The organism is Stenotrophomonas sp. 05L413 (genome assembly GCF_056397945.1).
On the sequence record NZ_JBFTOL010000001.1, the window covers coordinates 852,378 to 1,083,063 of the forward strand.

Here is a 230,686-nt window from a genome sequence, read left to right on the forward strand (position 1 = left end):
CGTCCACCGCCGGTGCGGTGAAGGGGTGGTGCAGGGCGACGTAGCGCTGGGCTTCGTCGTCGTACTCGAACATCGGGAAATCGGTGACCCACAGCGGTGCCCAGCCGGCGGCGACCAGGTTGAAGTCCTTGCCGGCCTTCAGGCGCAGGGCGCCCATGAAGTCGGAGACCTTGTTGTAGCCACCGGCGCCGAAGAACACGATGTCGCCGTTACCGGCACCCACCTGGGCGACCAGCGCGGCGAAGGCCTCTTCGCTGAAGAACTTGGCGATCGGCGAGGCAACTTCGCCGCTCTCGCTGATCTTGATGTAGGCCAGGCCCTTGGCGCCGTACTTGGCGGCATGCGCGGCGTAGTCGTCGATCTGCTTGCGCGACAGGCTGGCACCACCCGGGATGCGCAGCGCGGCGACGCGGCCATCGGCATCATTGGCGGCGGCGGTGAACACCGGGAACTCGCTGGTCTTGACCAGCTCGGCCACGTCCACCAGCTCCAGCGCGATGCGCAGGTCCGGCTTGTCCGAGCCATAGCGACGCATCGCTTCGGCCCAGGTCATGCGCGGGAAGCTGGCGGCCAGCTCCACGTCCACCACTTCCTTGAAGATGGCGCGGATCATGGTTTCCACGAAGTCCTGCACGTCGCGCTCGCGCACGAAGGCAAACTCCATGTCCAGCTGGGTGAATTCCAGCTGGCGGTCGGCACGCAGGGCTTCATCGCGGAAGCAGCGCGCGATCTGGTAGTAACGGTCGAAGCCGGCCACCATGAGGATCTGCTTGAACAGCTGCGGGCTCTGCGGCAGGGCGTAGAACTCGCCCGGGTGCATGCGCGCCGGCACCAGGAAGTCGCGGGCGCCTTCCGGGGTGGCCTTGGTCAGGATCGGGGTTTCGATGTCCTGGAAGCCGGTGGCATCCAGGTGGCGGCGCAGGGCCTGCACCAGCTTGATGCGGGTGCGCTGCATGCGCTGCATTTCCGGGCGGCGCAGATCCAGGTAACGGTACTTCAGGCGGGTTTCTTCGCCCGGGTTCTCGTGCGCGTGGAACGGCAGCGGCTCGGCCTTGTTGAGGAGGGTGATGGCCGTGGCGATCACTTCCACCTTGCCGGTGCGGAGCTTGTCGTTGGCCGCATGGCGCGCGCGCACCACGCCTTCCACCTGCAGCACGTCCTCGTAGCCCAGGCTGGCGGCCACGGCGAATACAGCGGCGTTGTCGACTTCCACCGTCACCTGCACGATGCCTTCATGATCACGCAGATCGATGAAGACCACGCCGCCCTGGTTGCGGGCAACGTCGGTCCAGCCGGCGAGGGTTACGGTTTGGCCAATCAGGGTCTCGTCGACCAGGCCACAGAAGTGGGTACGCATGGGGGTAAAGCTCCGCAGGAGAGTGCCGGCGCCAAGCTGCGCCGGAAAGCCCGTTATTCTGCGGCCGCCAGCCCGGCGGGGCAAATCCGGGGGCTGCGGCCCGGCATCACACCCTCTGAACCGGGGCCATTCCTATAGTCCGCGCACCAACGACCGCACGGGGATGTCGCCATGCAACGCCGTCTGAGCACCGTCTGCCTCACCCTTGCCCTGGCCTGTATGGCCCCGGCCCTCCACGCCCAGATGAGTACCCGGGCCTATGCCCCGGAGAATCTGTCGCAGCTGTCCTCCTCCGACCGCAGCCGGGTCATCACCCAGGAATACGCCGACCAGTCCAATGGCCGCCGGATCCCGGACGACCAGCTGCGCTTCTACCTGGCCCAGGTCAATTCGGGCTGGAACTTCTCCCGCATCAAGCAGGACATCGCCACCTCGCTGCGCGGCAACGGCAACGGCGGTGGCTGGAATGGCGGCGGCAACGGCCCCGGCAACAACGGCACGGTCCGCTGCGAAAGCCAGGACAACCGCGAGCGGGTCTGCAACACGGGCTGGCGCAGTGCCCGGCTGTCCCGCCAGATCTCCGGGACGACCTGTACCGAGGGCCGCAACTGGGGCTCGCGCGACGGGACGGTCTGGGTCAGCGGCGGTTGCCGAGCCGAATTCGTCGAGGGCCGTGGCAATGGCGGCAACTGGGGCGGCGGTGGCGGTACCGGCGCGACGATCCGCTGCGAGAGCCAGGATAACCGCGAGCGCACCTGCAACACCGGCTGGCGCAACGCAAGCCTGGTCCGCCAGATCTCCGGTACGGCGTGTGTCGAGGGCCAGACCTGGGGCGTGCGCAATGGGGCGATCTGGGTCAATCGCGGCTGCCGCGGCGAGTTCGCCGAAGCGCGTGGCAACAGCGGTGGCAACTGGGGAGGCGGTGGCGGCAACAGCAATTACAGCGTGACCTGCAGCAGCAACGACAAGCGCCAGCAGACCTGTGCCTGGGATGCCCGTCAGGGTCGCCCGGCGCTGGTGCAGCAGTTGTCGGGCACGGCCTGCGTGGAAGGCCGCAGCTGGGGCTACAGCAATGGCAGCCTGTGGGTCAGCGGCGGCTGCCGCGCCCGGTTCGGGGCGCGCTGAGCGTTACTGCCCGCGGTAGGTGCCGACCGCGGGTCGGCACCGGTGAACGTTACGGCGCGGGCGTCTCACTGCCCCACGGCGCCGGCGGCAATGCCACCGGCTTGCTCAGATCGAACACCACCTGGAAGTGGCGGCCGCCCGGGCGGGTCAATTCGTAGACGAAGCGCTGATCCGGCTCCACTTCCATCGCCCAGGTGTTCTGCACCGAAGCGAGCATGTCCGCCTTGCGGAACATCGCCACGGAATCCGAATCGACCGGGAAGGACTGACGTTGCGCGGTACCCGGCGGTTTGCTGTCGCCACCGTACATCGTCACCGCATCCGGGCTGCCATCTTCGTGGCGGTGATCATGCTTCAGGCGCAGGCCGTTCTCGGTACGGCTCAGCACCCAGGTACGCGAGTGGTCGTCGCCGACATGGAACGGAATCCGCAGCTCGTGCGCCGGATCCTCGCAGCCACGCACATGCATCACCAGGCGCTTGCCCTCGAACGGGTCCGGCGCATCGGTGCGCGGTTCGTTGACCGCGATGCGACCTTCGAACGCTTTGCCGCAATGCGCAGCCACGGCGGACATGAAGGCATCGGACGGTGCCATCGACACCTCATGCCCGACGGTGTCGTTGGAGCCACTGCAGGCGGTGATCGCCAATGCAGCGGCCAAAGGAAGAAGTTTGACTGCGTTCATGCCCCCACCCTAACGGTCGCGACCGGGCAGCGCAAACCGCGCGCCTGATGCGACAGACCGGCTTACGCGCGCATCGCCGCCGCTGCAACCGGGGCTTCATTGCCCCTGTGTTATGGTCAATCACGTGACTTGTTCGCCTTCTTCCCCACGAAGGGCGCACGCATGTTGCGGTTGACCGCCCTGCTCGCCGGTGTGGCGCTGCTGCTGACCGGCAGCGGCCTGCTCGGCACATTGCTGGCGGTGCGCGGGGGTGAAGCCGGCTTCGGTGCCGGCACGTTGGGGTTGGTGATGTCCGGCTATTTCGCCGGTTTTTTCATCGGCACCTTCTTCGCCCCCTCGCTGATCGGCCGCATCGGCCATATCCGTGCGTTTGCCTTCTTTGCCGCCCTCGCCGCCATCGCGGTGCTGTTGCACCCTCTGTGGATCAATCCGGTGGGTTGGGGCGTGCTGCGCATCCTCACCGGCATCGCGCTGGTAGGCCTTTACACGGTGATCGAGAGCTGGCTCAACGCCGAGCCAGACCCGCGCCTGCGCAGCCGCGCTTTCTCGCTCTACATGGTGGTCAACCTCTCGGCACTGGCGCTCGGCCAGGTGCTGCTGATGCTGGGCGACGCCGGCGCGACCTCGATGTTCATGCTGACCGCGATCCTGGTCTGCGCGGCAGTATTGCCGGTCACCGCTACGCGCCTGCGCCCGCCGGAGATTCCCTCGGTGCCGCGCCTGAAACTGGCGCGGCTGTATGCGATGGCCCCGGTGGCGACGGTTGCCGCCGGCCTCTCCGGCCTGGCGATGGGTGCGTTCTGGGGCTTGCTGCCGGTCTACGCTGGTGAGGTCGGCCTGGACGGCAATGGCGTTGCCCTGTTCATGCTGACCGCCATCGCCGGTGGCGCGTTGCTGCAATGGCCATTGGGTCACATCAGCGACGGGCATGACCGCCGCACCGGACTGGTCGCACTGAGCCTGGCCGCGGCGGGTATCGCAGTGGTGGCCTCGCTGCCGATGATCCAGCTGCAGACCCATCTGCTGTTCGGCCTGTTTTTCTTCTATGGCGGGCTGGCCTTCGCGCTGTATCCCTTCGCGGTCGCGCACATGCTCGATTACCTGCCGCGCGAAGATCTGCTCTCGGGCTGCTCCAGCCTGCTGCTGGTCCATGGCGTGGGCGCCGCGCTCGGCCCCGCGTTGGCGGGCGCGGCCATGCAACAGTTCGGCGCGCCTGCACTGCCGTTGTACTTCGCGGTGGTCCTGATGCTGCTGGCCTTGTTCACCACCGCGCGCCTGCTCAGTTTCCAGCGGCTGCGCACGCATCCGGTCGGCTTCCGGCTGATGCTGCGCACCACCCCCTCGGCGCTGGAACTGATGCCCGAGACCGACACCGCGCCGCCGGATCCCGATATCCCCCTCCCCTCTGACTCCGATAAGGAAGTGCATTGACTGTTTCGACACCGACCTCCCTCACTCCAACCCGTACACCGCCGGCGCCGCCGGCCCCGCAATTGATTCTCGCCACCGATCTGGATGGCACCTTCCTCGCCGGCGATCCCGCCGCGCGTCATCGGCTCTACCGGCTGGTCGACCAGCACCCGGGCATCCGCCTGATCTTCATCACCGGCCGCGGCCTGGAAGCAGTGATGCCCCTGCTCTCCGATCCGGCCATTCCGCGCCCGGATTACGTGGTCTGCGATGTCGGTGCGACCGTCGTCGACGGCCACACCCTGCAGCCGCTGCAGCCCCTGCAATCGATGATCGACGCGCACTGGCCGGGCGAGCAGGTGGTCGCCGCCGCGATGCGTCCGTTCACCGCACTCCAGCGCCAGGATGTGCCGCAGGAACGCCGCTGCTCGTATTTCTGCGATCCGGACACGCTGGCGCCGCTGCGCTCGCAGATCCAGGCCGCCGCGCAGGCGCTGGGCTGCGATGTGCTGTACTCGGCCGACCGCTATCTCGACATCCTGCCGCCGGACACCGACAAGGGCCGCACCCTGGCCGCGCTTGCGCGCCTGCTGGAGCTCCCGCGCGACCGCATCCTGGTGGCCGGTGACACCCTCAATGACCTGTCGATGTACACCTCCGGTTTCCGCGGGGTGTGCGTGGGCGATTCGGAGCCGGCGCTGACTGCCGCGACGGCCGACCTGAAGCACACCTTCCATGCACAGGCGCCGGGTTGCGGCGGCATCCTCGAAGCGATCGAACATTTCGGCCTGCTCGCCGATGACGATCCCTTCCTGCGCCCACCGCCGCAGGCGCGCGCCGACGGCGCCGACCTGGTGATGGTCTATCACCGCCTGCCCTTCGATGAAGTGATGGAAGACGGCGTGCTGGTGCAGCGCCCGCCGCGCTCGCCCAACGGCATCATCCCCTCGCTGCTGAGCTTCTTCGAAGGCGGCCAGAAGGGCTCCTGGGTCGCCTGGGGCATCGATGAACCCAAGCGCGGTCCGTTCCAGACGCACCTGGCGGTGGATGCCGAGCGCTACCCGACCCTGACCGCTGCGCGCGTGCCGCTGAGCAAACAGGAAGTGGACATTTTCTACAAGCGCTTCTCCAAGGAAGCGTTCTGGCCGATGCTGCACGTGTTCTGGGAACGCGCGAAGTTCCGTGAGGAAGACTGGCAGGTATTCCTGAAGGTCAACCGCAAGTTCGCCGAGGCCACCGCCGCCGAGGCCGCGCATGGCGCCACCGTGTGGATCCACGACTACAACCTGTGGATGGTGCCGGCCACGCTGCGCGAACTGCGCCCGGACCTGAAGATCGCCTTCTTCCACCACACCTACTTCCCGTCGGCGGATGTGTTCAATGTGGTGCCGTGGCGCCGCGAGATCATCGGCAGCCTGCTCAGCTGCGACTACATCGGCTTCCACATTCCGCGCCAGGTGGAAAACTTCGTGGACGTCGTGCGCGGTGCGATGCCGGCCGAACGGCTGGCGTGGGAAAGCTGTGCCCCGCGCTTCCTCACCTATGGGTGCGCCGTGGGTCTGGACACGATGACCACGCGCCTGCGCGTGGGCGACCGCGAAGTCGCCCTCGGTGCGCACCCGGTCGGCACCGATCTGCGCCGCATCCACAACGTGCTCGCCCGCAGCGACGTGCGCAATGACATCTTCAAGCTGCGCCGCGAGATCGGCGCGCGCAAGCTGGTGCTGTCAGTGGAGCGCCTGGATTACACCAAGGGCACGCTGGCCAAGCTGGAGGCGTTCGAGCGGTTGCTGGAGCAGCATCCGGATCGCCAGGGCAAAGTCACCCTGCTCATGATCTGCGTACCGGCCGCGCGCGAGATGACCATCTACCGCACGCTGCAGAACCAGATCGAGCAGGCGGTGGGGCGGATCAACGGGCGCTTCTCGCGGCTCGACTGGACCCCCGTGCGCTTCTTCGCCCAGGCATTGCCGTTCGAAGAGGTGGTGGCGCACTACGCCGCCGCGCAGGTGATGTGGATCACCCCGTTGCGCGATGGCTTGAACCTGGTGTCCAAGGAGTTCGTGGCCACGCAGGGCATCGAGGGCAGCAACGGCGTGCTGGTGCTGAGCGAATTCGCCGGTGCGGCGGCCGAGCTGAAGGGCGCGGTGCTGACCAATCCGCATGACCCGGCCGACCTCACCGCGGGCTTGTTGCAGGCGTTGTCGATGCCCGACGAGGAAGCCACCGGGCGCATGCGCCAGCTGTTCGGCAGCGTGGAGTATTACGACGTGGATCGCTGGGGCCGGGACTTCCTGGAAGCGGTACGCACCAGCCACACCGAAGGCTGACGTTGTAGAGGTAGTGCCGGCCGCTGGCCGGCTCCAAGCGGTGCCGGCTCCAAGCGGTGCCGGTTTCATGGGTTGCCGGCCAGCGGCCGGCACTACCCTGTGCTGCACCGACCAACGGTCGGTGCCTGCCGGCGGGGTGGCGTACCGGGCGGTGTGGCTTACCCGGCGTGCTGCATGATGCCTTCGGCGATCACCGCCACCTGGCGCAGCACGTCGTTACGGCCGGCATCGTCCACCGTCGCGCCCTGCAGGTAGCTGGTCAGCACCCACGGTGCACCGCCGGCGAGCGGCCACAGAATGGCGATGTCATTGGTGGTGTCCTCGCCATTGCTGCCGGTCTTGTCACCCACCCGCCACGCCTTGGACAATCCGGCGCGCAGCCGTGTATCGCCGGTTTCGTTGTCGATCAGCCAGTCGGCCAGCTGCTGTTTCGAGGCGGGCTTGAGGACGTCACCGAGCACGAAGCGCTGCAGGCTGGCGGCCATCGCGGCCGGGCTGGTGGTATCGCGCGGGTCGCCCGGGGCGAAGCGGTTCATCTCCGGCTCGAGACGGTCATTGCGGGTCACCGCATCGCCGTTGGCACGCAGGAAGGCGGTCACGCCGGCCGGCCCACCCACCATGCCCAGCAGCAGGTTCGCGGCGGGGTTGTCGCTGGTGATCACGGTCGCCCGGCACAGGTCGCGCACGGTGACGTCCTTGCCGATGTGCCGCGTGGTCACCGGCGCATGCGAGAGCATGTCCTGCTGGCGCACGGCCACGCGCCGGTCCAGCGAGAGCCTGCCCTGGTCGGCCAGGTGCAGCACTGCGGCGGACAATACGAACTTGAACGTGCTGCACATCGGGAAGCGTTCGTCCTGCCGGTTGCCGGTGCGCCAGCCGGTGCCGGTGTTGAGCAGGGTCACGCCGAGGCGCCCGCCGCTTGCTACTTCCAACGCGGCGAAGTCTTTCGCCGCGACGGCGGGTTTCGGCGCGGGCAGCGGCGTCTTGGCGAAGGCGGTGGCGGTGGCGGTGGCCGCCAGCGCAGACGCGGCGGCCGCGCCGGTCCATTGCAGGAACTGTCGTCGAGCGGTCATGGGGTTCTCCTTGGCGAAGGCCTGAGTATTGGCAGGTTGCCGCGCCTCCACCAGCGAGGATTTTCAGCGGAAGTCATTACTTGACCTCATACCTCTTGGCATTCCCCCCGGGAATGAACGCGGAAAATGGCGTCATCTGCGGAAGTCGCTCGCCGCAGCTGCCCCTCGGTGCGAAGATGCATCAATCCTGCTCACGGCTCGCCCCATGCTCCGCCCCCAGCTGCCGCTCAACGCCCTGCGCGCCTTCGAGGCTGCCGCCCGGCACCAGAATTTCACCCGTGCCGCCTTGGAACTATGCGTCAGCCAGGCCGCGCTGAGCCATCAGATCCGGGCGCTGGAGGACCGGCTGGGCGTGTCGCTCTTCACCCGGTTGCCGCGCGGGGTCGCCCTGACCGATGAAGGCGCCCGCCTGTATCCGGTGCTCAACGAGGCCTTCGACCGCATCGCGGTGAGCCTGGACCGGTTCGTCGGCGGGCATTTCCGGGAGGTGTTGAGCGTGGGCGTGGTCGGCACCTTCGCCACCGGTTGGCTGCTGCCGCGCCTGGGGGATTTCAACGCGCGCCATCCGGATATCGAACTGCGCCTGCAGACCCACAACAACCGCATCGATCTGGCCGGTGAAGGGCTGGACCTGGCGATCCGGTTCGGTGATGGCGATTGGCAGGGGCAGGTCAGCGATGCCGTACTGGATGCCCCGTTTGCGCCGCTGTGTGCACCTGCGTTGGCACGTACGCTGCGGCAGCCGCGCGACCTGGCCAACGTGGCGTTGTTGCGCTCCTACCGCAGCGACGAGTGGCCACGCTGGCTGCAGGCCGCTGGCGCGCCGGAGCTGGACGCGCGTGGGCCCGTGTTTGATTCGTCCCTGACGCTGGCCAGTGCCGCCGCCGCAGGTGCGGGCGTGGCGCTGTTGCCGTTGAAGATGTTCGAGCAGGATCTTGCCCAAGGGCGCTTGATCCAACCCTTCGCGCAGACCCTGGATCTGGGCAGGTATTGGCTGACGCGGCTGCGCTCGCGCAGCGAGAGCGATGCGGCGCGGCGGTTCCGGGAATGGCTGGAAACCCGGTAGACCAACGCCATGAAGGGATGCCCGGCCTCGGGTAGATCCACGCCATGCGTGGATAACGCAATGCCGGGACGGAGCGCATCCACGCACGGCGTGGATCTACACGGGATGCGGCACGTACCAGCGTGCCGCATCACCCGCCGCGATCAGGCGTCCAGCAATTCCATCCACGTCTGCTCGGCCTTGCTGAGCAGGGTGGCGGTCGCTTCGCGGTCACGGCCAAGCACCGCCATGCGGGTCGCATCGGCGTAGTTGGAAGGATCGGCCAGCTGGCGGTCCAGATCGGCCAGCAGCGCTTCCAGCTCGCCCACCTTGGCTTCGGCAGCGGCCAGCTTGTGCGGGTTGGCCGGCTTGCGCGCGGGCAGCGGCGGAGTCGGCGGCGCCGGCTCCGGGGCGGCCGCGGCCATCTTCTGCTTGGTGCCCTGCGCGGCCGGACGCGAACGCAGCCACGCCGCGTAGGCATCCAGATCGCCGTCGAACGGTTCGACCACGCCATCGGCCACACGCCAGAACGTGTCGCAGACCAGACCGATCAGATGGCGGTCATGCGAGACCATCACGATCGCGCCTTCGAAGTCGGCCAACGCTTCGGCCAGCGCTTCGCGCATTTCCAGATCCAAGTGGTTGGTCGGTTCGTCGAGCAGCAGCACGTTCGGCTGCTGGTAGGCGATCAGTGCCAGGGCCAGACGCGCACGTTCGCCGCCGGAGAAGCCGTCCACCGGTTCAAACGCGCGGTCGCCGGCGAAGTTCCACTTGCCGAGGAAATCGCGGAAGGACTGGTTCGGTGCATCCGGGGCGAGGTCGCGGAAGTGCTCCATCGGCGACTGCCCTTCGTGCAGCGACTCCACCGTGTGCTGGGCGAAGTACCCGATGCGCAGGTCCGGATGCGCGGCACGCTCGCCGCTGATCGGGTCCAGTTCGCCCACCAGGGTCTTCACCAGGGTGGTCTTACCGGCACCGTTCGGGCCGAGCAGACCGATGCGCTGGCCGGCTTCCAGGCCGAAGCCCACGTTGTGCAGGATCACCGAATCGGCGCCGTAACCGGCCTCGACATGGTTCAGGCGGATCAGCGAGAACGGCAGTTTGGCCGGCGGCGCGAACTCGATGCGGAACTCGCGCTCGGCACGCACCGCTTCGGTGCCGGCCAGCTTGGCCAGGCGCTTCATGCGGCTCTGCGCCTGCGCGGCCTTGCTGGCCTGCGCCTTGAAGCGATCGATGAAGCTCTGCAGATGCGCGCGCTCCGCCTGTTCCTTGTCGTGGGCGAGCTGCTGCTGGCGCAGCTGTTCGGCGCGCTGGCGCTCGAAATCGGTATAGCCGCCGACGTACAGCTTGGCACCGCCACCGTGCAGGTGGAGGGTGTGGGTGGCCACGTTGTCCAGGAACTCGCGGTCATGCGAGATCAGCAGCAGGGTGCCCGGGTACTTGAGCAGCCACTGTTCCAGCCAGAACACGGCGTCCAGATCCAGATGGTTGGTCGGTTCGTCGAGCAGCAGCAGGTCGCTGGGCATCATCAGCGCGCGCGCCAGGTTCAGGCGCACGCGCCAGCCGCCAGAGAACGAGGAGACCGCGCGCGAGTGGGTCTCGGCCGGGAAGCCCAGGCCGTGCAGCAGCTTGCCGGCGCGCGCTTCGGCGTCATACGCGCCGATCTCGGCCATACGCTGGTGGGCGGTGGCCACCGCTTCCCAGTCTTCACGCGCTGCGGCCTCCGCCTCTTCACGCATGACGGCGGCCACCTCGGTGTCGCCCTCCAGCACGAACTGCAGCGCCGGATCGGGCAGCGACGGGGTTTCCTGGGCCACGCTGGCGATGCGGATCTTGCCGGGCAGATCCACGTCGCCCTTGTCCGCCTCCAGCTCGCCCTTCACGGCGGCGAACAGGCTGGACTTGCCGGCGCCATTGCGGCCGACCACGCCGACGCGGTACCCCGCATGCAGGGTCAGGTCGACGTTGGACAACAGCAGCCGCTCGCCACGGCGCAAGGCGAAGTTACGAAGGGAAATCATCTTGGGGGTCCATATAACGGAATGGAATGTGCTCGTGAGCACCTTTCCTGCGACGTAATTCTAGCGTTAACGAATACTTGACGCGCCCCGGGATGCGCGGCAGGCCTCGTTTCTCTCTCCCACGACCCTGCCTGCGCTTCCCCGGGACCCTCCTGTCGAATCGAACGCCTCACGTAAATGGTTGCTTCTGCAACGTTTTTTACGAAATTGGCGAAAATTTGACAAGCGATGAATATCCCGTTAATCCGTCTATTGCGCACCGCAACAACCGCCTTCGCTGACCCGATCCTCGATGTCGTGATGTCGCTTTGGTGCAGCACCGCCACTACCGGAGCCACATCCTGATGAACCGCAAGACCAGTACGCTCGCCGCCGCCGTAGCTGTCGCGCTCGGTATGTCCAGCTTCGCCGCCACCGCCCAGGACGCCCCTGCCCGCACCGCGGCCAACACCCTGGACACCATCATCGTCACCGGCACCCGCGTGGCCGACCGCACCGTGGCCGAGTCCCAGTCGCCGATCGACATCATCACCCCCGAGGCGCTGCAGTCCACCGGCACCACCGAGCTGGCCACCGCGCTGGCCCGCGCCCTGCCCTCGCTGAACTTCCCGCGCCCGGCGCTGACCGATGGCACCAGCGGCATCCGCCCAGCGCAGCTGCGCGGCCTCTCCCCGGACCAGGTGCTGGTGCTGGTCAACGGCAAGCGCCGCCACACCTCCGCGCAGATCAACGTCAACGGCAGCATCGGCCGTGGCTCGTCGGCCGTGGACATCAACGCGATTCCGATCGCCTCGATCGAGCGCGTGGAAGTGCTGCGCGACGGCGCCTCGGCGCAGTACGGCTCGGACGCCATCGCCGGTGTGATCAACATCGTGCTCAAGGGGTCCTCCTCCGGCGGCAGCCTGGCGCTGGATGCCGGCCAGTACTCGGCCGGTGACGGCAACAAGTACCAGCTCTCCGGCGACACCGGTATCGGCTTCGCCGACGGCCGCGGCAGCGTGCATGTGGCCGGCCAGATCGTCCAGCAGGACGAGAGCAACCGCGCCGGCCCCTACCAGGGCACCGCGCCCAACACGGGCAACTTCCCGAACATCGGCCAGACCACCTTCGTGGTCGGTGACCCGCAGGTGGATGCTACCGCGGCCTCGGCCAATGCCAGCTTCCAGTTCAGCGACCACGTCTCGGCCTACGCCACCGCGATGGCCAGCAACCGCGACATCACCTCGTTCGCGTTCTACCGCTCGCGCAACAACAGCAACCAGGGCCCGCTGCTGGCGCAGACCTACCCGGACGGCTTCGTGCCGGAGATCAATCAGTACTCCAAGGACCGCTCGCTGGTCGCCGGGGTCAAGGGCGATACGGACAGCGGCTGGAACTGGGACGTCAGCTACAACTACGGCGCCAACAAGATCGATTTCCACACCCGTAACAGCATCAACTACGCGCTCGGCGTGAACAGCCCGCGCTCGTTCTACGATGGCGCGCTGGAGTACACCCAGAACATCGTCAATGCCGATGTGACCAAGACCCTGGACTGGGGCCTGGCCTACCCGGTCACGCTGTCCTTCGGCGGTGAATACCGCAAGGAAAAGTGGGAGCAGTCCGCCGGTGAACTGAACTCCTATACCGGCAGCGGTGCGCAGGGCTTCGGTGGCTTCACCCCACTCAACGCGGTGGATGCCGACCGCGACAACTACGCCGTCTATGCCGGCCTGGAAGCCGACCTCACCGACAAGTTCTCCGCCGGTGTGACCGGCCGCTATGAGGATTACTCGGACTTCGGCGACAAGTTCTCCGGCAAGCTCTCCGCACGCTACGCCTTCACCGACAAGGTCGCCCTGCGCGCCACGGCGTCGAGCGGCTTCCGCGCGCCGTCGCTGGCCCAGCAGAGCTACCAGGCGGTGACCAGCACGATCATCAACGGCGTGTTCGTCGAACGCGGCACCTTCCCGACCACCAGCCCTGCCGCGCAGGCCCTGGGCGCCAGCCCGCTGAAGGCCGAAAGCTCGACCTCCTACAGCCTGGGTCTGGTACTGCAGCCGGTGGATCGCCTGTACCTGACCGTGGATGCGTACCAGATCGACATCGACGACCGCATCGTCTTGTCGACCAACATCACCACCAATGACGCCGCCAATGCGCTGCTGGCCAACCTGGGTCTGCCGGGCGTCACCGCGTTCTCCTACTTCACCAACGGCGTGGACACCCGCACCCGCGGTGTGGATGCGGTCTCCAGTTACACGATTCCCTTCGCCGCCAGCTCGCTGGAGCTGACCGCCGCCTACAGCTACAACGAGACCGAGGTGAAGAAGTTCATCGCCTCGCCGGCGGTGTTCGGCGCGCTGGGCATCACCCAGTCGCTGATCGGCCGCGACGAGATCGGCCGCATCGAGGACAGCTACCCGCGCGACAAGACCATCCTCAGCGGCACCTGGCGTTCGGACCGCTGGGACCTGAACCTGGCCGCCACCCGCTACGGCTCGTTCACGGTGCGCAACTCGGCTACCGCCCTGCGCGACCAGACCTACGACGCCTCGTGGGTGCTCGATGCCTCGGCCAGCTACAAGCCGAGCGAGAACTGGACCCTGACCCTGGGCGCGGACAACATCCTGGACGAGTACCCGGACCGCACCGTGGACCTGCAGAACTCCACCTGGGGCATGCTGCCGTACAGCAACTACTCGCCGTATGGGTTCAACGGCGCCTATGTGTACGGTCGCGTGACGTACAAGTGGTAACCCAAGGTAGTGCCGGCCGCTGGCCGGCAACCTCCTGATAAACCCCATGCCCCGGTTCGCCGGGGCATGTGCGTTCTGGCCGCAGGAAACCGGGATTCCGCGCATTCACCGTTCAACCCACGGGCTGTCCCGGACAGCACATGACCTGACCACGGGGACATAGCAGCATTGCGGCCATCGATGTTTGCCCGGACCGGCCGCATCGGTGAAAATCGGGGCACCCCCCCTCTTTGCGAGCCCCGATGCACCATGACACCGACCTGATCAACATCGTTGCCGTTGGCCTTGGGCTCGCCTTCATTTTCGGCGCGCTGGCCAACAAGCTGCGTTTGTCTCCCCTGGTCGGTTATCTGATTGCAGGCATCTGCGTAGGTCCGTTCACCCCCGGCTTCGTCGCCGACCAGGCACTGGCCAACCAGCTGGCCGAGATCGGGGTGATGCTGCTGATGTTCGGGGTCGGCCTGCATTTCTCGCTCAAAGACCTGATGGAGGTCAAAGCGATCGCCATCCCGGGTGCGATCGGCCAGATCCTGGTCGCTACCCTGCTCGGTTGGGGCCTGGCGGCGCTGATGGGCTGGCCGGTGATCTATGGCGTGGTATTCGGTTTCTCGCTGGCCACCGCCAGTACCGTGGTGCTGCTGCGCGCGATGGAAGAACGGCGCCTGCTGGAAACCACGCGCGGCAAGATCGCCATCGGCTGGCTGATCGTGGAAGACCTGGCCTGCGTCCTGGCGCTGGTGATGATGCCGGTCCTGGCCGGCGTGTTCGGGCCCGATGCGGCCAATGAAACCCATACCGTCGGCAGCGTGCTGGCCAGCATCGGCTGGACCTTCGTGCAGCTGGGCCTGTTCGTGGCGGTGATGCTGGTGGTCGGGCGCCGGGTGATTCCGTGGATCCTGGAGCGCATCGCCGGCACCGGTTCGCGCGAGCTGTTCACCCTGGCCGTGCTGGCCATCGCACTGGGCGTGGCGTTCGGCTCGGCGATGCTGTTCGGCGTGTCGTTCGCACTCGGCGCGTTCTTCGCCGGCATGCTGCTCAACGAATCCGAACTGAGCCACAAAGCCGCCAATGATTCACTGCCGCTGCGCGATGCGTTCGCGGTGCTGTTCTTCGTCTCGGTCGGCATGCTGTTCAACCCGGCCATCCTGATCGAACACCCGTGGCAGGTCCTGGCCACCGCGGCGATCATCATGTTCGGCAAATCCGCCGCTGCGTTCGTGATCGTGCGCGCGTTCGGCCATCCGACCGGTACCGCACTGACGATTTCCGCCAGCCTGGCGCAGATCGGCGAATTCGCCTTCATCATTGCCGGCCTCGGCGTGACGCTGGGGATCCTGCCGCCGACCGGTCAGGCGCTGGTGCTGGCCGGTGCGCTGATCTCGATCATGCTCAACCCGCTGGTGTTCGGCCTGCTCGACCGCTGGCTGCTGAAGCATCAGGAAACCGCCCCCACCACGGTGGAGACGGAATTGCCGCCGGGCCCGTCGCTGGACCTGCACGACCATGCCATCGTGATCGGCTACGGCCGCGTCGGCAGCGCGCTGGCGCAGGTACTGCGCGACCGGGGCGTGCCGGTGATGATCATCGACGACAACAAGGAACACGTCGCCGAAGCGCACGCGGCCGGCCTGCCCGGTATCCGCGGCAGTGCCGCCTCCGACCGCGTGCTGGCCGAAGCGCATCCCGAGCGCGCCAAGATCGCCGTGCTGGCGATCCCGCAGCCGCTGGAAGCCGGTGAAACGTTGGCCAAGCTGCGCGCGCTCAACCCCGGCCTGACCCTACTGGCAAGGGCGCATAGCGATGCCGAGGTGAAGCACCTGCTCGCCCACGGTGCCGATGGCACGGTGATGGCCGAGCGCGAACTGGCCTACTCGCTGGCGGAGATGGTGATGTCCACCCCGCCGTACCGCACGATGGGGCAGCAGCACAGCATTCCAGTGGTGTGAGGGGCGCTACGCGACCGGCACGCAGATATCCGCACGCAGGATCGCCTCAGGGACCTCTTCCGGATCGTCGAGGTAGTGGTAATACAGCTCGACGTCGCGCAGCGTGTGGCCGCTCTCGGGCAGCCAGTCGCGCAGCAGTGCATCGGTGGCGGCCTCCAGCCCTGCGTAACTGCCCACATGGCGCAGCACGGCATACGTGCCACCGCCCAGCGTCAGCGCACGCAGCGGGGCTGGTAGCGCCTGCGGCGTGCGCCCGAACCCCATTGCACAATCGAACACGCATTCCTGCGCCGGCGCGTCGCGGTGGTCCGTCCGTGCGATGCCGACCAGCTGCTGCAACTGTTCGGCCCATCCCTGCTCCGCCGCCCAGGTGAAGATCTCGCCGAAGGCCTGATCCAGATCATCGAAGGCCCCTTGCGTGCGCAGCGCCACCACATCGAAAGGCTCCAGCGTGGTCACCGTAACTTGCAACGGCACCGTCCCGTCCGCGTGATCGCCCGCCGGCAGCGACAGCCGCTGCTGCCAGTGGCTGCGCAGCCCGGCATCCTCACGCAACGTGCTCGGCGTGGCATCCAGCGTTTGGCGACAGGCACGGGCCAGCGCCTGCGGGCTTTCATAGCCGACGTTCAAGGCGACCTCGGTCACCCGGCTCTCGGCCTGACCGAGCAGCGTCAGCGCCTGCAGCAGGCGCAGGCGCGCCACGGTGCGCCCGGGCGTTTCGCCGGTCAGCGCGCGGTACAGGCGATGGAAGTGGAACGGCGACTGGTGCGCGATCGCGGCCAGTGCCTCCAGATCGGGCAAGGGATCGCCAGCGCGCAGGCACGCCTGCAGATGGGCGATGACACGATCGATACCGTGGCGCTGGCGTACCTGGGCAATGCGGCGCATGGCGGGCTCCCTCTCTAGGTGATGCTCAGCCTGCGCCGTGCCCCGCGCCTGCGCGTGGCCGATCTTGCGCAGTTGGGGGATCGTCAGCCGATCCTAACCCCGCGCGTAGAGCCACGCCATGCGCGGCCCTACCCCCATGGCAGAGAATCCATGGCGCCATGGCAAAACCCCCACGGCGGCCGGCCCGCACCGGCCGCCGTGGGTCCCACCTCTACGCCTTGGCCAACGCCTGCTCCAGGTCCGCCAGCAGGTCGTCGATGTGCTCGATGCCGACCGACAAGCGCACCGTGTCTTCGCTGACGCCCGCCTTCTCCAGCTCGGCCGCATCCAACTGCCGGTGCGTGGTAGAGGCGGGATGCGTGGCCAAGGATTTCGCATCACCCAGGTTCACCAGACGGGTGAACAGCTGCAGTGCATCCAGGAAGCGCGCGCCGGCGGCGCGGCCCCCGGGCAGGCCGAAGGTCAGCACGCCGGAGCCGTGGCCGCGCAGGTACTTCTGCACCAGCGCGTGTTCGGGGTGGTCGGGCAACGCGCCGTAGTTGACCCAGGCCACCTTGGCATGGCCCTGCAGATGCTTGGCCACGGCCAGGGTGTTCGCGTTGATCCGGTCCAGCCGCAGTGCCAGCGTCTCGATGCCCTGCAGGATCAGGAAGGAATTGAACGGTGAAATCGCCGCGCCGGTATTGCGCAGCGGTACCACCCGCGCGCGGCCGATGTAGGCGGCCGGCCCGAGGGCTTCGGTGTAGACCACGCCGTGGTAGCTCACGTCCGGCTCGTTCAAGCGGCGGAAACGCTGCTTGTGCTCCGCCCAGGGGAAGCGTCCGGAATCCACGATCGCCCCGCCCAGGCTGGTGCCATGTCCCCCGAGGTACTTGGTCAGCGAATGCACCACGATGTCCGCGCCGAAATCGAACGAGCGCTGCAGGTACGGTGTCGCCACCGTGTTGTCCACGATCAGCGGTACGCCATGCGCATGCGCGATCTTCGCGACCGCTTCGATATCGGTGATGTTACCGCGCGGGTTGCCGATGGACTCGACGAACACCGCCTTGGTGCGGTCATCGATCAGCGCGCCGAACGCCTGCGGGTCGCGGTAGTCGGCAAAGCGCGTTTCGATCCCGAACTGCGGCAGCGTGTGCGCGAACAGGTTGTAGGTGCCGCCGTACAGGGCACTGGCCGAGACGATGTTGTCGCCGGCCTCGGCGATGGTCTGGATCGCGTAGGTGATCGCGGCCTGGCCCGAGGCCAGGGCGAGCGCGCCGATGCCGCCCTCAAGCGCGGCGATGCGCTGCTCGAGCACATCGGTGGTCGGGTTCATGATGCGGGTGTAGATGTTGCCCGGCACCTTCAGGTCGAACAGGTCCGCGCCATGCTGGGTGTCATCGAAGGCGTAGGCCACGGTCTGGTAGATCGGCACCGCCACCGCGCGGGTGGTGGGATCGGGCCGGTAACCGCCATGCACCGCGATGGTCTCCGCGCGCCACTGTGATTCGGGACTGCCGTGTTCGGACATATCGCATCGTCTCCAGGTGAATGCCGACGATACCGAACAAAAAACCCCCGCCGAAGCGGGGGTTCATGCCAAACATGCATGGTGTGAGGCCCAACGGTTATCAAGCCGCCGGCGCGCGCGGGGCTCAGCCCTTCACGAACACCAGCTTGCCCTCGGCCGCATCGACCCGGATCACATCGCCATTGAGGAACTCGCCGGAGAGGATCTTCTGCGCCAGCGGGTTCTCCAGCTGCGACTGGATGGCACGCTTGAGCGGGCGGGCGCCGTAGACCGGATCGAAGCCGACGTTACCCAGCAGCTGGAAGGCCTCGTCGCTGACCTCGATGCGCAGGCCACGCTCGGCCAGGCGCTTTTCCAGGCCCTGCATCTGGATGCGGGCGATCTGCTTGATCTGCACCTTGTCCAGCGGATGGAACACGACGATGTCGTCCAGGCGGTTGATGAATTCCGGGCGGAAGTGCGCCTGCACCACCCCCATCACCGCCGCCTTCATCTGCGTGTAGGCCTCCGGGCTGTCATCGCTGCTCATGTCCTGGATCTGGTGCGAGCCCAGGTTGGAGGTCATCACGATGACGGTATTGCGGAAGTCCACCGTGCGCCCCTGGCCATCGGTCAGGCGGCCGTCGTCGAGCACCTGCAACAGGATGTTGAACACATCCGGATGCGCCTTCTCCACTTCGTCCAGCAGGATCAGCGAGTACGGGCGACGGCGCACCGCCTCGGTGAGGTAGCCGCCTTCTTCGTAGCCTACATAGCCCGGGGGCGCACCAATCAGCCGCGCGACGCTGTGCTTCTCCATGAACTCGCTCATGTCGATGCGGATCATCGCGTCGCTGCTGTCGAACAGGAATTCAGCCAGCGCCTTGCACAGTTCGGTCTTGCCCACGCCGGTCGGCCCCAGGAACAGGAACGAGCCGCTCGGGCGATCCGGATCGGACAGGCCCGCACGCGAACGCCGCACCGCATCGGACACCACCTTGATCGCCTCTTCCTGGCCGACCACGCGGTTGTGCAGCATGTCTTCCATGCGCAGCAGCTTGTCGCGCTCGCCTTCCAGCATGCGGTTGACCGGAATGCCGGTCCAGCGCGAAACCACTTCGGCGATTTCCTCGGCGGTGACCCGATCCTGCACCAGCTTGAACTCGCTGGTTTCCACTTCCTGCGCGGCCGCCAGCTGCTTTTCCAGCTGCGGCAGCTGCCCGTACTGGATCTCGCTCATGCGCCCGAAATCCTGGCGGCGTTGGGCCGATTCCAGTTCCAGCTTGGCCTGTTCGATCTGTTCCTTGATCCGGGTCGCGCCCTGCAGCGTGGCCTTCTCCGACTTCCAGATTTCGTTGAGATCGGAGAACTCGCGCTCCAGCGCATCGATGTCATTCTCAAGATCGGCCAGGCGCTGGCGCGAGGCATCGTCCTTTTCCTTCTTGAGCATTTCGCGCTGGATCTTGAGCTGGATCAGGCGCCGCTCCAGGCGGTCCAGCTCCTCCGGCTTGGAGTCGATCTCCATGCGGATGCGCGAGGCGGCCTCGTCCATCAGGTCGATGGCCTTGTCGGGCAGCTGGCGGTCGGCGATGTAACGGTGCGAGAGCGTGGCCGCCGCGACGATGGCCGGGTCGGTGATCTCCACGCCGTGGTGCACGGCGTACTTTTCCTTCAGCCCGCGCAGGATCGCGATGGTGTCTTCCACGCTCGGCTCGCCGACCAGCACCTTCTGGAAGCGGCGTTCCAGCGCAGCATCCTTTTCGATGTACTTGCGGTATTCGTCCAGCGTGGTCGCGCCGACGCAGTGCAGTTCACCGCGGGCGAGCGCCGGCTTGAGCATGTTGCCGGCATCCATCGCGCCATCGGCCTTGCCCGCACCGACCATCGTGTGCAGCTCGTCGATGAACAGGATCACCTGCCCTTCGCTCTTGGCCAGGTCGTTGAGCACGCCCTTGAGGCGCTCTTCGAACTCACCGCGGAACTTGGCGCCGGCGATCAGCGCGCCCATGTCCAGCGAGAGCACGCGCTTGCCACGCAGGCCCTCGGGCACTTCGTCGTTGATGATGCGCTGGGCCAGGCCTTCCACGATGGCGGTCTTGCCCACGCCGGGCTCGCCGATCAGCACCGGGTTGTTCTTGGTGCGGCGCTGCAGGACCTGGATGGTGCGACGGATTTCCTCATCGCGGCCGATCACCGGATCCAGCTTGCCGGTCTCGGCCCGCGCGGTCAGGTCGATGGTGTATTTCTCCAGCGCCTGGCGCTGGTCTTCGGCGTTTTCCGACTGCACGGTCTCGCCGCCGCGCACCTTGTCGATCGCGGTCTCGATCTTCTTCTTGTCGGCACCGGCGGCGCGCAGCGCCATGCCCAGGGTGCCGCCATCGTCCACCGCAGCCAGCACGAACCACTCGCTGGCGATGAAGGCATCGCCATGCTGCTGGGCCAGCTTGTCGGTGTTGTTGAGCAGCCGGTTCAGATCGTTGCCGATCGACAGGTTGCCTTCCTGTCCGGAGACCTTGGGCAGGGCCTCCAGGGTTTCATTCAAGCGTTCGCGCAATACCGGCACGTTGACGCCGGCCTGGGCCAGCAGCGGGCGCGTGCTGCCGCCCTGCTGGTCCAGCAGCGCGCTGAACACGTGCACCGGTTCGATGATGTTGTGGTCGCGGCCCACGGCCAACGACTGCGCGTCGGCCAGCGCCTGCTGGAAACGCGAGGTGAGCTTGTCCATCCGCATGTTCTTGTCCTCGATGTAAACGGGGCTGGCCGTGCCAGCACTGTCCCTGAAATGCGGTTACGGGGGCGTGTTTCAAGGGTGGATGAGATGCCGATTCAGGGTTCGTCAGGCCGTCGGTGGCCGGGCCAGCAGCGGCGGTTCGGGCGGCTGCGGGACCAGGCAGCCGAGACCGGCGGGCAGGTCCAATGCCACGGTGTAGCCCCCGGTGACGCCGTAGCCGATCCGCCACGACGAAGGGAACAGATCCGGCGGCTGGAACGCGATATCCACCGCAATGTCGCTCAACGTATCGGTGACCTGCAGTGGCGTGCTGGCGGGCGCGTACTCGATGTCCTCAGCACCGCGCGTGGTGATCACGTTCCTGCGCTGGATCGCGGCGGCCGGCACCGACGAGCGCGGCGCGCCGCGCATCTGGAAGGCCCCATGGAAGCCCGTGTCGACCAGCATCAGGTTGTTCTCGCGGCCCCGGATCGGGAAGCGGACCTGCTGGAAGGGACCCCACAACGAGGAGGTGAAGACGGTCCGGCGCGTGCACGCGGCCGGGGTGTGTGCTCCCAGCAGCGTCAGCGTTTCACGCGAGAGCGTGATCCGCCCCAGTGCGCGCAGCACGTCCAGGCCGATCAGGTTGAGCTCGCGCGCCGCTTCGCTGTTGAACGACACATCACGCACCCGCTGCCCACCCACCTCGATATCGATCGGTGCCACCAGGCCCGCCTGCTGGATATCGCCCTCGACGATGCGCGACACCACGAAACCCTCGGTAACGGCCAGGCCGAGCGAGTCGGCCAGCGCGCGGCTGATGTGCGAGCGCGGGGCCCCGGTATCAACGATGAAGGCGGCCTCTTGGGTGACCGGCGCGCCATCGCGCGTGCCGTGCAGCGTGAGGGTCACCGAGGGCAACTCATTGCTGAACTGGATCGGCACCGCCACGTCCTGCGCCCGCTCGGCTGCGGGCAGCGCGCTGCGCGGCCATGTGGTGAAGGACGCGAACGCCGGCCGGGTGACATCGGGCACTTCATCGCCGGCCCTGAGCATCGGCACGATGGTGCGCTGGTAGTCCTCGCGCACGCGCAGCATCAGGCTCGCCCATCCGGCGATATCGCCCTCGATCAGCGCATTGCCCGCGAGGGTGGATTCACACAGGAACGCCAGACCCTGCAGCGCCGGCGGTGCATCCCGGGTTTCATCCAGGCACTGGCGTGCTGCACGGTTGGAGGCGGCCAGCTCGCCACGGACACGATGGTAGCCCGCTGCACCGAGGTGACGGCGCGGACCGGATGCACCGCTCATCTCACGCAACGAGGTCAGTTCCGCACGCAGCACCGCATCGCTGTAGCCGAACCCATCGTGCAGTGCCACCGGATCGGCCGCCACCGTGGCCGGCAACACCGCCACGCACATGCCCAGGACCCACTTCCGCATCGCGTACTCCCATCAACATGCCCGCTCGACCCTAGCACGGGAACCACGCTGCGCTCACGCCTGCTTTCGGCAGCACCGGCGATGCTGGAGGCCGGTTCCATACGGAGTGGCGGCATGCATTACGAACTGTATTACTGGACCGGCATCCAAGGCCGCGGCGAGTTCGTGCGGCTGGCGCTGGAAGATGCCGGCGCGGGCTACACGGACATGGCGCGCATCCATGGCGATGCGGTCATGCAGCCGTACCTGCAGGGCAAGGTTGAAGGCCTGCAGCCATTCGCGCCTCCGTTTCTGCGTACCGGCCGGCAGGTGATCGCCCAGGTCGGCGCGATCCTGGACCACCTGGGCCCGGAACTCGGCCTCGTCCCGGATGCCAGTTCACGGCGGCAGCAGGCAATCCAGCTGCAATTGACCATCGCCGATCTGGTCGCTGAGGTGCACGACACCCATCACCCGATCGCAGCGTCGATGTACTACGAGGATCAGAAGCACGAAGCCAAGGCGCGCGCCGCCTCCATGCGCGGCGAGCGCATGCCCAAGTTCCTGGGCTATTTCGAGAACGTGCTCAAGCACAACGGCGGGCGGCATCCGCTGCGCGAGCATTCCTACGTGGATCTCTCCCTGTTCCAGCTGCTGAGCGGGCTGGAGTACATGTTCCCGCGCCGCATGCAGGCACTGTGGCCGACGCTGCCGCAACTGCGTGCATTGAAGGACCGGGTGGAAACCCGGCCCAACATCGCCGCCTATCTCGCCTCCGAACGCCGTCTGCCGTTCAACACCAACGGCATCTTCCGGCATTACCCGGCGCTGGATGGCGAGGCATGATCCGTAGCACGACCAGAGCGCTACGCGCGCTCTGAAGGCTGCTTCTGCAGCGACAACAACGCCAGCAACCCGGCCAGCGCCACATAGGCGCCGGTGAACTGCCAGCTGATGATCTTCGGCAGTCCTTCCAGCTGCCACGGCAGATAGATGCCACCGCGCGGGTCCACCGAGTGGATCAGGCCGAACAGCGTCAGCGCCGCGGCCACCAGCAGGAACCCGGAGGCGCGCAGCAGCTTCCCGTCGATCATCGCCACCACTGCCGCGATCCACAGCATCGAGGTGATGATGAAGCCATTGCCCAGGGTGAAGATCACCGCCAGCTCCGGCAGGCCGTGCCCGTCCAGGGTGGAGGTCATCGCCGCCAGTTGTTCCGGTGCGATCCAGCCCGGGGCCTTGATCGCCAGCAGGTACGCCACCGAGGGCAGAAAGCCGAGCACCATCGCGCCGGCATGCTCGCGCGGCGTGGCCTGGAAGGCCTGGGTGGTGATGTCGATCGCCACGTACACGATGATCGGGGCCAGCACGGCCAGCGGCAGCCACTGCACCAGCCCGGAGATCACGCCCAGCATGCCGCCGATGCCGACGAACAGGCCGGTCAGCAGCGTGTAACCGCTGCGTGCGCCCATATGCTTGTAGGCCGGCTGGCCGATGTACGGCGTGGTCTGCGCCACACCGCCGCAGAAGCCGGCCACCAGCGTGGCGATGGCTTCCACCAGCAGGATGTCGCGGGTGCGGTAATCGTCACCGGCCGCGCGCGCGCTCTCAGAGACATTGATGCCGCCCACCACCATCAGCAGGCCGAACGGCAGCAGCAGCGGCAGGTAGGTGATCGCGGTCGGCAGGCCGTCGATGAAGCCCAGCGTCGGCCACGGCAGCACCACCTGCGGCGGCACCCACTCGGGCACCTTGAAGCCCGGTGCACCCAGCCCGGCAAGCCCGAGGCCGTAATACAGGATCGTGCCGAACACGAACGCGACCAGCACGCCGGGCGCGCGGATCGGCAACTTGCGCTTGGCGATCAGCACGTACAGCAGCAGGCCCAGCGTGACGAAGCCGACGATCGGCGAGCGCAGCGTTTCCAGCAGCGGCAGGAAGCCCATCAGCACGATCGCGATACCGGCGATGGAGCCGAGCAGCGAGGCACGTGGCAGCGCGCGGGTGACCGCTTCGCCGAAGAACGAAAGGATTACCTTGAGCACGCCCATGATCACCAGCGAGGCCATGCCCAGCTGCCAGGTCGCGATGGCGGCATCGTGCGGCGCCAGGCCCTGCCCTTTGAAAGCCAGGAAGGCCGGGCCGAGCACCAGCAGCGCCATGCCGATGCTGGTCGGCGCATCCAGGCCGAGCGGCATCGCGGTGACATCGTCACGGCCGGTACGCGCAGCCAGGCGCCGGGCCATCCAGGTGTAGAGCACGTTGCCGACCAGCACGCCGAAGGCGGTGCCCGGGAACATGCGGCCGAACACCACATCGGCCGGGAACTGGAAGATGCCGACCAGCGCCATCGCGATGAAGCCGAGGATCGACAGATTGTCGACCACCAGGCCGAAGAAGCCGTTGAGATCGCCGGCAACGAACCAGCGGGGGCGTCCGGTGGGGACGGGAGCAGTGGCGGACATGCGCAGGGCGGCCGTGGGGAGGGGGTAGCCGATGGTAGGGCCTCCCCGCCCCCAGTAACAGGCGCATGAATGGAACACCGGGAGACGCCCGCCGACGGGGGACGCGGCACCGCGCGGTAGTGCCGGCCGCTGGCCGGCTCCCGCCATTGCCTGGAGCATCCTGAGGATGCCGGCCAGCGGCCGGCATTACCGGACCGCGTGGGGATCATGGCTTGTTGAGGAAGTTGTTCGCCAGCAGGTCCCTCACATCCCCGACCCGCCCGCTGAGCAGCGCCTTGGCGGCGTACAGGGCAGTACCGGCCACCTGCTTGGCTTCCACCTGCGGCGGCATCACCAGCTCGGTCGGGCTGGTGTGCACGTCCAGCAGCGCCGGGCCAGGATGGGCCAGGATGTCCTGCACGGCCTGCTCCAGGTCTTCCGAGCGGGTGACCGTGCGCCCATAGAAGCCGATCACCTCGGCCAAGCGGCCGAAATCGGGGTTCTTCAGGTCGGTGTAGTTGTCCAGCAGGCCTTCGACCTTCTGCTCCAGCTCCACGAAGTTCAACGAGCTGTTGTTGTAGACCACCACCTTGATCGGCAGGTTTTCCTGCACCGCGGTGAGCAGATCGCCGAGCAGCATCGCCAGGCCACCGTCACCGGACAGCGAGATCACCTGCCGGCCCGGGTAGGCCTTCTGCAGGCCCAGCGCCTGCGGCATCGCGTTGGCCATCGTGCCGTGCAGCAGGCTGGTCAGCGTGCGGCGGCGGCCATTGACGCGGATATGGCGCAGGATCCAGACCATCGGCGAGCCACCGTCGGCGGTGAACAACGCATCGTCCGCAGCGTGGCGGTCGATCAGCGCGGTCAGGTGCTGCGGGTGGATCAGCTCACCCTCGCCCGGCTGCTCTTCCTTGGCGCGCGTGGCGAGCGCCTTCTCGCGGTGCTCCAGGCATTCGTCCAGGAAGCTGCGGTCCTCGCGCTCGGGCAGCAACGGCAGCAGCGCCTCCAGGGTCGGGCCGATATCGCCCACCACGCCCAGGTTCACCGGGTGCCGGCGGCCAAGATGGCTGCCATCGCGATCCACCTGGATGAGGGTCGCCTTGTCCGGGTAGTACTGGCCCCAGGCGAAGTCCGCGCCGAGCAGCAGCAACGTGTCGCAGGCCATCAGCGTGTGGTACCCGGACTCGATGCCGAAGATGCCGGTCATGCCCATGTTGTACGGGTTGTCGTACTCCACGAAATCCTTCGCGCGCGAGGTATGCGCGATGGGCGCCTTGAGCCGGGCACCGAGCGCCACCAACGCATCATGTGCATGCTCGCAGCCGGCACCGGCATAGATGCCGATCCGCTTGCCCTCGCCGATCAGCGCGGCGATGCGCTGCAGTTCATCGTCCGAGGGGCGCAGTACCGGCTGGGTGTAGTGCACCGAGAACGGCACATCGTGCTTGACCTCGGCTTCGCTGATGTCGGCCGGCAGTATCACCACCGCCACCCCGCGGCGGCTGATGGCGGCCTGGCAGGCAAGGGTCACTACGCGGCGCGCCTGCTCGGCGCTCTGTACCTGTTCGCAGAACACGCTGCAGCTGCTGTACACCGCCTTGAAATCGACTTCCTGCGGAAACTCCATGCCCAGCTCGGCGGTGACCACCTGGCTGGCGATCAACACCATCGGCGCACGGTTGCGGTTGGTCTCGAACACGCCGTTGATGAAGTGCAGGCCACCGGGGCCGCACGAGCCGGCGCAGGCGGTGAGCTGCCCGCTGATCAACGACTCGGCACCGGCGGCAAACGCGGCCACTTCCTCATGCCGCATGTGCACCCACTCGATCTCGCTGTGGTGGATGGCATCGGTGACGTAATTGAGGGTATCGCCGACGATGCCGTAACAGTGACGGACACCGGCGGCCTGCAGGGTTTCAACCACGATCTCGGCAACGCGCTTGCTCATGACATGCTTCCACGACGAGGGGGAAGGGTCAGCCTAGTCCGGGGCAAGTGACACTCATGTGGGTTTACCCGTGGCAGCGCGCGATCACGGCTGCGTGTTCACCCAGCCCAGCACCGCGCCGCGTGTGGGATTGTCATAACGCACCTGCACCCAGCCATCGCGCTCATCCAGCAGTTCCACGCGGTCATCGCGCACCAGATACCGCTTGGTCGTGGCATCACCGGGCTGGCTGTACAAGGGCAGCCGCGCCACCCTCACATGGCCGGAAATGCGCAGCAGCGGCGAACCGGCGCGCGGTGTCTCCAGGCCATCGCCGATGGCGGTCTCCAGCACGTTGCCGTCAGGATCGAAGCTACTCCAGACCGCCAGCGGACCGCTGTCGGCGGTCTGCTTCACGAACACGTAAGGCTCGAGCACATCGTCGAGCATCAGCAGGCGCTCGGCGCGGTACAGGTACAGGCGACCACCGTCGTAGCGGTACTGATCCACGTACCACATCGGCCCGCTGCGGCAGCTGCTGCTCAGGGTGCGGTCGTCTTCTTCCACGGTCAGACCCATCAGGTCACCGCACTGCGCGCGGTCGTTCGGGATGGGCGCCAGCGCCACCAGTTCCTGTCGCGCTGGAACGTAGCGGTAGACCGCGACCGCTTCGTTGACCATGCCGACCGCGGCGCGCGCGACCAGCTCCGGGCGGCCATCGAAATCGACGTCCTCGGCGGACAGGCGTGCGTTGCCGTCCGCGTCGGTCACCCCCGGCAGCACCTGACGCTTGCCCGACGGTGTCAGTACGACGGCAATGCGGCCGTCGTCCTGCAGCGTCGCCTGCACCTGCACGCCGGCAGCCACCTCGAGCTGAAGCCGGGCCGGGTCGGCATCCTGCGCGTGCGCGCACGTCACCGCCAGGCCCATCACCAGCGCGGCCAGCATCGCATCCCTGTGTTTCATCATCGCTCCGTGCAGCGCCACGGCGGCGCCCTGGATCAGAACGATACTTCAACCGCCTGCTGCGCCCACAGCACCGATTGGTGCCCGGTGGCCTGCTTCCACGCCAGGCGGATCGCTTCGATGTCGGCGCGGCGCTGCGGGGTGTTCTCGTGCAGGACCACCAGCACCTTGGTGCGCAGGCGGTTCGGCTCGGGTGCACCGCGGAACAGCCACTGGCCGTAGGCGTCGAACACGGTCAGGCCGTCCGGGAAGCGCGGCGTGACTTGCTTGTCGAGGAAGGCGCGCCACTGCGCGTCACTGATGCCCTCGGTCTGCGGGCGGTCGGCCACGCCGGTTTCTTCGCCCACGCCGAAATAGAGCTCGCTGCGGACCCAGCCGGCGGCGGCATCCGGGCGCGCGGCGTCGCCCTGCAGGGTGGCCGTGGCAGTGGCGGGCGGGGTCGGCGTGGCGGCCGGGGCGGCGGTGGCACAGCCGCTGGTGGCCAGGACCAGGGCAAACAGAATGGCGCGGAACGACATGGACAACTCTCCGGAAACACAGGGACAGGCAGGGGAAGGAGCGTGCCGGACATCCGGGTCCGGCGCAGATCGCCAACGGCTATCTGCTGATAACCACCCCGATGGGGCTTGCATCACACAGGGACATCACGCGAAGATAATATATCGCTTCATCCGGATGGATTGGTAGTGCCGGCCATGGGTCGCACCACCCGTCCCCCCTCCCCCCCGTTCCTCCCCCTCGTCGTTCTGCTGGAGTCCGCATGTCCCGTCCGTCCGCGTCGCGCCTTGGCCTTGCCATCGCGCTCGTCCTCTCCTCCCCCCTGCTGGCCCAGGACGTACTTGCGCAGGACGCGCCGACCACCGCCAAAACGCTGGACACCGTGATCGTCACCGGCACCCGCGCCGTGGACCGGACCGTGCTGGAATCCACCTCGCCGGTGGACGTGCTCACCGCCGAGGACATCCGCAAGGCCGGTGTGGTCAATGGCGAACTGGGCAGCGCGCTGCAGGCGCTGCTGCCCTCGTTCAACTTCCCGCGCCAGTCCAACTCCGGCGGTGCCGACCACATCCGTGCCGCCCAGCTGCGCGGGCTCTCGCCCGATCAGGTGCTGGTGCTGGTCAACGGCAAGCGCCGCCACAGCAGCGCGCTGGTCAACACCGACAGCAAGATCGGCAAGGGCACCACCCCGGTCGACTTCAACGCGATCCCGGTCAGCGCGATCAAGCGCATCGAGGTGCTGCGCGATGGCGCCGGCGCGTTGTATGGCTCGGATGCGGTGGCCGGCGTGATCAACGTGATCCTCGATGACGCCCCGGAAGGTGGCGCGTTCGAAGCCAGCTTCGGCGCCAACCACACCGATCTCAAGCCGATCGACCGCACCCTCACCGATGGCCAGACCAGCTACGCCAGCGCCAAGGTCGGCACTGCGCTGGGCGACAACGGCGGCTTCCTGCGTGTCGGCCTGGAACTGAAGAACCACGAGGGCACCAACCGCGCCGGCTTCGACCAGATCCCGCCGTGGGACCAGACCCCGACCAACCTGGCCCTGCAAGGCAAGCGCAACTACGAGCTCGGCGATGGCAAGACCAAGGATCTCAACGCCTGGTACAACGCGCAGCTGCCGTTCGGTGAGACCTCCACGTTCTACAGCTTCGCCACCTTCAACCAGCGCGACAGCGAAGGCGCGAACTACTTCCGCTACCCGGACAGCGACGCCAACTGGGCGCAGATCTACCCGAACGGCTACCGCCCGATTTCCGAAGGCGAGAACCGCGACGTGCAGGCCGTGGCCGGCGCGAAGGGCCAGTGGGGCGAGTGGAACTACGATGCCAGCCTGGATTACGGCGTCAACACGTTCACCTACCGCCTGCGCAACTCGCTGAACGCCTCGCTGGGCCCGACCAGCCCGACCCGGTTCAAGACCGGTGATTACCGCAACGAGCTGACGGTGGCGAACGTCGACCTCGGCCGCGTGTTCTCGCAGGGCGACAGCATCACCCACAGCCTGGGCCTGGGTCTGGAAGCGCGCCGCGACCATTACCAGACCCGCCCGGGCGACCCGAGCAGCTATGCTGCCGGCCCGTTCACGGATCGCCCGACCGGCTCGCAGGCCGGCGGCGGCCTGACTCCGCAGGATGCCACCTCGCTGTCGCGCGATGTGGCCAGCGCCTACGCCAGCCTGTCCAGCCAGTTCGGCGAGCATTTCTCCAGCGATCTGGCGGCGCGCTACGAGCACAGCGACGACTTCGGCGGCGAGCTGACCGGCAAGCTCGGCCTGCGCTATGAATTCACCCCGGCCTTCGCGCTGCGCGGTGCGATCTCCAACAACTTCCGTGCCCCGTCGCTGGCGCAGATCGGCTACGAATCCACCTCAACCGGTTACAACGCCGCCGGCCAACTGGTGCAGGGCCGCGTGCTGTCGGTCAACAATCCGATCGCGTGCGGCCTCGGCGCCACCGATCTGAAGCCGGAGAAGTCGCTCAACACCAGCCTGGGCTTCACCAGCCGCATCGGTGAGCATTTCGATGTCTCGCTGGACTTCTTCCAGATCGATATCGATGACCGCATCGCGCTGTCGGAAAGCATCACCGGTGATGCGCTGACCGACTACGTGCAGCAGCAGTTCGGCGTGGCCGGCCTGCAGAGCGCCAGCTTCTTCGTCAATGCCGCCGACACCCGCACCCGCGGCGCGGAACTGGTGAGCAACTGGCGGCAGTCGCTGGGGGATGGCGAGCTGGTACTGACCGGCACCTACGCCTATACCAAGACCACGTTGAAGAACGTGCTCGCCACGCCACCGGGCCTGCTCGCGCTGGATCCGGACTACGTGCTGTTCGGCGTGGAAGAGACCAATACGCTGACCGATGCCACCCCGCGCACCCGCGCCGCGCTGGCCGCCAGCTGGGCCAATGACCAGTGGTCGCTCACCAGCCGCCTGAGCCGCTACGGCAGCGTGACCCGTGTGTTCAACTTCGGTGATGGCTACATCCCGCGCCAGACCTACGGCGCCGAGTGGCAGCTGGATGCCGAAGTGGAGTACAAGATCACCCCGCAGTGGAGCGTGGCGCTGGGTGGGCAGAACCTGACCGACAACTATTCGGATCTGTCCAACGATGACATCTACTACTTCGGCAACCTGCCGTACGACGTGCTATCACCGATCGGCAGCAATGGTGCGTACTACTACGGGCGCGTGCGGTATACGTTCTGACGGGGGGTGCAGCCGACCCATGGTCGGCTCTACCGGCGGTGAACGGGGAAGACGCGTGGCGTGATGCCATGACCTGACGATCACACCCACGCTGGCATGTTGGTCACCATGGCCAACGACTTCCCCCAACGTCCGCCGCCGCCGCTGCTGGACGATGCCTGTGCGCTGTTCCTGGACGTGGATGGCACCCTTATCGAGTTCGCGGACGACCCCGAGTCGGTCGCGCTGCTGCCCGATGTGCGTGAAGCGATCGGGCGCATCAGCGACCGGCTGGATGGCGCGGTCGCGCTGATCAGCGGGCGCCCCCTGGCACAGCTGGACAAACTCTTCGCCCCCTTGAGCCTGCCCGCGGCCGGCCTGCACGGCCACGAGCTGCGCAACCATGAGCAGCGCGCGCAGAGCAGCGATCCTTCCGCCGATACCAGCGAGTGGCTGCATGCCCTGCACCAGCAGGCGATGCGTTTCGCGCATGGCTATCCCGGCGTACTGGTGGAGGACAAAGGCCGCAGCCTGGCCCTGCACTGGCGCGGGGCACCGCACGCCGCCAACGACGTGCGTGCCTTCGCTGAACGGCATATCCGGGGCCATGGCGGCTACCGGCTGCAGCCCGGTGACCATGTCATCGAGTTCCTCCCCGAAGGCAGCGACAAAGGCCGTGCGATGCGGCAGCTGATGCTGCAGCCGCCGTTCCGCGATCGCATGCCGGTGTTCGTCGGCGATGACCTCACCGATGAATTCGGCTTCGGCGCGGCCAACGACCTGCACGGCTGGAGCGTGCTGGTCGGTGCACGCGAGCCCAGCGATGCGGTGTTCGCGCTGCCGACGATACGCAGCGTGCACGCCTGGCTTCGCGAGAATGCCTACTGATGCCTTGACCCCAAGGCCCCCTGACGCCGCGCGCAGGTCTCCCCCACCGGTGTGCCGCCGCGGCATGACACGAGACTTCCTGCATCATGAGCGAACCCGATCTGAATCTGGGCGTGGTCGGCAATGGCAGCTTCGGCGCGCTGATCGACAAACACGCGCGCGTCGTCTGGAGCTGCCTGCCGACCTTCGACGGCGACCCGACCTTCTGCGCCCTGCTCGGCCCCAATCAACAGGACGGCGGTGACTTCGGCATCGAGCTGGAGGACATGGTCGACAGCGAGCAGAGCTACCTGACCAACACCGCCATCCTGCGCACGGTACTGCGCGACAAGCACGGCGGCGCGCTGGAAATCATCGATTTCGCGCCGCGCTGGCGCCAGAACGACCGCTTCTACCGGCCGGTCAGCCTGATCCGCCAGGTGCGGCCACTGTCCGGCAACCCACGCATCATCGTGCGCGCGCGGCCGCTGGCCGACTGGGGTGCCCGCGTCCCGGATGCGACGTGGGGCAGCAACCACATCCGCTGGGTACTGCCCGACCATGTGCTGCGCCTGACCACCGATGTGCCGCTGCGTTTCGTCCGCGATGGCCTGCCGTTCGTGCTCAACCACCCGGTGCACCTGGTGCTCGGCGTGGACGAATCGCTGAACCGTTCGCTCAGCGGCTACGTGCAGGAGTCCTTGCAGCGCACGCGTGACTACTGGCGCGAATGGGTGCGCTATCTGTCGATCCCGCTGGAATGGCAGGACGCGGTGATCCGCAGCGCGATCACGCTGAAGCTGTGCCAGTACGAGGACAGCGGCGCGATCATCGCCGCGATGACCACCTCCATTCCGGAAGCGCCCGGCAGCATCCGCAACTGGGATTACCGCTACTGCTGGCTGCGCGATGCCGCCTTCGTGGTGCGTACGCTCAACCGCCTCGGTGCGACCCGCACGATGGAGCAGTTCCTGGGCTACATCTTCAACCTGGCCACCGCCGATGGCAGTCTGCAGCCGCTGTATGGCATCAGCTTCGAGGCCAAGCTGGAAGAGAGCGAAGTGCCCTCGCTCTCCGGCTACCGCGGGATGGGCCCGGTGCGGCGCGGCAACCTGGCCTGGGTGCAGCGCCAGCACGACGTGTACGGCAGCGTGGTGCTCGCCTCCACCCAGCTGTTCTTCGATCGCCGCCTGCAGGACCCGGGCGATGCGCACACCTTCGCGCGGCTGGAGCCGCTCGGCGAGCAGGCCTTCACCCTGCACGACGTACCCGATGCCGGGCTGTGGGAATTCCGCGGCCGCACCGAAGTGCACACCTACACCAGTGCGATGTGCTGGGCCGCGTGTGACCGCCTGTGCAAGATCGCCGTGCGATTGAAACTGGATGACCGCGCCACCTATTGGCGCGAGCGCGCCGACATCATCCATGCGCGCATCATGCGCGACTCGTGGAGCGAAGCACTCGGCCACTTCACCGATACCTTCGGCGGCCATCGCCTGGATGCGTCGTTGCTGCTGCTGGCCGATATCGGCTTCATCGAGGCCACCGATGCGCGCTTCGTCGCCACGGTCGAGGCGATCGGCCGCGATCTCAAGCACGGCAACGCGCTGTATCGCTACGTCGCGCCGGATGATTTCGGCGAGCCGGAAACCAGCTTCACCATCTGCACGTTCTGGTACATCGACGCGCTCGCCGCGATCGGTCGCCTGGACGAAGCACGCGAGATGTTTGAAACCCTGCTGGAGCGCCGCAACCATCTGGGCCTGCTTTCCGAGGATCTGGCGTTCGACAACGGCGAGGCGTGGGGCAACTTCCCGCAGACTTACTCGCACGTGGGCCTGATCACCGCTGCCATGCGCCTGTCGCGCAGCTGGCAGGAGGCGTCATGAGCCGCCTGGTCGTCGTGTCCAACCGGGTCGCCGTCCCCGGTGAATCCCGCGCCGGCGGCCTGGCGGTCGGCCTGCTCGCCGCGCTGAAGGAGCGTGGCGGCCTGTGGTTCGGCTGGAGCGGCAAATCCGTGCGCGACAACAGCGGCACCCTGCATGAGCAGGTGGACGGAGACATCCGCTACGTCACCATGGACCTCAACAAGCGCGACGTGGATGGCTACTACAACGGCTTCGCCAACCGCACGCTGTGGCCGCTGCTCCACTTCCGGCTGGACCTGGTCGACTACGACCGCGCCACGCGCGAGACCTATCGCCGCGTCAACGCGCTGTTCGCCGAGAAGCTCGCGCCGCTGCTGCGCGAGGACGACATTGTCTGGATCCACGATTACCACCTGATCCCGCTGGCCTCGCTGCTGCGCGAGCGTGGCATCGGCTGCCGGATCGGGTTCTTCCTGCACGTGCCGATGCCCTCGGCCGATCTGCTGCAGGCGATGCCGGACCACCTGCGGCTGTTCTCCAGCCTGTATGCCTACGACCTGGTCGGCTTCCAGACCCAGCGCGATGCGGACCGATTCCAGTCCTATGTGCGTCTGTTCGGTGGTGGCCGCGTGCTGCCCGATGGCGAACTGGAGGCACCCGGCGGCCGGCGTTTCCGCGCTGCCGCCTTCCCGATCGGTATCGATACCGACTTCATCGCCCGCCAGGCCAAGGCGGGGGCGAACAAACCGGCGGTCAAGGACCTGCGCGGGAGCCTGCGCAATCGTCAGCTCGCGATCGGCGTGGATCGGCTGGACTACTCCAAGGGCCTGCCCGAGCGCTTCCAGGGGTTCGAACGGTATCTGGAACGTCATCCGGACCAGCACGGCTCGTTGACCTATCTGCAGATCGCCCCGGTCTCGCGCGGGGATGTCACCGAGTACCGCCAGCTGCGCAGCCAGCTGGAACAGATCGCCGGGCACATCAACGGCGGGCATGCCGCGCCGGACTGGACCCCGCTGCGCTACGTCAACCAGAACTTCACCCATGCCACGCTCACCGGCTTCTACCGGGCAGCGGCGGTGGGCCTGGTGACGCCGCTGCGCGACGGCATGAACCTGGTCGCCAAGGAGTACGTGGCCTCGCAGGACCCGGAGAACCCGGGCGTGCTGGTGCTGTCATTGCTGGCCGGTGCCGCCGATGAGTTGAAGCAGGCGCTGCTGGTCAATCCGCATGACCTGGATGGCGTGGCGGACGCCATCGCCACCGCGGCGACGATGCCGCTGAAGAAGCGCGTGGAGCGCTGGCAGGCGATGATGGATCACCTGCGCACCTACGACATCAATCATTGGCGGCAGACGTATCTGCAGGCGCTGGAAGGGTGATGCCGGCCAGCGGCCGGCACTACCGGTGATGGCGGGAGTGATGCAGCCAGGCTACGGGGAGCGCATGCGGTAGTGCCGGCCGCTGGCCGGCTCCCTGCTACCGTCCAACGGTCAGGGCGCGATCCATGCCAGGGTCGCCATGCGCCCGGTGCGGCGGTCGCGCCGATGCGAGTAGAACCGCTGCGGGTCCGCCAGCGTGCAGTACTGCCCGCCACTGATGTGTGCCGGGTCCAGCCCTGCCGATTGCAGGCGCCGGCGGGCCAGCGCGTACAGGTCCACCTTCCAGTGCCCCGGCCGGGTTGCCACGAAGGCCGCCGCGGCGCCCTCGTCGCGCCCGACGAAGGCCTCGAACACATCCTCGCCGATCTCATACAACGCGGGCCCGGCCGCCGGGCCCAGCCATGCCTGCAGCTGCGCGGCCGGGGTCTGCATGGCGGCCACGGTGGCCTCCAACATGCCGTCGGCCAGCCCGCGCCAGCCGGCATGGGCCGCCCCGATCTCACCGCCATCGCGGGCGGCGAAGACCACCGGCAGGCAGTCAGCGGTGAGGATGGCCAGCACCACGCCCGGAACCGAGGTCACCGCCGCATCGGCGGTGGGTTCGGCCTCGACGCCAACGGCCGTCGGCGGCGCGGTGAAGCGCCGCACGCCGGTGCCATGCACCTGGCGAAGCCAATGCGGCGCCGAGGGCAGGCCCAACCCGGGCACGAGCAGGTCGCGGTTGCGCTGCACCTGCGCCGGGTCATCCCCGTCAGCGGCGTAGCGGTTGCCCATGTTGAACTGGTCGAACGGCGCCACCGAACCACCCGCGCCATAGCGCAGGGTGGTCAGCGCATGGACCCCGGTCGGGGCGGGCCAGTCGGCGGGCAGCACGGGCACGGGGGCGTCCATCAGCGGCGGTTGCGTTCCTGCTCGGCGAAGCGCTTGCTGTCTTCGCGCAGGGCGTGCAGCAGGGCCTGCATGTCGGCCGGCGGCGGCGCGCTGTTGCTGATCTTCTCGCCGGTGATCGGGTGCACGAACTCCAGCGTTTCAGCGTGCAGCGCCTGGCGCTTGAAGCCGCGCAGTTCGGCGACCAGCTCCTCGCTGGCGCCCTTGGGCAGTTTCAGCGCGCCGCCATACAGCTGATCGCCGATGATCGGATGACGCAGATGCGCCATGTGCACGCGGATCTGGTGGGTACGGCCGGTTTCCAGGCGGCATTCCAGCGCGGTGTGCGCACGGAAACGCTCGCGCAGGCGGTAATGGGTGATCGCTTCCTTGCCGTCTTCGCGCACGGCCATGCGGATGCGGTCGCGCGGGTGGCGGTCGATGCCGGCGGTGGCGGTGCCGCCGGAGACCAGGGCACCCACCACCACGGCCAGGTACTGGCGGTGCACTTCACGCGCGGAGAGCTGCTCGACCAGCGCGGTCTGCGCCTGGATCGTACGGGCGATCACCATCACGCCGCTGGTGTCCTTGTCCAGGCGGTGCACGATGCCCGCGCGCGGCAGCACCGCCAGCGAGGGATCGCGGAACAGCAGCGCATTGACCAGGGTGCCGGTCGGGTTGCCCGCGCCCGGGTGGACCACCAGGCCGACCGGCTTGTTGATCACGAAGACATGCTCGTCCTCGTACAGGACCTCCAGCGGGATGTCCTCCGACTCGGCATGGGTCTGGGTGTCGAGAACGACATGCAGGCTGGCCACCTCGCCCCCGCGCACCGGGTCACGGCCGCGCACGGTGTCACCGTCCAGCAGGACGTCGCCGGACTTGATCCACTCGGTCAGCTTGGACCGGGAGAATTCGGGGAAGAGCTCGGCCAGGACGGCGTCGAAACGCCGGCCGGCAGCGGTATCGGGCACGATGGCCTGGCGGGGGGAATCGGAATCAGCAGGGGTATCGGACATGGGGGTACACCGCAATAGGGACAATTTTGGGGTCCGGGCGACCAGTTTCAGTCGCGGGACAGGCCACTAGGCTATCATCGACCCTTCGTATTCCAGCCGCGTCCCGCCCTGACCCCATGATCCGACGCTCCGTTATGCTGTCCGCGCCCGTCCGCCTCGCCGCCCTGATGCTGGTGCTGCTCTTCGTCGCCACCGGCTGTCACCGCGGTACCAAGGGCAAGAATCCGGATGAAGGCCTGCCGGTCGAAACGCTCTATGAGAAGAGCCACAAGCTCATGGAAGGGGGGAACTGGAGCGGTGCCGAAGCCAGCTTCCGCCGCCTGGTAGCCCAGTACCCGTATGGCCCGTATACCGAACAGGCCATGATCGAAAGCGCCTACGCGCAGTACAAGGCCGGCAAGCACGATGACGCGGTGTCCAGCGTGGACCGCTTCATCCGTACCTACCCGACCCACCGCAACATCGCCTACCTGTACTACCTGCGTGGCCTGGCCAACGGCAACCGCGACACGGTCTTCCTGCGCCGCGTCTGGTCGCTGGACCCGAGCCGCCGTGACCTGTCGAGCCCGCGCCAGGCCTATGCCGATTTCACCATCGTCACCGAGCGCTACCCGAACAGCCGCTACGCCGCCGATGCGCGCCAGCGGATGATCGCCCTGCGCGATGTGTTCGCCCAGTACGAGCTGGACAACGCCCTGTACTACCTGCGCCGCGAGGCCTACGTCTCGGCCGCTGGCCGCGCCAACTTCCTGCTGGAGAACTACCCGCAGAGCGCGTTCCAGTACGACGCCGTGGCCGCCCTGGGCGAGGCCTACACCCACCTGGGCAACAAGACCCTGGCCGACGATGCCCGCCGCGTGCTCGAGCTGAACCAGCCCGACCACCCGTGGCTGCAGGGCAAGTGGCCGAAGTACCCGTGGATGGTGCGCAAGCTGAACCCGTTTGCCGGCGAGAAGTCCGCCAGTACCGGTGAACGCAACGCCACGATGAACCGCAAGTAATGAAAAAGGCCCCGAAAGGGGCCTTTTTTATTACGGTAGCGCCCGACGCCTACCCCTTGTACCCATTGCTGATCGGGTACCGCCGCTCACGCCCGAACGCCCGGCGCGAGACCTTCGGCCCCGGGGCCGCCTGATGGCGCTTCCACTCGCTGGTGCGCACCAGGCGCAGCACACGGTCCACCACCTCGGCGGCGTAGCCGGCGGCCACGATCTCCTCGCGCGACTGCTCCTGGTCCACGTAGCGGTACAGGATGCCGTCCAGCACGTCGTAGGCCGGCAGCGAATCCTGGTCGGTCTGGTTGGCGCGCAGCTCGGCCGAGGGCGGGCGGGAAATCACCGCCGGCGGGATCACCGGGGCGCCGCCCACGGTATTGCGCCACTTGGAGAGCCCGAACACCTCCGTCTTGTACAGGTCCTTGAGCGGGGCGTAGCCGCCACACATGTCGCCGTAGATGGTCGCGTAGCCCACCGCATACTCGCTCTTGTTGCCGGTGGTCAGCAGCAGCCCGCCAAACTTGTTGGAGAGCGCCATCAGGATCACGCCGCGGCTGCGCGACTGCAGGTTCTCTTCCGTCACATCCGCCGCCTGCCCTTCGAACATCGGGCCGAGCGCGGCCATCAGCCCCTCGAACACCGGCTCGATCGAGACCGCTTCCAGCGTCACGCCCAGCGCGCGGCACTGCTCGGCCGCCAGGTCGTTGGACATGTCCGCTGTGTAGCGCGAGGGCAGCCGCACCGCGGTGACATTGGCCGCGCCCAGCGCGTCCACCGCCATCGCCAGCACCAGGGCCGAATCGATGCCGCCGGAGAGGCCCAGCCAGACCTTCTTGAAGCCGTTCTTGCGGCAGTAATCCTGGATCCCGCGGGTCACCGCGCGCCAGGCCAGTGCATCCATGCTCTCGTCGCCGTCGTCGATCCACTCGCGTGGCAGGAAACGGCGGGTGCCGGCGTCGTAATCCACCACCAGCCACTGGTCGGTGAAGGCCGCAGCGGCCGGATGCACGGTGCCATCGCCGTCAGCGACGACTGACGCGCCATCGAACACCAGCGCGTCCTGGCCGCCCACCACGTTGAGGTAGGCGATCGCCGCCCCGCTCTCGCGGGTACGCTCGGCCAGCAGCGCATCGCGCTGGGCATGCTTGCCACGCTCGTAGGGGGAGGCATTGGGCACCACCACCAGCTGCGCGCCGGCACGGACGGTATCGGCCAGCGGTTCGGCGAACCACAGGTCTTCACAGACCAGCACGCCCACCGGCACGCCCTTCAGCTCGAACACGCAGCTGCCGCCGTCCGGATCGACATCGAAGTAACGGCGCTCATCGAACACCGCGTAATTGGGCAGCTCGCGCTTGCGGTAGGTGTGCTCGACCTTGCCATCGCGCAGCACGCTGGCCGCGTTGTAGACCACCGCACCAGCGGCCTGTGGCCAACCGACCACCGCCGCGATGCCGGTGGTCGCCGCCGCGATGCGCTCCAGCGCCTGCTGGCAGTCGTACAGGAAGCCCGGCCGCAACAGCAGGTCCTCCGGCGGATAGCCACTGATCGCCAGCTCGGGGAACACCACCAGCTCGGCACCGTACTCATCGCGCGCCTCGGCGATCATCGCGATGATGGTGTCGGTGTTCTGCGCCACTGCGCCAACCGGGAAATCAAACTGCGCCAGGGCAATGCGGAGCGACGTCATGGGGGTCCAGCCTGTAGTTGCAATACACGCATTGTAGTGCCGGCCGCTGGCCGGCAACCACGCATTCGGCGGCAGCACGATGAGGAGCCGGCCAGCGGCCGGCACTACGTGGCGTGCTTGCCTTCCAGCGGCCGGGACCTACCGCTTCGGGTATCGCCTGAAACGCAGAAAGGCCGCCTGGAGGCGGCCTTTCTGTTTGGAGCAGCCGAGCATGGCTCGGCTCTACCGCACGTCCGTCGCTTGCGCGGCGGGCGGCTTATTTCACCAGCTTGGCGATGGCAGCGCCCAGGTCGCCCGGCGAGCGGACGGTGACAACACCGGCAGCTTCCATGGCGGCGAACTTGCCTTCGGCGGTGCCCTTGCCGCCCGATGCGATCGCACCGGCGTGGCCCATGCGCTTGCCGGCCGGAGCCGAGGCGCCCGCGATGAAACCGACGACCGGCTTCTTCACGTGGTTCTTGATGTACTCGGCACCGGCTTCTTCAGCGTCGCCGCCGATTTCGCCGACCATGATGATGCCCAGGGTCTGCGGATCTTCGTTGAACAGCTTCAGGCAGTCGACGAAGTTCAGGCCGTTGATCGGGTCACCACCGATGCCGATGCAGGTGGACTGGCCCAGGCCGACTTCGGTGGTCTGCTTGACCGCTTCATAGGTCAGGGTGCCCGAACGCGACACGATGCCGATCTTGCCCGGCATGTGGATGTGGCCCGGCATGATGCCGATCTTGCACTCGCCCGGGGTGATCACGCCGGGGCAGTTCGGACCGACCAGCACGGTGTCCGGATGCGAGCGGGTCAGCACGTTCTTGACGCGCAGCATGTCCAGCACCGGGATGCCCTCGGTGATGCACACGATGACCTGGATGCCGGCAGCAGCCGCTTCCAGGATCGCGTCAGCCGCGTACGGCGGCGGCACGTAGATGACCGAGGCGTTGGCGCCGGTGCTCTGCACGGCGTCGGCAACGGTGTTGAAGACCGGCAGATCGATGTGGGTGGTGCCGCCCTTGCCGGGGGTCACGCCGCCAACAACCTGGGTGCCGTACTCGATCATCTGAGTGGCGTGGAAGGTGCCCTGCTGGCCGGTGAAGCCCTGCACGATCACCTTGGTGTTCTTATTGATCAAAACTGACATTGGATTTCCTTCGGTGTCGGATCAGGCGGCGGCTTTGACAGCAGCGACGACCTTCTTGGCACCGTCGTTGATGTTGTCGGCCGGGATGATGGCCATGCCGCTGTCACGCAGCAGCTGCTTGCCTTCTTCCACGTTGGTGCCTTCCAGGCGCACCACGACCGGAACCTTGACGCCCACTTCCTTGACCGCGGCGATGATGCCTTCGGCAATCATGTCGCAGCGGACGATGCCGCCGAAGATGTTGACGAAGATGCCTTCAACCTTGTCCGAGGACAGGATCAGCTTGAACGCTTCGATGACGCGCTGCTTGTTCGCACCGCCGCCCACGTCCAGGAAGTTCGCCGGCTCGCCGCCGTTGAGCTTGATGACGTCCATGGTGGCCATGGCCAGGCCGGCGCCGTTGACCATGCAGCCGATGTTGCCGTCCATGGTGACGTAGTTGATGTCGAGCTCCGAAGCGGTCACTTCGGTTTCGTCTTCCTGGGTCTTGTCGCGCATGGCAACCAGAGCCTTCTGACGGAACGCGGCGTTGTCGTCGCTGTCGAACTTCCCGTCCAGCGCGTACAGGTTGCCGTCGTCCAGGATGGCCAGCGGGTTGATTTCAACCAGGGCCAGGTCCTTTTCGTTGAACAGGCGGTACAGATTCACCATGATGTTGGCGAACTGGCCGGCCTGCTTGGCGGTCAGGCCCAGCTTGAAGCCGAAATCACGGCCGTGGTAACCCTGCACGCCTTCAACGAAATCGACGTTGAGCGAGTGGATCAGCTCGGGGGTTTCAGCGGCGACCTGCTCGATCTCCACGCCGCCTTCCGAAGAAGCGATGTAGGTGATGGTCTTGGTGCCACGGTCAACCAGCACCGACAGGTACAGTTCCTTGACGATCTCACCGGCGGTGGTCACCAGCACCAGGTTGACCGGCAGTTCAACGCCTGCGGTCTGGTAGGTGGCCATCTTGGTGCCGAGCATCTTGGCCGCAGCGGCCTTCACGTCGTCGGTGGTCTTGCAGAACTTGACGCCGCCAGCCTTGCCGCGGCCGCCAGCGTGGATCTGCGCCTTGACCATCCAGGGGCCCTGGCCCAGGGCGTTGGCAGCTTCAACCGCTTCGTCCGGGGTAGCCGCGACCTTGCCGGCCGGAACGGGAATGCCGTACTCGGCAAGCAGCTGTTTTGACTGGTATTCGTGGAAATTCATGCGTCACCGTGGGAATAGGAACGACCGCACGCATCTCCAAGGCTCCCTCACGGGGGCGCCGGTAAGGACCGCGGCGGGCCCACTATTGTGGACGACCCGGCGCGCGGGCGCAAAGAAGTCAGTCCCAAGACACGCACGGGGAGCCGTTTCCGGCGCAATTTCAGACAGTTGCGGCAGCCCCCGGGAACCGCCACCCGGCCCCCCTGTGGCATGGCCGCGCAGCTGGCCGGCGCCTGCATACCGCCCGGCCTTCACACGCCCGGCCCCGGCCGCCTGCCCCCAAACCCGGCCGGACCCCCTACACTGCCCCCATGCCAGAAGGGGAGTTCCGGCGTGTCACCCAGTGCTTCATTGATCGACCGCATCGAATCGATACCGCGGCGCGAGCTGTATTTCTTCGCGCTGTACCGCTTGCTGATGGCCACCGTCATCGGCGCGCTGCTGTTCAGCCCGCTGAGCGGCCTGGTCGGCACCGCTGACCACCCCAGGCTGGCGACCATCGTGGCCAGCGGCTACCTGGTGGTGGCCGTGCTGGTGCTGCTGTTCGGGCGCAACGAGCGCTGGCTGCGCACCATCGTGGTGTGGAGCGTGGCCGCCGACATCATCGCCGCCACCCTGCTCGCCCATGCCCTGCCCGGGGCCAGCGCAGGCATCTCGATGTCGCTGCTGTTCAACATCGCCGCCGCTGCGACCCTGCTGCCGCTTAGCATGGGGCTGGGCCTGGCCGCTGCCGCCAGCGCCGCCACCGCCGGCGAGTACATCTGGAAGCAGCTCGAAGGCGGCGACCCGACCCGCACCCTGGCCGAGCTGGCCATGTTCGTCACCAGCTATCTGGCCATCGCCTTCATCAGCTACCAGGTTGGCAACCGCGCCCGCATGAACCAGCAGCTGGCCAACCAGCGCGGCGATGAAGTGGCCAACCTGTTCCAGATCAACGAGCTGATCATCCGCCGCATGCGCACCGGCGTGATCGTGGTGGACGGCGCCAACCGCATCACCCTGGCCAACGAAGCCGCCTCCACCCTGCTCGGCGATGCCGATGGCAACAGTGGCAGCGGCCGGCTGGAACTGGGCAGTGCCTCACCCGAGCTGAGCCGCCGGCTGCTGCGCTGGCGCAACGGCTGGACCAACGAAGAACTGCCGCTGCAGCTCTCGCCGGACCAGCCTGAGGTGCAGCCACGCTTTGCCCGCCTGCTGGCCGGCAGCGACCTCACCCTCGTGTTCCTGGATGACTCCACCGTGGTCTCGCGGCGTGCCGAGTCCTTGACGCTCTCGGCGATGGGGCGCTTCTCGGCCAGCCTCGCCCATGAGATCCGCAACCCGCTGGCGGCGATCAACTACGCCGCCCAGCTGCTGGAAGAATCCACCGATATCGGCGACACCGACCGCCGCCTGCTGCAGATCATCAACCAGCAATGCCAGCGCACCAACGGCATCGTCGAAAGCGTGCTCGGGCTGGCGCGGCGCGAGCGTGCCAATCCGGAGAACGTGGATCTGGCCTCGTTCGTGCGCCGCTTCGTGCTGGAGTACAAACAGGGCCTGTCGCTGGAAACCGACAGCGTGGAGCCGATCATCAGCGAGACCTCGGTGCACGCCCTGGTCGATCCGCGCCACCTGCACCAGATCCTTACCGTGCTGGTGCACAACGCGCTCAAGTACGGCCGCGTGGCCGAAGAGCCGGCGCGCGTGCGGCTGCGCGTGGCGCGCCAGGACCGCACCGCCATCATCGATGTGATGGACCGCGGCCCGGGCATTCCCGAGACGGTTGCCAGCCAACTGTTCCGCCCGTTCTTCACCACCTCCGAGCACGGCACCGGGCTGGGGCTGTATATCGCCCGCGAACTGTGCCGTGCCAACCAGGCACGGCTGGAATACGTCTCGGTGCCCGCCGGCGGTGCCTGTTTCCGGCTCGTACTGGCCGGCCCCCACACGATGATGGCCGGATGAGCTGCGCGCACACCCGGACGCCACCGTCAAACATTTGTCGCCAACGACCGCCCTCGGCTATCTTCCTTCCTTATGAATGACACCCGCAGCGCCCTCGTCGTCGACGACGAACGTGACATCCGCGAACTGCTGGTACTGACCCTGGGCCGCATGGGCCTGCGCATCAGCACCGCAGCCAACCTCGCCGAAGCCCGTGAGCTGCTGGCCAGCAATCCGTACGACCTGTGCATCACCGATATGCGCCTGCCCGATGGCAACGGCATCGAGCTGGTCACCGAGATCGCACAGCACTACCCGCGCACGCCGGTGGCGATGATCACCGCGTTCGGCAGCATGGATCTGGCGGTGGAAGCCCTGAAGGCCGGCGCCTTCGATTTCGTCAGCAAGCCGGTGGACATCTCGGTGCTGCGCGGCCTGGTCAAGCACGCGCTGGAACTCAACAACACCGAGCGCGCCGCGCCCGCACCACTCGCCCCGGAGCAGGCCGCACGCCTGCTCGGCGATTCGCCCTCGATGGATGTGCTGCGTGCCACCATCGGCAAGGTCGCGCGGAGCCAGGCACCGGTCTACATCCTCGGCGAATCCGGCGTCGGCAAGGAACTGGTCGCACGCACCATCCACGCGCAGAGCGCGCGCGCGCCCGGCGCCTTCGTGCCGGTCAACTGCGGCGCGATCCCGTCCGAACTGATGGAAAGCGAATTCTTCGGGCACAAGAAGGGCAGCTTCAGCGGCGCGCATGCGGACAAGCCCGGCCTGTTCCAGGCCGCGCATGGCGGCACCCTGTTCCTGGATGAAGTGGCCGAGCTGCCCCTGCAGATGCAGGTCAAGCTGCTGCGCGCGATCCAGGAGAAATCGATCCGCCCGGTCGGTGCCGCCACCGAAGTGCCGGTGGACGTGCGCATCCTTTCGGCCACGCACAAGGACCTGGGCGAACTGGTCGAAGACGGCCGCTTCCGCCACGATCTGTATTACCGCATCAACGTGATCGAACTGCGCGTGCCGCCCCTGCGCGAACGCCGCAGCGACCTGCCCGCGCTGGCCGCCTCGATCCTGGCCCGGCTGGCCCGCACCCACGGCCGCCCGACCCCGCTGCTGGCGCCCTCGGCGCTGGAAGCCCTGGCTCAGTACCACTTCCCCGGCAACGTGCGCGAACTGGAGAACATCCTCGAGCGCGCCCTCGCCCTGGCCGAAGAAGACCGGATCGGTGCCAGCGACCTGCGCCTGCCCCAGCACGCCCCACGCTTCGGCGCCGGCAATGCGCCGCCCACCCAGGAAGAAGCCGTGGTCGATCTGCCGGCCGGCAATGGCGCCCTGCCCTCCTACATCGAACAGATGGAGCGCACCGCCATCCAGAAGGCGCTGGAAGAAAACCGCTGGAACAAGACGCGTACCGCCGCACAGCTGGGCATCACCTTCCGGGCGTTGCGGTACAAGCTGAAAAAGCTCGGCATGGAGTAGAGAGACAAAAAGGCCCGCTTGCGCGGGCCTTTTCTCATCTGCGGACGCCGCTCAATCCTTGGTCACACGATTGATCTCCGCCAGACCGGTCACCCCGGCCGCGGCCTTGATCAGCGCCGATTGGCGCAGGTCATTCACCCCCGCCAGCTGCGCGGCCTCGGCGATCTGCAGCGCATTGCCACCGGCCAGCACGATGGTCGAGATCTCATCGGTCATCGGCATCACCTGGTACAGACCGGTACGGCCCTTGTAGCCCTCGGTGCACTCATCGCAGCCGACCGGCTCGAACAGCTTGATCCCGGCATCCAGCTGCGCCTGGGTGAAACCCTCGGCCAGCAGCGCGTTGGCCGGCAGCTCCACCGGGCGCTTGCAGTTGTTGCACAGCCGGCGCGCCAGGCGCTGGGCGATCACCAACGTCACCGAGCTGGTGATGTTGTACGGCGCGATGCCCATGTTCATCAGGCGCGCGATGGTCTGCGGCGCATCGTTGGTATGCAGCGTGGAGAGCACCATGTGGCCCGTCTGCGCCGCCTTGATCGCGATCTCCGCCGTTTCCAGGTCGCGGATTTCGCCGACCATGATGATGTCCGGATCCTGGCGCAGGAACGAGCGCAGCGCCGCGGCGAAGGTCATGCCGCGCTTGACGTTCTGCTGCACCTGGTTGACGCCGGGCAAGCGGATTTCCACCGGGTCTTCGGCAGTGGAGATGTTGCGCGTTTCATCGTTGAGGATGCCCAGCGCGGTATACAGCGAGACCGTCTTACCCGAACCGGTCGGGCCGGTGACCAGCACCATGCCATACGGCTTGTGGATCGCATCCAGGAACAGCTTCTGCTGCGCCGGCTCGTATCCGAGCTTGTCGATGCCCAGCTTGGCCGCGCTGCCATCCAGGATACGCAGCACCACCTTCTCGCCGAACAGGGTCGGCAGGGTGCTGACGCGGAAATCGATCTGACGGGTCTTGGAGAGGTTGAGCTTGATGCGGCCATCCTGCGGCACGCGCTTCTCGGCGATATCCAGCTGCGCCATCACCTTCAGGCGCGCGGCGATGCGCTGGTTGAGCTTGACCGGGGCCTTGGCCACGTTCTTGAGCAGACCATCGATGCGCAGGCGCACGCGATAGTCGTCCTCGTAGGGTTCGAAATGGATGTCCGAGGCGCCTTTGCGGATGGCGTCGACGAGGACTTTGTTGACGAACTTTACGACCGGGGTGTCATCGCCTTTGGCGTCGATGCCAGAGTCGCTGATGCCGCCTTCTTCGTCGCCCGCGGAGACGTCCAGATCCCCCATCTCGTCGTCGCCGCCGAGCGCCGAGCCCAGCGTGTCCTGTTTGGACTGCCACTGTTCCAACGTGCGACGGATCTGATCTTCATCGACCAGAATCGGCTCTACCACCAGGTTGGTGTGGAACTTGATTTCGTCGAGCGAGTGGGTGGGGTTGCTGGTGCCGATGAAGAGCTTTCCGCCACGTTTGAACAGCGGCAGCACGTGGTGCTTACGCAGCAATTCTTCGCTGACCAAGCCCATGGCGTTCTGGCTGTTGTCGAACACAGACACATCGAGCAATGGCATGCCGAACTCAAGCGCGTTGGCGGCAGCCAGTTGGGCACTGGTGACAACCTTCTTTTCAGCAAACCACTGCGGCAGTGGTTGCTTGGCAGCCCCTGCCTTGGCCATGGCGTCGCGTGCCACAGCCTCCTCCAAAACGCCATCCTGAACAAGACGGCGAGCGATGCCTGTAATCCCGACGAGATTGGCATTTACCACGGCATTCATTGGCTACTGGCTCCCCATGTCAGGACTAGAGATTACTGCAAACCGACACTGGACTGGGCCATAGGCTCCCCAGAGCTGCGAGGTTGCTCCTCCGCCCCCCGGGCGCGGGTTACCATTGCCCCGGGGAAACTGGGGACTTACCGTGAAACGTATCAGCATCATCCTGCCGGCCAAGAACGAAGCGGAGGGTCTGCTCCGCACCTTGCCAGCATTACGCAGCCTGTATCCTGAGGCCGAGATCATCGTCGTGGACGACGGCTCGACGGATGCGACGGCCCAGATCGGCCGCGAGCATGGCGCCACCGTCCTTTCGAGTCCCTATTCAATGGGGAACGGTGCCTCTATTAAGCGGGGCGCCCGCGCCGCCAACGGCGAGATCTTGGTGTTCATGGACGCCGACGGCCAGCATGACCCGAGTCATATCGAGTCCCTGCTAGTTAAGCTGGCTGAGGGTTACGACATGGTCGTGGGTGCACGCGACAGCAGCGGCCAGGCCAACGTCCACCGCGGCTTGGCCAACAGCTTCTACAACTGGATGGCCAGCCAAATGACCGGGTTCAGGATCTTGGACCTCACTTCTGGCTTCCGAGCAGCACGCGCGCGAAGGTTCCGCGAGTTCCTGCACTTGCTGCCTAATGGTTTCAGCTACCCCACCACGAGCACCATGGCCTTCTTCCGCAGCGCCTATCCAGTGGCTTACGTACCGATTCCAGTGGGCAAGCGGGTAGGCAACGGCAGCCACATCCGGCCCATAAAGGATGGCATCCGCTTCCTGCTGATCATCTTCAAGATTGCGACGCTGTACTCCCCATTGAAGTTGTTCGCGCCGATTGCGGCAGGCTTCTTTCTGCTCGGACTGGGGTACTACGGTTACACCTTCGCCACCATGCATCGCTTCACCAACATGAGCACCCTGCTATTCAGCGCGTCGGTGATCATCTTCCTGATTGGACTGATCTCCGAACAGATCACCGGACTCACCTATCTAGCGGCTCGGGACGGGCGGGAACGGGAATGAAGGCAGAGCGGCTGCAGCTGAGGCGCCTGTTGCTGGTAACTCGCAACTTGCCACCACTGCAGGGCGGCATGGAGCGACTCAATTGGCACCTGCTTCAGCAACTACAGCGCACTTTTGAGGTGCAGGCGATTGGTCCCCACGGTGCGGCTGCCCTATCGCCCGCAGGCACAAAGCTGCGTGAGGTGCCGCTGAGGCCTTTGTGGAGGTTCATAGCAAGCGCCGCTTGGTGCACGCTTATACAAAGCACCCACCATCGTCCGGCGACGTACTTGGCCGGCAGCGGGCTAACCGCTCCCCATGCATGGATGGCAAGCCGTCTTTTCGGGGGCCGCTGCGCAGCTTATCTGCATGGCTTGGACATCAGCGTGGACCACACCGCCTATCGAAAGCTATGGCTGCCAGTGCTGCGCCGACTGGACTTGGTGATCGTCAACAGTAGAGCGACCGCCGCGCTTGCCGTTGAGGCAGGGATAGACCCAGCACGCCTTCATATTGTTCATCCTGGCACAGAAATCCCCCGCACTTCCGGCACCGATCGACGTTCGGCTGAGGGAATCGCCTTTCGCCGACGCCATGCGTTGGGACAAGGACCTTTAATGCTATCGGTTGGCCGTCTGACGCGCCGAAAGGGATTGTTGGAATTCATTCGCGACGAACTGCCCACGGTATTGGAGGCGTATCCCGAAGCAGTTTTGGTCGTGGCTGGTGGCGTAGCCAGTCACGCGCTTGGTTCGGAAGCACTAACGCCGGCTCAGTTACTTGCCAACACGCCTCCGGCAGTCCGCGAACGGGTTCGATTTATTGGTGAAGTGAGTGACGAAGAACTTAGCATCAGCATGTTTGCGTCTTTAGTACACGTTTTCCCGGTGCGATCCCAACGCAGTGACCCAGAAGGGTTTGGAATGGTTGCGATTGAAGCCGCCGCACATAGTTTGACCACAGTCGCATACGCTTCCGGCGGCGTGGCCGACGCCGTCGCGGACGGGGTATCCGGGATTTTGGTTGAACCTGGGGACAGTGCCGGTTTCGCCAATGCAGTAATCCAGGCTATCCGCAATCCACTTCCTGCAGCTCCGATGCGCGTGTTCGCACTGCAATTCAGCTGGGACGCCTTTGGCGCGCGGGTGCGAGATTTGCTGGGACGGCTCACATGACCATGAATGGCTGGTCACTACCCCCATCACACCTCCACGTACGACACCCCGAACGTGCTCCGCCGCCTACGGCAGAACCTGCAGTGTGGTTTCCCGCCGTAAGAACGGGCACAGGCACCGATCACTTCACTCGAATTCTCTGCGAAGGCCTTAGATTGAAAGGCCTCCGAGCGGAAATCGCGTGGATAGATCGGAGAGCGGAGTACTTTCCATGGACCGTTCCAATACAGCGTGCGCCCAGCTGGGCAAACATAGTCCACATCAACACCTGGCTACACTCTCGTTTCTACAAAGGCAGCATTCCGATTGTGGCGACGAGTCACCATTGCGTTCACACCGGCATTTCTGGAAAGCGTAGAGGCATCGCTCGCACAGCCTACCATCGGCTATGGATTGAGCGCGTCGAGCGCGCCGCGCTGCAACGTGCAACCAACGTGATCGCTGTTAGCCAGTTCACTGCCAACCAAACGAAAGCTCACTTCGGCTCCGTCGAACTGTCGGTAATTCACAATGGCGTGGACACAAGCATCTTCCGCCCCGCCATTGATAAAGCTGACCAAGCATCACCGTTCAAGATCCTGTATATCGGCAGCTTTTCAACCCGAAAGGGCTCGGACTTGCTCGCCCCTATAATGCAGCAGCTCGGCCCAGATTTTCAGCTCCGGCATACTGGGAACAGAGATCAAGCAGCAAAATGGGGATTGACGGACGATTCAATCGCTCTTGGTCGATTGAACCAGGCAGAACTGGTTCGAGAGCTTCAGCAGGCCGACGTCTTGCTTTTTCCAAGCAGACTAGAGGGTTTCGGCCTTGCAGTTGCCGAGTCCATGGCATGTGGAACGCCTGCAGTCGCCTCCTATGCTTCTTCTCTACCCGAAATCATTACGGACGAATCCGACGGACTGCTTTGCCGCACTGGAGACCCCGCTCAATTTGCCGCGTCCATTCGCCGCTTGGCAGATAATCGCGCCTTTCTCGATGAACTCTCCACTCGCGCAGCGAAGAAAATCGGACATCACTTTTCTCTTGAGCGATTTATCGATGCGCATATCAACCTCTACTCGGAGACGCTGAGGTGACCATAAAGTTCGCGCAGTGGTCAAAGGGCAATCGCATCAAGGTAAATGCGTGTCCACTTTGCGGCGGCATTCCAATTGGGCCGCCGGAGGTCTACGCGCGCGCGGACGACGAAACACAGTTCGCGGACATCTGGCACTACGATCGTTGTGCTCGCTGCCGCTCCCTGTACTTGCGTGACCGCCCTGACGTCAATTCGCTGCCCTTCGCGTACGCCGAGTACTTTACTCACGCCAATCCTCTCCCAGGCGAACACGTTTCCAGGAGCTGGAAGCGACGCTGGATTGACGGCTATATTAAGATCCGCTTTGGTGTGGACCGCTCCAAAGGCTCGGCATTTGGGGCACTCGTATTTTCCCTGCTGCTCCCCGTTCGCTGGATGCTGGATGTTCAAGGGCGTAACATTCCTAAGGATTACTGCCACAGCGGCAAGAGTCTGCTGGATGTCGGCTGTGGCAATGGGGATTTCATGCGCCGGGCAATTGAAATGGGACTACAGTGCTCCGGTTGCGAGCCAGACCAAGCTGCCGCATCGCTTTGCAGAAATTTCGGTCTGGACGTGCTTCATGGTGATGCATTCGATCCGGCAATGGACCAGCGCCGATTCAGTGTGATTACGCTAAATCACGTCATTGAACATGTGGAGAATCCCGTGCGCCTCGTCTCGCGCCTACACTCCCTGCTGGAGCCGGAAGGGATTCTCTGGATGGGATTACCCAATCCCTCCGCAATCGGCGTTTCATTGTTCGGCAAAGCGTGGAAGGGATTTCACCCACCATTCCATTTAGCGATCCCTGATCAAACACTGCTGAAACGATGGCTTTCCGACGCTGGTTTTACCGACGTCCGATGCCTACGTCGAGGATTACAGAGTCCCGGCCTTTGGCTAGAATCGTCGCGCATATTCGAACGCGAGACTGGCCAGCCGGCTGGCTGGCGCAAGACATTCAAGCTAGCGGCAGATATCATCGCATGTCTCTCGCCGAGGTACAGCGAGGAAACCATCATCGTTGCTCGTCGCAAGTCGAAATGATGAAAACGACAGCTATCGTTTTACATTTCAGAACGATCGACCGGACCCACGCGTGCTTGATCTCGCTGCAGGCCGCGGGCGTGAAAAGTATTATAGTGATCGACAACTCGGAAGATGGCGGCGTGTCATTGGCGCAACTCCGATTGCGCTTGGCCCGCTCCATCGACGACATCTCTATCTTTATTCAGCCAAACAACAATTTGGGCTTTGGCGCCGCAATCAATCTCGCGCTAGCCGAACGGGGACCTGACGATGAGAGTGCCGTACTCCTGATCAACTCCGACGCCCGAATAAGTCGCTCAGCCCTTTGCGCCATGGTTGAAACACTGAAACGTGGTGTAGCGATGACGGCACCGATGATCAGAGAGGCAGGTCAGATCCTGCCTCCTGTAAGGCACTACCATCCGCGCCTAGGCCTTATCCTCCAACGCTCGACTCGCGGGTCGAAACCCTATTTGACGGGCGCCTGCTTGCTACTTACCCCAGCAGTCATCCGGTCTGATTTATTCGATACAGGGTTTTTCTTCTATGGGGAAGACGTTGAGCTGTCCGCGAGATTGCGTGATGAGGGCCATGAACTAAGGCCAACGGACAGTGCGTGCATCGAGCATGACGGTTCCGCCAGCGCCCGAAAGGGCTCGTTATTCTATGAGTACCACTTGAACCGTGCCCATTGGCTACTTGCGAGAAAGCTCTTTCCGCACTCAAGCTTTGATCGCGCCATCGCCATCCTTGGGCGCTGCGTGACCTTGCCTTGCCGCGCTGTCACACGCTCAATTCGAGGGCGTTCGGCAGTACCAATTTACGCAGCGGTCCTTGCGACATGGGACACGGCCACCGGACAGATCCGACGTATGACTCCTGTGATGACTACTGAGCGGAACTGACGATCACTCGTTTCGAGTAACCGACCATCACCCAACCTACCGCCGCCATCCCATACTCGACAATAGCAACGGAGATCAAGACGGGCGCCTCGACTCGCAACTTTGCGAACATCACAGCAAAGACGACCAACGCGGCAGCACCAAGCATCTCGACCGCAGCTCGTCGCCAAGGCAAGTTCATCGTCATGAGGAGATTGACTGCAGAAAGCCTCAGACACATGCCTGGAACGATGAAAGCAAACCAGGATACGTAATCACTTAAACCAACATACGAAGGGCCGATCAAAAGCGCGAGCACGGGCGCGAGCAAGTACAGCGCACCGCCCGCGACCGCACCATAGCCTACCGTTGCCCAAAAAAGTGGCAGGTCGGAAGTAGGTCCATCTGCGACAGAGGAACGCCGGTAGAGCTTGGGAATCATCGCCAGCATCAACGCTATTACAGGAATCACCATTGCCGCAGCGATACGTGCGGATGCCGCATAGCTGCCAGCCGCCAAAGGGTTAAGCAGCTTGCTAGCCGTGATTTTGTCCAACTCGCTGGGCGCGGCTGCCGTGTTGGCCAAAACAGCATAACCTCCATTTTCGCGCCATTGACTCCGCGGAAGAAGGTTAAGCTCTCGAAGCCGCGGCGACGGGGTTGGCAAAAGCCATGCGGCAGCTATCAAGGCAAAGATGCTGCAAGCAAAGTGTCCCGCTATGTAGTCCTCCAATGTCGCTCCGCTGATGAATAAGTAGAGCACGGTGATCCAGAGTGCGCGGAGGATCAAAGTCAACAAGAGGATCGACTGCGCTTTTGCTGGACTACCTGCGGCATGGTGCGGGACGGCAAGGATGACGATCACGGGCTGGAGGAGCAGCTCAGACACAGCGAGCAATGCAATGCTTACCCCTCCAATCGGAAAGAATTTCATCGCTATGATGACGAAAACGACGGCTAATGCAGCGCCGCAGGCCATTGTCGTGCCAAGCGCCGTAGCCAAACCAGTGCGCAAATTTTGCTCCTGGCGTGATGCGTCTCGGAGCAATGTCAGATGAGTGCCGAAAGTTGCAAAACCAGCCAGAAAGACGCAGGCGGCGGCGACGCCAGCAAACATGCCGAACCGATCTGCGCCAAGCAATCGTGCTAGCAGGATCAGCGACACTGCCTGAGCCGGCAGTCGGACAGCAAGGACCAGCGCGGTCACCAGCGTCGACTTGAGCAAGGTCTGAGACATTACGTTTACCAGATTCCCCGGCCGGAGCGAAGCGCCCTCGTTTATTGAAGCAGATAGCGACCGTCAGCGGTGAGGTTCACTTGAATACAGGCACCGGCCCACTGGAGGATGTTCAACGGCACGATGAGGGAAGATATTTGCCCTCCAGACCGCCGCAGCTCCAATTAATACTGCCATTGGAGTCAGTCGCAGCCAATACAAGTTCCTGTCCGGCTATTTTGGCACTGGCAGAGCTTGAGAACTTGACATGAATATCCCCTCTAGTGCCGACTGTCACTGATCCAACGTGGTTCCCTGTGAGTGACGCTGGCGGCGCCATGCCCGCCGACAGATTGTTCGCCGGAAACTGCCCATGATCTGAGTAGTAAGTGGCGATCGCTTCCTTGGCCCCGGTCGACAGCGAGAATCCTTCTGCAACCTGCGCCCTAGCGACATAATCTTGATAGGCGGGTAAGGCAATTGCGGCCAGAATCGCAACGATCGCCACAACGATCATCAATTCAATCAATGTAAAACCACGTTGTTTCATTGTTCTCCCCTTGAATAGGAATGGCTCGCCTGCCAGAGCTCCAGGCGTTTGATATCACTGGCGTAAGCTCCCCGACCGTTGACTCTGCGCAGCAGTGTCAAGGCCTCCTCCGCCTCTGATCGTTCGAGCAAGTTTGATGCCAACCCGACCTGCAATAGCCATAACCTGTAGCCAGGATCCCGAGGGGAAAGCGCCACCGCTTCGCGGATCATACGCATCGCCAACTTTCGGTCGCCGACCACGTTGAAGGCGTAGTTGGCGTAGATCGCACGCAACCGGGCGGAACGAGGATTTCGTTGCACGACATTGACCAGCAGCCTAAAAAGCTGGTGTTCGTCAGCGAACCTGCATCGCTGTTCAACCCTGCACTCCACAACACCCTCCAGCGCGGCTATCTCCTGAGGACCTACAGGGCGGCGCAACATCTTCTCGCTAAACCGCGCCCATACCATTTCTGGGAGCGGATCCCCGTTGCGACTGCCTAGAATAATCAACGCTTGGTCCGCCAACGGCGATGCGTTAGGGAGCGCAGCTGCATGTTCGAACTCGCCGAGCGCCATAGACCACCCCAGGGTGTGGGGATCATTTCCGGCCAAGGCGAGAAGCTGACGCCCATACTCATAGCCTGCGCGCGACGACTCTGGATTGCGCGTAGTCAAGGTCAAAGCAAGCCTTACCGGATCACCCCAACTGAGTGCCTGCACATAGCCCATGGCACCTACATAAACCAGCGGCACAGCCAGCATCAGCATGCGCGCGTCGGTGGTCATCGGTTTCAGCACTGCCCCCAGAGGTTGCACCAGCGCGAGCACGAGGCCCAGCAGCGCCAGGTAGTTGCGATGCTCGAACACCAACTCCAAGGGCTGCACATTGCTGGTCAGCGCGTGCGATGCAAAGAACCATGCAATGCCGAAAGCCGTCAGCGGCCAATGCCTGCGCAGCAGCCACCCGCCCAACATGAGGCTCAGCAGCACCATTCCTGCTAGCAGCGTGCCGATGGGACGCAGCAAATCATGCGAAATTGGGAAATTATCGTAATAGAAGCTAAGAGACTCTGGCCAGGGCAACAATATCTGCCGCAAGTAAAGCAGCAACGCTGGCAACTGGCTGTAGAGCCGCTCGGAGAGGGTAAAGTCACGCGTAGCGTATGCCGTTGGCGACATCGCGGAAGGAACCACCCAGCCAAAGAAGATGATCAGGGCGGCCATGCCACCAATTGCATAAGCCCAAATCAGCAGGCGCCGCTGTGGCACACTCGCTGCCGCAAAGCGGAGCACGAACACTTCCAGCAGCAGGCAGTACACGGGAACCAGTAATGCTGTTTCCTTGAAGCCGAGGCCAAACGCGGCGGCCAAGGCGGTGCCCAACCACCATGGCCACGCCCGCCCACCCGCACACATGGCTGCGCGTGCACGCAGGTAGCACAGTAGTGACATCAAGATGCCCGTAGCAGCGCCGACCTCCATGCGCTGCACGATGTAGAGGGCGCTGGAAACCTGTATAGGATGCACCATCCATACGAACGCCACGGCCCAGGCGGCGGCCAGCCGCCTCTTCTCCGTCAGCGCGGCGCTCATGCTCATAAGTTGACGAGCAAGCAGCCACACTAGCAAGGCGTTTATCAGATGCATGGCCAAGCCAGTCACCTTGAGCGGCACCGGGTCGGCCCCGGTGAGCACATGGTTCACCGCAAAACTCAGCATGGCCAGCGGGCGCCCGAAAGCACTGGCGATGCCGGAACCAAACAATTGCCCCAGTGTCGACCAACTCAGGCGTTCGAGCTTCCAGTCCGGGTCGTTGACCAGATTTGGCTGGTCGTCAAACAGGAAGCCGCCCCCCAGACCCGGTAGGAAAACCAGCGCCCCCAGCACCGGCAACGCGAGCACGGCTGCAGCCTTGGACCAGCGCGCGAACGCGCGCACCCGATGTTCGGACACGACACTCTCTCCAACCGTTCCCTACCAAAGAAAAGGGCCGCTAGGCGGCCCTTTTCTGACATCCACCACCAACCTGCAATTAACGGCAGGACGACGGCAGGAACTTCGGATCGATGCTGCCACCGGTCTTGCAATCCCAAGTGATGCTGCCGCCGGCATCATCCGGGGTCAGCACGAAGTTCTTACCAGCAACCTTTGCGCTGACAGAACCGGCACCCTTCAGCTTAGCGGTGATGGCCCCAGCGGTGCCGACGGTGACGCTCTCAACGTACTTACCGTTGATCGAAGCAGCCGCAGCCAGACCTGCATCGGCGTTGGCGGTCGGGAAGGCACCCTTGTCGGCGTAGTACTCGGTTACAGCCGTTTTGGCACCCGAGCTCAGGGTCATCGCTTCGGAAACCTGAGCGCGAGCCACGTAATCCTGGTAAGCCGGCAATGCGATGGCGGCCAGGATGGCGATGATCGCAACAACGATCATCAGTTCGATCAGGGTAAAGCCCTGCTGCTTCTTCATGCGTACGTCCCCTAGAGGTAGAAATATAGATAGGGCACTGGGCCGTTGCCTGACCGGCGGACCGGGTGAGCGAGGCGGGCGCCCGTGCGGGTGGATCGAAGCAGGTTGCGTGCCAACAGTGCCAGCAATGCTCCCCAGCATTCCCCGGCGCAATGATGGCACCAATCTTCAGGATTGGAACCCCCCTCACAACAATTTGCGACCTATCCGGCAATGTGACCCGTTGCGTCACTTTTTGACAGTCCCTGTCGGGCGCGCGGACCAAGGCGGACCGCCGAACAGGACTGCCAACGCATCCCGGAACCGGCTACCATGCGGCGAGATAGCCCGCCTGGGGAAGGTGCGGCTGGGGAGCCCTGTATGTCTGTCAGCCGTAGCGCGATCAAGAAAGAGCCCGTGGCGCGTAGCACCATGGAGATGAAACCGTTTGTCTGGGAGGGGACCGACAAGCGCGGCGTCAAGATGAAGGGCGAACAGCCCGCCAAGAACGCCAACCTTTTAAGAGCTGAACTGCGGCGGCAAGGCATCATGCCGAGCGTGGTCAAGCCAAAACCCAAGCCTATATTTGGCGCAGCAGGCTCCGCCGTCGGCGCCAAGGACATCGCCTTTTTCAGTCGCCAGATGGCGATCATGATGAAGTCAGGCGTACCGATCGTCAGTGCACTGGAGATCATCGGTAGCGGACATAAGAACCCTCGCATGAGGAAGCTCGTCGAATCCATCCGGACCGATATCGAAGGCGGCTCATCTCTGCACGAAGCGATCAGTCGACATCCTGTCCAATTCGATGAGTTGTACCGGAATCTGGTAAGGGCCGGTGAAGGAGCCGGTGTACTCGAAACGGTGCTGGATACCATTGCCAGCTACAAGGAGAACATCGAAGCACTAAAGGGCAAGATCAAAAAGGCACTGTTCTACCCCACCATGGTTGTCGTGGTGGCACTGCTGGTCAGTTCCATTCTATTGATTTGGGTTGTGCCTCAGTTCGAGGACGTGTTCAGGGGCTTCGGCGCTGAGCTTCCCGCGTTCACTCAGATGATCGTCGCGATGTCTCGCTTCATGGTGTCGTGGTGGTGGCTGATCCTGGCCGTCAGCGTAGGCTCCGTAATCGGCTTCATTTTTGCCTACAAACGCTCCCCCAAAATGCAGCACACCATGGATCGTCTGATCCTGAAGGTGCCGGTGATCGGCCAGATCATGAACAACAGCGCGATCGCCCGCTTCGCCCGCACCACCGCCGTCACCTTCAAGGCCGGCGTGCCACTGGTGGAGGCGCTGGGCATCGTCGCAGGCGCCACCGGCAACAAGGTGTACGAAGAGGCTGTCCTGCGCATGCGCGACGACGTGTCGGTCGGTTACCCGGTCAACATGGCGATGAAGCAGGTCAACCTGTTCCCACACATGGTGGTGCAGATGACTGGCATCGGCGAAGAGGCCGGCGCGCTGGACACCATGCTGTTCAAGGTGGCCGAGTATTATGAGCAGGAGGTCAACAATGCCGTGGACGCCCTGAGCAGCCTGCTGGAACCGATGATCATGGTGTTCATTGGTACCATCGTCGGCGGCATGGTGATCGGCATGTACCTGCCCATCTTCAAACTCGGCGCGGTAGTTGGATAACTAATCAATGGCATTTCTCGACCAGCATCCCGGTCTCGGCTACCCCGCCGCGGTCGGACTGGGACTGCTTATCGGCAGTTTCCTCAACGTGGTGATCCTGCGCCTGCCCAAGCGGCTGGAGTGGGAGTGGAAGCGCGATGCGCGCGAGGTGCTGGAAGAGCCGGACATTTACGAGCCACCGCCCCCCGGCATCGTGGTGGAGCCCTCGCACTGCCCGCATTGCAAGCACAAGCTGTCCTGGTACGAGAACATCCCGCTGTTCAGCTGGCTGGCGCTGCGCGGCAAGTGCCGGCATTGCCATGCCCCGATCTCGATCCAGTACCCGCTGGTGGAGCTGCTGACCGCCGTGCTGGTGGCCGCCAGCGTCTGGCAGTTCGGCTTCGGCTGGCAGGGCTTCGGCGCGATCGTGCTGAGCTGCTTCCTGGTGGCGCTGTCCGGGATCGACCTGCGTACCCAACTGTTGCCGGATCAATTGACCCTACCCTTGATGTGGCTGGGCCTGATCGCGGCCAGCGACAATCTCTATATGCCGGCCAAGCCGGCCCTGCTGGGTGCGCTGGCGGGCTATCTGTCGCTGTGGTCGGTGTGGTGGCTGTTCAAGCAGATCACCGGCAAGGAAGGCATGGGCCACGGCGATTTCAAGCTGCTGGCGGCCCTGGGCGCGTGGTGCGGGCTCAAGGGCATCCTGCCGATCATCCTGCTCTCGTCCGTGGTGGGCGCGATCATCGGCTCGATCTGGCTGTACTCGCGCGGCCGTGACCGGGCCACGCCGATCCCGTTCGGGCCGTACCTGGCCATTGCCGGCTGGATCGTGTTCATGTGGGGCGAGCCGTTGATTGACGGCTACCTGAGCTACGCCGGCCTGCGTTGAGGGCCGCGCGATGAGCCGCTTCGTGATCGGGCTGACCGGCGGCATTGCCGCCGGCAAGAGCGAGGTCAGCCGCCGCTTCGAGGCGCTGGGCATCACCGTGGCCGATGCCGACCTGGCCGCACGCGCGGTGGTGGCACCCGGCAGCGAGGGGCTGGCGCGGATCGCCACCCACTTCGGCACCGACATCCTGCTGGCCGATGGCCAGCTGGACCGTGCCGCGCTGCGGGCCCGCATCTTCGAATCGGCACAGGAGCGCCAGGCGCTGGAGGCGATCACCCATCCAGCCATTCGTCAGCTGCTGCGCGAGACCTGCGAGCAGGCCGAGGGGCCGTATGCGATCGCGGCGATTCCGCTGCTCACCGAGGCCGGCGGCCGCCAGCAGTACCCCTGGCTGGACCGGATCCTGGTGGTGGACGTGCCGGTGGCCGTGCAGCACGCACGGCTGATGCAACGCGATGGCATCGATACCGCCTTGGCGGATCGCATGATCGCCGCCCAGGCCAGCCGCGAGGCGCGCCTGGCAATGGCCGATGATGTGGTGGTCAATGATGGCCACCCGGACCACCTGCAGGCGCATGTGGAGCGGCTGGATCGGGCCTATCGGGCGTTGGCGGCGCGGTAGATCTGGAGGAGCCGACCATCGGCCGGCTCTACCGTGTCAGGCGGGGGAGAACGTCAGCGTGGCGATGACGCCGCGCCCGGCGCCTGGCCGCACGTTGACCTGCCAGCCGTAGAGATCGCACAGGCGGCTGACGATGGACAGGCCGATACCCCCACCCTGCGAATGCCCCGCGTGCGTTCCGCGGTAGCCGCGCTGGAACAGCTTGGCGGCATCTTCTTCGCTCAGGCCGGGGCCGCTGTCGATCACCTCGACGGCGTTGTTGCCCACGCGCACGCGCACCGCGCCTTCCTTGGAGTACTTCACGGCATTGCCGATCAGGTTGCCCAACGCGACCGAGAGGGCCGATTCCGGGGCATCGATCACCAGGTCGTGGTTGCCTTCCAGGATCAGCTCCAGCGGCTTGCCGCCGAGCTGGGCACGGTGCGAATCCAGCAGCTGCTCGGAGACGCGGGCGACGTTGCTGCTGCCCTGCCCGCGCTCGTTGCGCGAGAGCAGCAGCAGCGCACCGATCAGATCGGTACATTGCTGCTCGGCCCGCTGGATGCGCTGCAGGCGCTGCAGCACCTTCGGATCGAGATCCGGGCGGGTCAGCAGCAGTTCGGTGGCGCCGCGAATGACGGCCAGCGGCGTGCGCAGCTCGTGGCTGACGTCCGCATTGAATTCGCGGTCGCGCTGTACGACCTCGGTAAGGCGCGCGGAGTAGTCATCCAGCGCCTGGGCGAGCTGGCCCACTTCATCGTCCGGGAAGCGCGGCGCCAGCGGTTCGGGCTCGCTGGTGCCACCGCGATATGCACGCAGGCGGGCGGCCAGATCGGACACTGGCTTCATCACCTTGGAGGCGGACCACCAGCCCAGCACCAGCGACAGCACGCTGAACACCAGCACCGAGAAGAACAGCGCGCGGTTGAGCTGGCTCTCACCGCGGATGCTCTCGGTCATGTCATAGGCGAGGAAGAACCACACATCCGGCGTTTTACGCACGGCAAGCTTGTAGGAAAACGGCTTGCCGCCGTCATCCACGCCGCTGACGCCGTGGATGCCGTCGTTGAATTCGTACCAGTCCGGCTGTTCCTGGCGCAGCGCTTCGAACTTGTCCGAGCGGACCAGCCGCGCGTACATCTGCTGCACGGGCAGGTCGGGACTGCGCGAGGGATCGGCCGCGAATCGCTTGGCGTACTCGTTGATGTTGCGATTCATCACATCTTCGACCAGCTGGTTTTCCACGCGGGCGCGGGTCCAGTTGGTGGCGAACGCAAACAGCGTGGTCAGGCAGAAGCCCAACAGCACGAACGAGACGATGATGCGGCTGCGCAGCCGGCGCCGATATGGCGCGCGGCGACGCCCCCCCCTGCCCGTCACCGGATCAGGCTTCCGGCGCGGCGATGCGGTATCCGATGCCATGACGGGTCTGGATCATCGGAACCTCGAAGGGCTTGTCGACCACGGCGCGCAGGCCGTGGATATGCACACGCAGGGAATCCGAATCCGGCAGCTCCTCGCCCCACACGCGGGTTTCCAGCTCCTGGCGGGTGACGACGGCCGGGGAGGCCTCCATCAGCGCCTGCAGGATCTTCAGTGCGGTCGGGTTGAGCTGCAGCAGCTTGCCTTGGCGGCGCACTTCCAGCGTGTCCAGGTTGTATTCCAGATCGCCGGTTTCCAGCACGCGGGTCTGCACGCCCTTGCCGCGACGCGACAGGGCGTTCAGACGCACCTCCACTTCCTGCAGCGCGAACGGCTTGATCAGGTAGTCATCGGCGCCGGAATCGAAGCCGGCCAGTTTGTTATCCAGGGAATCGCGCGCCGTCAGCATCAGCACGGGCGTCTGCTTGCGCGCCTCGTTGCGCAGCTTGCGGCACACCTCGATCCCATCCATGCCGGGCAGGTTGAGGTCCAGCACGATCGCGTCGAACTCATGGACGACCGCCAGGTGCAGGCCGGTGACGCCATCGGCTGCGAAGTCCACGGTGTGACCGCGGTCTTCGAGGTAATCGCCCAGGTTGGCGGCAATGTCGCTGTTGTCTTCGATGACGAGAATTCGCACTGGGACCTCTGATTCGTGGGGTTCAACGGAAAGAACGGAGCCGCAGGGCAGCATGTGGAAGGGGACTGCGCGACCTCAAGCTGACCATACAGCGTCGATTCTTAACATTAGACACCGTCGAATGCTGGCGCAGCGTCAAAACTCAGCGCTGATTCGACTGCGCGGGCTGAAGCTCACGCATCATGTTCTTGGCGCTTTCCGTCGCAATGCGTCGCTGGGCAACTGTGGCGCAGACACGCTGCGGCCGGTTGCTGCCGGTCGGCCGTTCGCTGCGGCAGACCATCCGGCTGTCTTCCTTGGCGGTGCTCATCAAGGTGTTGATGAGTTCCTGGTCATTGAACACATCCGTGCGCTGCAGTGGCGGAAGCTGGTCCACGCGCTCATTGCTGCCCAGCTTTACCCGGATCCGGTTCAGGGCCGCCTGCACGCGGCTCCGGTTTTCCAGGGTCATCTCGCTGTACTCCTCACTGCGCAGTGCGTTTTCGACGCTGGTCAGCTGCTGGGCGGCGGGGGCATCAGCGGTCAGCGTGACGGCGGCTTCCGCGGTCGGCTTGGCATGGACGGCGAAGGACAAGCAGCCCAGCAGGGCAATAACGGTCAATCGAGACATCCCTGACTTCCTTATCCGAAAATGAATGAGAGCCAACTCTACGAGGATGAAAGGCTTCCTACAAGTTACCGATGGCAGGGAAAACGGAGCTGCCGGCCAGAAAAAGGCCCGGACAGCTGACGCTGACCGGGCCTGAAGGTGTTTCCCGATTACCGATCCTGCTGAGGAGGGCAGAGCTGCGGTTCGACAGAGCCTACGCCGGGGCCGATTAAACCGATGTTAAGGCCCTGCCCCACCTTGGAAAACCGCATCAACCCTTTGTATTTGCAGGTTTTTTCAAGGAAGCGACATGATCGATGATGCGCCCGGCAAGATCGGCCTGGCAGATCGCCTCGATGCCTTCCAGCCCGGGGGTGGAGTTGACCTCCAGCACCAGCGGGCCGCGGCTGGAGCGGATCAGGTCCACGCCGGCTACGCCCAGGCCCAGCGCCTTGGCCGAGCGCACCGCCACCAGCTGCTCGGCCCGGCTGGCCTTGGCGGCCCGGGCGCTGCCCCCGGCATGCAGATTGGAGCGGAAATCCCCCTCTGGCGCCTGCCGTTGCATCGCCCCGACCACCTGATCGCCGACCACCAGGCAGCGCAGGTCGGCGCCCTGCGCCTCGCCGATGAACTCCTGCATCAGGAAGTTGGCGTAGAGCCCGCGCAGTGCCTCCACGATGCCGCGCGAGGCGCTGGCTTTCTCGGTCAGGATGACGCCGCGGCCCTGGGTGCCCTCGTTGAGCTTCACCACATGCGGCGGCGGGCCCAGCATCGAGAGCAGATCGACGGTGTCATCGGGGTTGTCGCCGAACACCGTAACCGGCATGTCGATGCCCTTGGAGGCCAGGATCTGGTGGGCGCGCAGCTTGTCGCGGGCGCGCAGGATGGCGTCGGAGGGGTTGGGCGTGCGCGCGCCCATCATCTCGAACTGACGCAGCACGGCCGTCCCGTAGCGGGTGACCGAGGCACCGATGCGCGGGATCACCGCGTCCACCCCGGTGATCGGCCGCCCCTTGTAATGCATGGTGAAGCCGTCCGCGGCGATGCGCATGTAACAGCGCAACGGATCGAGAATGCGCACGGTATGGCCCCGCGCACGCGCGGCCTCCACCAGGCGACGCGTGGAGTACAACTTGCTGTTGCGGGACAGGATGGCGAGTTTCATCGCGGCGCAGGGGGCAGGAAAGCGCGAAGCATAGCGTGCGGTGCGTAGGCCGCGATGACGGGCCACCCTGGCGATGCTGCGGCGCGCATCCAGCGGTTGTTCCACAATAATGGGCACCCACACAGATGCCCCGGCAACACGGATGACCACGCCTCCCACCCGTCATTGTTTCGCGGCCCTGCTCGGGGTTCTGCTCTCAGCGGGCACGCATGCCGAGCCTGCCCGTTTCACGGGCTACAGCGACTTCTACAGGTCGTTGGGCGATCCCCTGTTCGAGGGAAAGGGAACCGCACTCGACAAGCCCTGCACGGACGCACCGCGCGAGTGTCTGTGGACCACCTCGATGACGCAGGCCCTGCGGCGCTACGATGCAACCGATTGGATCGTTCCGGGCACCTTGCAGATGAACCCGGCCGATGGCGCACCCGACATTGCCTTCGATGGCCAGGCGCTGATGGTCGGTACGCGGCGGTGGCCATTACGCAGCGCTGTCCGTCTTGCACCACCGAACTGGCCCAGCGGCACCCCCATCGACCCGGAGAATCTGGCCAACGTCACCGCTTGGCAGCACGGCACGTCGGTGTGCCTGGACATGCAGTATGTGAGCAGTGGTAAAGGCGGTCGCTACACGCTGGTGGTGCTGTTGCAGGGTGAGCACCTGTACACCCTGCCCCCGCTGTTTGGCAGTTGCGTCGCCCTACAGAAGGCGGCGGGCAATGGATTCAGTTATCCGAGCAATACCTATCTGGGCCCGGGCATGGAAACCGACCCAAGTGGCCTGCAGGTGGACTATCTGCTATCGGATGGCAAGACACGCGTTGCGCGTTATCTGCTGCGCTTTCCTGATCGGGGCGACCCTTTCACCTTCGAGGCATCGCGCGTGCGATGACGCTTGGCCTGGGAAGGTGACGCGTGGAGCGGGTGAAGGGAATCGAACCCTCGTCAGTAGCTTGGGAAGCTACAGCTCTACCATTGAGCTACACCCGCAAGGCGCGGCGTAAGTCTATTCGGGCGGGGCCCTCAAACGCAACGGGCGGCACTGCGCCGCCCGTTGTTTCACGCTCTTCTGCCGCCGTGCACGGCGCCCGCGGGCGGGCGCTGCGCATGTGGGATCAGAAGCTGCCGCCGAAGCTGGCGAACAGCGACACGTCACGTGCACGCTTCTGCATCGTGGTGGTGCTCATGCCGATGTTGCTGCTCAGGCCCCACAGGTTCAGGCGCGCACCCAGCACGGCGGTGGCGTAGTTCTTGTCGAACGCCAGGCCCGGCACCTTGTACATGCCCACGTCCGGCATGGTCTGCAGCCAGGCGCTGGCCTGCTTGCTGTCCTCGAACTCGTGGTCATAGGTGACCTGCACGTACGGCTTGACGTTGCCGCCATCGAAGCGGGCCTGCCAGCCGACGCGGCCGACGGTCGAATCCGTATCCTGGTCGCCATAGCCCAGCGCCGAGGCGCTCAGGTTGGACTCGGTGTAGCCGTCCAGCTTGACCTTCTGCCAGATCACGGCGGCGACCGGACCGTGGCGGAAGCCGCCTTCGGTGCCGAACTCGTAGCCGGCGTTCAACGCGGCAGTCAGGTTGCTGCCTTCCGGCGAGCCCTTGTGGATGCGCGTTGCCGGGCCGAGCTGCAGCTTGCGGGTCACGTCGTAATCCAGCCAGCTGTAGCTGAGCTGGCCGTTGACCCAGGCGCGCTCGCCATACCAGCCGGCGAACAGGCCCAGCGTGGTATCGGACTGGGTGAAGTCGCCCTTGTTGTTGCCGAAATCGGCGTCCATGCGGCCATAGCCGGCGAAGCCGCCGACCACCATGCCGTCACGCGCCCAATCCACACCGAACAGGCCGGCCGGGGCCATGCCGTCATACAGATCGGCGTGGGCGTAGCGCTGCATGTCGCCGCGCAGGTTGCCCCACCAGCTCAGGCCGTCGGCCGGACGGCCATCCACGTGCCAGCTGACCTGGTCAGCGCGCGAGCGGCCGATGGTCTGTGCCGAGTGGGTCAGGATCTGCTGGTTGCGCGGGGCTTCCAGGATCGACAGGGTGTACTCGCCCAGCATCTGGTGCGTGGCGGTAGTCGGGTGCACGCCATCGGCGAACACGTAGCTGTTGGCCGCGTTCGGGGTGACATAACTGGTCGGGTTGCAGGTCAGCGACGAGGCCGTGGTGCAGGCCGGGCTGGTCACGTTGACGAAGCCGTACTGGCCCGGGTTGGCGACGATTTCCTGCAGGATGTGGAAGGTATCCACCGGAATCACCTGCAGGCCCGCGGCCTTCAGGCCACCGAACAGGGCATCGTTGTAGGCCTTGGCCAGCGCGGTACCGGCGGCCATGCCGGCCGGGCCACCGGCGCGGGCGCCCGGGGTCAGGCCGACGTCCGGAATGGTCGGGACCACGATGTATTCGGCGCCAGCCGCCTTCAGCGTGCCGACGATGCCGACCTGGTCGGTGACGGCATTGGTCAGCGTGGAGACCAGCGGCGCACCGGCCTGGATCGCGAACAGGTCATTGGCACCGCCCCACACGGTGTACAGCGCGTTCGGGTCGGCCTTGCCACCGTTGGCCGCCAGGTACTGCGCGGTCTGGGTCTTGAGCGAGTACACCGGCACGGCCGGGGTACCCGGGGCGAGCACTTGGCTGGTGTCCACACCGACACGGGCGCCGCCGATGGCGTAATTGTCACCGTTCTGGCCGTTGCCGTGGGCAGCGCCGTTGGTGCCGTAGTAGCTGGCCACATGCTGTGCCCAGGTCCAGCCCGGGTTGGTGGTGAACTGGCCCGTCACCGGCTGCACCGCGGCCGGCAGCAGCGGGCGGAAGTAGCCCGCATCGGTCAGGCTGTCGCCGATGAAGACGGTCTTGGTGTACGGCGACTGCGCCATGGCCGGCATCGCGGCCAGGGCGATGGCCACGGCCATGAGGGAACGGATCGGGCGTTTGCTGAGCAACATGAAAATTCCTTTAGGGTGGGGAAGACGGCGGACGTACGCCGGCGCACGGTGCCATGTTTCCACTGCACCTCGCCGGCATCACGCTGCGCTGCGGCATGACGCCCGGCAGCCCGCCGCCCGGCCATCATTGGCCTGACGCTCGCGGCACCTCTGCCGCGGGGCGCACAGGGTACGCACTGTGGAGTGATTGCGGGACAATACCGTCATGAACATCCAGCTCAACGGCGAGAACCGCCAGCTTCCGCACACCGCCACCGTCCACGACCTGCTGCGCAGCGAGGACCTGCTCGAGCGCCGCGTGGCGGTCGAGGTCAATGGCGAGATCGTCACCCGCAGCCAGCACGCCAGCCACCCCCTGCGCGAGGGCGACGTGGTCGAGATCGTGCATGCGCTGGGCGGCGGCTGAGGCAGCATCGTGACGCGCGATAGGCGATAATTCCGGCCATGAATGCACCTGCCCCCACTGATTCGCTGGTGATCGCCGGCAAGACCTATGCTTCCCGCCTGCTCACCGGCACCGGCAAGTTCAAGGATCTGGAAGAAACCCGCCTGGCCACCGAGGCCGCGGGCGCCCGGATCGTCACCGTGGCGATCCGCCGCACCAATATCGGGCAGAACCCGGGCGAGCCGAACCTGCTCGATGTGCTGCCGCCGGACCGTTACACCATCCTGCCCAACACCGCCGGCTGCTACACCGCCGAAGACGCCGTGCGCACCTGCCGGCTGGCCCGCGAACTGCTGGACGGCCACAACCTGACCAAGCTGGAAGTGCTGGGCGACCAGAAGAGCCTGTACCCGGATGTGGTGCAGACCCTCAAGGCGGCCGAGCAGCTGGTCAAGGACGGCTTCGAGGTGATGGTCTATACCTCCGATGACCCGATCCTGGCCAAGCGCCTGGAAGAGATCGGCTGCGCTGCGGTGATGCCGCTGGCCGCGCCGATCGGCTCGGGCCTGGGCATCCAGAACAAATACAACCTGCTGCAGATCATCGAAGACGCCAAGGTGCCGATCATCGTCGATGCCGGCGTGGGCACCGCCTCCGATGCGGCCATCGCGATGGAACTGGGCTGCGACGGCGTGCTGATGAACACCGCCATCGCCGGCGCGCGCAACCCGATCCTGATGGCCAGCGCGATGCGCAAGGCCGTGGAAGCGGGCCGCGAGGCCTTCCTGGCCGGGCGCATTCCGCGCAAGCGCTACGCCAGTGCCTCCTCGCCGATTGACGGGTTGATCGGCTGATGACCAATCCTTTCGACAGCGCCGGTGCCAAGGCGCCGCCCAAGCCCTTCACCATCACCGAAGGCCGCCGCGAGGTCCGCAGTTTCGTGCTGCGCCAAGGGCGCTTCACCCCCGCCCAGCAGCGCGCGTTCGATGATCGCTGGCCGCGCTTCGGGCTGGATTTCACCGGCGAGCCGCGCGATCTGGATGCCACCTTCGGGCGCGATGCGCACAAGGTGCTGGAAATCGGCTTCGGTAATGGCGCCGCGCTGCGCTTCGCCGCGCAGCAGGACCCGAGCCGCGATTACATCGGCCTGGAAGTGCACGCGCCCGGCGTGGGCCGCCTGCTCAACGCCCTGGCCGACGACAACGCCGGCCACGTGCGCCTGTACCACCACGATGCCGTGGAGGTACTGGAAAAGGAAATCGCCGATGGCGCGCTGGATGAAGTGCGCATCTACTTCCCGGACCCGTGGCACAAGAAGCGCCATAACAAGCGTCGCCTGATCCAGCCCGGCTTTGCCGCGCTGCTGGTGCGCAAGCTGCGCGTCGGTGGCCGCCTGCACTGTGCCACGGACTGGGAAGACTATGCCGAGCAGATGTGGGACGTGCTCGACGCCACCGCCGGGCTGAGCAACCGTGCCGGCCCGCGTGGGCAGGTCGAGCGGCCGGAATGGCGCCCGCAGACCCACTTCGAAACCCGTGGCCAGAAGCTCGGCCATGGCGTGTGGGACCTGTTGTACGACCGCACCTGATCCGACAAGGAACCGCGCCACCCCATGGATACCGCGCTGACGCTGACTACCGACATGAAGCTCGTTCTGGGGCTGGTCGGCTTCACGATGGCGATGTTTCTGTTCGAGCGCATCCGCGCCGACGTGGTGGCACTGGTGGTACTGGTGGTGCTCGGCGTCACTGGCCTGATCGCTCCGGAAGAAATCTTCGGTGGCTTCTCCGGTAACGCGGTGATGAGCATCATCGCCACCACCATCCTCGGCGCGGGCCTGGACCGCACCGGGGCGCTGAACCGGTTGGCGGCCTGGCTGCTGCGGCGCGGGCATGGCGTGGAAACACGCCTGCTGATGATGACCACCGCGATCGCCGGCTTGAACTCTTCGTTCATGCAGAACCCCTCGGTGATGGCGTTGTACCTGCCGGTCGCCTCGCGGCTGGCTGCGCGCACCGGGCTGACCCTGCAGCGCCTGCTGCTGCCGATCGCCGCGGCCATCGTGATGGGCGGTGCGCTGACCATGGTCGGCAACTCGCCACTGATCCTGCTCAACGATCTGCTGGCCTCGGCCAACAACAACCTGCCCTCGGGCCTGGCCACGATCGAGCCGCTGCGGATGTTCGCGCCGCTGCCGATCGGCGTGGCGCTGCTGATCGCCTCGCTGCTGTATTTCCGCTACTTCGGTGATCGCAAGCTGGTGGAGGAAGAGACGCTGGCCAACGACGGCGTCACCCCGTCGCGCACCGAGAGCTACTTCGCCAAGACCTACGGCATCGAAGGCGATGTGTTCGAACTGGTGGTCACCGCCGAGAGCCCGCTGGTCGGCATGACCCTGGGCGAGGCCGAGAACGTGCACGATGCGCCGCTGCTGCTGGCGCTCAAGACCGGTAACGACACCCGCCTGGCGCCGCCAGCGGAGATGCGGATCTGGGTCGGCAGCGTGCTGGGCGTGATGGGCGCGCGCCAGCAGGTCAGCGATTTCGCGCAGAACCAGTTCCTGCGGATGTCCTCGCGGCTGAAACACCTGGGCGACCTGTTCAACCCGAGCCGCGCAGGCATTTCCGAAGCGGTGGTGCCGCCCACGTCCGACGTGATCGGCAAGAGCGCCTCGGACCTGCGCCTGCGCAAGCAGCGCGGCATCAGCCTGCTGGCGATCAACCGCGACAAGCAGGTGATCCGCGAAGACGTGCGCAACGTGGCGCTGCGCGCCGGCGACATGCTGGTCTTCCACAGCATCTGGACCGACCTGGCGCAGGCGGCCAAGAGCCGCGACTTCGTGGTGGTCACCGATTACCCCAAGGGTGAGCAGCGGCCGCACAAATTCAAGATCGCGATGAGCATCTTCGCCATCACCATCCTGATCGCGCTGACCTCCAAGCTGCCGGTGGCGCTGACCCTGATGACCGGCGTGGCCGGGATGCTGCTGACCGGCGTGCTGCGCATGGACGAGGCCTACGCCTCGATCAACTGGAAAACCGTATTCATGATGGCCGGGCTGATTCCGCTCGGCTGGGCGATGGACAGCAGCGGCGCGGCGGCGTGGATCGCCGGGCACACGATCGACCGCCTGCCGACCGGCATCCCGGTGTGGGTGCTGGAAATCGCGCTGGCACTGTTGACCACGATGTTCTCGCTGGTGATCAGCCACGTGGGGGCAACCATCGTGATGGTGCCCATCGCGGTGAACCTGGCGCTGGCCGCCGGTGGCAGCCCGACCGCGTTCGCGCTGATCGTGGCGCTGTCGGCCTCGAACAATCTGATGACGGCCTCCAACCCGGTGATTTCGATGATCACCGGCCCGGCCAATTACACCCCGCGCGAGCTGTGGCGGGTCGGCGCCCCGCTGTCGTTGATCTATACGGCGGTGGTGGTGCTGATGATCAACCTGATGTTCTAGGGCGTGCCGGCCAGCGGCCGGCACTACCGGTCGGTGGGCGACATCTGAGACGTAGCGGCCAACGGTCGCTACCTACCGATGGGCCCGGGCCCACCGGTCGTTGTCACGCCAGCCAGACCTGGCCGTCGCGCACCTGCACGGACACCGCGCGCAGGCGATCACCGCGACACGGGCCGGCCACGCAATCACCGTTGTCCAACGAGAACGAGGCGCCATGCGCTGCGCACACCAGGTGGCCGTCCTTGCTTTTCAGGAACTGCCCCGGGGCCCAGTCCAACCGGCGGCCCGCGTGCGGGCAGATGTTCAGCCACGCGCGCACCTGGTCACCCTCGCGGTACAACACCACCGATTCGCTGTCGCCCTCAATGGTGGCATCGGTTTCGGCGAAACCCCCGTCGGCCATGGCATCCAGGGCAATGAGGGCGGTGGCGGTGGACTCTGGAACGGACATGGCATCTACAACAGGCAGTGGAAGCACAGTGTCTCACGCACTCATGTCACTGGCTCCCGGATGAATACAAGTCATTGATTTGAAATGAACACGCGGTACGTTTAACGACTTTTTCACTCAATGACAAAAGCCAGCACGGATACTCGTCCACTGCTGACCTCAGCCAAAAAGAGTGCCATGTACAGCCGCATCTTCCAGTTCAACCAGTTCCGTGCCCTGTTCGCGCCGCGCAAGCCGCGCCACCCGTTGGTGCGCGTCGCGGTCGGTCTGTTGGGCCTGGCGATCCTGGCCGCGCTGGTGTTCGTGGGTGTGTTCGTGGGCGCGGCGATGATCATCGCCGGTCTGGCATGGAAGCTGCTCGCCCAGCGCAAGAGTGCGCGCACCGTTCCGTCGCAGGTCGTGGACGGCGAGTACCGGGTGGTCCGCAAGCAGGCCTTGCCGATGTCGCGTTGATCCACGCGCATTGCTCCTGATGACGGCCGCGCCCTGCGCGGCCGTTTCTGTTTGTGGCGGCGGGAAAACGCTCTAGACTGCGGCGAAACCTCTCCACAGGACGCGCGCATGACCGATGTAATCCCCACGCCCGAGCAGCCCCGCATTCCGGTCGCCGGCGGCGGTACCTTCCCGGTGCGTCGCATCTACTGTGTGGGCCGCAATTTCGCTGATCACGCGCGCGAAATGGGCGCGGCCGTGCCGTCTGCCGACGATCGCGGCCGCCCGATGTTCTTCAGCAAGCCGGCCGATGCGATCGTGGTCGGCCATGACGATGTGATCCCCTACCCGCTCGCCACCCAGGACCTGCACCACGAGGTGGAGCTGGTGGTGGCGATCGGCAAGGACGCGCCTGCCGGCGAGTTGCCGGTCGACCAGGCCGAGGCGCTGGTGTTCGGCTACGGCGTCGGCCTGGACCTGACCCGCCGCGATCTGCAGGCGCAGGCCAAAGCCAAGGGCCACCCGTGGGATCCGGCCAAGGGTTTTGACCAGTCCGCCCCCGTGAGCGAGCTGGTGCCGGCCGGTGAAGTCGGCGATCTGGCCGCCCTCAATCTGTCGCTGGAGATCAATGGCGAGGTGCGTCAGCAATCACTGCTGGACCAGATGATCTGGAACGTGCCGGAGATCCTGCACGAGCTCTCCAAGCTGTGGGCACTGCGCGCGGGCGATCTGGTCTTCATGGGCACGCCCTCGGGCGTGGCCGCATTGAAGCCGGGCGACCGTTTCAGCGCGCGCCTGGAAAACGTGGCCGAGCGCCACGGCATCATCGCTGGATGACATCCGCTGCGTTACGCTGCTGCGTCTTTTTCCCCACTGCGACAGGAGAGCCCGATGGGTGTACTGACTGAGTTCAAAGAATTCGCCATGCGTGGCAACGTCATCGATCTGGCCGTGGGTGTGGTCATCGGTGCGGCGTTCGGCAAGATCGTCACCGCACTGGTGGACAAGATCATCATGCCGCCGTTGGGCTGGATGATCGGCCGGGTGGACTTCTCCGAGCTGGCCTGGACCCTCGCCCCGGCCCGGATTGCCGCCGATGGCAAAGAGATTCCGGCGGTAGTGATCGGCTACGGCGATTTCCTCAACACCGTGGTGCAGTTCGTGATCGTGGCCTTTGCGATCTTCATGGTGGTCAAGTTCATCAACCGCCTGGCCCGCAAGAAGCAGGCCGAGCCGGCCGCCCCGGCCGCGCCGAGTGAAGAAGTGCTGCTGCTGCGCGAGATCCGTGACAACCTCAAGCACTGAGGCAGCACCACCGGTAGTGCCGAAAGCCCCGCTCCGGCGGGGCTTTCGCTTTTGGAAAACAGTATCTGCCGGAGCATGACGTCCCGCCCATGTGCGTGCGGGAGAGGCTGGTAAGCTCGGACGCTTCCGCCCCGTTTCCCGGAGTTCGTCCATGCGTCGCCGCGTCCTTGCCATCGCATCTTCCCTCGCCCTGCTGGCCGCGCCCGCGTTCGCGGCGACCGGTATCACCACGCTGCCGCCGACCTCGCTGGCCACCGCCGCCGAGCTGCGCGAGCAGGCCCTCAAGGACGACACCGGCTGGAAGGTGGTCGAATCGCTGACCACCGAGATCGGCCCGCGCATCGCCGGCAGTGAAGCCGACGCACGCGCCGTGGCCTGGGCGGTGGCGAAGTTCAAATCACTGGGCTTCGACAAGGTCTGGACCGAGCCGGTCACCTTCCCCAAGTGGGAGCGCCGCAGTGAGCACGCCGAAGTGATGGGCAAGCACGCCCAGCCGCTGACCATCACCGCACTGGGCGGCAGCCCGGGCGGCACGGTGGAGGCCGAGGTGGTGCGCTTCGCCGATCTGGCCGCGCTGCAGGCCGCGCCGGCCGGCTCGCTGAAGGGCAAGATCGCCTTCGTCGATTACCAGATGACCGCCTACCGCGATGGCCGTGACTACGGCAACGGTGGCGCGGTGCGCAGCAAGGGCCCGTCCGAGGCGATCCGCAAGGGAGCGATCGGCTTCGTGATGCGCTCGGCCGGCACCGATTCGCACCGCGTGCCGCACACCGGCATCACCCGCTTCGATGACGGCCTGACCCCGGTCCCGGCTGCCGCGCTGTCGGTGCCCGATGCCAACCAACTGGCGCGCCTGGTCGCGCTCGGCAGCACCACGCTCAAACTCAGCCTGGATTGCGGCTGGGACGGCAAGGCGACCTCGTACAACGTGATCGGCGAGATCACCGGGCGCAGCCTGCCCAAGGAAGTGGTGGTGATCGGCGGTCACCTCGATTCCTGGGACCTGGGCACCGGCGCGGTGGATGACGGCGCCGGCGTGGGCATCACCATGGCGGCCGGCCATCTGATCGGCCAGCTCAAGCAGGCGCCCAAGCGCACCATCCGCGTGATCGCCTTCGCCAACGAGGAGCAGGGCCTGTACGGCGGCAAAGCGTATGCCGAAGCGCACGCCAAGGATGTGGTGCTGCACCAGCTCGCGGCCGAGAGCGATTTCGGCGCGGGCCGCATCTACGCCTTCAACACCGGCTCACCGAACCCGGCCACCTCGCGCGAAGCCACCCGCCAGATCGCCGAGGTGCTCAAGCCGCTCGGCATCGAGTACGCCGCCGACAAGGGTGGCCCGGGCCCGGACGTGGGTCCGCTGGCGGCCAAGGGCGGCGCCTGGGCATGGCTGGCGCAGGACGGCAGCGACTACTTCCACCTGCACCACACCGCAGACGACACGCTCGACAAGATCGACCCGGCCGCACTGGCGCAGAACGTGGCGGCCTACACCGTATTCGCCTATCTCGCCGCCGAAGCCGAGGGCAGCTTCGGCAGCGAAGCCAAGCCGACCACGCCGCCGAGCGAATAAAAAAAAAGCCCGGTCGCAATGCGACCGGGCTACCGGGATAACGTCACACCCCACGCGGTGAGCGCCGCTAGACCTTCGCGGTCCGGACAAGCGGATCGCCGCGCTGCGGGGGTGTCTCTCCTCACCCACGCAGCACAGCGCCCGCCCGGCACTGTGCGCAGTTTGCACTGCATGCACTATGCGATTAATCCGAATCGGATGTAGTCACGACGATTTCGGTGAAACCGATCACACCGTGGGTGGCGCGAATGACGCCGCGCTCCCCCCGAAAACGCTCGCAGTGGTCAAACGCGACTGCGTCCGTACCACTGCGCCAACAATACGGCCGTCGCCGAGGCGACGTTGAGGCTTTCCACGGCACCGGTGCCCGGGATGGAAACCTGGTGGTCGCAGTCCTGCGCCAGCTCGCGATCCATGCCCTCGCCTTCGGCGCCCATGACGTAGACCAACCGCGACGGCAGCGTAGTGGCGAACAGATCATCCCCGCCTTCCACCAGCGTGGCAGCCAGACTCAACCCGGCCGCGCGCAGCTGCGCCATCGCCTCGGGCAGTTCCGGCAGACGCACCAGCGGCACCGCCTCGGCGCCACCTTCGGCCACGCGCGCGGCCGCACCGGACAGCGCCAGCGTGGAATCCGGTGGCAGCAGCAGCCCGGCCACACCGAAGTGCGCCGCCGAGCGCAGGATCGCGCCGAAGTTGTGCGGGTTGCCCACGCCATCCAGCCACAGCGCCAGCACCGGCTTGTCGGCCGGCAGCGTGGCCAGCCATTCGTCCAGCGCCAGCATCGGCGCACGCAGCACGTCGGCCACCAGACCCTCGTGGTGGGTCGTCGCGGCGAGCTTGTTCAGATCGCCGTCTTCCACCACGCGGTAACCGACGCGGTTGGCCACGCACCATTTCAGCACTGGCTGCATGCGCGGGATCAGCGCCTCGGTCAGGTACAGCTTGCGCAGCGCCTGCGGGCGATGCTCGAACAGGGCCTGCACGGCATTCCAGCCGTACAGGCGCAGCTCGTCGTTGCCGCGGCCGGGCGGCGGCGGCGTGCCACCTTCGCGGGGCGGCAACGGCGTGGCGCGCGGCGGCCGCGAGGACGGACGGCGCGCATTCTTCCAGGGATCATTCACTACGGGACAGCTCCAGCTTGCGGGTACGCCAGAAATCGGCGTTCTTGATGCCAAGTGCATCGGGGTCGAAGGTCGGATCCAGGCCGAGCTTCTTTTGGCGTTCGTAGTCGCGCAGGGCCAGCATCGCCGGCTTCTGCACGATCAGGATCGCGATGATGTTCAACCACGCCATCAGGCCTACGCCGATGTCGCCCAGCGCCCACGCCATGCCGGCATTGTGGAATGCACCGAAGATCACCATGCCGATGATGCCCAGGCGGAGCAGCAGGACGGTCAGCGGGCGCTTGGCGTTGTTGTTGACGTAGGTCAGGTTGGTCTCGGCCATGTAGTAATAGGCCATGATCGTGGTGAAGGCGAAGAAGAAGATCGCGATCGCCACGAAGGCCGCACCGAAGCCCGGGATGACGGTTTCCACCGCCGCCTGCGCGTAGCCCGCGCCTTCGGCGACACCGGCCAGGCCGGCGAACACGGGCGCGCCGCCCGGGACCGGGGAATACACGTTGTAGGTGCCCGCGGCCAGGATCAGGAACGCGGTGGCGGTGCACACCATCATGGTGTCGAAGTAGATCGCGAAGGCCTGCACGTAACCCTGCTTGGCCGGGTGCGAAACCTCCGAGGCGGCGGCCGCATGCGGGCCGGTACCCTGGCCGGCCTCGTTGGCGTAGATGCCGCGCTTGACGCCCCACTCCACCGCCAGACCCATCATCGCGCCGAACGCGGCATGCGCACCGAAGGCGCTGCTGAACACCGTGCGGAACATGTCCGGCACGCGGTCGTAGTTGATGATCATGATGGTGATGGCCATCAGGATGAAGGCGGCGGCCATGAACGGAACGACCACCTCGGCGAAGTTGGCGATGCGCTTGACGCCGCCGAAGATCACCACCGACAGCAGCAGCGCGACCACGATACCGATGCCCAGCTTGAGCGCCTGCACCGATTCCAGGCCCATGAACTGGCCATCCAGCGGCCCGCACAGGGCGCCGCCGCGGCAGGCGTTGATGATGCTGTCGGCGATGGCATTGGCCTGCACGCCCGGCATCAGGAAGCCGGCGGCGATGATGGTCGCCACGGCGAAGGCCAGGGCGTACCACTTCAGGCCCATGGCCTTTTCGATGTAATACGCCGGGCCACCGCGGTAGCGGCCTTCGGCATCCTTGGTCTTGTAGATCTGCGCCAGGGTGCATTCCACATACGAGGTGGACGCACCAAGGAAGCCCATCACCCACATCCAGAAGATCGCACCGGGGCCGCCGAAGGCGATCGCGGTGGCCACACCGGCGATGTTGCCGATGCCCATCCGGCCGGCCATGGACATGGCCAGCGCCTGGAACGAAGACACGCCCGCGTCGGATTTCTCACCCTGCACGGTGAGCCGGCACATTTCCACGAACCCACGGATCTGCATGAACCGGGTACGGGCACTGAAGTACAGGCCTGCGGCAAGACACAGGAAGATCAGAGCTTTGCTCCAGATGATCCCGTTGATGAAACTGACTACTTCTTCCACGCGCTCTCTCCAGTCGGCGGAAACAAAAGGAACGTCCCCGTCGGCTGGGACCCGGTCGATTCTCCACGATCCGCGCCGGAGTGCGTAGTGGCAATTTCGATGAATGGGCGGCAATGCCGCCCATTCGGGTCAGGCATGGCCGCCGACCGAGGGCGTTTCCGCTTCCTGGCGGGCCAGTTCACGCGCCACGGCTTCCGGCGAGCGGGTGTACGGGGCCAGCAGAGAGTAGAACGCCGGCACCACGAACAGCGACAGGAACGTGGACACGGTCACGCCGAAGATCACCACCACGCCGATCGTGCCGCGGCTGGCCGAACCCGGGCCACCGGCCACCACCAGCGGGATCGCACCGACCACGGTGGCGATGGAGGTCATCAGGATCGGGCGCAGGCGCACCATCGCCGATTCGACGATGGCCTGGTGCACGTTGCGGCCCTCATCGCGCAACTGGTTGGCGAACTCCACGATCAGGATGCCGTTCTTGGCCGCCAGGCCCACCAGCATCACGATGCCGATCTGGCTGAACAGGTTGATCGTGCCACCACTGACATACAGCCCCAGCAGCGCGCCGAGCACGCCCAGCGGCACCGTCAGCATGATCACCAGCGGGTGGATGAAGCTCTCGAACTGCGCAGCCAGCACCAGGAACACCACCAGCAGGGCCATCGCGAAGGTCAGCAGCACGGCGCTGCCCGCGTTCTGGTACTCGCGCGATTCGCCCTTCCAGCTGATCTGCGCATGCTGCGGCAGCTCTTCACTGGCCACCTGCTGGGCCCAGGCGATGGCCTCGCCCAGCGGATAGCCCGGGGCCAGGCCGGCGTTGATGGTGATCGAGCGCAGCCGGTTGAAGCGGTTGAGGCTGCCGGCTTCGGCCACTTCGCTGAGCGTGACCAGGTTGGACAGCGGGACCAGTTCGCCGCCACTGGCACGCACGCGGATCGCGGCCAGATCCGACGGCGAGGCGCGGCCGTCGCGCCCGGCCTGGACCAGCACGTCGTACTCCTCGCCGTTGTCGACGAAGGTGGTGACGCGGCGCGAGCCCATCATGGTTTCCAGCGCGCTGCCGATCGCGGTGACCGATACGCCCAGATCGGCCGCACGCTGGCGATCGATGTTCACGCGCATCTGCGGGCGGGTTTCCTTGTAATCCGAGTCCGCACCGACCAGGCCAGGGTTGTCGGCCATGCGCAGCAGCATGCGGTCACGCCACTGCGCGATCTCCGCGTATTCCGGGCCACCCAGCACGATCTGGAACGGCTGGCCCTGGCTGCGCACCAGGCCGCCACCCACCTGGGTACGCACGCGCACGCCCCGCAGGTCATTGAGGTGGGTCTGCAGCTCGGCCGCTACATCCGGGGTGGAGACATCGCGCTGACGCCAGGGCTGCAGGAACACGCTGATACGGCCGGTATGCATTTCCTCGCTGGAGCCCCAGCCGCCGGGCACGCGCGGGTTGGCACGCACGATCGGCTCATCTTCGCCGACGAAACCGGAGACGATCTTCTCGACCTGCTGGACCTGGCCGACGGTGTAATCGAAGCCCGCACCTTCCGGGCCATCGATCATGATCTGGAAGGAGCCGCGGTCTTCGGCCGGGGCCAGTTCGGAGGGCAGCACCTTGAGCAGCAGCGCGCTGGCCAGCAACGAGAGGATCATCACCACGATGTAGACCCAGGTGCGGGTCACATGCGCTTCCAGGAAACGCCCGTAGGCGGCCGACAGGCGATCCAGATTGCGGTTGATCACCCCGTGCAGGCCCTTCGGTGCCTGGCCGGTATGCGGCTTGAGCAGCTTGGAGGCCATCATCGGGGTCAGCGTGAGCGACACGAACGCCGACAGCGCCACCGCCGCGGCCAGTGCGACGGCCAGCTCGCGGAACAGTCGGCCGGTATTACCTTCCAGGAAGCCGACCGGCAGGAACACCGCGACCAGCACCGCGGTGGTGGCGATCACCGCGAACGCCACCTGGGTGGTGCCGCGTTTGGAGGCGACCAGCGGCGGCTCGCCCAGATCGATGCGGCGCTGCACGTTCTCCACCACGACGATGGCGTCATCCACCACCAGGCCGATACACAGTACCAGCGCGAGCAGGGTCAGCAGATTGATCGAAAAACCGAAGGCATACAGCGCGATGAAGGCCGCGATCAGACAGACCGGCACCGTCACCGCGGGAATCAACGCGGCGCGGAAACTGCCCAGGAACAGCCAGATCACCGCCAGCACCAGCAGCATCGCCTCGACCAGCGTGGCGTACACGCGATCGACCGCGGCCTCGATGAAGGTGGTGTTGTCGAAGGCCACGAAGATGCGGGTGCCTTCCGGCAGCGTGCTGCTGATCCGGTCGGCTTCCGCGCGCGCTTCACGGGCGACATCCAGCGCGTTGGCGGTGGAGGTCTTGACGATGCCCAGGCCGATGTTCGGCTCGCCATTGCTGCGGTAGTAGGCCCGGCGCTCAGACGAGGCCAGTTCGATCTTGGCCACATCGCCCATGCGCACCACGTACCCATCAGTGCCCTTGCCCAGCGGGATGCCGGCGAAGTCCTCGGGTTTGACGTAGTTGCGCTCCACGCGCAGGGTGAAATCGCGATCGGCCGATTCGATGCGGCCAGCCGGCAGTTCCACGTTCTCGTTGCGCAGCGCGGTTTCCACATCGCCCACGGTGAGGCCGCGCGCGGCGAGCTGGTCGCGGTCCAGCCAGATCCGCATCGCATAGCGCTGGCGGCCACCGATACGCACCTGGGCCACGCCATCCAGGCTGGAGAAGCGGTCGACGATGTAGCGGTCGGCGTAGTCGCTCAGCTCCAGCGTATCCATCGAGGTCGAGCTCATGTTGAGCCAGATGATGGGGTCGGCGTCGCTCTCGACCTTGGCGATTTCCGGCGGCCGCGCCTCTTCGGGCATGCGGTCGGCAACGCGGCTGACCGCATCGCGCACATCGTTGGCGGCCGCTTCGATATCGCGGTTGGACGTGAATTCGATACTGACCTGCGAGCGCCCGTTGGAGCTGCGCGCGTTGATCGTATCGATGCCTTCGATGCCGGCCAGCGCATCTTCCAGTACCTGGGTGATGCGGCTTTCGATGACCGCTGCCGACGCGCCGGTGTAATCGACCGAGACCGAGACGATCGGCGGATCGATCGCAGGCAGTTCGCGCAGGGTCAAACGCGTGAATGACATGAAGCCCAGCACGACCAGCAGCAGGCTCATCACCACGGCGAAGACCGGCCGCTGGATGGAAACGTCGGAAAGCTTCATCCGGCGGTGTCCGGTTCGGCCGTCGCGGCCGCGGCCGGCGCGACCGGTGCAGCGTCCTCGGCCTGGATCTTCAGGCCCGGGCGCAGCTTGCCGGTGCCGTCCACCACGATGCGGTCACCCACGGCGAGGCCTTCGCGGATTTCCACCACACCGCTGCGGCGCCCGCCGGCGACGATGTCGGCACGCTCCACGCTCTGGTCCGGCGTGACCCGGAACACGTAGGAATCGCGTCCGACCTGGACGACCGCGATTTCAGGGATGACCAGCGCCTGGCGCTCGGGGCGGAACATGCGCACATCCAGCAGCATGCCCGGGCGCAGTGCGTGATCGGCATTGATGAAGTCCGCACGCACGGTGACCGCACGCGTGCCCGGATCCACGCGGGTATCGATGGTGGCGACCTTGCCTTCGAAGTTGCGGCCCGGATACGCCACGCTGGTCGCGTTGACCTTGTCGCCGGTGCTCAGCGAGGCCAGCTCGGCTTCGGGCACCTGGAAGTCAACGTGCATGCGCTCGATGTCATCGAGCGTGGTGATCGCGGTGCTGGGGGTGACCAGCGAACCGGCGCTGACCTGGCGGATGCCCAGCACGCCGGCAAACGGCGCACGCACCCGGCGGTCGCCGATGTCGGACTGCATTTCGCGCACGCGGGCATCAGCGGCGTCGCGGATGGCGCGCTGCGTGTCCAGCGTGGAGCTGGCCACCAGTTGCTGGGCGGCGAGTTCGCGCTGGCGCTTGTACAGCTGGTCCGCCTCCAGGAACGTGGCCTGGGCCTGCAGCAGCGCGGCTTCCTGGGCCTGGCCGCGCAGGGTGACCAGCGGCGTGCCGGCACTGACCTGCTGGCCACTTTCGAAGTGCACCGTCTCGATGATTTCGCTGACCTTGGCGGTAACCGTCACCGACTCGCGCGCCTTCGCCGTGCCCAGTGCCTGCAGCGTGTCGCTCCATGCCGAAGCCTTCACCACCTGGGTGGTGACCGGTACGGCGTCTGCCTGCCGGCGAGCGGCCTCGTCTTTACTGCCACACCCTGCCAAAGCGACCAAGGCGATGCCAGCGGCGAAGCGCGCTGCGATGCGTCCCAACATGTGATGCAATCCCGGTTGTTTCTCGACCGCCGAGTGTATAGAGGGGTCGAGCCGGGGCATATGTGCCAAGCGTTTACCGGCCTGTTCACATCTGCCGGTGACGGGCGAAGGCCTTTCCGTGCTGGGGCCTGCACAGGATGTATCGCCATGTATCGACGCATGTCGAAGTGCGCGGCACGCGCCGGGGTGTCGGATCCGGCGGCGCCGGGCGCCGGGCGGGAGACAGGTCCCCCACCCGGCCAACGTGCTCAGTAACGATAGTTCACTTTCAGCCAGGCGGTGCGGCCAGGTTCGTTGATGCGCACCGGATCGGCCGGGAAGCCGAAATCGGCGCTGCCGGCCAGGTTCAGATGCTCGCTGTAGGCGCGGTCGAACAGGTTGTCCACGCCCGCACTCACCAGCAGCGCCTCGTTGACCCGGTAGCTGGCGTTCACGGCCAGGGTGGCGAAGCCGGCGCTGGGGCCGAGATCGCGGGCGACCACGTTGCCCTGCCCCGCCGCGACCCGGCCCTGACGCGAGACCGCGCGTGCCAGCGCCCCCACGGTCCAGCGCTCGCCTTCCCAGGCGGTGCTGAGCCGGGCTTCCAGCGGCGGCATCTGCGGCAGCGCGCGGCCGTCACTGCGGTTCTCGCCCCAGGCATAGGCCAGCGTGCCGCCGAGTTTCCACTGCTGCGCCAGCTGCCACTCCGCGCCCGCCTCGGCGCCGGCAATGCGCGCATCGACATTGCTGGCCTGGCTGGTGCTGCCCATCATGCCGCCGTCGCGGTAGGTGAACAGGATGTAGTCCTGGAGGCGCCCGGCATACGCCGAGACCCAGGCGTTGAGGCGGTCGGTGCGGTACTGCAGGCCCAGATCGAGCTGGGTGGTTTTTTCCGGCTGCACGCCGGTGAAGGCGTTGATCGCGCCGGCCGGGCCGAGATTCGGCGAGAACAGTTCCCAGTAGTCGGGCATGCGCTCGCTGTGGCCGACGCCGGCGTACCAGGTCAACGCGGGTGCGATGTCGCGCTCGAACCGCACGAAGCCGCTGCCGAGGTTCTCGCGACGGGTCTGCCCGGCGGTCGGGTTCGGCATCGCCATCATGCCGGCGGTGGCGCGCTCATCCTTCACCTCGGCACGGTCGATGCGCAGGCCACCGACCCAGCGTTGCGCGGTGCCCTCGCCCAGCGTGATCTCGGTGAACGCCCCGAGGTTCTCAAAGCGTGCATCGGTACGCCACGGCTGCTGGCGGTATACGTTGCGACCCATCGCGTTGCGGCTGCGATGGCGGCTGTCCTGCGCATCCACGCCGGCCACGATGGCAATGTCCTGCCAGCGCCATTCCGAGGCGATACGCCCACCGGTGGTGCGGCGATCGACATTGGAGGCCATCGGCATCGGCATGCTGCTGGCCGGGTTCGGCGTGCGCAGCGTGTAGTTGTCCATCACGTGGTCGGCGTCGTTGTAGTAAACGTTGGCCTGCAGCTTGTCCCATGCACCGGGCAGGTTGTCCTTCTCGAAGCGGGCGGCGTAGCTGGTGCGCTTGAACGCGGCACCGTCCATGCCGCGGCCGGCGTAGCGCGCGATCGCATCGCCGGTGCCGGCCGAGAGTTCCAGCACGGTATCGGCATCAGGTGTCCAGCCGACGGCGACATCGCTGTTCCACTTGCGCCACTTGGAGGGCACCACATCCCCGTTGCCGTCCTTGTAGTCATCCGATTCGGAGCGGTTGCCGTTGACGCGCACATAGCCCGGCGAAGCGCCGGCGGTGAGATCCAGCACCTGGTCATTGCGGTTGCGCGAGCCGACCAGGGCGCTGGCGTTGATATCCATGCCCGGCTGATCGAAACGCGGGGTATCGCGCTCGAAGCGCACCGTGCCGGCCGAGGCACCGGCGCCCCAGCGCACGCTCTGCGGTCCCTTGATGATGGTCAACCGATCGAAGGTTTCCGGGGCGATGTAGGACAGCGGGTTGTCCATGCGCGAGGGGCACGCACCGATCAGATTGCCTTCGTTGCTGACGATGTTCAGGCGCGAACCGAACATGCCGCGCAGCACCGGATCGCCGTTGGTGCCGCCGTTGCGGATCGCCGAGAAACCGGGAACCGTCTTCAGATAGTCCGCGCCATCGCTGGCCGGCACCGGCTGACGCGGCAGCCGCGGATCGGTGACCCAGTGCAGCGGCGATGAGGGCGCGGTGGCGGTGACGACCAGCGTATCGAGGGTGCGGGCGTCGTCGTTGGCGGCATGCAGCGGCAGCGCGACCAGGGCCAGCGACAGGGAAACAGACAGGCGCGTCAGTGCGCCCGCGCTGCGGGAAGAAACGTTCATGGTGGAACTCCAGAAAAGCACGCAGGCACGCGCCGCCATCACGGCGACACAGGCAGAAAAGGCGGTGGATTCAGGAGATCGCGGGCGGGCCGCGTGCGGCGTGGGCGGGCCAGCGCAGGCTGCGTGGCGTGGGCACCGCGCGCAGCACGCGCGGTGCAATGACCGGCATCGCCGGCAACAGCAGGATCAGCACCGCCAGCCACGGCATCAGCCGCGAGGCCATCATGCAGTACTCGCAGGCGTCGCCATGCCCGGCATGCTCGCTCATCGGTGGCGACGATGCGGGGGTGTCGTGGGCGCTTGGCAGGGCGTGCATCGGCATGGGCTGCATCGCCATGTCATGGCGCGCCATGTCGTGCTGCTGCATGTCGTGGTGGTGCACGTCGCGCTGCGCGATGTCGTGCTGCATGTCGTGCCCGGCGTGGGCATCGGGCGGCACCGGCACCGCGTGGGTCATGCCGGTCGGCATCAGCATCACCGGCGCCTCGGCATGCGCCTGCTGCCAGCGGCTGACCAGCGGCGCCAGCGCCATCAGCAGCGTCGCCACGAAGGCAAGCTGCAGAAAAACGGCATACGGGCGACGGCGGACGTTCACCCCGTCATGGTAGCGCCCGACCGTTGGCAGGGCAGCCCGAAGCCCTGCGACCAACCGTCGCAGCAGCCCATTTGAAGCGCCCACCAAATCCCTCACCCCCTCTGGAGAAAAGCCCCCTTCTGTTGAAGGGGGCGCGCCAACGGCGCGGGGTAGAGGGGGAATGCGCGGGCAGCCATCACCGTCGCTATACGGTGATGGTCTGCGTCAGTGATTCCCAGGTCGGCGGCAGCGGCCAGTTGGCTTCCTGGTTGCCGTCGATCACCCGGCGCAGGTCGCGGGTGTCGATCTGTGGGGCGAGCACATGCACCAGTTCCAGCGCGTAATCGCGCAGCACGCGATCGCGCGGCAGCACGGCCCAGGCGATGCACTCGTCGATCGGCGCCGGGGCCGGCCAGGACCGCAGGTCTTCATCGCTGGCGTTGACCGCCATTTCCGCCAGCAGGCCCACGCCCAGGCCGGTGCGCACATACGTCTTGATCAGGTCCGCATCGAGGGCGGTCAAGGCGATGTCCGGGGTCAGCCCGGCGCTGGCGAAGGCGCGCTGCAGCGAGGAGCTGCCGCGGGTGGAGGATTCGTAGCTGATCAGCGGGTGGCTGGCGAGCGCCTGCAGGTCCGGCGCGGCGCCCGGGCGGTCCAGCGCGTGCCCGCGCGGCACCAGCACCAGCCGGCGCCAGCGGTACAGCGGAATGGCCAGGCCGGCAGTGGGCTCACCGCCGGCGGTGCTGATGATGGCGATGTCCGCGTCGCCCTGGCTGAGCAGGTCCAGCGCATCGCTTTCCGCCGCCTGCTGCAGATGCACGCTGACCTGCGGGTAGGCCTGCTTGATCCGCGCCACTGCCGGCGGCAGCACGAAGCGCGCCTGGGTATGCGTGGTGGTGAGCACCAGCTGGCCCTGGCTTTCACGGCGCTGGTTGGCCGCATAGGTGCGGATGTTGTTGGCCTCGCCCAGGACAGCGCGGGCGCGGCCGATCACTTCCACGCCGGCCGGGGTCACCGCTTCCAGGCTGCGGCCCTTGCGCACGAACAGCAGGAACCCGAGTTCATCCTCCAGCTGCTTGAGCTGTTTGGACAGGCCGGGCTGGGTGGCGTGCACACGGGACGCCGCCAGCGTGATGTTCAGCTCGGCGTCGGCAATGGCGACCAGGTAGCGAAGTTGGGTCAGCGTCATGGGCGGGCGATACGGCGCATGGAGAGGGGCCATCCGACTGTAGGGCAAATGCCGTCACCAGCTTATAACCAAACGTTGTTTAAGAAGGTAATCAGGTCATTTCGCGCGGTCATATGCCAGCGGTACGGTCTGACCGACCCCGGCCCGGCCGCGCGCGGGCGCCTTGCGCCGCCACCGGCCCGACCCTTTCCCCTGCCGCACGGCCCCCGGGCGGCAACGACTTCTGCGGAGCATTCCCATGGCCCTGTACGACTCCATCCTGGACACCATCGGCAACACCCCGGTGGTGCGCCTGCACCGTCTCGCCCCCGAGCACGTCACCCTGTATGCGAAGGTCGAGTCGTTCAATCCCGGCGGCTCGGTCAAGGACCGTCTGGCGCTGGCGATCATTCTCGACGCCGAGGCCAAGGGCCTGCTCAAGCCCGGCGATACCATCGTGGAAGCGACCTCGGGCAACACCGGCGTGGCGCTGGCGATGGTGGCCGCCGCGCGCGGCTACAAGTTCGTGGCCACGATGGTGGAGACCTTCTCGATCGAGCGCCGCAAGCTCATGCGCGCCTACGGCGCCAAGGTGATCCTGACCCCGGCCGCCGAGCGCGGCTCGGGCATGGTCCGCCGTGCGAAGGAACTGGCCGAGGAACACGGCTGGTTCCTGGCCAGCCAGTTCGCCAACCCGGCCAACCCGGCCTATCACCGCAACACCACCGCCCCGGAAATCCTGCGCGACTTCGCCGGCAAGCGGCTGGACTACTTCGTGACCGGTTGGGGCACCGGCGGCACCCTGACCGGCGTCGGCGAAGTGCTCAAGGTCGCGCGACCCGAGACCCGCATCGTCGCCACCGAGCCGGAAGGCGCCGCCCTGCTCAAGGGCGATGAGTGGAAGCCGCACAAGATCCAGGGCTGGACCCCCGACTTCGTGCCGGAAGTGCTCAACCGCGGTGTCTACGATGAACTGCTGACCATCGACGACGCGCGCGCCATCGAGACCTCGCGCCGGCTCGCGGCCGAGGAAGGCATCTTCGTGGGCATCTCGGCCGGTGCCACGGTCGCCAGCGCGCTGGACATCGCCGCCAAGGCCACACCCGGCGCGGTGATCCTGGCGATGCTGCCCGACACGGGTGAGCGCTACTTCTCCACCCCGCTGTTTGCCGACATCAACGAAGGCTCCGATGACGACTGGCTGGCCGGTCTGCCCTGATCTGCCCGTTGGTCCGCAGGAAGGAAGCGCCCGCCCTCATCGGCGGGCGTTTTGCATGGGGCGCTTCATCTGCGGTGAAGCGATCCGGCAGCATCGTGTGAAGGTCAGCCAGCGCTCGCCGGGTCGCACTGCCTGAGACGACGATGACGCAGCCTAGATGTCCTGCAGGTTACGGTGCAGGTCAGGCACGTCATTTCGTTGTATGGACCCGGTATCAGTACGTAAGGAGCGGTACGCATGAAGATCGAAGTGTGGCAGGGCGACATCACGACCCTGGCGGTGGATGCGATCGTCAATGCGGCCAACGAATCCCTGCTGGGCGGCGGCGGCGTGGACGGCGCGATCCATCGCGCGGCCGGTCCGCAGCTGCTCGACGCCTGCCGCGCCCTGCCGGAGATCCGCCCCGGCATGCGCTGCCCGACCGGTGAGGTGCGCCAGACGCCCGCCTTCGAGCTCCCGGCCAGGCATGTGTTCCACACCGTCGGCCCGGTCTGGCAGGACGGTCTGCGCGACGAGCCGGCACTGCTGGCCAATTGCTACTGGAAATCGCTGCAGCTGGCCGAAAAGCTGGATCTGGAATCGATCGCCTTCCCGGCGATCAGCTGCGGCGTGTTCGGCTATCCGCTGCACCAGGCCGCCCACATCGCCGCCACCGAAACCCTGACCTGGCAGCGCTCGCATCGCCAGCCGCGCCGGATCATCCTGGTGGCCTACAACGCGGCGACGTACAAGGCCTACCAATCGGCGCTGGCCGCGCTGGGTCAGCCGGTCGAACCGTCAACCTCGGCGATCTTCGCGCCACTGGCGCTCGGGTTGCCGCCGGCCGCGGCGCACTGAGCAGACCAACGCGCAAACAAAAACGCCGGCACAAGGCCGGCATTTCCGTTGACGGTGGTCAGGCGTGAATCAGCCGTTCCACTTGCCCAGGGCGGCTTGGCCGTTTTCCTTGGCGCGATCGAAGATCGTCTGCTGCGCCTTGGCGACGTTGGCCTTGGTGTCCTTGGCCCACAGCTTCAGCGCAGCCTGCTGCATGGCGCGGCCGTAGGAGAAGCTCAGCGGCCACGGCAGGTTGCCCATCTGGTTCATGGCGTTCAGATGCGCGGTGGACTGCTCATCGCTCTGGCCACCGGACAGGAACACCACGCCCGGCAGGATCGCCGGCACGGTGCTCTTGAGGCACATCACGGTCGACTCGGCCACTTCCTCGACGTCGGCCTGCTCTTCGCAGCCCTTGCCGGAGATGACCATCGAGGCCTTCAGGATGGTGCCTTCCAGCAGCACGTTCTGCTGGTACAGCGCGTCGAACAGCGAACGCAGGGTCGCTTCGGTGACTTCGTAGCAGGTCTCGATGTCGTGGTCGCCGTCCATGATCACTTCCGGCTCGACCATCGGCACCAGGCCGCATTCCTGGCACAGCGCCGCATAACGGGCCAGCGCGTGGGCGTTGGACTCGATGCAGGTACCCGACGGGATGCTTTCACCGATGTTGATGACCGCACGCCACTTGGCGAAGCGCGCACCCAGCTTGTAGTACTCCTGCAGGCGCTCGCGCAGGCCGTCCAGGCCTTCGGTGACCAGCTCGCCCGGGCAGCCGGCCAGGGCATGGGCGCCCTTGTCGACCTTGATGCCCGGAATGATGCCCTGGGCGGCCATGTACTTGGCGAACGGGACGCCGTCCTTGGTGGACTGACGGATGGTCTCGTCGTACAGGATCGCGCCGGAGATGTGCTCGTTCAGCTTGGGCGTGGTGAGCAGCAGTTCGCGGTAGGCGCGACGGTTCTCCTCGGTGTTCTCCAGGCCGACGCTGGCGAAGCGCTTGCCGATGGTGCCGGTGGATTCGTCGATCGCGATGATGCCCTTGCCCGGGGCGACCATGGCCTGTGCGGTTTCAGCCAGCTGTTCGATGCTCATGTACTTCCTGTGGCGGGTGCGGGAAAACGCCAATTATAGACCCCGCCTCCCGTGAACTGGCCGTCCACGGAATCTGGAAACGATTCCATCCCTAAACGGGCCCAGGGGAGCGAATGTGTCTGGGGGAAAGCCCCCTGAGTGAGGGGGCGGCCGCGAAGCGGCGGGGGTCTGGGAGAGGGTAAGAAGGGGCCCACGGTTTGCAGCGCAAACCGTGGGGCGACAGCGCGTATGCGATGACGCGTACCCTTAGAGTTCGCCCAGGCCGCTCGCACGGCCGTCTTCGCCCACTTCCAGCAGGCGCAGCGTGTTCGTGGCGCCATGGGTTTCCATGTGCTCGCCGCTGGTGAAGACGACGCGGTCGCCGCTCTGCAGCTGGTTGGCTTCGAACAGCAGGCGGATGCTGCCGCGCGCGGCTTCGCGCGGGGTCAGGCCGCGGCTGTCGAAGTTGATCGGGAACACATCGCGCATCAGCGCCATCTGGCGGCGGGCGCCGTCATGGCGGGTCACCGCGAACACCGGTGCCGAGGCACGGAAGCGCGACAGGTACCGCGCGGTGCCACCGGATTCGGTCATCGCCACGATCGCGCGCACGCCTACGTGCTGGGACAGGAACATGGTGGCCATGGCGATCGCCTGGTCGGCACGTTCCAGATTGCGCGGCGAGGCGCCGAAATCGGTCTCGGTCTGGAACTGGCGTTCGGCACCGAGGCAGATACGCGCCATCGCTTCGACCGCCTTGACCGGGTACATGCCCGCGGCGGTTTCGGCCGAGAGCATCACCGCATCGGTACCGTCGATGACCGAGTTGGCCACGTCCAGCACTTCGGCGCGGGTCGGGATCGGGCTTTCGACCATCGACTGCAGCATCTGGGTGGCGGTGATCACCACCTTGTTCTGCGCCAGCGAGGCCTTGATGATTTTCTTCTGCAGGCCCGGCAGTTCGGCATCGCCGATTTCCACGCCCAGATCACCACGCGCGACCATGACCACGTCACTGGCGTCGACGATCTCTTCCAGGTTGTCGATCGCTTCGGTGCGCTCGATCTTGGAAACCAGCGCGGCGTAGCAGCCGTGCGACTCGGCGATCTCGCGCGCGTCGTTCATGTCCTGCGCATTGCGGCAGAAGGAGACGGCGATGAAATCCACGCCGATCTTGGCCACGATGCCGATCAGTTCCTTGTCGCGCTCGGTCAGCGCGCCCAGCGACAGGCCACCGCCCTGCTTGTTCAGGCCCTTGCGGTCGGACAGCACGCCATCGTTGAGCACGGTGTTGATGATGCGCTCGCCCTGCACTTCGGTGACCTGCAGCTGCATCAGGCCATCGTCGAGCAGCAGGATGTCACCGGCCACCACGTCCTGCGGCAGGCCGAGGTAGCTCACGCCCACCTGGGTGGTGTCGCCGGCCGGTGCGTTCGGTGAGGCGACCAGGTCGAAGCGGTCGCCCGCCTTGAGCTTGATCTTGCCTTCGGCGAAACGCTCGATGCGGATCTTCGGGCCCGGCAGATCGGCCAGGATGCCCACTTCCACGCCCACGCGGGCGGCGGCGGCACGTACATCGGCAGCGCGCTTGGCCTGGCCGGACGGGTCACCGTGGCTGAAGTTGAGGCGAACCACGTTCACGCCGGCGCGGAAGAGATCCTCCAGCACGCCCGGCGGGTCGGTCGCCGGTCCGAGGGTGGCAAGGATCTTGGTGCGACGCTGACGCTCAATCATGGTTAATGGGCTCCCGTTAAAGGAGTGAAATTAGCACACCCATCACGTCCCATGAATACGATTACACCGCTGGCACGCTTGGGTTTCACCGTTGTCCTGCAGACAGCCCGAGACGACCGGGCGGACAGTCATCTGACCGCCCGCCGGCCAGCGCCAATCGCGGCGGGGCTTTGCGCAGGACATGCGGCGGCGTACGGATCGCCGCCGCGGCCCTCAATCGATCAGGGTGAGCAGGTCGTCCGGTGCCTGCGCGAGGTGCGCCGCCCCGGCCGCTGTGAGCTCTTCGGCACCGCCGAAGCCCCACAACACGCCGATATTGCGCAGCCCGTGATGACGCGCGCCTTCGATATCCATGCGCCGGTCGCCGATCATCCAGCACTGCGCCGGGGTCAGCGACAGCCGGCGCAGGGCCTCGGCCACCAGCTGCGGCTTCTCGCTGCGGCTGCCATCCGGGGTCGCGCCGATCACGTCCTCGAAGCAGTCACCGAACGGCAGGTGCTCGACGATGCGCCGGGCGTGCGGCTCGTTCTTGGCGGTGACGATCGCCAGCCGATGGCCGCGATCCTTCAAGGCCTGCACGACCTGGCCGATCCGCGGGTAGACCTCATGCTCGCGCCAGCCGACCACGTCGAAGCGCTCGCGGTAATACGTCACCGCCTGTTCGACCTGGGCCGGATCGTTGAACAACGGCGCGAAGCTGGTGCGCAACGACGGCCCGATCCAGCGCCGCAGTTCGGCCTGTGGCGGGACCGGTTGGCCCATCTGCGTGAGCGCATGCGCCACGCACCCGGTGATCCCGACGGCCGAATCGATCAGCGTGCCGTCGAGATCGAAGAACAGCACAGCGCGGCTCACGAGCCGCGGGCCTCCAGCGCGGCGACGGCCGGCAAGGTCTTGCCTTCCAGGAACTCCAGGAACGCGCCGCCACCGGTGGAGATGTAGCTCACCTCGCCGGCGATGTCGTACTTGTCCACCGCGGCCAGGGTGTCGCCGCCGCCGGCGATCGAGAACGCCGGCGAGGCCGCGATGGCACGGGCCAGCGATTCGGTGCCATGGCTGAAGGCCTCGAACTCGAACACGCCGACCGGGCCGTTCCAGACCACGGTGCCGGCCTTGGCGATCAGGCCCGCGTAGTGCTGGGCCGTCTCCGGGCCGATATCCAGGATCAGGTCATCCTCGGCCACGTCGGCGACGGCCTTCACCGTGGCGTCGGCGTCCGGCAGGAACTGCTTGGCCACCACCACGTCGGTCGGCAGCGGGATGTCGGCGCCACGCGCCTTGGCATCGGCGACGATCTTCTTGGCGGTGTCCAGCAGGTCCGGCTCATACAGCGACTTGCCGACCGGGTAACCGGCGGCCGCGATGAAGGTGTTGGCGATGCCACCGCCGACGATCAGCTGGTCGACCTTGCCGACCAGGCTGGAGAGCAGTTCGAGCTTGGTGCTGACCTTGCTGCCGGCCACGATCGCCAGCAGCGGCGGGGCCGGGGCGAGCAGCGCCTTGGCCAGCGCGTCCAGTTCGGCCATCAGCAGCGGACCGCCAGCGGCGACCGGAGCGAAGCGGATCACGCCGTGGGTGGAGGCCTGCGCGCGGTGCGCGGTGCCGAAGGCATCCATGACGAACACATCGCACAGCGCGGCGTACTTCTTCGCCAGCGCTTCATCGTCCTTGCCTTCGCCGACATTCATGCGGCAGTTTTCCAGCAGCACGATGGAACCCGGTGCGACGTCCACGCCATCGACCCAATCACGCACCAGCGGCACCTGGACACCCAGCAGCTGCGACAGGCGCAGCGCCACCGGGGCCAGCGATTCGGCTTCACTCCACACGCCTTCCTTCGGACGCCCCAGGTGCGAGGTCACCATCACGGCGGCGCCCTTCTCCAGCGCCAGCTTCAGCGTCGGCAGCGACGCGGTGATGCGCTGCTCGGAGGTGATCTGGCCGTTGTCGATCGGCACGTTCAGATCCTGGCGGATCAGCACGCGCTTGCCGGAGAGATCGAGGTCGGTCATGCGAACGATGGACATAAGCAACTCTTTGGCTCTGAAGAAGGAAGGGCGCCGTGCGGCGCAGACGATCATTGTCCCGGCTGAGCGGGTGCATCGCAAATCCATAACAGGGACGGAGGTAGTTAAGCGCGCTTAACTACCCCCGTCCCCGTTAAGACGCGGCTGGCGCAGCAGGCTGACCGCGAAGCCACCGACGATCAGCACGCCGATCACCAGCAGCGCCCACAGCAGCCACTGTTTCCAGTCGCGCTGCGGGGCCACTGCGGCATCGCCGGCGAGTACTTCCGGTGCGCCCTGCACGCTTGCCTGCGCCGGTTGCCACTGCGCGCCATGCTGCTCGCGCAGCTGCGCGATCACCGTGGCCACCGGCGCATCCTGGCGCTCGGCACGCACGCTGCCGGCGGCCACCGCAAACGGCGGCTCGCCCTGGCTGAGGAACACCAGCGCTTCGGGCTGGTAGCCAAGCTTGAGCGTCGGTGCCGGCATCGACTGCGGCTGGCCGGCCACCAGCTTCCAGTAACGATCACGCGTACTGCGTGCCAGTGGCTGGGTCTGCGATTGGCGACGGTCGGCGGCGTCCTGCAGCTGATAGGCCACCCACGGGCCGGCGCGCACCTGCCACGGTTGATCGGCATCGTCGCGGCTCAACAGCGTCCACTGCAGCACGCTGTTGTCGGCGGTGGCGATATCGGCCTGCGCGATCGGGAAGCGCCCGTCCAGCTGATACTCGAACTCGCCGGGTTTGCCGGCGGTACCGGTCAGCGACTGCCAGCGCCACGCGATCGCCTGCGCGGCCGGCGCCAACTCGGCCTGCACCGTGGACAGCGCCGGCAGGGCATCGGCGCCGATCGGCAGGATCCGGAAGTACTTGGCCTGGCGCGCGATCTCGATGCGGCGCTGCTGCAGGCGGCGGCCTTCGTGCTGCAGGTCCACCAGCGGCACATCGTCGGCGATGCGCAGCCAATCGCGCAGATCGTTGCTCATCTCCACGCGAACGCGCGCCTGCAGTGGCGACTGTGTCTGCCAGTCCAGGCGCAGCGCCTGCACGCCGGTCTTCAGCGCGCTGGCGTCGATCAGCCAGCCGGCCGGTTGCCCGGCCGCGCCACCGCGTCCCAGCCGCGCTTCCACCCGGCGCACGCTGCCGTCGGTATTGCGCTCGGTCAGCAGCTGCAGATCATCGCCGGAGGTACCGGCCATCGGCGGCAATGGGAACCAGGACAGCGTCTGCCATTGTGGCGCCTGCGCCAGTGGCTGATCGGCAGCCAGCAGCGCCGAAGGCAGTGCCTGGCCTTGTGCGTTGAACACCTGCACGTCGGCCAGGCGTGGCGACACCGCAGTGCGGTAGACGCCATCGTCGAGCGTCAGCCGGTAGGCACCGGCCTGCGGCTGCGCGAGCTGCAGCGGCCATTGCTGGCGATAGGCCTGGCGGTCATCGGCGGCCTGGGCCTGGGCCTGCGCAAGCGCCGGAAGCGCCAGCGCGGTGAAGAGGATCAGCGGGCGAAAGGTCATCAAGACTGCGGCTCCACGGCGGGGTCCGGCGCGCGCGGCGGCGCCGGTGCCAGATAGCCCACGACCGTGCACAGCAGGCCGTAGGCGATGAAAGAAGAAATGCCCAACAGGTTGCCCAGGTGCTGGCGGTCGATCAGCACCAGCTTGGCCAGCACCACGCCCATCAGCACCGCGCCGACCAGCCACAGCACGCGTTGCCCGCGGCGCGAACCCCACACCCAGCTGATCACGCCGAGCACGCTCCACACCACGGTCAGGCTGGTCTGGGCGAGGGTCGAAGACCACAAGCGCTCGTTCCACGGCACCCCGCCCCAGTGATGCACGGCGTGCAGGGTGATGCTGGTCAGGGCGACGAAGCCGGCAATCGCCAGCACCGGTATGCGCATCGCACGCAGGCCATCCGGCGCCTGCGCAGACCACAGCCAGCGCGCAGCGAGCACCAGAACGGCGATCTGCGCCAGTTCCACCGGGTTGAGCAGCGGCAGCCACGGCAGCGGTGCTGCGCCGGCCGGGACCAGCAACAGGCCCGCCCAGCTCACGCCAAGCACCGCGAACAACGTGCCCTGCAGCGGCGTGCGCATCGGATCGAAGCGTTCGCCAAGCGGCACCGTCAGCCAGCGCCAGCGCAACAGCGCCACGGCGGTGACGAGCAGCCACGGCAACAGCATCAGGGCCAGGCCCCAACCCTGTGCCAGCGCGAAACGGTCGGCCAGCCACAGGCAGGCCAGCGACACCACGGACGGCCACAGCAACCACCACAGGAACTGCGCCGCCAGCGACGTGCGGTCGTCGCCTTCGCGCAGACACCACAGGCTGCGCACGCCCAGCAGCGCGAACACCGCCCAGGCCAGTGCGCCATAACCGGCGAACGGCTGGTCATGCACATCGGCCTGCCACAGCGCCAACGGGAACGCAGCCAGCACCATCGCCAGCGTGGTGAGCACCAGTGCGCGTGCCGGCCAGCGCCGATGCATCTCGGCGGCCAGCCAACCGGTGACGGCCGCGGCGATCAGCAGCGCATCGGGCTCGCTGCGGTGGGCGACGAAGCGCAGGATCTCGTGGCTGATACTGCCCAGCCACCACAGCAAGCCCCACAGGTAGTACACGATGGCCGGCGACTGCTGCTGCGCGCGGCGATAGCTGAAGGCCGCCGCGAAACCAGCCACCGCCAGCAGCAGGCCGCTCATGAAGGTCGGGTTGGCGATGGCCGTGGCGTCCAGATGCCAGTAATCGGCGCCGACCACGAAGCCGAACGCGGCGCCCAGGGTCAACAACGCACCGGTGACCTGCGGCAGCCAGCGCTGCTGTCGCAGCCCCAGCCAGGCCAGGGCCGCCCCTTCCAGCGCGAACACGCTGGCGGTGGCCCGTGCAGACAGCGCCAGCGGCACCGCCAGCGTCGCAAAGCCCACCGCGAGCACCGCATGCGACTGACCCAGTGCGGCATAGCGCTCGCGCTTGATCAGCACCCACGCCAATCCCGCATACAACGCGGCCAGTGCCAGCGAGCACAACGCCAGCAGCAGGCGATCGTCGTGCAGCAGACCGGCCTGCAACGAAAACGCGATCAGCGGCGTACCGAACACCAGGCTGCCATCGATCAGATCGCGTTTCTCCGCACGCTGCCGGCGCGCATAGAGGATCGGAATCAGCAGGTAGAAGGCGAAGAACAGCAGCAGGAACGGCTCGGTGCTGGCGAACTTGTCCGGGCTGTACTGGAGCACGCCCCAGGCGGTACCGATGCCGAAGGTGAAGGCAAAGCCGAGCAGGTTCAGCGCGCGCCACGGTCGCCACCAGGCAATCGCCAGGATCGCCGCATTGAGCACCGCGTAATACGAGAACAGCGCGACATGATTGCCGCTGCCGGTGGACAGCCAGATCGGCGCCATGAAGCCGGCCAGGATGCCGAGCACGGCCAGCGTGCGCGAGTTCTGCACCACCGCCAGCACGCCCATGCCGGCGATCAGCAGCACACTGAGCGCGAACGCCGGCGCGGCGGGGATCAGGTCATAGCGCTTGAACGCGGCGAAAATGGTCAGCAGCAGGATGCCGATTGCCCCGCCCTGCAGCGCCAGCGCGAACAGGTGCCGGGTATCGCGCTGCACCCAGCCGAACACCAGCCCGGCCAGCGCCGCCAGCGCGATGGCGGCCAGGCGCAGCTCGATCGGTGCGTTCAACCAGCCCTGGTCGCTGGCGTACTTGAGCAGCGCGGCCACACCGGCCAGCAGCACCAGCATGCCGATCTTGACCGGCACATTGCCCTCGGTGAACCACTGTTTGAGGGTGCCGATGATGCGCTCGCCGATGCCCGGTCCCTGCGGTGCGGCAGGTGCCGGCGGTGGTGCAGACCGGGGCGGCAGCGGGGGCGGCTGCGCCGGTTCGTCCAGTGGCGCAACGCGGGCAGCGGGGGCAGTCACCGCAATGGGTGACGCGTCCGGTGTGCGCGGCGCGGCATCCAACGGCGGGGACACGGTGTCGACCGACGCAATGTCGGCCCAGCGCAGCGGCCGTTCGGGCGCGGCGGGTGCCGGCGTGGCGTCCCAGGCCGAGCCTGCCGCGCGTTGCTCCAGCGCGGCGACGCGGCGGCGCAGGCCGGCGATCATCACCAGCGCCACGATCAGCAGCAGCGGGATCGCCAGCAGTACCAGCACCAGCAGGACAATCAGAGCTTCCATTCCAGGCCATCCTCAAGAGGTCGCCCCGGCTGCACCCGGCAGGCGCAGTGCCAGGGCACGCGGGCCATGCTAAAGGATCGGCGGCACACGCGGGATCACGCCCTGGCGGGCGCCCCTGAAACGACAGACCCCGGCACGGGGCCGGGGTCTGTGGAATGACGCAGGGCAGCGCTGGCTTACGCCGCGACGACCTTGACCATTTCCAGGCACTTGTTGGAGTAGCCCCATTCGTTGTCGTACCACGACACCAGCTTGACGAAGGTGCTGTCCAGCGCGATGCCGGCATCGGCGTCGAACACCGAAGTGTGGGTTTCACCGCGGAAGTCGGTCGCCACGACCTTGTCTTCGGTGTAGCCCAGGATGCCCTTCAGCGCGCCTTCGCTCTGCGCCTTCACTTCAGCGCAGATCTCGGCGTAGGTGGCTTCCTTTTCCAGCTCGACGGTCAGATCGACCACCGACACGTCCGAGGTCGGCACGCGGAAGCTCATGCCGGTCAGCTTCTTGTTCAATTCCGGGATCACCACGCCGACGGCCTTGGCCGCACCGGTGGAGGACGGAATGATGTTTTCCAGGATGCCACGGCCACCGCGCCAGTCCTTGTTGGACGGGCCATCGACGGTCTTCTGGGTGGCGGTCGCGGCGTGCACGGTGGTCATCAGGCCACGCTTGATGCCCCACTTGTCGTTGATGACCTTGGCCAGCGGGGCCAGGCAGTTGGTGGTGCACGACGCGTTGGAGACGATCGCCTGGCCGGCATAGGTCTTGTCGTTCACGCCGAACACGAACATCGGGGTGTCGTCCTTCGACGGTGCCGACAGGATCACCTTCTTGGCGCCCGCGTCGATGTGCTTCTGCGCGGTTTCCTTGGTCAGGAACAGGCCGGTGGATTCGATGACGACGTCCACGCCGACCTCGTCCCACTTCAGGTTGGCCGGGTCGCGTTCCTGGGTCAGGCGGATCTTCTTGCCGTTGACCAGCAGGTCGTTGCCGGAGACTTCCACGTCGGCCTTGAAGCGGCCATGCACGGAGTCGTACTTCAGCATGTACGCCAGGTAGTCCGGCTCCAGCAGATCGTTGATGGCGACGATTTCGATGTCATTGCCGAAGTTCAGCACGGCCGAGCGCAGTACGTTGCGCCCGATGCGACCGAAACCGTTGATGCCAACCTTGATTGCCATGTTCACAAGCTCCTGCAGCCGCGACGGTGCGGCGCCGATGGAAAGGGGCGTTCATTCTAGCAGGGCCGGAACCGGCCCGGCCCGGGGAAGACGAATGGGAACCGGTTACAACGGTAAATACCCGGATTGATCCGGATCAAGGCGCGCAGGCGCATGGACGGGAAAACTGGCGCCATTCCAACCCGCCACGAGACCGTCTCATGCGCAAGACCTCCCCCCTCCTGCTCTCCAGCCTGGCCGCCGCCCTGGCGCTGGCCGCCGGCCCCGCCATGGCCCAGTCCAAGGGTGACTGGACGATCGGTGCCGGCGTGCACCAGGTCGCCCCGAAGTCCGACAACGGCTCGCTGGCCGGCGGCACGCTGAAGGTCGATGTGGACAATGACATCAAGCCGACCATCACCGGTGAGTACTTCATCGCCGACAACCTGGGCATCGAGCTCCTGGCCGCGCTGCCGTTCAAGCACGACATCAACATCGCCGGCCTGGGCAACGTGGGCAGCACCAAGCACCTGCCGCCGGTGGTGTCGCTGCAGTATCACTTCAACAGCAAGGGCAAGGTGTCCCCGTTCCTGGGCGCCGGCATCAACTACACCACGTTCTTCAGCGAGAAGACCGGCGGCGCGTTGGCTGGCAGCACGCTGAAGATGGAAGACTCCTGGGGCCTGGCCGCCCACGCCGGCCTGGATTTCGCGATCAACGACAAGGGCTCGCTGCGCGTTGATGTGCGCTGGATGGACATCGACAGCAAGGTGAAGCTCAACGGTGAAAAGATCGGCACCGTCAACATCGACCCGCTCGCCTACGGCGTGTCGTACGTGTTCAAGTTCTGATCGGCGGATCAGAACCCAACAAGGCAACACCCTCGCAGCAAGACAGTTTCCCCGGCTTCGGCCGGGGTTTTTTTTGGCTCATTCGGCCAACAGATGCCGCCCCGCCGCATGCGCATGCAGCGTGGTCGTATCGAACACCGGCACCGTTGCATCCTGCGCGCCGACCAGCAGCATGATCTCCGTGCAGCCCAGGATGATGCCCTGCGCACCGCGGTCCACCAGTCGCTGCATCACCGCCCGGTAGGTCTCGCGCGAGGCCGGCAGCACCTGCCCCTGCACCAGCTCGCCATAGATGATCCGATGCACCGCCGCGCGGTCATCGGCCTCGGGAATCAGCACCTCCAGGCCATGCGCCTGCGTGAGCCGCCCCGTGTAGAAATCCTGCTCCATGGTGAACGCCGTGCCCAGCAACCCCACCCGTTGCAGCCCGGCGGCCTTGATCGCCTCGGCCGTGGGATCGGCGATGTGCAGCAGGGGAATCGGGATCGCCGCCTGCACCGCGTCGGCCATGCGATGCATGGTGTTGGTGCAGATCACGATGGCCGTCGCACCCGCGCCCTGCAGGCGCTGGGCCGCATCGATCATCCGCTGGGTGGCGGTGTCCCAGTCGCCGGCATGCTGCAGTGCCTCGATCTCGGCGAAATCGAACGACCACAGCAGGATCCGGCCCGAGTGCAGGCCGCCCAAGGTGTCGCGCACGTGCGCGTTGATCAGGCGGTAATAGTGGGCCGAGCTTTCCCAGCTCATGCCGCCGATCAGGCCAACGATGTGGGCCATGGGGACCTCCGGATTCCGCCCGATGCGGGGACCCGGCGAGCCTAGCGCAAGCCGCCGGACGCTGCAGCCGGCCAGATCCCGGCAAGCCCGCGCGCGGCCGGCCCGCTAGAATGCCGCGGATGAAAATGCCTTCCCTGCTCCCGGCCACCGCCCTCGCGCTGGCCCTCACCTTCGTTTCCACCGATGCCCTGGCCTGGGGCGCACAGGGCCACCGCCTGGTGGCGCGGATCGCCGAGACCCGGCTGACCCCGCAGACCCAAGCCGAGGTTGACCGTCTGCTCGCCGCCGAGCCGGACCCGACACTGCACGCCATTGCCCCTTGGGCCGATCAGCTGCGCGCCAAGGATCCGGACCTGGGCAAGCGCTCGGCCGGCTGGCATTACGTCAACATCGGCGAAGACGATTGCCACTATGAAGTGCAGAAGCACTGCAAGAACGGCAACTGCGTGGTCGAGGCGCTGAAGGTACAGACCGCGATTCTCGGCGACCGCAGCAAGTCCGATGCAGAGCGCGCGCAGGCGCTGAAGTTCGTCGTGCATTTCGCCGGCGACATCCACCAGCCGATGCATGCCGGCTACGGCCACGACAAGGGTGGCAACGATTTCCAGGTGCAGTTCAACAACCGCGGTACCAACCTGCACTCGCTGTGGGACAGCGGCATGCTGAACGAGCAGACGCTGGATGACGACCAGTACCTCAAGCGCCTCCTCGCCCTGCCCAAGCCCGCATTCGGCAAGCGCTCCAACATCACTGTCGACGCCGCGCAGTGGGCCGAAGCCAGCTGCCGGATCGCCATTGCACCTGGCGTTTACCCGGACAAGCGTACGCTGGGCCCCAGCTATGCGGCGACCTACCGCCCGGTCGCCGAGCGCGAGCTGCGCGTGGCCGGTGAACGCTTGGCCGTGCTGCTCAACGACACCCTGGGCAAACGCTGAGGTCTGCACCATGTCACTGCACGTCGCCAGTTTCTTCCACCCGGACAGCCACACCTTCAGCTACGTGGTGCATGACCCGGCGACGTTGCAGGCGGCGGTGATCGACCCCGTGCTGGATTACGACCCGGACACCGATGTACTCGGCGCCGGGCCGCTGCAGCCGTTGCTTGCGCACGTGCGCGGGCACGGCCTGCAGGTGCGCTGGCTGCTGGACACCCATGCCCACGCCGACCATGTCAGCGCCGGGCGCTGGCTGAAATCCCAGTGGCCGGATGCGACGCTGGCGATGGGCCAGGGCATCGTGCAGGTGCAGCGCACCTTCGCGCCACGCTACGCGCTGGATGTACCGACCGATGGCTCGCAGTTCGACCATCTGTTCGCCGATGGCGAGCGCTTCACCCTCGGTGACATCGACGCCGAAGTGATCGCAGTGCCGGGGCACACCAGCGACAGCGTCGCCTATCGCATCGGCGATGCGCTGTTCACCGGCGACTCGCTGTTCATGCCCGACGGCGGCACCGCCCGCTGCGACTTCCCGGGCGGTGACGCGGCGCAGCTGTACCGCTCGATCCAACGGATGTTGGCATTGCCCGATGCGACCCGTGTGTTCATCTGTCACGACTACGGCCCAGGGGGCCGCGAGGTCGCCAATCAGACCACGATCGGCGCGCAGCGCGCGCACAACATCCACCTGCATGACGGCGTCAGCGAAGCCGAGTTTGTCGCCACGCGCCAGGCGCGCGATGCCACGCTGGCCGAACCGAAGCTGATGGAGCCTTCGGTGAAGGCGAACATACAGGGCGGTCCGGAAAGGTAGCGCCGGCCGCTGGCCGGCACCCCTTATTGCCCGGTTGGCACAGTACGCCTTACCTGTTCAGCGTCCTTGCCGGCGCACCACGTGCTGCCCTTTCACGATCTCGAACGTGAAGCCGTACAGCAGACTTACCGGCACCGGTTCGATGCGCTCGGCGCCCTCGCAGTTGCCCCGATCCGTCGGCACGCGCTGCGGAGTGAAATGACAGACGGCCGCGGGCACAAAGCGCCACATCGCCACCGCTTCCTGGGCAGCCTGCATGAGGGGCGCGTTCTCCGGCGCATTGCCGGCGGCACAGTCACTGCGATCGATCACTGGCAGACTGCGTTCGACCTTGCCTTCCGCATCGATCACCAGTTGCAGGCACACCGTCGTCGGTGCCAGCGCGCGGCGCGGATCGCGATCACCGACCGCCGGGTCCGGCCCCGCATTGAGCTGCGGCATCCGGTAACCTTCGGTCGGCCCCAGCTGATACGTCTCCACCTTTCCGCTCCCCTGAGCGCCGACGTTCGGATCCAGACGCTGGTGATCCACGTTCTCGGCACGCGTGTCCACCGTGGTCGACGAGGGGTGACTGGCACAGCCTGCCACCAGCATCGCCAGGACCACGGCCAGCGGCCCCCGCTTCACAGCGTCGGGTCCGACGCATCGAGTTCGAATGTCATCGGAATCTTCAACGCCGAGGCAACGGCCTGTCCATTCCGGCGCGCCGGTTCGAACGTCCATTGCTTGGCTGCAGCGATCGAGGCCTCGTCGAACACGCCGGCCGGTGTCGAACTGAGTACCCGGACATCGCCCGGCTTGCCAGCCGCATCGACCTCCACGCGCAACATCACGCTGCCGGAAATGCCCTGATCGAACGCCGCCTTGGGATACGTCGGCGGCGTCAGGTCACGGGCCTGCGCGCCCACATCGCTCGTTGCCGCTTTGGCCTGCGCCGGCTCGGCACCCGCGCCGCCCTGGCTGGCCCACGCCACGGTGCCCAGCCCGACACACAGCCCGACCACCAGCACTTGGCCGGTCATCCACGGCAATGCCTTCCGCTTGTGTTCCTTCAACATGGCAATACGCTCCTTCAACATCGGTTGGCTGCGCCAGTGGCAGGCCATCGGTGCAACCGGGTGGACCAACTGCGCCTTGAGCAGCGCGTTGGCGTAGAGCCGGCGCAGGGCCGGATGCGGATCGACCGTGCGCGCGTCGCAGGCCAGTTCCTGGTCACGCAGGAAGCGGCGCGCCGCCCACGGCAGCAACGGGTGGAACCAGAACACGCAACGCAGCGCGGCCAGCGCGGCGTTCGCCCAGGGATCGCCATGGCGGCGATGGCTCTGTTCGTGACGCAGGATCAGGTCCTGCTCGGCGGGGCTGAAGCGCTGCTCGAAGTCCGGGCCCACCACGATCCGCGGCCGCCACAGCCCAACCAGCGCCGGCAGGCCCGGGTCGCCACTGGCCTGCCAGCTGCCATCCGTGCGCGGCTGCAGCGCGCCCAGGGCATGCTCGAAGCGGCGCTGCGCGCGCCAACTGATGCCAGCCATCGCCACCGCGCCCAGCAGCCACACCGTCAACAGCAGCAGCGGCCACTGCGAGGCGTCGGTGGGCACGGCCGGCGCGCGCAGGGCCGAGGCCATGGCCATCACCGGGGCGGTCTCGGTGATCGTCAGCGGCGGCACCGGCAGGTACGGGACAATCAGCATCAGCGGCAGCAACCACCAGCTGCGGTAGGCCAGCGCTGCGCCCCCCAGGCGCAGCAGCAGGGGCCTGGCGGCGGCCACTACCAGCGTCGCCACCGACAGCCATACGCTGGCCTGCAGCAGTCCATCGAGCAGCTCAGTCATGGTCCAGCGCCTGGATCAGCTGCTTCAGTTCGGCGATGTCCTGCGCGCTGAGCTCGCCGCGCTGGCTGAAATGCGCCACCAGTGGCGCGATGCGGCCGTCGAAGACACGGCCCAGGAAGCCTTCGCTCTGCTCGGCCACCCAGGCCTGGCGCTGCAGCACCGGCGAGTACAGATACCGGCGCCCCTCACGGCCGGCGCTGATCGCGCCCTTGGTCAGCAGCCGGTTGAGCAGGGTCTTGATGGTGGGCTCGGCCCAGTCCCGGCTGGCCAGCGCGGCGACCACCTCGTCGGCGCCCAGCGGGTGGCTGCGCCACAGCACCTCCATTACCACGGCTTCGGCTTCACTGATCTGGCTCATCATTTACATCCGTAATCGACGATTCGATTACGCCCGTAATCAGCACCGGTGTCAACCCTTCGACGGCCGGTTCATGCAGCCGCTGCCAGCATCGGCGCATGCCCCACGGAGCCCTCGATGAGACGCTACCGACCATTCGATGAAGTCTCGCGTCGCCGTCTGTTCAAACCGGAAATGCTGTAATGACCCGCATGATTTCGCAGGATAGCGCCGCATGACCGAACACCTGACCGACCTGGACGCCGCCGTCGACTGGCTGCTGCAGCGGGTCGATGGCCCCCTGCGCATTGGCGCCCCACTCGCCCTGGGCAAGCCGCACCGGCTGCTCAACGCCCTGTATGCCCGTGTGGAAAACGACGCCTCGCGGCCGCTGCAGCTGTATACCGCGCTGTCACTGAACCCGCCGCGCGGCGGTGCCGGGCTGGAAGCACGCTTCATGAAGCCGTTCGCCGAGCGTCATTTCGGTGAGGACTTCCCGCGGCTGGCCTACGCCGATGCAATGGTGCGCGATCAGCTGCCGTCGCATGTGCAGGTGGAAGAGTTCTACATGCAGTCCGGCGCATTGTTGAATTCCTCGCAGGCCCAGCGCAGCTACACCAGCCTGAACTACACGCACGCCGCCGATGCGGTGGCGCAGCGCGCGCCGCATGCAATCGTGCAGAAAGTAGCGATGCGCGCGAATGATCGGCGCCTGTCGCTGTCGTGCAACAACGACATCACCCAGGACACACTGGATGCGATGGTCGCGCGCGGGCTGCCACGCCCGCTGATGATCGCCGAGATCGATCCGCAGCTGCCCTATCTGGCCGGCTCGGCCACGGTGGATGTGTCGTTCTTCGATCTGGTGATCACGCCCCCGGGGCCCTACCCGGCGCTGTTCGGCCTGCCCCGCCAACCGGTCAGCGATGCCGACTACGCGATCGGCCTGTACGCCAGCACGCTGGTGCGCGATGGCGGCACGCTGCAGATCGGCATCGGCACGCTGGCCGATGCGCTCAGCCATGCGCTGGTGCTGCGGCATACCGACAATGCGCGTTACCGCCAGATTCTGCAGGCGCTGGATCCCGGTCTGGCCAACCACCCGACCGTGCTGGAATGCGGTGGCCTGGAGCCGTTCGAGATCGGCCTGTATGGCTGCAGCGAAATGCTCAACGAAGGCTTCCGCCGGCTGGTCCAGACCGGGGTGATCCGGCGCAAGGTGCATGACGATCTGGCCTTGTTGCAGCGGATCGAGAACGGCACCGCGTGGACCACCGATTACGCCACGCTCGAGGCCGAGGGCGAGTACCTGCACGGCGCGTTCTACCTGGGCTCGCCGGAGTTCTACCAGTGGCTGCGCGACCTGCCCGATGAGGAACGCAGTGCGATCGGCATGCGCCGCATCAGCGAGATCAACCAGCTCTACGGCGGCGATGAAACGCTGGAGCGCATGCAGCGCCGCGATGCGCGCTTCTTCAACTCCTGCATGATGGCCACCGCGCTCGGCGCCGCCGTCTCCGATGCGCTGGAAGACGGCCGCGTGGTCTCCGGCGTGGGCGGCCAGTACAACTTCGTGGCGATGGCGCATGCCCTGCCCGGTGCACGCAGCGCGCTGATCTTCCGCGCCACCCGCGAGGACAAGGGCGTCCTGCACTCCAACGTGCGCTGGAACTACGGGCACGCCACGATCCCACGGCATCTGCGCGATCTGTACATCAACGAGTACGGCATCGCCGACCTGCGCAACATGACCGACGAGGACTGCGTGATCGCCATGGCTGCGATCACCGATGCACAGTTCCAGGCCGCTTTGCTGGACAAGGCGAAGGCCTCGAAGAAGCTGGCGACTGGTTTCACCGCGACCGGTGATGGGCAGCGCAACACGGCCGCCGCCGTCAGTGCCGCGCTGGCACCGTTCCGCCAGTCCGGCCTGCTGCCGGACTATCCGCTGGGCAGTGATTTCACCGAGGTCGAGCAGCATCTCGTCAAAGCTTTGGGCTGGCTCAAGCAGAACACCCAGACACCGATGGCCAAGCTGCGCACGGTGCTGTCAGCGGTGACGCAACCCGCCGGCGATGGCGATCAGGCCTATCTGCAGCGGATGGGGCTGGAGGCGCCGACGACGTTCGGCGAACGCATCGAGGCGCGGTTGCTGCGGCTGGGGTTGGCGCGCACTGCGGCCGGGTGATGTGTAGATCCACGCCATGCGCGGATCTACACTCGATCAAGGAGGGCGTGGTGTTTGCCCTTCAACACGCGAAAGGCCGGGGAGATCCCCGGCCTTTCGCGTTGCAGCTACCGGGCAGCGCCCGGCGCCACCATCAGTTCGCCAGCTGCGCCTTGGCCGCAGCCACGACGTGCTCGGCGGTGATGCCGAAGTGCTTGTACAGCGCCTCCGCCGGGGCCGACGCACCGAAGGTATCGATACCCACCACCGCACCGTCCAGGCCCACGTACTGGCGCCAGAAACCGGTGACGCCGGCTTCCACGGCCACGCGGTTGCGCACGGCGTTGGGCAGCACGGACTCACGGTACGCCGCGTCCTGACGCTCGAAGACATCGGTCGACGGCATCGACACCACGCGGGTCTTGATGCCGGCGGCATCCAGTTCCGCCTTGGCGGTCACGGCCAGGCCCACTTCCGAACCGGTGCCGATCAGGATCACGTCCGGCACGCCACCTTCCGCATCGGCCAGCACATACCCACCGCGCGCGATCTGGGCGACCTGCTCGGTGCTGCGCGGCTGGTGCGGCAGGTTCTGGCGGCTGAACACCAGGCAGCTCGGGCCGTCCTTGCGGGTGATCGCGGCCTTCCAGCTGACCGCCGATTCGACCGCATCGCACGGGCGCCACACATCGTTGTTCGGGATATAGCGCAGCGAGGCCAGATGTTCCACCGGCTGGTGGGTCGGGCCGTCTTCGCCGAGGCCGATCGAATCGTGCGTGTACACGTGGATCGCGTGGGCCGGGATCAGCGCGCTCATGCGCACGCCGTTGCGGGCGTAATCGCTGAACACCAGGAAGGTGGCGTCGAACGGAATGAACCCGCCATGCAGGGCCAGGCCGTTGGCGATCGCGGTCATGCCGAACTCGCGCACGCCGTAGTACACGTAGTTGGCGTTCGGGTCATCGGTGGCGACCGACTTGCTGGCCTTCCACAGGGTCAGGTTGGAGTGCGCCAGATCAGCCGAACCGCCCACCAGTTCCGGCAGCAGCGGCGCGAACGCTTCGATCGCCAGCTGCGAGGCCTTGCGCGAGGCGATGGTCTGGCCATCGGCCTGGACCTGGGCGATGTAGGCATCGGCCTTGGCGATGAAATCGGCCGGCAGCTCGCCGTGGGAACGACGGATCAGCTCATCGGCTTCGGCCGGGAACTGCGCGGCGTACTTGTCGAACTGCTGTTCCCACTCGGCCTGGCGCAGGGTGCCGGTACCGCCGGCACGCCAGCCGGCGTAGATTTCTTCCGGAATCTCGAACGGGCCGTACGGCCAGCCCAGCTGCTTGCGGGTCGCTTCCAGCTCATCCTTGCCCAGCGGGGCGCCGTGGCTGGATTCCTTGCCGGCCTTGTTCGGTGAACCGAAGCCGATGGTGGTGCGGCAGCAGATCAGGGTCGGCTTGTCGAACTGCGACAGCGCGCTGTCGATGGCGGCCTTGATGCTGTCCGGATCGTGGCCATCGACGCCGCGCACCACGTTCCAGCCATAGGCTTCGAAACGCTCGGGGGTGTTGTCGGTGAACCAGCCATCGGTGTTGCCGTCGATGGAGATGTGGTTGTCGTCCCAGAAGCAGACCAGCTTGGACAGGCCCCAGGTGCCGGCCAGCGAGGCGACTTCATGCGAGATGCCTTCCATCAGGCAGCCATCGCCCAGGAACACCCAGGTGCGGTGGTCGACGATCTCGTGTTCCGGGCGGTTGTAGCGCTGTGCCAGCAGCTTCTCGGCCAGGGCGAAGCCCACGGCGTTGGCCAGACCCTGACCCAGCGGACCGGTGGTCGTCTCCACGCCGGGGGTTTCATGGTGCTCCGGGTGGCCGGCGGTCTTGCTGCCCAGCTGGCGGAACTGCTTGAGCTGCTCGATCGGCAGGTCGTAGCCGCTCAGGTGCAGCAGCGCGTACTGCAGCATCGAGCCGTGGCCGTTGGACAGCACGAAGCGGTCGCGGTTGAACCACTTGGGATTCTTCGGGTTGTGACGGAGATAGTCGTTCCAGAGCACTTCGGCGATGTCGGCCATGCCCATCGGCATGCCGGGATGACCGGACTTGGCGGTTTCGACCGCATCAGCGGCAAGGAAGCGGATGGCATTGGCCAACTGGCGGCGGGTAGGCTGCGTCATGGTTCTGTCGGAGTCGGGAGGCTCCCGCGGAGCTGCGGGCAGCCCATTGTCCCACAGGTGATCGGCGGGGTCAGGCCGGAGACAGGCCAGGCCCTTAACGACAACGCCCCGCACAAGGCGGGGCGTCGGGAACCTGCAGGCCTGCGCGGGCTTAGTCGCGCGGGGCGGGTGCCGGGGCCGGGGCTGGGGCCACCGCGGCTACGACCGGACCATCGTCCACCTCGCCCTTGGCCACCAGGGTGGTCAGGGCCAGATCGCCGGTGACGTTCAGCGCGGTACGGCACATATCCAGGAAGTGGTTCACGCCCAGGATCAGGCCGATGCCCAGCGGGTTTACGCCGACCATGGCGCAGATCATCGCCACCACCGGCAGCGAGCCGGAGGGCACGCCGGCGGTGCCGATGCCGCCCAGGATGCAGACGGCCATGACCATGAACTGCTGGCCGATGCTCAGGTCCACGCCGAAGAACTGCGCCAGGAAGATGACCGTCACGCCCTCGAACAGTGCGGTGCCGTTCTGGTTGGCGGTGGCGCCCACGGTCAGCACGAAGCGCGAGACCTTCTGCGGCAGGCCCATCTGGTCGGCCACGCGCAGCGCGGTCGGCAGGGTGGCGTTGCTGGAGGCGGTGGAGAAGGCCATCACGGTGGCCTCCTGGGTGTCGCGGAAGAACGCCAGCGGCGAGCGCCCGGAGAGCCACACGGCCACGCCGTAGGTCACCACCATGTGCAGGCCCAGCGCCAGCACCACCACGCCCACGTAGGCGCCCAGGCGGATGATCAGCTCGAAGCCGAACAGGGCGGCCAGGTTGAACATGAAGCAGGCCACCGCGTACGGGGCCAGGCGGATGACCAGATTGATCAGCGTCATCGAGACTTCGAAGATGCCTTCGATGGCACGACGCAGCGGGGCCACCTTCTCTTCAGGCGAAAGCACCATGCCGATGCCGAACATCAGCGCGAAGAACATCAGCGACAGGATCGCGCTGTTGCTGGACGCCGCCTCGACCACGTTGCCCGGCACGATCGACAGCAGCATGTCCATGCCCTTCGGCGTGCCATGGATACCGGCGACGATTTCCTTGCTGCGTTCGGCGTTCTCGGCCAGCATCTGCGCGGCCACGACCGGGTCCACGCCCACGCCGGGCTTGAGCACGTTGACCAGCACCAGGCCGATGCCCACGGCGATGCCGGACAGCACGATGGTGTACGCCAGCGTCTTCCAGCCGATGCGGCCAAGGGCGCGGATGTCGCCCATCTCCGACACGCCCATGATCAGCGCCGAGAAGATCAGCGGCACGATCAGCATGAAGATCAGATTGAGGAACAGGCCCGAGGCCGGGGTGGTGATGTAATCCATCACCCACTTGGCACCGGTATGCAGGCCGTCGATGCTGCCACCGAGGGCATGGACGGTCAGCCCGAGGACCAGGCCGATGATGAAGCCAATGCCCATTTTCCAGTGCAAAGGCAGTTTCTGCCGGGTCGTTGCGGCCTCAGTCATGGAGCGGCGTTCCTCGAAAAAATGAAATCAGCTTAGCAAAGCCGGCCGCCCTGACCGACACGCCTTTTTATGAATGCGCGGATGGGTACAACGGCGCGAGGCCATTGTTCTGCGTGCCCGCACGGGCCCGCCAGTGCGGTCCGTCATGAAAGGCGCGCCGCAGCGCCTGCCTTGCCTGGCCCACATCACCGCCCTGCCCGCCCCAGCGGACCGCCTGCATCTGGATCAACGTCTCGCGCTGCTGTGCGTTGTCGAGGCGCTCCAGCACCTGCTCGAAGGTCTGCACACCGCCCATGCCAGCCAGCACGGCGATGATCTCGTCCAGGCCGCCGGCTTCCATCGCCCGGCGCAGGTCGGCACGGGTGTACGGGCTTCCGGACGAAGCAACGGGCACGCCCGCTTCGGCATCGCGCACGGCGACACGACGACCGCGACGGCGCCAGCCCCAGAGCAGGGTCAGCAGCCACAGCACGGTCAGGCCCGCCGACAGTGCGATCCAGCCCCACGGCCGCGGTGCGCCCTGCGCCGGCGCCAGCTGCAGATCGGTGGAGGCCGCCGCCGGTTCGCCCGGCAGCGCCGAGGTGGTGTCCACCGGCAGCGCCGGCGCGGTACTGCCGGCCACACCGGCGGCGATGTCCAGCTGCAGGTCCGGCAGGCTGGCATTGCGCGGCTGCCCGGCCGCCACATCCCACCACGCCATGCGCAGCCCCGGCACGGTCAGCGGCCCGGCCTGACGCGGCACGATTGCAAACCGCCGGGTCAGCTTGAGCTGCGGGGTGGTGCCGTTGAAGGTTTCATCGAACTGCGGCGGCTCGGCAAACACCTGCGCGCCGGGGCCGACATCGGGCACGGGCAGTTCAGGGAACTGCGCCTTGGTCGCGCCCTCGGCCACGGCCTCCACCACGATCGTGGCCGCCTCACCGGCACGGCCGGTGGTGGGCGCTGCGGTGTAGCGCAGGCGCAGCCCGTGCAGCGGCAGCCACGGTTGCGGTGCAGAGGCGGGTTGCGCCTGGACCTGCAGCGTGCGCTCGGCCGATGCGGCACGCAGGCGGCCATCGCCGCCGAACATGTCATTGAAGAAGCCGCCCGCGCTGCGCCCGTTGAACTGTGCCGCCGGCAGCACCAGCGGCCCGCTGCGCTCGGGAATCAGCAGGAAGCGCCGTTCCACCACGTTGTAGCGGCGCCCATTGACCTCGCGCACCAGGGTGCGGTCATCGCCCACCCGCTGCAGCGAGGCGCCGGCCGGTGTATCGAGCACCAGTTCGCCACTGAGCAGTTGCGCGGCGTAGAACAGGCGCACCACCACGCCGACACTCTGCTGCACATAGGGCGTGGGATCGTCGACCTCGGCTTCGAGGAAGGCCGCAGCATCACCACTGGCCGCCGCGGGCGCGGACGCGCTGCTGGCGCCGACCTGCAGGGTCAGCGGCTGGGTGCGGCTGCTGCCCACCTGCAGGGCAGGTATCTGCAGGGTGCCGGTGCGCTTCGGGCTGAGCGCGACGGCATACAGCGCGCGCGCGGTCATCGCGCCATTGCTCCACTGCACCTGGCGGCTGCTGGTCTGGCTGCTGAGATCGAAGTCGGTCCGCAGCGGGCCATAATCCGGCGCGCCGCCGCCCGCATCGGATTCGATGTTGAGGGTGACGGTATCGCTGTCGGTGATCTGCTCGCGGTCGAGCCAGGCGCGGGTCTGCGCGTGCGCGGCCATGCTCGCGCACAGCAGCAGGGCAAGCCCTGCGCGCAACCAGCGCTGTATCGTGGAATGTGTCATCGCCCTTCCCGTTTCCTGCGTTCGTTTTCCAGCTGGAACTTGGCCCGCAGCAGGCTGCCGGGGTCATCCGGTACCCGCCGCATCCAGGCCTCGACCGCCTGCTGCTGCTCGCGCTGCTGCGGGGTGCCGCTGACCTGGCCCTGCGCCTTGTCGTTGCCGTCGTTCTGCCCCTGGCGCTGCATCGCCTGCTGCATGCGCTCGCGCTGGGCCGCGTCAGCCTCGGCCTGCGCCTGGCTGTCGGCGGCCTGCGGCGACTTGCCGCCCTTGGGTTGGCCATCCTTTGCATCAGCGGATGTGGGCGACGGTGACTGCCCCTGTTCGCCCTTGTCCTGCGGCGGCGACGCATCCCCATCCTTGCCTTGACCCGGGTTCTTGCTGGGATCGGGCTGGTCGGAGGGCGGCTTTTTTCCGTCCTTCTGATCGTTGTTCTGATCGTTGTTCTGTGGCGGCCTGCGCTTGCGGGCGGCATCGACGGCGGCGCGGTTGGCGACCGCATCGGCCATGCCCGGATGCTGTTTCAGCGCACGGTCGTAGGCCTCGATGGCGGCATCGTACTGGCCCTGTTTCGCCAGCGCGTTGCCCAGGTTGTACCAGCCGGCATCGGTATCGATGCCCTCGAACTGCTGCTGCGCCGCCTTGAAGTCGCCCTTGCGGTAGGCATCCACGCCGGTGGACAGGCGTTGCTGATCGATCTGGTCGGCGCGTTGCCACCACGTTCCCTCGGCGGCGTGGGCCGTCGTCGGCAGCGCCATCGGCAGCGCCGCCATCATCACCAGCACCGCCAACGCGCCGCGCCGCCGGAAGGCGAACAGGGCCAGCAGCATCAGCGGTGGCAACAGCCAGAACCCTTCATCGCGCCACGTGCGGCCCTGCCCTTCGCGGCTGTCATCGGCACTGACCCGCGGGGTCAATACGTCGAGCGCCGCGAGATCCTTGTCATCGGAGGCGATACGCGCATAGCGGCCGCCGCCACGGCTGGCGACACCCCGCAGCGTGCCCTCCTCCAAGCGCGCCGGCACGATCTGACCCTCGCCGTTGCGGTAGGCCGCGCCCTGCGGCGTACCCAGCCCGAGCACGGAGACCACGAAGCCCTGCGCGCGTGCCGAGGCAGCGGCCTGTTCGGCATCCGCATCGGCGCGATCGGTCAGCAGGAGAATGTCGCCACCGCGTGCGCCGGATTGCTGCAGCAGCTTCACCGCCGTCTCCAGCGCACGGTCGGCACGCTGGCCATCGCGCGGCATCACCTCCGGTGCCAGCGCATCCAGATACAGCGCGACATTGGCCATGTCGTCGGTCAGCGGGGCCACGGTATACGCGTCGTCGGCGTACACAAGCAGCGCGACTTCGCCGCCCTGGCGCTCGCGCAGCAGCGTGGCCAGCTTGGCGCGCGCCTGCAGCAGACGCGACGGTGGCAGATCGGTCGCGGTCACCCGCGAAGAGAGATCCAGCGCGACCACCAGCGGCGACGGCGTCTGCCACAGCGGCTGCGCGATCTGTCGCCACGAAGGACCGGCCAGCGCCACGATGGCGATCGCCGTGCCGAGCAACAGCAGGATCAACCCGCCCCAGGCGCGACGGTCGCGGCCGACCAGGAGATGGCGCAGCAGATGCGCATCCACCGTCTGGCGCCAGACATTGGCGCGATGGCGACGCAGCCACCAGATCGCCACCAGCAGCGGCAGCACGAGCAGCGCCCACAAGGCATCGGGGCGGACAAAATGCAGGGCGTTCCAGCTCGCGCTCATGTCCAGCGCCTCGGCAACAGCCACGCCAAGCCGGCCAGCAGCAACGCCAGCGCCAGCGGCGGGGCGTAGCGTTCGATCCGCGGCCGCACCGCCGGGCCGGCCGATTTGACCGGCTCCAGCCGTTCCAGCTCGGCATAGATGCCGGCCAGCTCATCGGTATTGCGCGCACGGAACGAGCGCCCGCCGGTGAGCTCGGCAATCTTGTTCAGAGTCGCTTCGTCGACCGGGTCTTCGCCGGGGGCGATCTGCACGCCAAACAGGCTGATGCCCCCGTCGCCGCCGAAGGCCACCGTATAGACGCGCACACCTTCGGCCTGGGCCAGCTCGGCCGCGCGCAGCGGTTCAAGCACGCCGGCATTGCTGACCCCGTCGGTGAGCAGGATCAGCACGCGCTGCCCTTCCGGCTGTTCGCGCAGGCGTTTGACTGCCAGCGCGATCGCATCGCCGATCGCGGTCTCGCGCCCGGCCAGGCCGACCACGCTGTCGCGCAGCTGGTCACGCACGCTGGTGAGGTCGGCCGTCAACGGGGTCAGCGTATAGGCACGCTCACCGAAGATCAGCAGGCCGACACGATCACCCACACGGCGGTCGAGGAAATCGGCGAGCACGGCCTTGGCCGCGGTCAGCCGCTCGACCACCTGATTGCCAAGCATCATGTCCGCTTCGCTCATGCTGCCGGAGACGTCCACCGCAAGCATCATCTGCCGGCCCTGCTGTGGCGGCGTCACCGCTTCGCCCAGCTGCTGCGGTCGCGCGGCGGCCACGCACAGGCACGCCCACGCCAGCCACAGCAGCGCGCGCCCCAGTCGTGGCCCGGCACCGCCCGAGGCAGCCCCGAGCGATTGCAGCTGATCGGCCGCATACGGCACCCGCAACGCGGCACCTTCACCGGGCCGCGAGGGCCACCAGCGCATCAGGATCGGCAAGGGCAGCGCCCACAACATCCACGGCCACGCCAGGCTGTCCACCCAGCTCAACCACGTGGGCACTGTCATCGCGATCATCGGCCGCGCTCCGTCAGCAGCGACAGATAGCGGCGGCGGGCCAGCACGCGCAGCCGCTGCACCGCCTCGGCATCCACGCTCGGTCGATAGCCACCATCGAGCAGCAGCGCACCATCGCCCTCGGAAAACGCCCGGCTGTTTTTCTCATCCAGGAACGCCAGCCACGCGTTGCCCTGCAGACGTTCCGCCCCGGGCTGGTACTGACGTGCCGCGCGGCGCAACAGCTCGGCGATCGCCGCCACCTCCCGCACCGGCGAACCGGCCTGGGCGACCTGTGCATCGAACAGATCCAGCCAGCGCTGGCGCGCACGCCGCCGGCGCCAATACCAGACCCAGATTCCCGCCACCACCAGCACGATCGCGCAGAACACCAGCCACCAGCCCGGCGCGGGCGGCCACCAAGGCGGTGACGGCGGCAGCTGCACATCGCGCAGCGGCAGCGAGGCGGCGGCGCTCATGCCACCACCGCCGTCGGCAAGGGGCTGAGCCAGCTGTCGCTGGCATCGTCGGTGGCCACCACATGCACCTGGATGCGGCGGGCCGCCAAGCGGCTCTGCAGCGCTTCCAGGGGCGCAACGAAGCGTTCGCGCCAGTGCTCACGCACCGCGGCGCTGCGCAGATCCAGCAGCACGCGGCGCCCCTGCGAAAGGAACGGCAGCGCATCGGCCGGCGGTGCCAGCTCCAGCGGATCGACCAGCAGCATCACCACCACCTCATGGTGCATGGCCAACGCGGCCCAGCGTGCACTGCTGATCGTGGCGGCGCGCGCCGGATCGGCCAGCACCACCACCCGGGCACCGGGGCGCAGCAGACGTGCCGCCTGCTCCAGCGCGCGATCCAGGCCGGCGTCTTCGGCAGGCGGCTCGGCATACCAGCGGGTCAGGGCGTCAAGCACGCGCAATACACCGCGGGTGCCCCCGGCCGGTGCGATCGGCGGCTCCTGGGTGCTGCCACGCACCGCAGCCAGGCGGTCACCCTGGCGCTGCGCCAGCCACGCCGCCACCGCACCGACGCGCGCGGCCTGCACGGATTTGAAGCGGACCCGGGTGCCGAAATACAGCACCGGATCGGTGTCGGCGACCAGCAGCGTCAAGCGTTCGCGCTCGGCCTGAAAAAGTTTGGTATGCGCACGCCCGGTACGCGCGGTGACGCGCCAGTCGATATGCCGCGCGTCATCGCCCGGCACATAGTCGCGGGACTCGGCGTATTCCATCCCACGCCCGCGCGCGGGCGACGGCGCACTGCCGGCGTGACCCAGCCGGCCACGCCGTGCCGGCGGCGCACGGTGCGCACTGCGGCGCAGCGCCACCAGCTCGGCCAGGCTCGGCCGCAGGCCATCACCTTCCAGCGGCGTAGCCGTATGCACGGGCGTATCCATCGCGCTCAGGGCGCCGGCACGCGGGCCAGCAGCTCGGCGACCAGACGCTCGCCATCCCAGCCTTCGGCGGTGGCTTCATAGCTGGGCAGCACGCGGTGCCGCAGCACGTCGGGCGCGACGTTGCGCACATCTTCCGGGGTGACGAAGTCGCGGCCGGCCAGCCAGGCCCGGGCGCGTGCACAGCGCTCCAGCGCGATGGAGCCACGGGGGCTCGCGCCCCAGGCGATGCGCCGGGCCAGCGCCGGGTCGTAACGCGCGGCATCGCGCGAGGCCAGCACGATCTCGATGAGATAGCGCTCCAGCGCGGGCGCGACATGCAGCGACAGCACCGCCTTGCGAGCGGCGAACACATCGCTCAACGGCATGCGGGCCGGCGCGGCGGCCGGGGTGGACAGCGCTTCGCGCGCACGCTCGCGGGCCAGGCGCAGGATTTCGGTTTCCGCCTCCGAATCCGGATAACCGATCCTTACATGCATCAGGAAGCGGTCCAGCTGGGCTTCGGGCAGCGGGAAGGTGCCCTCCTGCTCGATCGGGTTCTGCGTGGCCATCACCAGGAACAGCGACGGCAGCGGATAGGTATGGCGGCCGACGGTCACCTGGCGCTCGCCCATCGCTTCAAGCAGCGCGGACTGCACTTTGGCCGGGGCACGGTTGATTTCGTCGGCAAGCAGGATCGGATGGAAGATCGGACCGGGCACGAATTCAAAGCGACCTTCCTGCGGGCGCCAGATCTCGGTACCGGTCAGATCGGCCGGGAGCAGGTCCGGGGTGAACTGCACGCGTGAGAAATCCGCATCGAGCCGGGCGGCCAGCGCACGGATCGCGGTGGTCTTGGCCAGGCCGGGGGCGCCCTCGACCAGCAGGTGGCCATCGGCCAGCAATGCGGTCAGCAGGCGCTCGACGAGCGCGCTCTGGCCGACGATCTCGGAGGACAGGCCGTCACGCAGCGCGCGGAAGGCCTCGTGCAGGCGGTCGTGCTCCACCGGAGCGGGCGTGGGGGTATCGGGCATGGGGGGCGGCAGATTCATGGCATCCATGTGACCTCCACGGTGGGCAGAGGTTCCATCGCCATGATGGCAGGACAGCGCCGGTTACAACATCAAGATTGGCTGAACGCAGAAAGGGCCGCACGTGGCGGCCCTTTCGTCATTGCAGCAGCGGTGCGGCTCAGTTGACGGCCGGATTGGCCTTGGCCACGCGCAGCACCTTCGGGGTCACGAACACCAGCAGTTCGGCCTTGTCCTTGTTGCGGCTGCGCTTCTTGAACAGATTGCCCAGGAACGGCACGTCGCCCAGGAACGGCACCTTGTTGATGCTGGTGCGGTCGGTGAACTCGTACACGCCACCGATCACCACGGTCTGGCCGTCGTCCACCAGCACCGCGGTGTTCACTTCGCGGCGGTTGATGGTCGGGACCTGGCCGTAGCCTGCCAGCAGGATGTAGCTCTCCACTTCATCCTTCTTGACCGCCATGTTGAGGAACACACGGTTGTCGTTGGTGATGGTCGGGGTGACCTTCAGCTCCAGCACCACTTCCTTGAACTGGACATTGGGCTGGGCCGCGGCGCCGGCCGCACCACCACCGCTGATGGTGACGTAGCCGATTTCCTTACCCTGCTTGATCACCGCTTCGCGCTGGTTGGTGGTCACCACGCGCGGGTTGGAGATGACTTCGCCGCGCGATTCGGCCTGCATCGCCGAGAGCTCCACATCCAGCAGATAACCGGCATTGAGGATCGACAGCGCCAGCGAACCCGGGTTGTTGATCGCCGCCACCGGCAGGTTCCAGTTCAGGCCTTCGGCGAACTTGGTCGCGCCACGCACCGGGATCGCGCCGGTGCGGCCACCGGCCACCCACTCGTTGATCGCCTTCTGGTACTCGGTGTCCTTGGTGCCGCGGTCGTTGATGTTGTTGTGGTTCTGATCGGTGTTGGCCCCGAAGAACACGTCCTGGCGGCTGCCACTGATGCCGAACTTGGCGCCGAGTTCACGCGCGAAGGTATCGGTGGCGATCACGATCCGGCTTTCGATCAGCACCTGGTCGACCGGACGGTCGATCACGCTGATCAGCTCACGCATGCGCGCGATCTTCTTCGGAATGTCGCTGATCATCAGGGTGTTGGTGCGCTCGTCGGCCACGATACGGCCGCGCGAGGACAGGAACCCGCTGTCTTCCTGCGAGCTGCCACCACTGCCACCGCTGCCGCCGCCGATGCCCTTGGCTTCGGTCAGCGCTTTGAAGATCGCCCCGGCGTTGTGGTAGTTGATCTGCACGTAATCGGTGACCAGATCCTCGCGGTTCTCGATCGCGATGCGCGCGTCTTCCTTGTCCTGCTCGAACTTGGCCAGTTCCGGCTGCGGTGCCACCCAGATCACGCCGCCATCGCGGCGCTTGTCCAAGCCCTTGGCCCGCAGCACGATGTCCAGCGCCTGGTCCCACGGCACGTTGATCAGGCGCAGGGTCACGTTGCCCTGCACGCTGTCGGAGGCGACCACGTTGAGGTTGGATTCCTCCGCCACCAGCTGCAGCACGGTGCGTACCGGCACGTCCTGGAAGTTGAAGGTGACCGGCTTGCCGCTGTAGCCGCGCTGGCCCAGGGCCGCCGCGGCCTGGCTGACCGAGGTGGCGGTGACCGCGCCGGTCGCCGGGGTGGCCTGGCGCGGGCTGATCTCGACCACGTATTCGTTGCCGCTCTGGTAGGCCAGCGACTCGAACGCGGTGTTGGTGTTGAGCACCAGCTGCGTGCCGCCGCCATACGGCTTGGGATCGATGCGCTGCACGGGCGTGGCGAAGTCGGTCACGTTGATCGACTTCTGCAGGTTTTCCGGCAGGCGCGCGTTGCCGACGTCGATGACGACGCTGTTGCCCTGGCTGCGCAGATCCGGGCTCGCGCCCTGGCCATCGAACTGCAGGATCAGCCGGCCGGCGCCATCGTCGCCGCGCTTGAAGTCGATCTTGGACACCGACAGCGAGGCCGGCGCGGTCGCCGGCGCGGTGGTGGCCGCCGGCTTGGGCACTGCGCCGCTGGGCGTGGCCGCCATCAGCGTGCCGTTGGCCACCATGAGCGCGACTCCCAGCGCGCACAGGTGGAGCAACTTCTGGCGCCGGACGGAACGCAGCCGCATGGCGTTGGAAAAGGTCATCGTGCTATCCCCATAATCATTCATTGATCTTCAAGCGCGAGCGTTGCCGGCCGTTCCAGCCAGCCACCCGCGCCATCCGGCACCAGTTCAATCAGCTCAATCCGGTCCTCGAAGACCCCGGTCACCCGCCCGTCGCTCTGCCCCAGATAGACGCCCGGACGCACCCGATAGGTGACCTTGTCCGGTGCCATCACCAGCACGACGAGTCCGCCCCCACGGCCGATCGAACCCACCATGTCCAGGCTGTCCAGCGGGAAATCTTCCAGCGGCTCCTTGCGGCGGTTCGGATCCGGACGCAGCCCCGATCCCCCTTGCGGATTGGTCCAGGCGTCGGTGAACGGGTCGCGCATCCCCTGCGCGGAATATTCAAACGTCTCGAACTGCTGCATCACCGGCAGCGGCTCAAGCGGCGGCGCCGGACGCGCACGCACGTCGGCCACCCACTTCTCCAGGTTCGGTGCATCGCCGGGCGTACTTGTCACGCCGCGTGCGCAGCCGGCCAGCAGCACGACCATCAACAGACCACCTACCCGTGCGGTCGACGTCAGAGGGCTCATTTCCGGCCTCCCTTCGCAGCCTTTTCTTTCTCGGCGGCGGCCTTCTCCTGGGCTTCCATCTCCACATCATCCAGGTAACGGTAGGTCTTGACCGTTCCGGACAACTCCAGCGCACCGCTGCGGGCGGTGATGCCGGTCTTGGGATCCTTCGGCTTCAGGTTGATGTCGTGCATGGTCAGGATGACCACGCGCGGCAACGAGGCCACACCACTGACGAACGCGCCGAACTGGTGGTAACTGCCCACCATGCGCAGGGCGATCGGCTTTTCCGCGTAAAACTCCTTGGGCTGCTCCGCACCGGGCTGGAACAACTCGTTGGACAGGCCACTGGACAACGCGGTCTGGGAGATGTCGATGATCAGATCGGGCATCTCGGTCTTGCTGGGCAGCTGGCGCAGCATCTGCTGCAGCACCTGTTCCATCTGGGTCAGCTGCTGCTTGAGCGGCTCCAGATTGACCGCGCGGCCCTGTTCCTTTTCGAACTCGGTGCGCAGCTGGGTCTCGGTGCTTTCCAGCGACGCCAGCTCATCGCGCTTGCCGCTGATCAGCAGGAACCAGGCCATGATCACGATGAACAGCGCCAACAGCGCGCAGAACACGACCTTGGCCTTCTGCGGCCAATTGCCGATGTTGTTGAAGTCCAGCTCTTTGAGGTTGATCTTCTGGCTCATGCGGCGGCCCCCTTCTGGGCCGGGGCCGGCGCCGCCGGTTGTGCAGGTTGCGCGGAGGGCGTGGGCGGCACGATGCGGCTGTTGCCGGCCGGCGGGGCCGGATCAGCGGCATCGGGCGAGGCCGGTGCGTTGGGCGCCGGGGCCGGCGACAACGGGGCCACCGGCGGAACCGGGGTAGCGCCCGGCGGTGCCGGATCGGCGGTCGGCTCGATCACGCTGCCATCGGCGGCCAGCTCGGTAACGCTGCTCTGGGCCGGCAGATTGACCTTGACCACGAACATGTACGGCAGCGACTTGATGTCCGCCACCGGGCTGCTGGCGGCACCGGCCTTGTCCCGCTCCGGCGCCTTGGCTTCAATGATCGACAGCTCCGGATTGGTCATCCAGCCCGAGCTTTCCAGGTTGCGCATGTAGGCGCTGACGCGTGCGTTGGACTGCGTGCGCCCTTCCAGAGTCAGCACATCGCCTTCCTGCTTGAGCGTGGTCAGCACCACCCCGTCGGGGATGGTCCGGACCAGCGCATCGAACAGATGCACCATCTGCGAGCGCTTGGCCTGCAGTTCCTCGATCACGGCCTTGCGCGCCAGCAGGCGGTCCTTCTGGCGGTCCAGGCGTTCGATTTCCTTGTTCTGCTCCTTGACCTTCTCGATCTCGGCCTGCAGGAAGGTGTTGCGATCGCTCTGCCCGCTGACCTGACGGTCGTAGTAGAACCAGATCAACAGCGAGAGCAGCAACCCACCGATGGCGGCGGCACCGAGCATGGCGTAGAAGTCGCGCTGGCGTTGCTTGCGCCGTTCGGCGCGCCAGGGCAATAAATTGATGCGCGCCATCAGTCAAAGCTCCTCAGCGCCAGACCGGTGGCGATCATCAGCGCCGGGGCATCCTGGGCCAGGGCGTGTGCCTGCACCTTCGGGCCGAGCGTCATCTGTGCCAGCGGGTTGGCCACCACGGTGGCCACGCCCAGCTGCTCTTCCACCATGTCCGGCAGGCCGGTCAGGGCCGCGCAACCGCCGGCGAGCACGATGTGATCGACCCGGTTGAACTCGCTGCCTGCATAGAAGAACTGCAACAGACGGCTGATCTGCTGGACCGTGGCTTCCTTGAACGGCTCCAGCACTTCCATCTCATAGCTTTCCGGCAACCCGCCCTGGCGCTTGGCCAGCCCGGCCTCTTCGTAGGTCAGCCCATACCGGCGCATCACTTCGTCGGTCAGCTGCTTGCCGCCGAATACCTGCTCGCGGCTGTACAGGCTGCGGCCACCGCGCAGGACGTTCAGGGTGGTCATGGTGGCGCCGATGTCCACCAGCGCGACCACGCCATCACTGGCCACCGGCAGCTCGCTGGCGACCAGGGCAAAGGCGTTCTCGACCGCAAAGGCCTCCACGTCCATGACCCGTGCCACCAGCCCGCCCAGTTCCAGCGCCGACTGGCGCAGCTCGACGTTCTCTGAACGCGAGGCGGCCAACAGCACCTGGACCATTTCCGGATTGTTCGGAATCGCACCCAGCACCTCGAAATCGAGGTTCACTTCCTCGATCGGGTACGGGATGTAGTTGACCGCCTCGAGCTCGACCTGGGCTTCCATGTCGTTCTCGTCCAGATCGGCGGGCATCGGGATCAGCTTGGTGATCACGGCAGAGCCGGCCACGGCCGCGGCGGCATGCCGTGCCTTGGTTCCAGAGCGGTTCACGGCGCGTCGAATGGCCTCCCCGACCGCTTCAACCTCCACGATGTTCTTTTCCACCACCGCATTCGGCGGAAGTGGTTCCACGGCGTAATGTTCCACGCGGAAACGATTGCCGCTGCGGGATAACTGCAACAGCTTTACTGCAGTCGAGCTGATATCGACGCCGATAAGAGGCGACTGGCTTTTTGGGATAAGCCCCACGGTTTCTCCCCTGCCGATGGGCACTTGGACGCAGAACCTGCGACCGCGCATTAATAACGTTTTTTTTGCAAATCGCAACCGTCAAGCTGTAAAACGAGCACTACGGCTCGTTTCACGCGTCCCCAGACGGTGATCGACTGCTCTCCCCGGGAACACCCCCAGCCGTTCCCTTGCGTAATCTATACTCTGCGACCACGAAATTCGCAATCGGAATCTGTCACTGATGACACGTCTTCGCCGTTGGCTGCGCTGGATGCTGGTCGCGTTCCTGGTCCTGGCATTGATCGGCGCTGCGGTTGCCGGCGGCCTGTATTACGCCGTCTCCTCCAAGCTCCCGGACGTGCAGACCCTGCGCGACGTGGAGATGCAGGAGCCCATGTACGTCTATGCCAGCGATGGCAAGCTGATGGCGGTGTTCGGGGAAACCCGGCGCACCCCCATCACCATGAAGGACGTCCCCGAGCGCCTCAAGCAGGCGTTCCTCGCCACCGAGGATGCCCGCTTCTACGAGCATGGCGGCGTGGACTACAAGGGCATCGGCCGCGCGGTCTGGCTGCTGGCCACCACCAGTGACAGGCGCGTGCCCGGTGGCTCGACCATCACCCAGCAGGTCGCCCGCCAGTTCTTCCTGAGCTCGGAATACAGCTACACCCGCAAGCTGGCCGAGATCCTGCTGGCACGCAAGATCGAGAGCGAGCTGAGCAAGGACGAGATCTTCGAGCTCTACCTCAACAAGAGCTTCTTCGGTAACCGCGCGTATGGCGTGGCCGCCGCGGCCGAGTTCTATTACGGCAAGAAGCTGGGCGAGCTGGACCTGGATGAGATGGCCTCGCTGGCCGGCATCCCCAAGTTCCCTTCCTCGGGCAACCCGATCAGCAACCCCGAGCGTGCCCGCGAGCGCCGTGACTTCTATGTGCTGCAGCGCATGGCCAGCCTGGGCTTCATCTCCCAGGCCGAGGCCGACGCGGCCAAGGCCGTGCCGATGCACGCCACCGCGCATGAGCCGCCGGTGCAGGTCGAAGCGCCTTACGTGGCCGAACTGGTGCGCCAGGAAATGATCGCCCGCTTCGGCGGCGACGTGGTCAACAAGGGTTACCACGTGACCACCACGATCAACGCCGAGCTGCAGACCGCGGCCAACCTGTCGGTGCGCGATGGCCTGCTGGCCTACGACCACCGCCACGGCTGGCATGGCGTGGAGCAGCACGTGGAGGTGCCGGCCGACGCCGATGCCGCCGCGCTGGCCACCAAGCTGGCCGGCATTCCGGCCCAGACCGGCCTGCTGCCGGCGATCGTGGCAGCCACCGCCGCCGATGGCAGCGCGACCGTAGTGCTGGGCAACCGCAGCGAAGTGGTGTTGCCGGCCAGCGCTGCCCGCTGGACCAACAAGACCCCGGCCAAGCTGGTCACCCGCGGCGACATCGTGCGCGTGCGCGCCGGCGAGAAGGAAGGCGAGTGGCTGCTCGACCAGATCCCGCGCGGCCAGGCCGCGCTGGTCTCACTGGACGCTGAAAACGGCGCACTGAAGGCACTGGTGGGCGGCTTCAGCTTCTCCGGCAACAAGTTCAACCGTGCCACCCAGGCGCGTCGCCAGCCGGGCTCGAGCTTCAAGCCCTTCATCTACGCGGCCGCCTTCGACAAGGGCTTCAACCCGGCCTCGATCGTGCTCGATGCCCCGGTCGTGTTCCGCGACCGCCGCGGCAAGACCTGGTCGCCGCAGAACGACGGCGGCGGCTTCCGCGGCCCGATGCGCCTGCGTGAAGCGCTGGTGCAGTCGCGCAACCTGGTCTCGGTGCGGCTGCTCGATGGCATGGGCGTGGATTACGCGCGCAAGTACATCAGCGAGTTCGGCTTCGCCGAGGCCGAGCTGCCGCCGAACCTGTCGATGTCGCTGGGCACCGCCTCGCTGACCCCGCTCTCGGTGGCGCGTGGTTACGCGGTGTTCGCCAACGGCGGCTCGCGCGTGGACACCTGGCTGATCGACCGGGTGACCGACCGCGACGGCGTGGAAGTGTTCAAGGAGAACCCGGCCATCGCCTGCCGCGACTGCGCCGGCACCAGCGGCGTGCCGGTCAGCCAGGTGGTGGATGGCTTCAACTTCGGCTCCGCACCGGCGGCCAATGCCGCGCCGGCCAAGCCGCAGCAGGCCACGTCCACCGCCGCCGCCGAAACGCCGGTAGCGGTGAACCCGGATGCCAAGGTCGCCCCGCGCGCGATCGATGCGCGCACCGCGTATCAGCTCAACTCCATGATGCGCGACGTGGTCCAGCGCGGCACCGGCACCGCGGCCAAGGTGCTCGGCCGCGAGGACGTGGGCGGCAAGACCGGCTCGACCAACGATCACCGCGATGCGTGGTTCTCCGGTTTCGGTGGCCCCTACGCGACCACCGTATGGGTCGGCCGCGACGACTTCCGCTCGCTCGGCTACCGCGAGTACGGCGGCCGCGCTGCCCTGCCGATCTGGATCGAGTACATGCGCGTGGCGCTGAAGGACACCCCGATCGCGCAGAACGAGCCGCCCTCGGGCATGGTCCAGGCCACGCTCAACGGCGCGACCGAGTGGGTCAAGGTGGAGGACATGGAGAAGCTGGAGGAGTACGACTTCAACAGCCATGCGCCACAGGCCGACGACGCCGCGTTCGATATCTTCTGACCGCATGCGCCGGCTACGCCCGGCGCCGCGATGGAATACAGGCCGGGCATTGCCCGGCCTTTTTTTGGTTCTTTTCCATCAGCATGGCAAGCATGGAGCGCGCTCTGCATCTTTGCAGGCGCGGCGGCCAGGGAGTCGGGCGCTGGGCCGCGATGCCCTTGCCGGCGAATGTCCCCCGGCGTCGGCCTGTGGCGCGACTCTACCCGCCTGTCACATCGCCGGTGTACATTGCCGTGCAGGTCGCCAAGGAGTACCGGTCATGCATCGAGCCCGCCAGCATGCAGCCACGCAGACCCGTGAGCGCCGCCACCAGCTGGCGCACGAAGCCGCCCGGCTGATGGCCGAGGGCGGCATCCGCGACTATCACCAAGCCAAGCTCAAGGCGGCCACCCGGCTCGGCATCCATGACGATGCCTCCCTGCCCCGCAACACCGAGATCGAAGACGCCCTGCGCGAGTACCAGCGCCTGTTCGCCGGTGCCGACCATGGCGCGCAGTTGCGCCAGCGCCGCGAGGCCGCCCTGCGTGCGATGGACTTTCTGCAGGGTTTCTCACCCCGCCTGTGTGGCCCCGTACTGGACGGCACCGCCGACGCCAACAGCCCCGTGCAGCTGCAGGTGCACAGCGACGATGCCGATGCCGTGCAGCGCTACCTCGATGAGCACGGCATTCCGGCCGAATCACGGACGCGCCGGTTGCGGCTGGACCGCGAGCGCAGCCTGGACGCCCCGGTCTGGGTGTTCAGCGCCGAAGACCTGACCTTCGACATCGCGGTACTGCCGTATGACGGCCTGCGCCAGCCGCCGCTGTCGGCGATCGATGAGAAGCCGATGCGGCGTGCGTCGGCTGCACAGGTCCGGGAGCTGCTGGCCGACAGCGAGATCGAGGGCTATCTGGGCAGCCGCTGAGAGTACGCGCGGCCTCCTTCAGGCCTCGGCGAACGGAATCAGAAAGCGCTCGATCGCCGCGACCAGGGCCAGCGGCGTTTCGTTCATCGGGTAGTGACCCGCATTTTCCAGCACCTCCACGGTCGCCTGCCGATAGCGGCGCAGGTAGGTCCTGCCCATCAATGCCGCGTTGAACACAGGATCGTGCTCGCCGACCAGCACCTTCACCGGATGCCGGTCCGCAATTTCCGCGCTGAAATCGGTGTCCGCCCAGGCCGGGAAGTACGCCGCGAATGCCTCCGGCGAGGCGTGCGCCATCGAGTACTGCGCCTTCCAGTCCAGCCACGCGGCGGGCAACCGCCCACCGGTGCTGCGATCGATGATGCCCCGGCGGATGCTCACGCTGCCTGCGGCCGCTTCAAGCAACTGCCGGGTCGGGGAATCGTAGGCAATGCCACCGCACGGCACGGGCGCGACGGCGACCAGCGCGCGCACGCGATCCGGGGCGAGCACCGCGATCCGCTCGATGGCCATGCCGCCCATCGAATGCCCGACCAGGCTGAAGGTCTCGATGCCGAGCGTGTCGGCCAAGGTCAGTGCGTCATTGGCGATCTCATCGATGGTGTAGCTGCCACGCACATCGCGCATCCCGCCGTAGCCGCGGCAGTCCATGAAGACGTAGCTGAACACCTCACCGGACAGCCACGGCTCGATCGGTTCGAAGGCATGGGCGTCGCCAAACCAGCCGTGCAGGACCAGGACAGGATGGGCGCCAGTGCCGACGCGATGAAAGGTAGTGGGCATGGCGGCACCATGGAAACGTGAGGTTGGGCCGCGATGTTAGGGCGGCGGCGCGTGGCCCGCCGTCGACGCCAGGCCGATGACGATAGAATCCGGGCCATGCGCAATACCCTGCTCGATCCCTTTGAAGATCTGCCGCGCGCCGTGGTGGTCACCGCCAACGACTACGCCGCCGGATCCGTCTTCCCCGATCACGCGCATCGGCGCGGTCAGTTCGCATTTGCCTCGCGCGGCACCATCAGCCTCACCACGCCCGAAGGACACTGGCTGGTGCCACCACAGCGTGCCTGCTGGGTGCCGGCAGGCGTCGCGCACGCCATGGCGATGCGTGGCCCGGTCACGATGCTCAATGTCTTCGTGGCGGCCGAAGAAGTGGCGGCGGTCCAGTTGCCGGCCCGCTGCGGCGTGCATGCCGTATCGGCGCTGCTGCGGCACCTGATGGACGATGCGGTCGATCTGCCGGCACTGTACGACCTGGAGGGGCGTGCCGGCCGGCTGATGCAGTTGCTGGTCGCGGAGATCGCTGCGATGCCACGGCTGTCACTGCATGCACCGCTGCCCCGCGACCCGCGCCTGGCGCGCGCCTGCCAGCGGCTCTTCGATGCGCCCTCGATCGCCGCCTCGCTCGATGAGGTCGCCGCCGAGGCGGGCATGAGCCGACGCACGTTCACCCGCCAGTTCCGCGCGGACACCGGGGTGGGGTTTGCCGAATGGCGCCAGCAGGTCTGCCTGCTCGCCGCGATCGAACGCCTGGGTGCCGGGCAGCCGGTCACCCGGATCGCACTGGATCTGGGATACGCCAGCCCAAGTGCGTTCTCGTCCGCGTTCCGTCGCGTGCTGGGGGAACCGCCCAGCCGCTATGTGGAAACACGCTGAGGGCCGCCGGACGATGAACGCAGAACGCCCCGCACTGCGGGGCGTTCGACGGTGCAGGCAGATCAGCGCGTGCCGATGATCCGCACGTGCTCCACATCGATATCGGTGGGTTTGAAGCGATGGGTATCGACTTCTCCCTGCAACTCCACCACGGTCGTCGCGCTGACGGGCTGCCGGTCAGGCAGATCCTTGTCATCGATCTCGACGTCGATCTCGCCGGTGGCATCCTTGAAGCGATAGCGTTCGTGGCCGATCTTGGCGATCAGCGTGCCCTGCAGCACGACGGGCTGGTCATCGCGCTGGTCGCGTGCTTCGGCGACGGTGGTGACCGCACTGGTCGCGCCAGGGCCGGTGTACTGGGCATGTGCGCCGGCGCTGACCAGGCTCAGCGGTGCGGCGATGAGGACAACGGCGATCAAACGATTCATGAGGGACTCCATGGGCGTGAGGATGACCGCCAAGGTTGTACCTCGATCGAAGTGAGGCCCATGCAAGAAGTATGAAAAGAGGTGTCCGGCACCCCAAAAAAAAACGCCCCGCAGTGCGGGACGTTTTTATCACAACCTGCCGGGGCGATCAGCCCTGGTAGTCGCGCACGTCGCTGCCGGTGTAGACCTGGCGCGGACGGCCGATCTTCATTTCCGGATCGACCTGCTGTTCCAGCCAATGTGCCACCCAGCCGGAGGTACGGCCGAGAGCGAACATGACGGTGAACATTTCGGTCGGGATCTGCAGCGCCTTGTAGATGATGCCGCTGTAGAAATCGACGTTCGGGTACAGCTTGCGGGCGACGAAGTAGTCATCCTGCAGCGCGGCCTGTTCCAGCTTGACGGCCACGTCCAGCAGCGGATCCTGCACACCCAGCTGCTTGAGCACCTTGCCGGTCATCTCACCGATGACCTTGGCGCGCGGGTCGAAGTTCTTGTACACGCGGTGGCCGAAGCCCATCAGGCGGAAGCCGGAGGTCTTGTCCTTGGCCTTGAGCACGGCGGACTCGACGTTGTCGGCCGAACCGATCTCTTCCAGCATCTTCAGCACGGCTTCGTTGGCACCGCCGTGGGCCGGACCCCACAGCGCGGTGACGCCCGCGGCGACCGATGCGTACGGGTTGGCGCCGGTCGAACCGACCAGACGCACGGTCGAGGTCGAGGCGTTCTGCTCATGGTCGGCGTGCAGGATGAATAGCAGATCCAGTGCCTTGACCACGTCCTGGTTCAGCTCGTACTGGCCATCGGCGGACTCGAAGGTCTGCTTCAGGAAGCGGCTGACGTAATCCAGCGAGGTGTCCGGCTTGTTGGCCGGCAGGCCCTTGCCGTGGCGGTAGATCAGGGCCGACAGGGTCGGCACCTTGGCGATCAGGCGCACCGCGGCGTGGCGACGCTGTTCGGCGTCGGACAGGTCCAGCGAGGCGTGGTAGATGCCCGACAGCTGCGCGATGGCGGCGGTCAGGATGGCCATCGGATGGGCATCCTTGGCGAAGCTGCCGATCAGCGTGTTGATCGACGGATCCACATCGGCTTCGGCCGCCAGCTCGTCGGTGAAGGCCTTCAGCTGCTCGGCGCTCGGACGCTCGCCGTTGATCAGCAGGTAGGCCACTTCGACGTAGCTCGACTTTTCCGAGAGCTGCTCGATGGGATAGCCGCGATACAGCAGCACGCCCTTGTCACCGTCGATATAGGTGATGGCGGACTTGCAGCTGGCGGTGGCGGTGAAGCCGGAGTCGTACGTGAAGAGACCGGTTTCCTTGGTCAGCTTCGAAATATCGACGCAATCGTTGCCGAGCGTGGGTTTGATGACTGGCAGAACAACCGACGTGTCGCCGGCGTTGAGCGTGACCTGATCAAGATCGGACACTGTGTGCGCTCCTCGAGGGAAGGCGCCCGCCCAAGCGCATGGGTCAGGCACGTGAAGGAAGTCCACGATCGTTATCGTGGATCCCGCCATTATCGCACAGCAACATTTTTGACGCCCTAGGACGGAAGTCGTAGACGCAGCTTCCAGGCCGCACCGCAGGCGCTGTGCCAGCGCGCGCAAGGGCTCGCGCCAACGCACGGACACAGCGTTCCGTCGGCGGGGCATGCAGGCCTCACCTGGCGTTCAGCAAACCGGGGACAACAAAAAACAACGGCCGCCGAGGCGACCGTTGTTTTCAAGCAGCTGCGTCGACAGATCAGGCCGCGGTCGGCGCCGGCTTGCCGAAACGCTTCTGGAACTTGTCGATACGGCCGCTGGTGTCGATCACCTTGTGCTTGCCCGTGTAGAACGGATGCGAAGCCGAGGAGATTTCAACCTTGACGAGCGGATACTCGTTGCCGTCTTCCCACTTGATCGTGTCCTTGGTGGACATGGTCGAACGGGTCAGGATCTTGAAATCAGAGGTAACGTCGTGGAAAACCACGTCGCGGTAAGCAGGATGAATATCGGCCTTCATGGGCGCGCACCGTAATAAGGGCTGGTGGTCAAGAGCGGCATTATAGTCCCGGCCGCCGCAAAGGGCAAGCCGGGTCCATCAACCGTGCGAAAGGTCCGCCGCAGCGGCGTCATCAGACGCCGAGTGCCGCCCTCACCTGGGCCTCGAAGCGACCCTGGTCGTAGGCCATCAGCAGCTGAGTGTTGTCAGGCTGCCCGGTCTGGCGGTTCCAGTCGACAATGGTAGCACCCCGGCTGTGCACGCCGGCCAGTTCCACGTTCAGCGGACGCGATTCGACCCGCAGCGCGCCTTCCGGCTGCAGCGCCCAGGCCATCGCCAGGGCATCGGCGGCGTACCAGCGCTCGCCACGGCTGTCTTCGGACCACAGGCGGGTCTGGCGCGAGATGAGCTCGTAGAAACGGGCCTTGTCGCTGTCCGCCGCCAGCCACTGCTCGACGTCGGCATGCAGCAGGCCGTGGGCGACGGTGGCCTCCCAATCGGCCACTTCGATGTGCGGGAAGCCGGTGAACACGATGTGCGCCGCCTCCGGATCGAAGGCGATGTTGAACTCGGCGGCCGGGGTGATGTTGCCGTGGCAGGTCACCGCCCCGCCCATGACCAGGAAGCGCTTCACGCGCTGCGGCAGGGTCGGGTCGAGCTTCAGGGCCAGCGCCAGGTTGGTCAGCGGGCCGAGTGCGACCAGGAACAGCTCACCGGCGTATTCGTGCGACAGGCGCAGGATCGCCAGCGCAGCGTGTTCGGCCTCGGCCTGGCGCTTGGCGGCCGGCAGGTTCACATCGCCAAAGCCATCGGCGCCGTGCACATGGGCGGCATCGACAGAGGGGTGCAGCAGCGGGTCGGCGGTACCGGCGTAGACCGGCACATCGTCGCGGCCAGCCACTTCGCACAGTTTCAGGGCATTGCGGACCGTGTGGTCCAGGCCTACGTTGCCGGCGGCGATGGTCAGGCCAACGATATCGTGGCGCTCATCGGCGAAGGCCATCAACAGGGCCAGGGCATCATCGACACCGGGGTCGGTGTCGATCAACAGCGGAATCTTCTTGCTCATCGTTGCCGTCTTGATAATCGGCAAGGGACTTTCGCACCCTGTCATGACAAATACAAGGCGGCGCCCGCCGACGCCTCACGTTGGCCACAAAGCCGACGGGCGTTGAATGTGCGTGGCTCCTGCTTCGATTACTCGACCGCAATCGGATGGGCCACTTCGCGGCCGGCAGGCCTGTCTGCAAATGTCCCCCGGTATCCGCCTGGCGGCGGCTACCTCCTCCTTGATTTTGCCGACAGGCCTACCAGCCGCGAAATGGCTCTGATCGTGGAAGGACGCGCGCCGGCCTTCGCCCCCTGCCGACCGCCCGCGCGTTATGCCGACGCGTACCGCACGGCTGCGCCGATCCAGCGTCGCACCACCTGATCGGCCACGTCAGGCGCCTCCGCCAGCAGCCGCTCGGCAAGCGCGTGCACACCTGGCAGCAGATCCGCATCGCGGGCCAGATCGGCCATCCGGAACCCGGCCAGGCCGGTCTGCCGCGTGCCCAGCAATTCGCCCGGGCCACGCAGCTCCAGATCCTTCTCGGCGATCAGGAAGCCATCGTTGGTCTGCCGCATCGTTTCCAGCCGCTCGCGCGCCATGTTCGACAACGGCGCCTGGTACAGCAGCACGCAACGCGATACGGCCGAGCCGCGCCCCACCCGGCCGCGCAGCTGGTGCAGCTGGGCCAGGCCGAGGCGCTCGGCATTCTCGATGATCATCAACGAGGCATTGGGCACGTCCACGCCCACTTCAATCACCGTGGTGGCCACCAGCAGATCGATCTCGCCGGCCTTGAAGGCGACCATCGTGGCGAGTTTCTCACTCGCCTTCAGCCGCCCGTGCACCAGCCCCACGCGCACGCCCGGCAGCAGCGCCTGCAGCGATTCGAACGTGGCCTGCGCGGGCGTGGCATCGAGCTCTTCGCTTTCCTCGATCAGCGTGCAGACCCAGTACACCTGCTGGCCTTCGCGGCACGCGACGGCGATACGCTCGATCAACTCCGGCCGGCGATCATTGTTGAGCGCAACGGTCTGCACCGGCGTGCGCCCGGGCGGCAGTTCGTCGATCGCCGAGACATCCAGATCAGCGTACTCGGACATCGCCAGGGTGCGCGGAATCGGCGTCGCCGTCATCACCAGCTGGTGCGGCACACTGCGCCCACCCGCCCCCTTGTCGCGCAGCGCCAGCCGCTGGTGCACGCCGAAACGGTGCTGCTCATCGACGATCGCCAGTGCCAGATCCTTGAACACCACACTGTCCTGCATCAGCGCGTGCGTACCGACCACCACCTGCGCCTGGCCCGAGGCGACCTCGGCCAACACCTTGGTGCGCGCCTTGCCGGTGACCTTGCCAGCCAGCCACGCCGTGCGCACGCCCAGCGGCTCCAGCCAGGCGCGCAGATTGTTCATATGCTGCTCGGCGAGCAGCTCGGTGGGTGCGGCCAATGCGACCTGCTTGCCCCGCTCCACCGCCAGCATCGCCGCCAACGCGGCCACCACGGTCTTGCCCGAGCCGACATCGCCCTGCACCAGCCGAAGCATCGGATGCGCCTTGGCCAGGTCCTTGCGGATCTGCTCGAACACGCGCTGCTGCGCACCGGTCAGCTGGAACGGCAGGCTGTCGCGCAACTGCGCCACCAAGGCACCCTGACCGCGCAGCGAGGGCGCGTGATGCGCCTGCAACGCCATGCGCTGACGGCGCAGACTCAGGTGGTGTGCCAGCAGTTCTTCGATGGCCAATCGGCGTTGCGCCGGATGCCGGCCCGCGGCCAGCGCCACCAGATCGGCGTCCGGCGGTGGCCGGTGCACGGTCAGCAGCGCACTGCGCAGCGAGGGCAACCCCAGCCCGGACAACCACCCGGCCGGCAGCAGTTCCAGCGTGGATTCTTCCGGCAGCCTGTCCAGCGCCAGGCCGATGAATTTACGCATCGTGGCGGGGCCAACCCCCTCGACCGCCGGATAGACCGGATCGAGGCTGTCGCCCAGCTCGTCATCTTCATTGCCGCCCATCACCCGGTAACTGGGGTGGACGATCTCCAGCCCGTGATGGCCAGGCTTGGCGGTGCCGTAGCAGCGGATGCGCGTGCCCACGGCAAACTGCGCGACCTGCTGGGCGCGGAAGTGGAAGAAACGCAGCACCAGCGTGCCGTACGAATCATCCTCGATCGCGACCTTGAGCACCGGCCGATAGCGGAACCCGCGCTCGACCGCACTCACCCGCCCCTCCACCTGCGCCGCCACGCCCGGCTGCAACTGGGCAATGGTGGTCAGCCGGGTACGGTCTTCATAGCGCAGCGGCAGATGCAGCCACAGATCCTGCAGCGACGACAGGCCACGGGCGGCCAGCTTGATCGCCACGGCCGGCCCGATACCGGAGAGCATCGACAACGATGCCTCCCCGGCTGCGGCCAGCGCCGGTGCAGGAGCCCGTGACCGCGCCACGTCAGGCCTGGTCGAGCACCATCACCGCATCGACTTCGAAGTTGGCCGCCTTCGGCAGACCCGCCACTTCGATGGTCGAACGTGCCGGGAACGGCGCCTTGAAGTAATCCTGCATGACCGCATTGACCTTGGCGAACTCGCCCAGATCGGTCAGGTACAGGCCCAGACGGACGATCTGATCCAGCGAACCACCGGCCTCTTCGGCCACGGCCTTCAGGTTGTCGAACGCACGACGCGCCTGCGCCTCGATATCGCCCACACCCACGATGTCACCGGTGGCCGGATCCAGCGGAATCTGGCCCGAGAAGTACACGGTATTGCCCGCACGCACAGCCTGCGAATACGGACCGATGGCCGCCGGGGCCTTGGCACTGGTAATGATCTGACGGGACATGGAAGCTCCACGATTCAAAAGGGGGAACGCAATTGTAGCGCCCCCAAGGGTAGCGCCACGCCATGCGTGGACGCCCCCCCAACCGCGCAGCACCAATGACCCATCCGTTCGCGGTAGCCACGCCACCTGTCTCCGCACCCCCGCACGCCCTGGCAGGGAGGTGACGGGTGGGCCGGGGCAGGACCGTGTGTTGCCATGGATGGCAACACACGAGCTTACAGGGACGTACTTGCAGCGGGTCCTGCCCCGGCCTGCCCGTCACATCCCCCACGCAGGAAGAAGGCGCACGTGAACCGCCGTTGACGGGTAGCAGCTCGCGCGTTACTGGCGCCTGACCGACTGCACCACCGACAACCGCCGCAGACGCCGCATCACTTCCGCCAGATGGTTGCGATCGCGCACCTGGATATTGAACGCCAGCACCGCCGCATTGAAATCGCGGTCCAGATAATCCACCCGCTCGATGTTGGAATGGCTCTGCGCGATCGCCGCCGCCAACTGCGCCAGCACACCGGTCCCGTTCTCCACCTCGACGATCAACGAGGTGTCGTAATCCCCGGATACCGTCGTATCCCACCCGATCGGCACCCAGCGCTCCGGCGACTTGCGCAGCTCGGCCAGGTTCGGGCAGTCCAGACGGTGCACCACGATGCCCTTGCCGGCCGTGTGGTAGCCCATGATGTCGTCGCCCGGAATCGGCTGACAACAGTTCGCGAAGCTCACTACCCCGCGCTCGCTGCCATTGATCAGGATCTTTTCCTGCGAATGCTTGGAATGCGCCCCACCGCGCAGCTCCGCATACGCCATCAGCGCCTGCGCGGCCTGGTTCGGCATCCAGTTGCCCAGCGCCACTTCGGCCAGCAGGGCCTCCAGGCGCGGATACCGGTGCTCGGCCAGGAACGCATCCAGGCGCCCCTTCGGCAACCGCTCCAGCGAGCTGTCCATCGCCTCCAGCGCGCGGTCCAGCATCCGATGGCCCAACTGCACCGCGTCCTCGTGCTCGAGCTGCTTGAGCTGATGACGGATCGCCGTGCGCGCCTTGGAACTGACCACGAACTCCAGCCACTGCGGCTTGGGCGTGGCCGAACGCGCGGTGATCACTTCCACCGTCTGCCCACTGACCAGCTTGGTGCGCAGCGGGACGAGCTTCTTGTCCACCCGCGAGGCGACCGCCATGTTGCCCACATCGGTATGCACCGCATAGGCGAAATCCAGCGCCGTGGAATTGCGCGGCAGCGCCAGGATCTTGCCCTTGGGCGTGAACAGATAGACCTCGTCCGGAAACAGATCCACCTTGACGTTGTCCAGGAATTCCAGCGACGAGCCGGCGGCACGCTGCGAATCGATCAACTCCACGATCCACGCATGCGCACGGCTCTGTGCGCTGTTGGGCGAGTCGCCCCCGAACTTGTAGGTCCAGTGCGCGGCCACGCCGCGCTCGGCGATCAGGTCCATCTCCTCGGTACGGATCTGCACCTCGATCGGCGAGCCATACGGCCCGAACAGCACCGTGTGCAGCGACTGGTAGCCGTTGGCCTTGGGGATCGCGATGAAATCGCGGAAGCGCCCATCCAGCGGCTTGAAGGTGGCATGCACCGCGCCGAGCGCGTGGTAGGCGCTGGGCACGTTGCGCACGACCAGGCGGAAGCCGAACACATCCATGACCTGGTCGAAGGATTTGTTCTCGTCGTGCATCTTGTTGTAGATGCTCCACGGGGTCTTGATGCGGCTGACCAGGCGATGCTCCAGCCCTTCCTTGGCCAGGCGCTGGCTCAACTGCACTTCCACCTGCGCCATCGCCTCGCGGCGCACCACCGGCTGGCTGCGGATGTGTTTTTCCAGGATCGCGTGGCGCCACGGATACAGCGCCTTGAAGCCCAGGTTCTGCAGCTCGCTCTTGACCAGGCTCATGCCCAGCCGCTGCGCGATCGGGGCGTAGATTTCCAGCGTTTCGCGGGCGATGCGGCCACGTGCCTCGCGGCTCTGCGCACCCAGCGTACGCATGTTGTGCAGGCGGTCGGCCAGCTTGATCATGATCACGCGCAGATCGCGCGACATCGCCAGCAGCATCTTGCGGAAACTCTCCGCCGCCGCTTCCTGGCGATCACGGAACTTCAGCTTGTCCAGCTTGGTCACGCCATCGACCAGCTCGGCCACGGCTTCGCCGAACTCGGCGGCCAGCTCCTCGCGGGTCAGCGGCGTGTCTTCGATGGTGTCGTGCAGGATCGCAGCGATCAGCGCCTCCACGTCCAGGCCGAGCTCGGCCAGCACCTGGGCCACGGCGACCGGATGGGTAATGTAGGGTTCGCCCGACTTGCGGGTCTGGCCGGCATGCGCGGCGGCGCCTACTTCCCAGGCGCGGCGCAGTAGTGGCAGTTGGTCGGGCGGCAGATAGTGCGCTGCGCGCTCAAGCTGGAGGACATAGTCGGGTACGGCCGCGCCGGCGGGCGTGGCGACCTTGGCAGTGGGGCCTGGGTTCATGCTCAAAGACTATGCCAGCGGCGTGATATCGGCAAATCCTGAACAGGGAGTTTCACCTGCAACAACACGCCCTCACCACAGCGACTGGCGGCACAAACGAAACAGCCCGCCAAAAGGCGGGCTGTTCGCAGCAACAACAACGGACGCGCGAGGCGATCAGTCGTCGTTCTTGGACATGTCTTCGTCGGCGACGACTTCGGCAGCGGCCCATTCCAGTGCTTCACGCTCGGCACGCTCGCGCTCGGCCTTCTCGACTTCGTCGATCAGGGCGTTGTCGATCTTGCGGGCGGCAATTTCGCGCAGCGCCAGCACGGTCGGCTTGTCTTCGGTTTCGCTGTTGTCCAGGGTGGCCTGGACGCCATTGGCCAGCTGACGGGCGCGCTTGGACGCCATCATGACCAGTTCGAAACGGTTGTTCACGACTTCCAGACAATCTTCTACGGTGATGCGGGCCATGCGGGCTCCCGGCAGCCGGTGAGGGCTGCTCAATCGAATGAGGGAAAGGGGACGGATTGTACCGGCCAGGGCTGGACAAAATCAAGCCAACCGGCTAGCACCCCGTTGAGAATCAGTCGGTTGTGGCCGGATCCTGGGTCAGCAGGGCCTGGATGAGGCCCGCGTGGCGGACCTTCTGGGCCTCCCGGCGCAGGCGGCTGGCCGTGAAGATGGCACACAGCTCGTCCACCGCGGTCTCGAAGACCTCGTTGACGATCACGTAGTCGAAGTCGTTGAAGTGCAGCATTTCTTCACGCGCGGCGGACAGGCGCTGGGCGATCACCGCCTCGCTGTCCTGCCCGCGCTTGCGCATCCGGTCCTGCAGCGCCTGCTTGGACGGCGGCAGGATGAACACGGTGACCGTGCCCGGCACCAGCTGGCGGACCTGCTGGGCGCCCTGCCAATCGATTTCCAGCAGCACGTCCTGGCCGGCCGACAGCTGCGGCTCGACCGACTGCCGCGCGGTGCCCTTCCAGTCGCCATGGACCCAGGCATGCTCGAAGAAGTCACCGGCGGCGATCATCCGCTCGAATTCCTCGGCGCTGACGAAGTGGTAGTGCTCGCCATTGATCTCACCCGGGCGCGTGGCGCGCGAGGTGAACGAGATCGACAGGGCGATCTGCGGGTCGCGGGCCAGGGTGGCGTTGACGATGCTGCTCTTGCCGGCCCCGGAGGGCGCGGCGACGATGTACAGGGTGCCGCGCGCAGGCGCGCCGACGGGCGGGATCTGGCTGCTCATTCGATGTTCTGCACCTGTTCGCGGATCTGGTCGATCAGCACCTTCAGCTCGACGGCGGCATTGGAGGTGCGGCTGTCCACCGATTTGGAGCCCAGCGTATTGGCCTCGCGGTTGAACTCCTGCAGCAGGAAGTCCAGGCGGCGGCCGACCGGCTCACGCTGCTTGAAGACGCGGCGGATCTCGGCGATATGGCTGCCCAGGCGGTCCAGCTCCTCATCCACGTCCAGCTTCTGCAGCCACATCACCAGTTCCTGTTCGGCCCGGCCGGGATCGACCGGGTGCGGCAGGTCGGCCAGGCGGGCGGCCAGCTTGGTGCGCTGGCCCTCGCGGATCAGCGGGATCAGGGTGGTGACCTCGGCGGCGATGCGCTCGATGCTGTCCACGCGTTCCTGGATCGCGCTGGCCAGCTTGTCGCCTTCACGCTCACGCGCGGCGACGAAGCCGTCCAGCGCCGTATCCAGCAGCGCCAGGGCTTCGGCATGCAGCGCGGCGGCATCCACGGCCTCTCCCTGCATCACGCCCGGCATCTGCAGCAGTTCGGTGAAGCTCACCTGCAGGCTCGGGAAGCCCGAGGACAGCCGGGTGGCCAGCTCGCCGAGCTGGCCCAGCAGCGCATCGTTGACCACCAGTGCACCGGTGACCTCCGGCGCGCGCAGGCGCATGACCAGATCGATCTTGCCGCGGCTGCAGCGGGAAGCGACGCGCTCGCGCAGGTGCGGCTCCAACGCACGCAGTTCTTCGGGCAGGCGGACGCCGACCTCCAGGAACCGGTGGTTGACCGAGCGCAGCTCACAGGCCAGCGTGCCCCAGCGGGTGGCGCGCTCGCCGTTGGCATAGGCGGTCATGCTTCGAATCATGCGGGTTTCCGGTGCTCTCAAAGTGCAAATGGTACCCTAGCGGTCTCCTTAGAGCCTCCTCGCCCGCCGGTCCCCGGCCCGGGCGTGGCCCCGCATCCCTCGTCTTACCGGAACTTGAGCATGACTGATTCCCGTCCCAGTGGCCGCCAGGCCGACCAGCTGCGCGAAGTGCGCATCGAGCGCGCCTTCACCCGCCACGCCGAGGGCTCGGTCCTGGTCAGCTTCGGCGAGACCCGCGTGCTGTGCACGGCCAGCGTGGAAAACCGCGTACCGGGTTTCCTGCGCGGCAAGGGCGAAGGCTGGGTGACGGCCGAGTACGGCATGCTGCCGCGTTCGACCCACACCCGTAACGACCGCGAAGCCGCCCGCGGCAAGCAGGGTGGCCGCACGCTGGAGATCCAGCGCCTGATCGGCCGCACCCTGCGCGCCTGCATCGACCGCGGCGCGCTCGGCGAGCGCACCATCACGCTCGATTGCGATGTGCTGCAGGCCGACGGCGGCACCCGCACCGCGGCGATCACCGGCGCCTACGTGGCCCTGGTGGATGCGGTGAACTTCCTGATCAAGCGCGGCGACATCAAGCGCAACCCGATCTTCGGCGCGGTCGCGGCGGTGTCGGTTGGCGTGTACCGCGGCACCCCGGTGCTGGATCTGGATTACGCCGAAGACAGCGACTGCGATACCGATATGAACGTCGTGATGAACGACGGCGGCGGCTTCATCGAACTGCAGGGCACCGCCGAAGGCCATGCCTTCCGCCGCGATGAGCTGGATGCGCTGCTGGTCCTGGCCGAAAAGGGCATCAAGGATCTGTTCGCTGCGCAGCAGGCAGCCCTGGCCCAGGCATGAACCGTCGCATCGCCCTGACCACCCTGGTGGTGGCCGACTACGACGAGGCGATCGCCTGGTACACCGGCGCGCTGGGCTTCAGCCTGCTCCAGGACATCGACCAGGGCGACAAGCGCTGGGTGGTGGTCGGGCCGGCCGACGCCAGCGCGGCGGCCCTGCTGCTGGCGCGTGCCAGCAACGAGGAGCAGCGCGCGCGGATCGGCAACCAGACCGGTGGCCGGGTCGGCTTCTTCCTGAACACCGATAATTTCTGGCGCGACCACGCGGCGATGACCGCGCGGGGCGTGGTCTTCCTCGAAACCCCACGCGAGGAGGTCTACGCGACGGTCGCGGTGTTCGGCGATCTGTACGGCAACACGTGGGATCTGCTGGAGCCCAAGCAATGAAACTGGTCCTGGCCAGCGGCAACGCCGGCAAACTGAAGGAACTGCAGGCCATGCTCGGCGGCCTGCCGCTGGAGATCGTGGCGCAGGGCGAGCTGGGTGTCAGCGACGTGCCGGAAACCGGCCTGACCTTCGTCGAGAACGCCCTGATCAAAGCGCGCCATGCCTGCCAGAGCACCGGCCTGCCCGCGCTGGCCGACGATTCGGGCCTGATCGTGGATGCGCTCGACGGCGCACCCGGCCTGTACAGCGCGCGCTATGCCGGCAGCCCGACCAACGATGCCGCCAACAACGCCAAGCTGCTCGAGGCGATGCGCGACGTACCGGCCGAGCGTCGCAGCGCCCGCTTCTATGCAGTGATCGTGCTGCTGCGCCATGCCGATGATCCGCAGCCGCTGATCTGCGAAGGCAGCTGGGAAGGCGTGATCCTCGATGAGCTGCGTGGCAGCCACGGCTTCGGCTACAACCCGCTGTTCCTGGACCCGGTGCTGGCGCAGACCGCCGCAGAAATGGCGCCGGACCTGAAAAACGCGATGAGCCACCGCGCCAAAGCCCTGCAGCTGCTCAAGCAGAAGCTGCCCGCCCTGCTGTGATGGCACACGACCACTGTTCCCACCTGCCCGGCGAAACCTGCACGGGTGATCACGACCACGCACCGCGGCTGGTGACGCCGCCGCTGGCGCTGTACGTGCATCTGCCGTGGTGCGTCCGCAAATGCCCGTACTGCGATTTCAACTCGCATGCGGCCAAGGGTGAGCTGCCGTTCGAGGCTTACATCGACGCGTTGATCCGCGATCTCGATCAGGACCTGCCGCTGGTCTGGGGCCGGGTGGTGAGCAGTGTGTTCTTCGGTGGCGGCACGCCGAGCCTGTTCCCGCCGGAGGCGATCGACCGCTTCCTGCAGGCCGCCTCGGCCCGGCTGCGCTTCGCGCCGAACCTGGAAGTGACGCTGGAGACCAACCCGGGCACCGCCGAGCATGGTCGTTTCGACCGTTACCGCGCCGCCGGTGTGAACCGGATCAGCTTCGGCATCCAGACCTTCAACGACGAGGCGCTCAAGCGGCTGGGCCGCATCCACGACAGTGGCGAGGCCGAGCGGGCGGTGAAGCTGGCGCAGGACGCCGGCTACGACAACTTCAACATCGATCTGATGTACGCGCTGCCGCAGCAGACGCTGGCCCAGGCCGAGCATGACCTGGAGCGCGCCTTCGCGCTGCAGCCCACGCATATGTCGCATTACCAGCTCACCCTGGAGCCGAACACCGTGTTCTTCGCGCGGCCGCCGCAGGGCATCCCCGACGAAGATTCGGCATGGGACATCCAGGAACACTGCCAGCAGATGCTGGCCGAGGCCGGCTATGCGCAGTACGAGGTCAGCGCCTACGCAAAACCCGGCCGGCAGAGCCAGCACAACCTCAATTACTGGCGCTTTGGCGACTACCTGGGGATCGGTGCCGGTGCACACGGCAAGATCAGCAGCGGCGCCGAAGAACACGTGCTGCGCCGCTGGAAGCACAAGCATCCGCAGACCTTCATGGACACTGCCGGGACCGCAGCCTCGATCGGCGGCGACGATGTGATCAGCGCCGAGCGCCTGCCGTTCGAGTACATGCTCAACCTGCTGCGCCTGCATGAAGGCTTCAGCCTGAAGGATTTTGAATCGCGTACCGGCCTGGACCGGGCGCGGATCGCCGAGCCGCTGCGCATTGCCGTGGCCAAGAGCTGGATGACCGTGACCGGCGATGAGGTCATCCCTACCGAACTGGGCCGGCGCTTCACCAACGACGTGGTCGAGCTGTTCCTGCCCTGAGCAGGCGGCGCCTGCCCGGACGGTAATGCCGGCCGCTGGCCGGCGCCGGGAACCCCGAACCGTGTCGCTTCTGGCAGGGACCGGGCGAAACCGTTAGATTCCGTGTTCTCAGGGGAGCTGGAAGAACATCGGATGTCTGCGCCCGCACCTTCGTCGTCCCAGCCCGACATGACCCGCTTTGCGGACGTGGCCGCGCCGCCGCGCGTGCGCCGCCTGCTGGCCGCGCTGCACGGGCTGGCAGTGCAGACCCTCACCGCGCCGCTCAAGCTGACCATCGTGGAGCTCGAGCGCGAGCTGTTCCGCGATGCCGAGCGCGCGCGCAACAGCCAGATCCAGGCGGACATCTTCGCGCAGGCGCGCCAGCTGCATGAAGTCAACGCGCAGTTCGGCCCCCGCTTCCTGGAGGCGGTGGCGGTGAGCCTGGCCAGCCTGCGCGGCCCCCGCCACACCCAGCGCATCGTCCCGACCGAGGTATCCGTTTCGGCTACCGCGCTGACCCTGGTCAACGACACCGACGTGGACCGCGACATCGTGCTGGTGGACATCATCCGCCGCGAAGCCCAGCGCTCGGCCACCGCCCTGCAGTTGCTCGGCCAGCGCTTCGGGGTGCTCGCCGCCGGACCGGCCTTCGATGTCGATGACCTGCCGTTCGGGCCGCAGGCGCTGTGCCGGATCGTGCGCGAACTGGGTGAAGACTTCGCGCTGGGCCTGGAAACACAGCTGGCGCTCTACCGCGTGTTCGACCGTCAATTGCTGGAGCGGCTGGGTGAACTGCTCGAACGCGCCAATATCCTGCTTGCGCACGAAGGCGTGCTTCCAGGGCTGGTGTACACCCCCTATCTCGCCCGCTCGGCAACCACGCGCCGGATCATCACCGGTCCCGAGCGTGGCCCGCCCGGCGCACGCGGCGGCGCGGCGGCGCGGCCCCTGACCGGCTGGAACGGCAGCGCGCCGAGTACCGGCTGGGCAGCGATGACCGAGCAAGCCATGGCACTGGCCACGGCGTCCGCCGCGCCGGACGGCACCGCACCCATCGGTGACGCGGCGGCGGCACCGCCGACGGCATCGGCGTCCGTGTCAGCGCCGAGCGCCCCCACCAGCCCCGCTGCAGCCGACCTCGGTGCACCGGCAATGTCAGCGCTGCACCAGCTGTTGGGCGCTGCCCGGCAGGCACATGCGGCCGGCGCGGTACCTGGCGGCGCAGCGCTGGCCGCGCAAGCCGTCGGCGCCTCGGCCCAGGCCGTTGCCACGCCCACGGAAAACGCCTTCCTGGCGCCCGAGGCGCCCCCCGCGCTGGCGGTACCGGCCGAAGCCGTGCACGCCACGCTGGCCAGGCTGCAGAGCCAAGCGGTCGCCCCCGGCGGCGCCCGCCGCAGCATGGCCGATCTGCACAACGCGCTGCTCGCCCAGGTCCGTGCCGAGCATGGCGCGCAGGCGTCATTGACGGTCAAGGACAGCGACACTTTCGATCTGCTCGACATGCTCTACGGGCAGATCCAGCGCGAGGTGCGGCCCGAGGCCCTGGCCGCCGACCTGCTGACCCGCCTGCAGGTGCCGGTTGCCCGCGCGGCCCTGTCCGACCCGGCCTTCTTCGTGCGCGACCAGCACCCGGCGCGCGAGCTGCTCAATGCGGTGGCCGAGGCCGGCGCCAACTGGCTGGGCGAGGAGGATGTGGACCCGCAGCTGGTGCAGAAGCTCGGCCACGCCGTCGACCAGGTGGTCAACGAGTACGACGGCGATGTGGCGGTCTTCGACACCGCCAACGAGGAGATCCATCAGCACTTCCGCGCCCTGGCCCACAAGGCCGAACTGGCCGAGCGGCGGCATGTCGAAGCCGCCCGCGGCAAGGAGCGGCTGGAAGCGGCCAAGCAGCAGGCCAGCACCAGCATCGAGCAACTGTGCACACAGGCCGCGCCCCCGCGCTTCGTGCAGGCGCTGCTGAAACAGGCGTGGTCGGATGTGCTCACGCTCACCCTGCTGCGCAACGGCGAGACCTCGCCGCAGTGGCAGCAGCGCCAGCAGGAAACTGCCCGGATCGCCGAGGTGACCTGCCTGGCGCCGGGCATGGCCGAGCGTGATGATGTGCTGGGGCAGCAGGTCGAGTCCGCTCTGCTGCAGGTCGGCTACCACCAGGACGAGGCGGCCGCGATCGCGCGGCGCCTGTCCACGCCCGGCGGCGAGGATGACAGCAGTTCACGCACCGAGCTCACCGCCCGCCTGCGCGCCCGCACGCGGCTGGGCGAGCAGGCCGATGCCAGTGATCCGCGCAAGGTCGCCCCGCTCGCGCGCAGCACCGCCGAGGACGACTGCTATCGCCAGCTGCGCACCCTGCCCTTCGGGACCTGGTTCGAGTTCACCACCAACCAGCAGGGCGACGTGCGCCGGCAGCGGTTGTCCTGGTACAGCCTGATCACCGACAACGCGCTGTTCGTCAATCAACGTGGGCAGAAGGTGGGTGAGTACTCGCTGGATGCCCTGTCGCGGTTGATGGCCCATGGCCAGGTGCGGATCGTCACCGAAGACAAGGGCAGGCTGATTGACCGTGCGTGGCAGGCCACCCTGCGCACCCTGCGCTCGCTGGCCGGCACGCCTGCGGAGAACGCCGAATGACCACACCCGATACCCGCCGCGCGCCGCGCCGCCAGGTGGCCGAGCTGGTCCCCGTGACCGACCTGATGGCCGAGACCGTGATCGGCCGGCTCGGCAATGTCTCCGAAACCGGCATGCTGATGCTGGCCTCGGTGCCGATGCAGGACGATGCGCTGTACCAGTTGCAGTTCACCATTCCCGGCCCGCAGGGTCAGCCGCTGCTGATCGACGTCGGCGTGCACCTGCTCTGGAGCGAGCAGACCCATGCACCGGGCCAGGCCTGGGTGGGCTTCCGCTTCCTGACCTTGCCCCGCGAATCACGCGAGCAGCTGCGGCAGTGGATCGCCGAGGAAACTTCGGCAGTCTGAGCGCCGGTTCCGGCACAGCGCCCGCTGGCGGATTGCGGCAGAATCTAGGGCTGCATTCCGCACTGCCAGCGAGCTTCATGCCATGAACCAGCCAGACCTCGGCGCCCTGTATTCCCACCATGCCAGCGTGATGCGCCAGCGCGCCGATGAAGCGCTGGCCCGTGGCGGCTTCGACCATCTGGTGATTCCCAGTGGCACCCTGCATTACCAGGCCTTTGATGATCGCGATTACCCGTATGCGGTGAACCCGAACTTCAAGGCCTGGCTGCCGCTGACCAAGCTGCCCAACAGCTGGCTGGTGTACACCCCCGGCAAGCGCCCGACCCTGATCTTCCATCAGCCCTTCGATTACTGGCACGTGGTGCCGGGTGCGCCGAATGGCTGGTGGGTGGAGCATGTCGATATCCAGATCATCCGCACGCCCGACGAGGCGCTGGCGCTGCTGCCCAAGGATGCGGCGCGTTGCGCGATCCTCGGTGAGCCGCGCAGTGCACTGGGCGCCTTCGTGCCGAACAATCCTGCACCGGTCATCGATTACCTGGACTGGCAGCGCGGCTACAAAACGCCGTATGAAATCGCCCTGATGCGCGAAGCGCAGCGGCTGGGCGTGCGCGGCCACCGTGCCGCCGAAGCCGCCTTCCGCGCTGGCGCCAGCGAATTCGAGATCCACATGGCGTACTGCCGTGCGGTCGGCCAGGACGCCAATGAGTTGCCCTACGGCAACATCATCGGCCTCAACGAACATGCGGCCGTGCTGCACTACACCGATCTGGGCCGCAGCGCGCCGACCCCACTGCGCAGCTTCCTGATCGACGCCGGTGCCAGTGCCCACGGCTATGCCAGCGACATCACGCGCACCTATGCGGCCAGCGGCCATGACGAATTCCAGGCGCTGATCGATGCCGTGGATGCGGCCCAGCAGCAGATGGGCGCCGCTGTGCGTGCCGGCGTGGACTACAAGCAGCTGCACATCGACGCACACCTGTCGCTCATGGGCATCCTCAAGGACTTCGGCGTGCTCAACGTCTCGCCGGAAGCGGCGCTGGCCACCGGCGTGAGCGCGGCCTTCTTCCCGCACGGCCTGGGCCATCTGATCGGGCTGCAGGTGCATGACGTGGCCGGCTTTGCCGCCAGCGACCGCGGTGGCCGCATCGAGCGCCCGCAGGGTCACCCGTACCTGCGCATGACCCGCGTGCTGGAGCCGGGCATGGTGGTCACGATCGAACCGGGCGTGTACTTCATCGACATGCTGCTGGACGAAGTGAAGCAGGCCGGCAATGGCGCCAGCATCAACTGGGAGCGCGTGGATTTCTTCCGCCCGTATGGCGGTGTGCGGATCGAGGACGAGGTGCTGTGCACCGAGGGCGATGCGGACAACCTGACCCGCCCGGTGTTTGCGGCCGCCAGCTGAGCGGCGATGCGGGTGCCGACCCACGGTCGGTACCTGCACTGCATCGTGTGCCCGCCGCCGGCCGCTGATCGCCGCCCCGGTATCCGCGTAGAGCCACCCCATGGAGTGGCGCTACCCTGGCGCGGATCAGCGCCTGGCCATTTCTTCTTCGATCTCATCGGCACTGCGCGCCAACGCCGCGGTCAGCACCTGATGGCCGTCCTCGGTGATCAGCACGTCGTCTTCGGTGCGAATCCCGATGCCGCGCCAGCGCGCTTCCACGCTGCGGTCGTCCGGTGAGACATACAGGCCGGGCTCGATGGTGAACACCATGCCCGGCTCCAGCATCCGCGAGTCCCCTGCCAAGCGGTAGTCGCCTACGTCATGCACGTCCAGGCCCAGCCAGTGCCCGGTCTTGTGCCGGTAGAAGCGCTGGTAATGCGCTTCGGCGATGTTCTCTTCCAGCGTGCCCTTGAGCAGGCCGAGCCGCAGCAGGCCCTCGGTCAAGGTCTCCACCGCGGCCAGATGGCCAGCCTCGTACGCATTGCCCGGGCGGGCCTGGGCCAGTGCCGCAGCCTGCGCCGCACCGACCAGATCATGCAGCGCGCGCTGCTCGGCGGTGAAGCGGCCATTGACCGGGAAGGTCCGGGTGATATCACTGGCGTAGCCGCGGTACTCGGCGCCGGCATCGATCAGGACCAGATCGCCATCGTGCGCGCGCGCGTTGTTGTCGCGGTAATGCAGGATGCAGCCGTTGGTACCGGCACCGACGATGCTGCTGTAGGCCGCACAGGCATCATTGGCACGGAACACACGCTCCAGATCGGCCTGCAGTTCGTACTCATGGATGCCCGGCCGCGCCACGTGCATCGCCGCACGGTGCGCCTGCACGCTGATGTCGGCAGCGCGCTGCATCACGGCGATTTCCGCGGTCGATTTGAACAGCCGCTGTTCGTGCAGCAGGTGGCCCAGCTCCAGGAATTCATGCGGCGGCTGCGCGCCATGCCGCACCTGCGAGCGCACCCGGTTGACCCAGCCGATCAGCTTGAGATCGAACTCGGCATCGCGGCCGAAGTGGTAGTACACCCGCGAGCGCCCTTCCAGCAGGCCGGGCAGGATGTCGTCCAGATCGTCGATCGGGTACGCATCGTCCATGCCGTACTGCGAAACCGCGCCTTCCTGGCCGGCGCGCGCGCCATCCCAGGCTTCGCGGTCGGCGTCGCGCTCGCGGCAGAACAGGATCACCTCGCCATGGCGACGGCCCGGGATCAGCACCAGCACGGCCTCCGGTTCCGGGAAGCCGCTCAGGTACCAGAAATCCGAGTCCTGGCGGAATGGATAATGCGTATCCAGGCTGCGCACCCGCTCGGATGCGGCCGGCAGCACCAGGATCGCGTCATCGCCGGCCATCTCCATCAACTGCTGGCGGCGGCGGGTGTATTCGGCGGCGGAGATGCCGGTCAGCTGCCGGATATCCATCTCAGTTCAAGCGCTGCCGGTGGCGCGCGGCCATCACACAGTCGCCGTGCAGCAGCAGCACCGCCACGCGGATGAACTCCTCGATCTCGGCCAGCGCGTCTTCATCGTCGTCGTTGCCGCTTTCGAAGTCTTCGCTGGAGGCCTGGGCCAGCTTGGCCAGATCGGTCAGGGCTTCATCGCCCTCTTCGGACAAGGCCGGCCGGTTCTGGCCCGAGCCCAGCCCGAAGCCGCCCAGGAACGCACGCGCCCAGGTGAACAGCGCATCGGCCTGCGCGGCGGTATCGCTGGCATCGCTCAGCAGCAGCTCGAAGGCGAAATCGCGGTCTTCCATCTGCGCTACGCTGGCATCGAGCAGGCGCGCCAGGGCGTCACCTTCGGCCGGGGTCGGCAGGTTGTCATCGGCCAGCACGCGGGCCGGCCATTCACGCACCGGCGCACCGCCGGCGGACAGCCAGCCGCAGAGGCCGCCGTGCAGTTCAGCGGCGCTGGCGCCCAGGCCCAGGGCCTGGCTGGCCTGGTTTACGTCGTCGACACTCGGGAGTTCGGTCATCTTGGGGCTACGGTTTGTGAGCGCCACAGTGTAGCAATCCACCTGTGTCCACCGGGTTGCCATGGCCCGCCCCGGCCCCCGCCCCGGCACCGGCGGGCCGACTGCCGGCAGGCCCCGTCATTATTCGCTTGACCGCCCCGTCCGCCCTTGCCTATGGTGCCGGACATGGAACCCGCCGACGCCATCGCCCAGTTGCAGGCCTTCGCCGCCCGCGTCGAGGCGTTGCTTGAGCGCAACGAACGCCTGGCCGACGAGAACCGCAGCCTGCGCCATCAGCAGGAGCAGCTGGTGGCCGAGCGCTCCCAGCTGCTGGCCAAGAACGAACAGGCCCGCTCCCGGGTCGAAGCGATGATCACCCGCCTCAAGTCCCTGGAGCAGCACACATGAGCCAGACCGAACCGGTCAGTGTCCGCATCCTGGATCGTGAATACACGGTGGGGGTGGGGGCCGAGGAACGCGAGAGCCTGACCGCCGCTGCCCGGCTGCTGGATGCCAAGATGCGCGAGATCCGCGGCAGCAACCGGATGGCCGCGGTCGACCGCGTCGCGGTGCTGGCCGCGCTGAACCTGGCCCACGAGCTGCAGCAGCTGCGTGATGAGCACGCCCGGCAGGCCATTGCCCTGCAGCAGACCCTGAGCGATCTCAATCGCCGCCTGGATCGGGCTTTCGACAGCGCGGGTTGATCCACGCGCCCGGTTCCACGCGGTGTTTGATTGCACACGTGCATCGCGCGGTCTTCATTGATCTGAATTGATGTGCAATTCGACCGACGAACGGACTGGTCGAATCGCACAAGAGGGCTATAATCCTCGTCGCGTTCTCTGCTGTGAACGACGGCGTGTGCAAACATTCGCCTTGTCCCTTAATTACGACCACGGGTGCGCGACGGCGCCGGGAGTGCAAGTCCGCCTTGTAGCGGGAAGCCCGATGGAACCCCAGCGTACCCACTTGAACCCCGGGTTCAAGGTCGTTTCGCATGCATCGTCACGGCGGAGAATGCAATATTCCAGCAAGAGCGGCGTTCCCTTGGGACGTCGCTCTTGTTTTATCCGCCTTTCCCGCACGCTCCGGACCCAGGCATGACCGACCCGCGCTCCGCACTGCGCCAGCAGCTGCGCCAACGCCGCCGTGATCTCCCCGCCGCCGTGCGCCTGGCCGCCGCCGAACAGTTGGCCGATGGCCTGCTCGCCCTTCCTTTCGCGCCCACGCAGGGCCATGTCGCCGGCTACTGGGCGATGGATGGCGAGATCGCGCTGCACCGCTGGCAGATGCAGTTGCCCGCCGGCCTGACCTACTGCCTGCCGGTCCTGCACGAGAAGACGCTGCGCTTCGCACCTTGGCGCCCGGGGCAGGCACTGACCACCAACCGCTTCGGCATCCCCGAACCCGATCTCGCGCTGGACGACACACTCGCACCGGAGCAGATGGCGCTGGTGGTCGCGCCACTGGTGGGTTTCGACGCACAGGGTCGCCGGCTGGGCATGGGAGGCGGCTGGTATGATCGCAGCTTCGCATTCCGCCACCAGCGCCCGGCCCCGCCGTGGCTGGTCGGGGTCGGCTTCTCGGTCCAGCAGGTCGATGACCTGCCGGTGCAACCCTGGGACGTCGCGGTGGATGCGATCTGCACCGACGTCTCCACCCTTGTCTGCGTACCGACCAACGGTCGGCACCTACCGTAATCAAAGACTCCGCATGACCGCACGCAAGCGCTACTGGCTGATGAAGTCCGAACCGGACGCCTTTTCCATCGACGATCTGCAGCGCGTGGGCCGTGAGCCCTGGAACGGCGTGCGCAACTACCAGGCGCGCAACTTCATGCGCGATGGGATGAAGGTCGGCGACGGGGTGATGTTCTACCACTCCAACACCAAGGTGCCGGGCATCGTCGGGCTGGCCACGGTGGCCAGCGAGGCCTACCCGGACGACACCCAGTTCGATCCCAAATCCGATTACCACGACCCCAAGGCGACCCGCGAAGAACCGCGCTGGATGCTGGTGGACGTGGCCTTCGAGCGCAAACTGCGCGACACCATTTCGCTGGATGAGATCAAGCTGCACGCCGATGCGCTGGGCGAAGGATTCCCGCTGACCGCGCGCGGCAACCGTCTCTCGATCCTCCCGGTGACCGCTGCGCAGTGGAAGCTGCTGCTGTCGCTGGAAAAGCACTGACCCCTTTCCTCCAAGAGTTGCCCGCCATGTCCGAAGCCAAGCGCCTGGCCGCTGAAAAAGCCATTGAATACGTCGAAGACGGCATGATCGTGGGGGTCGGCACCGGCTCCACCGTGGCCTACTTCATCGATGCCCTGGCCAAGATCCAGCACCGCATCAAGGGCGCCGTGTCCAGCTCGGACCAGAGCACCGCGCGCCTGAAGCAGCACGGCATCGAGGTGCTCGAGCTCAACCACACCGGCAACCTGTCGCTGTATGTGGATGGGGCCGACGAATGCGACGGCAACAAGAACCTGATCAAGGGCGGCGGTGCCGCGCTGACCCGCGAGAAGATCATCGCCGAGGCCAGCGAGCGCTTCGTGTGCATCATCGACCCGAGCAAGCAGGTCAAGGTGCTGGGCAAGTTCCCGCTGCCGGTGGAAGTGATCCCGATGGCCCGCAGCCTGGTCGCCCGCCGCATCATGGACATGACCGGCGGCCAGCCGGCCTGGCGAGAGGGCGTGGTCACCGACAACGGCAACGTGATCCTGGACATCCACCACCTGGAGATCACCGATCCGGTCAAGCTGGAGCGCGAGCTCAACCAGCTGCCGGGCGTGGTCAGCGTCGGCCTGTTCGCGCGCCGCCCGGCCGATGTGGTGATCATCGGCGGTGAGCCGCCGATCGTGATGTGATCCCGTGGCCGGCGCCCGCGCCGGCTGCCCCAACGAGGTACGCTCATGTCCCTGTTGCGCCTGCTGCCCCTGCTCCTGCTGTTCACCCTGGCCGGCTGTGCCAGCACCAACGCCCGTCACTGGGTGGAACTGGACGGCAACCGTTACCACGTTGAACTGGCCACCAACGACGATACCCGCGCCCGCGGGCTGATGTTCCGCGACCAGATGCCCGAGGACCACGGCATGCTGTTCATCCACGAACGCGAAGAACTGCAGGCGTACTGGATGAAGAACACCAAGATCGCGCTGGACATCCTCTACTTCGATGCGCAGCGCCGCCTGGTCAGCCAGCAGCGCGATGTGCCGCCGTGTTCGGCCGGCGATCGTTGCCCGCCCTACCCCAGCAGCGAGCCGGCCCGCTACGTGCTGGAACTCAACGCCGGGCAGGCCGAAAAGATGGCGCTCAAGGACGGCACCGAACTCACCTTCGGCCCCGGCATCGCCGACGGCAAATAAAAGTGCCCTGATAAACGCGCCGCGCCCTTGAATCGCGGCGCGTTTGTCGCCAGTCTTGTCCCATGCAGGGGCAGATCACATTGCCGACGTGGGACTCACTGGCCGAGCTGGATGACGAGGCGCTGCCGCTGTTGCCGACCGCGTTGCTGATCGCCCGGGACGAATACCCGGATCTGGACCCCGCCGTCTACGACGCGGTCCTGCAGAGTCACGCCGACCACCTGCGCACCGAGATCGCCACGATCGACATGTGGCCGCTGAAGATCGCCGCGGTCAACCGCCACCTGTTCGACGAGCTGGGCTACAGCGGCGACCACGGCGAGTACTACGACCCGCGCAACAGCTATCTGAACCAGGTCTTCGAACGCCGCCTGGGCAATCCGATCTCGCTGGCGCTGGTGCAGATGGAAGTCTCGCGCCGGCTCGGCATCCCGCTGGACGGGGTGTCCTTCCCCGGGCACTTCCTGGTGCGTCTGCCGCTCAACGACGGCGTGCTGGTGATGGACCCGTTCAACGGCGGCCGCCCACTGGGCGTGGAGGAACTGCGCGAACGCGCACGCTCACACCTGGGCGGTGAAGTCCCCGACGATGACGTGCTCGCGCAGATCCTGGACCCGGCCCCGGCACGCGCGATCCTGATGAGGATGCTGCGCAACCTGCATGGCGTGTACGTGGAACGCGGCGAATGGGACCGCGCCGCGCGCAGTGCCGACCGCCTGCTGAAGCTGGCACCCGAACAGGACGACGCGCTGCGCGATCGCGGCATGGCCTACCTGCAACTGGATTACGAGGCCGGCGCGCGCAACGACCTGGGGCTGTATCTCAAGCGCAATGCCAAGGCCAGCGATGCCCAGTTCGTGCGCGACAAGCTGGTCGGCCTCGGTGGCGTGGTGCCGCGCCTGCACTGACGGTGCCGCGACGCGGCGCCTGGCGGTGCCTCAGTCGACCTCGACCATTTCGAAATCATCCTTGGTCACGCCGCAGTCCGGGCACGTCCAGGTATCAGGGATGTCTTCCCAGCGCGTGCCCGGGGCGATGCCCTCGTCCGGCAGCCCGTCTTCTTCCCGGTACAGGAAGCCGCAGACAACGCACATCCAGGTGCGGAAGGTGGTGGCGGTTGCGTCGGTCATCGGATAATCACGGCGGGACAAGAGCTGACAGCGCTCATTGTCCCACTCCCGTTGCGCTACCGGTAGCCATTGATGAATCACGCTTCAGCCCCCACGCCGCCCCGCGGCGTCTACCTCATCACCCCCGACGAGCCCGATACCGCGCGGCTGCTGGCGCGCACCGCGCCGCTGCTGGCGGCCGGCGCCACCTGGCTGCAGTACCGCAACAAGAGCGCCGATGTGGCCCTGCGCCACGCCCAGGCCGCTGCGCTGCAGGGCCTGTGCCAGCTGTACGCAGTGCCGTTGCTCATCAATGACGACGTGGCCCTGGCCCAGGCGGTCGGCGCGGCCGGTGTGCACCTGGGCGAGGACGATGGCGATATCGCCGCCGCCCGTGCCCTGCTCGGCCCGGACGCCCTCATCGGCGCCTCCTGCTATGACACCCTGGCGCTGGCCGAGCGCGCGGTCGCCGCTGGCGCCAGCTACGTCGCCTTCGGGGCCTTCTTCCCCAGCACCAGCAAGGCCACCACCCGCCGCGCCCCACCGGACCTGCTGCGGCAAAGCGCCGCACTCGGGGTGCCCCGGGTGGCGATCGGCGGGCTGAGCCCGGACAATGTGGCACCGCTCATCGCTGCCGGCGCCGATCTGGTTGCCGTCATCAGCAGCGTGTACGCCGCGCCCGACCCGGTCGCCACGCTGCACGCCTACCTCGCTTGCTTCCAGGATACGACCGCATGAACCACGACCAGTCCCACGCCCTGTTCACCCGCGCCCAGAAGCTGCTGCCGGGCGGCGTCAACTCGCCGGTGCGCGCGTTCAAATCGGTCGGTGGCGAGCCGTTCTTCGTCAAGCGCGCCGATGGCCCCTACCTGTACGACGTGGACGACAACCGCTACATCGATTACGTCGGCTCCTGGGGCCCGATGATTGTTGGCCACAACCACACCGCCGTGCGCCAGGCGGTCAAGCAGGCGATCGGCAACGGTCTGTCCTTCGGCGCGCCGTGCGAAGCCGAAGTCACCATGGCCGAAACCCTGACCCGGCTGGTGCCGTCCTGCGAGATGGTGCGCATGGTCAACTCGGGCACCGAGGCCACGCTGTCGGCGATCCGGCTGGCACGCGGCGCCACCGGCCGCAGCCGCATCGTCAAGTTCGAAGGCTGCTACCACGGCCACGGCGACTCGTTCCTGGTCAAGGCCGGCAGCGGCATGCTGACCTTGGGCGTGCCGACCTCGCCGGGTGTCCCGGCCGGGCTGAGCGAACTCACCCTGACCCTGCCCTACAACGATGTCGAAGCGGCCACCGCGCTGTTCGCCGAACAGGGCGAGCACATCGCCGGGCTGATCATCGAGCCGGTGGTGGGCAACGCCAACTGCATCCCGCCGCGCGAGGGCTACCTGCAGCACCTGCGCGCACTGTGCACGCAGTACGGCACGGTGCTGATCTTCGATGAAGTGATGACCGGCTTCCGCGTGGCGCTCGGTGGCGCGCAGGCGCATTACGGCGTTACCCCGGACCTGACCACCTTCGGCAAGATCATCGGCGGCGGCATGCCCGTGGGTGCCTACGGTGGTCGTCGGGAGCTGATGTCGCAGATTTCCCCGGCCGGCCCGATCTACCAGGCCGGCACGCTGAGCGGCAATCCGGTGGCCATGGCAGCCGGCCTGGCGATGCTGGAACTGGTGCAGGAACCGGGCTTCCATGATCGCCTGAGTGCTTCGGCCGCGCGCCTGTGCGCGGGGCTGGAAGCGGCAGCGGCGGACGCAGGCGTGGCAGTGACCACCACCCAGGTCGGCGCGATGTTCGGCCTGTTCTTCACTGACCAGAAGGTGGAAACCTACGCCCAGGCGACCGCGTGCGACATCACCGCGTTCAACACCTTCTTCCACGCGATGCTGGAGCGCGGCGTGTTCCTCGCCCCCTCGGCGTATGAAGCCGGCTTCCTGTCCAGCGCACACGACGACAGCATCATCGAGGCAACGCTCGAGGCCGCGCGCGAAGCGTTCAAGGTCGTCAAAGGCTGATCAAATAATGGGGACGGGGGTAGTTAATAATTACCCCCGTCCCCGTTAAATATTGATTGCTTCAACCGAACACGAAACGGCCTTTCATCATGGCGAAGTGGCCCGGGAACGAGCAGAAGAAGGTGTAGTCGCCGCCCTTGGTCAGCTTGGCGGTGGAGAAGGTGACGCTGGTGCTTTGTCCACCGCCGATCACCGGGGTATGCGCCAGCACGCGCGCATCGCCCTTGGGCAGGTAGCTGTCGGCCAACGTGGTGCGCATGCCAGCCATCGCCACCGGCTGGTAATCCGCGGCGCGGGTCAGTACCCAGTTGTGGCCCATCGCGGTCGCCGCGAGCTTGCCGGTGTGGCGCAGGGTCAGCTTCACCTGGGTGCAGTCCGCGGCAACCTTGAGTTCCTTCTGGCTGAAGCTCATCTGGTCGGTACTGTCGATGGCGATCGCGCAGACACGCGCATGGGCGGCCGGGGCCAGCATCAGGCCGGCAAGCAACACGGGGGCAAGCAGTTTCAAGGCGATCTCCATCAGGCAGTCCCCGCGATTCTAGTGACCGCCCGTGCAGGCGACGTGCGACGCGATGTCGCAGCGCAGGCCCCGGCTGGGTTACGGTCAGCCCTGGACCTGGACGAGACTTCCCCATGCCGCGTGTGATCGAGTGCCTGCTGCTGGATTTCGATGGCGTGCTGGTGCGCTATGCGCGGCACCTGCGTGTGCGCCATCTGGCCGCCAGCATCGGCTGCAGCGCGGCGCAGGTGCAGACGGCACTGTTCGACAGTGGGCTGGAACGCGCCTACGACAGCGGCATGGCGACCGACGCCTACCTGCAGCAACTGGGCGATGCGCTGCAGGCCACGATCAGCATCGCGCAGTGGCAGGCCGCGCGCCTCGTGGCATGCATCCCGGAGACTGGCGTCATCGAACGCGTGGCACGGATCGCGCAGGCACTGCCGATCGGGATCCTGACCAACAACGGCGCGCTGATGGCGCAGACGATTCCACAGCTCCTTCCGACCCTGGCCGATGCGCTGCACGGCCGCATCCTGTGCAGCGGTGCGCTGGGCGGGCGCAAGCCGGATCCGGCGATATTCGCCAAGGCGGTGACGCTGCTCGGCGCACGTGCCGAGCGCACGCTGTTCATCGATGACCTGTTCGTCAACGTGCGCGGGGCACGGCTGGCCGGCCTGCAGGCCGAGACCGCAACGGACAGCCGCGCGTTCGGCAAGATCATGAAGCGATACGCCCTGACCTAGCGCCGACCGTTGGTCGGCTGCGTTCGCCCCAGAACACCAGCAGCCGACCAGCGGTCGGCTCTACCATCGCCAGCAAAAGCAGCCGACCAACGGTCGGCTCTACCGCCGTTGGCTAGCGCGACGCGATGAACGACTGCACGGCCGCGCGCAGACGCTTCAGGCCTTCGGCGATTTCTTCATCGGTGATGTTCAGCGACGGCACGAAGCGCAGCACATCCGGCCCGGCCTGCAGGGTCAGCAGGCCGTGTTCGGCGGCGTGATCCAGGAGGGGACCGGCCTGGCCGGCGAAATCCTTGTCCAGCACCGCACCCAGCATCAGGCCGCGACCGCGGACCTGGCTGAACACCTTGAACTCGTCGTTGATCTTGCCCAAACCATCGCGCAGCGCCTGCGACTGACGGCTCACGTTGTGCGCGATCTCCGGTGAGGACAGCTTGCGCAGCGCCACCCGGGCGACGGCCGCGGCCAGCGGATTGCCACCAAAGGTGGTGCCGTGCGCGCCGAACTGCATCACCTCGGCCACCTTCGGGCCGGCCAGCATCGCGCCGATCGGGAAGCCGCCGCCCAGTGCCTTGGCCAGGGTGACGATGTCTGGTTTGATGTTGTCCTGCCAGTGCGCGAACAGGGTACCGGTGCGGCCCATGCCGGCCTGGATCTCATCCAGCACCACCAGCGCATTGTGCTGGTCGCACAGCTCCCGCACGCGCTGCAGGAAGCCCGGCTTGGCCGGCATCACGCCGCCCTCGCCCTGGATCGGCTCCAGCATCACCGCGGCCACATCGCCGGCGGCCATCGCGGTCTCCAGCTGCACCTCATCGTTGAAATCGACATAGCGGAAGCCACCGGGCAGCGGCTCGTAGCCTTCCTGGTACTTCGGCTGGGCAGTGGCGGTCACCGCCGCCAGCGTGCGGCCGTGGAAGCTGCCGCGGAAGGTCACGATCACCCGCTGGTGCGCCGGGCGGCCCAGCGAAGAGGCCCACTTGCGGACCAGCTTGATCGCCACTTCATTGGCTTCCGCGCCGGAGTTGCACAGGAACACGCGCTCGGCGAAGCGCGAGGCGGTGACCAGTTCTTCGGCCAGGCGCAGCGGCGGCTCGCTGTAGAACACGTTGCTGGTGTGCCAGAGCTTGCCGGCCTGCTCGATCAGCGCGGCGGTGAGGTCCGGATCGTTGTGGCCCAGGCCACACACCGCGATGCCGGCGGCCAGATCGATGAATTCGCGGCCCTGGTTGTCCCAGACGCGCGCGCCCTGGCCACGTTCGAGCACCACCTGGCGCGGTTTGTAGACCGGCAGGTAGTAATGCGACAGGGACAACAGCGGATCGGTGGCAGCGGCAGTCATGGCGGTCAACGGCTCAGGAAAGATCCCATTCTCGCGCTTTGGGCCGGTGGGGCACAATGCGCCCCATGCGACCGTTCACTGCCCCCCAGCTCAACCCCGCCACCGACTCCGGCTGGCGCCGCCAGTGGTTCGACATCATCTACCGCCACGACACCCGGCCCTCGCGCAATTTCGACCTGCTGCTGGTCTACGCGATCATCGCCAGCGTGGTGGTGGTCATGTTCGACAGCGTGCAGCGCTTCCATGCGGCCTATGCCGACTGGCTGTACGTGCTCGAATGGGGGTTCACGATCCTGTTCACCGGCGAATACCTGCTGCGGCTGGTGGTGGTCAAACGCCCGCTGCGCTACGCATTCAGCATCTGGGGCATCATCGATCTGGCCTCGATCCTGCCGACCTACCTGTCGCTGTTCATCCCCGGCGCGCAGAGCCTGCTGGTGGTGCGCGCGCTGCGCATCCTGCGGGTATTCCGGATCCTCAAGCTGACCCGCTACATCGAAGAAAGCGGCGTGCTGATGGAGTCGCTGTGGCGCAGCCGCCGCAAAGTGCTGTTGTTCCTGTTCACGGTCATCACCATCACCATCATCGCCGGCACCATGATGTATGTGATCGAAGGCCCCAACCACGGCTTCACCAGCATCCCCAGCAGCATGTACTGGGCGGTGGTGACCATGGCCACGGTGGGCTTCGGCGACATCGTGCCGCAGACCGTGCTGGGCCGCTTCGTCACCTCGGTACTGATCCTGATCGGCTACAGCATCATCGCGGTGCCGACCGGGATCTACACCGCCGAACTGGCCAACACCATGCGTGATGCCGAGCATGCCGCGCGCCGGGATGCGCGCGGCTGCCCGCACTGCGGGCTGGAAGGGCACGAACCGGATGCCCTGCACTGCCGCCACTGCGGCGACAAGCTGCCCCCGGTCTTCAACGTGTGATCACCGCGGGGCGGGCCGCCTGGCAGCCCGCCGCGCGCCCGCTCAGCGTGCGCCGCTGGACTGCGCCAGGCGGTTGCTCATGTCGACCAGGTCGTTGTAGCTGACCAGCAACGCTTCGGCCGAGCCCTGCGGGTTGTTGATCCGGCCGCCGCTCTGGATCAGCATCTGCTCGCTGCGGGTGTACGGCTTCTTTGACTCGACGCGCTCGATACGGCGACCGGCATCACGGGCCAGCGTATCGGCCGCACGCTCCACGTGCCCCCACATCGCATCGCCCTTGCCGACCTTGTCATCCTGCGCCTGCTGCAGCAGCGCCTGGAACGCGGTGAGCTGGGTGCGGGCCACGGCCAGGTCCGGCGCCTCGGTGTTGAGCAGTTGGGTCAGCTGCTTGCCATCACCGAGGATCTTGATCTGGTAGTACGCCATCGAACGGCCTTCAGAGGCTTCAATCTCCTTGAGCTGTTCGGCACGGCGTTCGTCTTCGCGCTTTTCCAGTGCGGCATCCAGCGCGGTGCCTGCATCGAAGAAGGCCATGTAGGCCTTCATCAACGGCGCATGCTGGGTGCGCATCCCGGCATGGTCATCGCGCAGGTAGTCCTCGCGGCTGTAGTAACGGTCGGCCTGCTCGATCAAGGCGTACAGGTCGACGAAGGTCTTCTGGTAATTGCTGGCTGCCGGATCCAGTGCCGGCTCGGCCGGCGTCATCGCCAGCGCGGCCACCATCGGGGCGTTGCACGCGTCCACGCGATGCGACAGCACCGTACCCGGCCCACGCACCTTTTTCTCGTTGCCGGTCGGGCCGGCCTCCGGGTCCTGCATCCAGCCGATGTACTGCTGGAAGCCTTCGTGGATCGGCTGTTCAACGGCATTGAAGCAGGCGATGTAGGCGTTCACCTTCTCCACGCCCTGGGTATCGGCGACGCTGCCCGGCCCCTTGCCGCAGGCGCCGAGCAGGCTGATCAGGGCAATGGCGGCGGCAAGCGGCGCGGTCCGTGTGCGGAATGACATGCGAGTGTCCATACAAATTGGGGCCCGCACCTTAACAGCCCGGTGTGTGCAGCCGCTGTCATCGCACGCCGGGCGCGCGTCACTCCAGGAACAGATCCGGCATCAGCGGGCGCGATGGATCAACGGCGTAGCCGCTCAGATCGGTGATGCCGGCCTGCGCCAACACCTCGTCATCGAGCAGGAACTGTCCGCTGAAACCGGCCGCCTCACGGCACAGCACCGCGTGCGCGGCATCGGCCAGAATCGCCGGCGTGCGGCAGCCCCCGATGTCCACGCCGGGAATCATGTTGATCGCATCGGTGGCGATCACCGTGCGCGGCCACAACGCATTGACCGCCACGCCCTGCGGGCCGAACTCGGCCGCCAGGCCGAGGGTGACGAAGCTCATGCCCATCTTGGCCAGCGTGTAACCGGTGTGCGGGGCCCACCATTTCGGGTCCAGGCTCGGCGGTGGTGCCAGCGTGAGAATGTGCGGGTTGGGCGCCTGCAGCAGGTGCGGCAGGCAGGCCTGCGCGCACAGGAAGCTGCCGCGCGAATTGACCTGCTGCATCAGGTCGAAGCGTTTCATCGGCGTGTCCAGCGTGCCACGCAGCCAGATAGCGCTGGCGTTGTTGATCAGGATGTCGATGCCACCGAAGGTATCCACGGTAGCGGCGACGGCCGCGCGCACCTGGTCTTCTTCGCGGATGTCGCACTTCAGTGCCAGCCCCTGCCCGCCTGCGGCGGTCACTGCCTCGGCAGCACTGTGGATGGTGCCGGGCAGCTTCGGATTGGGCACCGAGGACTTGGCCGCGATCGCGATGTTGGCGCCGTCGCGTGCTGCACGCAGCGCAATGGCCAGGCCGATACCGCGCGAGGCGCCGGTGATGAACAGGGTCTTGCCTTGCAGACTGGCCATGCGCGGAATTCCTTGGATGCGAGTGCAGTGAATCCGCATTATGCCGCCCCGGCGCACACGCCGGATTCATGCGCCGCGTCGATACTGGGCGTTCACGTTTTGCATGGAATGAGCGACATGACGGCGATCCGCCTTCCCCTGACCGCGTTGGCCCTGGTGCTGGCGCTTGGCGCCTGCCAACCTGCTGGCGATCCTGCCGCCTCGGCGACGCAGGACGCGGCTACCGTCCCGGGCACCGCCGGTGGCACCTCCCCCTTCGGCGAAGCGGCGATCTGGGACGGCGAGGTCGACGCCTGTCGTGGCCAGGCACCGGTCGCCGATGATTGTCTGTCCAAGGCGATGCAGGCGGCCAAGGCCAGCCCGCAGGCGATCGCCGCCGCCCATCAACTGGGTGCGCAGGGCAATCCCGGCTACGTGAGCGCATGGCGGGACCAGGACGGCGTGGGCATCGCCACCATCGAATACCCGTTCCGTGCCAACACCAATGAAGGCACGCTGCTGGTCGACAGCGCCGGGCACACGGTGGATGTGGATGCGGACGTACTGCCGGAAATGTCGCGCGCCGATGCCACCGTCAAACCGTTCCTGGATGCACACCCGGATGCCTCGCCGTTTGCCCCGGCCGAAGCCAGCGGCAGCGAAGCCCTGCCCAACGGCGGCGTGCGCCTGATCTACAGCACGCCGCTGCGCACCTGCCATGCGTGTGCCGAGGATGGGGTGCTGCGGGTCGCCTACGATTTCGATGCGCAACGCCGCTTCGCCGGCAAACAGATCCTCGATCTGCGCTGATCACCCGCGCGTGGTCAGCCTCGGCCCGGCGCTGGCCCGGTCATTGCGGCGAGTGCGCGCTGCCTGCGCTCACGGCTTGGGCCCCTGCCCTTCGTTGTCTTCCCAGTGCAGGATTTTCCGCGTGACAAAGCGATAGACCGGCTTGCCGGTACGGAACCAGAGATCGCGCACCCATGAGGTGCGTTTGAGCAGCCGCTTTTCCACCGGGGTCAGCGACTGCCGGCAGTACATGCGCTTGTGCTTGAGCAGATGCCGCAGGTCCTCGCGGGCCAGCAGGCGCATCCAGCGCGAGCGCGGGTTGCCGATCACCGCCAGCTGGAAATCGATCAACGCCGGCGAGCCGTCTTCGCGCACCAGCCAATTGGCCTCCTTGGCCAGGTCGTTGTGCGCGATGCCGTGGCGATGCACCTGCTGCAGCAGCCGTCGCGCCGCGCGGAAGTAGGCCAGATCGCCATGCGGCGGACGCTGGTACATGGCATCACCGGCCATGAAGCTGCGATCCAGCCAGCGCCCGTTCCAGGCCAGCAACCGCGGCGTGGCCGGCATCCCATCCAGATGCGCCAGCGCGCGCGCCTCGCGCCGGGCCAGCCACCAAGCAGGTACCCGCAACCACCAGGGCGTGGCCTCCAGGTCACGGCGCACGAAGCGCTGGCCATCCTCCTCCATCAGCAGGATTCGGCCAAAACTGTCAGCTTTGAGGGCGGTCGGCGCGGGATCGGCAGGGCGTGTCATGCCGCCATTCTAGGCGGGTGATCGCGTTCATTCACTGCAGAAGCTGCACATTGCCGGCGTCTGGCGGGCAGTCAGTCACTTTGCCCCCCCTATAATCCCCCGATGGACTCGTCATGGATCGATGCCACGCTTGCGTGGATCTCAACTCACCCCGTGCTTGCCGGCGCGGTCATTTTCCTCATTGCCTTCTGCGATGCGGTCATCGTGCTGGGCGCGATCGTGCCCGCGTTGCCGCTGTTGTTCGCGGTCGGTGTGTTCATCGGCCTGGGCGAGATCTCCGGGCCGTATGCCGTGGCCTGCGCGGCGTTGGGCGCATTCGCCGGTGACGGCCTCAGCTACTGGGTAGGCCGGCGCTGGGGCGATCGGCTGCGGGGCTTCTGGCCCTTCAGCAAATACCCGCAGCTGCTCGATCGTGGCGAGACGATGTTCCGCCGCAATGCCTTCAAGAGCATCCTGGTGGCGCGCTATGTTGGCGCGATCCGCCCGTTCGTGCCGGCCATCGCCGGCATGATGAAGATGCCGCTGTCGCGCTACATACAGGCCAGCGGCATCGCCAGCCTGTCCTGGGCCGTTCTGTTCCTGGCACCCGGCTGGGTGCTCGGCGAGGCGTATGACGCGGTCGCCGCGGTCGCCGGCCGGCTGGTGATGGTGCTGGCCCTGCTCGGCGTGATCATGGGCCTGGTGTGGGCGATCGTGCTGTATGGCTACCGCTGGTCGGCCTCGCGCATGGACAGCTGGCTGGCCAGTCTGCTGGCCTGGTCGCAGCGTCACCCGACCCTGGGCCGTTACTCTGTCGCCGTGTTCGACCCGCAGCGCCGTGAGTCGGTGCCACTGGCGATGCTGGCGCTGATGTTGCTGCTGCTCGGCTGGGGCTGGTTCGCGCTGTTGATGGCGGTGGTCGCCCACGGCGAGCCGTTGATGGTCGATCTGGCCGTGCACCACGCGATGCTGGCATTGCGCAACCCACTGGCCGATTACCCGATGGCCGCACTGGCGTCGCTGGGGGCCTGGCAGGTCCTGCTGCCGGCCACGGCGGCAGGCATGGGCTACCTGGTCTGGCGCCGGCGCTGGATGGCGGCCGCGCACTGGCTGGCCGCCCTCGCCTTCGGGCTGGCGCTGTGCAAGTTGCTCGGTGCGACGGTGGACGTGGTCCGCCCGCCGGATGCCAGCAGTGGCTTCGGCTTCCCGTCGGTCTCGGTGACGATGGCCACGATCACCTTCGGCTTCTTCGCCGTGCTGATCGCCCGCGAACTGCCCGGGCGCACGCGTGTGTGGCCTTACCTGTTGTCGGGCATCATCGTCAGCCTGATCGGCTTCGCCCGCATCTACCTCGGCGCGCATTGGCTGAGCGATGTAATCGGCGGCATGCTGTTCGGCCTGTTCTGGCTGCTGGTGCTGGGCATCGCCTACCGCCGCCGGTTCAACCGCTCGTTCTGGGTCAAGCCGGTGGCATGGCTGTTCTACGGCACGTTCGCCATCGCCGCGCTCTGGTACGCCCCACGCAACATCCCGGTGAAACTGGCGCGCTTCGAGCCGGCCCAGCCGACCCCGGCGCCGCTGGATGCCCAGGCCTGGTGGACGACCGAGTGGCAGCACCTGCCCTCGCGTCGCAATGAGTTCGATGACGATCAGCGCTGGCCGCTGGATGTGCAGGTGGCCGGTCCACTGGCGCCGCTGCAGCGCCGGCTGGAAAGCCAGGGCTGGCGCGTGCAGCCGCAGGCCGGCTGGGAGCAGGCGTTGTTGATGCTCGACAAATCCTCGGACAAGGACAAGGTACCGGTGCTGCCGGCCACGCTGGATACGCAGGTCGAATCGCTGCTGATGCTGCGGGCGGGCAATGCACCCAATGAGATCTTCGCCCTGCGCCTGTGGCCCGCACCGGCACGCCTGGCAGCGCCGGACAACGAACCGCTGTGGCTGGGCAGTGCACAGACCCTGCACTACCAGCAGCACTTCAAGCTGATCGGGATGTGGCGGCCGATGCGGGGTATCGACCCGTCGCTCAATGCGGTCCGCCAGGCACTGGACGGCCTGCCGCAGCAGGTCGATACCCATCCGGACACCGAGATGCCGGTGCTGCGCGTGCGCATGCCGCCGGCCCAGTGATGCAGCGCCGGGGGCTACCCGGCCGAGGGGCGTAACGCGGGGCGGGGCCGCGCGTTACGGCATCCAGTCCAGCAGCGCCTGCAGGCGCTGGTGCGGGTCATCGTGTTGCAGCAGTTGCAGGCGTTGCGCGTCCTGCAGCGGCAGCAGTTCGGCCAGGCGCCAGCCGACCCAGCTGGCCTGCTCCATCTGCGCCGGGCTGACCGGTGCGAAGGCCGCGCCGGCCTGCTCGATGATGTGCTCCAGCACGGTGGCCATCAGTGCGTGCTCGGGCTGCAGCTCGTCGTCGCTGTCGGCGGCGCACCAGGTCACCTCGGCGATGATCAGCCCGTTGTCGCGCACGCGGGTGTGCTCCACATGGAAGCGGCGCTGGCCACGCAGGCGCAGCACCAGCACGCCATCGGCGCCGACGTCGAAATCTTCGATCCGCGCTTCGACACCGTAGGCCGCCGGCAACGCCGGCGCACCGACCTCCTCACCGTCCAGGATCAGGCACACCCCGAAGGCCGTCCCGGCACGGCTGCATTCGCGCAGCATGTCCAGGTAGCGGCGCTCGAACACCCGCAGGCCGAGCACCGCGCCGGGCAGCAGCACGGTGTGCAGCGGGAACAGGGGCAGTGAAGCGGTGTCGGTCATGGCCCGCGTCCCTCAGGGCTGCTGCATCTGCGCGAGGAAACGACGCGGGGCCCCGTCGAAACCGCCGTTGGACATGAACACCACATGGTCGCCCGGCGCCGCGATCGCGCCCAGTTGAGCCAGCAGAGCATCCGTATCGGGCACGGCATGGGCCTCCCCCCGCACGGCGGCAATCACGCTGGCCGCATCCCAGGCCAGTTCCGGGCGATGCAGGAACACCACCGCGTCGGCACCGTCCAGCGAAGGCGCCAGCGCCTGTGCGTGTGCCCCCAGCCGCATCGAATTGCTGCGCGGCTCCATGGCCACCACGATGCGGGCATCGCCCACCTTGGCACGCAGGCCATCGAGGGTGGTGCGGATCGCGGTGGGGTGATGGGCGAAATCGTCGTAGAGGGTGATGCCGCGCGCCTGGCCGATCACTTCCAGCCGGCGCTTGACGCTGCGGAACGCGGCCAGCGCCGGGATCACCCTGGCCAGCTCGACGCCGACTGCATGCGCGGCAGCCAGCGCGGCCAGCCCGTTGAGGACATTGTGGCGGCCGAGCAGCGACCAGCGCACTTCACCGACCCGCTCGCCGCGATGGTGCACGACGAACACACTGCCGTCTGCCTCCACCAGCTCGGCATGCCATTCCAGCGAAGGATCGAAACCGAAGCGCTCCACCGGGGTCCAGCAGCCCATCGCCAGCACTTCAGCGAGATACGCATCTTCACCGTTGACGATCAGGCGCCCACGCGCGGGTACGGTGCGGATCAGGTGGTGGAACTGGCGCTGGATCGCGGCCACGTCCGGGAAGATATCGGCGTGGTCGTATTCGAGGTTGTTGAGGATCGCCACCAGCGGCCGGTAGTGCACGAACTTGCTGCGCTTGTCGAAGAACGCGGTGTCGTACTCATCGGCCTCGACCACGAACTCGCGCCCGCTGCCGACGCGCGCGGAGACGCCGAAATCTTCAGCCACGCCGCCGATCAGGAAGCCAGGTTCACGCCCGGCGCTGTGCAGCAGCCAGGTCAGGATGGTGGTGGTGGTGGTCTTGCCGTGGGTGCCGGCGACGGCCAGCGTGTCACGGCCCGGCAGCACCTGCTCGGACAGCCACTGGGCGCCGGAGATGTAGCGTTGGCCTGCATCCAGCACCGCTTCCACCGCGGGATTGCCGCGCGAGAGTGCATTGCCGATCACCACCGCGTCGCAGTCCGGCGCCACGCTGTCGGCGCGGTAGCCCGGATCCAGTGCGATGCCCAGCCGTTCGAGCTGGGTGGACATCGGCGGGTAGATCGCCTGGTCGCTGCCGCGGACCGTATGGCCCTTCTCGCGTGCCAGCGCGGCCACGCCGCCCATGAAAGTGCCTGCAATGCCAAGAATGTGGATCGTGCTCATGCGTGCGATTGTCGCCGATCACCACCGTCGATGGAGATCGCCGTCAGACAACTCCTAGTCGACTATAAGAAAAGCCAAGCGGGGTGTCGGGGAATTCCCGATAGCGCCGTACTGTGAAGACGGACACAATTCTATTGGCCAGCCGCAGTACCCCATTGGTCCTACTCCCCAAGAGGCCATCCCCAGGGGGGCTCATGCTGCGGGGCTCTGAGCAAGCCCGCTCGCTGGCACCTTCAAACCACACGCCTGGTCCCTCCGGGGGGCCGGGCGTGTGTGTTTCCGGCGCCTGCAAACGTGCGGCCGGCGCGGTGCCGCCGTAGCGGCACCGACCCGCATCAAGCCTGGATCGCAGCGCGGATGCGCGCTTCCACGTCGTTCAGTTCGCCCACGCCATCGACGCGTGCAAGCGTGCCGCGGCCGGCATAGAAATCCACCACCGGCGCGGTCTGGTCGTTGTAGACCTGCAGGCGCTGGCGCACCGATTCTGGATTGTCATCGGCGCGGCCCTGTTCGGCGGCGCGGCCGGCGATGCGCTCGACCAGCAGTTCGGTCGGCACGTCCAGCTGCACCACGGCATCCAGCGGCTGGCCGATCTTGGCCAGCAGGCTGTCCAGCGCGTTGGCCTGGGCCACGTTGCGCGGGTAACCGTCGAGGATGAAGCCCTTGGCCACATCGTCCTGGCCCAGGCGCGACTCGAGCATGCCCAGCAGGATGTCATCGGACACCAGGTTGCCAGCGTCCATCACGGCTTTGGCCTGCTTGCCCAGCTCGGTGCCGGCGGCGACTTCAGCGCGCAGCAGATCACCGGTGGAAATGTGCGCAATCGAGAGATGTTCCTTCAGGCGCGTCGCCTGCGTCCCCTTGCCCGAACCGGGCGGTCCCAACAGAACCAATCGCATCAACCTGACTCCAACGTGGTAAGAAAATGGAAGGGCGCGCGCCCCGGGATTGCCCACAATCACGCTGCACCGCAATACGCGCACTTTACCCCATACCGGTAATGTCTCTGCAATGTCCTTCCCCCAGACCAAGGTCGCACCATGCCCAACGGTACCCTGCTCTACGCCCAGTCAGGCGGCGTCACCGCCGTCATCAATGCCACCGCCTCGGCGGTCATCAGCACGGCAAGGGCCAAAGGAATCAAGGTCTTGGCCGCGCGCAACGGTATTCTCGGCGCACTCCGCGAGGACCTGATCGACACCTCGAAGGAGACCGCCGCCGCCATCGCCGCCCTGGCCCATACCCCCGGCGGCGCGTTCGGCTCGTGCCGCTACAAGCTCAAATCGCTGGAAGCCGACCGCGGCAAATACGCGCGCCTGCTCGAGGTGCTGCGTGCCCATGACGTGCGCTGGTTCCTCTACAACGGCGGCAACGATTCGGCTGATACCGCCTGGAAGGTCTCCCAGCTGGCCAAGGCCTTCGACTACGACCTGACCTGCATCGGCGTGCCCAAGACCATCGACAACGATCTGGCGGTGACCGATACCTGCCCGGGCTTCGGCTCGGCCGCCAAGTACACCGCCGTCTCCGTGCGCGAAGCAGCGCTGGATGTGGCCGCGATGGCCGAAACCTCGACCAAGGTATTCGTCTACGAGGCGATGGGCCGCCACGCCGGCTGGCTCGCGGCGGCTGCGGGCCTGGCTGGCCAGGGCGCCGACGACGCCCCGCACATCATCCTGCTGCCCGAGCGCGCGTATGACGAGGCCGCGTTCCTGGCCAAAGTGAAACAGGTCGTCGAGCGGGTGGGCTACTGCGTGGTGGTCGCCTCCGAAGGCATCCAGACCGCCGATGGCCGCTTCGTCGCCGATGCCGGCGGTGGCACCGATTCGTTCGGGCATACCCAGCTCGGTGGCGTGGCCTCGCAGCTGGCCGCGCGGGTCAAGGATGGGCTGGGCTACAAGGTTCACTGGACCCTGCCCGACTACCTGCAGCGCTCGGCGCGCCACCTGGCCTCCAAGACCGATTGGGAGCAGGCACAGGCAGTGGGCAAGGCAGCGGTGCAGTTCGCGCTGAGGGGCCAGAACGCGGTGATGCCGGTGATCGTGCGCACCAGTGACACGCCCTACCGCTGGAAGATCGAGGCAGCCCCGCTGCACAAGGTGGCCAACCACGAGAAGAAGATGCCGGCCGGCTTCATCCGCCGCGATGGCTTCGGCATCACCGCCAAGGCCCGCGCCTATCTCGCCCCGCTGATCAAGGGGGAAGCCCCGTTGCCTTACGGGCCCGATGGGCTGCCGAAGTACGTGACGCTGAAGAACGTGGCGGTGAAGAAGAAACTGCCTGCCTTCGAAGCGTAATCGACCCGGTAGTGCCGGCCGCTGACCGGCATCGCGGTGTCCGGCAGCGTCCTGGGCGCCGGCCAGCGGCCGGTTTCATCGCGCCTCTGACGGTCCGCGTGGAGCCGGCCAGCGGCCGGCACTACCCGCGGTTGCGGGGCGTCAGTTGCAGGCCTTGCCCTCGACCTTCATCTGCGCGGCAAACATCGGCACCTGCGCGATCTTGCCGGCGGCCGCCTGCTTCTTCGCGTCTTCCAGGTAGATGCGCGACTGGCCCTGCCCATCGAGTTCCGGCTTGGTGGTGACCGGCATGCGCCACACGCGCACCACCGCCTGCTGCGCCGGGCAGGCGGCATTCGGCACGCGGATCACATCATTGAGCTTCCAGCCCTTGGCTTCGCTGGGCTGCGCCTTCTCGTACTCGACAAAGCGGGCACGCGGCTGGCACTGCTCGCTGGTGCGGACCACGGCGAATTTGTACGGCTGTGCCGCCTCGCCGGTGAACACGCCTTCCAGCCGTGCGCAGGCTTCGGGAATCTGGCGCAGCGTGTGGGCCGCGCCTACCGCCTGCGGTGTGCCGGCGGCGCGCTGCAGTTCGGGGGTTTCCGCGGCGAAGGCGGACACGGCGGGCAACAGGGCCAGCCACAACAGATGACGGGGGGACATGGCAGGACTCCAACGGCGGGGATGGGCCGAGGCTGCCAGTGGATGGCTGAACGGCGTGGCAAAGGCGGCGCGCACGCGGTTTGAAATCCTTGCTGGCATGCATCGGGGATTTGCCCGCATACTCGGGCCACCAGGGATTGCTGAACACCGCCACACGCTTGAAGACCGGCACGGTCTGAACGGGTTGGTTCATGGTTGCAGCCTGTTGTGCCCCCGCGTGGAGACGTTCATCCGTTCACTGGATGTCATTCCATCACCCGGGAGGGGACATGCTGGAACGTTACGGGCTTTCTCTGGCGCTGTTGTGCGCCATTCTCGCGATTCTCTACGGCATCGTGTCGGCACGCTGGATCCTCCGGCAACCGGCTGGCAATGCCCGCATGCAGGAAATCGCCGCCGCCATCCAGGAAGGCGCGCGCGCCTATCTCAACCGTCAATACCTGACCATCGCCATCGTCGGTGCCGTGCTGTTCGTGCTGGTCGGCCTCTTCCTCAGCTGGTACACCGCGATCGGCTTCGCGATCGGTGCCGTGCTGTCCGGCGCGGCCGGCTACATCGGCATGAACGTTTCGGTGCGTGCCAACGTGCGCACGGCCGAGGCCGCCCGCAACGGCCTGAGTGCGGCCATGGATGTCGCCTTCCGCGGCGGTGCGATCACCGGCATGCTGGTGGTCGGCCTGGGTCTGCTGGGCGTGGCCGGCTACTACGCGCTGCTGCTGCGGCTCGGGCTGGATGTGGCGCAGACGCTGCACGCCCTGGTCGGGCTGGCGTTCGGCTCGTCGCTGATCTCGATCTTCGCGCGGCTGGGCGGTGGCATCTTCACCAAGGGCGCCGACGTCGGCGCAGACCTGGTCGGCAAGGTCGAAGCCGGCATCCCCGAGGATGACCCGCGCAACCCGGCGGTGATCGCCGACAACGTGGGCGACAACGTGGGCGACTGCGCCGGCATGGCCGCCGACCTGTTTGAAACCTACGCCGTCACCGTGATCGCCACGATGCTGCTCGGCAACCTGATGATCGCCGAGGCCGGTGCGAATGCGGTGCTGTATCCGCTGGTGCTGGGCGGTGTGTCGATCATTGCCTCGATCATCGGCGCGCTGTTCGTCAAGGTGAAGCCCGGTGGCTCGATCATGGGCGCGCTGTACAAGGGCGTGATCGTGTCCGGTGTCCTGGCCGCCATCGCGTTCTATCCGATCACCACCCAGCTGATGCCGGACAACGCGCACGGTGCGCTGAACCTGTATTTCTGCGCCTTGATCGGGCTGGTGCTGACCGGGCTGATCGTGTGGATCACCGAGTACTACACCGGCACCCAGTACAAACCGGTGCAGCACGTGGCGCAGGCCTCCACCACCGGGCACGGCACCAACATCATCGCCGGCCTCGGCGTCTCGATGAAGTCCACCGCCCTGCCGGTGATCGCGGTGTGCGTGGCGATCTGGCTGGCGCACTACTTCGGTGGCCTGTACGGCATCGCCATCGCCGCGACCGCGATGCTCTCGATGGCGGGCATGATCGTGGCGCTGGACGCCTACGGCCCGATCACCGACAACGCCGGCGGCATCGCCGAGATGGCCGAACTGCCGCCGGAGATCCGCGACATCACCGATCCGCTGGATGCCGTCGGCAATACCACCAAGGCGGTGACCAAGGGCTACGCGATCGGCTCGGCGGCGCTGGCCGCACTGGTGCTGTTCGCCGATTACACGCACAACCTGCAGGCGGCCAATCCCGGCGAGGTCTTCGCCTTCGACCTGTCCAACCATGAGGTGATCATCGGCCTGCTGATCGGCGGCCTGATTCCCTATCTGTTCGGGGCGATGGCGATGGAAGCGGTGGGTCGCGCGGCGGGCGCGGTGGTGGAGGAAGTGCGCCGCCAGTTCCGCGAGATTCCCGGGATCATGGACGGCACCGGCAAGCCGCAGTACGACCGCGCGGTGGACCTGCTGACCCGCTCGGCGATCCGCGAAATGATCATCCCCTCGCTGTTGCCCGTTGCGGTGCCGGTGGTGGTCGGGCTGCTGCTCGGGCCACGCGCGCTCGGCGGCCTGCTGATCGGCACGATCGTCACCGGGCTGTTCGTGGCGATCTCGATGACCACCGGCGGCGGCGCGTGGGACAACGCCAAGAAGTACATCGAGGATGGCCACTTCGGCGGCAAGGGCAGCGAGGCGCACAAGGCCGCGGTGACCGGCGATACGGTCGGTGATCCCTACAAGGACACCGCCGGCCCGGCGATCAACCCGCTGATCAAGATCATCAACATCGTGGCATTGCTGCTGGTGCCACTGCTCTGAAGCAGGAGGGGCGCGCTGGTCTCAGGCCAGCGCGCCCGTGCAGCGCATGTGACACACGGCTCAACGCCGCCGCAGGAAGAACGTCACCGGCACCATCACCTCCACCGGGTCGCCGGTGATCTCTGCTGGCGGCGGCGGCAACGGGCTGCCGCGCCGCACCGTGGCCAACGTTTCCTCATCCAGCAGCGGATGGCCGCTGCTCTGGCCCAGCCGGATGTTGGAGGCGTTGCCCTGCCGGTCCACCGAGAAGCGCACATAGGCCACGCCCTGCTGGCGCAGACGCTCGGCCTGGCGCGGATAACGACGGTACTGTTCCAGATGGCCCAGCAGCAGGCCCTGCCAGGTGACGGTCGCGCTGCCCTGGCGGCCAGCCACCGTCTGCGTGGCGGCATAGCGCTCGGACGGGCGTGCGGACACCGCCGGCGGTGCCAGGGTCTGGTCCACGTTGTGCTGGTCGGTCGGCGCTGCTTCGCGGGGTGTCTCGCGACGCAGGACGTCCTGCGTGTCCGGGGTGTCGTCCGGCGGGAGATCCTCCTTGGGCACCGGCGTAGGCTCGGGCCGATGCTGTTCCTGTTGCAACGGCCCGGGCGGGATCTCCTTCGGCGGTGCGGACGGCGCCTCCGGTACCGGCGCCAACTCCACCATCACCGCTTCCACCGGCGTGTCACTGACCCGCACCGGCGCACGCTGCTGCCACCACAGCGCGCCGCCGATCAGCACGGCATGCATAGCCAGCACGAGGGCGAGGCTGCCTGCCCAGCGCAGTGTCGCGGCGGTGTCGCGGCTCATTCGCTGCGCTGCTCCAGCCCGACCAGCGCGATCCGGCGATACCCGGCCGCGCGCAGCGCGTTCATGCTCTGCATCAGATCGCCATAGGGCACGGTCTGATCGGCGCGCAGGTAGATGCGCTGTTCGTGGTCACCGGCGGTCAGCCGCTCCAGCGCGGCTTTCAGGCCATCACTGCCGACCGGCACGTCGTTGATGGTCAGCGACAGATCGGCCTGCACCGAGAGGAACACCGGTTCGGCATCGCGCGGCTGTGGCTGCGCGGTGCTGGCCGGCAGCTCCACCGGCGTATCCACCGTGGCCAGCGGCGCGGCGACCATGAAGATGATCAGCAGCACCAGCATGACGTCGATGAAGGGGGTGACGTTGATTTCGTGGCTTTCTTCCAGCGCGTCGTCGTCGTGCCGGGCGGTCTTGATGGCCATGACCGGTCCTCAGCGCGCGTCGCGGACAGCCGGCGCATTGCCGAGCCGGTCCAGATCGCGCGAGACCAGCTGCTGCACGCCGGCCGACAGATCACCGAGCAAGCCGCGGATGCCGGCCAGCACGCGGGTGAAGTGGTTGTAGATCACCACGGCGGGAATCGCTGCGACCAGGCCGAGCGCAGTGGCAAGCAACGCCTCGGCGATGCCCGGTGCGACCACGGCCAGGTTGGTAGTGTTGGCGTGGGCGATGCCGATGAAACTGTTCATGATCCCCCACACCGTGCCGAACAAGCCGACGAACGGCGCGATCGCGCCGATGCTGGCGAGCAGCCCCACCCCGGTGCGCAGCTGCCGCGCATGCGCCAGCTCGATGCGTTCCAGGCGCGAGGCGACCCGTTCCTTGATCCCGACCGGATCCTGCGCATCCTGCGAGAGGCGCAGCTCGGTCCGGGCCGCGTCGATCAGGTCATGCGCCGCGCCGTCGTCCAGCAGCGGATGCGTCTGCGCCACCGGCAGATGCGCGGCCTGCAGCAGCAGCGCGCGCGCCTGGCGCAGCCGCGTCCGCTGCCGGCCCAGCTCCCAGGTCTTGGCAACCAGCACCGTCCAGGTAGCGATCGAGGCGAGTGCCAGCCCGATCATCACGGTCTGCACCACGCCATCGGCGGCCTGGTACATGCCCCACGGCGTCAGGTCATGCGGCAGTGCCGCCACGGCGGCAGGAAGAGCGATGGGCAAGGTCATGGGCGGAGTCGTCGGTCAGGGGCATCGCGGCACGTGACAGGGCCGGAGGCGGGAAAGGGGCGAACAAGTATCGGGGGGCGAGGCGGTGGAAATCAGCGCGGGGCGGACAGCACGTTCAGCGCTCCGACGGGCGATCGGGCGTGACCGACGGCCTTGGCGCGGGCCGCGACAGCACGTAGCCAGCGCTGGCCACGAAGAACAGGCCGACGCCAAGCAGCAGCGGCCAGGACGGATGCGCCCCCCAGCAGAACATGGCGAACCCGAACGCCATGCCGGCGCCGGCGAAGGCCTTGCCCTTGCGGCTGATCGCGCCCTGTTCGCGCCACAGCCGCAGCGATGGACCGTAACGGGGGTGCTCGAGCAGCCGGCGTTCGAACGTCGGCGAGCTGCGCGCGAAGCAGCCGACCGCCAGGATCAGGAAGATCGTGGTCGGCATCACCGGCAGCAGGGCGCCGATGACGCCCAGCGCCACCATGATCCAGCCCAGGCCGAACCAGAGCCAGCGCATCATGGGCGGCGGTGGTGGTCCGGCACGGCGGGCGTGCAGCAAGCGGCGGTCATGCGAATTCTTCCTCGACATGCCCGTGCACGCTTCGGAAGGCCGCGTCGGCCGCATCGATCACCTGCTGCTCCTGCGCCTCGGTCAGCGCGAGACCATCGAGCGCGGCGGTGAACTCGCGCCAGTGGCGGGCCGCGCCATCGGGATGCGCGGCCAGATGGCGCGCGCCAAAACCGCTGTCCAGACCGAGCCTGGCGGCCATCTTGTACAGCACGGTGCCGCCCAGGTTGGAGCCTTCGGCCACGTACAGCCATCCCAGCGCGGCCGGCAGCGGCAGATCGCCATCCAGGCGCGTCGACGCCGGCAGCGGCAGCGTCTGTTCGAGGTCGGCCAGGTCGCGGGCGATCAGGGGCAGCCGGCGGCGCTCGTCCAGATCGGGCAGCAGCGCGTCCAGCGCGGGGTTGCCGTAGAGCGCATCGATATCGCGGTGGAAGCGGTACTGCACGCGCAGGAATTTTGCGAACAGGTCGCGGCTGGCGAAGATGTCGCCGGCCATGATGCGCTTGTCCAGCGCGCCGTGGCTGTCACGGGTGGCCGCCTTGAGGCGTTGGCTGCGGGTGGCTTGGGGAGTATCGATGACGATCATGGCACTGCTTGGATGGGGAAGTGGGGCACGGTTCTCTGTTGAAGACGTCTGGCACGGGGGTAACCCCAAGCCCATTGTCGCGCGGTCAGCGGTGCGACCGTCACATGCCACCGTCACGGCCTTGCCCCGATAATACGGACCACGCCCTGCCACTGGAATGACACGATGATCACCACCGAACCGCGCATGACCAATCTGTTCCTGCAGCTCGGCCTGGACGCCAGCGAGGCGGCGATTGCCGCCTTCATCCGCGATCACCAGCTGTCCAACGAGATCCGCCTGATCGAAGCACCCTACTGGAACGAGGGGCAGCGCCAGTTCCTGACCGAGCAGCTGCGCTCGGATGCCGAGTGGGCGATCGTGGTCGATGAGCTCAGCGAAGCCCTGCACGCCGATGCGACCGTACAGGCCAACGCGGGCTGAGCGATCGCGGGATGCCGATACCGGCCGCGCACCCTGTGTGCCGGCCGGATGCACGCAGGGGCCGGCAATGCCGGCCCCTGTCGTGTCCGGGCATCAGTAGCGGTAGGTCAGCGCCAGCCGCACGGTCCGGCCCGGTGCGGGCATCACGCCCAGCGCCAGCGGATCGAGGTAGTAACGATCGGTCAGGTTGTCCACGTTGAGGTCCACCGCGAACTGCTCGCTGGCCTGCCAGCTGGCGAACAGATCCACGATGGTCGCCGGGCGGTACAGCTGCTGGATCGCCGACAGACCGACGTTCCATTCCTTGTCCAGCTTGCTGATCGGGCCGGCGTTGTGGATCACCCGGGTACCGACGCTGAGGCGCTGGTCGAACAGGCGCGAGCCCAGGGTCAGGTTGACGTTGTAGCGTGGCGGGTTCTGGGTGTTGCTGTAGGAGCCTTCAAAGCCACCATCCACGCAGTCCGGGGTGTTCTTCAGCTCCTCGATCCTGCGCTGGATCCCGTAGGCGCGGCGCTCGGCGGCGATATCCGGCGCGCAGGTCTTGGCCTGGAGGTAGTAGTGCGCGGACAGATCGGCGAACACCGTGCCGCTGTCATAGCTGGACTGCAACTCCACGCCGGAGACCTTGAAACGGTCCACGTTGCGGATCAGACCGGCCGACAGGGTGCGGTAGTCGCGGGTGATCAGATCATCGATGCGTGTGTTGAAGTAGGCCAGCTTGAAGCCCGCCTGGTCGCCCTCGGTGAACAGATTGTGGCGTACCGTGCTCGCGCCGATTTCCCAAGTCCCTGCCCGCTCCGGCTTGAGCTCACCGGTGGGCTTGGCCGCGGTGAACAGGCCCAGCGTGGTTTCGAACAGGCTCGGCAGCTTCACGCCTTCGGCGTACTTCACATACACCATCGTGTCTTCGTCGAAGCGGTAGGCAACGCTGGCGCTGGGCATGAAGGCACTGTCGCGGCGACGGATCGGCTGCGACCAGGTCCAGCTGACCGGCACGCTCAGGTCTTCGGCGTCATCGGCGTCATAGAAGTTCCAACCGGTGATGTCACCGACCGTGCCCTTCTCATACGGCGAAGCCAGCAGCGAGGCCTCGGTGAACTGGCCATTGGCATCCGGATACCAGTTCAGCATGGCGATGCGCTTGGCGCGCCATGCCGGCAGGTTCGGGTTGCCATCCAGCAGCTGCGTGTAGCGGTACTGACCGATCACGCCGTAGGCGTCCGGCGTGGCCAGGCGGTTGCGGTCATGCACGTTGACGCGGTTGTAGCGGCCACCGACCACCACTTCCCAATGCTCGTCCGGCTGCCATTTGACCGAGGCCACCGCGCTGTATTCCTTGCGCTCGGCATTGCGCAGGAAGCGGTTGTTGACCAGGTCGTCGTGCATGACCGGCGAGTGCGGGCCGGGGCCGACGTCCTCATCGCTGAAGGACAGACCGTAGTCCAGCGTGAACAGCCCGGCGCCGGTATCCAGATGCGTGGTGTTGCCCACATCGAAGCCGAGCCGCGTCTGCGTCAGCTCATTGCGGTAGGCATCCTTGTAGCCCGGATCGGTATTGAACGACGGGCCGTCGTACCACTCGGTGCGGCGATCGAAGTACCACGGCGTGATGCCGGTCAGGCCGTTGTACATCAGGCTGTCGGCGTCGGTGTACCAGAGGTTGGCCTTCAGATCGATCAGCTCGTTGTCCGGGTTGAAGCGGTAGCGCAGGTTGTAGGCATCCATGTCGACATGGCCCGGATCCCACTGCGGTACGCGGTCACGGTCCACACGGATGATCTGCGAGGCCATGATTTCGCCGGCGGTGCCTTCATAGCGGCGGTAGCCGGCTTCCAGCGTCTGGTTGTCGTCGATGCGCCAAGTGCCCTTGAGCAGGAACGACTTCGAGCGCGAGGAGGTGTTGAACACCTCGGTATCCGGCGGATTCAACGGCGCCAAGGTGCGCCGGGTCTGCGGGAAATCGTCGTAGCCATGCTTGCCCGAGAAATAGTTGCCGTTCTCGCGCCATGCGTACGCCGCGACCAGGTCGACGCGATCCCAATGCTTGGCGGTGGCGATGTTGAAGAACTGGCTGCCCAGCGCGCTGCGGTCGGTACGCGGTGCGGCGTCATAGGCGGGCACGTTGTTGGCGCTGGCATTGGCCATGCCGGTGCGCACGCGCAGCCCGGCATCGCGGCCGTCGCGCAGCACGTCTTCGATCTTCAGCGTTTCCATCTCCACCACGCCGCCGATGCCACCGGAGGCGTTGACACCCAGGCTCGGGCCCTTGGTGATGGTGATGTTGGAGATCAGGTCCGGATCCAGATAGGTGCGCTGCGACTGGCCTGCGTAACCACGGTAGGTATCCATGGTGGACTGACCGCCGTCGATGATCACCGGGATGCGGCTCTGGCCCTGGATGCCGCGGATGTTCACGTCCAGCGCGTTGGCGGTACGCGGATCGCCCGCGGTGACGCCGGCCACGCCCTTGACGATGTCCGCGGTGGAGGTGCCGCGGAAGCGCTCGATGGTGGCGCGCGCGATGTAGGCACTGGAACCGGCCGTGCGGTACACCTCCAGCGCACGCTCGGCATCGCCGCCGCCTTCGATGCGGTCACCGGCCACGCTCAGCGCGTCGGTGACGATCAGGCCATCGTCGTTGGCTGCCACGGCAGCGCGCTCCAGCGTGACCGCGTCCGGCCCGACCTGGCGCAGGCTCAGCCCGCTGCCCTGCAGCAGGCGCAGCAAGGCAGACTGCGCATCCATCTGCCCGGCCACCGCCGTGGAGGTCACGCCTTCGGCCAGCGCGGCCGGATAGGCGACCTGCACCCCGGACTGGCGCATGTACGTGCGCAGCGCATCGGACAGCGGCTGGGCGGGAATGTCGAACCGCAGCGTCGCCGCAGCGGGTACCGCGCTGGATTGGGCGAATGCCGGCAGGCCGGGCGCGGCCGCCAGGCCAGCAGTGAGCAAAGCGATGCAGAGACGTGACGGGCGCGGACGATGGCCCGCGCGGGTGGAGATGCGCATGGAAAAACCTGTCAGAAGATCAGTGCCGCAGAGGCGGGTCACCCGCACGCGGGTGCGGATGCAGCGTACGTACGTGGCGGCGGCGGGTACGTTATGCCGGGTAAGACGAACGAACCGTGCGCAGCCCCAAGACCCGTGCGTGTACGTGATGCCACGACCACGGGCTCGCCGCGCTACTCCGCCGTGATGTTGGCCGGTGCCACGATCGCCACCCCCATCGGCAGCCGGGTGACGCGCAAGCCAGCGCTCACCGCCAGCGCGTCCAGTGCCTGCTCCGGCCGGTCGATGCGAAAGGCAGCGTTGACGGTCGGCAATGCGGACAGATCGCCGCGCACGAAGGTGGCGCCGGCGCGATAGCGCGCGATGCGCCGCACCGCATCCTCGACCCCGGTCGCCTCGAGCAGCAGTTCGCCCTCGCGCCATGCGGCGATGCGGTCAAGGGCGACGTCCTGCTCCCGCACGACCCGCCCGCCCGGTGCAAAGCGCGCGCGCTGGCCCGCGTCGAGATATGTCCAGCCCGCCCGATCGGCCGCTGCGACCCGGACCCGTCCCTGCTCGACCCTCGTTTCCACGTGATCGTCTTCTCTGGCGACCGCGAACGCCGTGGAGATGTCTTCGATCACACCGCCCTGCGCCTCCACCTGGAACGGACGCGCCGGATCGGGCGTCACCTGGAACCAGGCGTGCCCGCGCAACAGCGCGATGCGGCGCACCTGCCCGTCGTACCGGACCGCGATGGCACTGTCGGCATCGAGCACGGCGCGGCTGCCATCGGGCAGCGCCACGGCCTGGATGCCCGTCCCGCTGCGGTGATCGGCCTGCAGCCGCAGCCACGCCTCCGGTGCCACCCACGCAAGCGCGAGCAGCGCCGCGCTGGCCACCCCGACCAGCGGCCACCGCGGCCGGCGCCGTGACCGTGTTGCCGCCGCGGCGGGCGCCGGTCGCGGCCCGAGGCTGCGCCACAACTGGCGCTCGTATTCGAACGTGCGGCGATTGTCAGGCTCGGCCAGCCACTGCTCGAAAGCCTGCATCTGCACCGGCTCGACCGCGCCGGACGCCAGCCAGGCAATCCAGGCACGGGCCTGGACGGCAGCAGGGTCGGACGGCGGCAAGGGTCGGGACATCGGCGGTTGTTCGTGCGGGCTCATGGCTGGCGGTGGATCGCGCGATCACGCGCGGACGAAGAAGATGCCGGAAGGGACGGCATTATGATCAAGACGGATGGGAAACGGGCTTCCCCAAGCCCAGGCGGTGCCGCTCAGCGCCCGTTGCGCGCCCAGGCCAATCGCTGCAGTGCACTGCGCACGTGGTTTTCCACGGTCGTCACGGACACGCCCTGACGTTTGGCGACCTCCACCTGGGTCATGCCCTGCAGGCGGTTGAGGCGGAAGATCGTGCGGGTCGGCTCGGGCAGGTGCTCCGCTGCGTCCAGCACGCGCTGCAGTTCGTCCTGCGCCATCGCCTGCTCTTCGGTTGAGAGCGCCTCCTCCGGGCCCCACAGGTAGTGCTCGGCCAACAGGCGCGTGCGGCGCGTGCGCTCACGCCCATGATCGGTCGCCAGGTTGGCAGCCAGCCGGTACAGATAGGCGCGCGGGTTGCTGATCGGTTGCCCGCTGTCCACGCCCCGGGCCTTGAACCAGATGGACTGGATCACATCCTCAGCGCCGCTGTCGCTGCCCAGAATGCGCTGCACCAGACGCAGCAGCGCCGGGCGTTCGCGGATCAACAGCTCGGTCAGGGTAGTGGCGTTGGTGGACATGGGCCGATGCACGAAGCGGGGCCGCAGGGACACGACAACCCGTAAGGCGCGGCATGTTACTCCGCAAATGAGAATCAGTCACGTTTGCAGATCGAGCGGGTGGGCCTCACAGGCACTCGGTCAGCCCGTCGTACATGCTGTCGGGCGTGCCCGGCAACGGGGCGTGCAGTGCCTGCCCCTGCTCCAGGGTCTGCAGCAACACAGGCAACTGCGTATTGGCCGCCAACGGCGCCCGGCAGGCCCAGGTCCGCGCATCGACCACGATCGCCCCGCTGGCGGCGTCGACGCGGGCGGTACTGCCGGTGAAGGTCCACACGCATTCCTCCACCCGCCCGCTGGCCGCCTCCACCGAGCAGCGGAAGCGCAGCGCCTGCAGGTTGTGGTACTCGCCCTCGCAGAACGTGTCGCCGCAGACGTCGTTGAAGCCCCCGACCAAGCGGGCTTCCACCGCACGGAAGCGCTCCCAGCCCACGGCCTGGGTCGGGTAGGTCCGCGCGTCGACGAAGGTCTCCGCGGTACGGCCGTCCATCGGGAGGCTGCAGACCGCCAGTACCAGCAGAGCGCTCGGGAAGATCGGTTTCATGGGTGTCTCCTGTACGGCGTTGGGGAAGCGCATGCTCAGTTGAGGCACTCGAACAGCGCGTCGTGCATGGATCGGTGTGTGCCCGGGAGCGGCCGGATCAGCGCGTCACGCCGCCCGAGGGCGGCATGCAATGCCTCCACGGACGTCCCCGGCACCAGCGGCGCCGCGCAGGCCCAGGTGCGGCTGTCGGGCACCACCTTGCCGGTGGTGGCGTCCACCTCGAGATTGCCGGCGCCGATCACCATCGTGCATGCGCCTACGCTCCCGCTGGCCGCCTGCACCGAGCAGCGGAACTGCAGCAGGATGTGGTTGGCATAGGCACCTTGGCAGTACCTCGCGCCACACAGGTCATGGAACTCCCGGGTCAGATGATCCTGGAGATCGTAGAAGCGGTCCCAGTTGGCTTCGGTGTAGGGGAAGTCGACCAGATCCACGTACGGACCACTGCGGGCGCGGGCCTCCCCGGCCACCGCCGCGAGGGACAGGACGAGCGCCATCGACAGGCGGGCCATCCGATTTGTCAGGGTCATCACCATCCTCCAAGCGGGTTCGTGGCCATGATCGACCGCTCGGCCAGGCGCAACCATCGGCCCTCTGCCCGGGGCAGGGTCGGGATTGACGGCACTGCCCTGTGGCGGTCTGCCCACCCTCCCCCGCGCGCAGGGTGACCTTCCTGGCCTACGCCCGCTGCGGATCGACCGATCGGCGGCACGGCCGCTGCACGCTGGCCGCCAATGGGCCTAAAATGGCGGACTTTGCGCCCTACCCCCTCTCAGCTGGAGCACGACCATGGGTCTGGAACTCGTTTCGCCGGGCAAGAACCCGCCGGAAGAAATCAACGTCATCATCGAAATCCCGAAGGATTCCGAGCCGGTGAAGTACGAAGTGGACAAGGAAACCGGCGCGATCTTCGTCGACCGCATCCTCTCCACCCCGATGCGCTACCCGTGCAACTACGGCTATGTGCCGAGCACCCTGTGCGGCGATGGCGATCCGGCCGACGTGCTGGTGGTGCTGCCGCTGCCGCTGGTCCCGGGCTCGGTGGTGCGTTGCCGTCCGGTCGGCGTGCTCAAGATGAGCGATGAAGCCGGCAGCGACGAGAAGATCCTGGCCGTGCCGATCTCCAAGGTGTTCAGTGGCTATGCCCACGTCGAGGACATCGAGCAGGTGTCCAGCCACTGGCTGGAGCGCATCGGCCACTTCTTCGAGCACTACAAGGATCTGGAAAAGGGCAAGTGGGTCAAGCTGGATGGCTGGGGCGGCGCCGCCGAAGCCAAGAAGATCCTGGTCGAAGCGCACCAGCGCTACCTCGGCAACATCGCCTGAGACTGACCTGCGTCGCTCCGGCACACCGCTGCCGGAGCGATGCGCATCACGTTTTTTCAATGCGGCACATCACTATTCGTGCCGGATTGGGTACATTGCGTCTCTTCACACCGTCCACGGTGCGTTTCACCGTGGTCAGCCAGGGGACCGTGTCGTGCGCATTCTGCTTGTTGGGGACGAAGCCAGCCTGTCGGCTGAGCTGTTGGAATTCATTGCCGATCTTGGGGAAGAGTGGCAACCGCTGACCGCGACCGATGGCCAGAGCGCCATGGGCATCGTTGCCGGCTCGCCGGTGGATGCGGTGATCGTGTGCCCGCAGTTGCCCGATCTCAACGCCACCACGCTGCTCGGCCAGATCCGTACGCTGCGCCCTGAGACCATCCGGATCGCGCTGGTGGATGCCGAGCATGGCAACCGCCCGCCGCCGGCGCGCCTGATCGGCGTGGCCCATCGCTTCCTGCCGATGCCGCTGGCCCCGGAGGTCCTGCTCGAAGCCCTGACCAGCCTGGAAGAGCTGCGCGAACTGCTCGACAGCGCGCGCCTGCGCAGCGCCATCGGCCGGATCGAGAAGCTGCCCTCCCCGCCGCATCTGTACCTGACCCTGACCCAGGCGCTGGAACACGACGACGATACCAACACCGCCGACGTGGCCAAGCTGGTCGCGGCCGACCCGGCCATCGCGGCCAAGGTGCTGCAGCTCTCCAACTCGGCCTTCTTCAACAATGGCCGGATCATCTCCGACCTGCGCAGCGCCGTGACCCGCCTGGGGCTGTCGACCCTGCGTGATCTGGTCCTGGCCAGCGAAGTGTTCTCCGCGCAGCCGCTGTCCGGTGCCGAGCGCAACTCGCTGCAGCAGCGCGCGCTGCTGGCCTCCCGCCTGGCCGCCAAGCTGTTGCCGGAGTCCAGCGCCGAACTGGGCGCCACCGCGGCCCTGCTGGCCGACATCGGGCTGCTGCTGCCGGGCGTACGCAACGAACGCAGCGCCGAAGACCCGGCAGAGAATCGCCCGGGTCACGCCGAGGCAGGCGCCTACCTGCTGGGGCTGTGGGGCCTGCCGATGCCGATCATCGAGGCGGTGGCCTTCCACCTGCAGCCGCAGCGCTCGAACACCCGCAGTTTCTGGGTGACCGGTGCGGTGCACGTAGCACTGGCGCTGATCAATGGCGATCCGGTGGACGAGGAGTATCTGCAGCGGGCCGGCGTGCTCAACAAGCTGCCGCAGTGGCGCGATCACGCCAACGCACTGATGGGGCTGGTCGCCAGCGACGCCTGAGTGTGAGGTGGAACGTTCTCAAAGGATGGCGCGCCCTGTGGCGCGCCATCGTCGTTTCAGCGCTGCGGACAGGCGTCCAGCACGCAATCACGCCAGAGGCGCTCACACATGGCAGCCGAGCGGCCCTCGGCCAGGCATTCGGCACGGACGCCTTCGCAGTAGCGCCCTCCTGCGCAGATGATCAGGCTGGGCGATGCACTGGCGCCAAGCGCGAGGGACGCAAGGAACACGGCTGAGAATTTCTGAGCGAGCGTCATTTTCATATCGATCTCTCAATCGTCCAAGATTGGACCGATTGACGGTATCAACTGAATTTCCACTCGAAACGTGAGGCGGATCACCCTTCGCTGAAACTCAGAGTTTCCTTACCCACAACGCAAAGAGGGCGGACCTTGCGGTCCGCCCTCCTTTTTTGCGCCATTGCTTCGATGGATCAGAAGCGCTGGGTGTACTTCAGGTAGTAGAACCGACCGATGTCGAAGCCGCCGTAGTAGGAGAAGCTCGAGTTCGGCTGGCTGTACATCACCGGGCCTTCGTGGTTGAACACGTTGTTCGCGCCTGCCGAGATGGTGGCATCCCACGGGGTGGTGTAACGCACCTGCAGGTCATGGAACGTGTTCGAACCGGTGTTGCGCACCGGGATCGCCAGCGTATAGGCCGACGAGTAGCTCGGGTTGTTGCACTCCGGGCCGCCTTCGCGATCGTAGGCGCACTCTTCCTTCAGGCCGGAGTAGTAACGCATGCCCCAGTTGACGCCGAAGTTGCCCAGGCTCCAATCGATGTTCAGGTTGGAACGCACGCGGAAGTTGCCGCCCCAGTCGCCCGTGCCCCAGCCAGTGTGCTGCTCGACAGCGGTTTCAGCTTCGTTGTCGCGCTTGTACTCGAGGTAGTCCACATACGTGGTCTTCCAGTCGATGACGACATTGCCGAAGGACAGTTCCGGCAGACGGTAACGGATACCCAGATCGTAACCTGCGGTTTCCTGGTAGCCGCCGTTGATCAGCGTACGGGTCACGTCGACGACCTGACCGGAGTCGGTGTCACGGGTGACTCGGTCACAGGCGTTGGCGTTGTTCAGCACGTAGCACTGGTTGAGGATCGAGGTGACCGACTCTGCCGCGATGACGTTGTCGATGCGGATCTTCCACCAGTCCAGGCTGACATCCAGGCCCTGCACGAAGTTCGGGCTGTAGACCAGGCCGACCGTCCAGGTCTTGGAGGTTTCCGGCAGCAGACCATCATTGGAGCCGGACAGGTACGGGTAGTTCGACTGTGCGCCCGGGCCGGTGGCATCGATGCCACCGGACGCTTCCTGACGGAAGTTGGCCGGCACGGCACCGCCGCAGCGGGCGGCGACGTCGGGGTTGCGCACGGCTGCACCGAAGGAGGTGTCGCACGGGTCGGTGTACTTGTCGAAGCTCTGCGAGGTGCCACCGTACAGGTTGGCCACGGTCGGCGCACGGAAGCCAGTGGCATAGGTGCCACGGACCAGCAGGTCGTCGATCGGCTTCCACTTCAGGCCGAACTTGGAGTTGAACGTGTCACCGAAGGTGTTGTAGTCCGAGTAACGGCCGGCCATATCGACCGACAGTTCCTTGGCGAACGGCAGATCGGCGAGGATCGGCACATTCAGTTCCAGGTAGAACTCGTCCAGCTTGTAGCCACCGGCGGTCGGCGCACCGGCCAGGTCGGTGCTCAGGCCCGACTGCAGCAGCGCATCCGGGTTGTACTCGGCTTCTTCTTCGCGGTGCTCGTAGCCGGTCGCGAAGGACAGGTCGCCGGCCGGCAGGGTCACGATGGCGCCGCTCAGGTTGGCGCTGTAGACCTTGCTGGTGGTCAGCGAGGTGTCGTGGGTCGGCAGGAACAGGTACTTCTGCAGGTCCGGGTTGGACAGCGAACCGTCGGCGGTGGAGCCGTACGGCAGCAGCGGGTTCCACGGGGTGCAGCCGGCGATCGGAGCCGCTGCGGTACCGCACTGGGCAACACCGTTCGCATCCAAGTACGACGGACCCACGGCATTCTTCACGTTCGGAATGAACAGATTGCCGGTGCCGGTCTTGACGCCCTTGTTGCGGTTGTAGACGTAGCCCACATCCCAGTCGAAGTACTTGTCGGCGAACTCGAACGAGCCTTCCAGACCGCCGCTGAAGCGGAAGGTGTTGAGCTCGGACTTGGTCTGACGCGGCACTTCCCACGTACGACGCATGAAATCAACGTCGGTATCGAGCGGATTGAAGACGCTGTTGGCGTCCATCTGGGTGTCGTAGGCAGCCGAACGGTACGGATAGCCGGCGATCTGCTGCAGCGCTTCGCGTTCGGTGTACAGGACGCTGGCGGTACCGCGGATGTTGTCGGTGAAATCGAACTGGCCGTTGGAGAAGACCGAACGACGCTTGATGCCGGTCGACAGGAACATCTGCTGCGACGGGTTGGACAGATCGGCGTTGCCCAGCTCGTGGTAGTCGCCGAAGTTGTTCGAGGCGCCGCCCGGGTTCAGGACGTAGTTGCCATCATCGGTAACCAGCACGCCCTTCTCGGTGATCGCACTCCAGCCGTTGGTGTCCTCATCGGTCGGCACCGGATGGCGGTAACCGTTGGCCGAGGCGCTGTAGCGACGGTTCTTGGCCAGAACCGGCTTTTCTTCGCTGTACTCGGCGCCAAGGGTGATCGAGCCGCGATCGCCGGTCTGGCCGTAGACGAAGTTGTAGGTGGTCTTGTCGCCGTCGCCCTGGCCGTACTGGCCCTGGTAGACGCTGGCTTCCAGGCCGTCGAAGTTCTTGCGGGTGATGATGTTCACCACGCCGGCGATCGCGTCGGAACCGTAGATCGCCGAAGCGCCATCGGTCAGGACTTCGATGCGCTCCACGACCGAGGTCGGGATCGAGGCGAGGTCGGTGTAACCGCCGGAGCTGACGCCCATGCGCTTGCCGTCGAGCAGCACCAGGGTGCGCTCCGGGCCGAGGTTGCGCAGGTCGACGTACTGGCCGCCAACTTCTTCACCCGAGGACAGCGCATCGGCGCGGCTGATGGCCGGCGAGCCGGTGGCCGACAGGTTCTGGACGATGTCGGCGACGCTGGTGAAGCCCTGCTTCTCGATGTCGGCGCGCTGCAGCGCGATCACCGGCTGGGCGGTCTCGGTGCTGGCCTGACGGATACGTGAGCCGGTGACCTGGATGCGGTCCAGGTCGGTCGTGCCGCTTGCTTCCTGCGCCGAAGCAAAGGCCGGCGTCAGGGCAAGCGCAATGCCGGCGGGCAGAAGGCCCAGCCGCACTGCGGGAGTACGAAAATTCATTTATCTCTCCGAGGTACGTTAGTAGCGTGTTAAAAACGCCTCGGAAAGTTACGATTGCGTTGCAGTGAATTATTTGCGTGAGACAACCGAAGACTTTGCCGACTCTGGCGAGAGATTCGCACCGGCCTCACGATAGCGTGACGCGGACAGTCCGAAGCGGGCTCTAAACGCCCGTGCAAAGCTGCAGCAGTTGTCAAATCCACTCGCTGCCGCCACCTCGCCGACCATCATGTCCGTATCGCGCAGCAGATCGGCGGCGCGCTCCAGGCGCAGGCGGGCGGAAAGCGATTGCGGGCTTTCCGCGTAGAGGCTCTGGAACGTCTTGGACAGGTACCAGCTGGAGAAATTGGTCAGTTCGGCCAGTTCACCAATGCGCACGACACGGTGGCTGTTGCCCTCGAGGTACAGACGGGCGCGCTGCATGCGTCCGAAGACTTGGCGTTTGCGGCTGCGTGAGCGCCCCGGGCAGCGCTGCACGCCAGTCGCCATGCCCTGCTGCAGGGCGGCCAGATGCAGCAGCACCGGGCGGAGGGCCTGGGTAGGATGGCCGGTGGCCAGGACGTCACGCCACAGGCGCAGGGCGACGCGGGCGTCGCTGCGGCTCATGCTGCCGCGACCCGCGTAGAGACTGCAGTCGGTGAGCTCACCCAGGGCGCGCAGCGCGTCCGGCGCCAGGCTCAGCCCGATGCACAGACCGTCGCGGCCGGCCTGGACCATGGGGCGCGATTCCTTCTCGAAGGCGATCCACTCACGCTGGCGCAAGCGGAACCGCCCTTCCTTGGACTCGACCCACGCGCTGCCACGCAACTGGATCCACACAGTGAAGGTCGTCCCAGGACTTTGCAGACTGCCCAACCGGGCCACACCCAGACAGGTTGGCAAGGGACCGTCGTCGACGACCTTGTCCAGGGAGAGCGCTTGACCGCGATCGGCCAGGGAGAGCTGACGCATGACTTCACCGAGAGTTTGCCTTTGCTGGCCTGCAGTCTTGCCAAATCAGGCCGCTGCCTCAGGAAGTCCTGGCGAGATTGATACGAATTCGAGACGAGAACGCCACGAAGAAGTTACGAAGGGTTTTTTGTTTTCAAAATCATGGACTTGACGAACCCCGGAAACAACGACGGTACGCGTTCGGGGAGCGACATCACCCCGATGTCGGTGCCATCGGCCACCGCCAGGGCCACATACAGGGCCTCCCCGCCGGGTCCTGCGCTGAATCCATTGCTGGCGCTGAGGCGGCCTGCATCCAGGCAATGCTCCTGATCGGCGATCGGCTGCGCAATCCGGGTGAACACCGTGGCGCAATCGGATCGATTGGAGAGATAGTCGATCGCCCCCTGCGCGGACACGGTCCAGGTGCGATAGCGCCAGCGCGTGGGGCGGTCTTCGCTGATCTGGCGGATGCTCTGCGAACTCAGCGAAGCGTCGGCCTGCCACAGCCCCCCCGCCGAGAGCCGGGTAAACAACACGCGCTCGCCTGCGACGTCATAACGCGCCTGGGAAACGCCCTCGATGCTGCCGATGAGTCGCCAAGGGGTCAGGCTGCGATCGAACAACGACAGACGCATCCGCTCATCACGGTCGCGCTCCACCACCAGGACCTGCAGCGGATCCCTGCCATACAGCGCCTGCAATGGCTGGCGCACCGGGACGGGCAGACGCACGGTCTGCTCATCGCGCGGGGAGACCTCATAGATCCCGGGGTTGGCATGCTCATCGCGCCCCAATACCAGCACGCGCTTGCCGTCATGCGACCAGTCCGAGGCCTGGCGCGCTTCGGGCCTGAGGCCCTCGATCGGACGCAAGGACTCCGGCCGCTGCAGATCCGCCCACCACAGTGCATAGCTGCCCGAGCGGTCCGAAGAAAACACGATCTGCTGACCGTCCGGAGACACCATGGGCTGCGAGTCACGTCCTCCCGAGGGGAACAGGCGCTGCGGCACACCCAGCGCGCCAGCTTCCACAGGCACCCGGAACAGGCCGAACTGGGGGCGCCGGTGTACGAAGGCGAGCATGTCGTTCGCCCGGGACACGGTGGGGGACTGCGCATCGTCCAGACCGACGTCGCGCAGGACACGCGTATCGGTATCGAGCTCATACAGGCGCGATTCGCTGTCGACCCGGCGGCCGAACACGATATGGCGGCTGTCGCCGCGCCAGGCCCAGCCCCGGATCTCCGCCGAGTCATCGGTCAGCTGCTCCGGGCTGCCCCCCCCAGCCGGCATGCGCCACAGATCGCCGATCTGCGGATTGCGCACGAACACGATCCAGCTCCCATCCGGCGAGTACCGCGGGGCATATTCGAAGTTGTCGCTGCCTATATCGTATTGGAGCGGCTGCCAGCGTCCGCTGGCGATGTCCAGGGTGCGGATGCCGCGCTGCGCATACCGGCCGGACAGCGAGCCGAAGACCAGGCCGCGACCATCCGGGGTCCAGTCGAAGCTGAGCAGCTCAGTGCCGTCGCAACGGGTCACGTGACGCACCGCCCCACCCGTCGCACTGGCGATCAGCACCTCGCAGCTTTCGGCCGGACCGAACCGGGCGAACGCGATCTCACGGCCATTGGGCGACCAGCTCGGGAAGCGGTCGGACATGCCTGGGGGCGGCTCGACCAGCAGGCGTGCCGGCGTGTTACCGGAGGTCTGCACCTTGATGACGCTGCCCGGTCGGCTGGGCACATCGGCTTCATAGGCGATCTGCGACCCATCCGGAGACAGCGTGGGATAGGTTTCAAATCCTGCCGTGGCGGTAATCAGGCGATACGGGCGTTGAGGACTACCAATCACCCGCGTGCCATCCTCCACCGCGGCCTCGACCGCTGAGGCCGGCGGATCGCGTTGCATCAGCAGGGCTGCCATCACCAGCAGCGCCACCAGCATCACCAGCCCGACGACCATCACCGCGTAGCGGCGAATGCGCCGCCGACGGCGTTTGATCGGGTCTTGCGGAGGCCGCGCATGCGGCAGTACCGCCGGTACGTGCGCGGCGGCGAGCACGCCCGCGGAGGCCGGCTGCAGCTCGGGCTCGAGCAGCAACACAGGTGCGGCATCCTCGACCACGCTGACCGGCATCAGCAGGCGGTAACCGGTCTTGGCAATGGTCTCGATATAGGGTTCGGCCGCATCGTCATCAGTGGCGAAAGCCTTGCGCAGCTGGGTGACCGCCTGGGTCAGCACGTCGTTGGTCGGCAGCGTGTCCGGCCAGACCTCCGCGAACAGTTCATCGCGGGTGACCACCGCCCCTGGAGAACGCAGCAGCGCCTTGAGAACACCCAATGCTTTGGGTGTCAGTCGACGTGGACGACGCATGCCTTCGCTCATCACTTCCCGCGAGGAGAGAGTGACGATGAAATCGCCGATCTGAATCACATCGGCGGAAGGGCGCTCACTGTCGTTGCTGATCATCCAGGACACGAGGAAAATACAAAAAACCACTGGAATTCACACGGTCGCCGCAATAGATACCGCCAGACGAACCGCCAGATTCCGCACACGCCATCGGCGCAAACCGCAAAAACACCGAGGCGCGCGAATACTAGCCTATGCCGGTTAACCGCGCCTGTGCGTGCGGCCGACAACAGGCTCTCTCTCGCCGATGAATTCACATAAATTGCGTCAACATTCGCGCCTTCTGGCGCGAATTTTTTATGTTTTATTCAGTTTCGTGCACGGGTCAACATGGTCAGTCCCACCAGCCGCGAGACCACCAAAGCCACGTACATCACGCCTGCGAACTGCTCCAGCATCACCAGCGCGCGCGCCTGTGAATGGATGGGCACCACATCGCTCAAACCGACCCCGGACAGCAAGCTGAAGCTCAGATAAAGCAACTCCATCCAGGTCCGCAGTTCGCTCTCGCTGGTCGCCACGAAACTGCCCGGGTACCACTGCTGGCACACCGCGAAAGCGAAGGCGAATGCCCACGCCAACAGCGTGAAGGTGGCCCCCGCCGCGAACAGCTCGTCGCGGGTCACCTTGTGGTCCTGCAGCATGTAGGCGATCAGGCTGCCAGCCGTATAGAAGTACAGCAGGCATTCGAGCAGCTGCGCAGTGGTGACCAGCGCCGGGCGGTCCAACAGAGCACCGGAGATGGAGAACACCACCGAGGGGATCGCCAGCACCAGCGCCACCCACATGCCGAGCGGGCTGCGCCGTACCACCCACAAGGCCAGGCCGAGCACGGCGATGCCGAACGCACCAAACAGCGCGCGACTGGCACCGGCCTCGTCCATTGCCGGATACAGCAGCACGCCGAGCAGTTGCACGGCCAACAGCCAGGCAGAGGGATGCCGGCGCGCGATGGCCAGCCATTTGGTGCTGCGTGCTATCGCCATCGTCGTCCCCGCCCCTGCCTGGTCGCGCCGAGCTTAGCTGGAATCACGCCGCCGGCGGATGATGGCCGTGGCGGCGCGCCCCGCCACGGCCGGTGCCTCACTCCTGGCGATACACCTGCGCCCCGAGATCCCGGAACTGCGCGGACTTCTCGGCCATGCCGGCCTCCAACGCCTGCTGCGCATCCAGGCCCTGCCCCGCCGCATAGTCACGCACATCCTGGGTGATCTTCATCGAACAGAAGTGCGGGCCGCACATCGAGCAGAAGTGGGCGAGCTTGTGCGCATCCTTGGGCAGCGTCTCGTCATGGAATTCCTTGGCCTTCTCCGGATCCAGCCCAAGGTGGAACTGGTCCTCCCAGCGGAATTCAAAACGCGCCTTGCTCAGCGCGTTGTCGCGGACCTGCGCGCCGGGGTGGCCCTTGGCCAGGTCCGAGGCGTGGGCGGCAATGCGGTAGGCCATGATGCCGTCGCGTACGTCCTGGCGGTTGGGCAGGCCCAGGTGTTCCTTCGGGGTGACATAGCAGAGCATCGCGGTGCCGTACCAGCCGATCATGGCCGCACCGATCGCACTGGTGATGTGGTCGTAGCCCGGCGCGATATCGGTGGTCAGCGGGCCCAGCGTATAGAACGGTGCTTCACCGCACTCGCGCAGCTGCTTGTCCATGTTTTCCTTGATCAGCTGCATCGGCACGTGGCCGGGGCCTTCGATCATGGTCTGCACATCATGCTTCCACGCGATCTTCGTCAGCTCGCCCAGTGTCTCCAGTTCACCGAACTGCGCGGCATCGTTGGCATCGGCGATACAGCCCGGGCGCAGGCCGTCGCCCAGCGAGAAGGTCACGTCGTAGGCCTTCATGATCTCGCAGATGTCCTCGAAGTGCGTGTAGAGGAAGTTCTCCTTGTGATGGGCCAGGCACCACTTGGCCATGATCGAGCCACCGCGCGAGACGATGCCGGTCACGCGCTTGGCGGTCAGCGGCACGTAGCGCAGCAGCACGCCGGCGTGGATGGTGAAATAGTCCACGCCCTGCTCGGCCTGCTCGATCAGCGTGTCGCGGAAGATCGCCCAGTTCAGCTCCTCGGCGCGGCCATCGACCTTCTCCAGGGCCTGGTAGATCGGCACGGTGCCGATCGCCACCGGCGAGTTGCGCACGATCCACTCACGCGTTTCATGGATGTGCTTGCCGGTGGACAGGTCCATCACGGTGTCGCCGCCCCAACGGATCGCCCAGACCAGCTTTTCCACTTCCTCGGCAATGCCCGAGGACACCGCACTGTTGCCGATGTTGGCGTTGATCTTGGTCAGGAAGTTGCGGCCGATGATCATCGGTTCGCTTTCCGGGTGGTTGATGTTGTTGGGTAGCACCGCACGGCCGCGGGCGATCTCATCGCGGACGAACTCGGGGGTGATGACCCTGGGGATCGAAGCACCAAAGGACTCGCCGGGATGCTGCTTCAGCAGTGCGGCGTCGCGGATCGCATCGAGGCGCTGGTTCTCGCGGATCGCCACGAACTCCATTTCCGGCGTGATGATGCCGCGGCGTGCGTAGTGCATCTGGGTGACATTGGCGCCTGCCTGTGCACGGCGTGGCTGCAACCGCGCGGGGAAGCGCACCGCATCCAGGCGGGCATCGGTTTCACGCGAGCGGCCGAACACCGAGCTCAGGCCCTCCAGCACCTCGGTATCGCCACGCTCGGCCACCCAGGCGGCGCGCAGTGCGGGCAGGCCGGCGGAGAGGTCGATGGCGACCCCCGGATCGGTATACGGGCCGGAGGTGTCGTACACGGTGACCGGCGCGTTCTCTTCGCCACCGAACAAGGTGGGCGTGCGGGTCAGCGTGATCTCGCGCATCGGCACCTGCAGGTCGCTGCGCGAGCCCTGCACGTGGATCTTGTGCGAGCCGGGAATCGGCCGCGTGACCGATTCGGAGAGTTGCTGGGCCTGTTGCTGCAGGGCGGAGAGCTGTGCGTTCATCAAGGCATCGTCCTAGGTTCAATCCCCGCACAGGGACTGTGCGGTTCTATGCGAGGGATTCGCATGGGAGGGACGAAACGGCGGCGCTCGACGGACGGATCGCGGGCGGTCTCCGGGCACGGTGGCCCTACGGCGCAATGCATCTGCAGATGCGAAGCTTCCCTACGCCGGTATCAACCGGATCAGGTTCGAAGGGACTGTCTCAACCTTGGCCAATGGGCCGCGGTACCCCCGCTTCGGGGCGAATTAGAGCACAAAGCAGCGCGCACGGGCGCACCGCCAAGCCGCACACCGACGTGATCGGCCTGTGCATGTGAACAGAGCACCGACACGCCATGCACTACCATGCTGCAGCGCGGTATGCGGTGCGGTCAGGGGGTAGCCTCCCGATCGCGTGCACACCGCGCTCTGCTCGACGCCATTGACGTCCGTACTGACCGGCCTCGACCGGCTTGATCCGCCCCAGTCGTTGCCGTTGCGCCGCTGGAGATTGCAAGCCTCGGCTCGCCCCTACTGATCGGAGACACGCCAGCATGGTGTTCCGCATTTCCATCGCACTGGTCGCACTGCTGGTGCTGATCGCCGGCCTCGCGCCGGGCCCCTTCAACGAGGTCGTCCAGAGCGGCCTGTCCACCATCATCCGCAGTACCGGCTGGCTGTATCTGCTGGTGGTGTTCATCACGCTGTCGTTCCTGATGTACCTGGCCTTCGGCCGCTTCGGTTCGCTGCGCATCGGCGGCGAGGATGCCGAGCCTGATTTTTCCAACGCCAGCTGGATGTCGATGTTGTTCGCCGCCGGCATGGGCATCGGCCTGGTGTTCTGGGGCGCGGCCGAGCCGATCTCGCACTTCGTGAAGCCACCGGAAGGGCTGGCCCCGCAGAGCATGGAGGCGGCGCGCGCGTCGATGCGCTATGCGTTCTTCCATTGGGGCCTGCACCCGTGGGCGATCTATGCGCTGATCGGCCTGGCGATGGCCTGGTTCCAGTTCAACCGCAACGGCCGCGGGCTGATCAGCGATCTGCTGCAGCCGATCATCGGCGCGCATCACCGCGGCTGGATGGGCACGGTGGTCAACGTCGCCGCGGTGGTCGCCACGGCGATCGGTGTGGCCACGACGCTGGGCTTCGGCACGATCCAGATCGCGGCCGGCCTTGAGCGCGTGTTCGGTATCCAGGCCTCGGTACCCGTGCAGTTGACCATCATCGCGGTGGCGTTCGTGCTGTACATGGCCTCCACCACCAGTGGCGTGCATCGCGGCATCAAGTGGCTCTCGAACTTCAACCTCGGCCTGGCGGCATTGCTGCTGGCGCTGATCCTGGTGCTCGGGCCGACCGGCTTCATCTTCGATACGTTCACCACCACGATCGGTTCCTACCTCAATTCACTGGTGACGATGAGCCTGCGGATGTCGCCGTTCTCGGGCAGCACGTGGGTGGCGGACTGGACGATCTTCTACTGGGCGTGGTGGATCGCGTGGGCGCCGTTCGTGGGCTCGTTCATCGCGCGCGTCTCGCGTGGGCGCAGCATCCGCGAGTTCGTGCTGGGCGTGGTGATCGCGCCGAGCGTGCTGGGCTTCCTGTGGTTCTCGGTGTTCGGCGGCACGGCGCTGTGGTCGCAGATTTTCGGCCACGTGGATCTGGCGCAGGCGCTGGGCAATGGCTACGAGACGGTGCTGTTCACGATGTTCGACAGCCTGCCGATGCCGACGGTGCTGTCGGTGATCGCGCTGGTGTTGTTGATGATCTTCTTCGTGACCTCGGCCGATTCGGCGGTGCTGGTGCTGGCGACGATGTCGACGGAGGAGGCGGGCGATCCGCCATTGGCGCGCAGGATGGTGTGGGGCGTGGCGATCGCGTTGATCGCGGGCGTACTCTTGTTGGCGGGCGGTCTCAATGCGCTGCAGGGGATGATCACGATCGCGGCATTGCCGTTTGCGTTGTTGATGCTGGCGGTGATGTGGTCGTTGTATCGGGTACTGGATATGGAGCATGCGCTGCAGCGGCGCCGTGCGCAGCGCGCGCGGCGGTTGATGGATGAGTGGATCGAGCGGGAGATCGCGGCGCAGGAAGAGACGCGCGATGAGGCGGCTCGGGCGCCTTGAGTTGGTCGCCTGGAGCGGCACGCTTCCCGGGCTATCGGTGGGCGGGCCGGGACGGGTGGGTTGGCGGGACACGCCGTGAATCCGTCCATGGAGGCTCATGTCGCGTCATCCATGGCGCTCATGGTCCCGACAACCCACCCGCCCCGTCCCGCTCACAGTTTCAAGGTGGTTCTGGTAAAGCCGCCGAGCAGTGCTAGGCAAGGCGCGCCCGACTCACAGTGTCAGAGTTCCAACGCGAGCAGCGTAGCCAAGCTCGACACAGTCGACGTTCCGCGCAGTGCGCTTGGGGTAATTCGGGCAACGCAGCCGAGCAACGCTCGGCACAGCAGCGTGCACCTGACGCATCGGATCATCGTTGAGAAAAAAGGAGCCACGCATGGCGTGGCTCTTATCTCTTGCCGATCTGGCACTTTAGGTGCCGAGAGCCCGGCGTGGGCGACCGTGTGGCTCTAGGTCTTGCGACCGCTAGGTAGCTTGGGTCCCCACGCCGGTTTCTCCCTGATCCGCCCGAACAGTTGATCGAGTTGGCGCTGGGACTGATAAGACTGGGCAAGCGGGGGGGAGCTCTCGACCCTGTCAGCCTAGCGGAGTTCTGCCATGTATGGGATTGGGATCGACGTAAGTCAGGCCACGCTGGATGTGGCTGTCCATGAACAGGCGTTTCGCCAATTCAGCAACGACAAGCGCGGCTTTGTGCGGCTGATTCAATGGCTGAAACAATGGCCCATCACGCAGGTCGTTCTGGAAGCCAGCGGCGGCTACGAGCGTGCCGCCCTGGAGGCTTTGCACGAGGCTGGGCTTCCGATGGTCCGCATCAATCCCGCTCGGGCACGCCGCTTCGCCCAAGCTACGGGACGTGCTGCCAAAACCGATCGACTCGATGCAGCCGTGCTGGCGCAGATGGCTCACCTTTTACCGCTCACCCGCTACGTGCCACCGGCGCCGTGGCAGCGGCGTTTGGCCGAATTTGCCCAGTGCCGCTGTCATCTGGTGCAGATGCGCGTCAGTGAGATGCAGCGCTTGCGGCAGCTGACCGATCCAGTCCTGATCACGATCAACCAGCGCCATCTTGCCCAGCTGTCCGAAGATCTTAAACAGCTGGACAAGGCCATTGCCGAGCAGCTCGCCGCGCAGCCGGGCTGGAAGAACATCGGAACGCTCAAAGGCGCTGGGCCGATCCTGGTCAGCACCTTGGCCTGCGAACTGCCGGAACTGGGAACACTGGGGAGCAAGGCCATTGCTTCGCTGGTCGGCCTGGCTCCCATGAACCGCGAGAGCGGTACCTGGCAGGGCAAGCGCAGCATCACCGGGGGCCGGGCCGTAGTGCGCGAAGCGCTCTACATGGCGGCGCTAACTGCCATCCGTTACGAGCCCAAGCTACGCGACTTTTACGCGACCCTGAAAGCCAAAGGAAAGGCGAGCAAGGTCGCCTTGGTAGCTGTCATGCGCAAGATGCTGGTCATCCTCAACGCCCGGATGCGCGACGCTCAAAGCGAATCGATCCCCGCCTGAAGCGCGCCTGGGCACATCTCCAACGGCTGCCGGCCAGCGGCCGGCACTACCGCGCCCGTCCGCTGGGGGCTGAAGCTCCTCCAGCAACACAGTTACTACCGCTTTCGCATGCGCGCCGATCCATTGTGGGTGGGTCGGCCTGGGTGGGTTGGCGGGACCATGAGCCGCATGGATGCGGCGACATGAGCCTCCATGGATGGATTCACGGCGTGTCCCGCCAACCCACCCAGGCCGGCCCACTACACGTAGCCCAAAGCGTCCTGCTTTACGCTCTGCTCTGCGCTTCTGCAGACCAGCGATCGGCACTACGGAGCACGAGAGAATCAGTACCCCGCCGCCTGCCCATCCTTGCGGCTTTCCGACGCCCCGTAATACACACCGGTCTCCGGATCACGCAGGATCGCCTGATACCCGCCGTACGGACCATCCGCGAACACCACGCGGTGGCCCTTGCGCATCAACGCGCGCACCGTCTCATACGGGAAGCCGGTTTCCAGATTCACCTCGCCGCCATCGCTCATCGCCGTCGCCTGCCCGGTCGGCTCGGTCGAGCCCTCGTGCTGGATGCGCGGCGCATCGCCGGCTTCCTGCAGATTCATCCCGAAGTCGACCATGTTCATCACGATCTGCGCATGGCCCTGCGGCTGCATCGCGCCCCCCATCACGCCGAAGCTCATCCACGGCTTGCCGTCCTTGGTGACGAAGCCCGGAATGATGGTCTGGAACGGGCGCTTGCCCGGCGCATAGCCGTTCGGGTGATCCTTGCGCAGCACGAACATCTCGCCACGATCCTGCAGGATGAACCCCAGGCCCGGAGGCGCCATGCCGCTGCCCATGCCGCGGTAGTTGGACTGGATCAGCGAGACCATCATGCCGTCGGCATCCGCCACGGTCATGTAAATCGTGTCGCCTTCCTGCAGCTGCTTGGGCGTACCCGGCTGCACTTCACTCAGGGCCTTGTCCATCGAGATCAGCTTGCGGCGCTCAGCGGCGTAGCCCTTGGAAATCAACCGGTCGACCGGGGCCGGGTGGAATGCCGGATCGGTGTAGAAGCGCGCGCGGTCGGCGAAGGCGAGCTTCTTGGCTTCCACGAACAGGTGCACGTGCTCGGGTGAGCCGAAGGCGATCTTGGAGAAGTCGTAGCCTTCCAGTACGTTGAGGATCTGCAGCGCGGCGATGCCCTGGCTGTTCGGCGGCAGCTCCCATACGTCATAGCCACGGTAGTTGCTGCTGACCGGCTCGACCCACTCGCCATGATGGCTGGCCATGTCGTCATAGCTCAGGTAGCCACCGTTGGCCTTGAAGTAGGTGCCGATGGTGCGGGCGATGTCGCCCTTGTAGAAGGCATCGCGGCCGCCCTGGGCGATCTGCTCCAGGGTGTGGGCCAGGTTCGGGTTCTTCCACATCTCGCCCTTGCGCGGGGCATGGCCATCGATCGTGAACTGCTCGGTGAAACCGGGGTACTTGGACAGCCGGGGGACCGAGCGGTCCCAGTAGTAAGCGATGACCTCGGCGACCGGGTGGCCCTCGCGGGCGTAACGGATCGCGGGCGCGAGGTTGTCGGCCATCGGCTTGCGGCCGAAGCGGTCGTGCAGGGCGAACCAGCCATCCACCGCGCCGGGCACCGAGACCGGCAGCGGGCCAGTCGCCGGGATCTCCTTCAGGCCGCGGCGCTGGAACTCGGCCAGGGTCAGCGACTTCGGCGAGCGGCCTGAGCCGTTGTAGCCATACAGCTTCTGCGTCCTGGGGTCCCACACGATCGCGAACAGATCACCACCGACGCCGTTGCCGGTGGGCTCCATCAAACCGAGGGCGGCATTGGCCGCGATCGCGGCATCCACCGCCGAACCACCGGACTTCATCACGTCCAGGGCGATCTGCGTGGCGAGGGGCTGGGAAGTGGCGGCCATCGCGTGCGGGGCGATCACCTCCGAGCGGGTGGCAAAGGTGTGGCCGGTGATCCGGTCGGCGGCAATCGCCGCGGCGGGCAGGGCACACAGGACGGCGGCGGCAAGCAGGCCGCGGGCAAGGCGTGAGGACACGGGGTGGTTCCTGAGGGTGGTAGCCACCCGATGGTGGCGGCAGAGGCCGCTGGATGACATCCCACAATGGTCATGCCCCGAGGTTGAAATTGACCCCCGATCCGCGCAATCCGCTGCACCAAAATGCTGAATTCCAGTTCATCGGAACGCTTTCAGCCGCAACCATCCTTCTACGGCGGGGCCTTGCGGTGGATGCAGGCGAAACCGATGGAAATTGTCTTTCCAGGGTTGACACCGCCAAAACCCGTGTGGTTTTCTCGATCTCATGTTGCAGCGCACAGCCACCCGCGAATCCATCGAGCACGCCGACCACGGCGCGGCCTCCATCCATTCGCTTCTCGTCCTCGTACTTATTACCCAACCAACAGGTGCGGGACGGACCGGCGTGTAAGCAAGACTGCCAGGTATCCATCAAAACCCGCACCCGACCAGGTGCGGGTTTTTTCGTTTCAGAACCCTTTGATTTCCATCCTCCCCTCTGAGTTGCCCTCCACCATGACCCGCCAGCCCACCTCGAGCCAGCCAGTGCCCACCGCCCCCACGGCGGGTGCGTTCGCGTGTGCTCGCGGCCAGGCCGGTGCCACCCCTCCCCCTGATGGGCCGACGCGTCGCTGACCGTCGGCCCTCTTTTTTCTTGCCTCCAAAGGACCTCCCCCATGAGCACCAACGACCTGCCCCAGATCAAGATCGCTGTTGTCGGCTACGGCAGCCAGGGCCGCGCGCACGCGCTGAATCTGCGTGAATCCGGTTTCGATGTCGTCGTCGGGCTGCGCCCGGGCGGTCCGACCGAGGTCAAGGCTCAGGCCGACGGCTTCACCGTCAAAGCCCCGGCGGAGGCGGTGAAGGATGCCGATCTGGTCGCTGTGCTGACCCCGGACATGGTGCAGAAGAAGCTCTACGAAGACGTGCTCGCGCCGAACATGAAACAGGGCGCGGTGCTGCTGTTCGCGCACGGTCTGAACGTGCATTTCGACATGATCAAACCGCGCGAGGATCTGGACGTGGTGCTGGTCGCGCCGAAGGGCCCGGGTGCGCTGGTCCGTCGCGAGTATGAGATCGGCCGCGGCGTGCCGTGCATCTGGGCGGTCTACCAGGACAAGAGCGGCAAGGCCGCCGAGTTCGCGCTGGCCTACGCCGGTGGCCTGGGTGGCGCGCGCGCCAACCTGATCCAGACCACCTTCAAGGAAGAAACCGAAACCGATCTGTTCGGCGAGCAGGCCGTGCTGTGCGGTGGCGCTTCGGCCCTGGTGCAGGCCGGTTTCGAAACCCTGGTCGAAGCCGGCTACCAGCCGGAAATCGCCTACTACGAAGTACTGCACGAACTGAAGCTGATCGTGGACCTGTTCTACGAAGGCGGCATCACCCGCATGCTGGAATTCATCTCCGAAACCGCGCAGTACGGCGACTACGTCAGCGGCCCGCGCGTGATCGACGCCGGCACCAAGGCGCGCATGAAGGACGTGTTGACCGATATCCAGAACGGCACCTTCACCAAGAACTGGGTGGCCGAGTACGAAGCGGGCCTGCCGAACTACAACAAATTCAAGCAGGCCGACCTGGAGCACCCGATCGAAAAGGTAGGCAAGGAACTGCGCGCCAAGATGGTCTGGTTGCAAAGTCAAGCCGCGTAAACGCGCGGCTCCCCCACCCGCTTTCGTAAAGGTCACCGCATGAATACCTCCGCTCACAGCACCGCGCCCCGCAACGGCGCACGCTGGTTGACGCAGGCCCTGGAAGCCGAGGGCGTGCATACGCTGTTCGGCTATCCGGGCGGCACCATCATGCCGTTCTATGACGCCCTGGTGGATTCCGGGCTGAAGCACATCCTGGTCCGCCACGAGCAGGGCGCAGCCCTGGCCGCCAACGGCTTCGCCCGTGCCAGCGGCCGGGTCGGCGTCTGCGTCGCCACCTCCGGCCCGGGCGCCTCCAACCTGGTCACCGGCATCGCCGATGCGATGCTGGATTCGGTGCCGATGGTCTGCATCACCGGCCAGGTCGCCACCCCGCTGCTGGGCACCGATGCGTTCCAGGAACTGGACGTGTTCGGGCTGACCCTGCCGATCGTCAAACACAGCTGGCTGGTGCGCCGGGTCGAGGACCTGCCGCAGGTGGTCGCCGATGCCTTCCGCATCGCCCGCGAGGGTCGTCCTGGCCCGGTGCTGATCGATCTGCCCAAGGACGTGCAGGTGGCCGATGCGTCGCACCTGCCCGACCACGTGCCGGCCACGGTGGTGGCGCCGCCTGCCCCACAGGACGAGGCCATCGCGCAGACCATCGCCGCCATCGCCGGGGCCGAGAAGCCGGTGATCTATGCCGGCGGTGGCGTGGCGCTGGGCGATGCGGTGGAGGACTTCCGTGCCTTCGTCGAGGCGACCCGTATTCCGACCGTGTTGACCCTGCGCGGCCTGGGTGCGCTGCCGCCCCAGCATCCGCACTATCTGGGCATGCTGGGCATGCACGGCACCCGCGCGGCCAACATGGCCGTGCAGGAAAGCGATCTGCTGGTGGTGGTCGGCGCCCGTTTCGATGACCGCGCGACCGGCAAGTTGAACGAGTTCGCCCCGTTTGCCCGCGTCGTGCATATCGATGCCGATGCGTACGAGATCTCCAAGCTGCGCACCGCCGACATCGCGGTGCCGGGCAATGTCGGTACGGCGCTGCGCGCACTGACCGCCGCGGCCACCGCCCCGGCCACGCAGGAGGCCTGGACCAAGCGCTGCCAGGGCCATCGTGAACGCTTCGCCCCGCGCTACGACGCACCGGGCAAGCACATCTACGCCCCGGCGCTGCTGAAGCGCCTGAGCGAGCTGGCGCCGAGCGATGCGATCATCGCCTGCGATGTCGGCCAGCATCAGATGTGGGTCGCCCAGCATTGCCGCTTCACCCACCCGCGCAACCACCTGACCAGCGGCGCGTTGGGCACCATGGGCTTCGGCCTGCCCGCGGCGATGGGTGCGCAGTTCGCCTGCCCGGATCGCACCGTGGTGCTGGTCTCCGGCGATGGCAGTTTCATGATGAATGTCCAGGAGCTGGTCACCATCGCCCGCTGCCGCCTGCCGGTGAAGATCGTGCTGCTGGACAACAGCTCGCTGGGCATGGTCCGCCAGTGGCAGGAGCTGTTCTTCGCCGAGCGCTACAGCGAGATCGATCTGTCCGACAACCCGGATTTCGCCGCGCTGGCGCAGGTGTTCGGCATTCCGGCCACGCGCATCGAAGCGCGTGACGATGTCGAAGGTGGCCTGGCCGCGATGCTGGCCCAGCCCGGCCCGGCCCTGCTGCATGTGGCCATCGATGCGCGTGCCAACGTGTGGCCGCTGGTGCCGCCCAACAATGCCAACAGCACGATGCTGGAAAGCAACCCCGCTCATCAGTCCCAGGAGTTCCCCAATGCAATACCGGCTTGACCTGGTGCTGACCCCGGCCGAAGGCGCGCTGCTGCGCGTGATCGGCATGGCCGAACGCCGCGGCTTCGCGCCGCGCGCGATCGCCGGTGCGCCCAATGCCGCCGATGATGGCCGCTGGCACCTGCAGCTGGTGGTGGACAGCACGCGTCCACCGGAGACGCTGCGCCGCCAGATCGAGAAGATCTACGACTGTGTGTCGGTGCGCATCAGCGCACTGGAGCCCGGTACTGGAGTATCCGCATGAACGCCCGCACCGTTGCATCGGTGCCGGTACGGAGGTGTCTTCTCGGTCGTACGTCGCACCATGCGCCGTGGCAGCGCGCGTCGCTCCGGAACGATCACCATGGCCGGGTGCGTGATGCCGGCTAGCCGTACCCCGCAGGAACCGGACGTAGGCGATGTAAGTGTCGCCGATGTGCTGGCCGCACAGGCGCGGCTGCGGCGCTTCCTGCCGCCCACGCCGCTGCATTACGCCGAGCGTTTCGGCGTGTGGCTGAAGCTGGAGAACCTGCAGCGCACCGGCTCCTACAAGGTGCGCGGTGCATTGAACGCCCTGCTGGCCGGGCGTGAGCGCGGCGACGACCGCCCGGTCATCTGCGCCTCGGCCGGCAACCACGCCCAGGGCGTGGCCTGGGCTGCCTACCGCTTGAACATTCCGGCGATCACGGTGATGCCGCACGGTGCACCGGCCACCAAGATCGCCGGGGTCGCCCACTGGGGCGCCACCGTACGCCAGCACGGCGAGAGCTACGACGAGGCCTACGCCTTCGCCCGTGCCCTGGCCGAACAGCACGGCTACCGCTTCCTGTCCGCCTTCGACGACCCGGACGTGATCGCCGGCCAAGGCACCTTGGGCATTGAGCTGGCCCCGCATGCGCCGGACGTGGTGATCGTGCCGATCGGTGGCGGTGGATTGGCGTCCGGCGTGGCGCTGGCGCTGAAATCGCAGGGCGTGCGCATCGTCGGTGCACAGGTGGAGGGCGTCGATTCGATGGCCCGCGCCATCCGCGGCGACGTGCGTGAGATCGCCCCGGTCGCCACCCTGGCCGACGGCGTCAAGGTGAAGATTCCCGGTTTCCTGACCCGCAAGCTGTGCAGTGCACTGCTGGACGATGTGGTGATCGTGCGTGAAGCCGAGCTGCGCGAGACGCTGGTGCGGCTGGCGCTGGAAGAGCACGTCATCGCCGAAGGTGCCGGCGCGCTGGCACTGGCCGCCGGTCGCCGCGTCGCCGGCAAGCGCAAGTGCGCGGTGGTCTCCGGTGGCAACATCGATGCGCTGGTATTGGCCCAGCTGCTGGCCGACATCCGTCCCCGCCCCCCGCGCAAACCGCGCCGCCGCGCCAGCGAGCGAACACGCCCGCCCCTACCAACCGTGCTCGCGACATCCCCGATTTCCGCTTCGAATCCTACCTCTGCCATCCCATCCGACCTTGCCGTCGAGGAGACCTCCTGGTGACCATGCCCAACTCCCCCCGAATCAGAATTTTCGACACCACCCTGCGCGACGGCGAGCAATCGCCCGGCTGCAGCATGAGCCCGCAGCAGAAGCTGGTGATGGCCCGCGCACTGGACGAACTGGGCGTGGATGTCATGGAAACCGGCTTCCCGGCCAGCTCCCAGTCCGACCGCGAAGCGATGGCGATGATCGCCCGCGAAGTGCGACGCCCGACCCTGGCCGTGCTGTCGCGCTGCCTGGCCGCCGATATCGAAACCTCGGCCAAGGCGCTGGAGGCCGCGGCGAACCCGCGCCTGCATGTGTTCCTGTCGACCAGCCCGCTGCACCGCGAGCACAAGCTGCGCATGACCCGCGAGCAGGTACTGGAGTCGGTACACAAGCACGTCAGCCTGGCCCGCAGCTACGTGGGCGATGTGGAGTTCTCCGCTGAAGATGCCACGCGTACCGAGGAAGACTTCCTGATCGAGGTCGCCCGCGTGGCCGTGGCCGCCGGCGCTACCACCATCAACCTGCCCGACACCGTGGGCTTCACCACGCCGGAAGAGATCCGCGGCATGTTCCAGCGCGTGATCGCCGGCGTGCCGGACAGCGACCGCATCATCTTCAGCGCGCACTGCCACAACGATCTGGGCCTGGCCGTGGCCAACTCGCTGGCTGCCATCGAGGGCGGTGCGCGCCAGGTCGAGTGCACCGTCAATGGTATCGGCGAGCGCGCGGGCAACTGCTCGCTGGAAGAAATCGCGATGGTGCTGAAGGTCCGCAATGCCTTCTATGAAGAAGACACGCGCATCAACACCCCGCGGATCGTGGCCACCTCGCAGCTGCTGCAGCGCCTGGTCGGCATGCCGGTCCAGCGCAACAAGGCGATCGTCGGCGCCAACGCCTTCGCTCACGAGTCGGGCATCCACCAGCACGGCATGCTGCGCCACCGCGGCACCTACGAAATCATGCGCCCGGAAGACGTTGGCTGGGAGTCCTCGCAGATGGTGCTGGGCCGCCACAGTGGCCGCGCCGCGGTCGAACAACGCCTGCGTGCGCTGGGCTTCTTCCTGTACGAGGAGGAACTGAAACACGTCTTTGAACAGTTCAAGGCGCTGTGCGAACAGCAGCGCGTGGTCACCGACGCCGACCTGCAGACCCTGATGCAGGGCAGCGCGACCCAGAACGGCTACCGGCTGGCCTCGATGACCATCAGCGATGTGGGCAGCCGCGCCAACGCGCTGGTCGAGCTGTCCGATCCGGAGGGCAACCGCGTTGCCGAGACGGCGCAGGGCGATGGTCCGGTCGATGCACTGTTCGGCGCATTGTCGGCCGCCACCGGCGTGCAGTTGATGCTGGACAGCTACCACGTGCACAGTGTGGGCATCGGCGCCGATGCGCGCGGCGAAGCCAACCTGAGCGTACGCCACGAGGGTGTGGAGTACGAAGGCACCGGCACCAGCCGCGACATCATCGAAGCCTCCGCACTGGCGTGGCTGGAGGTGGCCAACCGTCTGCTGCGCCAGCGCAACGCGACGGCCGACCAGCCCGCGGCCACCGCCGCGGCCTGAGCACCCCATTACGTATCCCGAACTGCAGCAAGGCCAGTCCATGACCCCAGCTCCCCGCACCCTGTACGACAAACTGTGGGATGCCCACGTCGTCGTTCCCGAGACCGACAGCGCGCCCGCCGTGCTGTACATCGACCTGCACCTGATCCACGAAGTGACCTCGCCGCAGGCCTTCACCGAACTGCGCGAGCGCGGCCTCTCCCCGCGCCGACCGGACCGGACCAAGGCCACGATGGATCACTCCACCCCCACCCTGCCAGCCGGCGCCGACGGCAAGCTGCCCTATGCCAGCGCCGCCTCCGAAGCCCAGGTGGCGATGCTGGCCGACAACTGCGCCACGCACGGCATCGAGCTGTTCGACCTGCAGTCGGCCAGCCGCGGCATCGTGCACGTGATCGCCCCCGAACAGGGCTTCACCCAGCCGGGCATGACCATCGTCTGTGGCGACAGCCACACCTCCACGCATGGTGCATTTGGCGCGCTGGCCTTCGGTATCGGCACCAGCGAGGTCGGCCATGTGCTGGCGACGCAGTGCCTGCTGCAGCGTAAAGCCAGGACGATGGCGATCACCGTCGATGGCGCGCTGGCCCAGGGTGTCGGCGCCAAGGACGTGGTGCTGCACATCATCGGTGTGATCGGCGTCAACGGCGGTACCGGCCATGTGCTGGAGTTCCGTGGCAGCGCGATCGAAGCGATGGACATGGAACAGCGCATGACCTTGTGCAACATGTCCATCGAAGCCGGGGCACGTGCCGGCATGGTCGCCCCCGACCAGATCACCTTCGACTGGGTGGCCGCCACCCCGCGTGGCCCCAAGGGCGCCGAATTCGATGCTGCCGTGGCCACGTGGTCGCAGCTGCGCAGCGATGTCGGTGCGCGCTTCGATGTCGAGGTCCACATCGAGGCCGCCGACATCCGCCCCACCCTGACCTGGGGCACCCACCCCGGCACCGCCATCGCGGTGGACCAGCCGATTCCGGCGGCCAACGACGCGGCCGCGCAGAAGGGCCTGGACTACATGCACTTCCATGCCGGGCAGACCCTGGCCGGCACCCCGGTGGATGTGGTCTTCGTCGGCTCCTGCACCAACGGCCGCCTGAGCGACATGCGCGAAGTGGCGCAGGTGCTGCAGGGCCGCCGTGTCGCTGACCGCGTGCGCATGCTGGTGGTGCCGGGCTCGGAAATCGTCAAGCGCCAGGCCGAAGCCGAAGGCATCGATGTGATCGTGCGCGCGGCCGGTGCCGAATGGCGCGAGCCGGGCTGCTCGATGTGCATTGCCATGAACGGCGATCTGGTCGCGCCGGGACAACTGGCGGTCAGCACCAGCAACCGCAATTTCGAAGGCCGCCAAGGCCCCGGCTCGCGCACCCTGCTGGCCTCGCCGATGACGGCCGCCTGGGCCGCGGTGAACGGCCGCGTGGCCGACCCACGCGAACTGTATGCCACGCTGGAGGTGGCCTGATGAGCGGCTTCCGTACCCTGACCTCGACCAGCGTGGTGCTGCGCGAGACCAACATCGACACCGACCAGATCATTCCGGCGCGCTTTCTGTCCACCACCGAGCGCGTCGGCCTGGGCAAGCACGCCTTCAATGATTGGCGCTGGCAGAGCGAGGGCGTGCCGAACCCGGCGTTCGCCTTCAACCAGCCGCACAACGCCGGCCGCAGCATCCTGCTGGCCGGCCGCAACTTCGGCTGCGGCTCCTCGCGTGAGCATGCGCCGTGGGCCCTGACCGACCTGGGTCTGCGCGCCATCGTCAGCAGCGAGATCGCCGATATCTTCCGCGGCAACTCGCTGAAGAACGGCCTGCTGCCGATCGTGCTGGACGAAGCCGATGTGCAGACGCTGATGCAGCGCCCGGATGACGCATTGACCATCGATGTGGCCGCGCGCGAACTGCGCACCCCCGATGGGCGCGTGTATGCCTTCCCGCTGGACGGCTTCTCACAGACCTGTCTGCTGGAAGGCGTGGACCAATTGGGGTATCTGTTGGGCCGTACCCCTGACATTGAACGTTACGAGAGTGAACATGCACGCTGAGATTGTCGTATTGCCGGGTGACGGCATCGGTCCGGAAGTCGCCGCTGCCGCCGTGGCGGTGCTGGAGGCCGTCGCCACCCGTTTCGGACACAGCTTCGGGTTCCAGGAACACGACATCGGTGGCATCGCCATCGATCGCCACGGCGAGCCACTGCCGGCCGCCACGCTGGACGCCTGCCGCAAGGCAGACGCCATCCTGCTCGGTGCGGTCGGCGGGCCGAAGTGGTCCGACCCGAATGCCAAGGTCCGCCCGGAGCAGGGCCTGCTGGCGATCCGCAAGGCGCTGGGGCTGTACGCCAACCTGCGCCCGGTGCGCACGCATGCGGCTGCGCTCGGTGCCTCGCCGATCAAGGCCGAGCTGCTGGAGGGCGTGGACTTCGTGGTCGTGCGTGAGCTGACCGGCGGCATCTACTTCGGTGAGAAGACCCGCACTGCCGATACCGCCAGCGACCTGTGCAGCTACAGCGTGGGCGAGATCGAGCGGGTCATGCGCACCGCGTTCCGGCTGGCACAGACCCGCCGAGGCAAGGTCACCTCGGTGGACAAGGCCAACGTGCTGGAGACCTCACGCCTGTGGCGCGACGTCGCTGCGCGGATCGGCCGCGAGGAATTCCCGGACATCGCCTTGGAGCACCAGCTGGTCGATTCGATGGCCATGCACCTGCTGGCCAAGCCGCGCGAGTACGACGTGATCGTGACTGAAAACATGTTCGGCGACATCCTCACCGACGAAGCCTCGATGCTGGCCGGCTCGCTCGGCCTGCTGCCGTCGGCCTCGCTGGGCGAGCCGGGTGCAGTGGGCATCTACGAGCCGATCCACGGCTCGGCGCCGGACATCGCCGGCAAGGGCATCGCCAATCCGTACGCCACGATCTTCAGTGCCGCGATGCTGCTGCGGCATTCACTGGGGCTGGACGAAGAGGCTGCTACGGTCGAGGCAGCGGTGTATGCCGTGCTGGATGACGGCGTGTTCACCGCCGACCTTGCAGCCAAGGGTTTCGCGGTGAGTACCGCCGCAGCGACCGACGCGGTCCTTGCCAAGCTGCAATGATCGCAAAGGACGCGGCCTGAGGGCCGCGTTCCTGTTTTTACATCCCGCACGGCCTCCCTGTCCCGTCGGTCACGCCGCTGCCAGCGGCCGGCCCCCAACAAGGAAAGCCCTTGAATCATCGTGCCTCAGACGACTTTCTCAACCACGTGGCCCAGCGTGATCCGCATCAGCCGGAATTCCTGCAGGCCGTGAAAGAAGTGATCCAGAGCCTGTGGCCGTTCCTGCAGCGTCACCCCCGCTACCTGGAACACGGCCTGCTGGAGCGTCTGGTGGAGCCGGAGAGGGTGATCCAGTTCCGCGTGGCCTGGGCCGATGACGCCGGCAAGACCCATGTGAACCGCGGCTGGCGCGTACAGCACAGCTCGGCGATCGGCCCGTTCAAGGGCGGCATGCGCTTTCATCCGTCGGTCAACCAATCGATCCTGAAGTTCCTGGCCTTCGAGCAGACCCTGAAGAACGCGCTGACCACCCTGCCGATGGGCGGTGGCAAGGGCGGCTCGGATTTCAATCCCAAGGGCCGCAGCGACACCGAGGTGATGCGCTTCTGCCAGGCGCTGATGCTTGAACTCCATCGCCACCTGGGCGCAGACACCGACGTGCCGGCTGGCGATATCGGCGTGGGCGCGCGCGAGGTCGGCTACATGGCCGGCATGATGAAGAAGCTCACCAACAATGCCGCCTGCGTGTTCACCGGCAAAGGCCTGTCCTACGGTGGCAGCCTGATGCGTCCGGAAGCGACCGGCTTCGGTACGGTCTACTTCGTCGAGCAGATGCTGCACCACGCGCGGCGCGATACGGATGGCGCGAAGGTGTTGATTTCCGGTGCTGGCAACGTGGCCCAGCATGCCGCGATCAAAGCCATCGAACTCGGCGCGAAAGTACTCACGCTCTCCGATTCGGGCGGTACCCTGTACGCGCGCGAGGGCTTCGATGAGGCCGCGCTGCAGGAGGTGGTGGACCTGCGCAACGAGCGCCGTGGTTGCCTGTCCGAGCTGGCCGACGACACACGCTTCGAATACCTGGACGGCAAGCGCCCCTGGCACATCCCTGCCGAGATCGCCCTGCCCTGTGCCACCCAGAACGAGCTGGACGAAGACGACGCCCGCGCCCTGGTCGACAACGGGGTGCTGTGCGTGGCCGAAGGCGCCAACATGCCATCGACACTCGAGGCCATGGAGGTCTTCCTCAAGGCGGGCACCCTGTATGCGCCGGGCAAGGCCAGCAACGCCGGCGGCGTGGCCACCTCGGGGCTGGAAATGAGCCAGAACGCGCAGCGCCTGTCGTGGCATCACGCCGATGTCGATGAGCGTCTGCACGGGATCATGAAGGACATCCACGCCAACTGCGTGCGCCACGGCAAGCGCGCCGATGGCAGCGTGAACTACGTGGATGGCGCCAATATCGCCGGCTTCGTCAAGGTGGCCGATGCGATGCTGGCGCAGGGCGTTTACTGAGGGTAGATGGGTGAAGCGGTGCAGCGGTGTTCATCCGCTGCGCCCTGCAGCATTTCCCGCCGCAGCGGTCAGTGCGCCGAGCGGACCTCGCTCGTCATGCACCCAGCCAGCACGGCGCCGCCATCGGTGGATATCACGCTGAATGCCTGCACGCGCGTGTATCCGGACGACGCCTCCCGGGATGCTTCGCGCATCCAATGCCCTTCCGCCTGACGATCCGCTGCGCCCAGGCCAGTGGCATCGAGCACCGCCTTCAGCGGCGCATCGCCCATGTCGGCTGCGAGATAGCCGCCATACGCGAGGACGAGCGACGTCGCAGCCAAGCCCTTCAACGCCACCGGCTGCTCCAGGGTGATGACCATGACCGGCATCTCCTGGCCATCGGCAAGGTACTCATGCTCGGCCACCGCGCGGACATTGTCCGGCCATGCCAGCGGCGACAGTTCCGACACACGCTCCCACAGGTTGGCGATGCGCTGCATGGCAGCGTCGTCAGCCCGACATTCGAGCGCGGCGCCAACATCACTTGCCGTGGCCGTCTCGCGCAATCGCGGTGGAACACGCGCCTCGCGCATCGGACCGGGGTAGTCACATCCCACCCGATAGCCCTCCCCATCGCTGCTCACCACGATGGCGCCCGGCGATGACGCATCGCCGGATGCCTCTGGTGGCGACCAGACCTGGAACGGCTCACGCAGGCTACTCGACCGCATCCGCAGCCCGTTCCCGGTGACGATGCGCGCACGCTGCCCGGCATCGATGGGAATCGAGAAGCCCATGTCATCCGCCACCACGCGGTGCGTCGGGATGCCGTGTGCCGTCAACGTCACTGGCATGTCGATGAGGGTCGTCTTGTGCTCCTCGTCACCGCTGGGCGTGAAGCTCCAGCCCTTCAGATGGGCCGGTCGTTCCTGCGGCGTGCCATACCGTGCGCCACGCAACGCGGTCGTCACCGCCTGCATCGTTGCCGGTGAGGCGCGGCACTCCAGCAACTCGACGAGATCGCGCTGGAAACTGGCAGCGGGGTTTGCCTGCGCTGGCAACGCGGAAACCATCAGCAGAACGATCGCCGCCGCAGTGGCGAACCGAGAAGAGGAACGTGACGACATCATGTGCGACCGAAGAAATCCGGTGTGCATTGTGCGCTTGCTGGCACGACGAAGACGACAGGCATTTGCGTCGCACTCAAACGATGAAGCCGGCCATCGGCCGGCTTCATCGTCCCTCAGCCTTCGCTGGTCTTGGCCTCGTCCGGCTTCACCCGGAACCACGCGGCATACAGCGCCGGCAGGAACACCAGGGTCAGCACGGTACCGACGATCAGGCCGCCCATGATCGAGATCGCCATCGAGCCGTAGAAGGCACTGCGCGACAGCGGGATCATCGCCAGCACCGCCGCCAGCGCGGTCAGCACGATCGGGCGGAAGCGGCGCACGGTGGCATCGATGATCGCGTGCCAGCGGTCATGCCCGGCGTCGATGTCCTGCTGGATCTGATCGATCAGGATCACCGAGTTGCGCATGATCATGCCGGCCAGCGCGATCGTCCCCAGCAACGCCACGAAGCCGAACGGCGCGCGGAACAGCAGCAGGAACAGGGTCGCGCCGATGATGCCCAGCGGTGCGGTGACCAGCACCATCGCCGCACGCGAGAAGCTGCGCAGCTGCAGCATCAGCAAGGTGGCCACCACGATCAGGAACAGCGGCATGCCGGCCTTGATCGAATCCTGGCCACGGGTGGAATCCTCCACCGTACCGCCGGTTTCCAGCAGGTAGCCGGACGGCAGCTCGGCACGGATGCCCTCCAGCGTCGGCAGGATCTGCTGCACCACGTCCAGCGGCTGCTTCGCGTCGGCAATGTCGGCGCGCACGGTCACCGTCGGCAGGCGGTTGCGGTGCCAGATGATGCCGTCCTCGAACACGTACTCCAGGCGCGCCACCTGCGACAGCGTCACCGAGGTCCCGCTGGCGGTCGGAATGGCCAGGCTGCCCAGCATGTCCAGCCGCACACGTTCGTTGTCCGGGCCACGCAGCAGCATCTCGATCAGGCGGTTGCCCTCCCGATAGGTGCTCACGCTCATGCCCGACAACGACGTGCCCAGCAGCTGGCTCACCTGCGCGCTGCTCACACCCAGTGCGCGTGCACGGTCCTGGTCGATCACCAGCCGCACCACTTTGCTCGGCTCGCTCCAATCCAGGTTGACGTTCATCACGTGCGGGTTTGCGCGCACCTTGGCTTCCACCTGCCGTGCGATGGCCTGCACCTGCTCGATGTGCTCGCCGGAGATGCGCATCTGCACCGGGTAGCCGACCGGCGGGCCGTTCTCCAGACGGGTCACGCGCATCTGCACGTCCGGGAACTGCGGAATCACGTCCTTGAGCAGCCAGTCGCGGGTCGCCTCACGTGCGGTGGCGTTCTCGGTCAGCACCACGAACTGCGAGAAGTTGGTGGCCGGCAGCTGCTGGTCCAACGGCAGGTAGAAGCGCGGCGAGCCGGTGCCCACGTAGGCCACGTAATTGCTGATGCCTTCGCGGTCCTTGAGCAGCTTTTCCAGCTTGGTCGCCTGCGCCTGGGTGGCCTGCAACGAGGCACCCTCGGCCAGTTCGATGTCCACCATCAGTTCCGGGCGGGTCGAATCCGGGAAGAACTGCTGGGGCACGAAGCGGAAGATCAGCAGCGAGAACACGAACAGCGCGGCCGTGGCGGCGATCACCCACCAGCGATGGCGCAGGCAGACATCCAGGAAACGGCGGAAGCGCACGTAGAACGGACGCTGATACGGATCATGGTCGTGCGCATGCACCTTCGGCGCGATCCAGCGCGCGAACGCGGGATGGCGGTCGGCCCACTGCAGGCGGCGGGCATGCCAGCGCCCTGCCAGGCTGTCCGGCTTGGGCGGCTGCGGGTTGAACAGGTCCGGCAACATCTTGTCGCCCAGGTACGGGATGAACAGCACCGCGGCGATCCACGACACCACCAGCGCGATGGTCACCACCTGGAACAGCGAGCGGGTGTATTCGCCGGTGCTGGAAGCGGCCGTGGCGATCGGCAGGAAGCCGGCCGCGGTGATCAGCGTGCCGGTCAGCATCGGGAACGCGGTCGACTCCCACGCGAAGCTGGCCGCGCGCAGGCGGTCGTAGCCCTGCTCCATCTTGGTGGCCATCATCTCCACCGCGATGATCGCATCGTCCACCAGCAGGCCCAGCGCCAGCACCAGCGCGCCGAGGGAAATCTTGTGCAGGCCGATGCCGAAGTAATGCATGACGAAGAAGGTCATCGCCAGCACCAGCGGAATGGTCACGCCCACCACCAGGCCGGTGCGCAGGCCGAGCGAGAAGAAGCTCACCAGCAGCACGATCACCACCGCTTCAGTGAGCACCTGCACGAACTCGCCGACGGACTCCTCCACCGCATGCGGCTGGTCGGAGACCTTGCGCAGCTGCATGCCGGCCGGCAGCGTTTTCTGCAGGCGTTCGAATTCGGCATCCAGGGTACTGCCCAGCTTGAGGATGTCGCCGCCGTCTTTCATCGCCACGGCGATGCCGATCGCGTCTTCGCCCATGAAGCGCATCTTCGGCGACGCCGGATCGGCAAAACCACGTTTGATCTCGGCAATGTCGCCCAGGTGCACGGTGCGGTCGCCGGCCTGGATCGGGAAGCTGCGGATGTCCTCCACGCTCTTGAACTGGCCGGTGACGCGCAGCTGCACCCGGTCGGTCGGGGTTTCAAAGAAGCTGGTGGCGGCAATGGCATTCTGGTCGGCCAATGCCTGCTGCACCTGCTGCAGCGACACGCCCAGCGTGGCCAGTTTGGTGTTGGACAGCTCGATCCAGACCTTCTCGTCCTGCAGGCCTTCCAGCTCGATCTTGCCGACATCCGGCACGCGCTGCAGTTCCAGCTGGATGCGGTCGGCGTAATCGCGCATCACCGCGTAGTCGAAGCCTTGGCCGGTCAAGGCGTAGATGTTGCCGAAGGTATCGCCAAACTCGTCGTTGAAGAACGGGCCGACGATTTCGCGCGGCAGGGTCGGCTTGATGTCGCCCACGCGCTTGCGCACCTGGTACCACAGGTCGGGAATCGCCTTGGAACGCAGGCTGTCGCGCGCCACGAAGATCACCTGCGATTCGCCCGGGCGCGAGTAGGAGCGGATGAACTCGTACTGCCCGGTGTTCAGCAGTGCCTTCTCGATCGGCTCGGTGACCTGGCGTGAGACCTGTTCGGCGGTCGCGCCGGGCCAGTTCGTGCGTACCACCATCACTTTGAAGGTGAACGGTGGATCCTCGGACTGGCCCAGGTGCTTGTACGACCACGCGCCGATGATCGCGAAGGCCAGCATCGCAAACAGCACCAGTGGCCGGTTGCCCAGCGCCCATTCGGAGAGATTGAAGCGGCGCACGGGATCAGTTCCCCTTGCCGGTGGCAGGCGCGGCAGACTTGGCCGCCGGTGCCAGCACCGGGCGGTTCTGGCGGTCCACCGCGGTCACCGGCTGGCCCTCGCGCAGCAGATGGCCGCCGGCGGCAACCACCCAGTCGTTCGCGTTCACCCCGCTCAGCACCGGAACGGATTCAACGCCATACGCACCGACCGCCACCGGCGTGGCTTTCAACGTGCGCTTGGCCGGATCGACCACCCACACGCTGCTGCGCCCATCGGCACCGCGCTGCACCGCCGCCAGCGGCAATTGTAGGGTGCCCTGGCGCCCGGCCGCGGCGAACACGCGCGCGCTCTGGCCCAGCTCGACCTCGGTCAGCGCTTCCGGTGCCAGGCTGACGCGGGTGGCATAGGTACGCCCCTGCGCATCGGCAGCCGGGGCGATCTCACGGATCGTGCCGGCCAACAGCTGGCCCGGGCGGTTCCACAGTTCCACCTGTACCGGCTGGCCCACCTGGTAATCGCGGATGGTGCTTTCCGGCAGGGCGATCACGACTTCGCGGCCGCCATCCGCAGCCAGGGTGAACACGGTCTGCCCGGCACTGACCACCTGCCCGGCTTCGGCCTGGCGGCTGGCGATCACGCCGTCGGCCGGCGCGCGCAACTGGGCGTACTCTGCCTGGTTGCGGGCCACGGCCAGATTGGCGCGGGCGGCATTGGCCTGGCCCTGCGCGGCCTTGAACGCGGCGGTCTGGCTGTCGAGTGCGGACTGGCTGACCAGTTGCTGCTCGGCCAGCGTGGCGTAGCGCTTCTGGTCATCACGGGCGCGGATCAGATCGGCTTCGGCAGCGGCCAGCTGGGCCTGCGAGGCGCTGGCCTGGGAGGCGTAGTCGGCAGCATCCAGCTCGGCCAGCAGTTGGCCCTTGCGCACGCGCTGGCCGGCATCGACATGCCGCTTGATCAGGTTGCCCCCGACGCGGAACGACAGCGGGCTTTCCTCGCGGGCGCGGATCTCACCGGGATAGGCAGCCACTTCCTGGCCGGTCACGGTGCCCGGGTGGACCACCAGCACCGGAATCGGCGCAACCGGCTCGGCGTCCTGCTTGCCACATGCTGCCAGCGCGATCGCCAGCAACCCACCACCCATCCATCGCATGTTTTTCATGAGGTCCTGGACCTGAAAAGTAACCCGGAAAAAGCCGCTGGAAACGCTCTGTTCCAGCCGCCTCAATATTGAACCAGCCGGTATAGTATAAATATCGAACCGATTGGTCTAGTATTGATTGGATGACTGATCCGACCTCCTCCACATCGCCTTCCAAGCCGGCCGCCAAGGCCGCCGGGCCGGGGCGCCCGAAGGATCTGGGCAAGCGCGCGGCCATTCTGGAAGCCGCCAAATCGCTGTTCGTCGACCAGGGCTACAACGGGGTCAGCATGGACAGCATCGCCGCGCAGGCGGGCGTATCAAAACTGACCGTTTACAGCCATTTCGGCGATAAAGAGACCCTTTTCACCGAAGCTGTGCAGTCCAAATGTGTCGAGATGCTGCCCGACGAGCTGTTCGTCACCGACATCGAGGGCCCACTGCGCGATCAGCTGATGGGCATCGGCCACGCCTTCTTCAGCCTGATCACCTCCGATGCGGCCGTCGCCGTGCAGCGGGTGATGATGTCGCCCGATACCGATGACCGCATCCGCGAAATGTTCTGGCTGGCCGGCCCGCAGCGGACCACCGATGCACTGGGGGACTTCCTGCGTGCCCGGGCCGCCCGTGGCGAACTGGAGATCACCGACTTCCAGACCGGCGCCCTCCAGTTCCTGACCTTGATCAAGGGCGAGCTGCATACGCATATGATGTGCGGGTTGCGGCCGGCCCCGGCCGAGTGCGATGCCGACGCCCACGTATGCGCCAGCGTCGACTTTTTCCTGCGGGCGTATGCCCGGCGGCACTAAACTGAATGGACCGGAGGTCGCGGTGACTTCCGGCACTGCGACCCCGGCGCGACGGCAGCGATGCTTTCAGCGCGCCGCCGGCTCCCGGCACCGGTAAAATGGCCGGCCCACTGCGCTGGATATAGAACCTCATGACGATCGATTACTCCCACGCCCGCGAACTGATGGTTGAACAGCAGATCCGCCCCTGGGATGTGCTGGAAATCCGCGTGCTCGATGTACTGGCACGCTTGCCGCGGGAGGCGTTCGTCGCTGAATCGCACCGGGCTCTGGCTTACGCTGATATCGAGCTGCCGCTGGGCAACGGCCAGAAGATGATGAAGCCGGTCATCGAAGGCCGCACGCTGCAGGCGCTGGATCTGCAGCCGGGCGATGAAGTGCTGGAAATCGGCACCGGCAGCGGCTACCTGAGCGCCTGCATGGGCGAACTGGCCCGCGAAGTGCTGAGCCTGGAAATCGATGCCGAGCTGGCCACCACCGCGCGCGCGCGTCTGGACGCTGCCGGCCTGGGCAACAACGTCCGTATCGAAACCGCCGACGCCCTGAGCTGGGACACCGAGCGCCGCTTCGATGCGATCTGCGTCACCGGCGCGGTGGATGTCATTCCGTCACGTTTCGCCCAGTGGCTGCGTCCCGGCGGTCGACTGTTCGTGATCCGTGGCCGGTCGCCGGTCATGGAAGCGGTGCTGGTCAAGGCGGACGGCACCACTGAGTCGCTGTTCGAAACCGATATCGATTACCTGCGCGGTGCCGCCCCGGCACCCCAGTTCCAACTCTGAGTCCAAGGAAGCCGCAATGATCCGCCGATCCCTCGCCTTTGCGCTGGCCGCCGCCCTGCTGCCGATGACCGCCTCTGCCGCCGACCTGCTGCAGGTCTACGAAATGGCGCGCAACGGCGATCCGCAGCTGTCGGCTGCCGAGTCGACCCGTCTGTACGACAAGGAAGGCGCTGTGCAGGCGCGTGCCGCCCTGCTGCCGCAGCTCAACGGCGAGGCCTCGCTCAACCGCAGCCGCACCAACCCGAACCATGATCTGACCTCCAGCTCGTTCACCACCAAGAGCCGGAACTACACGATCAACGGCAGCCAGACCGTCTTCAACTTCACCCAGTTCGCCAATCTGCGGTCGCAGCGCGAGCTGAGCCGTGCAGCGGATTTCACCCTGGATTCGGCCAACGACGACCTGATCGTGCGCACCTCGGCGGCGTACTTCAACGTGCTGGTGGGCATTGAATCGCTGTCGGCCGCGCAGACCAACGAAGCCGCTGCCAAGAAGCAGTTCGATTTCGCCGACAAGCGCCTGGAAGTGGGCCTGGCCCCGATCACCGACGTGCACGAAGCCCGCGCCCAGTACGACCAGGCGCGCGCCAACACGATCATCGCGCAGAACACGCTGGCCGACGCCTACCAGGCGCTGACCGAACTGACCGGCCAGCCGGTCACCGACCTGCGCGCTCTGCCGGCCGATTTCCGTCCGGAGCTGCCGGCCAAGTACGCCACCATCGATACGCTGGTGAACGAGGCTGTTGCGCAGAACCCGGCGCTGAAGGCGCAGGAACTGAAGGTCAACGCTGCTGAATCCGGCGTCTCGGCCGCCCGCGGCGCGCACTACCCGACCCTGTCGCTGGGTGCCACCGCCGGCAAGTCGGCCAGCTGGGGTGATGTCGTCGGCGACGGCGGCAGCAGCTTCAGCCCGGACCGCCGCACCAACAGCGTCGGCCTGACCCTGAACGTGCCGATCTTCTCCGGCGGCGCCACCCAGTCCGGCGTGCGCCAGGCCCTGGCCCAGCGTGACATCGCCCAGGACGGCTACGAGCAGCAGAAGCGCGCCCTGGACCGCAACACGCGCAATGCCTACCAGACCCTGGTGGCCGGCATCAGCGAAGTGGAAGCGCGTCGCCTGGCCGTCGTGTCGGCACAGAGCGCCTATGACGCCTCGCAGGTCGGTCTGGAAGTCGGTACGCGTACCGTGCTGGACGTGATCCAGAACCAGCGCATCCTGTTCTCCGCGCAGCTGGACTACGCCAACGCCCGCTACACCTTCCTGCAGAACCGCCTGCAGCTGGGCCAGGCGGTCGGCACGCTGGACATCGCCGAACTGCAGGACATCAACCGCCTGCTCACCCAGAAGGCGGCCACGCCGAGCACCACCGTCAACTGATCGACGGCGCAGCGCGTGACAGAAAACCACCCGCATGCGGGTGGTTTTTTTATGCGCGCAGGTTGTTGATTCCGACACGTCGTGGGCGTCACACACGCGATCACTGCCGCGGCGATTTCATCGCGTAATGCCTACCCGCGCACAGTCTCCACCGTGAACCGGTCCACAGTCCGGCACGTCGCATGGAAAATGGCTTGACCCCTCGGCATGGGCCGACTAAGGTCCGCCCCGCACCACCTTCCCTTTCCCTCCAGAGGCCCCCTCCTTGGACAGTCATAGTCGATCTCGTTGCTGCTCCTGAGCCGACGGACCCACTGACCCCAAGGTCGGTTCCGTCCGCACAGGACGGGGCCCACCGGCGCAGCTGACACGCTCGCCCGCCTCGCATCATCCGTATCGCCGTTCCACCGACCCCAAGAAGGGTGCCGCTGGCGTTTCCGTTTGCCTGGAGATTGCCCATGCACGTTTCCCGTGTGTTCGCCCTGCCGCTCGTGGCCGTGGCGATGCTTCCGTTCGACACCCGCGCCGCCGCCAGCCTGATGGTGGATGACGCCTCGATCACCGATGCCGGTCGCTGCCAGCTGGAAAGCTGGGGCCGGCATACCGATGCCGGCAACGAATGGACGGCCGTGCCGGCCTGCACCATCGCCGGGACCGAGTGGTCGCTCGGCGTCAGCCATCAACGTGCCACTGCCGCCACGCAGTGGGCCGTGGGCGCCAAGCGCGTGCTGCGTGATCTCGATCAGCGACGCTGGGGGGTGGCGGTCAGTGCGGGCGTAGGCAGCGACTGGCACCGCCCGCGCGCCAACGATTGGAACCTCAATGCCCCCCTGACCGTGGCGCTCGGTGCCTCTGATCGCACGCTGCTGCACCTCAACCTGGGCTGGGCACGCACGGCAGGGGCACGGGGCCGCACCGATGGCGTCGGCCTGGAAATCGTGGCCGCACCGCACTGGTCACTCCTGGCCGAAACCGCCCGCGATGCAACGCGCCAGCGCAGCAGTCAGTTCGGCGTGCGCCACGAACTCTGGCGCGGCGCCAGCGTGGATCTGCTGGCCGGCCGCATGCATCACCAGCGCGATGGTCGATGGCTGACGCTCGGCTTCAATCTCGCGGCCGCACCGTAGTGCCGTGCGTGCCGGCTGACGGCAACGATTGACCTCACCCGCCGCCTGCACGCTGCACGCGGCCCACGCCCTGTAACTGCCGCGCCGGACGCAATCCGGTGCGCTGGATGCCTGTACCTCATCACCGCGCGTTGCTCCGTCACGCGCCGCTTTCTGCTGGAGAACCACCATGAACCGCGAAGACCTCCTGTTCTCGATCCGCACCCTCTCGCTCTCCCTCGACGCGGCCGGCTTTGTCAGCATCGCCGCCACCACGCATCCGTCCGACCTCGTCGATGCGCTCGACGCGCTGAGCGTGGACAAGACACTCCCGTTGCTGATGATGCTCGACCCGCAGGCACGCGCCGAGCTGTTCGCGCACTTCACCGAGATACGCCAGGATCAGCTGCTGGCGGCGATGCCGCGCGAGGCGGTGGTGCAGCTGTTCGAACACATGCCCTCGGATGACCGCGCCGATCTGTACAACCGGCTCGGCGATGACGCCAAGCAGAAACTGCTGCCGGCACTGACCAAGGTCGAGCGCGACGACATCCTCAAGATGGCGTCCTATCCGGAGGGCACGGTCGGCTCGGCGACGACGTCCGATTATGTCTGGGTGTCTCCGGAGATGACCGTGGCCCAGGCGCTGGCGCATATCCGCGCCACTGCGCTGCACAGCGAAACGGTGAACATCCTGTTCGTGCTCGACCACACGCTGCGGCTGCGCGGCACGGTGGCCCTGCGTGATCTGGTGTTGGCCAACGAGAACCGCACGGTCGCCTCGATCATGCATGAGCAGCCGGTCGCCGCGAAGGCGCACTGGCCCAGGCTGCAGGCCGCCGAACTGATCCGTCGCTACGACCTGCTCGCGCTGCCGGTGACCAATGGCGGGGATCGCATGATCGGCATCGTCACCGTGGACGATGCGATGGATATCGAGAAGGAGCAGGATGCCTCGCAGCTGGCACGCTTTGGCGGCACGGTCAGCGGAAACGGGAACGATCTTGATGTGCGCAGCACGCCGCTGAAGCAGATGTTCCGGGTGCGTGTGTTCTGGCTGGCGATCCTGACCTGCTTCGGCATCGTCACCAGTACGTTTGTCGCCGCGCAGGAGGAGCTGCTGTCGCAGGTGATCGTGCTGGCCGCCTTCATCGCCCCGATCGTGGACATGGGCGGCAACACCGGCAGCCAGTCGGCCACGCTGGTGATCCGCAGCATGGCGCTGGGCGAGCTGAAACTGAGCTGGCGCGATGTGGGGTTCGTGATCCAGCGCGAACTGCCGGTAGCCGCGGCGCTGGGCATCAGCATCGCCGTGCTGGAGGCGATCCTGGCTTACTTCAGCAAGGGTGTGGGCATGGACGTGCTGCTGGTGGTGGGCTCGAGCATGCTGGTGTGCACCGCGCTCGGCGGCATCATCGGCGCGTTGCTGCCGTTCGCCGCACGCCGCATCGGGGCGGATCCGGCCACCCTGTCGGCCCCGATGATCACCTCGGTCATGGATCTGATCGGCGTGTTCATCTACTTCGGGTTTGCGTACGCCTTCCTGGGCGATCTGCTGGTCGCTGCGGGCTGATGGATCGGCAGGCCTGGTCGCCGCGCGTGGCGGCCAGGCGGGCCGCGATCACGCCACCGGCGGCGGCAACTGCGGGGCGATCAGGGCCACGGTGCGCTTCAACGCGCCACGGCCGTTGCTCACCAGCGCACACCCCGCGCGGGCCATGTCTTCGCGTGCCTGCGGATCGCGCAACAGGGTCAGCAGTGCATCGCCGACCCCGCTGGCATCCTCGGCGATCACCACCGCACCGGCTTCGCGCATGCGCCGGGAAATCTCGGCGAAGTTGTGCAGGTGCGGGCCGGTGACAGCGGCCGTGCCCATCGCCGCCGGCTCCAGCAGGTTGTGCCCGCCGATGGCCTGCAGGCTGCCCCCGACGAAGGCCACCTGCGCGCAGCCGTAGAACGACATCAGCTCGCCGAGCGTGTCGATGACGAAGACATCCGTATCTGCCAGCGGCCACTGCTGCTGGCGGCGTGTGGCGACCTTCCAGCCCTGCTCGCGGGCCAGTGCTTCCACCCGCGGGAACCGCTCGGGATGCCTCGGCGCCCACAACAGCAGCACCCCCGGCATCGCCTCGCGCAGGCGGCGATGCAGATCCAGGGTGGCCTGCTCTTCGCCCTCGTGCGTGCTGGCGGCGATCCAGACCGGGCGCGTGGCGGGCACCAGAGCATGGAAGCGCGCGATGAAGTCCTGCACGTTCGGGGTGGCGATATCGAATTTCAGGTTTCCCAGCGGCTGCACCTGGTCCGGGCGCGCCCCGAGCTGGATGAAGCGCTCGGCATCATCGTCCGACTGTGCGGCCACGCAGGTCACGGTGCGCAGTGCGCGGCCGATCAGCGGCCGCAGCAGCCGATAGCCGCGCAGTGAGCGCGCCGACAGCCGGGCATTGAGAATGTAGACCGGGATCCGGCGGTCGCGGCAGCCGAACAGCAGGTTCGGCCACAGCTCGGTTTCCAGGATCAGCGCCAGGCTGGGCTTGAAGTGGCCCAGGAAGCGGCCGACGCTGCCCGGCACGTCGTAGGGCAGGTACACGTGGTCGACCGCATCCCCCCACAGCGCGCGGACCCGTTCGGAGCCGGTCGGGGTAATGGTGGTGATCACCCAGCGGATGTCCGGGCGCAGCGCGCGCAGGGCATTCACCAGTGGCGCGGCAGCATTCACCTCGCCCACCGAGACCGCGTGCAGCCAGACCCGCGGCTGGCCGCTGGAGTGCGGATAGGAGGCATAGCGCTCATCCCAGCGCTGGAAGTACTCGCGCACCCGGAAGCCCCGCCAGACCAGGTGGTACACGGTGATCGGCAACAGCAGGTACAGCACGGCCGAGTACAGGCCGCGCAGGATCCATTCGACAGGGCTTTTACGCATGCGCAAAGGATACGGGAGCGGCGCGGGGAAGACACGCCGCGCCGCCGTGATGGTCGCGCCGGGACGCATCCGGGCGCATCCATTAGAATCGAGGCATGTCCGATAACGCTTCCACCGCCACCCGGCCGTCCCTGCGCAATCCGCGCCACTGGCCGACCTTCGCCTTCATGTTGGTCGCCTTCGCGATCGCCCGCCTGCCGTGGATGCTGCAGCGCGCGCTCGGGCGCGGCGTCGGCACGGTCGCCTACCGGCTGGCCAGCAGCCGCCGGCGCGCCGCCGAGGTCAACCTGAAGCTGTGCTTCCCGGAGAAGGACGACGCCTGGCGCCAACGCCTGCTGCGCGACAGCTTCGACGCGTTGGGCGTCGGCATTTTCGAATTCGCGCGGGCCTGGTGGGGCAGCATCGACAGCATCCGCCCGCAGGTGCAGATCGAAGGGCTGGAACACCTGCACCGCATGCAGGCCCAAGGCCGCGGTGTGCTGCTGGTCTCCGGCCACTTCATGACGCTGGAGATGTGCGGCCGCCTGCTGTGCGACCACGTGGAGCTGTCCGGCATGTACCGCAAGCACCGCAACCCGGTCTACGAGTGGGCGGTGAAGTTCGGCCGCCTGCGCTACGCCAAGGCGATGTACGCCAACGAAGACATCCGTGCCACGGTGCGGCACCTGAAGAAGGGGGGCTTCCTCTGGTATGCACCCGACCAGGACATGCGCGGCAAGGACACGGTGTTCGTGCCGTTCTTCGGCCATACCGCCTCGACCATCACCGCCACGCACCAGCTGGCGCGGATGACCGGCTGTGCGGTGATCCCGTATTTCCACCGTCGCGAAGGCGGCAAGTATTTTTTGAAGATCGGCGCACCGCTGGAGAATTTCCCCAGCGAGGATGTCGAGGCCGATACCGCCCGCGTCAATCAGGCCATCGAGGCCATGGTGCGCGAGGCGCCGGACCAGTACCTGTGGATCCACCGCCGGTTCAAGCGCCAGCCCGGTGGCCGGAGCGATTACTACCAGTGATGGATGACGCGGATGCCTCCGGGCATCTCAGCAGGCGGCGTGGATCTACCTGCTTGACGGGCCTCTGCGACGCTACTGGGCCTCATCCTTCGCCAACAGACTGCCCGCATACAGCGCGGCCAGCAGCAGCGTGAGGCCGCCCCAGAAGGTCGAATAGAACGCCAGGTGGGTGTTGAGCGGGAACACCGTCACCGCCAGCGCGAGCATCGCCGGGCGCGCGCGCTCACGCGCCTCGGGAGGTGCAAAACGCCACGCGCGCCACGCCTGGGCCACGGCCGCCAACCACAGCAGCAGGCCGAGGATGCCCGTTTCGGCGAGGATCTCGAGCACGATCTGGTGCGCGTGCAGGGCCGGGCCGGCGCCCCACACTTCCCGGGCGGCCGGGTCCGGATTGCACGCGGGGTAAGCGTCGCGGAAACCACGCGCACCGACGCCGTTGATCGGATGCTCCTCGATCATGCAGGTTGCTGCGGCCCATATCTGGGCCCGGCCGGACAATGCCTGATTGACGCCGTCGTTCTCGCCTTCCCACGCCATTGCGGTACGCGCGATGCGGTCCCCTACCTGCGGCACGGTCACCGCCAGTGCCACCGCCGCCACCGCGCCGACCGCAACGCAGGCCAGCAGCCCGCGCACACCGATCAGCCGCCAACCGGAGAACACCAGCACCAGTGCATAGGTCAGCCACGCCGCGCGCGAACCGGCCAGGACCAGCACGACACCCACCGCGGCGGCCACCAGTGACCAGCCGAGAATGCCGGCACGCCGTGCGGCGGCGAACAGCAGGAACGGTGACAGGCTGGCCAGCACCTGGCCGAACTTGAGGTTGCACGGGCCGAGCACGCCGCTGAGGCGATCCACCGCCGCCATCTCCTGCGGTGAGCACAGCCCGTGACCGCTGACCGCCCACTTGAGCTGGTCCATCGACCAGAACAGCGGGCTGCTGCCGATGATCGCCTGCGCCAATGCATCCACGGTCCACAGGCCGGTGATCAGCGCCAGCCCGCCCAGCGTCAACGCGCGCCGCTGCGGGGTCGCCACGGCAATGGCCACCAGCCACATGAACGGCAGATAGCGCAGGCCGGCAGCCGCCTTGCGCCACGCGGTGCCGGGGTCGATCGCATCGAAGGCGGAAAACGCCTGCGGCAGCCAGTAGCCCAGGAACAGGATGCTGGTCAGTGCCCACGCAGGGCTGCTGAGCAGACGCTGCTTACCCAGCAGGCGCAGTTGCACCATGCGCACCGCTGCGTACAGCGCACCCAGCACCAGCACGCCCTCGGCGATCCCGGGCAGCGGCCACAAGGCGACGAACGCAATCACCCACCACGGCGCCCAGCGGCCCGCGCGGGAGCCCGGTGAACCGGGAAGGACGGTGGGCTCAGCCGATGAGGGAGGTATAGAGCTGGAGCGTGTCACGCTGCATCGCCTGCAAGGTAAACGGGATCCGCGTCGGCAGTGAGGGCGGCTGCAGCAGCAACTGCTGCGCGCGCGCCAGCAGTGCATCGGCGTCGCCCAAGGGTACCGCGCCGGAGGGTTGCAGCTGAGTCAACAACTCGCCGACGCCGCCATGGTTCCAGCCCAGCACGGGGCGGCCCACCGACAGCGCTTCGACCACGGTGCGGCCAAACGCTTCGGCTTTGTCCGACAACTGCAGTACCAGGTCGCTGGCCGCATAGGCCTGCGCGATGCGTGAGGTCGGCGCAGTCATCAGCACCGCATCGAACACGCCGAGACTGCGCGCCTGGGCGTCCAGCTCGGCGACATAGGATTCGCGGCCGGGCTCGCGCGTGCCTGGCATCCACAGAGTGGCCGGCACGCCGGCAGCGTGCAGTCCGGCCAGCAGCGTCAGCGCGTGGCGATGCCCTTTCAGGCGGGTGCCACGGCCCGGCAGCAACAGCAACGGTGCCTCGCCGGCCAGCGCGGGATGCTGCTTGGCCACGGCCAGGCGCGCACGCCGATCCTGCCGGCCCACGCGCGGGAACTGCGCGACATCGACACCACGGGGTATCACCTGCAGGCGCTCGGCCGGCACGCTGGGGTAGTGCGTGCGCACGAACTCACGCACGCTGTTGGACACGCAGATCACGCGCTCGCCGCTGGTCATCACCGCGCTGTAGCGACCCGGCGAGTTGAGCCCGTGCACGGTGGTGACCCAGTGCGGGCGGGTGGCCGCCGGCAGGTTGCGCACGGCGTACAGGCCCAGCCAGGCCGGCAACCGCGAACGCGCGTGCACGATATCCGCGCCCACTTCGTTGAAGAGATTGCGCAGGGTCAGCACATGGCGCAGCGTCAGCAGCGACTTGCGGCCGATGTCCAGGGTCAGGTGTTCGGCGCCACTGGCGAGCAAGGGCTCGACCAGGCGCCCACCGGCGGACACGACGATGGCCCGGTGGCCGGCGGCAACCAGGGCGGAGGCGATCTCAAGGGTGGAGCGTTCGACCCCGCCGGAGTGCAGCGCCGGCAGCAGCTGCACCACGGTCAGTCGGCGCACAGTGTCGTCCGCGGATCAGTCGGCGAGCACGAACACGGCGCCGCAGTACGGGCACGCGGCCTCGCAGTTGGGCTCGTCTTCGATCGGCAGGTACACGCGCGGGTGCGAGTTCCACAGCGCCATTTCCGGCGTCGGGCAGCTCAGCGGCAGATCGCTGCGGTGCACGGTGTAACGCTTCTCGGCATTGGCGGGCGCGGTGGCGGTATGGCTCATGGCGTGGACACACAAAGGGGGTTGCGAGACCGCCGATTCTAGCATCTGGCGGCCGCCGAAGGCCGCTGGAGCGGAGGGCGCCAGGTTGAAGCGCTGGCCATCCGGGGGGAGAACCACCGGACCTTTTAAATCGATCCAAATCCATTGTCAATATTTCGAAATGAAACGAATTTGCCGTATTTAGATCGAACTAATTGCACTTGTCACAGCCAGTTGTCGTGATGCAGGATCAACGGGTACTGATCATCGACCCGATCGCCTGCCCGACCCCCACCGGACATGCATCGCCTCTATCCTGCCGTCTGCCGATGGCTGGGGCGACGCCGTCCGCCGTGGCCATCGATGCGGGTCCTGCCTGCCGCCTGCCCTCCCCGGGAGACCCTTGCATGACCCTGTCCGACCTGCGCCCCGCCCGCCGTGCCCTTCCGCTCGCCCTGGCCCTGGCCTGCGCCTTGATCGCCCTGCCGGCTGCCGCGCAGGGCCTGCAGACCTCGTTCGAGCCGGGTCAGCCCGCCCCGGCCGCCGGCGACGACGCGCTGCAGGTGCGGATCGGCACCGGGCCGGCGGCGCCCTATGCCGCCAAGCCCGGCGTCGGCTACAGCGGCCTGCATGCACTGCATTACGCCAGCGCCGGCGGCAAGGCGCGCCGCCAGCTGTTCACGACCGACCTGGCCATCGAAGCCGATACCACCCTGTCCTGGCTGGTGCTGCCCGAGATCGTCGGCAAGGACACCGTGGCCTCGACTTACGTCTCGCTCGATCTGGTGCTCGACGACGGCACCCGGGTCTCGGCCAGCGCTGCGCGCGATCACCACGGCGTGGCGCTGGGTGCGCGTGCGCAGGGCGACTCGAAGACGCTGTACCCGCAGCAGTGGGCGCGCAAAGCCGTTCGCCTGGGCGATACCCCGGCGCTGCGCGGGCGTCGCGTGGTCGCGCTGGAGTTGGAGGTGGCCAACGCCGATGGCGCGCCGGTGGCCGGCTGGATCGACGATGTCCGCCTGGACGCGCAACCGCGCAGCGCGCCGCAGCGCCCCTCGGACTGGGTGCTGACCACCCGCGGCACGCAGGCCAATGGCACCTTCTCGCGCGGCAACAATTTCCCGGCGACCGCCGTGCCGCACGGCTTCAATTTCTGGACACCGGTGACCGACGCCGGCTCACTGACCTGGCTGTATCGCTGGAACGAACAGAACGATGCGGCCAACCGGCCCCGCCTGCAGGCGCTGGCGCTGAGCCACCAGCCCAGCCCGTGGATGGGCGACCGCCAGACCTTCCAGGTGATGCCATCGGCGACCCGTGGCGTGCCCGAAGCCGACCGCAGCAAGCGTGCGCTGAGCTTCTCGCGCGAGAACGAGCAGGCCCGCCCGTACCGCTATGACGTGCGCTTCGACAACGGCATCGCCGCCTCGATCGCACCGACCGACCACGCCGCGGTGTTCCGCTTCGCGTTCCCCGAAGGCGGTGATGCCAACCTGCTGTTCGACAACGTCGACGCGCGCGGCGGGCTGACGCTGGATGCGGGCACACAGACACTCTCCGGCTATACCGATACCCGCAGTGGCCTGTCCACCGGTGCCACCCGCATGTATGTGGTGGCCAGCTTCGACCGCCCGTGGCGCAGCAGCGGCACGGTGAAGACCGGCCGCCCGACCGGCTACATCAAGTTCGATGCGGGTACCGAGCGCCGCGTCACCATGCGCATCGCCACCTCGCTGATCTCGGTCGAGCAGGCGCGCCACAACCTCGCACTGGAAGTGGCTGACAACGACGATGTGGATCGCGTGGCCGCGCGCGCGCAGGAAGCGTGGGACCAGCGCCTGGCCCGCTTCGATGTGGGCGATGCCAGCGATGACCAGAAGACGACGCTGTACTCCAACCTGTACCGCCTCTACCTCTATCCCAATTCCGGCCATGAGAACGCCGGCACCGCAGCGGCACCGGACTGGCGCTACGCCAGCCAGGCCAGCGCCTCGGATGAGAACACCGACGGCAGCGCCACGCGCAGCTTCGCGCCGGTGCGCGACGGCAAGGTGTACGTCAACAACGGGTTCTGGGATACCTTCCGCACCACCTGGCCGGCCTATGCGCTGTTCACCAAGGACGACGCCGGCGCGCTGGTGCAGGGTTTCATCGAGCAGTACCGCGCCGGTGGCTGGGTCGCGCGCTGGTCCTCGCCCGGCTATGCCGACCTGATGGTGGGCACCAGTTCGGACGTGGCCTTCGCCGATGCGTGGCTGAAGGGCATCGGTGGCTTCGACCCGCAGGAGGCCTACGCTGCCGCGCTGAAGAACGCGACCGTGGTGCCGCCGGACCGCCATGTCGGGCGCAAGGGCATGGACCGTTCCACGTTCCGTGGCTATGCCACTGCCGACGTGCATGAGGGCATGTCGTGGACGATGGAAGGCGCACTCAACGATTTCGGCGTGGCCAACATGGCCGAGGTCCTGGCCAAGCAGGCCGATACGCCGGCTGCGCGCGAACGCTATGCGACCGAGGCCGACTACTTCCGTCACCGCGCCGGCACCTACGCCACGTTGTTCGATCCCGCCGCACGCTTCTTCCAGGGTCGCAAGCCGGATGGCAGCTGGCGTCTGGACGCCAAGGACTACGACCCGCGCGTGTGGGGCCATGACTACACCGAATCCAACGGCTGGACCTTCGCCTTCACCGCCGCGCACGACGGTGAAGGCCTGGCGGCCCTGTACGGCGGCCGCGCGCAGTTGGCGGCCAAGCTGGATACCTTCTTCGCCACGCCGGAAACCGCCGATGCGGCGTTTGCAGGCTCCTACGGCGGCACCATCCACGAGATGACCGAAGCGCGCGATGTGCGCATGGGCATGTACGCGCACAGCAACCAGCCGGCCCACCACATCCCATGGATGTACCTGTATGCCGGGCAGCCGTGGAAGACCCAGCAGCATGTGCGCGAGATCCTCTCGCGCCTGTACCTGGGCAGCGAGATCGGCCAGGGCTACCCGGGCGATGAGGACAACGGCGAGACCTCGGCGTGGTACCTGTTCGCCTCGCTGGGCATCTACCCGCTGCGCATGGGCGCACCGGAGTACGTGATCGGCTCGCCGCTGTTCCGCCATGCCCGCGTGGCGCTGCAGGGCGGCGCGGTGCTGACCGTCAACGCGCCGGAGAACTCGGCCACCAACATCTACGTGCAGTCGCTGAAGGTCAACGGCACGCCGTGGACCAAGACCTGGCTGCCACACGAGCTGCTCGCCAAGGGCGCCACGCTGGACTTCGTCATGGGCCCGGAGCCCTCGCGCTGGGGTACCGGCCCGGACGACGCACCGCGCTCGCTGACCGCGCGCGGCCAGCAGCCGGCCCTGCTGCATGATCTTCTGGGCAGCGGCGCGACCGCCCAGCTCGGCGATGGCCGCGCGGCCGCCGCGCTGATCGATGACGATGCGGCCACGGCACTGCCGTTGGGCGGCTCGAGCACGATCACCTTCAGCAATGTCGCAGCGGGTACGCCCGCGATGTACACACTGACCAGTGGCAACGGCCCGATCCGCGGTGGCGAGTGGACGCTGGAGGCACGCACCACCGGTGGCCGCTGGGTGCAGGTCGACCAGCGACGTGGCGAAGCCTTCGCCTGGGCAATGCAGACGCGACCGTTCCGCATCGCCCAGCCGGGCCGCTACGCCGAGTACCGGCTGCGCATCGGTGCACCGGGTCGCCTGCAACTGGCGGAAGTCGAACTGCTCGCCCCGGCGGCGACGCGATGAGGACTGCCCTGCCGATCCCCCGTTGCCTGCTGACCGCCGTGCTCGTCACCGCCGGGCTCGCCGATGCGCACGCGTTCGAGACCACGCAGACCCGCGAGGACGTGACCCTGCACTACCGCGACGCCAGCGATGCGCTGGCCGCGCCGGTGCGCGAGCGCATCATCGAGACCTTCTTCGGCGCGTATCTGCGCGAGCGCGCCGATTTCCATCCGGCCGCACCGACGCAGGTCGGCATCGTGATCGACCCGGCTTACGACGGCATCGCCTTTGTCGGTGAGAAGGCGCAGGCGGCGACGATCACGATCAACCCGGCCTGGTTGCACACGCACCCGGGCGACATCGATCTGGTCACCCACGAGGCGATGCACATCGTGCAGGGCTACCCGGAGTACGCCAATGCGCGCGTGCCGGGCTGGCTGGTGGAAGGCATCGCCGATTACGCCCGCGACCGCTACGGCAAGGACAACGCCGCAGCCGGCTGGGCATTGCCGACGCAGGTCAAACCGGAGCAGAACGTCGATACGGGCTACCGGGTGACCGGTGCGTTCCTGGCCTGGAGCGAGGCACAGCATCCCGGGCTGGTGAAGGCGCTGGATGGTGCCCTGCGTGAGGGCCGCTATACGCCGGCGCTGTGGGAAACACTCAGCGGCGTGGCGTTGCCGGCCTTGTGGGCGCAGTACGTGCAGACACGCTGATTACTGTCTGTGGCCGGTCGGCGTCTGCCAGGAGCCGGCCAGCGGCCGGCACTACCGGTCCCAACGGTGCCGTCTTCAGCGCGCGCCGACCAACCCGGCGTAGAGCGCGAATAGCTGCTGGAAATACCGCTTCGTGCGTCGATGGCGCATGACACCGTTCCCGTGGCTGATCGTGGAGGATCTGGTCGGGCCCAGGGTGGCGACGCCCCCACCGGAGCGCCGCCACGGCCGGGCCGCGTAGGGGTATTGGGCGCTTGGGACGTTGCAGGACGGTGACCGCCGTGCGGCGCGTGTGTGGCAGATGCACGCACCACAACGACCGCAGGCCGAAGGCCGAAGGCAAACATGGCCTGCCGACCAACGGTCGGCAGCTACCGGTTTCGCTGCCCGAAACGAGAACGCGCCCCGAAGGGCGCGTTCTGGCAACTCAGAGGAGGAAAGAACGCCTTACGCGTTCTTCTCCGCCTCCAGCTGCTTGCGGATCTGCGCATCCACGGCCGCGATGGCGGTCATGTTGAGCACGCGGCGCGAGGTCGCGCTGGTGGTCAGGATGTGCACCGGCTTGGCCACGCCCATCAGGATCGGGCCGATCGCCACGCCGTCGGTGAACACGCGCACCAGGTTGTAGGCGATGTTGGCCGCTTCCAGGTTGGGCAGCACGAACAGGTTGGCACGGCCCTTCAGCGTGCTGTTGGGCAGCAGCTTCTGGCGCAGGGCTTCATCCCATGCGGTATCCCCCTGCATTTCGCCATCCACGTTCAAGCGCGGGTTGCGCTTGAGCAGCATCTCGCGGACCGCCCGCATCTTCAGCGCGTCCTTGGAGTCGTGGCTGCCGAAGTTGGAGTGCGACAGCAGCGCCACCTTCGGTTCGATGCCGAACAGCTTCATGCGGTAAGCCGCCTGCAGCGTGGCTTCGGTGATCTGCTCGGCGGTCGGGTCTTCCTGCACGTGGGTATCCACGAAGAAGAACACGCCCTGCTGGTTGATCACGCCGGTCATCGCCGAGGTCGAGGTCACCTTGGCTTCCAGCGGCAGCACGCTGCGCACGTAGCCGAGCTTCTTGTGGAAGCGGCCGACCACGCCGGTCAGCATCGCGTCGGCTTCGCCACGCGCCACCATCACTGCGGCGATCAGGGTCGGGCGCGAGCGCATCAGGTTCTTGGCCGCAGCCACAGTCACACCACGACGGCCGGTGAGGTTGTGGTAGTACTGCCAGTACTCGTTGAAACGCGGATCGTCGTTGATGTTGGTGATGTCGAAATCGACACCCGCCTTCATGCGCAGGCCCAGGCGCTCGACACGGGCCTCGATCACGTCCGGGCGACCGATCAGGATCGGCTGCGCCAGGCCTTCATCGACCACGTTCTGCACGGCGCGCAGCACCACTTCTTCCTCGCCTTCGGCGTACACCACGCGCTGCTTGTCCGAACGCGCGCGGTCGTAGACCGGCTTCATCATCAGGCTGGTGCGGTAGACGAACTGGGCCAGCTTCTCGCGGTAGGCGCCCATGTCGGCGACCGGACGGGTAGCTACGCCGGAATCCATCGCGGCCTGCGCCACGGCAGCCGACAGCTCCACCAGCAGGCGGCGGTCGAACGGACGCGGAATCAGGTAGTCACGGCCGAAGCTCGGGGTCTCATCGCCATAGGCCGAGCCCAGGTCGCTGGCCTCGCGGCGTGCCATCGCGGCGATCGCGTGCACGCAGGCGATCTTCATTTCTTCGTTGATCGCCGTCGCGCCGACATCCAGCGCACCGCGGAACAGGTACGGGAAGCACAGCACGTTGTTGATCTGGTTCGGGTAGTCCGAACGACCGGTACCGATCAGCGCGTCCGGGCGGACCGAACGGGCCACTTCCGGCATGATTTCCGGGGTCGGGTTGGCCAGCGCGAAGATCACCGGATCCTTGGCCATGGTCTTGACCATGTCCGCGGTCAGGATGCCCGGGGCCGACAGGCCCAGGAAGATGTCCGCGCCATCGACGATCTCGGCCAGCGTGCGCTTGTCGGTATCACGCGCGTAACGCGCCTTCTCCGGGTCCAGATCGGTGCGGCCGGTGTGGATCACGCCGTCGCGGTCGAAGGCCAGGATGTTCTCTTTCTTCAGGCCCAGCGAGACCAGCATGTTGACGCAGGAGATACCCGCTGCGCCCATGCCGGTGGTGGCCAGCTTCACGTCTTCGATCTTCTTGCCGGTGACGAGCATGGCGTTGAGCACGGCCGCGCCGACGATGATCGCGGTGCCGTGCTGGTCGTCATGGAACACCGGGATGTTCATCCGCTCGCGCAGCTTGCGCTCCACGATGAAGCATTCCGGTGCCTTGATGTCTTCCAGATTGATGCCGCCGAAGGTCGGTTCCAGCGAGGCGATGATGTCGACCAGCTTGTCCGGGTCGTTTTCATCGATCTCGATGTCGAACACATCGATGCCGGCGAACTTCTGGAACAGCACGCCCTTGCCTTCCATCACCGGCTTGCCGGCCAGCGGGCCGATGTTGCCCAGGCCCAGCACGGCGGTACCGTTGGAAATGACGGCGACAAGATTGCCGCGGGCGGTCAGTTCACTGGCCTGCTGCGGGTCGGCCATGATCGCCTCGCAGGCGTGCGCCACGCCCGGGGAGTACGCCAACGACAGATCGCGCTGGGTCAACATCGGCTTGGTCGCGGTGACCTTGATCTTGCCGGGCGGCGAGAGCCGGTGATAGTCGAGGGCTGCCTGTTTGAAATCTTCGTTGGACATCGCTTTCTGCAGATGAATGGGCGAGAGGAACAGGGGATCATACCCCCGTTGGCGTGGACGGACCTGTCGCTACGCTGTCGCGGTCATGCTGCAACCGCACATATTCCAGCACCGCGCACCGGGCCTTCAAAATAAAACATGGCCGTGACGCCCCGGCAGGAACGGCACGACCATGCACCACACAATCAGGTCATCGGGCTCAGTGCGCCGGGGCCGGCAGCGTGTCCGGCAGGTCGGCCACGACCAGCGGCGGCAGCTCGGCCTCACGGCCATCGAGCACCATCGCCAGGCGGTCGCGATCCAGCGCGTTTTCCCAGCGCGAGACCACCACGGTGGCCACCGCATTGCCGATGAAGTTGGTCAGCGAGCGGCATTCGCTCATGAAGCGGTCCACGCCCAGGATCAGCGCCATGCCGGCCACCGGCACTTCCGGCACCACCGCCAGGGTGGCGGCCAGGGTGATGAAGCCGGCACCGGTGACGCCGGCGGCGCCCTTGGAGCTGAGCATCGCCACCAGCAGCAGGGCGATCTGGTGGCCCAGGGTCAGTTCGGTGTTGGTCGCCTGGGCGATGAACAGCGCCGCCAGGGTCATGTAGATGTTGGTGCCGTCCAGGTTGAACGAGTAGCCGGTCGGGACCACCAGGCCCACCACGGACTTGCTGCAGCCGGCCTTTTCCATCTTCTCCATCAGCGAGGGCAGCGCCGATTCCGAGGAGGAGGTACCCAGCACCAGCAGCAGCTCGGCCTTGAGGTAGCGGGCCAGCTTGAACACCGAGAATCCGCACAGGCG

192 protein-coding genes, 1 tRNA gene, 1 other RNA gene and 1 riboswitch (2 of these 195 only partly in view) are annotated in these 230,686 nt (G+C 66.7%); of the genes, 85 read left to right on the plus strand and 109 right to left on the minus strand.

The features are described 5' to 3' along the window. Positions 1–1,357, minus strand: partial view of an aspartate--tRNA ligase gene (gene aspS, locus AC1DIQ_RS03785; protein ID WP_121039169.1) — the 5' portion only. The gene continues 401 nt to the left of window position 1, outside the view; only the first 1,357 of its 1,758 coding nucleotides appear in the window; it begins with the start codon at positions 1,355–1,357; its stop codon lies off the left edge, out of view. A gap of 171 nt (positions 1,358–1,528) precedes the next feature. Between aspS and AC1DIQ_RS03790 the strand changes: the two genes are divergently transcribed. Continuing rightward, a complete protein-coding gene (locus tag AC1DIQ_RS03790; RefSeq protein WP_152151883.1) occupies positions 1,529–2,482 on the plus strand; it encodes a DUF3011 domain-containing protein in 954 nt (317 codons plus the stop codon). A gap of 49 nt (positions 2,483–2,531) precedes the next feature. On the opposite strand, the gene AC1DIQ_RS03795 is transcribed toward AC1DIQ_RS03790, so the two are convergent. Further along, positions 2,532–3,167, minus strand: coding sequence for a hypothetical protein (locus tag AC1DIQ_RS03795; RefSeq protein ID WP_478049454.1), 636 nt, complete (start codon positions 3,165–3,167; stop codon positions 2,532–2,534). A gap of 162 nt (positions 3,168–3,329) precedes the next feature. Between AC1DIQ_RS03795 and AC1DIQ_RS03800 the strand changes: the two genes are divergently transcribed. Together AC1DIQ_RS03800 and ggpS are read left to right on the plus strand one after the other, a co-directional pair. Further along, positions 3,330–4,598 carry an MFS transporter gene (locus AC1DIQ_RS03800; RefSeq protein ID WP_121041194.1) on the plus strand — a complete coding sequence of 423 codons (1,269 nt, stop codon included), beginning with the start codon at positions 3,330–3,332 and terminating at the stop codon, positions 4,596–4,598. Positions 4,599–4,660: 62 nt separating this feature from the next. After that, positions 4,661–6,907, plus strand: a complete 2,247-nt coding sequence (gene ggpS, locus AC1DIQ_RS03805; RefSeq protein WP_152152013.1) for a glucosylglycerol-phosphate synthase — start codon at positions 4,661–4,663, stop codon at positions 6,905–6,907. Between the two features lie 158 nt (positions 6,908–7,065). Here the strand turns inward: ggpS and blaL2 are convergent, their stop codons facing one another. Next, on the minus strand, positions 7,066–7,980 hold the full coding sequence (gene blaL2, locus AC1DIQ_RS03810) for a L2 family extended-spectrum class A beta-lactamase (RefSeq protein WP_478049455.1): 915 nt from the start codon (positions 7,978–7,980) through the stop codon (positions 7,066–7,068). 205 nt (positions 7,981–8,185) lie between these two features. On the opposite strand from blaL2, the gene AC1DIQ_RS03815 reads away from it, so the two are divergent. Continuing rightward, positions 8,186–9,046, plus strand: a complete 861-nt coding sequence (locus AC1DIQ_RS03815; protein WP_121039184.1) for a LysR family transcriptional regulator — start codon at positions 8,186–8,188, stop codon at positions 9,044–9,046. Between the two features lie 143 nt (positions 9,047–9,189). On the opposite strand, the gene AC1DIQ_RS03820 is transcribed toward AC1DIQ_RS03815, so the two are convergent. Next, positions 9,190–11,046, minus strand: coding sequence for an ABC-F family ATP-binding cassette domain-containing protein (locus AC1DIQ_RS03820; protein ID WP_121039187.1), 1,857 nt, complete (start codon positions 11,044–11,046; stop codon positions 9,190–9,192). Between the two features lie 344 nt (positions 11,047–11,390). Between AC1DIQ_RS03820 and AC1DIQ_RS03825 the strand changes: the two genes are divergently transcribed. Then, a complete protein-coding gene (locus AC1DIQ_RS03825; RefSeq protein WP_282263916.1) occupies positions 11,391–13,784 on the plus strand; it encodes a TonB-dependent receptor plug domain-containing protein in 2,394 nt (797 codons plus the stop codon). Between the two features lie 242 nt (positions 13,785–14,026). Then, positions 14,027–15,730, plus strand: a complete 1,704-nt coding sequence (ybaL, locus tag AC1DIQ_RS03830; RefSeq protein WP_088433889.1) for a YbaL family putative K(+) efflux transporter — start codon at positions 14,027–14,029, stop codon at positions 15,728–15,730. Positions 15,731–15,736: 6 nt separating this feature from the next. Here ybaL and AC1DIQ_RS03835 read toward each other — a convergent pair whose 3' ends face one another. The 4 genes from AC1DIQ_RS03835 to AC1DIQ_RS03850 form a co-directional block, all read right to left on the minus strand. Next, positions 15,737–16,618 (minus strand): AraC family transcriptional regulator, encoded by an 882-nt coding sequence (locus AC1DIQ_RS03835; protein WP_478049456.1) that lies wholly within the window; start codon positions 16,616–16,618, stop codon positions 15,737–15,739. Between the two features lie 211 nt (positions 16,619–16,829). Beyond that, positions 16,830–18,131 carry an O-acetylhomoserine aminocarboxypropyltransferase/cysteine synthase family protein gene (locus AC1DIQ_RS03840; RefSeq protein WP_478049457.1) on the minus strand — a complete coding sequence of 434 codons (1,302 nt, stop codon included), beginning with the start codon at positions 18,129–18,131 and terminating at the stop codon, positions 16,830–16,832. A gap of 124 nt (positions 18,132–18,255) precedes the next feature. Further along, entirely contained in the window at positions 18,256–20,841 is a 2,586-nt protein-coding gene (gene clpB / locus AC1DIQ_RS03845; protein ID WP_121039199.1) for an ATP-dependent chaperone ClpB, read from the minus strand. 105 nt (positions 20,842–20,946) lie between these two features. Beyond that, entirely contained in the window at positions 20,947–22,263 is a 1,317-nt protein-coding gene (locus AC1DIQ_RS03850; protein WP_152151872.1) for a retropepsin-like aspartic protease, read from the minus strand. Between the two features lie 114 nt (positions 22,264–22,377). Between AC1DIQ_RS03850 and AC1DIQ_RS03855 the strand changes: the two genes are divergently transcribed. Beyond that, a complete protein-coding gene (locus tag AC1DIQ_RS03855; protein ID WP_478049458.1) occupies positions 22,378–23,088 on the plus strand; it encodes a glutathione S-transferase in 711 nt (236 codons plus the stop codon). A gap of 20 nt (positions 23,089–23,108) precedes the next feature. Here the strand turns inward: AC1DIQ_RS03855 and AC1DIQ_RS03860 are convergent, their stop codons facing one another. The 4 genes from AC1DIQ_RS03860 to AC1DIQ_RS03875 all read right to left on the minus strand — a co-directional run bounded on the left by AC1DIQ_RS03860 (position 23,109) and on the right by AC1DIQ_RS03875 (position 28,097). Further along, entirely contained in the window at positions 23,109–24,707 is a 1,599-nt protein-coding gene (locus AC1DIQ_RS03860) for a SulP family inorganic anion transporter (RefSeq protein ID WP_152151868.1), read from the minus strand. 205 nt (positions 24,708–24,912) lie between these two features. Beyond that, positions 24,913–26,634 carry a thiamine pyrophosphate-dependent enzyme gene (locus AC1DIQ_RS03865; protein WP_121039209.1) on the minus strand — a complete coding sequence of 574 codons (1,722 nt, stop codon included), beginning with the start codon at positions 26,632–26,634 and terminating at the stop codon, positions 24,913–24,915. An 84-nt stretch (positions 26,635–26,718) separates the two neighbouring features. Continuing rightward, a complete protein-coding gene (locus AC1DIQ_RS03870) occupies positions 26,719–27,579 on the minus strand; it encodes an SH3 domain-containing protein (RefSeq protein ID WP_478049459.1) in 861 nt (286 codons plus the stop codon). 35 nt (positions 27,580–27,614) lie between these two features. Then, positions 27,615–28,097 (minus strand): DUF3574 domain-containing protein, encoded by a 483-nt coding sequence (locus AC1DIQ_RS03875; protein WP_478049460.1) that lies wholly within the window; start codon positions 28,095–28,097, stop codon positions 27,615–27,617. A 242-nt stretch (positions 28,098–28,339) separates the two neighbouring features. On the opposite strand from AC1DIQ_RS03875, the gene AC1DIQ_RS03880 reads away from it, so the two are divergent. From AC1DIQ_RS03880 to otsA, 4 genes are all read left to right on the plus strand, one after another. Further along, on the plus strand, positions 28,340–30,790 hold the full coding sequence (locus AC1DIQ_RS03880) for a TonB-dependent receptor plug domain-containing protein (protein ID WP_478049461.1): 2,451 nt from the start codon (positions 28,340–28,342) through the stop codon (positions 30,788–30,790). Between the two features lie 108 nt (positions 30,791–30,898). Then, on the plus strand, positions 30,899–31,657 hold the full coding sequence (gene otsB / locus AC1DIQ_RS03885) for a trehalose-phosphatase (protein WP_088433909.1): 759 nt from the start codon (positions 30,899–30,901) through the stop codon (positions 31,655–31,657). A gap of 86 nt (positions 31,658–31,743) precedes the next feature. After that, positions 31,744–33,525 (plus strand): glycoside hydrolase family 15 protein, encoded by a 1,782-nt coding sequence (locus tag AC1DIQ_RS03890; protein ID WP_152152472.1) that lies wholly within the window; start codon positions 31,744–31,746, stop codon positions 33,523–33,525. After that, positions 33,522–34,886 (plus strand): alpha,alpha-trehalose-phosphate synthase (UDP-forming), encoded by a 1,365-nt coding sequence (gene otsA, locus AC1DIQ_RS03895; RefSeq protein WP_152152474.1) that lies wholly within the window; start codon positions 33,522–33,524, stop codon positions 34,884–34,886. Before AC1DIQ_RS03890 ends, otsA begins: the two co-directional genes overlap by 4 nt. A 111-nt stretch (positions 34,887–34,997) precedes the next feature. Here the strand turns inward: otsA and pgeF are convergent, their stop codons facing one another. Continuing rightward, on the minus strand, positions 34,998–35,777 hold the full coding sequence (pgeF, locus tag AC1DIQ_RS03900; protein ID WP_121039225.1) for a peptidoglycan editing factor PgeF: 780 nt from the start codon (positions 35,775–35,777) through the stop codon (positions 34,998–35,000). Next, positions 35,777–36,772: a 23S rRNA pseudouridine(1911/1915/1917) synthase RluD gene (gene rluD, locus AC1DIQ_RS03905; RefSeq protein ID WP_478049462.1), complete on the minus strand. Its 996-nt coding sequence runs from the start codon at positions 36,770–36,772 to the stop codon at positions 35,777–35,779. Before rluD ends, pgeF begins: the two co-directional genes overlap by 1 nt. A gap of 116 nt (positions 36,773–36,888) precedes the next feature. Between rluD and AC1DIQ_RS03910 the strand changes: the two genes are divergently transcribed. Continuing rightward, positions 36,889–37,773 carry an outer membrane protein assembly factor BamD gene (locus AC1DIQ_RS03910; RefSeq protein WP_121039231.1) on the plus strand — a complete coding sequence of 295 codons (885 nt, stop codon included), beginning with the start codon at positions 36,889–36,891 and terminating at the stop codon, positions 37,771–37,773. 49 nt (positions 37,774–37,822) lie between these two features. On the opposite strand, the gene AC1DIQ_RS03915 is transcribed toward AC1DIQ_RS03910, so the two are convergent. From AC1DIQ_RS03915 to sucC, 3 genes are all read right to left on the minus strand, one after another. Beyond that, positions 37,823–39,457 (minus strand): NAD+ synthase, encoded by a 1,635-nt coding sequence (locus AC1DIQ_RS03915; protein WP_121039234.1) that lies wholly within the window; start codon positions 39,455–39,457, stop codon positions 37,823–37,825. Positions 39,458–39,713: 256 nt separating this feature from the next. Continuing rightward, positions 39,714–40,589, minus strand: a complete 876-nt coding sequence (gene sucD, locus AC1DIQ_RS03920) for a succinate--CoA ligase subunit alpha (protein WP_121039237.1) — start codon at positions 40,587–40,589, stop codon at positions 39,714–39,716. Between the two features lie 21 nt (positions 40,590–40,610). Beyond that, on the minus strand, positions 40,611–41,780 hold the full coding sequence (sucC, locus tag AC1DIQ_RS03925; RefSeq protein WP_121039240.1) for an ADP-forming succinate--CoA ligase subunit beta: 1,170 nt from the start codon (positions 41,778–41,780) through the stop codon (positions 40,611–40,613). A 333-nt stretch (positions 41,781–42,113) separates the two neighbouring features. Here sucC and AC1DIQ_RS03930 point away from each other — a divergent pair, with 333 nt between their 5' ends. Then, a complete protein-coding gene (locus AC1DIQ_RS03930) occupies positions 42,114–43,727 on the plus strand; it encodes a sensor histidine kinase (protein ID WP_282263250.1) in 1,614 nt (537 codons plus the stop codon). 72 nt (positions 43,728–43,799) lie between these two features. Further along, a complete protein-coding gene (locus AC1DIQ_RS03935; protein WP_121039246.1) occupies positions 43,800–45,185 on the plus strand; it encodes a sigma-54-dependent transcriptional regulator in 1,386 nt (461 codons plus the stop codon). Between the two features lie 51 nt (positions 45,186–45,236). Here the strand turns inward: AC1DIQ_RS03935 and pilB are convergent, their stop codons facing one another. Next, the gene (gene pilB, locus AC1DIQ_RS03940; RefSeq protein ID WP_121039249.1) at positions 45,237–46,961 is read right to left on the minus strand and encodes a type IV-A pilus assembly ATPase PilB; all 1,725 of its coding nucleotides are present in this window, start codon (positions 46,959–46,961) and stop codon (positions 45,237–45,239) included. 142 nt (positions 46,962–47,103) lie between these two features. Here pilB and AC1DIQ_RS03945 point away from each other — a divergent pair, with 142 nt between their 5' ends. From AC1DIQ_RS03945 to AC1DIQ_RS03965, 5 genes are all read left to right on the plus strand, one after another. Then, on the plus strand, positions 47,104–47,979 hold the full coding sequence (locus AC1DIQ_RS03945; protein WP_121039252.1) for a glycosyltransferase family 2 protein: 876 nt from the start codon (positions 47,104–47,106) through the stop codon (positions 47,977–47,979). A 68-nt stretch (positions 47,980–48,047) separates the two neighbouring features. After that, the gene (locus AC1DIQ_RS03950; protein WP_478049512.1) at positions 48,048–49,133 is read left to right on the plus strand and encodes a glycosyltransferase family 4 protein; all 1,086 of its coding nucleotides are present in this window, start codon (positions 48,048–48,050) and stop codon (positions 49,131–49,133) included. A 2-nt stretch (positions 49,134–49,135) separates the two neighbouring features. After that, positions 49,136–50,212 carry a glycosyltransferase family 4 protein gene (locus AC1DIQ_RS03955; protein WP_259462155.1) on the plus strand — a complete coding sequence of 359 codons (1,077 nt, stop codon included), beginning with the start codon at positions 49,136–49,138 and terminating at the stop codon, positions 50,210–50,212. Further along, positions 50,209–51,243: a class I SAM-dependent methyltransferase gene (locus tag AC1DIQ_RS03960; RefSeq protein ID WP_121039261.1), complete on the plus strand. Its 1,035-nt coding sequence runs from the start codon at positions 50,209–50,211 to the stop codon at positions 51,241–51,243. Before AC1DIQ_RS03955 ends, AC1DIQ_RS03960 begins: the two co-directional genes overlap by 4 nt. Then, a complete protein-coding gene (locus AC1DIQ_RS03965) occupies positions 51,243–52,130 on the plus strand; it encodes a glycosyltransferase family 2 protein (RefSeq protein ID WP_282263237.1) in 888 nt (295 codons plus the stop codon). The genes AC1DIQ_RS03960 and AC1DIQ_RS03965 overlap by 1 nt, the downstream gene beginning before the upstream one ends. Here the strand turns inward: AC1DIQ_RS03965 and AC1DIQ_RS03970 are convergent. The 4 genes from AC1DIQ_RS03970 to AC1DIQ_RS03985 form a co-directional block, all read right to left on the minus strand. Further along, entirely contained in the window at positions 52,114–53,346 is a 1,233-nt protein-coding gene (locus AC1DIQ_RS03970) for a lipopolysaccharide biosynthesis protein (RefSeq protein WP_478049463.1), read from the minus strand. The two genes, AC1DIQ_RS03965 and AC1DIQ_RS03970, sit on opposite strands and share 17 nt — an antisense overlap. Positions 53,347–53,458: 112 nt before the next feature. Further along, positions 53,459–53,875, minus strand: coding sequence for a pilin (locus tag AC1DIQ_RS03975; protein WP_121039271.1), 417 nt, complete (start codon positions 53,873–53,875; stop codon positions 53,459–53,461). Further along, on the minus strand, positions 53,872–55,812 hold the full coding sequence (locus AC1DIQ_RS03980; RefSeq protein ID WP_147433865.1) for a hypothetical protein: 1,941 nt from the start codon (positions 55,810–55,812) through the stop codon (positions 53,872–53,874). Before AC1DIQ_RS03980 ends, AC1DIQ_RS03975 begins: the two co-directional genes overlap by 4 nt. 79 nt (positions 55,813–55,891) lie before the next feature. Further along, positions 55,892–56,326, minus strand: a complete 435-nt coding sequence (locus tag AC1DIQ_RS03985; RefSeq protein ID WP_121039277.1) for a pilin — start codon at positions 56,324–56,326, stop codon at positions 55,892–55,894. A 360-nt stretch (positions 56,327–56,686) separates the two neighbouring features. On the opposite strand from AC1DIQ_RS03985, the gene AC1DIQ_RS03990 reads away from it, so the two are divergent. Genes AC1DIQ_RS03990 through coaE form a run of 3 tightly spaced genes read left to right on the plus strand, consistent with a single transcriptional unit; the run spans position 56,687 to position 59,439 of the window. Continuing rightward, on the plus strand, positions 56,687–57,946 hold the full coding sequence (locus tag AC1DIQ_RS03990) for a type II secretion system F family protein (protein WP_282263535.1): 1,260 nt from the start codon (positions 56,687–56,689) through the stop codon (positions 57,944–57,946). Positions 57,947–57,953: 7 nt separating this feature from the next. Next, positions 57,954–58,817 (plus strand): prepilin peptidase, encoded by an 864-nt coding sequence (locus AC1DIQ_RS03995; protein WP_121039283.1) that lies wholly within the window; start codon positions 57,954–57,956, stop codon positions 58,815–58,817. 10 nt (positions 58,818–58,827) lie between these two features. After that, positions 58,828–59,439, plus strand: coding sequence for a dephospho-CoA kinase (gene coaE, locus AC1DIQ_RS04000; RefSeq protein WP_282263538.1), 612 nt, complete (start codon positions 58,828–58,830; stop codon positions 59,437–59,439). A gap of 36 nt (positions 59,440–59,475) precedes the next feature. Here the strand turns inward: coaE and AC1DIQ_RS04005 are convergent, their stop codons facing one another. From AC1DIQ_RS04005 to rimK, 4 genes are all read right to left on the minus strand, one after another. Further along, entirely contained in the window at positions 59,476–60,840 is a 1,365-nt protein-coding gene (locus tag AC1DIQ_RS04005; protein WP_121039289.1) for a sensor histidine kinase, read from the minus strand. Next, positions 60,803–61,480 (minus strand): response regulator transcription factor, encoded by a 678-nt coding sequence (locus AC1DIQ_RS04010; RefSeq protein WP_019183933.1) that lies wholly within the window; start codon positions 61,478–61,480, stop codon positions 60,803–60,805. The genes AC1DIQ_RS04005 and AC1DIQ_RS04010 overlap by 38 nt, the downstream gene beginning before the upstream one ends. Positions 61,481–61,622: 142 nt before the next feature. Continuing rightward, positions 61,623–62,090: a cell division protein FtsQ/DivIB gene (locus AC1DIQ_RS04015; RefSeq protein WP_121039293.1), complete on the minus strand. Its 468-nt coding sequence runs from the start codon at positions 62,088–62,090 to the stop codon at positions 61,623–61,625. 250 nt (positions 62,091–62,340) lie between these two features. Beyond that, complete coding sequence (gene rimK, locus AC1DIQ_RS04020) at positions 62,341–63,234, minus strand: 30S ribosomal protein S6--L-glutamate ligase (protein ID WP_121039296.1); 894 nt, start codon at positions 63,232–63,234, stop codon at positions 62,341–62,343. 142 nt (positions 63,235–63,376) lie between these two features. Between rimK and AC1DIQ_RS04025 the strand changes: the two genes are divergently transcribed. Further along, entirely contained in the window at positions 63,377–64,123 is a 747-nt protein-coding gene (locus tag AC1DIQ_RS04025; RefSeq protein WP_152152493.1) for a hypothetical protein, read from the plus strand. 24 nt (positions 64,124–64,147) lie between these two features. On the opposite strand, the gene AC1DIQ_RS04030 is transcribed toward AC1DIQ_RS04025, so the two are convergent. Together AC1DIQ_RS04030 and AC1DIQ_RS04035 are read right to left on the minus strand one after the other, a co-directional pair. Continuing rightward, positions 64,148–64,221: transfer RNA gene (locus AC1DIQ_RS04030), tRNA-Gly, on the minus strand. A gap of 125 nt (positions 64,222–64,346) precedes the next feature. Continuing rightward, positions 64,347–66,176 (minus strand): autotransporter outer membrane beta-barrel domain-containing protein, encoded by a 1,830-nt coding sequence (locus tag AC1DIQ_RS04035; RefSeq protein ID WP_121039301.1) that lies wholly within the window; start codon positions 66,174–66,176, stop codon positions 64,347–64,349. A 205-nt stretch (positions 66,177–66,381) separates the two neighbouring features. On the opposite strand from AC1DIQ_RS04035, the gene thiS reads away from it, so the two are divergent. From thiS to AC1DIQ_RS04055, 4 genes are read left to right on the plus strand one after another with little or no spacing between them, the layout of a single operon-like run. Further along, the gene (thiS, locus tag AC1DIQ_RS04040) at positions 66,382–66,582 is read left to right on the plus strand and encodes a sulfur carrier protein ThiS (protein WP_121039303.1); all 201 of its coding nucleotides are present in this window, start codon (positions 66,382–66,384) and stop codon (positions 66,580–66,582) included. A gap of 38 nt (positions 66,583–66,620) precedes the next feature. Beyond that, the gene (locus AC1DIQ_RS04045) at positions 66,621–67,415 is read left to right on the plus strand and encodes a thiazole synthase (protein WP_121039307.1); all 795 of its coding nucleotides are present in this window, start codon (positions 66,621–66,623) and stop codon (positions 67,413–67,415) included. Beyond that, positions 67,415–68,149 (plus strand): tRNA (guanosine(46)-N7)-methyltransferase TrmB, encoded by a 735-nt coding sequence (trmB, locus tag AC1DIQ_RS04050; protein WP_478049464.1) that lies wholly within the window; start codon positions 67,415–67,417, stop codon positions 68,147–68,149. The genes AC1DIQ_RS04045 and trmB overlap by 1 nt, the downstream gene beginning before the upstream one ends. Positions 68,150–68,173: 24 nt before the next feature. Beyond that, the gene (locus AC1DIQ_RS04055; RefSeq protein ID WP_121039313.1) at positions 68,174–70,021 is read left to right on the plus strand and encodes an SLC13 family permease; all 1,848 of its coding nucleotides are present in this window, start codon (positions 68,174–68,176) and stop codon (positions 70,019–70,021) included. Positions 70,022–70,124: 103 nt separating this feature from the next. Here AC1DIQ_RS04055 and AC1DIQ_RS04060 read toward each other — a convergent pair whose 3' ends face one another. After that, the gene (locus AC1DIQ_RS04060; protein WP_121039316.1) at positions 70,125–70,472 is read right to left on the minus strand and encodes a Rieske (2Fe-2S) protein; all 348 of its coding nucleotides are present in this window, start codon (positions 70,470–70,472) and stop codon (positions 70,125–70,127) included. Between the two features lie 177 nt (positions 70,473–70,649). Between AC1DIQ_RS04060 and AC1DIQ_RS04065 the strand changes: the two genes are divergently transcribed. The 4 genes from AC1DIQ_RS04065 (at position 70,650) to AC1DIQ_RS04080 (ending at position 73,782) form a co-directional block, all read left to right on the plus strand. Next, positions 70,650–70,925, plus strand: coding sequence for a hypothetical protein (locus AC1DIQ_RS04065; protein WP_121039319.1), 276 nt, complete (start codon positions 70,650–70,652; stop codon positions 70,923–70,925). 108 nt (positions 70,926–71,033) lie between these two features. Then, positions 71,034–71,741, plus strand: coding sequence for a fumarylacetoacetate hydrolase family protein (locus AC1DIQ_RS04070; RefSeq protein WP_121039322.1), 708 nt, complete (start codon positions 71,034–71,036; stop codon positions 71,739–71,741). 54 nt (positions 71,742–71,795) lie between these two features. Next, on the plus strand, positions 71,796–72,209 hold the full coding sequence (gene mscL, locus AC1DIQ_RS04075; protein ID WP_121039325.1) for a large-conductance mechanosensitive channel protein MscL: 414 nt from the start codon (positions 71,796–71,798) through the stop codon (positions 72,207–72,209). A 151-nt stretch (positions 72,210–72,360) separates the two neighbouring features. Next, a complete protein-coding gene (locus AC1DIQ_RS04080; RefSeq protein WP_152152499.1) occupies positions 72,361–73,782 on the plus strand; it encodes a M28 family peptidase in 1,422 nt (473 codons plus the stop codon). A gap of 284 nt (positions 73,783–74,066) precedes the next feature. On the opposite strand, the gene AC1DIQ_RS04085 is transcribed toward AC1DIQ_RS04080, so the two are convergent. The 7 genes from AC1DIQ_RS04085 to AC1DIQ_RS04115 form a co-directional block, all read right to left on the minus strand. Continuing rightward, complete coding sequence (locus AC1DIQ_RS04085) at positions 74,067–74,906, minus strand: TrmH family RNA methyltransferase (RefSeq protein WP_121039331.1); 840 nt, start codon at positions 74,904–74,906, stop codon at positions 74,067–74,069. After that, complete coding sequence (locus AC1DIQ_RS04090) at positions 74,899–76,416, minus strand: alanine/glycine:cation symporter family protein (protein WP_121039334.1); 1,518 nt, start codon at positions 76,414–76,416, stop codon at positions 74,899–74,901. The genes AC1DIQ_RS04085 and AC1DIQ_RS04090 overlap by 8 nt, the downstream gene beginning before the upstream one ends. Positions 76,417–76,545: 129 nt before the next feature. Then, positions 76,546–79,671, minus strand: coding sequence for an efflux RND transporter permease subunit (locus AC1DIQ_RS04095; RefSeq protein ID WP_478049465.1), 3,126 nt, complete (start codon positions 79,669–79,671; stop codon positions 76,546–76,548). Next, the gene (locus tag AC1DIQ_RS04100) at positions 79,668–80,756 is read right to left on the minus strand and encodes an efflux RND transporter periplasmic adaptor subunit (protein WP_152152505.1); all 1,089 of its coding nucleotides are present in this window, start codon (positions 80,754–80,756) and stop codon (positions 79,668–79,670) included. The genes AC1DIQ_RS04095 and AC1DIQ_RS04100 overlap by 4 nt, the downstream gene beginning before the upstream one ends. Before the next feature lie 248 nt (positions 80,757–81,004). After that, positions 81,005–83,062, minus strand: coding sequence for a TonB-dependent copper receptor (locus AC1DIQ_RS04105; protein ID WP_282258995.1), 2,058 nt, complete (start codon positions 83,060–83,062; stop codon positions 81,005–81,007). A gap of 70 nt (positions 83,063–83,132) precedes the next feature. Beyond that, the gene (locus tag AC1DIQ_RS04110; RefSeq protein WP_478049513.1) at positions 83,133–83,594 is read right to left on the minus strand and encodes a hypothetical protein; all 462 of its coding nucleotides are present in this window, start codon (positions 83,592–83,594) and stop codon (positions 83,133–83,135) included. A gap of 247 nt (positions 83,595–83,841) precedes the next feature. Next, positions 83,842–84,825: a LysR family transcriptional regulator gene (locus AC1DIQ_RS04115; RefSeq protein ID WP_121039345.1), complete on the minus strand. Its 984-nt coding sequence runs from the start codon at positions 84,823–84,825 to the stop codon at positions 83,842–83,844. Positions 84,826–85,063: 238 nt separating this feature from the next. On the opposite strand from AC1DIQ_RS04115, the gene cysK reads away from it, so the two are divergent. Both cysK and AC1DIQ_RS04125 read left to right on the plus strand, forming a co-directional pair. Continuing rightward, positions 85,064–86,023, plus strand: coding sequence for a cysteine synthase A (gene cysK / locus AC1DIQ_RS04120; RefSeq protein WP_282259002.1), 960 nt, complete (start codon positions 85,064–85,066; stop codon positions 86,021–86,023). 237 nt (positions 86,024–86,260) lie between these two features. Beyond that, positions 86,261–86,860: an O-acetyl-ADP-ribose deacetylase gene (locus AC1DIQ_RS04125; RefSeq protein WP_121039351.1), complete on the plus strand. Its 600-nt coding sequence runs from the start codon at positions 86,261–86,263 to the stop codon at positions 86,858–86,860. 69 nt (positions 86,861–86,929) lie between these two features. On the opposite strand, the gene AC1DIQ_RS04130 is transcribed toward AC1DIQ_RS04125, so the two are convergent. The 7 genes from AC1DIQ_RS04130 to gap all read right to left on the minus strand — a co-directional run bounded on the left by AC1DIQ_RS04130 (position 86,930) and on the right by gap (position 97,015). After that, entirely contained in the window at positions 86,930–87,934 is a 1,005-nt protein-coding gene (locus tag AC1DIQ_RS04130) for a class I fructose-bisphosphate aldolase (protein WP_121039354.1), read from the minus strand. Between the two features lie 246 nt (positions 87,935–88,180). After that, positions 88,181–89,647, minus strand: a complete 1,467-nt coding sequence (pyk, locus tag AC1DIQ_RS04135) for a pyruvate kinase (RefSeq protein WP_121039358.1) — start codon at positions 89,645–89,647, stop codon at positions 88,181–88,183. Between the two features lie 213 nt (positions 89,648–89,860). Further along, entirely contained in the window at positions 89,861–90,502 is a 642-nt protein-coding gene (locus tag AC1DIQ_RS04140) for an HAD-IA family hydrolase (protein ID WP_152152514.1), read from the minus strand. Then, complete coding sequence (locus AC1DIQ_RS04145) at positions 90,499–91,674, minus strand: phosphoglycerate kinase (RefSeq protein WP_478049466.1); 1,176 nt, start codon at positions 91,672–91,674, stop codon at positions 90,499–90,501. The genes AC1DIQ_RS04140 and AC1DIQ_RS04145 overlap by 4 nt, the downstream gene beginning before the upstream one ends. A 114-nt stretch (positions 91,675–91,788) precedes the next feature. After that, on the minus strand, positions 91,789–93,165 hold the full coding sequence (locus AC1DIQ_RS04150; RefSeq protein WP_478049467.1) for a DUF3999 domain-containing protein: 1,377 nt from the start codon (positions 93,163–93,165) through the stop codon (positions 91,789–91,791). After that, positions 93,165–95,837 carry a DUF2339 domain-containing protein gene (locus AC1DIQ_RS04155; RefSeq protein WP_478049468.1) on the minus strand — a complete coding sequence of 891 codons (2,673 nt, stop codon included), beginning with the start codon at positions 95,835–95,837 and terminating at the stop codon, positions 93,165–93,167. Before AC1DIQ_RS04155 ends, AC1DIQ_RS04150 begins: the two co-directional genes overlap by 1 nt. Positions 95,838–96,013: 176 nt before the next feature. Continuing rightward, positions 96,014–97,015, minus strand: coding sequence for a type I glyceraldehyde-3-phosphate dehydrogenase (gene gap, locus AC1DIQ_RS04160; protein WP_121039371.1), 1,002 nt, complete (start codon positions 97,013–97,015; stop codon positions 96,014–96,016). 200 nt (positions 97,016–97,215) lie between these two features. On the opposite strand from gap, the gene AC1DIQ_RS04165 reads away from it, so the two are divergent. Further along, positions 97,216–97,845, plus strand: coding sequence for an OmpW/AlkL family protein (locus tag AC1DIQ_RS04165; RefSeq protein WP_478049469.1), 630 nt, complete (start codon positions 97,216–97,218; stop codon positions 97,843–97,845). Positions 97,846–97,923: 78 nt separating this feature from the next. Here the strand turns inward: AC1DIQ_RS04165 and AC1DIQ_RS04170 are convergent, their stop codons facing one another. After that, positions 97,924–98,622 carry an aspartate/glutamate racemase family protein gene (locus AC1DIQ_RS04170; protein ID WP_478049470.1) on the minus strand — a complete coding sequence of 233 codons (699 nt, stop codon included), beginning with the start codon at positions 98,620–98,622 and terminating at the stop codon, positions 97,924–97,926. A gap of 119 nt (positions 98,623–98,741) precedes the next feature. Between AC1DIQ_RS04170 and AC1DIQ_RS04175 the strand changes: the two genes are divergently transcribed. Both AC1DIQ_RS04175 and AC1DIQ_RS04180 read left to right on the plus strand, forming a co-directional pair. Continuing rightward, entirely contained in the window at positions 98,742–99,557 is an 816-nt protein-coding gene (locus tag AC1DIQ_RS04175; RefSeq protein WP_282259022.1) for a S1/P1 nuclease, read from the plus strand. Positions 99,558–99,567: 10 nt separating this feature from the next. Then, the gene (locus AC1DIQ_RS04180) at positions 99,568–100,374 is read left to right on the plus strand and encodes an MBL fold metallo-hydrolase (RefSeq protein WP_478049471.1); all 807 of its coding nucleotides are present in this window, start codon (positions 99,568–99,570) and stop codon (positions 100,372–100,374) included. A 57-nt stretch (positions 100,375–100,431) separates the two neighbouring features. Here the strand turns inward: AC1DIQ_RS04180 and AC1DIQ_RS04185 are convergent, their stop codons facing one another. The 3 genes from AC1DIQ_RS04185 to AC1DIQ_RS04195 are packed head-to-tail and all read right to left on the minus strand — an operon-like array spanning position 100,432 to position 102,561. Beyond that, positions 100,432–101,001: a hypothetical protein gene (locus AC1DIQ_RS04185; protein ID WP_121039385.1), complete on the minus strand. Its 570-nt coding sequence runs from the start codon at positions 100,999–101,001 to the stop codon at positions 100,432–100,434. Further along, the gene (locus AC1DIQ_RS04190; RefSeq protein ID WP_282259028.1) at positions 100,998–102,203 is read right to left on the minus strand and encodes a M56 family metallopeptidase; all 1,206 of its coding nucleotides are present in this window, start codon (positions 102,201–102,203) and stop codon (positions 100,998–101,000) included. The genes AC1DIQ_RS04185 and AC1DIQ_RS04190 overlap by 4 nt, the downstream gene beginning before the upstream one ends. Beyond that, positions 102,196–102,561: a BlaI/MecI/CopY family transcriptional regulator gene (locus tag AC1DIQ_RS04195; RefSeq protein WP_121039391.1), complete on the minus strand. Its 366-nt coding sequence runs from the start codon at positions 102,559–102,561 to the stop codon at positions 102,196–102,198. Before AC1DIQ_RS04195 ends, AC1DIQ_RS04190 begins: the two co-directional genes overlap by 8 nt. 214 nt (positions 102,562–102,775) lie before the next feature. Here AC1DIQ_RS04195 and AC1DIQ_RS04200 point away from each other — a divergent pair, with 214 nt between their 5' ends. Beyond that, entirely contained in the window at positions 102,776–104,728 is a 1,953-nt protein-coding gene (locus tag AC1DIQ_RS04200; protein ID WP_121039394.1) for an acetyl-CoA hydrolase/transferase C-terminal domain-containing protein, read from the plus strand. Positions 104,729–104,861: 133 nt separating this feature from the next. Here AC1DIQ_RS04200 and tkt read toward each other — a convergent pair whose 3' ends face one another. The 13 genes from tkt to AC1DIQ_RS04265 form a co-directional block, all read right to left on the minus strand. After that, positions 104,862–106,871, minus strand: a complete 2,010-nt coding sequence (gene tkt, locus AC1DIQ_RS04205) for a transketolase (RefSeq protein WP_121039397.1) — start codon at positions 106,869–106,871, stop codon at positions 104,862–104,864. Positions 106,872–107,022: 151 nt separating this feature from the next. After that, a complete protein-coding gene (locus AC1DIQ_RS04210; protein WP_121039400.1) occupies positions 107,023–108,372 on the minus strand; it encodes a dicarboxylate/amino acid:cation symporter in 1,350 nt (449 codons plus the stop codon). Between the two features lie 67 nt (positions 108,373–108,439). Then, the gene (locus AC1DIQ_RS04215) at positions 108,440–110,143 is read right to left on the minus strand and encodes a BatD family protein (RefSeq protein ID WP_478049472.1); all 1,704 of its coding nucleotides are present in this window, start codon (positions 110,141–110,143) and stop codon (positions 108,440–108,442) included. Then, positions 110,140–111,888, minus strand: coding sequence for a VWA domain-containing protein (locus tag AC1DIQ_RS04220; protein ID WP_478049514.1), 1,749 nt, complete (start codon positions 111,886–111,888; stop codon positions 110,140–110,142). The genes AC1DIQ_RS04215 and AC1DIQ_RS04220 overlap by 4 nt, the downstream gene beginning before the upstream one ends. Further along, on the minus strand, positions 111,885–112,883 hold the full coding sequence (locus tag AC1DIQ_RS04225; RefSeq protein ID WP_121041202.1) for a vWA domain-containing protein: 999 nt from the start codon (positions 112,881–112,883) through the stop codon (positions 111,885–111,887). The genes AC1DIQ_RS04220 and AC1DIQ_RS04225 overlap by 4 nt, the downstream gene beginning before the upstream one ends. A 5-nt stretch (positions 112,884–112,888) precedes the next feature. Then, entirely contained in the window at positions 112,889–113,350 is a 462-nt protein-coding gene (locus AC1DIQ_RS04230) for a DUF4381 domain-containing protein (protein ID WP_478049473.1), read from the minus strand. Further along, positions 113,347–114,270 (minus strand): DUF58 domain-containing protein, encoded by a 924-nt coding sequence (locus AC1DIQ_RS04235; RefSeq protein ID WP_152152540.1) that lies wholly within the window; start codon positions 114,268–114,270, stop codon positions 113,347–113,349. Before AC1DIQ_RS04235 ends, AC1DIQ_RS04230 begins: the two co-directional genes overlap by 4 nt. 5 nt (positions 114,271–114,275) lie before the next feature. Next, entirely contained in the window at positions 114,276–115,298 is a 1,023-nt protein-coding gene (locus AC1DIQ_RS04240; protein WP_121041204.1) for an AAA family ATPase, read from the minus strand. A gap of 139 nt (positions 115,299–115,437) precedes the next feature. After that, a complete protein-coding gene (locus AC1DIQ_RS04245) occupies positions 115,438–117,414 on the minus strand; it encodes a type IV pilus secretin PilQ (protein ID WP_121039415.1) in 1,977 nt (658 codons plus the stop codon). Positions 117,415–117,434: 20 nt separating this feature from the next. Beyond that, positions 117,435–117,929, minus strand: coding sequence for a pilus assembly protein PilP (locus AC1DIQ_RS04250; RefSeq protein WP_226956626.1), 495 nt, complete (start codon positions 117,927–117,929; stop codon positions 117,435–117,437). Positions 117,930–117,967: 38 nt separating this feature from the next. Continuing rightward, on the minus strand, positions 117,968–118,642 hold the full coding sequence (locus tag AC1DIQ_RS04255; protein WP_121039421.1) for a type IV pilus inner membrane component PilO: 675 nt from the start codon (positions 118,640–118,642) through the stop codon (positions 117,968–117,970). Next, entirely contained in the window at positions 118,639–119,472 is an 834-nt protein-coding gene (locus AC1DIQ_RS04260; RefSeq protein ID WP_121039424.1) for a PilN domain-containing protein, read from the minus strand. The genes AC1DIQ_RS04255 and AC1DIQ_RS04260 overlap by 4 nt, the downstream gene beginning before the upstream one ends. Next, positions 119,472–120,530 (minus strand): pilus assembly protein PilM, encoded by a 1,059-nt coding sequence (locus tag AC1DIQ_RS04265; RefSeq protein ID WP_019183880.1) that lies wholly within the window; start codon positions 120,528–120,530, stop codon positions 119,472–119,474. Before AC1DIQ_RS04265 ends, AC1DIQ_RS04260 begins: the two co-directional genes overlap by 1 nt. 223 nt (positions 120,531–120,753) lie before the next feature. Here AC1DIQ_RS04265 and AC1DIQ_RS04270 point away from each other — a divergent pair, with 223 nt between their 5' ends. Continuing rightward, positions 120,754–123,183: a penicillin-binding protein 1A gene (locus AC1DIQ_RS04270; RefSeq protein ID WP_152152542.1), complete on the plus strand. Its 2,430-nt coding sequence runs from the start codon at positions 120,754–120,756 to the stop codon at positions 123,181–123,183. 259 nt (positions 123,184–123,442) lie between these two features. Next, entirely contained in the window at positions 123,443–124,090 is a 648-nt protein-coding gene (locus AC1DIQ_RS04275) for a hypothetical protein (RefSeq protein WP_121039430.1), read from the plus strand. Positions 124,091–124,108: 18 nt separating this feature from the next. Here AC1DIQ_RS04275 and AC1DIQ_RS04280 read toward each other — a convergent pair whose 3' ends face one another. Beyond that, entirely contained in the window at positions 124,109–124,873 is a 765-nt protein-coding gene (locus AC1DIQ_RS04280) for an alpha/beta fold hydrolase (RefSeq protein WP_461770224.1), read from the minus strand. A gap of 96 nt (positions 124,874–124,969) precedes the next feature. On the opposite strand from AC1DIQ_RS04280, the gene AC1DIQ_RS04285 reads away from it, so the two are divergent. Continuing rightward, positions 124,970–125,746 (plus strand): AraC family transcriptional regulator, encoded by a 777-nt coding sequence (locus AC1DIQ_RS04285; protein ID WP_121039436.1) that lies wholly within the window; start codon positions 124,970–124,972, stop codon positions 125,744–125,746. Between the two features lie 62 nt (positions 125,747–125,808). Here AC1DIQ_RS04285 and AC1DIQ_RS04290 read toward each other — a convergent pair whose 3' ends face one another. From AC1DIQ_RS04290 to AC1DIQ_RS04335, 10 genes are all read right to left on the minus strand, one after another. After that, positions 125,809–126,174: a NirD/YgiW/YdeI family stress tolerance protein gene (locus tag AC1DIQ_RS04290; RefSeq protein ID WP_259259272.1), complete on the minus strand. Its 366-nt coding sequence runs from the start codon at positions 126,172–126,174 to the stop codon at positions 125,809–125,811. Between the two features lie 148 nt (positions 126,175–126,322). Then, entirely contained in the window at positions 126,323–127,600 is a 1,278-nt protein-coding gene (locus tag AC1DIQ_RS04295) for a citrate synthase (RefSeq protein WP_121039442.1), read from the minus strand. Between the two features lie 316 nt (positions 127,601–127,916). Beyond that, the gene (locus AC1DIQ_RS04300) at positions 127,917–128,177 is read right to left on the minus strand and encodes a type B 50S ribosomal protein L31 (RefSeq protein ID WP_019183873.1); all 261 of its coding nucleotides are present in this window, start codon (positions 128,175–128,177) and stop codon (positions 127,917–127,919) included. 112 nt (positions 128,178–128,289) lie between these two features. Then, a complete protein-coding gene (locus AC1DIQ_RS04305; protein ID WP_088432679.1) occupies positions 128,290–129,225 on the minus strand; it encodes a nucleoside hydrolase in 936 nt (311 codons plus the stop codon). Between the two features lie 311 nt (positions 129,226–129,536). Continuing rightward, positions 129,537–131,648 (minus strand): ATP-dependent DNA helicase RecG, encoded by a 2,112-nt coding sequence (gene recG, locus AC1DIQ_RS04310; protein ID WP_121039445.1) that lies wholly within the window; start codon positions 131,646–131,648, stop codon positions 129,537–129,539. Between the two features lies 1 nt (position 131,649). Further along, a complete protein-coding gene (locus tag AC1DIQ_RS04315; RefSeq protein WP_121039448.1) occupies positions 131,650–132,042 on the minus strand; it encodes a RidA family protein in 393 nt (130 codons plus the stop codon). Positions 132,043–132,363: 321 nt separating this feature from the next. Continuing rightward, positions 132,364–134,523, minus strand: coding sequence for a RelA/SpoT family protein (locus tag AC1DIQ_RS04320; RefSeq protein ID WP_121039451.1), 2,160 nt, complete (start codon positions 134,521–134,523; stop codon positions 132,364–132,366). 156 nt (positions 134,524–134,679) lie between these two features. After that, positions 134,680–134,979 carry a DNA-directed RNA polymerase subunit omega gene (gene rpoZ, locus AC1DIQ_RS04325; RefSeq protein ID WP_005410877.1) on the minus strand — a complete coding sequence of 100 codons (300 nt, stop codon included), beginning with the start codon at positions 134,977–134,979 and terminating at the stop codon, positions 134,680–134,682. A 112-nt stretch (positions 134,980–135,091) separates the two neighbouring features. Continuing rightward, entirely contained in the window at positions 135,092–135,757 is a 666-nt protein-coding gene (gene gmk / locus AC1DIQ_RS04330) for a guanylate kinase (RefSeq protein WP_455900118.1), read from the minus strand. Next, positions 135,754–136,614 (minus strand): YicC/YloC family endoribonuclease, encoded by an 861-nt coding sequence (locus AC1DIQ_RS04335; RefSeq protein WP_478049474.1) that lies wholly within the window; start codon positions 136,612–136,614, stop codon positions 135,754–135,756. Before AC1DIQ_RS04335 ends, gmk begins: the two co-directional genes overlap by 4 nt. Before the next feature lie 120 nt (positions 136,615–136,734). On the opposite strand from AC1DIQ_RS04335, the gene rph reads away from it, so the two are divergent. The 7 genes from rph (at position 136,735) to pepQ (ending at position 144,024) form a co-directional block, all read left to right on the plus strand. After that, positions 136,735–137,463 (plus strand): ribonuclease PH, encoded by a 729-nt coding sequence (rph, locus tag AC1DIQ_RS04340; protein ID WP_088432674.1) that lies wholly within the window; start codon positions 136,735–136,737, stop codon positions 137,461–137,463. Continuing rightward, positions 137,460–137,849 carry a VOC family protein gene (locus AC1DIQ_RS04345; protein WP_478049475.1) on the plus strand — a complete coding sequence of 130 codons (390 nt, stop codon included), beginning with the start codon at positions 137,460–137,462 and terminating at the stop codon, positions 137,847–137,849. The genes rph and AC1DIQ_RS04345 overlap by 4 nt, the downstream gene beginning before the upstream one ends. Then, positions 137,846–138,439, plus strand: a complete 594-nt coding sequence (rdgB, locus tag AC1DIQ_RS04350) for an RdgB/HAM1 family non-canonical purine NTP pyrophosphatase (RefSeq protein ID WP_183073697.1) — start codon at positions 137,846–137,848, stop codon at positions 138,437–138,439. Before AC1DIQ_RS04345 ends, rdgB begins: the two co-directional genes overlap by 4 nt. Next, positions 138,439–139,656, plus strand: a complete 1,218-nt coding sequence (gene hemW / locus AC1DIQ_RS04355) for a radical SAM family heme chaperone HemW (protein WP_226956627.1) — start codon at positions 138,439–138,441, stop codon at positions 139,654–139,656. Before rdgB ends, hemW begins: the two co-directional genes overlap by 1 nt. 132 nt (positions 139,657–139,788) lie before the next feature. After that, complete coding sequence (locus AC1DIQ_RS04360) at positions 139,789–142,266, plus strand: DUF1631 domain-containing protein (protein WP_478049476.1); 2,478 nt, start codon at positions 139,789–139,791, stop codon at positions 142,264–142,266. Further along, positions 142,263–142,613 (plus strand): PilZ domain-containing protein, encoded by a 351-nt coding sequence (locus AC1DIQ_RS04365; RefSeq protein ID WP_478049477.1) that lies wholly within the window; start codon positions 142,263–142,265, stop codon positions 142,611–142,613. The genes AC1DIQ_RS04360 and AC1DIQ_RS04365 overlap by 4 nt, the downstream gene beginning before the upstream one ends. 82 nt (positions 142,614–142,695) lie before the next feature. Next, the gene (gene pepQ, locus AC1DIQ_RS04370; RefSeq protein WP_152152555.1) at positions 142,696–144,024 is read left to right on the plus strand and encodes a Xaa-Pro dipeptidase; all 1,329 of its coding nucleotides are present in this window, start codon (positions 142,696–142,698) and stop codon (positions 144,022–144,024) included. Between the two features lie 126 nt (positions 144,025–144,150). On the opposite strand, the gene AC1DIQ_RS04375 is transcribed toward pepQ, so the two are convergent. Further along, on the minus strand, positions 144,151–145,476 hold the full coding sequence (locus tag AC1DIQ_RS04375; protein ID WP_121041208.1) for an aminopeptidase P N-terminal domain-containing protein: 1,326 nt from the start codon (positions 145,474–145,476) through the stop codon (positions 144,151–144,153). A 7-nt stretch (positions 145,477–145,483) separates the two neighbouring features. Continuing rightward, positions 145,484–146,032, minus strand: coding sequence for a UPF0149 family protein (locus AC1DIQ_RS04380; protein WP_121039475.1), 549 nt, complete (start codon positions 146,030–146,032; stop codon positions 145,484–145,486). 165 nt (positions 146,033–146,197) lie between these two features. On the opposite strand from AC1DIQ_RS04380, the gene AC1DIQ_RS04385 reads away from it, so the two are divergent. The 8 genes from AC1DIQ_RS04385 to AC1DIQ_RS04420 all read left to right on the plus strand — a co-directional run bounded on the left by AC1DIQ_RS04385 (position 146,198) and on the right by AC1DIQ_RS04420 (position 150,281). Further along, on the plus strand, positions 146,198–146,419 hold the full coding sequence (locus tag AC1DIQ_RS04385; RefSeq protein ID WP_121041210.1) for a TIGR02449 family protein: 222 nt from the start codon (positions 146,198–146,200) through the stop codon (positions 146,417–146,419). Then, positions 146,416–146,715, plus strand: a complete 300-nt coding sequence (locus AC1DIQ_RS04390; RefSeq protein WP_019183856.1) for a cell division protein ZapA — start codon at positions 146,416–146,418, stop codon at positions 146,713–146,715. The genes AC1DIQ_RS04385 and AC1DIQ_RS04390 overlap by 4 nt, the downstream gene beginning before the upstream one ends. A 132-nt stretch (positions 146,716–146,847) precedes the next feature. Continuing rightward, positions 146,848–147,032, plus strand: a non-coding RNA gene (gene ssrS, locus AC1DIQ_RS04395) — 6S RNA. 79 nt (positions 147,033–147,111) lie between these two features. Then, complete coding sequence (locus AC1DIQ_RS04400) at positions 147,112–147,711, plus strand: 5-formyltetrahydrofolate cyclo-ligase (protein ID WP_121039478.1); 600 nt, start codon at positions 147,112–147,114, stop codon at positions 147,709–147,711. Positions 147,712–147,724: 13 nt separating this feature from the next. Further along, positions 147,725–148,201 (plus strand): EVE domain-containing protein, encoded by a 477-nt coding sequence (locus AC1DIQ_RS04405; RefSeq protein WP_121039481.1) that lies wholly within the window; start codon positions 147,725–147,727, stop codon positions 148,199–148,201. 26 nt (positions 148,202–148,227) lie between these two features. Then, a complete protein-coding gene (gene rpiA, locus AC1DIQ_RS04410; RefSeq protein WP_121039484.1) occupies positions 148,228–148,875 on the plus strand; it encodes a ribose-5-phosphate isomerase RpiA in 648 nt (215 codons plus the stop codon). Between the two features lie 45 nt (positions 148,876–148,920). Beyond that, positions 148,921–149,373 (plus strand): DUF192 domain-containing protein, encoded by a 453-nt coding sequence (locus AC1DIQ_RS04415; RefSeq protein ID WP_121039487.1) that lies wholly within the window; start codon positions 148,921–148,923, stop codon positions 149,371–149,373. Positions 149,374–149,435: 62 nt separating this feature from the next. Then, positions 149,436–150,281, plus strand: coding sequence for a SirB1 family protein (locus AC1DIQ_RS04420; RefSeq protein WP_478049478.1), 846 nt, complete (start codon positions 149,436–149,438; stop codon positions 150,279–150,281). 30 nt (positions 150,282–150,311) lie between these two features. Here the strand turns inward: AC1DIQ_RS04420 and AC1DIQ_RS04425 are convergent, their stop codons facing one another. After that, positions 150,312–150,503, minus strand: coding sequence for a rubredoxin (locus AC1DIQ_RS04425; RefSeq protein WP_121039493.1), 192 nt, complete (start codon positions 150,501–150,503; stop codon positions 150,312–150,314). Positions 150,504–150,575: 72 nt separating this feature from the next. Here AC1DIQ_RS04425 and thiE point away from each other — a divergent pair, with 72 nt between their 5' ends. Next, positions 150,576–151,220 carry a thiamine phosphate synthase gene (gene thiE, locus AC1DIQ_RS04430; RefSeq protein WP_152152559.1) on the plus strand — a complete coding sequence of 215 codons (645 nt, stop codon included), beginning with the start codon at positions 150,576–150,578 and terminating at the stop codon, positions 151,218–151,220. Beyond that, a complete protein-coding gene (hemL, locus tag AC1DIQ_RS04435; RefSeq protein WP_152152561.1) occupies positions 151,217–152,506 on the plus strand; it encodes a glutamate-1-semialdehyde 2,1-aminomutase in 1,290 nt (429 codons plus the stop codon). Before thiE ends, hemL begins: the two co-directional genes overlap by 4 nt. A 61-nt stretch (positions 152,507–152,567) precedes the next feature. Here hemL and azu read toward each other — a convergent pair whose 3' ends face one another. Then, the gene (gene azu / locus AC1DIQ_RS04440; protein ID WP_152152563.1) at positions 152,568–153,026 is read right to left on the minus strand and encodes an azurin; all 459 of its coding nucleotides are present in this window, start codon (positions 153,024–153,026) and stop codon (positions 152,568–152,570) included. Positions 153,027–153,139: 113 nt separating this feature from the next. Between azu and AC1DIQ_RS04445 the strand changes: the two genes are divergently transcribed. Then, a complete protein-coding gene (locus AC1DIQ_RS04445; protein ID WP_282259115.1) occupies positions 153,140–153,751 on the plus strand; it encodes an HAD-IA family hydrolase in 612 nt (203 codons plus the stop codon). A gap of 112 nt (positions 153,752–153,863) precedes the next feature. Here AC1DIQ_RS04445 and AC1DIQ_RS04450 read toward each other — a convergent pair whose 3' ends face one another. Next, the gene (locus AC1DIQ_RS04450; protein WP_121039509.1) at positions 153,864–155,093 is read right to left on the minus strand and encodes an acetylornithine transaminase; all 1,230 of its coding nucleotides are present in this window, start codon (positions 155,091–155,093) and stop codon (positions 153,864–153,866) included. 65 nt (positions 155,094–155,158) lie between these two features. On the opposite strand from AC1DIQ_RS04450, the gene AC1DIQ_RS04455 reads away from it, so the two are divergent. Beyond that, the gene (locus AC1DIQ_RS04455) at positions 155,159–156,031 is read left to right on the plus strand and encodes an ion transporter (RefSeq protein ID WP_121039512.1); all 873 of its coding nucleotides are present in this window, start codon (positions 155,159–155,161) and stop codon (positions 156,029–156,031) included. Positions 156,032–156,073: 42 nt separating this feature from the next. Here AC1DIQ_RS04455 and AC1DIQ_RS04460 read toward each other — a convergent pair whose 3' ends face one another. Further along, a complete protein-coding gene (locus tag AC1DIQ_RS04460; RefSeq protein WP_478049479.1) occupies positions 156,074–157,039 on the minus strand; it encodes a YiiG family protein in 966 nt (321 codons plus the stop codon). A 79-nt stretch (positions 157,040–157,118) separates the two neighbouring features. After that, a complete protein-coding gene (locus AC1DIQ_RS04465) occupies positions 157,119–157,937 on the minus strand; it encodes an SDR family oxidoreductase (protein WP_152152570.1) in 819 nt (272 codons plus the stop codon). Positions 157,938–158,054: 117 nt separating this feature from the next. Here AC1DIQ_RS04465 and AC1DIQ_RS04470 point away from each other — a divergent pair, with 117 nt between their 5' ends. Then, positions 158,055–158,726, plus strand: a complete 672-nt coding sequence (locus AC1DIQ_RS04470; protein WP_350463539.1) for a hypothetical protein — start codon at positions 158,055–158,057, stop codon at positions 158,724–158,726. A gap of 69 nt (positions 158,727–158,795) precedes the next feature. Here AC1DIQ_RS04470 and AC1DIQ_RS04475 read toward each other — a convergent pair whose 3' ends face one another. Further along, positions 158,796–159,458 (minus strand): phosphotransferase, encoded by a 663-nt coding sequence (locus AC1DIQ_RS04475; protein WP_121039524.1) that lies wholly within the window; start codon positions 159,456–159,458, stop codon positions 158,796–158,798. Between the two features lie 102 nt (positions 159,459–159,560). Here AC1DIQ_RS04475 and AC1DIQ_RS04480 point away from each other — a divergent pair, with 102 nt between their 5' ends. Continuing rightward, entirely contained in the window at positions 159,561–161,564 is a 2,004-nt protein-coding gene (locus AC1DIQ_RS04480) for a bifunctional DedA family/phosphatase PAP2 family protein (RefSeq protein ID WP_478049480.1), read from the plus strand. Positions 161,565–161,618: 54 nt separating this feature from the next. On the opposite strand, the gene AC1DIQ_RS04485 is transcribed toward AC1DIQ_RS04480, so the two are convergent. The 3 genes from AC1DIQ_RS04485 to AC1DIQ_RS04495 all read right to left on the minus strand — a co-directional run bounded on the left by AC1DIQ_RS04485 (position 161,619) and on the right by AC1DIQ_RS04495 (position 164,473). Next, positions 161,619–162,197, minus strand: a complete 579-nt coding sequence (locus tag AC1DIQ_RS04485; protein ID WP_152152575.1) for an LON peptidase substrate-binding domain-containing protein — start codon at positions 162,195–162,197, stop codon at positions 161,619–161,621. 12 nt (positions 162,198–162,209) lie between these two features. Next, positions 162,210–163,574 (minus strand): UDP-N-acetylmuramate:L-alanyl-gamma-D-glutamyl-meso-diaminopimelate ligase, encoded by a 1,365-nt coding sequence (gene mpl, locus AC1DIQ_RS04490; protein WP_478049481.1) that lies wholly within the window; start codon positions 163,572–163,574, stop codon positions 162,210–162,212. A 335-nt stretch (positions 163,575–163,909) separates the two neighbouring features. Next, positions 163,910–164,473, minus strand: coding sequence for an adenylate kinase (locus AC1DIQ_RS04495; protein ID WP_019183836.1), 564 nt, complete (start codon positions 164,471–164,473; stop codon positions 163,910–163,912). 141 nt (positions 164,474–164,614) lie between these two features. Here AC1DIQ_RS04495 and AC1DIQ_RS04500 point away from each other — a divergent pair, with 141 nt between their 5' ends. Beyond that, the gene (locus AC1DIQ_RS04500; protein WP_478049482.1) at positions 164,615–165,871 is read left to right on the plus strand and encodes a 6-phosphofructokinase; all 1,257 of its coding nucleotides are present in this window, start codon (positions 164,615–164,617) and stop codon (positions 165,869–165,871) included. Between the two features lie 141 nt (positions 165,872–166,012). Here AC1DIQ_RS04500 and AC1DIQ_RS04505 read toward each other — a convergent pair whose 3' ends face one another. After that, a complete protein-coding gene (locus AC1DIQ_RS04505) occupies positions 166,013–166,516 on the minus strand; it encodes a hypothetical protein (protein ID WP_461770235.1) in 504 nt (167 codons plus the stop codon). 269 nt (positions 166,517–166,785) lie between these two features. Here AC1DIQ_RS04505 and AC1DIQ_RS04510 point away from each other — a divergent pair, with 269 nt between their 5' ends. Further along, complete coding sequence (locus AC1DIQ_RS04510) at positions 166,786–168,813, plus strand: sodium-translocating pyrophosphatase (protein WP_282263453.1); 2,028 nt, start codon at positions 166,786–166,788, stop codon at positions 168,811–168,813. Between the two features lie 60 nt (positions 168,814–168,873). On the opposite strand, the gene AC1DIQ_RS04515 is transcribed toward AC1DIQ_RS04510, so the two are convergent. From AC1DIQ_RS04515 to AC1DIQ_RS04535, 5 genes are all read right to left on the minus strand, one after another. Further along, complete coding sequence (locus tag AC1DIQ_RS04515) at positions 168,874–169,602, minus strand: energy transducer TonB (RefSeq protein WP_121039545.1); 729 nt, start codon at positions 169,600–169,602, stop codon at positions 168,874–168,876. Continuing rightward, positions 169,599–170,024 (minus strand): TonB system transport protein ExbD, encoded by a 426-nt coding sequence (gene exbD, locus AC1DIQ_RS04520; RefSeq protein WP_478049483.1) that lies wholly within the window; start codon positions 170,022–170,024, stop codon positions 169,599–169,601. The genes AC1DIQ_RS04515 and exbD overlap by 4 nt, the downstream gene beginning before the upstream one ends. A gap of 9 nt (positions 170,025–170,033) precedes the next feature. Further along, positions 170,034–170,765 (minus strand): tonB-system energizer ExbB, encoded by a 732-nt coding sequence (exbB, locus tag AC1DIQ_RS04525; RefSeq protein WP_152152587.1) that lies wholly within the window; start codon positions 170,763–170,765, stop codon positions 170,034–170,036. Between the two features lie 115 nt (positions 170,766–170,880). Next, complete coding sequence (locus AC1DIQ_RS04530) at positions 170,881–171,273, minus strand: YbaN family protein (RefSeq protein ID WP_336619098.1); 393 nt, start codon at positions 171,271–171,273, stop codon at positions 170,881–170,883. A gap of 49 nt (positions 171,274–171,322) precedes the next feature. Next, positions 171,323–171,910, minus strand: a complete 588-nt coding sequence (locus AC1DIQ_RS04535) for a biliverdin-producing heme oxygenase (RefSeq protein ID WP_152152589.1) — start codon at positions 171,908–171,910, stop codon at positions 171,323–171,325. A gap of 165 nt (positions 171,911–172,075) precedes the next feature. On the opposite strand from AC1DIQ_RS04535, the gene AC1DIQ_RS04540 reads away from it, so the two are divergent. Continuing rightward, the gene (locus tag AC1DIQ_RS04540) at positions 172,076–172,333 is read left to right on the plus strand and encodes a DUF2789 domain-containing protein (RefSeq protein WP_121039557.1); all 258 of its coding nucleotides are present in this window, start codon (positions 172,076–172,078) and stop codon (positions 172,331–172,333) included. A gap of 93 nt (positions 172,334–172,426) precedes the next feature. On the opposite strand, the gene AC1DIQ_RS04545 is transcribed toward AC1DIQ_RS04540, so the two are convergent. The 5 genes from AC1DIQ_RS04545 to AC1DIQ_RS04565 all read right to left on the minus strand — a co-directional run bounded on the left by AC1DIQ_RS04545 (position 172,427) and on the right by AC1DIQ_RS04565 (position 178,214). Next, entirely contained in the window at positions 172,427–175,342 is a 2,916-nt protein-coding gene (locus tag AC1DIQ_RS04545) for a TonB-dependent receptor (protein WP_478049484.1), read from the minus strand. A 173-nt stretch (positions 175,343–175,515) separates the two neighbouring features. After that, complete coding sequence (locus AC1DIQ_RS04550; protein ID WP_282263829.1) at positions 175,516–176,490, minus strand: FecR family protein; 975 nt, start codon at positions 176,488–176,490, stop codon at positions 175,516–175,518. Between the two features lie 110 nt (positions 176,491–176,600). Continuing rightward, on the minus strand, positions 176,601–177,101 hold the full coding sequence (locus AC1DIQ_RS04555; RefSeq protein ID WP_121039566.1) for an RNA polymerase sigma factor: 501 nt from the start codon (positions 177,099–177,101) through the stop codon (positions 176,601–176,603). Between the two features lie 106 nt (positions 177,102–177,207). Further along, the gene (locus tag AC1DIQ_RS04560) at positions 177,208–177,684 is read right to left on the minus strand and encodes a hypothetical protein (protein ID WP_121039569.1); all 477 of its coding nucleotides are present in this window, start codon (positions 177,682–177,684) and stop codon (positions 177,208–177,210) included. 35 nt (positions 177,685–177,719) lie between these two features. Then, positions 177,720–178,214, minus strand: coding sequence for a hypothetical protein (locus tag AC1DIQ_RS04565; protein ID WP_478049485.1), 495 nt, complete (start codon positions 178,212–178,214; stop codon positions 177,720–177,722). 259 nt (positions 178,215–178,473) lie between these two features. On the opposite strand from AC1DIQ_RS04565, the gene ppa reads away from it, so the two are divergent. Together ppa and AC1DIQ_RS04575 are read left to right on the plus strand one after the other, a co-directional pair. Beyond that, positions 178,474–179,010, plus strand: a complete 537-nt coding sequence (gene ppa, locus AC1DIQ_RS04570) for an inorganic diphosphatase (protein ID WP_019183821.1) — start codon at positions 178,474–178,476, stop codon at positions 179,008–179,010. A gap of 154 nt (positions 179,011–179,164) precedes the next feature. Next, a complete protein-coding gene (locus AC1DIQ_RS04575; RefSeq protein ID WP_121039575.1) occupies positions 179,165–180,283 on the plus strand; it encodes an HDOD domain-containing protein in 1,119 nt (372 codons plus the stop codon). Positions 180,284–180,339: 56 nt separating this feature from the next. Here the strand turns inward: AC1DIQ_RS04575 and AC1DIQ_RS04580 are convergent, their stop codons facing one another. From AC1DIQ_RS04580 to thiC, 6 genes are all read right to left on the minus strand, one after another. Beyond that, positions 180,340–180,546, minus strand: coding sequence for a hypothetical protein (locus tag AC1DIQ_RS04580; RefSeq protein ID WP_121039578.1), 207 nt, complete (start codon positions 180,544–180,546; stop codon positions 180,340–180,342). Positions 180,547–180,716: 170 nt separating this feature from the next. Beyond that, positions 180,717–183,575 (minus strand): TonB-dependent receptor plug domain-containing protein, encoded by a 2,859-nt coding sequence (locus AC1DIQ_RS04585; protein ID WP_478049486.1) that lies wholly within the window; start codon positions 183,573–183,575, stop codon positions 180,717–180,719. Between the two features lie 69 nt (positions 183,576–183,644). After that, complete coding sequence (locus AC1DIQ_RS04590) at positions 183,645–184,526, minus strand: helix-turn-helix transcriptional regulator (protein ID WP_121039584.1); 882 nt, start codon at positions 184,524–184,526, stop codon at positions 183,645–183,647. A 113-nt stretch (positions 184,527–184,639) separates the two neighbouring features. After that, positions 184,640–186,979, minus strand: a complete 2,340-nt coding sequence (locus tag AC1DIQ_RS04595) for a winged helix-turn-helix domain-containing protein (RefSeq protein WP_478049515.1) — start codon at positions 186,977–186,979, stop codon at positions 184,640–184,642. A gap of 251 nt (positions 186,980–187,230) precedes the next feature. Continuing rightward, positions 187,231–187,908 (minus strand): ion channel, encoded by a 678-nt coding sequence (locus AC1DIQ_RS04600; RefSeq protein ID WP_121039590.1) that lies wholly within the window; start codon positions 187,906–187,908, stop codon positions 187,231–187,233. 97 nt (positions 187,909–188,005) lie between these two features. Beyond that, on the minus strand, positions 188,006–189,883 hold the full coding sequence (thiC, locus tag AC1DIQ_RS04605) for a phosphomethylpyrimidine synthase ThiC (protein ID WP_152152599.1): 1,878 nt from the start codon (positions 189,881–189,883) through the stop codon (positions 188,006–188,008). Between the two features lie 141 nt (positions 189,884–190,024). Further along, a riboswitch (TPP riboswitch) is annotated at positions 190,025–190,126 on the minus strand. A gap of 290 nt (positions 190,127–190,416) precedes the next feature. On the opposite strand from thiC, the gene AC1DIQ_RS04610 reads away from it, so the two are divergent. Continuing rightward, entirely contained in the window at positions 190,417–191,985 is a 1,569-nt protein-coding gene (locus tag AC1DIQ_RS04610) for a BCCT family transporter (protein ID WP_102788207.1), read from the plus strand. Positions 191,986–192,582: 597 nt separating this feature from the next. Further along, positions 192,583–193,497: an IS110 family RNA-guided transposase gene (locus AC1DIQ_RS04615; RefSeq protein ID WP_478049487.1), complete on the plus strand. Its 915-nt coding sequence runs from the start codon at positions 192,583–192,585 to the stop codon at positions 193,495–193,497. A gap of 323 nt (positions 193,498–193,820) precedes the next feature. On the opposite strand, the gene ggt is transcribed toward AC1DIQ_RS04615, so the two are convergent. After that, positions 193,821–195,539 (minus strand): gamma-glutamyltransferase, encoded by a 1,719-nt coding sequence (gene ggt, locus AC1DIQ_RS04620; protein ID WP_282260487.1) that lies wholly within the window; start codon positions 195,537–195,539, stop codon positions 193,821–193,823. Between the two features lie 656 nt (positions 195,540–196,195). Between ggt and ilvC the strand changes: the two genes are divergently transcribed. From ilvC to gdhA, 9 genes are all read left to right on the plus strand, one after another. Further along, positions 196,196–197,170 carry a ketol-acid reductoisomerase gene (gene ilvC, locus AC1DIQ_RS04625; RefSeq protein WP_070473592.1) on the plus strand — a complete coding sequence of 325 codons (975 nt, stop codon included), beginning with the start codon at positions 196,196–196,198 and terminating at the stop codon, positions 197,168–197,170. A 39-nt stretch (positions 197,171–197,209) separates the two neighbouring features. Then, on the plus strand, positions 197,210–198,943 hold the full coding sequence (gene ilvG / locus AC1DIQ_RS04630; RefSeq protein ID WP_478049488.1) for an acetolactate synthase 2 catalytic subunit: 1,734 nt from the start codon (positions 197,210–197,212) through the stop codon (positions 198,941–198,943). After that, positions 198,927–199,187, plus strand: a complete 261-nt coding sequence (locus AC1DIQ_RS04635; RefSeq protein ID WP_070473596.1) for an ACT domain-containing protein — start codon at positions 198,927–198,929, stop codon at positions 199,185–199,187. The genes ilvG and AC1DIQ_RS04635 overlap by 17 nt, the downstream gene beginning before the upstream one ends. Positions 199,188–199,301: 114 nt before the next feature. Continuing rightward, positions 199,302–200,399 (plus strand): threonine dehydratase, encoded by a 1,098-nt coding sequence (locus tag AC1DIQ_RS04640; protein ID WP_121041216.1) that lies wholly within the window; start codon positions 199,302–199,304, stop codon positions 200,397–200,399. A gap of 2 nt (positions 200,400–200,401) precedes the next feature. After that, a complete protein-coding gene (locus AC1DIQ_RS04645) occupies positions 200,402–201,949 on the plus strand; it encodes a 2-isopropylmalate synthase (protein WP_282260473.1) in 1,548 nt (515 codons plus the stop codon). Positions 201,950–201,989: 40 nt separating this feature from the next. Then, the gene (gene leuC, locus AC1DIQ_RS04650) at positions 201,990–203,411 is read left to right on the plus strand and encodes a 3-isopropylmalate dehydratase large subunit (protein WP_478049489.1); all 1,422 of its coding nucleotides are present in this window, start codon (positions 201,990–201,992) and stop codon (positions 203,409–203,411) included. Beyond that, positions 203,411–203,989: a 3-isopropylmalate dehydratase small subunit gene (gene leuD / locus AC1DIQ_RS04655; RefSeq protein ID WP_088432620.1), complete on the plus strand. Its 579-nt coding sequence runs from the start codon at positions 203,411–203,413 to the stop codon at positions 203,987–203,989. The genes leuC and leuD overlap by 1 nt, the downstream gene beginning before the upstream one ends. After that, on the plus strand, positions 203,979–205,040 hold the full coding sequence (gene leuB, locus AC1DIQ_RS04660) for a 3-isopropylmalate dehydrogenase (protein WP_282260468.1): 1,062 nt from the start codon (positions 203,979–203,981) through the stop codon (positions 205,038–205,040). Before leuD ends, leuB begins: the two co-directional genes overlap by 11 nt. A 110-nt stretch (positions 205,041–205,150) precedes the next feature. Continuing rightward, positions 205,151–206,494 (plus strand): NADP-specific glutamate dehydrogenase, encoded by a 1,344-nt coding sequence (gene gdhA, locus AC1DIQ_RS04665; protein WP_478049490.1) that lies wholly within the window; start codon positions 205,151–205,153, stop codon positions 206,492–206,494. Between the two features lie 68 nt (positions 206,495–206,562). Here the strand turns inward: gdhA and AC1DIQ_RS04670 are convergent, their stop codons facing one another. The 3 genes from AC1DIQ_RS04670 to AC1DIQ_RS04680 all read right to left on the minus strand — a co-directional run bounded on the left by AC1DIQ_RS04670 (position 206,563) and on the right by AC1DIQ_RS04680 (position 212,031). Continuing rightward, positions 206,563–207,603 (minus strand): hypothetical protein, encoded by a 1,041-nt coding sequence (locus AC1DIQ_RS04670; protein ID WP_478049491.1) that lies wholly within the window; start codon positions 207,601–207,603, stop codon positions 206,563–206,565. Between the two features lie 116 nt (positions 207,604–207,719). Continuing rightward, positions 207,720–210,890 (minus strand): efflux RND transporter permease subunit, encoded by a 3,171-nt coding sequence (locus AC1DIQ_RS04675; protein WP_123730252.1) that lies wholly within the window; start codon positions 210,888–210,890, stop codon positions 207,720–207,722. 4 nt (positions 210,891–210,894) lie between these two features. Next, positions 210,895–212,031 carry an efflux RND transporter periplasmic adaptor subunit gene (locus AC1DIQ_RS04680; RefSeq protein ID WP_478049492.1) on the minus strand — a complete coding sequence of 379 codons (1,137 nt, stop codon included), beginning with the start codon at positions 212,029–212,031 and terminating at the stop codon, positions 210,895–210,897. Between the two features lie 122 nt (positions 212,032–212,153). Here AC1DIQ_RS04680 and AC1DIQ_RS04685 point away from each other — a divergent pair, with 122 nt between their 5' ends. The 5 genes from AC1DIQ_RS04685 (at position 212,154) to mgtE (ending at position 217,658) form a co-directional block, all read left to right on the plus strand. Then, complete coding sequence (locus AC1DIQ_RS04685; RefSeq protein WP_478049493.1) at positions 212,154–212,819, plus strand: TetR/AcrR family transcriptional regulator; 666 nt, start codon at positions 212,154–212,156, stop codon at positions 212,817–212,819. Positions 212,820–212,950: 131 nt separating this feature from the next. Beyond that, on the plus strand, positions 212,951–213,598 hold the full coding sequence (locus AC1DIQ_RS04690; RefSeq protein WP_019183799.1) for a protein-L-isoaspartate O-methyltransferase family protein: 648 nt from the start codon (positions 212,951–212,953) through the stop codon (positions 213,596–213,598). A gap of 16 nt (positions 213,599–213,614) precedes the next feature. Beyond that, positions 213,615–214,979 carry a TolC family outer membrane protein gene (locus AC1DIQ_RS04695; RefSeq protein WP_121039628.1) on the plus strand — a complete coding sequence of 455 codons (1,365 nt, stop codon included), beginning with the start codon at positions 213,615–213,617 and terminating at the stop codon, positions 214,977–214,979. Between the two features lie 458 nt (positions 214,980–215,437). Further along, a complete protein-coding gene (locus tag AC1DIQ_RS04700) occupies positions 215,438–216,106 on the plus strand; it encodes a hypothetical protein (RefSeq protein WP_121039631.1) in 669 nt (222 codons plus the stop codon). A gap of 169 nt (positions 216,107–216,275) precedes the next feature. Continuing rightward, a complete protein-coding gene (mgtE, locus tag AC1DIQ_RS04705; protein WP_121039634.1) occupies positions 216,276–217,658 on the plus strand; it encodes a magnesium transporter in 1,383 nt (460 codons plus the stop codon). A gap of 48 nt (positions 217,659–217,706) precedes the next feature. On the opposite strand, the gene waaA is transcribed toward mgtE, so the two are convergent. Beyond that, on the minus strand, positions 217,707–219,005 hold the full coding sequence (gene waaA / locus AC1DIQ_RS04710) for a lipid IV(A) 3-deoxy-D-manno-octulosonic acid transferase (RefSeq protein WP_121041223.1): 1,299 nt from the start codon (positions 219,003–219,005) through the stop codon (positions 217,707–217,709). 95 nt (positions 219,006–219,100) lie between these two features. Between waaA and AC1DIQ_RS04715 the strand changes: the two genes are divergently transcribed. Next, the gene (locus AC1DIQ_RS04715; RefSeq protein ID WP_121039637.1) at positions 219,101–220,021 is read left to right on the plus strand and encodes an LpxL/LpxP family Kdo(2)-lipid IV(A) lauroyl/palmitoleoyl acyltransferase; all 921 of its coding nucleotides are present in this window, start codon (positions 219,101–219,103) and stop codon (positions 220,019–220,021) included. A 72-nt stretch (positions 220,022–220,093) separates the two neighbouring features. Here AC1DIQ_RS04715 and AC1DIQ_RS04720 read toward each other — a convergent pair whose 3' ends face one another. From AC1DIQ_RS04720 to AC1DIQ_RS04730, 3 genes are read right to left on the minus strand one after another with little or no spacing between them, the layout of a single operon-like run. Next, the gene (locus AC1DIQ_RS04720; protein ID WP_478049516.1) at positions 220,094–221,419 is read right to left on the minus strand and encodes an O-antigen ligase family protein; all 1,326 of its coding nucleotides are present in this window, start codon (positions 221,417–221,419) and stop codon (positions 220,094–220,096) included. Further along, a complete protein-coding gene (locus AC1DIQ_RS04725; RefSeq protein ID WP_478049494.1) occupies positions 221,400–222,512 on the minus strand; it encodes a glycosyltransferase in 1,113 nt (370 codons plus the stop codon). The genes AC1DIQ_RS04720 and AC1DIQ_RS04725 overlap by 20 nt, the downstream gene beginning before the upstream one ends. 15 nt (positions 222,513–222,527) lie before the next feature. Beyond that, on the minus strand, positions 222,528–222,725 hold the full coding sequence (locus AC1DIQ_RS04730) for a zinc-finger domain-containing protein (protein ID WP_019183790.1): 198 nt from the start codon (positions 222,723–222,725) through the stop codon (positions 222,528–222,530). A gap of 386 nt (positions 222,726–223,111) precedes the next feature. Between AC1DIQ_RS04730 and AC1DIQ_RS04735 the strand changes: the two genes are divergently transcribed. Beyond that, positions 223,112–226,462 carry a GH92 family glycosyl hydrolase gene (locus AC1DIQ_RS04735; protein ID WP_478049495.1) on the plus strand — a complete coding sequence of 1,117 codons (3,351 nt, stop codon included), beginning with the start codon at positions 223,112–223,114 and terminating at the stop codon, positions 226,460–226,462. Then, a complete protein-coding gene (locus AC1DIQ_RS04740; RefSeq protein ID WP_478049496.1) occupies positions 226,459–227,157 on the plus strand; it encodes a basic secretory protein-like protein in 699 nt (232 codons plus the stop codon). The genes AC1DIQ_RS04735 and AC1DIQ_RS04740 overlap by 4 nt, the downstream gene beginning before the upstream one ends. A 447-nt stretch (positions 227,158–227,604) precedes the next feature. Here AC1DIQ_RS04740 and AC1DIQ_RS04745 read toward each other — a convergent pair whose 3' ends face one another. Continuing rightward, the gene (locus AC1DIQ_RS04745) at positions 227,605–229,896 is read right to left on the minus strand and encodes an NADP-dependent malic enzyme (protein WP_121039652.1); all 2,292 of its coding nucleotides are present in this window, start codon (positions 229,894–229,896) and stop codon (positions 227,605–227,607) included. A gap of 199 nt (positions 229,897–230,095) precedes the next feature. Further along, positions 230,096–230,686, minus strand: partial view of a dicarboxylate/amino acid:cation symporter gene (locus AC1DIQ_RS04750; RefSeq protein WP_478049497.1) — the 3' portion only. 759 nt of this gene lie beyond the right edge of the window; the window shows 591 of its 1,350 coding nt (coding positions 760–1,350); its start codon lies off the right edge, out of view; the stop codon is at positions 230,096–230,098.

Coding starts and splice junctions, on each gene's coding strand:
- AC1DIQ_RS03790 (WP_152151883.1), top strand. CDS start 1,529: ATGCAACGCCGTCTGAGCACCGTCTGCCTCACCCTTGCCCTGGCCTGT.
- AC1DIQ_RS03795 (WP_478049454.1), bottom strand. CDS start 3,167: ATGAACGCAGTCAAACTTCTTCCTTTGGCCGCTGCATTGGCGATCACC.
- AC1DIQ_RS03800 (WP_121041194.1), top strand. CDS start 3,330: ATGTTGCGGTTGACCGCCCTGCTCGCCGGTGTGGCGCTGCTGCTGACC.
- blaL2 (WP_478049455.1), bottom strand. CDS start 7,980: ATGACCGCTCGACGACAGTTCCTGCAATGGACCGGCGCGGCCGCCGCG.
- AC1DIQ_RS03815 (WP_121039184.1), top strand. CDS start 8,186: ATGCTCCGCCCCCAGCTGCCGCTCAACGCCCTGCGCGCCTTCGAGGCT.
- AC1DIQ_RS03820 (WP_121039187.1), bottom strand. CDS start 11,046: ATGATTTCCCTTCGTAACTTCGCCTTGCGCCGTGGCGAGCGGCTGCTG.
- AC1DIQ_RS03825 (WP_282263916.1), top strand. CDS start 11,391: ATGAACCGCAAGACCAGTACGCTCGCCGCCGCCGTAGCTGTCGCGCTC.
- ybaL (WP_088433889.1), top strand. CDS start 14,027: ATGCACCATGACACCGACCTGATCAACATCGTTGCCGTTGGCCTTGGG.
- AC1DIQ_RS03835 (WP_478049456.1), bottom strand. CDS start 16,618: ATGCGCCGCATTGCCCAGGTACGCCAGCGCCACGGTATCGATCGTGTC.
- AC1DIQ_RS03840 (WP_478049457.1), bottom strand. CDS start 18,131: ATGTCCGAACACGGCAGTCCCGAATCACAGTGGCGCGCGGAGACCATC.
- clpB (WP_121039199.1), bottom strand. CDS start 20,841: ATGCGGATGGACAAGCTCACCTCGCGTTTCCAGCAGGCGCTGGCCGAC.
- AC1DIQ_RS03850 (WP_152151872.1), bottom strand. CDS start 22,263: ATGCGGAAGTGGGTCCTGGGCATGTGCGTGGCGGTGTTGCCGGCCACG.
- AC1DIQ_RS03855 (WP_478049458.1), top strand. CDS start 22,378: ATGCATTACGAACTGTATTACTGGACCGGCATCCAAGGCCGCGGCGAG.
- AC1DIQ_RS03860 (WP_152151868.1), bottom strand. CDS start 24,707: ATGTCCGCCACTGCTCCCGTCCCCACCGGACGCCCCCGCTGGTTCGTT.
- AC1DIQ_RS03865 (WP_121039209.1), bottom strand. CDS start 26,634: ATGAGCAAGCGCGTTGCCGAGATCGTGGTTGAAACCCTGCAGGCCGCC.
- AC1DIQ_RS03870 (WP_478049459.1), bottom strand. CDS start 27,579: ATGAAACACAGGGATGCGATGCTGGCCGCGCTGGTGATGGGCCTGGCG.
- AC1DIQ_RS03875 (WP_478049460.1), bottom strand. CDS start 28,097: ATGTCGTTCCGCGCCATTCTGTTTGCCCTGGTCCTGGCCACCAGCGGC.
- AC1DIQ_RS03880 (WP_478049461.1), top strand. CDS start 28,340: ATGTCCCGTCCGTCCGCGTCGCGCCTTGGCCTTGCCATCGCGCTCGTC.
- otsB (WP_088433909.1), top strand. CDS start 30,899: ATGGCCAACGACTTCCCCCAACGTCCGCCGCCGCCGCTGCTGGACGAT.
- AC1DIQ_RS03890 (WP_152152472.1), top strand. CDS start 31,744: ATGAGCGAACCCGATCTGAATCTGGGCGTGGTCGGCAATGGCAGCTTC.
- otsA (WP_152152474.1), top strand. CDS start 33,522: ATGAGCCGCCTGGTCGTCGTGTCCAACCGGGTCGCCGTCCCCGGTGAA.
- pgeF (WP_121039225.1), bottom strand. CDS start 35,777: ATGGACGCCCCCGTGCCCGTGCTGCCCGCCGACTGGCCCGCCCCGACC.
- rluD (WP_478049462.1), bottom strand. CDS start 36,772: ATGTCCGATACCCCTGCTGATTCCGATTCCCCCCGCCAGGCCATCGTG.
- AC1DIQ_RS03910 (WP_121039231.1), top strand. CDS start 36,889: ATGATCCGACGCTCCGTTATGCTGTCCGCGCCCGTCCGCCTCGCCGCC.
- AC1DIQ_RS03915 (WP_121039234.1), bottom strand. CDS start 39,457: ATGACGTCGCTCCGCATTGCCCTGGCGCAGTTTGATTTCCCGGTTGGC.
- sucD (WP_121039237.1), bottom strand. CDS start 40,589: ATGTCAGTTTTGATCAATAAGAACACCAAGGTGATCGTGCAGGGCTTC.
- sucC (WP_121039240.1), bottom strand. CDS start 41,780: ATGAATTTCCACGAATACCAGTCAAAACAGCTGCTTGCCGAGTACGGC.
- AC1DIQ_RS03935 (WP_121039246.1), top strand. CDS start 43,800: ATGAATGACACCCGCAGCGCCCTCGTCGTCGACGACGAACGTGACATC.
- pilB (WP_121039249.1), bottom strand. CDS start 46,961: ATGAATGCCGTGGTAAATGCCAATCTCGTCGGGATTACAGGCATCGCT.
- AC1DIQ_RS03950 (WP_478049512.1), top strand. CDS start 48,048: ATGGAGCGACTCAATTGGCACCTGCTTCAGCAACTACAGCGCACTTTT.
- AC1DIQ_RS03955 (WP_259462155.1), top strand. CDS start 49,136: ATGAATGGCTGGTCACTACCCCCATCACACCTCCACGTACGACACCCC.
- AC1DIQ_RS03965 (WP_282263237.1), top strand. CDS start 51,243: ATGAAAACGACAGCTATCGTTTTACATTTCAGAACGATCGACCGGACC.
- AC1DIQ_RS03970 (WP_478049463.1), bottom strand. CDS start 53,346: ATGTCTCAGACCTTGCTCAAGTCGACGCTGGTGACCGCGCTGGTCCTT.
- AC1DIQ_RS03975 (WP_121039271.1), bottom strand. CDS start 53,875: ATGAAACAACGTGGTTTTACATTGATTGAATTGATGATCGTTGTGGCG.
- AC1DIQ_RS03985 (WP_121039277.1), bottom strand. CDS start 56,326: ATGAAGAAGCAGCAGGGCTTTACCCTGATCGAACTGATGATCGTTGTT.
- AC1DIQ_RS03990 (WP_282263535.1), top strand. CDS start 56,687: ATGTCTGTCAGCCGTAGCGCGATCAAGAAAGAGCCCGTGGCGCGTAGC.
- AC1DIQ_RS03995 (WP_121039283.1), top strand. CDS start 57,954: ATGGCATTTCTCGACCAGCATCCCGGTCTCGGCTACCCCGCCGCGGTC.
- coaE (WP_282263538.1), top strand. CDS start 58,828: ATGAGCCGCTTCGTGATCGGGCTGACCGGCGGCATTGCCGCCGGCAAG.
- AC1DIQ_RS04005 (WP_121039289.1), bottom strand. CDS start 60,840: ATGGCATCGGATACCGCATCGCCGCGCCGGAAGCCTGATCCGGTGACG.
- AC1DIQ_RS04015 (WP_121039293.1), bottom strand. CDS start 62,090: ATGTCTCGATTGACCGTTATTGCCCTGCTGGGCTGCTTGTCCTTCGCC.
- rimK (WP_121039296.1), bottom strand. CDS start 63,234: ATGAAACTCGCCATCCTGTCCCGCAACAGCAAGTTGTACTCCACGCGT.
- AC1DIQ_RS04025 (WP_152152493.1), top strand. CDS start 63,377: ATGACCACGCCTCCCACCCGTCATTGTTTCGCGGCCCTGCTCGGGGTT.
- AC1DIQ_RS04035 (WP_121039301.1), bottom strand. CDS start 66,176: ATGTTGCTCAGCAAACGCCCGATCCGTTCCCTCATGGCCGTGGCCATC.
- thiS (WP_121039303.1), top strand. CDS start 66,382: ATGAACATCCAGCTCAACGGCGAGAACCGCCAGCTTCCGCACACCGCC.
- AC1DIQ_RS04045 (WP_121039307.1), top strand. CDS start 66,621: ATGAATGCACCTGCCCCCACTGATTCGCTGGTGATCGCCGGCAAGACC.
- trmB (WP_478049464.1), top strand. CDS start 67,415: ATGACCAATCCTTTCGACAGCGCCGGTGCCAAGGCGCCGCCCAAGCCC.
- AC1DIQ_RS04055 (WP_121039313.1), top strand. CDS start 68,174: ATGGATACCGCGCTGACGCTGACTACCGACATGAAGCTCGTTCTGGGG.
- AC1DIQ_RS04060 (WP_121039316.1), bottom strand. CDS start 70,472: ATGTCCGTTCCAGAGTCCACCGCCACCGCCCTCATTGCCCTGGATGCC.
- AC1DIQ_RS04065 (WP_121039319.1), top strand. CDS start 70,650: ATGTACAGCCGCATCTTCCAGTTCAACCAGTTCCGTGCCCTGTTCGCG.
- AC1DIQ_RS04070 (WP_121039322.1), top strand. CDS start 71,034: ATGACCGATGTAATCCCCACGCCCGAGCAGCCCCGCATTCCGGTCGCC.
- mscL (WP_121039325.1), top strand. CDS start 71,796: ATGGGTGTACTGACTGAGTTCAAAGAATTCGCCATGCGTGGCAACGTC.
- AC1DIQ_RS04080 (WP_152152499.1), top strand. CDS start 72,361: ATGCGTCGCCGCGTCCTTGCCATCGCATCTTCCCTCGCCCTGCTGGCC.
- AC1DIQ_RS04095 (WP_478049465.1), bottom strand. CDS start 79,671: ATGAAGCTTTCCGACGTTTCCATCCAGCGGCCGGTCTTCGCCGTGGTG.
- AC1DIQ_RS04100 (WP_152152505.1), bottom strand. CDS start 80,756: ATGTTGGGACGCATCGCAGCGCGCTTCGCCGCTGGCATCGCCTTGGTC.
- AC1DIQ_RS04105 (WP_282258995.1), bottom strand. CDS start 83,062: ATGAACGTTTCTTCCCGCAGCGCGGGCGCACTGACGCGCCTGTCTGTT.
- AC1DIQ_RS04110 (WP_478049513.1), bottom strand. CDS start 83,594: ATGGCGCTGGCGCCGCTGGTCAGCCGCTGGCAGCAGGCGCATGCCGAG.
- AC1DIQ_RS04115 (WP_121039345.1), bottom strand. CDS start 84,825: ATGACGCTGACCCAACTTCGCTACCTGGTCGCCATTGCCGACGCCGAG.
- cysK (WP_282259002.1), top strand. CDS start 85,064: ATGGCCCTGTACGACTCCATCCTGGACACCATCGGCAACACCCCGGTG.
- AC1DIQ_RS04125 (WP_121039351.1), top strand. CDS start 86,261: ATGAAGATCGAAGTGTGGCAGGGCGACATCACGACCCTGGCGGTGGAT.
- AC1DIQ_RS04130 (WP_121039354.1), bottom strand. CDS start 87,934: ATGAGCATCGAACAGCTGGCTGAAACCGCACAGGCCATGGTCGCCCCG.
- pyk (WP_121039358.1), bottom strand. CDS start 89,647: ATGATTGAGCGTCAGCGTCGCACCAAGATCCTTGCCACCCTCGGACCG.
- AC1DIQ_RS04145 (WP_478049466.1), bottom strand. CDS start 91,674: ATGTCCATCGTTCGCATGACCGACCTCGATCTCTCCGGCAAGCGCGTG.
- AC1DIQ_RS04150 (WP_478049467.1), bottom strand. CDS start 93,165: ATGACCTTTCGCCCGCTGATCCTCTTCACCGCGCTGGCGCTTCCGGCG.
- AC1DIQ_RS04155 (WP_478049468.1), bottom strand. CDS start 95,837: ATGGAAGCTCTGATTGTCCTGCTGGTGCTGGTACTGCTGGCGATCCCG.
- gap (WP_121039371.1), bottom strand. CDS start 97,015: ATGGCAATCAAGGTTGGCATCAACGGTTTCGGTCGCATCGGGCGCAAC.
- AC1DIQ_RS04165 (WP_478049469.1), top strand. CDS start 97,216: ATGCGCAAGACCTCCCCCCTCCTGCTCTCCAGCCTGGCCGCCGCCCTG.
- AC1DIQ_RS04170 (WP_478049470.1), bottom strand. CDS start 98,622: ATGGCCCACATCGTTGGCCTGATCGGCGGCATGAGCTGGGAAAGCTCG.
- AC1DIQ_RS04175 (WP_282259022.1), top strand. CDS start 98,742: ATGAAAATGCCTTCCCTGCTCCCGGCCACCGCCCTCGCGCTGGCCCTC.
- AC1DIQ_RS04180 (WP_478049471.1), top strand. CDS start 99,568: ATGTCACTGCACGTCGCCAGTTTCTTCCACCCGGACAGCCACACCTTC.
- AC1DIQ_RS04190 (WP_282259028.1), bottom strand. CDS start 102,203: ATGACTGAGCTGCTCGATGGACTGCTGCAGGCCAGCGTATGGCTGTCG.
- AC1DIQ_RS04195 (WP_121039391.1), bottom strand. CDS start 102,561: ATGAGCCAGATCAGTGAAGCCGAAGCCGTGGTAATGGAGGTGCTGTGG.
- AC1DIQ_RS04200 (WP_121039394.1), top strand. CDS start 102,776: ATGACCGAACACCTGACCGACCTGGACGCCGCCGTCGACTGGCTGCTG.
- tkt (WP_121039397.1), bottom strand. CDS start 106,871: ATGACGCAGCCTACCCGCCGCCAGTTGGCCAATGCCATCCGCTTCCTT.
- AC1DIQ_RS04210 (WP_121039400.1), bottom strand. CDS start 108,372: ATGACTGAGGCCGCAACGACCCGGCAGAAACTGCCTTTGCACTGGAAA.
- AC1DIQ_RS04215 (WP_478049472.1), bottom strand. CDS start 110,143: ATGACACATTCCACGATACAGCGCTGGTTGCGCGCAGGGCTTGCCCTG.
- AC1DIQ_RS04220 (WP_478049514.1), bottom strand. CDS start 111,888: ATGAGCGCGAGCTGGAACGCCCTGCATTTTGTCCGCCCCGATGCCTTG.
- AC1DIQ_RS04225 (WP_121041202.1), bottom strand. CDS start 112,883: ATGACAGTGCCCACGTGGTTGAGCTGGGTGGACAGCCTGGCGTGGCCG.
- AC1DIQ_RS04230 (WP_478049473.1), bottom strand. CDS start 113,350: ATGAGCGCCGCCGCCTCGCTGCCGCTGCGCGATGTGCAGCTGCCGCCG.
- AC1DIQ_RS04235 (WP_152152540.1), bottom strand. CDS start 114,270: ATGGATACGCCCGTGCATACGGCTACGCCGCTGGAAGGTGATGGCCTG.
- AC1DIQ_RS04240 (WP_121041204.1), bottom strand. CDS start 115,298: ATGAATCTGCCGCCCCCCATGCCCGATACCCCCACGCCCGCTCCGGTG.
- AC1DIQ_RS04245 (WP_121039415.1), bottom strand. CDS start 117,414: ATGACCTTTTCCAACGCCATGCGGCTGCGTTCCGTCCGGCGCCAGAAG.
- AC1DIQ_RS04250 (WP_226956626.1), bottom strand. CDS start 117,929: ATGGTCGTGCTGCTGGCCGGCTGCGCACGCGGCGTGACAAGTACGCCC.
- AC1DIQ_RS04255 (WP_121039421.1), bottom strand. CDS start 118,642: ATGAGCCAGAAGATCAACCTCAAAGAGCTGGACTTCAACAACATCGGC.
- AC1DIQ_RS04260 (WP_121039424.1), bottom strand. CDS start 119,472: ATGGCGCGCATCAATTTATTGCCCTGGCGCGCCGAACGGCGCAAGCAA.
- AC1DIQ_RS04270 (WP_152152542.1), top strand. CDS start 120,754: ATGACACGTCTTCGCCGTTGGCTGCGCTGGATGCTGGTCGCGTTCCTG.
- AC1DIQ_RS04275 (WP_121039430.1), top strand. CDS start 123,443: ATGCATCGAGCCCGCCAGCATGCAGCCACGCAGACCCGTGAGCGCCGC.
- AC1DIQ_RS04280 (WP_461770224.1), bottom strand. CDS start 124,873: ATGCCCACTACCTTTCATCGCGTCGGCACTGGCGCCCATCCTGTCCTG.
- AC1DIQ_RS04285 (WP_121039436.1), top strand. CDS start 124,970: ATGCGCAATACCCTGCTCGATCCCTTTGAAGATCTGCCGCGCGCCGTG.
- AC1DIQ_RS04290 (WP_259259272.1), bottom strand. CDS start 126,174: ATGAATCGTTTGATCGCCGTTGTCCTCATCGCCGCACCGCTGAGCCTG.
- AC1DIQ_RS04300 (WP_019183873.1), bottom strand. CDS start 128,177: ATGAAGGCCGATATTCATCCTGCTTACCGCGACGTGGTTTTCCACGAC.
- AC1DIQ_RS04305 (WP_088432679.1), bottom strand. CDS start 129,225: ATGAGCAAGAAGATTCCGCTGTTGATCGACACCGACCCCGGTGTCGAT.
- AC1DIQ_RS04315 (WP_121039448.1), bottom strand. CDS start 132,042: ATGTCCCGTCAGATCATTACCAGTGCCAAGGCCCCGGCGGCCATCGGT.
- AC1DIQ_RS04320 (WP_121039451.1), bottom strand. CDS start 134,523: ATGAACCCAGGCCCCACTGCCAAGGTCGCCACGCCCGCCGGCGCGGCC.
- rpoZ (WP_005410877.1), bottom strand. CDS start 134,979: ATGGCCCGCATCACCGTAGAAGATTGTCTGGAAGTCGTGAACAACCGT.
- gmk (WP_455900118.1), bottom strand. CDS start 135,757: ATGAGCAGCCAGATCCCGCCCGTCGGCGCGCCTGCGCGCGGCACCCTG.
- AC1DIQ_RS04335 (WP_478049474.1), bottom strand. CDS start 136,614: ATGATTCGAAGCATGACCGCCTATGCCAACGGCGAGCGCGCCACCCGC.
- rph (WP_088432674.1), top strand. CDS start 136,735: ATGACTGATTCCCGTCCCAGTGGCCGCCAGGCCGACCAGCTGCGCGAA.
- AC1DIQ_RS04345 (WP_478049475.1), top strand. CDS start 137,460: ATGAACCGTCGCATCGCCCTGACCACCCTGGTGGTGGCCGACTACGAC.
- rdgB (WP_183073697.1), top strand. CDS start 137,846: ATGAAACTGGTCCTGGCCAGCGGCAACGCCGGCAAACTGAAGGAACTG.
- hemW (WP_226956627.1), top strand. CDS start 138,439: ATGGCACACGACCACTGTTCCCACCTGCCCGGCGAAACCTGCACGGGT.
- AC1DIQ_RS04360 (WP_478049476.1), top strand. CDS start 139,789: ATGTCTGCGCCCGCACCTTCGTCGTCCCAGCCCGACATGACCCGCTTT.
- AC1DIQ_RS04365 (WP_478049477.1), top strand. CDS start 142,263: ATGACCACACCCGATACCCGCCGCGCGCCGCGCCGCCAGGTGGCCGAG.
- pepQ (WP_152152555.1), top strand. CDS start 142,696: ATGAACCAGCCAGACCTCGGCGCCCTGTATTCCCACCATGCCAGCGTG.
- AC1DIQ_RS04380 (WP_121039475.1), bottom strand. CDS start 146,032: ATGACCGAACTCCCGAGTGTCGACGACGTAAACCAGGCCAGCCAGGCC.
- AC1DIQ_RS04385 (WP_121041210.1), top strand. CDS start 146,198: ATGGAACCCGCCGACGCCATCGCCCAGTTGCAGGCCTTCGCCGCCCGC.
- AC1DIQ_RS04390 (WP_019183856.1), top strand. CDS start 146,416: ATGAGCCAGACCGAACCGGTCAGTGTCCGCATCCTGGATCGTGAATAC.
- AC1DIQ_RS04400 (WP_121039478.1), top strand. CDS start 147,112: ATGACCGACCCGCGCTCCGCACTGCGCCAGCAGCTGCGCCAACGCCGC.
- AC1DIQ_RS04405 (WP_121039481.1), top strand. CDS start 147,725: ATGACCGCACGCAAGCGCTACTGGCTGATGAAGTCCGAACCGGACGCC.
- rpiA (WP_121039484.1), top strand. CDS start 148,228: ATGTCCGAAGCCAAGCGCCTGGCCGCTGAAAAAGCCATTGAATACGTC.
- AC1DIQ_RS04415 (WP_121039487.1), top strand. CDS start 148,921: ATGTCCCTGTTGCGCCTGCTGCCCCTGCTCCTGCTGTTCACCCTGGCC.
- AC1DIQ_RS04420 (WP_478049478.1), top strand. CDS start 149,436: ATGCAGGGGCAGATCACATTGCCGACGTGGGACTCACTGGCCGAGCTG.
- AC1DIQ_RS04425 (WP_121039493.1), bottom strand. CDS start 150,503: ATGACCGACGCAACCGCCACCACCTTCCGCACCTGGATGTGCGTTGTC.
- thiE (WP_152152559.1), top strand. CDS start 150,576: ATGAATCACGCTTCAGCCCCCACGCCGCCCCGCGGCGTCTACCTCATC.
- hemL (WP_152152561.1), top strand. CDS start 151,217: ATGAACCACGACCAGTCCCACGCCCTGTTCACCCGCGCCCAGAAGCTG.
- azu (WP_152152563.1), bottom strand. CDS start 153,026: ATGGAGATCGCCTTGAAACTGCTTGCCCCCGTGTTGCTTGCCGGCCTG.
- AC1DIQ_RS04445 (WP_282259115.1), top strand. CDS start 153,140: ATGCCGCGTGTGATCGAGTGCCTGCTGCTGGATTTCGATGGCGTGCTG.
- AC1DIQ_RS04450 (WP_121039509.1), bottom strand. CDS start 155,093: ATGACTGCCGCTGCCACCGATCCGCTGTTGTCCCTGTCGCATTACTAC.
- AC1DIQ_RS04455 (WP_121039512.1), top strand. CDS start 155,159: ATGCGACCGTTCACTGCCCCCCAGCTCAACCCCGCCACCGACTCCGGC.
- AC1DIQ_RS04460 (WP_478049479.1), bottom strand. CDS start 157,039: ATGTCATTCCGCACACGGACCGCGCCGCTTGCCGCCGCCATTGCCCTG.
- AC1DIQ_RS04465 (WP_152152570.1), bottom strand. CDS start 157,937: ATGGCCAGTCTGCAAGGCAAGACCCTGTTCATCACCGGCGCCTCGCGC.
- AC1DIQ_RS04470 (WP_350463539.1), top strand. CDS start 158,055: ATGACGGCGATCCGCCTTCCCCTGACCGCGTTGGCCCTGGTGCTGGCG.
- AC1DIQ_RS04475 (WP_121039524.1), bottom strand. CDS start 159,458: ATGACACGCCCTGCCGATCCCGCGCCGACCGCCCTCAAAGCTGACAGT.
- AC1DIQ_RS04480 (WP_478049480.1), top strand. CDS start 159,561: ATGGACTCGTCATGGATCGATGCCACGCTTGCGTGGATCTCAACTCAC.
- AC1DIQ_RS04485 (WP_152152575.1), bottom strand. CDS start 162,197: ATGACCGACACCGCTTCACTGCCCCTGTTCCCGCTGCACACCGTGCTG.
- mpl (WP_478049481.1), bottom strand. CDS start 163,574: ATGAGCACGATCCACATTCTTGGCATTGCAGGCACTTTCATGGGCGGC.
- AC1DIQ_RS04495 (WP_019183836.1), bottom strand. CDS start 164,473: ATGCGATTGGTTCTGTTGGGACCGCCCGGTTCGGGCAAGGGGACGCAG.
- AC1DIQ_RS04500 (WP_478049482.1), top strand. CDS start 164,615: ATGCCCAACGGTACCCTGCTCTACGCCCAGTCAGGCGGCGTCACCGCC.
- AC1DIQ_RS04505 (WP_461770235.1), bottom strand. CDS start 166,516: ATGTCCCCCCGTCATCTGTTGTGGCTGGCCCTGTTGCCCGCCGTGTCC.
- AC1DIQ_RS04510 (WP_282263453.1), top strand. CDS start 166,786: ATGCTGGAACGTTACGGGCTTTCTCTGGCGCTGTTGTGCGCCATTCTC.
- AC1DIQ_RS04515 (WP_121039545.1), bottom strand. CDS start 169,602: ATGAGCCGCGACACCGCCGCGACACTGCGCTGGGCAGGCAGCCTCGCC.
- exbD (WP_478049483.1), bottom strand. CDS start 170,024: ATGGCCATCAAGACCGCCCGGCACGACGACGACGCGCTGGAAGAAAGC.
- exbB (WP_152152587.1), bottom strand. CDS start 170,765: ATGACCTTGCCCATCGCTCTTCCTGCCGCCGTGGCGGCACTGCCGCAT.
- AC1DIQ_RS04530 (WP_336619098.1), bottom strand. CDS start 171,273: ATGCGCTGGCTCTGGTTCGGCCTGGGCTGGATCATGGTGGCGCTGGGC.
- AC1DIQ_RS04535 (WP_152152589.1), bottom strand. CDS start 171,910: ATGATCGTCATCGATACTCCCCAAGCCACCCGCAGCCAACGCCTCAAG.
- AC1DIQ_RS04540 (WP_121039557.1), top strand. CDS start 172,076: ATGATCACCACCGAACCGCGCATGACCAATCTGTTCCTGCAGCTCGGC.
- AC1DIQ_RS04545 (WP_478049484.1), bottom strand. CDS start 175,342: ATGCGCATCTCCACCCGCGCGGGCCATCGTCCGCGCCCGTCACGTCTC.
- AC1DIQ_RS04550 (WP_282263829.1), bottom strand. CDS start 176,490: ATGAGCCCGCACGAACAACCGCCGATGTCCCGACCCTTGCCGCCGTCC.
- AC1DIQ_RS04555 (WP_121039566.1), bottom strand. CDS start 177,101: ATGTCCACCAACGCCACTACCCTGACCGAGCTGTTGATCCGCGAACGC.
- AC1DIQ_RS04560 (WP_121039569.1), bottom strand. CDS start 177,684: ATGAAACCGATCTTCCCGAGCGCTCTGCTGGTACTGGCGGTCTGCAGC.
- AC1DIQ_RS04565 (WP_478049485.1), bottom strand. CDS start 178,214: ATGACCCTGACAAATCGGATGGCCCGCCTGTCGATGGCGCTCGTCCTG.
- ppa (WP_019183821.1), top strand. CDS start 178,474: ATGGGTCTGGAACTCGTTTCGCCGGGCAAGAACCCGCCGGAAGAAATC.
- AC1DIQ_RS04580 (WP_121039578.1), bottom strand. CDS start 180,546: ATGAAAATGACGCTCGCTCAGAAATTCTCAGCCGTGTTCCTTGCGTCC.
- AC1DIQ_RS04585 (WP_478049486.1), bottom strand. CDS start 183,575: ATGAATTTTCGTACTCCCGCAGTGCGGCTGGGCCTTCTGCCCGCCGGC.
- AC1DIQ_RS04590 (WP_121039584.1), bottom strand. CDS start 184,526: ATGCGTCAGCTCTCCCTGGCCGATCGCGGTCAAGCGCTCTCCCTGGAC.
- AC1DIQ_RS04595 (WP_478049515.1), bottom strand. CDS start 186,979: ATGATCAGCAACGACAGTGAGCGCCCTTCCGCCGATGTGATTCAGATC.
- AC1DIQ_RS04600 (WP_121039590.1), bottom strand. CDS start 187,908: ATGGCGATAGCACGCAGCACCAAATGGCTGGCCATCGCGCGCCGGCAT.
- thiC (WP_152152599.1), bottom strand. CDS start 189,883: ATGAACGCACAGCTCTCCGCCCTGCAGCAACAGGCCCAGCAACTCTCC.
- AC1DIQ_RS04610 (WP_102788207.1), top strand. CDS start 190,417: ATGGTGTTCCGCATTTCCATCGCACTGGTCGCACTGCTGGTGCTGATC.
- AC1DIQ_RS04615 (WP_478049487.1), top strand. CDS start 192,583: ATGTATGGGATTGGGATCGACGTAAGTCAGGCCACGCTGGATGTGGCT.
- ilvC (WP_070473592.1), top strand. CDS start 196,196: ATGAGCACCAACGACCTGCCCCAGATCAAGATCGCTGTTGTCGGCTAC.
- ilvG (WP_478049488.1), top strand. CDS start 197,210: ATGAATACCTCCGCTCACAGCACCGCGCCCCGCAACGGCGCACGCTGG.
- AC1DIQ_RS04635 (WP_070473596.1), top strand. CDS start 198,927: ATGCAATACCGGCTTGACCTGGTGCTGACCCCGGCCGAAGGCGCGCTG.
- AC1DIQ_RS04640 (WP_121041216.1), top strand. CDS start 199,302: ATGCCGGCTAGCCGTACCCCGCAGGAACCGGACGTAGGCGATGTAAGT.
- AC1DIQ_RS04645 (WP_282260473.1), top strand. CDS start 200,402: ATGCCCAACTCCCCCCGAATCAGAATTTTCGACACCACCCTGCGCGAC.
- leuC (WP_478049489.1), top strand. CDS start 201,990: ATGACCCCAGCTCCCCGCACCCTGTACGACAAACTGTGGGATGCCCAC.
- leuD (WP_088432620.1), top strand. CDS start 203,411: ATGAGCGGCTTCCGTACCCTGACCTCGACCAGCGTGGTGCTGCGCGAG.
- leuB (WP_282260468.1), top strand. CDS start 203,979: ATGCACGCTGAGATTGTCGTATTGCCGGGTGACGGCATCGGTCCGGAA.
- AC1DIQ_RS04670 (WP_478049491.1), bottom strand. CDS start 207,603: ATGTCGTCACGTTCCTCTTCTCGGTTCGCCACTGCGGCGGCGATCGTT.
- AC1DIQ_RS04680 (WP_478049492.1), bottom strand. CDS start 212,031: ATGAAAAACATGCGATGGATGGGTGGTGGGTTGCTGGCGATCGCGCTG.
- AC1DIQ_RS04685 (WP_478049493.1), top strand. CDS start 212,154: ATGACTGATCCGACCTCCTCCACATCGCCTTCCAAGCCGGCCGCCAAG.
- AC1DIQ_RS04690 (WP_019183799.1), top strand. CDS start 212,951: ATGACGATCGATTACTCCCACGCCCGCGAACTGATGGTTGAACAGCAG.
- AC1DIQ_RS04695 (WP_121039628.1), top strand. CDS start 213,615: ATGATCCGCCGATCCCTCGCCTTTGCGCTGGCCGCCGCCCTGCTGCCG.
- AC1DIQ_RS04700 (WP_121039631.1), top strand. CDS start 215,438: ATGCACGTTTCCCGTGTGTTCGCCCTGCCGCTCGTGGCCGTGGCGATG.
- mgtE (WP_121039634.1), top strand. CDS start 216,276: ATGAACCGCGAAGACCTCCTGTTCTCGATCCGCACCCTCTCGCTCTCC.
- waaA (WP_121041223.1), bottom strand. CDS start 219,005: ATGCGTAAAAGCCCTGTCGAATGGATCCTGCGCGGCCTGTACTCGGCC.
- AC1DIQ_RS04715 (WP_121039637.1), top strand. CDS start 219,101: ATGTCCGATAACGCTTCCACCGCCACCCGGCCGTCCCTGCGCAATCCG.
- AC1DIQ_RS04730 (WP_019183790.1), bottom strand. CDS start 222,725: ATGAGCCATACCGCCACCGCGCCCGCCAATGCCGAGAAGCGTTACACC.
- AC1DIQ_RS04735 (WP_478049495.1), top strand. CDS start 223,112: ATGACCCTGTCCGACCTGCGCCCCGCCCGCCGTGCCCTTCCGCTCGCC.
- AC1DIQ_RS04740 (WP_478049496.1), top strand. CDS start 226,459: ATGAGGACTGCCCTGCCGATCCCCCGTTGCCTGCTGACCGCCGTGCTC.
- AC1DIQ_RS04745 (WP_121039652.1), bottom strand. CDS start 229,896: ATGTCCAACGAAGATTTCAAACAGGCAGCCCTCGACTATCACCGGCTC.